Below are 164940 nucleotides of genomic sequence, written 5' to 3'. Positions count from 1 at the left end.
GGGTAACCGCTGGGCGGCCAGTGCTGGGGCGGATACCAGTAGCCGCCCTGCTGCGGGGGCTGCGACTGCTGCGGCGAGGGCGGCCAGCCGGGGGCGTGCCAGCCCGCCGGGGCGCCATAGTCGGGTTGAGTGCCCGGCGCGGCGTCGCCCGCGGGCACGCCGTTGCTGCCGTTGGGGCCGGATTCGCCCGCCCTGGCCGCCGCGTCCCGAGACGCCTGAGCGATGGCGGCCTTGAACGCCGGTTCCGGCTTCGGCTGCGGCCACGGCTCGCCCCGCTCGATGGCCAGCTCACCGGGGGTCTTGATCGGCGGCTTGTCCGACGGGACCCGCCCGCCGAAGTCGTCGAACGCGGTCAGCCGGGGCCGCTTGGTCACGTCGCCGAAGATCTTCTCCAGGTCGGCGCGGTGCAGCGTCTCCTTCTCCAACAGCTCGCCGGCCAGCACGTCCAGGACGTCGCGGTATTCGGTCAGGATCTCCCAGGCCTCGGTGTGCGCGGCCTCGATCAGCTTGCGGACCTCGTCGTCGATGTCGCGGGCCACTTCGTGGGAGTAGTCGGGCTGCTTACCCATCGCCCGCCCGACGAACGGGTCGCCGTGGTCGCTGCCGTAGCGGACCGCGCCGAGCTTGGCGCTCATGCCGTACTCGGTGACCATGGCGCGCGCGACCGCGGTGGCCTTCTCGATGTCGGAGACCGCGCCGGTGGTCGGCTCACGGAACACCAGTTCCTCCGCGGCACGCCCGCCCATGGCGAACACCAGCTGGGCGATCATCTCCGAGCGGGTGCGCAGCCCCTTGTCCTCTTCGGGCACCGCCACCGCGTGCCCGCCGGTACGGCCGCGGGCCAGGATGGTGACCTTGTAGACGGGGTCGATGTCGGGCATCGCCCACGCCGCCAGGGTGTGGCCGCCCTCGTGGTAGGCGGTGATCTTCTTCTCGTGCTCGCTGATGATCCGGCTCTTGCGGCGCGGACCACCGATCACCCGGTCCACCGCTTCTTCCAGTGCCGCGCCGGTGATCACGGTGCCGTTCTCGCGCGCGGTCAGCAGCGCCGCCTCGTTGATCACGTTGGCCAGGTCGGCGCCGGACATACCGACGGTGCGCTTGGCCAACCCGTCCAGGTCGGCGTCGGGTGCGATGGGCTTGCCCTTGGAGTGCACCCGCAGCACCGCACGCCGCCCCGCGATGTCAGGGTTGGTCACCGGGATCTGCCGGTCGAACCGGCCGGGGCGCAGCAGTGCGGGGTCGAGGATGTCGGGCCGGTTGGTGGCCGCGATCAGGATGACCCCGGCCCGCTCGCCGAACCCGTCCATCTCCACCAGCAACTGGTTGAGCGTCTGCTCGCGCTCGTCGTGCCCGCCACCCAGCCCGGCACCGCGCTGGCGGCCGACCGCGTCGATCTCGTCGACGAACACGATGCACGGGCTGTTCTGTTTGGCCTGCTCGAACAGGTCCCGCACCCGGGAGGCGCCGACACCGACGAACATCTCCACGAAGTCCGAGCCGGAGATGGTGAAGAAGGGCACGCCCGCCTCACCGGCGACCGCGCGGGCCAGCAGCGTCTTGCCGGTGCCGGGCGGGCCGTAGAGCAGGACGCCTTTGGGGATCTTGGCGCCCAGCGCCTGGTAGCGGCCCGGGTTCTGCAGGAAGTCCTTGATCTCGTAGAGCTCCTCGACCGCCTCATCCACGCCGGCGACGTCGGCGAAGGTGGTCTTGGGCATGTCCTTGCCCAGTTGTTTGGCTCGCGATTTGCCGAAGCCGAAGCCCATCCGGGCGCCGCCCTGCATTCGGGAGAACATCACGAACAACCCGATCAGCAGCAACATCGGCAACATGTAGATCAGCAGTGACCCGAGCAGGCTGCCCTGGTTCACCACGGTGTTGATCTCGGCCTTCTTGGCGGTCAACGCGGTGTAGAGCGGCACCGCGTACCCGGTCGGGTACTTGGTGATCAGCTTGTCGACCTGCTCGGCCCGGGCGGACTTGTCGGCTTTGCCCGACTGGCCGGCTTTGTCGGTGACCTCGACGCTGGTGAGCGGGGTCTTCAGCACCAGCCGCAGCTGTTGCTCGCGGTCGTCGAGCTGGGCGCTCTTGACGTTGCCGCTGTGGATCTGGGCCACCGCCACCGAGGTGTCGACCGGCTTGTATCCGCGGGTGTCGTCGCTGAAATAGAAGAACGACCAACCGAGCAGCAACACCACTGCTATCGCGGTGACGGTGCGGATCACGTTTTTGCGATTCATCAGACATCGGCCGGGCGCGGCCAAATCCTTCCAATACATGCAGCTGGGCATGTTCAGGCTACCGTCCCCGGTGGCAAACGGGCCTGGCCGGACTCGGGAACCCTGTTCCATCCCGGCCCGGTTGTGCTTTGGTGTGACGGTGGCTCCCGCAATCGAACGAGCAACTCAACGATTCGTCGACACAAACGGCGTGACCCTGCGAGTCACCGAAGCGGGCGAGCGCGGGGCCCCGGTGGTGCTGCTGGCGCACGGATTCCCGGAATTGGCCTTCTCGTGGCGACATCAGATCCCGGCGCTGGCCGACGCGGGCTTCCACGTGCTGGCCCCCGACCAGCGCGGCTACGGCGGCTCGTCGCGACCGGACGAGGTCGGGGCCTACGACATCGCAGCGCTCACCGGAGATCTGGTCGGCCTGTTGGACGACGTCGGCGCCCAGAGTGCGATCTGGGTCGGCCACGACTGGGGCGGTCCGGTGGTGTGGAGCGCCGCGCAGCTGCACCCGGACCGGGTGGCCGGCGTGGTGGGGCTCAGCGTGCCGCCGGTGCCCCGTCCGCAGGTGCCTCCGACGGAGGCGTTCCGCAATATCTTCGGCGAGAACTTTTTCTACATGCTCTATTTCCAGGAGCCCGGGGTCGCCGACGCTGAATTGGATTCCGACCCGGCGCGCACCATGCGCCGGATGATGGGCAGCCTCAGCCCGACCGACCGCGAATCGGCATTACTGATGACGGCCCCCGGCCCAATGGGCTTCATCGATCGGCTCGCCGAGCCGGCGGCGCGTCCGGGTTGGATCAGCGCCGACGAACTGGACCACTACATCGCCGAGTTCACCCGCACCGGGTTCACCGGCGGGCTGAACTGGTACCGCAACCTCGACCGGAACTGGGAGATCATGACCAATCCAGCCGCCGCCACCATCGACGTGCCCACCCTGTTCATCGCCGGATCCGCCGATCCGGTGCTGGCTTTCACCCGCCGCGACCGAGCAGCCGAGCTGGTGACCGGTCCCTACCGCGAGGTGATCATCGACGGCGCCGGCCACTGGCTGCAACAGGAGCGGCCCGACGAGGTCAACGAGGTACTGCTGGAATTCCTGGCGGGCATGCCGACCGGAGCGGCATCGTGACGGCCCGGCCCCTGCGCTTCGGGGTCTTCATCACCCCGTTCCACGCGCTGGGCCAATCCCCCACAGTCGCGTTGGAATACGACCTGGAGCGCGTCGTCGCGCTGGATCGGCTGGGCTTCGATGAAGCCTGGTTCGGCGAGCACCATTCGGGTGGCTACGAGCTGATCGCGTGCCCCGAGGTGTTCATCGCGGCGGCTGCCGAACGCACCAAACACATCCGGCTGGGCACCGGCGTGGTTTCGCTGCCCTATCACCACCCGTTGATGGTGGCCGACCGTTGGGTGCTGCTGGATCACCTGACGCGCGGGCGGGTGATGTTCGGTGCCGGACCGGGCGCTCTGCCCACCGACGCCTACATGATGGGCATCGATCCCGTCGAGCAGCGCCGGATGATGCAGGAGTCCTTGGAGGCGATCCTGGCGCTGTTCCGGGCTGAGCCGGGCGAATTGATCACCCGGCGTTCGGACTGGTTCACCCTGCGCGACGCCGCCCTGCACATTCGCCCCTACACCTGGCCGTATCCGGAAGTCTCTGCAGCCGCGATGATTTCGCCGTCCGGACCGCGGTTGGCCGGCGCGCTGGGCACCTCATTGCTGTCGCTGTCGATGTCGGTGCCGGGCGGGTTCGCCGCGCTGGAGAACACCTGGGACGTGGTGCGCGATCAGGCCGCCAAAGCCGGCCGCGACGAACCCGACCGCAACGACTGGCGGGTGCTGAGCATCATGCACATCGCCGACACCCGCGAACAGGCGGTGGCCGACTGCACCTACGGACTGCAGGATTTCGCGAACTACTTCGGCGCAGCCGGGTTCGTACCACTGGCCAGCGAAGTCGAAGGTTCACCGCAGACACCGACCGAGTTCGTCGAGGCCTACGCCGCGGCCGGAAGCTGCTGTATCGGCACCCCCGACGACGCGATCGAGCACATCACCGGCTTGCTGGAGCGCTCCGGAGGATTCGGCACCCTGCTGTTCCTCGGGCATGACTGGGCCTCACCGGAGGCCACCTATCACAGTTACGAGCTGTTGGCCCGCAAGGTGATTCCACACTTCAAAGGCCAACTCACCGCGCCCAGGGCATCACACGAATGGGCCAGGGGCATGCGGGACACGTTGTTCGGCCGGGCCGGCCAGGCGATCCAGAACGCCGTGGTCGAGCACGTCACCGAATCCGGTGGCGGGTCACACTGATGCGCGCTGCGGTGCTGCGCGATGGGCGAATGATCTACCGCGACGACGTGCCGGAGCCGACGCCGGGTCCGGGCCAGGTACTCGTCGAGGTGACCGCCTGCGGCATCTGCGGATCCGACCTGCATTTCGCCTCGCACGGCGAGCAGGTGCTGGCCGCGACGCACGCCATGTCCGGCAGCCCGTCCTCCCGGGCATCCGTCGATCTGGGCGCCGACATCTTCATGGGTCACGAGTTCAGCGCGAAAGTGCTCGAAGCCGGCCCCGGCACCGACACCTTTCCCGCCGGAACGCCCGTCACCTCCATTCCAGTTCTGTTGGCCGCCAAGGGTATCGAACCGATCGTCTACTCCAACACCACGGTAGGAGGTTATGCCGAGAAGATGCTGTTGTCGGCTCCGCTGCTGCTGCCGATCCCGAACGGGATGGACCCCCGCCACGCCGCACTGACCGAACCGATGGCGGTGGGCCTGCACGCGGTCAACAAGTCCGGCGTCACGCCGGGCGAGACGGCGCTGGTGTTGGGCTGCGGACCGATCGGGATGGCGATCATCGCCGCCTTGCGCACCATGGGCGTGGAAGACATTGTGGCCGCTGACTATTCCTCTGCCCGGCGAGAACTGGCGACGACGATGGGTGCGCAGCGCACCCTCGACCCGGCGCAGGGATCACCGTTCGACACCGTCACCCCGAAGGTGATCTTCGAGGCGGTCGGCGTGCCCGGCATCATCGACGACGTGCTGCGGCGAGCGCCGGTCGGCAGCCGGCTGGTGGTCGCCGGGGTGTGCATGGAGCCCGACACGGTGCACCCGTTCTACGGCATCGCCAAAGAGATCAGCGTGCAGTTCGTGCTGGCCTACGAACCGGCGGAGTTCGCCGCGTCACTGCGGGCCATCGCCGAGGGGCAGATCGATGTGGCGCCCTTGATCACCGGCGAGGTCGGACTCGACCGGGTGGGTGCGGCATTCGATGACCTGGCCGACCCCGAGAGGCACTGCAAGATCCTGGTCACGCCCTAGGGCTGGTCACGCCTTAGGAAACGCTCCGGCGTCGAGCAGCCGCTTCGACCAGCCACCCACCAGCTCGACCAACTCGCCCAGGTCGTCGCCGAGGTTCACGACGATCGGCGCGCACGCCGCATCCGTCGCCGTCTCGATCGCCTCGCGAGCGGCACGCCCGGCATCGCTGAGCACGCCGTCACGTGCCAGATCCCGCTGCGCCAACCGGGCCTCGCCGGCCGTGAGCTCGTCGTCGCTCCAAGCCCTGCTCCGGACGTAGGTACGCGGCGGGAATCCGCGGTAGAGCTCGGTGATCAGGCCGATCTCGACGGCGTCGAATCCCGCTGCAACCCAGGCATTCACGTGCGCGTCGCCGCGGAATTCACGAAGCCGGTCAGCCAGCAGCCAGGCATCGGTCAGCGGCTCGCCCGCCAGTCCGTCGGCCACCACCCCCGCGAACAGCGGCTTGCCCGCCACCGAGAGGCCATCAGCGGCGCGGCGCAGCAGTTCCACCGCACGCCCGACGCCATCGGGAGCCGCACCCAAGACCCGGCGCAGCTGCGCTACCGCACCTTCGGTGCGGGCCGCGCGAATGGTCGGCGCATCGGTCAACGTCCAGCCGTAGCCGACCGCGGGAACCACTACGGCGGGGTTGAACACCGCGAACGTCGCGGCGATCACCTCGCCGGGCGCCTGCCCCAGCGCGGAACCGCGACTACAGAAGTACGCCGGCCCATCCGGCATTTCGACCCCACCGGTTGTGGCGGGGCTGGCACCGAAGCCCAGTGCCGCATAGCCGCGGTGACACTCCGGGGAGAAGTACACCTGGCCGGCGAACGGCTCGATGGCGTTGGACAGTGCTCGCGACGGCGCGGAGGTCATCGCCTCAGTGTGCCGCACGGGTCTTTTCCGCCGGTGCGTGCATCGACTCCGATAGGGTGCCAAGCATGCCGACACACAGTGCCCGGATGGCTCTCCGCTGGTCGATGACGCTGGCGCTGGCCGGCGTGGCCGCCCTCGCGATGGCCGGCTGCGACGCCGCGCCGAGCGGCGGCCAGGACATCCCACGCCAGGTGACCGTCGTGGGCACCGGTGAGGTCCAGGGGGTTCCGGACACCCTGACCACCGAGGCGGGCATCGAGTTCGTCGCCGGAGACGTCACCAGCGCGATGAACCAGACCAGCGAGCGTCAGCAGGCGGTGATCGACGCGCTGGTGGACGCGGGCGTGGACCGCAAGGACATCAGCACCACCCAGGTCAGCCTGCAGCCGCAGTACGGCAATCCCGACGCCAGCGGGTCGGCGACCATCACCGGCTACCGGGCCGGCAACACCATCCGGGTCAAGGTCGAGCGCGATTCCGCCTCCCAGGTGCTGGCGGTGATCGTGCGGGCCGGCGGGGACGCCACCCGGATCAATGGGGTGAGCTACTCCATCGAGGACGATTCGGCACTGGTGCGCGGCGCCCGGGAGCGGGCCTTCAACGACGCCAAGGACCGCGCCGAGCAGTACGCCCAGCTGTCGGGTCTGCGACTCGGCCAGGTGATCTCGATCTCCGAGGTGGCCGGCGGGACACCGCCGCCGATGCCGGTCGGGATGCCGATGCCCCGTGCGATGGCCGCCGCTCCCCCGGTTGAGCCCGGCCAGCAGACCGTGAGCTTCACGGTGACGGCGGTCTGGGAGCTGTCCTAGAGGTCGGCTTCGTCCCGAGTTGTTCGGCACGCGTCAGTGGATGCTGCTACAATCGCACGTATGTTCGAACAGTCGCCATCGAGGCTTCCGTCTGCGGAGTCGATCGCGCGGCTGTCTGAGCGCTTTGAGCGGCGGTATCCCTCGGTGACGCCGGAGTCGGCGCCGTTGGTGGAGCGGATTTGCGCCTCGGCGCGGGCGGAGAACCGGGCGGCAGCCGCGCACTTGGTGGCGATCGGGGAGTTGTTTGCGCTGCGGTTGAGTCGCTGTAGCGAAACCGAGGAGTGGGCGGTCGACACCGAGGCGGCAGTGGCCGCCGAGGTCGCCGCGGCGTTGCGGATCAGCCAAGGGCTCGCGGGCAGTCGGCTGCGGTATGCCCGGGCGATGCGCGAGCAGCTGCCGCAGGTGGCGCAGGTCTTTGCGGCCGGTGATATCGATCTGCGGTTGTTTCAGACGATGGTGTATCGCACCGGGTTGATCACCGACCGCGAGGTGCTGGCGGCCGTCGATGGGCAGTTGGCGGCGCAGGTGGTGCGCTGGCCGTCGCTGACGATGAGCCGGTTGGCGGGCAAGATCGACAAGATCGTGGCCAAAGCCGACGCCGATGCGGTGCGCCGCCGCAAGGAACGGCAGGCCGAACGCGAGATCCTGTTCGGGGACTACGTCGAAGGCGGTCTCTCGGAGATCCAGGGCAGCCTGTTCAGCGTCGATGCGCGTGCAGTGGATAAGGCCTTGGATGCGTTGGCGGCCACGGTCTGTGAGCACGACCCACGGACTCGCGCGCAGCGGCGCGCCGATGCCATGGGGGCGTTGGCGGCGCGGGCCGATCGGCTGGGATGCCGCTGCGGCCGGTCCGACTGTGCGGCAGGTGGGCGCCCGGGCGCCTCGCCGGTGGTGATTCATGTGATCGCCCAGCAGGCCACCCTCGACGGCACCGGTGAGCAGCCGGGCTCCATGGTCGAGGCCGATGGACTCATCCCACCGGAACTGATCGCCGAACTCGCCAAATCGGCCCGGCTGGTGGCGTTGGTGCACCCCGCCGACGCCCCACCCGAGCCCGGGTATGTGCCCTCCAAAGCACTCGCGGATTTCGTGCGGTGCCGGGATCTAACGTGCCGCTGGCCGGGCTGTGACCGCCCAGCACTCGACTGCGACATCGACCACACCATTCCCCGCGGTGACGGCGGTGTCACCCATCCGTCGAACCTCAAATGCTATTGCCGCACCCACCATCTGGTGAAAACGTTCTGGGGCTGGCGCGATCAGCAACTGCCCGACGGCGCGGTGATCCTGACCTCACCGGCAGGGCAGACCTACGTCACCACCCCGGGCAGCTCCCTGCTGTTCCCGCACCTGTGCGCACCCACCGGAAACCTGAAGCCAACCCAGCGGCGCGACGAGGACCGCTGTGGTGACCGCACCGCGATGATGCCCCGCCGCCGACGCACCCGCGCCCAACACCGCGCCGCCCGCATCGCCACCGAACGCAATTACAACCACAAAGCCCGCCAAGCCCGACGCGCCGCCCGCGACGCCATCTGGTTCCCGAAAGTAGCCCCCGGCATCGACCCCAACGACCCACCACCCTTCTAGCGGCGGTCAGCTCTGATAGACCCGCGGATCCAGGGTGCCGATGTAGGGCAGGTCGCGGTAACGCTCCACGTAGTCCAGGCCGTAGCCGACCACGAAGTCGTTCGGGATGTCGAAACCCACGTAGGAGATATCGACGCCAGCGCCCAGCGCGTCGGGTTTGCGCAGCAGGGTGCACACCCGCAGGGACCGGGGCCGCCGGGTGGCCAGGTTGCGCAGCAGCCACGACAGCGTCAGACCGGAGTCGACGACGTCCTCGACGATCAACACGTCGCGGTCACTGATGTCGCGGTCGAGGTCCTTGAGGATGCGCACCACCCCCGACGACGAGGTCGACGAACCGTAGGAGCTGACCGCCATGAACTCGAACTGGGTGGGCAGCGGAATCGCCCGGGCGAGGTCCGTGACGAACAGCACCGCGCCCTTGAGCACCGTGATCAGCAGCAGGTCACCACTTTCGGCGCGGCCCTCGGCATAGTCGCCGGCGATCTGCGCGCCGAGTTCGACAGTGCGGGTCCGGATCTGCTCCTCGGTCAGCAATACCGATTTGATGTCACCCGCATACAACTCAGGTCTCTCCCCCGGCGAGATCGCAGCCACCAGCACAGCGTGCCATGGCGGGAGTTCGACAACCAACTGCAGCGGAGGAAATTCACGTCCGGAGCTCAGATCGGCTCGCGGCGCAGCCGCAGCAGACCGTCGCCGCGCACCGCGAACAGTCGCTGTCCCCGCAGGTCCGACCCGATCGCCACCCCACCTTGCCCGCGCCATGCGGTGATCAGCCGGTCCACTGCGCGGATCTGCAGGTCGGTCAGGCCACGCCCGCCTCCGTCGATCAGCCAGCGCCGGATCACCGCGCGGCGCACCGGACCCGACAACTCCGCCAGCGCAGCTGCATCCAACGCGTCGCCGGCGGTGGCGCCGGGCAGCGCCTGCTCGGCCAGCGCATCGATGAGCTCGGTGTTCTCCCGCAGCGCGATCGCGGTCCGGGCCAGGGCTTCGGCCACCCCGCCGCCCAGCACGTCCTCCAACAGCGGCAGCACTTCGGCACGCAGCCGTACCCGGGTGAAGCGACCGTCGCTGTTATGGGGGTCGAGCCACGGCGTCAGCCCCAGTTCGGCGCAGGCCTGTCCGGTCACTGCGCGTCGTACCCCGAGCAGCGGCCGGCACCACGGTGGGTCGTGCGGCCGCATCCCGGCCATCGACCGGGCTCCCGAACCACGGCCGAGCCCGAGCAGCACCGTCTCGGCCTGATCGTCGAGCGTGTGTCCCAGCAACACGGGGGCGCCGCCACGGGCATCGGCCAACGCTGCGTAGCGGGCCGTGCGGGCCGCAGCTTCCGGGCCGCCTCGAAAGCCCTTGCCTCCGACGGTCACCGGAATAACCTGCGCGTCAACACATCCCAGGTCGAGTGCCTGACTTCGCGCGGTCTCGGCCACCTGGGCCGAACCTGCTTGCAGGCCGTGGTCGACGATCAGCGCGGTAGTGGGCCGCATCCGGGCGGCGACGGCGGTCAGCGCCAGCGAGTCCGGTCCACCGGACAATGCCACCGCCCAGCCTCCGCCCTGCGGCAGATACTGCTCGGCGAACGTCCCCAGCGCGGCACGCAGCTGGGCTAGAGCACCCGGTCGATCCACCGTCGGGGTTCTTCGATCTCGGCGGGCAGCGGCAGGGTCTGCGGACCCGACCAGACCGCGTTGAACCGGTCCATGCCGACGCGGTCGACCACCGCGTCGACGAACGCCTTGCCTCGGGTGTACTGGCTCATCTTGGCGTCGAGGCCCAGTAACGCCCGCACCAGTCGTTGCAGGGGCGGTTGGCTGCGCTGACGGCGTTCCTCGAAACGGCTCCGAATGGTCGCCACCGACGGCACCGCCAGCGGCCCGACCGCGTCCATCACGTGATCGGCGTGGCCTTCGAGCAGCGTGCCCAGCATCAGCAGCTGGTCCAGCGCCGTGCGTTGTTCCTCGGACTGCACCGCCCGCACCAGGCCCAGAATCCCCGACGGGCCCGACGACTCGGCGTCGTCACGCCGACCCCGCAGGTAGTCAGCCAGCCGGCCCACCACCTGGGTGAGATCCGGGCTGCTGTCCCCGGTAAGCACCGCCAGTGCCTCCGACATATAGCCGGCCAGCCACGGGTTGACGCTGAACTGCACGCGGTGCGTCACCTCGTGCAGGCAGACCCACAACCGGAAGTCGGCCGGCGTCACCTGCAGCTGGCGCTCGACAGCGACCACGTTGGGGTAGACCAGCAGCAGCGCGCCACCGCCTGCACAGAACGGGTCGTACTGGCCCAGGATGGCCGAGGAGACGAACGCCAGCACCCCGCCGGTCTGCGCCCCCGTCAGCCGGCTGGTGAGGAAACCGGCCGGCTGCTCGGAGCCGCCCATCATCACCCGCATCGATTCGGCGGCGGCGGAGATCCACTGCCGCCGGTCGACCACCCGTGCGTCGGGGACGGGACCGTCGTCGCCCAGGCCGGTGACCTCTCGCACCAGGGGTTCCGCAGCGCGGGCACTGCCGTGCAGTTCCTCGACGACCTGGCGGCGGGTGTAGTCGGTCATCGGCGGTGCGGGGCGTGCCAGCCAGCCACCGACCGTCGCGGCGAACTCGAAGTCCACCGCGCTCCCGACGCCGGATTCGCTCATCCGCATCCGCAGGTTCGCAGGACCGCGGCCAGCGCGTCGATCGCGGTCCGCCCGGTAGGTCCGGCGTCGTTGGAGATGAACGCGAACGTCAGCACCCGCTGGTCGCGGTCGGTGACGATGCCGGCCAGCGCGTTGGTGCGGGTCAGCGAGCCGGTTTTGGCCCGCAGCCAACCGGCCGCACCGCGCCCGGTCTTGGGGTTGAGGAACCGCTCGGACAGGGTGCCGCTGCCACCGGCGACCGGCAGCATGTCCAGCAGCGGACGCAACTCGGGCAGGTCCGGCCCGGCAGCTGCCTGCACCACCTCGTCCAGGGTCCGGGCCGACAGCCGGTCATCGACCGACAGCCCGCTGGAGTCCTGCAGGGCGGCTCCGCTTACCGCGATGTGGGCGGTGGCCAGCCGGTTGGTCACCGCGTCGACCGCACCGGCAAACGAGCGGGGCCGGCCCATCGCCGCGGCCACCTCGCGGGCGATGGATTCGGCCATCACGTTGTCGGAGGCGTTCATCATCTCGCCGAGGCGGACCACCAGCGGCGCCGATCGGACCGCGCCCAGCTCGCGCCCGGTCACCGACGAGGACGCGATGCTCACCTTGTCGGGGTCGACACCCAGCTCCGCGGCCAGCGCCTTTCCGGCATCCAGCGCAGGGGTCGTCGACCGCCGGGACTCGACTGTGGTGGGCTGGACCCGGCCGCCGTCGACCATCACCGCCTCGATCGGTGCGATGTCACCGCCTTCGATGTCCTCCGGGTCCCACCCCTGAGCCATGGTCGGGCCGGTGAACGCCGATGTGTCGACCTGAACCTCGGTCACGCTCACCCCGCTGCGACGAACCTGTTCGGCCAGATCACTGATGCGCGCGGCTTCGCGATACCAGGTGTCCTGACCGACCTCGGCCGTCGACAGGGTGGGGTCGCCGCCGCCCACCAGCACCACCACCCCGGGCTGATCGCCCGCCGTCACGCGGGTGGTGACCCGGGCGCCCTGATCCAGCGCCAGCAGGGCGGCGGCCGCGGTGAGCACCTTGTTGGTCGACGCCGGCTGCATCGGCAGGTCTTCCTGTTGTGTCCACAGCGCCTTGCCGGTCACGGCATCGGTGACTCGCCCGGTGAGCCGGCCCAGATTCGGGTCGGCCAACGCCGGGGCCATGGCTGCTGCCAGGGCCCTGCCGGCCGGTACCGGGGCGTCGTCGGAGACCGGAACCACCCCGGGCTTGGCGGTCGCCGCCGGCGCCGACGACACGACGCGCGCACCGGCGCCGGATTCGTCCGGGAGCACAACTACCGCCACGACCACCACCGCGGCGGCCAGCGCCAGCACCGCGGCCGCGATACCCAGATGGGCGCTGCTGTGTCGCCACCGAGTGGGTTGCATGTCTTTCCTCCCCTGTCAGGCGCAATTGTGCCGGACGGGCGGAGTCCGGGCGTCAGTCCGGGCCGCCTAGACTGACCCGGTGCAATTCGACGTGACCATCGAAATCCCCAAGGGCCAGCGCAACAAGTACGAGGTCGACCACGCCACCGGGCGGGTCAAGCTCGACCGCTACCTGTACACGCCGATGGGCTACCCCACCGACTACGGCTTCATCGAGGACACCCTCGGCGAGGACGGCGACCCGCTGGACGCGATGGTATTGCTGCCGCAGTCGGTGTTCCCCGGTGTGCTGGTCGAAGCACGTCCGGTCGGGATGTTCCAGATGACCGACGAGGCCGGCGGCGACGCCAAGGTGCTGTGTGTGCCGGCCGGTGACCACCGGTGGGACCACATTCAGGAAATCAGCGACGTGCCCGCCTACGAGCTGGACGCGATCAAGCACTTCTTCGTGCACTACAAGGACCTGGAGCCGGGCAAGTTCGTCAAGGCCGCCGACTGGGTGGGCCGTGCCGAAGCCGAGGCTGAGATCACCCGGTCGATCGAACGGTTCAAGACCTCCGGGCACTGATTCGGCGGCGCGACGACGAACTGCGTACCGCGGCGCCGTCGATTCCGGTCTTCTCACTCGGCTGAGGTAAACCCGCGGGTCCGGTACAAGCTGGCCACCGTCGTCAGCAGCAACACCCCCACCACCACCCCCAGGCTGACCGGGGTGGGTATCTCCGGGACGTTGAGCGGCCGGCCGGAGTGGATGAACCACACCTCGTTGGTGCGCAGCGCATGCAACATCATCCGCACCCCGATGAACCCCAGGATCACCGCCAGCCCCTGGGACAGATACACCAGCCGGCTCAGCATCTGACCGAGGATGAAGAACAGCTGCCGCAGTCCCATCAGGGCGAACACGTTGGCGGTGAACACCAGGTAGGGCTGGCGAGTCAGTCCGTAGATGGCCGGGATGGAGTCCATCGCGAACACCAGGTCGGTGGTGCCCAGCGCGAGCGCGACCAGAAACATCGGGGTGATGGCCCACGCCCCGGCGTTGTCCCGGACGAAGAACCGCACGCCCGACCCCCAGCCGTCGGTGGCATTGAGGTGGGTGCGGGCGAAACGCACCACCGCGTTGTTGCCGCCCTCGCCCTCACCCTCACCGGTGGGGTCTTCGTGGCGCAGCAGTTTGACCGCGGTGTAGGCCATGAACGCACCGAACACGTAGAACGTCCACGACAACCGCTGCACGGCAACCCCGCCGAGCGCGATGAACACCGCCCGGAACGACAGCGCCAGGATGATGCCGACGAACAGCGCCTCCTGGCGGTACTTCTTGGGCACGTTGAAGCTGTTCATGATGATCACGAACACGAAAAGGTTGTCCACCGACAGGCTGTACTCGGTCAGCCAGCCGGCGTAGAACTGCATGCCGTACTTCGCGCCGTGAAAATGCCACACCCAGATGCCGAACGCCACCGCCAGCCCGATGTAGCACGACAGCCGGATCGCGACCTCGCGCATCGTCGGCTCGTGTACGCGGCGGGCGACCAGGAACAGATCGAAGCCGAGCACGGCGCTCAGGCCCGCGAACGTCACCAGCCATTCGAACAGCGACGGGTCCAACGGTCGGCCTCCGGTCGTTGAGTCGGCGATGTTCAGCGGGCTGACCGACCGTACCCCGCGGCCCGCTTAGTATTTTCGCCGTGGTGACCGATGTCGGTGGTACCGGATCCCCCGGGTTCCCCCGTGGGCTGGCAACCGGCCCCGTCGGCCGAGCCAGTATGGCCCGGGTCGGCACCGCAACCCTGCTCAGCGCACTCTGCGGCTACGCGGTGCTGTACCTGGCGGCACGCGACCTCGACCCGGCAGGTTTCTCGGTGTTCGGCGTGTTCTGGGGCGCGTTCGGACTGGTCAACGGCGCCGCCAACGGCCTACTGCAGGAGACCACCCGGGAAGTCCGGTTCGCCCAAGACGCCCGGCCCGACCGCCCGTCCACGCCACACACCCGCCCGCTACGGGTTGCCGGGCTGAGCGGGCTGGTGGCGGCCGGTGTGGTCGCCGCCAGTTCGCCGCTGTGGAGCGGCCACGTGTTCGTCGAGGCGCGCTGGCTCTCGGTGGGACTGCTGTGCTTCGGGCTGGCCAACTTCGCGGTGCACGCCACGTTGCTCGGCATGTTGGCCGGCGCCAACCGATGGACGCAGTACGGCGCGCTGATGGTCACCGATGCGAGCATCCGGGTGGCCGTGGCCACCGCGACGTTCGTGATCGGCGCCGGCCTGGTCGGCTTCCTGTGGGCCACCGTGGCCGGCGCGGTGGCCTGGCTGCTGCTGCTGGCCGCCTCACCCGCGGCCCGCTCAGCTGCGCGACTGCTGACTCCGGTGAGCACGGCGGGATTCCTGCGCGGCGCGGCGCATTCGATCACCGCCGCCGGGGCCAGCGCGATCCTGGTGATGGGGTTTCCGGTGCTGCTGCAGGCCACCTACGGCGAATTGGGCGCTGCGGGTGGTGTGGTGATCCTCGCAGTCACGGTGACCCGGGCGCCGCTGCTGGTGCCGCTGACCGCTATGCAGGGCAATCTGATCGCGCACTTCGTCGACCAGCGTGGTCGCCGCCTGCGGGCGCTGAGCACGCCGGCGGCGGCCGTCGCCGCGCTGGGCGCGGCGGGCGCGGTGGCGGCGGGCCTGCTCGGTCCGTGGCTGCTGCGCACGGTGTTCGGCCCGGATTACCGTGCCGAGGGACTGCTGTTGGCCGGACTGACGACGGCCGCCACCGCGATCGCGCTGCTGACGCTGACCGGCGCTGCGACGGTCGCCGCAGCACTGCATCGCGCCTACGCGCTGGGCTGGGTGGGCGCCACGGTGGCCTCGACCTTGCTCCTGCTGCTGCCGTTGGACCTGCCGACCAGGACCGTGGTGGCCCTGCTGTGCGGCCCACTGGTGGGGATCGCCGTGCATCTGGCCGCGTTGCGCACCGATTCGTAAGCGGCGCAAGCGTGTATTTTCTAAACCATCGACACCCGCTACCCCGATGTCTGGATTATCGTCCCGGCGTTCAACGAGGCGACCGTCATCGGTGACGTGATCGCCGGGATCCGTTCGGTTTTCGACTTCGTGGTCTGTGTGGACGACGGAAGCGCCGACGACACCGCGGCCGTAGCCCGGCGCACGGGTGCTTATGTCGTGCGCCATCCGGTCAACCTCGGTCAGGGCGCGGCCATCCAGACCGGAGTCGAGTTCGCCCGCCGCCAGCCCGGCGCCCGACTGTTCGCCACCTTCGACGCCGACGGCCAGCACCGGGTGGCCGACCTGGTGCGCATGATCGACCGTCTCGACACCGCCGACCTCGACATCGTCATCGGCACGCGGTTCGCCAAACCCGAAGCCGCCGCGACGGTGCCGCCGCTCAAACGAGCGATACTGCGAGCCGCGGTATGCCTCAACCCCCGAATCCGCCGGCTCGGGCTCTCCGACGCCCACAACGGTCTGCGGGTGTTCAACCGGCGGGTGGCCGACCGCCTCGACCTCACCATGACCGGGATGAGCCACGCCGGGGAGTTCATCGCGCTGATTGCCGAGAACCGCTGGCGGGTGGGCGAAGAGCCGGTGGAGGTGCTCTATACCGACTACTCCAAGTCGAAGGGGCAGCCGCTGCTCAACGGCGTCAACATCCTGTTCGACGGGTTGCTGCGCAAGAGGATGTCGCGATGAACTGGATCAAGGTGCTGCTGATCTCGGCGGTATTGGTGCTGCTGATCTACCTGCTGCTCTCGCGACGCTCCGCCCAGTCGCGAGCCTGGGTGAAAGTCGGCTACCTGGTGTTCGTGGTGGCCGGCATCTACGCGGTTCTGCGTCCCGACGACACCACCGTGCTGGCCAACTGGCTCGGGGTGCGCCGCGGCACCGATCTGATGCTGTACGTGCTGGTCATGGTCTTCGCGTTCACCACGCTGAGCACCTACATGCGGTTTCGCGATCTGGAGCTGCGCTATGCCCGGCTGGCCAGGGTGATAGCGCTCGCGCAAGCCGAGCCGCCCGAACCCGAACCCCAACCACAGTAATTCGGAAACAATTGTCCCAGCGGTAACAGCGGGTTTGCCGCTCGTCCGATTCGGGCCCGCACTGTTACAGGTATGCGGGCGACCGAAGTCCTGGCCGAACCTCTAGCCGAAGTCACAGCGGCACTCCTGACAGTGCCGATGATCGAGTTGTACGCGTTGCTCTGGCGCGCCGGAGTGCTTGAAGTGGAACTTCCCGCGTCCCAGCGACCGCGGTCCGAGGCGTCAGTGCTTCGGCCGGCCGGCTGACCGACCGAAGCGGTAAGGCCTCAGCGCACCAGTTCCAGTTTCGCGGACGACTTCTTCGCGGCGGCCTTTTTGACCGGTGCCTTCTTGGCCGGCGTCTTCTTGGCCGGGGCGGGCTTCTTGGCAGCCGGGGCCTTCTTCGCCGGAGCCTTCGTGGCCGGCGCCTTCTTGGCAGCCGGGGCCTTCTTCGCCGGAACCTTCTTCGCCGGAACCTTCTTGGCCGGAGCCGCCGCCAGCTCCGCGGCGGGGGCAGCGATCTCCCTGGTGGGGGCAGCGATCTCCTCGGCCGGGGCCGAGAACCGGCTCGCCACGGCCACCGCGGCGGTAGCCACCGCGGCCGTGCCGAGAGCCTGCGCCCAGCCGATCGGGCCGACCGGAGTGCAGCCCAGCAGCTGGCTGACCCCGGGCGTGGAGACCATCGCCGCGAACAGTACGAAGGACCCGGCCGCGGTCGCCAGCACCATCGGTGCCCGCGAGTCGACCACGGTCTGGCCGAGTTCGGTGGTCACCAGCGAGATCAACCCCACCGTCGAGGCGCGCTGCGGAGTACCGGTCACCGAGGCCATCGCCCAGGCGGCGGTACCCGCCGCGCCGGTGACTCCGCCGCGGAACGCCACCGCGCGCCACAGTTTGCGCTCGTCGAGTCCGGGCACCGCGCCACCGATCGGGCCGGCCGGTGTGCTCACCGCCACGGCGGTGGCCGGCAGCGCGTCGGTCAGGGTGTTCATCAACAGCAACTGCCGGGTGTTCAGCGGCGAGTTCCCAGTGATGGCGGTGCCGATGACGGAGAACATCACCTCGCCGGCGTTGCCGCCCAGCAACCCGGAGATCGCCAGTTGCACGCCCCGCCAGAGTCGCCGGCCCTCGTCGATCGCGTCGACCAGGGCACCGATCTTGCCGTCGGTCAGCACCACGTCGGCGGTGGCATGTGCCGAGTCGCTGCCGTGCGCAACGACACCCAGCCCCACCGTGGCGGCCCGGATCGCGGCGGCGTCGTTGGCGCCGTCACCGACCATCGCCGACACCCGCCCAGCGCGCTCCAGGGTTTGGACGATCTGCACCTTGTTCTCCGGCGACATCCGGGCGAAGATCACCCGCTCGCAGACCACGCGCTCTTGTTCCTTGCGGTTCAACGCATTCCATTCCGAGCCGGTGATGACCTCATCGGCGCTGACGCTGACACCCATCTCGGCGGCGATCGCGGTGGCCGTGATCGGGTGGTCGCCGGTGATCATCCGGATATCGACGCCGCGGGCGGCCAGGTCGGCGAGCAGCTGCGGAGCGTCGGCCCGGGGTGTGTCGGCCAGGCCGAGGAACCCCATCAGCGTCAGCCCGGAGGCGCTCACCTCCACGAGGAGGTCGGAATCGTCCTGCACCGCCCGCACCTGGGCGGCGGTCAGTTTGCCGTGGGCGACCGCGATCACCCGCAGCCCCTGGGCTGCCATCGCGGCCACCTGCTGCTCGACCTCGGCGCCGACGTTCTTGCAGGCCTCCAACACCACTTCCGGTGCGCCCTTGACCAGCAGCTCCGATCCCAGCACCGAAGCCGAGAAGGCCCGGCCGGAGCGGAACGGCAGGTGGGCGTCCGGTTCGATCCAAGCCCGGGCGCCCGCGGCGGCCGCCGCCCCTTCGACGATGGCCTGGTCGGTGGCGTGCGCGTGCGCCGCACCGTCGGGAGCCGGCGCCGCCTGCGCGGCGGTGCCGAGTACGTCGTCGTCGGAGTATCCGGCCAGCGGACGCACCGTGGTTACCCGCAGCCGGTTCTCGGACAGCGTTCCGGTCTTGTCGAAGCAGACCACGTCGACCCGGCCGAGCGCCTCCACCGATCGCGGAATCCGCACCAGCGCACCGGATTTGGTCAACCGCTGGGACGACGAGTGCTGGGCCAGGGTCGCCATCAGCGGCATCCCCTCCGGGACGGCGGCGATCGCGACCGCGATCGCGTTGCCGAGCGCCACCCGCAGGCCGCCCTGGCGCAGCAGGCCGAGCGCACCGACGGCGACACCGCCGGCGGCGCTGTACGGGAAGGTCCGGTACATGAGCTGGGACAGGTGGTGCTGCAGGCCGACCTCGGACAGCTCCCCGGAGGCAAGTTCGGAGGCCCGGCGGGTCTGGGTGTCTGCACCCACGGCGGTCACCAGCGCCAGCGCCTTGCCGGCGATCACCGTGCTGCCCGCGTAGAGCATCGAGCTGCGCTCGGCCAGTTCGGCGCCGGGAGTCGGGTCGAGCTGTTTGCCGACCGACAGCGACTCGCCGGTCAACGACGACTCGTCGACCTCGACGTCGGCCACCTCGATGACGCGGGCGTCCGCGGGCACCACCTCGTTGCTGCGCACCTCGATCAGGTCACCGGGCAGCAGTTGTTCGGCGGGGATCTCGTGGTAGGTCGGAGTCCTCTCGGCCCCCATCAGCACGACCCGGGCCGGCGGGGCCTGCTGGGCCAGCAGGGTGTTCAGCCGGCTCTCGGCCCGCAGCCGCTGGTAGGCGGCCAGCATGGCGTTGCCGGTGAGCACCGTGCCCACCATCACCGCGTCGATCGGCGAACCCAGCATGGCGGTCGCCACCGAGCACAGCGCCAGGATCGGCGTCATCGGATCGGACAACTCCTCACGCACGGCATGGAAGTACGGCCAGAACACGCCCTGCGATTCCGCGTCGACCGGGGCACGTTCGGCCAGCGGAGTCACCGCGTCCGGCGCCAACAGCTCCCGCGCCTGCTCGACCGTCATGGCGTGCCACTCGTAGGCCGGTGCCGGCTTCGGCGCGCGCGCACGCAGCACCCGGCGGGCCAGCAGATACCCCGAGAGCATTCCGGCGCCGGCACCGACGGTCACCGGGCCGGGGCCGCGACTCTGCCCAGCGCCGACACCGGGGATGGTCGCCCGGACGCCGCGGACCAGCAGCAGCCCGGCGATGGACGACGCGCCGATCGAGATCGCGACCCCGCGCTCGGTGGCCGACCGGGCGGCCGGGAGCGCGCGCAGCACCTGCCATGCTCCGGCCAGGTCGGCCAGCAGCAGGTCGGCATAAAAAGGCGGAGGGGTGTCGGCGTGCTCGCTCGTCGGCATGACGCCCAGCGCCAGATCCGCCGACGCCAGCGCCTGCGCTGCCGAGGTGGACAGCACCGCGACGGTGCGGCCGGCCTGCTGCAGGTCGGTCACGGCCGCGGCCAGCGCGGCGTCCAGATCGTCGCCGGAGACCGGGCGGATCTCGTCGAAACCGGGACGCAGCTCACCGAGGATCTCGGTGTCCACCGTGACCAGCTCCGCGCCGCAGGCACGCCCTTCGAGCACCACCGCCGACGCCAGGGCATGGTGCGCGGGCAGGATCAGCGCGTCCACCGGCTCCTTGCGGGCCGACCCGCGGGATGTCATTCCGGGAACCCGGTGCCAGCCCGGGCGCAGTCCGGGCTTGTCGAGCAGGCTCTGCGCGCTGTTCCATGCCTTCGGCAGTTCGTGCTCGGTCGCGCCGCGGATCTGCACCACCCGGCGCTGTTCACCGGTCAGCGCCCGCGGGTCGATGACCACGGTGTCGATCTTGTCGAGGCGGCGCAGGCTGTCCGGCCGCAGCGGCAGCACCCCGTGCGCGTCCGCCAGCCCCTGTCCCAGGGTCGCGGCGAACGATTCGCAACTGGTGCGCACCGCTTTCGGCGAGGTCGCCAGGATCGCGCTCGAGGTCATGTCCAGGTTGCGGGTCAGCCCGCCCACCACCCCGGCACCGACCACCTGCGCTATCGCCGTGCGCTTCAGGTAGCGCTCGGCCGCGCCGTCCGGCCGTGGGACAGGCCGCGCGGTGGTGTGCACGTCCGGGTGGTCGGCGTAACGGGCCAGCTCCGGCTCGTAGCGATTCCAGGCCAGCGCCCCGGCGCGGGTCTCGGAGGCTTTCAGGCCCTCCACCATCATGTCCACCGCCAGGATCGCGGGCGACATGGTGATGACGTGCGACCCGAGCGAGGCCAGTGCGAGCACCCGGTCGGTCCTTGCCGGGCCGATTCGGCTTTCCAGGGCGCCCCGGACCAGCGGCTGGTAGCGGGCCACCGACGCCGCGGCGTCGAAGATCTTCGGCGCGGCCGGCCAGCGCATCGCGCTGCCCACGGTCGCGATCGCCAGGCCTACCGCGTTGGCGCCCACCATCGCGCCCTTGGTGGCCAGCAGCAGTCCGTCGCCCGGAAGTGCCGCGGTTTCGGTCGCGGTCAGCTCGAAATTCTTCTCGACGGCTTCCACCGTGGCGCACAGATCGGCCAGCGAAACGTGGTCGCCGATCTCAACGATCACCCGCGACAGCGGACGGTTCAGCCGCACCGAGGTAACGCCGGGCTCGGCCCGCAGGGCTTCGGAAACCTCGGCACCGATATCTGCGCCGTCGGGGTCGTCGAGCCCGTGCACCTCGATCCAGGCCCGTCCGGCGCCGCGCCAGCTGCGTCGGCTGGTCAGGTCGGAGCGCTCACCGGCCAGGATCTTGGCGCCTTCGCGCAGCGGGATGGCGGCGAGGTCCAGGCTGGCCGAAGCGACGGCGCCAACGGCGTCCAGACCCAAACGGCCGATTGCGAAAACATCCATGGCTGGCCTCCAGCGTCATAGCAGCGCTGGAGGTCTCTTCCGCCGGTTGCCCGGCCCACAGCCCCGGTCACCCGATGACGGGCGACGTGATGACGACACTGCGAATTGGGGAATACTCCCCTCCGACCGGCCAGTATGCCACAGACCTCAGTCGGACTTGGTTTGCCGGAAGTACGCCACGGTGCGTGTCACGCCGTCGGCCAGCGCGACCTGCGGGCGCCAGCCCAGCACATCTGCCGCCCGCGAGATGTCCAGGCAAGACCGCTTCAGGTCACCGAGGCGCGGCGGGTGGAACTCCGGGTCGTCGGGTGCGCCGACGGCCGCGGCCACCGCGGTGTGCAGCTGCCGGTCGGAGGTTTCCACCCCGGTGCCGACATTGAACCGCTGCCCGTCGCCGGCCTCGCCCGAAGCCCGCACGAAGGCGTCCACCACGTCGTCGACGAACACGTAGTCGCGGGTGTTGGATCCGTCCCCGAACACCTTGGTGGTCCTGCCCTCCAGCAGCGCCTGGGCGAAGATCGCCACCACCCCGGCCTCGCCATGCGGGTCCTGGCGGGGGCCGTAGACGTTGGCCGGCGCGATGGCCGAACACTGCAGGCCATAGAGGTGGCGATAAGTGTTGAGGTAGATCTCACCGGCCACCTTCCCGGCGGCATACGGCGAGGCGGGGTCGGTCGGGACGTCCTCACCGGTCGGATAGCGCGGCGGGGTGCCGTAGATCGAGCCGCCCGAGGAGGTGTGCACGATCTTGCGCACCCCGGCTGCGCGGGCGGCGTCGGCGAGGCGGATCGTCCCGACGACGTTGACGGAGGCGTCGAAGACCGGGTCGGCCACCGAGTGGCGGACGTCGATCTGGGCGGCCAGGTGAAAGATCACCTCGGGCCGGTGCTGCGCCAGGATGGCGTTCAGGTCCGCGGAGACGATGTCGGCCTCGACGAAGCCGAAGCCGGCGTCGTCGGCCAAGTGCTCGATGTTGACGGCTCGGCCGGTGGCGAAGTTGTCCAGCCCCACTACCTGGTGCCCGTCCGCCCGCAGGCGGTCGACCAACGTCGATCCGATGAACCCGGCTGCCCCGGTGACCAGTGCTCGCACCGGCCCACCATACCGACAGGTAAGAAAGACGGATGCGCACCCGTTTGGCCGCCCTGCCTTGGGTCTGCTGGGCAGCGGTGGGATTGATCGCCGCCCAGCTGGTGGTTCGGGCGGTGGTGGCTTTCGGGGGCTACTTCTACTGGGATGACCTGATCCTGATCGGCCGGGCCGGCACCCACCCGCTGTTGTCGCCGGCCTACCTGTTCGACGACCACGACGGTCATGTGATGCCGGGCGCGTATCTGGTGGCCGGCGCCCTCACCAAGTTGTGGCCGCTGCAGTGGGCGGCGCCGGAGGTCAGCCTGGTGGTGCTGCAGCTGCTGTCGTCCTGCGCGTTGCTGCGCGTGCTGTGGGTGATTCTGGGCTGGCGGCCGGTGCTACTGGTGCCGCTGACCTTCGCGTTGTGGATCCCGCTGGGCCTGCCGGCCTTCGCATGGTGGGCGGCGGCGCTGAACTCGCTACCGCTGTGCGCCGCGCTGTCCTGGGTGTGCGCCGACGCGATCCTGTTGGCGCGCACCGGGAATCGTCGCTACGCGGTCACCGCGGCCCTGGCCTACCTGGGCGGCTTGTTGTTCTTCGAGAAAGCCGCGGTGATCCCCTTTGTTGCGTTCGCGGTGACGGCACTGCTGGGCTACGTCTCCGGTAGGCCACTGACCGGCGCGGTCGCCGGGGCGTGGCGGGCCGGCGCCCGGTTGTGGACGGCGATGCTGGTGGTGACCGCGGGGTGGGTCGGGGTCTACCTGACGGTGGTGAATCAGAAGCGGTGGAGTTTCGACCTCGAGATGACCCGCGACCTGCTGCTGCGCTCGATCACCCACGGCATCGTCCCGAGCCTGGCCGGCGGCCCGTGGACCTGGGCACGCTGGGCGCCGGCCTCGCCGTGGGCGCTGCCGGGGCCCGTCGTGATGACGCTCGGCTGGCTGGTGCTGGGCGGACTGCTGGCGGTGTCGCTGGTGCGCAAGCACCGCCTGACGCCGGTGTGGCTGGCCGCGGCCGGCTATGCGGCGGCCTGCCAGGTGCCGATCTATCTCATGCGGTCCTCGGCGTTCACCGCGCTGGAACTGGCCCAAACCCTGCGCTACCTGGCCGACCTCGTTGTGGTGCTGGCGATCCTGGGCGCGGTCGGGTTGTGTGCCCCGAACCGGGACTCGTCACGATGGCTGGACGCCTCGCGCCCGCGCACCGTGGCGGTGACCGCGCTGGCGGCGGCGTTCACCGCGAGCAGCCTGTACTCGACGGTGACGTTCCTGACCTGCTGGCGGGACGACCCGGCTCGCCCGTACCTGCAGAACGCCCAGCGCGGCCTGGCCGCCGCCCACGCCGCCTCCGACGCGCCGCTGCTGGATCAGGAGGTCGACCCGCTGGTGCTGCAACGGGTCGTCTACCCGGAGAACCTGGCCAGCCACATGTTCGCGTTGCTTCGCGACCGACCCGAATTCGCTTCGACGACAACGCAGTTGCGGATGCTGACTAATTCGGGGACGGTGACCGACGCCCAGGTGACGTGGGTGCGCTTCCTGGTCGCCGGGCCGGTGCCGCACTGCGGGTATCTGATCCAGCCGGACCGGCCGGCAACCATGGCGCTGGACGGCCCACTGCTGCCGGCGGACTGGACGGCCGAGATCAACTATCTGGCCAACGTCGACGGCGCCATGACACTGTCGCTGTCCGACGGACCCGACGTGCGCGTGCGGGTCCGGCCGGGACTCAACCGTGTCTTCGTGCGGCTGCCCGGCGCCGGCCACAACGTGTCCGCGCGCGCCGAAACCGCAGCGCTGTCGGTGTGCATCGCGGTCGGGCCGGTCGGCTACCTCGCGCCCAGGTGACGATGACGCGCTGCACACCCCGACCGTGCTCGGTACGTTCTACAGTCGTGCCCTCACTGCAAGTCCCCGCGCAGTATCTGCGCGGCTCCTCGGCGCCGCAGCCCCGCACCCTGATCGACATTCTGCAAGAGACCGCTGACCGCTACCCCGATGCTCCCGCGATCGACGACGGCAACGTGGTGTTGACCTACGCGGAGCTGATCGAGGACATCGCAGACAGCGTCGCGTGGCTGGCCGCCCGCGGCCTGGGCCGCGGCGATCGCATCGGCATCCGGATGCCGTCGGGCAATTACGCGCTGTATGTGGCGATCCTGTCCACCCTGGCCACCGGCGCGGCCTACGTGCCGGTGGACGCCGACGACCCGCCCGAGCGCGCCGAGCTGGTGTTCAACGAGGCCCAGGTGGCGGCGGTGATCACCGAACAGGGCTTGATCCGCGGCCCGGGCGCGTCACGCGGCTGGCGGGCCACGGCACCGCAGACCAGCGACGACGCCTGGATCATTTTCACCTCGGGGTCCACCGGCACCCCCAAGGGCGTGGCTATCACGCACCGCAACGCGGCGGCCTTCGTCGACGCCGAAGCCCAGCTGTTCTTGCAGGACAACCCGATCGGGCCCGGCGACCGAGTGCTGGCCGGGCTGTCGGTCGCGTTCGACGCCTCCTGCGAGGAGATGTGGCTGGCGTGGCGCTACGGCGCCTGTCTGGTGCCGGCGCCGCGGTCGCTGGTACGCAGCGGCATGGACCTGGGTCCGTGGCTGGTGGCGCGCGACGTGACCGTGGTGTCCACCGTGCCCACCCTGGCGGCACTGTGGCCGGCCGAGGCGCTGGAGGCGGTCCGGCTGCTGATCTTCGGCGGCGAGGCCTGCCCGCCGGAGCTGGTGGCCCGGCTGGCGGTGGACGGCCGCGAGGTGTGGAACACCTACGGCCCCACCGAGACCACCGTGGTGGCCTGCGCGGCGCAGCTCGACGGCACCGGCCCGGTTCAGATCGGACTGCCGCTGTTGGGCTGGGACCTGGCCGTGCTCGGCCCCGACGGGGCGCCGGTGGCCGACGGTGAGATCGGCGAACTGGTGATCGGCGGTGTCGGGCTGGGCCGCTACCTGGACCCCGACCGTGACGCCGAGAAGTACGCGCCGCTGCCCGCCCTGCAGTGGCCGCGGGCCTACCGCAGCGGCGATCTGGTGCGCCTCGACGCCGACGGGCTGGTGTTCTGCGGCCGGGCCGACGACCAGGTCAAGGTCGGCGGCCGGCGCATCGAGTTGGGTGAGGTGGACAGTGCGCTGGTGACACTGCCCGGCGTCAGCGGCGGTGCAGCGGCGGTGCGGACCAGCGCCGCCGGGACCCCACTGCTGGTCGGTTACCTGGTCAGCACCGACCCGGACTTCGACCTGGGGGCCGCACGCACCGAGCTGGGCCGACAACTGCCCGCCGCGCTGGTTCCCCGGCTGGTGCTGGTCGACGAGTTGCCCACCCGCACGTCGGGCAAGGTGGACCGCGACGCGCTGCCGTGGCCGGTGGGGCCGGAACCCGGGGGCGGGGGCCTGGCCGGGGCCGACGACCCGGACAGCACCCTGGGCTGGCTGGCCGGGCTGTGGCGCGACGTGCTGGGCGCCCCGGTCGATGACGAGCAGGCCGACTTCTTCGCCCTCGGCGGCGGATCGCTGCAAGCCGCACAGCTGGTGGCCGCCGTGCGTCAGCGTTACCCGCAGACCACCGTCGCCCAGCTCTACGACCGTCCACGGCTGGGCTCCCTGGCCGGCTTTCTCGACGACATGGGCCGCAGTGATCCGGGCGCGGAGGCCGCGTCCCGCGCGGTTGCGCCCACCCCGTGGCAGACCCAGGCCGCGCAGGTGCTGCTGTCGGTGCCACTGGCCACGCTGACCGGGTTGCAGTGGGTGACGTGGCTGGCGCTGATCAACAACACGGTGGCGGCGGTGCACCCGCTGCCCTGGCTGGTGCGGCTGGACTGGTGGTGGGTGATCGCCGCCTTCGTACTGTTCGTGACCCCGCTGGGCCGGATGGGGATCGCCGCACTGGGGGCACGCGCCCTGCTTTCCAACCTGCAGCCGGGCACCTATCGGCGCGGCGGGCCCGAGCACCTGCGGGTCTGGATCGCCGAACGGCTCGCCACCGCCAGCGGCGCCGAGAATCTTTCCGGCGCACCGTGGCTGGTGTATTACGCGCGGGCGCTGGGTAACAAGATCGGCGAGGGCGTGGACCTGCACTCCGCCCCGCCGGTGACCGGGATGCTGACGCTGGGCCACCGGTGTTCCATCGAGCCGGAGGTGGACCTGACCGGGCATTGGATCGACGGCGACGCGTTCCACGTCGGTCCTGTGACGGTCGGCAACGATGCCACCATCGGTGCCCGCACCACGCTGTTGCCGGGCGCGGCGGTCGGCAAGGACGCCGACGTCGCTCCCGGGTCCGGGGTGGTCGGCGAGGTGAAGAAGGGCCAGTACTGGACCGGTTCGCCGGCGGTGAAATCCGGTAAGGCACACCATCCCTGGCCGGATCACCGGCCGCCGCCGCGCCCGGTGTGGGCTGCGGTGTACGGGCTGACGTCGCTGTTTCTCGGGGGTCTGCCGCTGCTGGCGCTGGGTGCCGGGCTGGCGGTGCTGGGCTGGGCCGTTCGTGACTGCGCCACCCTGGCCGACGCGGTCCGCCCGGCAGCGCTGGCCACCCCGCTGGCCGCACTGGTGGCGATGTTCAGCTACGCCGCCGTGACCGTGATCGGGGTGCGGCTGTTGTCGATCGGGCTGCGCGAGGGCTACCACCCGGTACGCAGCCGGGTGGGTTGGCAGCTGTGGGCCACCGAACGTCTGATGGACGACGCCCGCGACTATCTTTTCCCGGTGTACGCCAGCCTGATCACGCCCTGGTGGCTGCGATTGCTGGGGGCGAAGGTGGGCGACGGCACCGAGATCTCCACCGCGCTGGTGATCCCGAAGTTCACCACGATCGCCGACGGCGCCTTTCTGGCCGACGACACCATGGTGGCCTCCTACGAGTTGGGCGGCGGCTGGATCCACGTCGCGCCGGCCACCATCGGCAAGCGCGCGTTCCTGGGCAATTCCGGGATCACCCAGCCGGGCAGGCGAGTACCCGACAACTCCTTGGTGGCAGTGCTCTCGACCGCACCGCACAAAGCCAAGACCGGCTCGTCGTGGCTGGGCAGCCCGCCCGTGCGCCTGCGGCGCAAGGCCGCCGACCTCGATGCCGAGCGGACGTTCGAACCGCCGCTGCGGCTGAAGCTGATGCGCGCCGTCATGGAGACATTCCGGCTGATCCCGGTCGTGGTGACCTTTGCGATCGGAGCCGCGGTTCTGGGCGTGTTGCAGTGGGGCGCAACACGGTTCGGCTACGGCTGGACCGCACTGGGCAGCGGTGTGACGCTGCTGGCCGCGGGGGCGGTGGCCGGCGGCAGCGCGGTGGTGGCGAAATGGCTTACGGTGGGCCGGATCCGGGCGTCGCAGCGCCCGCTGTGGTCGTCGTTCGTGTGGCGCAACGAAGTCTCCGACGCTTTCGTCGAGACGGTTGCCGCCCCGTGGTTCGCCCGCGCCGCAACCGGCACCCCGGTGATGAACCTGTGGCTGCGGGCGCTCGGCGCGACCATCGGCCGGGGGGTGTGGTGCGAGACGTACTGGCTGCCCGAAGCCGACCTGGTGACGCTGGGCGCCGGCGCGACGGTGAACCGCGGCTGCGTGGTGCAGACCCACCTGTTCCACGACCGGATCATGCAGATGGACACCGTCACGCTGGAGGCGGGCGCCACCCTGGGGCCCAACTGCGTCGCGTTGCCCGCGGCTCGCCTGGGCGCCGGTGCCACCGTCGGGCCGGCCTCGCTGGTGATGCGCGGTGATGAGGTGCCGCCGGCGACCCGCTGGCAGGGCAACCCGATCGCGCCGTGGCCGGCGTCGGGCAAGAAACGCGGATCTTCTTCTGCCGCGAGTCAGGAGCCCGCGGCGTGAGCAAACCCGCGAAAGCTGCCAAGGCCCCGGCGCCCGTCGTCGACCCCTATCTGCCCGGCAGCGGCAACGGCGGCTACCGGGTCTCGCGCTACGAGCTCGATCTGGAGTACAAGGTCAGCAGTAACCGGCTGTCGGGCACCGCGACCATCACCGCGGTAGCGCTGGCCGCACTGCGCGAGGTCACCTTGGACCTTGCCGACACGCTGTCGGTGGCCAAAGTGTGGGTCAACGGTCGCCCACCCGCCCGGTTCGCCACCTCGGCGGGGAAGCTGCGGATCACCCTGGCCACCGCGGTGCCGACCGGTGCCGCGCTGGTGATCGCGGTCCGGTACTCGGGGTCGCCACGACCCAGCGAAACGCTTTGGGGCGAAGTGGGTTTCGAGGAGCTGTCCGATGGCGTACTGGTCTCCGGGCAGCCCAACGGCGCACCCTCGTGGTTCCCGTGTGACGACCGACCCGGCGCCAAAGCCAGCTACCGGTTTGAGGTCAGCACCGACAGTCCCTACTACTTGGTCGCCAACGGTGAACTGATATCGCGGCGGGCCCGGGCAACGCGGACCACCTGGACCTATGAGCAGCCCGAGCCGACACCGACCTATCTGGCCACCCTGCAGATCGGCCGGTACGTGACCCGCCGGGTGCCGGGGTCGACGGTGGCCATCCGTGCGGTGCTGCCGGCCCGCCTGCAGACCGAGTTCGAGCGGGACTTCGCGCAACAGTCGCAGATGATGGAGCTGTTCGTGCGCCTGTTCGGGCCCTACCCGCTGGCGGCCGGCTACACGGTGCTGGTGACCGACGACAGTCTGGAGATCCCTCTTGAGGCACAGGGGATTTCGATCTTCGGTGCCAACCACTGCGACGGCACCGGGAGATCGGCCAGGCTGATCGCCCACGAGCTGGCCCACCAATGGTTCGGCAACAGCGTCACCCTGCGGCGCTGGAGCGACATCTGGCTGCACGAGGGGTTCGCCTGCTACGCCGAATGGCTGTGGTCGGAGCATTCCGGCGGGCCGAGCGCCGACCAGCTGGCGCGGCGCTACCACCGACAGCTGGCCGGCCTGCCGCAGGACCTGCTGTTGGCCGACCCCGGGCCGGCCGACATGTTCGATGACCGGGTGTACAAACGCGGTGCGATCACCTTGCACCTGCTGCGCGGCCGGCTGGGCGATGACGCCTTCTTCGCCCTGCTGCGCGACTGGACGTCGCGCTACCGCCACAGCAACGCCGGCACCGAAGACTTCACCGCGCTGGCCGCCGGATATGCGGGCGAACCGCTGCAACCGTTGTGGCAGGCCTGGCTGTATTCCACTGCTGTTCCCCCGCTGGCAACTCCGCAGTAACCCCGTCTACCCGGACGGCAGATATGTGTTTCGTATGAGTCGTCGCTGCCGTGTTGCCCGGTCGTCGCCGCCGAAAATAGCGTCAGATATCGGCGATCGAGGAGTGGCCGATGAATTTTGCAGCGCTGCCGCCTGAAGTCAACTCTGCGCTGATGTACGCCGGAGCGGGCTCAGGCCCCATCCGCGCCGCCGCCACAGCCTGGAAAACCATGGCCGCCGAACTCGAAACAGCCGCCAACAACTTCCGAACCGTCATCGCCGGACTCACCGACCAAACCTGGCAAGGCCCGTCGGCAGCAGCCATGACCGCCGCCGCAACCCCCTACGCCGCCTGGATGAGCACCACCGCCACCAAAGCCGGCCACGCCGGCACCCAAGCCGCCGCCGCCGCAACCGCCTACGAAACCGCCTACGCCATGACCGTCCCCCCGGCCGTCATCGCCGCCAACCGCACCCAACTGGCCACCCTGATCGCCACCAACTTCCTCGGCACCAACACACCCGCCATCGCCGCCACCGAAGCCCACTACAGCGAAATGTGGGCCCAAGACGCCACCGCCATGTACGACTACGCCACCAACGCCGCCGCAGCCACCCAACTCCCCACCTTCACCGCACCCGCCGACGACACCTCCGGCGGGTCATACGACGGCGCCGGCGAGGAGGGCTTGTTGCTGAACATCCTGGTCGCGCTGCTGGAGGTGGACAGCATCGCTCCCTTCGAAGGCGGCGGCGCGGGACTGGAATTCGGTGGCCTGGCGATCGAAACGGCCAGCCTGGCGCCGTTCGCGGGCCTGGGTTTCACCGGAGATTTCGGGGGTGCCGCCGGTCTGGGCCTGCTCGGCGAAACGGTGCCCATCGCTGCCTCGATGCCCTCCGCCGGTCTGGTCAGCGCCGGCCAGCCCGCGGCGGTGCGGGCCGGTGTGGCCAAGGCGATACCGGTGGGCGCAATGTCGGTGCCGCGGACCTGGGCGGCGGCCGCGCCCACGGCGCTGCGCGAAATCACCTTGCTCTCAGCGCAATCCAGCACCGCTCCAGCGGTGGCAGCGGCGGCAGCGGCGGCTCGAACCGAAATCCCCTTCGCCGAGATGGCCCTGGCCGGTGCGGCCGGACGGGCCTTGACCAGATCAGCCGGAACCGTCGGCGCCGAACACCGCTCCCGGTCGGCCATCACGTCGGTGACGGCGCCCAAACAGGCGGACCCGGAACCATCGGAGGACCCAGAAGAAACCGTGACGGGCGTGGAGGTCCTGGCCGAACTGCGCGGGCTTGCCGAACTGCGCGAAGCGGGCGTTCTCACCGACGAGGAATTCCACCGGCAACGCGAACGTGTCATCGACACCTTCGTCGACGCGACGGGGTGCGGCGGATGAACTTTGCCGCGCTGCCGCCTGAAGTCAACTCTGCGCTGATGTACGCCGGAGCGGGCTCAGGACCCATCCGCGCCGCCGCCACAGCCTGGAAAACCATGGCCGCCGAACTCGAAACAGCCGCCAACAACTTCCGAACCGTCATCGCCGGACTCACCGACCAAACCTGGCAAGGCCCGTCGGCAGCAGCCATGACCGCCGCCGCAACCCCCTACGCCGCCTGGATGAGCACCACCGCCACCAAAGCCGGCCACGCCGGCACCCAAGCCGCCGCCGCCGCAACCGCCTACGAAACCGCCTACGCCATGACCGTCCCCCCGGCCGTCATCGCCGCCAACCGCACCCAACTGGCCACCCTGATCGCCACCAACTTCCTCGGCACCAACACACCCGCCATCGCCGCCACCGAAGCCCACTACAGCGAAATGTGGGCCCAAGACGCCACCGCCATGTACGACTACGCCACCAACGCCGCCGCAGCCACCCAACTCCCCACCTTCACCGCACCGGCACCCAATACCGCCGCCGACACCGGCGGCGACGGCTCGGTGTCGACCGGTCTGCTGTTCGATATGGTCAGCGCGGTTTTCGAGGTGGGCAGCGTCGGGCCCTTCGGGGCGATCGGCCTGGGCGGCGCGTTCGGCGGCCTGGCGATGACCCTGGGCGAACTCGCCCTTCCCGAAGGAGCCGAACTGGGTGCGCTGGGTCTGATCGGTGAAACCGCGCCCGCCCTAGGCGGTTTGGTCCCGACCGCCAGCCTGGCGGGGACCGGCACAGCGTGGGCCAGCACGGGCAAGGCGATACCGCTGGGCGGCATGTCGGTGCCGCGGGCCTGGGCGGCGGCCGTTCCCTCGGCGCTGCGCGAAGCCACCTTGGTGTCGGCACAATCCGGTGCCACCTCGGCGGCAGCGGGGCCGATGGCGGCTGCGGCCAAACTCCCCTACGCCCAGATGGCCCTGGCCGGCGCGGCCGGGGGCGCCTTGACGAACCCCGCCGGCACCCGTTCCCCGGCAACCACCCAACCCAGTCTCACCGCACCGCCCAAGCGGGCTGCAGAGCCCGAAGATCCGGACACCTCGGTAAGGGTCGACAAGGCCGATAAGTCGAAAGCCATCGGTGTCGTCGCCGAACTACGCGCGCTGGTCGAATTGCGGGACTCGGGCATTCTGACGCCGGAGAAATTCGCCCAGCGGAAGCAACGTCTGCTCGGCGAATGACCCCGACTCGGTGGAAAATGGCGACCGATGGCGGGTAACACGGACGGTCAACCTCCGCGCAAGGCGATCCTCGGGCAGCTTCCGCGGATCTATCGCGGCGACGGGTCACCGATCCGGGTGCTGCTGGTCGACGACGAGCCGGCGTTGACCAACCTGGTGACCATGGCCCTGCACTACGAGGGGTGGGTGGTCGACGTCGCCCATAACGGACGTGACGCCGTGGCCAAGTTCCACGGTGGGGCGCCCGATCTGCTGGTTCTCGACATCATGCTGCCCGATATCGACGGGCTGCGGATTCTGCAGCGGGTCCGCGAATCCGACCCCTACACGCCGACACTGTTTCTCACCGCCCGCGACTCGGTGACCGACCGGGTGACCGGACTGACCTCGGGCGCCGACGACTACATGACCAAGCCGTTCAGCCTGGAGGAGTTGGTGGCCCGGCTGCGCGGGCTGCTGCGCCGGTCTAGTCAGCTGACACCACCGGTGAACGAGGTCCTCACCGTCGGCGACCTGACGTTGGACGGCGCCAGCCGCCAGGTCACCCGCGGCGGCACCGCCATGGCGCTGACCACGACCGAGTTCGAACTGCTGCGTTTCTTGATGCGCAACCAGGGGCGGGCGTTGAGCCGCGCGGAGATCTTGGACCGGGTCTGGAATTACGACTTCGCCGGCCGCACCAGCATCGTCGACCTCTACATCTCCTACCTGCGTAAGAAGGTCGACGCCGATCGGGCGCCGATGATCCACACCGTGCGCGGAGTGGGATACATGTGCAAGCCACCCGAATGACCGCCGCCCCCAAGCCGCCTCGATGGCGTCCGCGCGGTTTACGCCGCCAGTTGGTGCTGGGAGTGTCGGCCGTCGTGACCGTGGTGTTCGTGGCGGTGGGCGCGGTGTCGGTTCTGAGCCTGCGCACCTACGTCACCGCCACGATCGACGCCGATCTCTACGAGTCGCTCAATGCCTTCAGCCACTACTTCGCCGACTATCGCCACGTCGACAACGTGGTGGGGCCCGACGGCCAGTCGAACATCGGCACGGCCATGCTCGGTTTCAGCGATCAGACCCCGGGCAACGTGCTGGCGGTGCTGCGCGACGGCGTGGTGATCGGAGCGGTGGTGTTCACCAAGCGTGACCCGTATCCCGCGCCCGCCGACGTGGTGGCCACCATCGCCGAGGGGCACTGGACCAGTGGTCCGCCGCAGACGGTGGAGTTGGGCAGCCTGGGCTCCTATCGGGTGAACACCCGCGCGGTCGACGACGACGACCTGTTGTTCATCGGCGGATCGATGCACCTGGCAAATCGCACTGTCGATCGCCGAATGGCCGCTGCCTCAGCGCTTTACACGTTGGCACTGCTGGTCACCGCGGGCCTGACCATCACTGTGGTCAGCTACGCGTTGCGGCCACTGCGTCGCGTCGCGGCGACCGCCGCCTCGGTGGCCGCGATGCCGCTGGCCGAGGGTGACGAGCGGATCACCATCCGGGTGGCCTCCGACGATGTCGACCCGGGCAATGAGGTGGGAATCGTCGCCGGAGCCCTGAATCGGTTGCTGGACAACGTCGACAGCGCCCTTGCCTACCGCAGTGATGCCGACCGGCGGATGCGACAGTTCATCACCGATGCCAGCCACGAACTGCGTACGCCGCTCGCGGCGATCCAGGGTTACGCCGAACTGACGCGGCAGGACAGCGCGGCCCTGCCGCCGACCACCGAGTATGCGCTGGCCCGCATCGAGTCCGAGGCGCAGCGGATGGCGTCGCTGGTGGAGGAGCTGTTATTGCTGTCGCGGCTCGGAGAAGGCCAGGACCTGCAGCTCGAAGATGTCGACCTGGCTGAGCTGGTGCTCGACGCGGTCAACGACGCGGCCGCCGCGGCACCGAGCCACCACTGGATCAAAGACCTGCCCGACGCGCCGGTATGGGTTCGCGGCGACCGCGCGCGCCTGCACCAGGTCGTCACCAACCTGTTGAAGAACGCCTGGGTGCACACACCGCCCGGGGTGACGATCACGACGGCCATCACCGCGGACCACGGCGGAGTGGGTGGGCCCGCCGCGGAGTTGACGGTGGCCAACGACGGTCCGGGTATCGACGCCGACCTGGTACCGCACCTGTTCGAGCGGTTCGTCCGGGCGGACAAGGCCCGCTCCGGCGAATTGGGCAGCACCGGGCTGGGGTTGGCGATCGTCGCCTCGATCGTCGGCGCGCACCGCGGCTCGGTGGGTGTGGAGTCGACCGAAGGGTGGACGGTGTTCCGGGTTCGACTGCCGCTGGCGGATCCGGCGCTAGGCGGACCGGACTCCTGACCTCGGTCGCCGCGACCGGTGCGGCAAGGCCCGCCGCTGCGACCAGCTGAGATCGAAGTCGACGACCAGCGCGGCCGGAACCGCCAGCGCCACCGGGGTGAACATCTGCGAGCCCTGATCGCCGGGGATGCCGGTGAGGACCCGTCCGCCGTAGCCGTCTTCGGTGCCGGGCACCGTGACGCGCACCCGCGCCGACACCGCACCCGGTCGCGGCCGCAGGTAGAAGACGCTGCCCGGTTCCACCGGGCCGGTCAACTCGTTCCCGTCGGCGTCCAGCAGCGCCGCACCCTCGGCACTCAGCGCGGCGGAGTCGGCGACCGACAGCCGCAGCGGCCCCACCAGACCGTCGACCATGGTGGCCGCCGACACGTCCACTGCCGGTGCCGTGGTGCGCGCCCCTGCCGCACCGGCCAGCAGATACCGGTAGAGGGCCACGATGCGGTCGGCATTGCGATAGGTGCTGGTGCCGTTGAGCCAGAAGTCGACGTCGCCGAGGGTGGCCGCCGTCCCGGGTCCGCCTACCGACAGGCGGTAATACCGGTGGCCGCCGACGGTGGCACCCACTCCCAGTGCCTTGCGGTGGGCTCCGGCGGCACCGACGGCCAGCCGCGACGACGGCACCTCCCGCCAGGTACGGCCGTCGTCGGATTTGTGCAGGGTCACCGTCACCGGCTCCGAGGCGACCAGTTCCAGGGTGTAGCCGCCCAACTCGAGGGCCTCTTCGAACTCGACCGTCACCCCTTCGGGGTCGCGCAGCACCCGGACCGGCTCGGTGCGGGCACGGGTGTCCAGCTCCAAGCCGTTGGTCAGCCGCCAGATCGCGGCTTGGGTGGCGGCGATCGCCTCGTGTTCGCTGATGTTGCCGCGGCCCAGCCGGTATCCGGCGTCCCGCAGCCGACGGCTCAACTCGACGGTGGTCAGCCGCGGGACCGAGTTGCGCAGGATCCAGTCGACCTGAACTTCGCGAGGGTCACGGGTGGCGGCGCGCAGGTGCGGAACCGCCGACCAGGTGTCGATCCGGTACGCCGACGGACGAGTGGGCGCGATGCCGTGGAAGTCCAGCGAATACGCCGCGATGCCGGGGTTCAGGCGAATCAGGTCGGTGCGTGCGCTGGTGCCGTCGGTGAACACGATCCGGTCGACGGTGTGCGAATACGTGCCGCCGTGGTAGCGGGTCATCCGGTCGATGTCGACGGCCGGACGGGGACGGACCCTGCGGCGAACGGTCACCGCGGGCCCGGTGTCGAGAAGAGGAAAAGCGGAGGTTGAAACGGTCATGCCGAGTCGACTTTCTGGTCTGAAGCGCGCACGGCAGCACCTCGCCGAGATAGGGGCGGGCTGCGACGCTAAGGAATCAGGGCGTCAGAGAATCAACAACAACAACACGCGGCAAGGCGGCACAAAGCGTGCGGCTGTGGCAGCGTGATGTTCGACATAGACATACCCTACGACATGTACCGCAGCGGCGCGAACTGCGAGGGATTCAATTCGCCCTGAGCGCAACTGGTGGGCAAACCCGAACGATAGTCCATGATTGGCGCCGTCACTCATCAGGAGGAAAGCAATGACGTCCGCTCAGAACGAATCTCAGGCGCTCGGGGACCTCGCCGCACGGCAACTCGCCAATGCGACCAAGACTGTCCCGCAGCTGGCCACCATCACGCCACGCTGGCTGCTGCACCTGCTGAACTGGGTCCCGGTCGAAGCCGGTATCTACCGGGTCAACCGGGTGGTCAACCCCGGCCAGGTCGCCATTGCAGCCGAGCAGGGCGCCGGTTCGGAGGAACCGCTGCCGCAGACGTACGTCGACTACGAGACCAGCCCGCGGGAGTACACCCTGCGCTCGATCTCCACGCTGCTCGATGTGCACACCCGGGTCTCCGACCTGTACTCCAGCCCGCACGACCAGGTCGCACAGCAGCTGCGACTCACCATCGAGACCATCAAGGAACGCCAGGAGTTCGAGCTGGTCAACAACCCGGAGTACGGCCTGTTGGCGCAGGTCACGCCGGAGCAGACCATCTCCACCCTGACCGGCCCGCCCACCCCCGACGACCTGGACTCGCTGATCACCAAGGTGTGGAAAACCCCCGGGTTCTTCCTGACCCACCCGCTGGGTGTGGCCGCCTTCGGCCGCGAAGCCACCCGCCGCGGGGTGCCGCCGGTGGTGGTGAACCTGTTCGGCGCGCAGTTCATCACCTGGCGCGGTATCCCGATCGTGCCCAGCGACAAGGTTCCGGTGGAGGACTCCAAGACGAAGTTCCTGCTGGTGCGCACCGGCGAGGAGCGTCAGGGCGTCGTCGGGTTGTTCCAACCCGGCCTGGTCGGCGAGCAGGCGCCGGGGCTGTCGGTCCGGTTCACCGGCATCAACCGGTCGGCGATCGCGTCCTACCTGGTCACGCTGTACAACTCGCTGGCCGTGCTCACCGACGATGCGCTCGCTGTGCTCGACGACGTCGCGGTGGACCATTTCCATGAGTACAAGTGACCCGGGGCCGGTAAACCTACCGGTCAGCGCCGCTGAGCTGCAGGTTTTGGCCAACCAGCTGTACGCCGCCCAGCCCGGTCCGGACTCGCCGCCGCAGACCACGGCGGTGGCGCCGCGGGGCGGGGTTCCCGACCCGTCCGGCCTGCTGCCGCCGGGGGTGGCCGACCTGTCGGCGTTCGCGGTGCCCAGCGGCATCGTGCCGACCGTGCCCGGGGTGTTGGCCGGCTCCCCGCCCGGGGCGTCCGTCCCGGTCGCTCCGCGTGGGTCGGCGCCCGGCTGGCCGGGGGGCGCCCCCGCAGTTCCGCAGCTGGATTGGCAGGACACCCCGGCACCGGCCGCCGGCGGAGACGAGGCGAACTACTACTTCTTGTCTCCTCGGGCGCCGGCCGCCGAACCGGCTCCTACGGTGCCGGACTCGCACGAGGTCTTCGATGTCAACGCCGTGCGCGCTGACTTCCCGATCCTGCGCGAGACCGTCAACGGCAAGCCGTTGATCTGGTTCGACAACGCCGCCACCACGCAGAAGCCGCAGGTTGTGATCGACCGGCTGTCGTACTTCTACGCCCACGAGAACTCCAACATCCACCGGGCCGCACACGAACTCGCGGCCCGCGCCACCGACGCCTACGAAGACTCCCGCGACACCGTGCGGCGCTTCCTGGGTGCGCCGCGCAGCGAGGACATCGTCTTCGTGCGCGGCACCACCGAAGCGATCAACCTGGTCGCTTACGCCTGGGGCGGCAAGCATCTGCGACCCGGTGATGAGATCGTCATCACCCATCTGGAGCACCACGCGAATATCGTTCCGTGGCAATTGGTCTCGAAGAAGACCGGGGCGATTCTCAAGGTGGCTCCGGTGGACGACGCGGGCAACCTGCTGCTGGGCGAATTCGAGGACCTGCTGGGTCCGCGGACCAAACTGGTTGCCGCCACACATGTCTCCAACGCGCTGGGCACCGTCACCCCGGTGCACGACATCGTCGAACTCGGGCACCGCTACGGCGCTCGGGTGCTGATCGACGGAGCGCAGTCGGTCCCGCACATTCCCATCGACGTGCAGTCGCTGGGCGCGGACTTCTTCGCGTTCTCCGGGCACAAGATCTTCGGCCCCACCGGGATCGGGGTACTGTACGGGACCGCCGAGGCGCTGGCCGAGACGCCGCCGTGGCAGGGTGGAGGCAACATGATCGCCGACGTGACCCTGGAACGCTCGCTGTATCAAGAACCGCCCAACAAATTCGAGGCGGGCACCGGCAACATCGCCGACGCGGTCGGCCTGGGCGAAGCCCTGCGCTACGTGGAGCGCGTGGGCATCGAACGCATCGCCGCCTACGAGCACGCCCTGTTGGAGTACGCCACACCACGCCTGGCCGACATCCCCGGGGTGCGGCTCGTCGGCACCGCCGACGAGAAGGCCAGCGTGTTGTCGTTCGTGCTGGCCGGCCACGACCCGGCGGAAGTGGGCAAGGCGCTCAACGCCGAGGGCATCGCGGTGCGCGCCGGTCACCACTGCGCGCAGCCGATCCTGCGCCGCTACGGTCTGGAGGCCACCGTGCGACCGTCGTTCGCGTTCTACAACACCTTCGAGGAGATCGACGTGTTTATCAGGGCTGTACGGCGTATCGCCGAAGGGAGCGCATAGCACCTATGGCGGCCTTGGTAGGAAAGGGCAATTGATGGGCAGGATCTACGACAACGTCACCGAGCTGATCGGCCATACCCCACTGGTGCGGCTCAACCGGCTGACCGAAGGCCTGGACGCCCAGGTGGCGGCCAAACTCGAGTTCTACAACCCGGCCAACAGCGTCAAGGACCGTATCGGCGTCGCGATCATCGACGCCGCCGAGAAGGCCGGCCAACTGCGCCCCGGGGGCACCATCGTGGAGGCCACCAGCGGCAACACCGGCATCGCTTTGGCGATGGTCGGCGCCGCACGCGGCTACAAGGTGATTCTGACCATGCCGGACACCATGTCCACCGAGCGCCGGGTGATGCTGCGTGCCTACGGCGCCGAGATCGTCCTGACGCCCGGCTCCGAGGGCATGGCCGGCGCGGTCGCACGTGCCAAGCAGATCGTCGCCGACACCCACAACGCTTTGTCCGCAGATCAATTCGCCAACCCGGCCAACCCGGCCATCCACGAACGGACGACCGGCGAAGAGATCTGGAAAGACACCGACGGCGCCGTCGACATCTTCGTCGCCGGGATCGGCACCGGCGGCACCCTGACCGGCGTCTCGCACACCCTGCGGGCCCACAAGCCCTCGGTCCAGATCGTCGGCGTGGAACCCAAGGACTCCGCGATCCTGCACGGCGCCGACCCCGGTCCGCACAAGATTCAGGGCCTGGGCGCCAACTTCGTCCCCGAGGTGCTCGACCGCGACTGCTACGACGAGATCATCGATGCACAGTTCGACGACGCCATCCGGGTGGCTCGCGCGTTGGGTACCGAGGAAGGGATCCTCGGTGGGATCTCGGCCGGTGCCAACGTGTGGGCCGCACTCGAGCTGGCCAAGCGTCCGGAGAACGCCGGGAAGCTGATCGTGGTGGTGGTCCCCGACTTCGGCGAGCGCTACATCTCGACGCCGCTGTTCGAGCATATTCGGGAATGAGCACGCTGGTGAGCGTGTGGACGACGCTGCGCGAGGACCTGCGCAACGCGCGCGAACACGACCCGGCCGCGCGCGGGGACTTCGAGAACGCCCTGGTCTATTCGGGACTGCACGCGATCTGGTCGCATCGAATCGCGCACCGGCTGTGGGCCAGGCCGGCGCTGCGCGGGGTGGCCCGCGTGCTGGCTCAGGCCACCCGGTTCGCCACCGGCATCGAGATCCACCCGGGCGCGACCATCGGGCGGCGGTTCTTCATCGACCACGGCCTGGGTGTGGTGATCGGCGAGACCACCGAGATCGGCGACGACGTCATGGTCTACCACGGTGTCACCCTCGGCGGGCGTTCGCTGAGCCACGGCAAGCGCCACCCGACCATCGGCAACGGTGTCACGGTGGGCGCCGGCGCGAAGGTCCTCGGCCCGATCACGATCGGCGACGGCAGCGCTGTCGGCGCGAACGCCGTTGTCACCCAGGATGTTCCGGCCGACTGCATCGCCACGGGAATCCCGGCCGCGGTGCGTCACCGCACGGAGAAGCAGCGGGAGCCGCTGGTGGACCCGACCACCTACATCGACCCGGCGATGTACATCTGAGCGGTTGGACGCTACGGCTGCAACGCCGGCAAAAGCAGCGCGTCGAGGGCCTCGGTCAGATCGCCGGGAGGCGGCGACAAGACGCAGGTGAACCCGATCCGGGCGGTCCAGTGGGCCAGTGCCGAAGGATCCTGCTTTCGGATGACGCCGGCCTCCATCGCGGCGGCTAGCAGCGGTGCGGCCATCTCGGCGCCCGACTCCAAAATGCCGTCGAGGTTGCGGGTGGTCAGCTTGCCGACCCACTCGGCCTCGTCGCGCAGGATCTTGTCGACCATCGGATGCGCGCGGCACTGCCGGATGGACTCGGCGAGGAACACCGTGATCACCCGGGGCCCGTCGATCCCGGCGACGACCTCCGGAATGCGGTCGATCATCCGGCGGCCGTCACGGGCGATCGCGAGTAGCACGGCGTTGTCGACCGAGCGGACATTGCGATACACGGTGCTGGGCACCACACCCATTTCGCGGGCGATGTCGCTGACCGACGTCTTGGACAGTCCGTAACGGGCCACGCAGACCACGGTGGCGTCCAGCAGCGGGTCAAGCCGCGCCGGCGGCGGCACCGGGAGCCGCTCGGCAAGGCTGGGGAACGGGATGATGGCCGCATTTGCTGTCTGCATAATTGCAATGATCTTGACGGATTAGTTGCATTCATGCAAACGTGAGGAGATGTCGACACCCTCGAAGGCCACTCGACGCGCGCCACTGACGCTCACCGACGTCGATTTCAACCGCCGGGAGCACGAGGACCGGCCGCTGCGCCCGATTCCGCCGGGGCGAGATCTCTTTGCCGACCGGTGGCGACCAAGTCGTGAGTACCTGTTCGGTCCCTGGATCGATATCGACCAAGCGACGGAGCCGGACGATTTCACCAGGCTGCGCGACGACATGTTCTGGCAGGCCGACGAGCGCGTCATCCCGGTCGTCGATCTGTTCGACCGAGCCGGCTCCGCAACGGTCCGGCCGATGTTCGAGCAGGCGCTGACCGGTGGGATCGACACGGTGGCCGACGCCCCTCCCGAGCTCGTCGAGTTCTTGGGCTATGTCACCGAACGGCCGTCATGGCTGGATATCAAGGCCGCCAACCGGGGCCGGCTGCTGGCCTCCACCGCATCGTTCTCGGCGCAACGCCTGGTCATCGGTTGGGCGTTGTTCGAGACGGCGATGACCAGCGACATCTCGGCCGCCACCGGCGCGACCGGCAGGTTCAAGCGCGACTCGGTCCGCCGCTATGCCGAGACGTTGCGGATGTTCGCGCTGGCGATGAAGCCCGACATCTACGACCCGCGCACGGAGGTCTTCCAGACCATCGTCCGCGTGCGGCTCATGCACGCCTTGGCCAGTCGCGGTCTGCGCCGGGCGTGGGGCGATGACCACTATCTTCGATTCGGCGAGCCGATCGCGGCGACGTCACTGCTGGGCTTTGGAAACGGGCCGTTGCTGACTCGACTGGTCGACCACCGACTGGGCCGCCGCCTGTCCGCGCGGGATCTCGACGACATCGCGATGTTCGCCGGCTGGTTCGGCCATCTCATCGGCGCCCCCGAACGCCTGCGCGCCAGGGATGGGGGCGAGATGATTCGCTCGCTGAACTACATCTTCTCGCGCGGCGGTGACCCGTCCGGGTGGCGGGAAGAACTGATGCACACCGTGCGGCAACCGTTGGACGCCGTCGCCGAAACCTACCTGCCATGGTTTCCGGGGCCGGCCCGTTCGCTGCTGTCGACCGCGATCTGCAAAGGCTTCGCGGCAAGTGCCATCGCCCCGCTGGTTCCGGTGTTCGGTCTCGACGAGGTACGCGAGTTCGTCGCGGGGGCACCCGAATTCGACGTGCCTTACCGGGTCCACAGCGAATTGTTCCGGCAGACCGCCGTTCTCAACGCGCGAGCCCTGGGATTGCGCGACCGCCTGCCGGGGGTGCAGCTGGCCCGACGTGTCCTCTACCGCAACGGCCCGCCGGGAACCGACCAGCTGGTCGATGCCATGTCGTCATTCGCCAAGCGCTACCACGACATCGCGATGGCCTATACCCACCACGACGACTCGACGTCGGGGGGCGGATTCGGCCCACCCCGGTTGGCCACGACGTCTCGTCGGTAAGGGAGTCACACCCACCGTCGAGGGACCGCTTCAGGACACCACAGTCAGCGCCGATGAATGCGGTGGCGCAAGGACCTTCACCCCGGCCGCCTCAACCTCGACGGCCGTCAAGGCCAACGCAGTTCCACCGTCGAACGCTGCCAGCCCTGCGGGTCCGAAGAGCGCGACCCCGGACGGGCGGGCCCGTTGATCGTGACGCAGCTGATGTCGAATCCCATCGAACCCGTGCTTCCCGAACGCGGCAGCCCAGCGGCGAGGCAGATCGTAAGGGATCACCGTCACCAATTCAGTGGTTACCCCGTAGCGACCTGCGGCCTGCCGAGTGGTGGCCGCCAGACGCGCCTTCGCATCGGGTGGGGATACGTGGCGCAGTTCTCGGGCCGCCACCCACTCGGTAGACACCGGCCCCAGCCGGCTCGCCTCCCTGATCGCCGCATAGCCGTCAGTGGCGAGATAACAGGTGCCGTAGGGCGGCTCGAGGTCAAACCGCCCAGATCCGTCAGAGGAGAACCACCACGGCTCCAGCCCAACCCGGCAGACCCGAACCAACCGCCGCGGCGGTCCACTGGCCGGAAACCCGGTCAGGTCACCCGGCTCACCCAGCGTCGGTTCCGCACTCACGCGGCCAGCGTTCGTGCAGCAGCACGAGCCACCTCCCGGACCCGCGCGAGATCACCCCGAGCCAAGGCGTCGAGAGGCGGCTCACCGAGCTCGGGGTCCGGGGTACGCAGCCATGCCGCCAGGGTCCACCCATCCACCGATGACTCAGGAAACAGCGACAACACCTCATCGAGCCCGCTGACGAGGCGGCCGCCGTCAAACTGCCACAGCGGATACAGGTGCTCCCCGTCGGAGGTAATGGTCCGCAACAGACGACGTCGCGCAGCCTTGGAAGCAACCGCCTGGCGAGTGATCCCAAGCCGGGCCTGAACTCCATCAGTACGCACAAACGGTCCGACCAGTTCATCCCAAGACGAGGCCTCCGGGGCGGTCGCACGCACCGCGCGCGCCGCGAAGCTCAGGGGGTCGCCCAAAACCACATCAGGGCTGCGGCCGGCGAGCTCGTGCGAGACCACAACGTTGGTGAGCGCGCGCTCAAACTCCTTGGTTGCCTGGCGCACGAACGCCTGGGCGTCCCGCCGCAACGGTGCAGTCATCTCGACGCCCCCTTCCGTCAACACTGTCAACACTACGCACGCGGCGTCAACAGCGTCAACAGCGTCACCCGCAGGCACGTTGCGGCCACTCGGCGACGTGCGCACTCAATGGGTTTTCGACGAAACACATCAGGCGGGGTAAGAAACCCCGCCTGACCTGCACGTATGGAGCCGCCTAGGAGAATCGAACTCCTGACCTATTCATTACGAGTGAATCGCTCTACCGACTGAGCTAAGGCGGCGTGCCCGGGGGTTCGACCGGGACCAGGAGAGTTTACAGGTCGTCTCGCAGGGCCTGCCCGACGGTGGCCACCATGGCGCCGACGGCGAAGCGGGGCTTGACGTTGGCCGCCAGGGCGTCGCGGCACTCGAGCACCGCCTCAATGCACCGCAGCAACCGGTCCGGCGACGCGTGGGCAGCGATCGCCGCCACCGCATCGGTCATGTCCGGATGGCTGGGCCGGGCGACGCCGGCCGAGCCCGTGGCGGCCAGCAGGGCGTCGCGAAAGTAGGTGGCCAGGTCGATCAAGGCCCGGTCCAACGCATCGCGCGAGGCTCGGGTCTGGCGAGACTTCTGCCGACGCTCCAGGTCCTTGATCACCCCGGCGGTGCCGCGCAGTGTCGCGGCGGTGCCCTTACCGGTGCCGCCCGCCCCCAGCGCGGTGCGCAGTTCCTCGGTCTCGACCTCGGCGCGCTCGGCAGTCAGATCGCGGGCCTCGGACTCCGCTGCGGCCACCAACTCATCGACCGCGGTGAACGCCCGCGACGGGGTCGCCGCGTCGCGGGCCAGTGACAGCGCCCGCTGGCGACGCTGCCGGGCCTCGGCATCGGTGGCCAGCCGCCGGGCCCGTCCCACGTGGCCACCGCTGACCGCGGCCGCCCAGTCCGCCGTCTCACGGTCGAGCCCGTCGGTCTCGACCAGCACCTGGGCGATAGCCGCCGGCGGGGGCGTCACCAGTGCCACGTGCCGGCACCGGGACCGCAGCGTGATCGCGATGTCCTCGGGGTCCACCGAGGGGGCGCACAGCAGGAACACCGTCGAGGGCGGCGGCTCCTCCACGACCTTCAGCAGGGCGTTGCCCGCGCCCTCGGTGAGCCGGTCGGCGTCCTCGACCACCACGATCTGCCAGCGTCCGGTGCCCGGCCGCCGGGACGCGGCCTGCACGATGGCCCGCATCTCGTCGACGCCGATCGACAGTCCCTCCGGCACCACGCGTCGCACGTCGGCGTGCGTGCCGGCCATCGTCGTGGTGCAGGCTCGGCATCGACCACAGCCGGGACCGCCCTCGGACTCCTCGGCGGTGCACTGCAGCGCCGCGGCGAAACACACCGCCGCGATCGACCGGCCCGATCCGGGCGGGCCGGTGATCAACCAGGCGTGTGACATACCACCGGCGGTCATGCCGCTGTGCGCTGAATCACGCCGGGACGCCCGCGCGGCAGCCAGCAGCTCGGCTTCGACCGTCTGCTGGCCCACCAATCGTGCGAAAACCCCGGACATCATCGGTCACAGTAGTGGCTTGCCCGGACATTTGGACTCGGGCTTTGTCGTCTCGCCGGATACGGTGTGCTGGTGAGCACCACGACCCTGGTCGGGCGGATCAACCGATTCGTCCGCTGGGTCGTGCGCACGCCCTGGCCGGTTTTCACGCTGAGCATGCTGCAGGCCGACATCATCGGCTCGCTGTTCGTGTTCGGTTTCCTACGGTTCGGTCTGCCCGAGGAAGACCGCATCAATCTGCAGGACCTGCCGCGCCTGAACCTGGCACTGTTCGCCGGCGTGCTGCTGTGCCTGTTCGCCTTCGGCTTTTCGGTCAGCACCGCATTGCTGATGCCGGTATTCCGCTGGCAACGCCGGGAGGCGCTGCTCGCCGATGTGGAGAACCCGGAGTCCGACCCCGCCGATACCGAGCTGGCCCGGTCCCGGGCGCTGCGGATGCCGTTCTACCGCTCGCTGATCAGCATCTGCTACTGGACGGTGGGCGGGGTGGTGTTCGTCATCATCAGCTGGCAGGTGGTGCACGACGTGGTGCCGGTGGTGGTCACCGCCACCGCCCTGGGTGCGGCCGCCACCGCGATCATCGGCTACCTGCAGTCCGAGCGGGTGCTGCGCCCGGTGGCCGTCGCGGCCCTGCGGGACGGCGCCCCGGAAAAGCTGCGGGCGCCCGGAGTGATCCTCCGCCAGCTGCTGACCTGGCTACTGTCGACCGGGGTGCCGGTGCTGGCGATCGTGCTGTCGGTGTTGGCCGGCAAGGCGTCGTTGCTCAACGCCTCCCCGGACAAGCTGTTCACCCCGATCCTGCTGATGGCGCTGGCCGCGCTGGTGATCGGCCTGGCCGGCACCGTCCTGGTGTCGATGTCGATCGCCGACCCGCTGCGCCAGTTGCGCTGGGCGCTGGGCGAGGTGCAGCGGGGCAACTACAACGCGCACATGCAGATCTATGACGCCAGTGAGCTCGGCCTGCTGCAAGCCGGATTCAACGACATGGTGCGTGACCTGGCCGAGCGGCAGCGGCTGCGCGACCTGTTCGGCCGCTACGTCGGCGAGGACGTGGCCCGGCGCGCCTTGGAGCGTGGCACCGAGCTGGGCGGCCAGGAGCGCGACGTGGCGGTGCTCTTCATCGACTTGGTGGGTTCCACCCAGCTGGCCGCGACCCGGCCCCCCAGCGAGGTCGTCAACCTGCTCAACGAGTTCTTCCGGGTCGTGGTGGAGGCCGTCGGACGCCACGGCGGTTTCGTCAACAAATTCCAGGGTGACGCGGCGCTGGCGATCTTCGGTGCGCCCATCGAGCACCCGGACGCCTCGAGTGCGGCCTTGGCGGCGGCCCGCGAACTGCACGACGGCCTGCTTCCGGTGCTCGGTTCGGAGGAGTTCGGCATCGGGGTGTCGGCCGGGCGGGCAATCGCCGGCCACATCGGCGCCCGCGCCCGTTTCGAGTACACCGTGATCGGCGACCCGGTCAACGAGGCCGCCCGGCTGACCGAGCTGGCCAAGTTGGAGGACGGCCACGTGCTGGCTTCGGCGGTAGCGGTCAGCGGCGCGGTCGACGCCGAGGCGCTGTGCTGGGAGGTCGGCGAGATCGTCGAACTGCGCGGACGCACCGCACCTACTCAGCTGGCGCGGCCGCTGCATCTCGCGGCGCTGGAAGCGATCCCGGCCGAGAACGACGCGAACGAAAACGAGAACGACGTAAACGCCGAGCCCGCGGCCGCAGCCGACTGACTCAAGCCTTCTTGGCGGCCTTCTTCGCCGGTGCCTTTTTCGCGGGCGCCTTGCGCGCGGTCTTCTTGGCGGCCTTCTTGACCGGCCCCCGCGCCCGCCGGTCGGCGAGCAGTTCGGCGGCACGCTCATCGGTGATCGTGGCCACCTCATCGCCCTTGCGCAGGCTGGCGTTGGTCTCGCCGTCGGTCACGTACGGACCGAATCGGCCGTCCTTGATCACCATCGGCTTGCCGCTGGTCGGGTCAGCACCCAACTCCCGCAGCGCCGCGGTCGCAGCTGCTTGGCGGCCACGACGCTTCGGCTCCGCGTAGATCTTCAGCGCTTCGTCGAGCGAGATCTCGAAGATCTGCTCTTCGCTTGCCAACGACCGAGAGTCAGTGCCGCGCTTCAGGTATGGCCCGTAGCGGCCGTTCTGCGCGGTGATCTCGTCGCCGGACTCGGGGTCGACGCCGACCACCCGCGGCAACGACAGCAGCTTCAGCGCGTCGTCGAGCGTCACGGTTTCCAGGCTCATACTGCGCAGCAACGAACCGGTGCGGGGCTTGGGGCCGGTCGGCTTCTTGCCCTTCTTAGCCGTCGTTCCAGACTCGTCGTCCGGCGGTGGCGGCAGAACTTCGGTGACATACGGACCGTAGCGCCCGTCCTTGGCGACGATCTCGTGCCCGGTAGCCGGGTCAACACCGAGCGACCGGCCCTCCTGCGGGGTGGCGAAGCGTTCCTCGGCCAGTGCCAGGGTCAGCTCGTCCGGCGGCAGCGAGTCATCCAGGTTGGCCCGCTGCGGGGTCGGCTCGCCGTCGTCACCGGTGACCATGCGCTCCAGGTAGGGGCCGTTCTTGCCCACCCGCACATAGACCGGCCTGCCCTGCGCGTCGTCGAACAACCGAATCGAGTTGATCTCGCGGGCGTCGATGCCCTCCAAGTTGACCCCGACCAGCTTCTTCAAGCCGCCGGCCCGCGCGATCGAGTCCTCGACCCCGTAGTCGCCACCGAAGTAGAAGTTGTGCAGCCAGTCGATACGGCGCTGACGCCCGGCGGCGATCCCGTCGAGCTCGTCCTCCATGGCCGCGGTGAAGTCGTAGTCGACGAGCCGGCCGAAGTGCTGCTCCAGCAGCCCGATCACGGCGAACGCCACCCAGGTGGGGACCAGCGCGCTGCCCTTTTTGTAGACGTAGCCGCGGTCCTGGATGGTCTTGATGATCGAGGAGTACGTCGACGGCCGGCCGATGCCCAACTCTTCGAGCGCCTTGACCAGCGAGGCCTCGGTGTAGCGCGCGGGCGGGTTGGTGGCGTGCCCGTCGGGGGTCAGCTCGGTGGCGTCCACCCGCTGCCCCTGGGTCAGCTGCGGCAGCCGCCGCTCGGCGTCGTCGGCTTCGCCGCCGGCCAACTCGTCGACGGTCTCCACGTAGGCCTTGAGGAAGCCGGCGAAGGTGATGGTGCGGCCGCTGGCGGCGAACGTCACTTCCCTCTTTTGACCAAGACCAGCGGTTGCTCCACCGATCCGCAGGCTCAGCGTGGTGCCGCGGGCGTCGGCCATCTGCGAGGCGACGGTGCGCTGCCAGATCAGCTCGTAGAGCCGGAACTCGTCGCTGCCCAGCTCGTTGCGCACCGCGTCGGGGGTGGCGAACGTCTCACCGGCCGGCCGGATCGCCTCGTGGGCTTCCTGGGCGTTCTTGACCTTGCGGGTGTACTGCCGCGGCGACGGCGACACGTACTCCTCGCCGTAGAGCTGGCGGGCCTGGGTACGGGCGGCGTCGATAGCCGACTGCGACAGCGTCGTCGAGTCGGTACGCATGTAGGTGATGTAGCCGTTCTCGTAGAGCCGCTGGGCGATGCTCATCGTCCGCTCGGCGGAGAACCGCAGCTTGCGGCCGGCTTCCTGCTGCAACGTCGAGGTCATGAAGGGCGCGTAGGGCCGGCGGGTGTACGGCTTCTCCTCCACGGAGGTCACCGACAGCGACGCGCCCTGCAGCCCGGCCGCCAGCGCGGTGGCCGCGGCTTCGTCGAGCACCCGCACCTCGTCGGGCTTGCGCAGCGCGCCCAATGAGTCGAAGTCACGACCGCTGGCCACCCGCAGCTCGTCAACGGCGACCAGCCGCGCGGTGAAGCTGGGCGGAGAGGCCGTCGGGTCGGAGACGCTGGCGTCCAGTTGGGCGACCACGTCCCAGTAGGAGGCACTGCGGAACGCCATCCGTTCGCGTTCGCGCTGCACGATGATGCGAGTGGCCACCGACTGGACGCGGCCGGCCGACAGCTTCGGCGCGACTTTCTTCCACAGCACGGGGCTGACTTCATACCCGTACAGCCGGTCCAGGACGCGCCGGGTCTCCTGCGCGTCCACCAGGTCGATGTCCAGGTCACGGGGGTTCTCGGCGGCGTTGCGGATCGCCGGCTCGGTGATCTCGTGGAACACCATCCGTTTGACCGGGATGCGCGGCTTCAGGGTCTCCAGCAGGTGCCAGGCGATCGCCTCGCCCTCCCGGTCACCATCGGTGGCCAGATAGAGCTCGTCGACGTCTTTCAGCAGGCCTTTGAGCTCGGTGACGGTGCTCTTCTTGTCGGGGCTGACGATGTAGAGCGGTTCGAAGTCGGCGTCGACGTTGACGCCGAGGCGCGCCCACGGTTCGGTCTTGTACTTCGCCGGCACGTCGGCGGCGTTGCGGGGCAGGTCCCGGATGTGCCCTCGGGAGGACTCGACGACGTAGTTCCTGCCCAGGTAACCCGCAATTTTCCGTGCCTTGGTGGGCGACTCGACAATGACGAGCCGCCGCACGGGTGTTTTATCGCCATTGCGGGCGCTCACCGTCTCAGAGTCAGCCACCTTGCGCTTACCACTCCACTTCTGTCCGCACCGGCAGGCCGCGCCGCCGGTGGACAACTGACAATCTCGCACTCACGACCGTGCCGACGCAAACCGGCGCTCAGCAGTGCATTCTCTCAAAGCCCGTCGCCGTGGCCCGGGATCGTGGCTACGACACGCGGCCATTGACTCAACGCCTCGGGGTCCGCGGGTGATTCCCCGACGTTTTCGACCAGCCGCGACAACCTGCGGCGGCCGGTGATCCGCAGCGCCGGATGGCCCCCGCGGGTGCCGATCAGGGTGGGCGCGATGCCCACCCGCATCATGGCCGAGGCCAGCGGCGCGAAGGTGTCCGGCGCGTGCGGATCGAGCCCGAGCAGGTATTGGTCGCCTTCGGCGGTGCCCGCCGCCAGCGTCCACGCCCGCAGTTCACGCGGACCCGGCAGCCATTGCGGTGGCACGGTCTTCACCGCTCCGCGGGTCCACGCCTGGGCCAGCCCACGCAAGCGCGCGTCGACCGCGGTCCGGACCAACGGGGTGTCTTCCTCGGTGCGGGTGACCTCCGACAGCAGACCGGCCTGGCCGATCAGCTCGGCCAGCGCCACAGCCCGCCATTGGGCGTCGACCACGACCGACAGCCGCGCGCCATCGCCCACCATGACAATCTGTCCCGGGCCAGCCAGCACCCCGGTGAGGTCGGCGACGCTGGGCGGCACCGACTCTGCCGAAAAGAAGGAAAGCTGGCTCACGTCACCGACAGTAAGCCGGTCCACCATCCGGCGGCATCCGGGGCGGTCTTAGCCGCCCGAAACGAAACCCCCCGGCTTAGCTCCGTTGGCGGGAGCTGCCCGGGGGGTGACGTCAAATTCCGTTGCTCAGACGGCGCGGACGCCCGTGGCCTGGGGGCCCTTGGGGCTCTGCCCGACCTCGAACTCCACCCGCTGGTTTTCCTCGAGGGTGCGAAAGCCGGACCCTTGGATTTCCGTGTAGTGGACAAACACGTCCGCCGACCCGTCTTCAGGCGCGATGAAGCCGAAGCCCTTTTCTGCGTTGAACCACTTCACAGTTCCCTGTGGCATTTGTCGATCTTTCCTTACTCTTCTTGCCCGGTGCGGTGCGCACCGTTGTTCGGGGCACCGATTTTCGCTGCCCCGGGCCTGTTCCGGCCGCCGTACCCTGGCGGACGGTCGGTGCTGACACCGACGCTCCCCCGCGGGCACTGCGGCCGCAACCACAGATCCTGCGAAGGCTTAACACGAACACAGAAGCTACGACCGCCCATCAGTCAACCATGTTCGTTGCGTTGAGGACAGACTGCGGTGCCGAAATCTCGGCCGAAGGGTGAACAATACGGCGGCGGACATTCGAGGCCGGCGGTTCAGCGAGACTCGACGTAGGAGAGGCGAAGCTGGGACCGCCGCATAAACCACGCAATTGAGGATGGGACCATGACGGCGAATTTCGGCGGTGAATTGCTGGCCGCCGCGCTCGCCGGGGTCGAGGCCGGTGAAGATCCGCTGCGTCATGTCGCCGATCTGCCGGCGTCCGCGGGCCAAGCGGGCGCCTGGCCGGACTGGGCCGAGCCCGACGTGATCAGCGCCTTCACCGGACGCGGGGTCGAGGCACCGTGGTCGCATCAGCTGGCCGCCGCCGAACTTGCGCACGCCGGGCGTCACGTGGTGATCAGCACCGGTACGGCGTCGGGGAAATCGCTGGCCTACCAACTCCCAGTGCTGCAGGCACTGGTGACCGATCCCCGTGCCCGGGTGCTCTATCTGTCGCCGACGAAGGCGCTGGGGCACGATCAGCTGCGCGCGGCGCACACGCTGACCGCGGCGGTGCCACGACTGGGTGGCGCAGCCGGAGCCGTCGCACCCACCGCCCACGACGGCGACAGCGCCGCCGAGATCCGCCGGTTCGCCCGGGAACAGTCCCGCTGGGTGTTCTCCAACCCGGACATGATCCACCTGTCGCTGCTGCGCAACCACGCCCGCTGGGCGGCGTTCCTGCGCGGGCTGCGCTTCGTGATCGTCGACGAATGCCACTACTACCGGGGGATCTTCGGCTCGCACGTCGCGATGGTGCTGCGACGGCTGCTGCGGTTGTGTGCGCGTTACTCCGCACCGGGGGCGCCGGCCGGACCCACCGTGATCTTCGCCAGCGCCACCACCGCATTGCCGGGCGCCAGCGCCTCAGCGCTGATCGGCCAGCCCGTCGCGGAGGTCACCGAGGACGGCTCGCCGCACGGGGCCCGGACGGTGGCCCTGTGGGAGCCGGCGCTGCGCACCGATGTGACCGGTGAGAACGGCGCGCCGGTACGCCGTGCCGCCGGCACCGAGGCGGCCCGGGTGATGGCCGACCTGATCGCCGAGGGGGCTCGCACCCTGACCTTTGTGCGCTCGCGCCGGGGCGCGGAACTCACCGCGCTGGCTGCCCGCACCCGGCTGGAATCGGTCGCCCCGGCGCTGGTCGACAAGGTCGCCTCCTACCGGGCCGGATATCTGGCCGAGGATCGCCGCGCCTTGGAGCGCGCGCTGGCCGACGGTGAGCTGTATGGCCTGGCCACCACCAACGCCCTGGAGCTCGGCGTGGACATCGCCGGGCTGGACGCGGTGGTGATCGCGGGCTTCCCCGGCACCGTGACCTCGTTCTGGCAGCAGGCCGGCCGGTCCGGGCGGCGGGGACAGACGGCGCTGATCGTGCTGGTCGCTCGCGACGACCCGCTGGACACCTACCTGGTGCATCACCCCGCGGCGCTGCTGGACAAGCCGATCGAGCAGGTGGTGATCGACCCGGCAAACCCTTACGTGCTGGGACCGCAGCTGCTGTGCGCGGCCGCCGAACTGCCGCTGACCGTCGCTGAAGTGGCGCAGTTGGGCGCCGAGCAGGTGGCCGACGCCCTGGTCGAGGACGGGTTGTTGCGTCGGCGGTCCGAGAAGTACTTCCCGGCGCCCGGCCTCGACCCGCACGCAACCGTGGAAATCCGCGGGTCCGCCGGTGGGCAAGTGGCGATCGTCGAAGCCGGCACCGGCCGGCTGCTGGGCAGTGTCGACGCTGGGCGGGCGCCGGCCACGGTGCACACCGGGGCGGTGTATTTGCATCAGGGCGAGAGTTATGTGGTCGATTCGCTGGACACCGAGCGCCAGATCGCGTTCGTACACGCCGAGGATCCCGGCTACACGACGTTCGCACGCGAGATAACCGACATCGACGTGACCGGAGCCGGCGAACGCGCCTGGTTCGGTCCGGTCAGTCTCGGCCTGGTGCCGGTGACGGTGACCCGTCAGATCGTCGGCTATCTGCGGCGGCTGCCGACCGGGGAGGTGCTGGACTTCATCGACCTGGACGTTCCACCGGCGACACTGCCCACCACGGCGGTGGTCTACACCGTCACCGCCGAGGCGCTGGCCGACTGCGGAGTGGCCGAAACGGCGATACCGGGGGCGTTGCACGCCGCCGAGCATGCGGCGATCGGGCTGCTGCCGCTGGTGGCCAGCTGCGATCGCGGCGACATCGGCGGCCTGTCCACCGCGGTCGGTCCGGAAAAGCTGGGCAGCCTGCCCAGTGTCTTTGTTTACGACGGCCATCCTGGCGGTGCCGGCTTCGCCGAGCGCGGATACCGCGCGGCGGCCACCTGGCTGACGGCGACGGCGGAGACGATCGAATCCTGCGAATGCCCGCACGGCTGCCCCTCGTGCGTGCAATCACCCAAGTGTGGCAATGGCAATGACCCGTTGGACAAGGACGGCGCGGTGCGGGTGCTGCGACTGGTGCTCGGCAAGCTCGACGGCACGCACTAGGCGATCGGGACTGCGGGAGTCGGCCGACCCCCCGAACGGCCGACTCCCCCGAGCCCTTACCCCGGCAGCTGCGTCGCAGCGACAGGCGTCACCACGCAGAAAACACACGGGACAGTAAGACGAACGGTCGAGAAATGCGATCCGCTCCCAACCCGATACATGACCGGATGCGGCCGTAAGTTACCGGCTACACCGGATCCTTCGCAACTTGGCAGGATGCCGTGCTGGGGGAAACCGGCGTCAAATCCGGGAAATAGTTCGCTGTTGACGCTGGTAGAAGGGCAGCAGACGTAATATCGGCGAATTATGGCGCACGATTGGCTACTGGTGGAGACCCTCGGGGGTGAACCGGCAGTCGTCGCGCAGGGCCGTCAGCTGAAGAACCTGGTGCCGATCACCCAGTTCCTGCGACGCAGCCCCCACCTGGCGGCGATTCAGACCGCGATCGCCGAAGCGGTGCGGACCGGCCAAAGCCTGGCCAGCATCACCGCACGCCGCGATCGGGTGATCCGCACCGAACCCGTGGTGATGTCCGACGGCCGGGTGCACGGCGTGCATGTGTGGACCGGGCCGGCCGACATGGAACCACCGGAACGGCCCATCCCGGGCCCGCTGAAGTGGGACCTGACCCTGGGAGTGGCCACCGACACCAGGGAGTCGCTGGCCAACAGCGGCAAAGACCCCGAGGTGGAGGCCACCCACGACCGGGCGTTCGTCGAAGAGCTGCCCGCCCGCGAGTTCAGCCCCAATGAGAACAAGGTGTTGGCTCTGGCGATCCGGGCCGAACCCGGGCAGACGATCTGCAGCACCTGGGATGTCACCGATTTCAACGGCGAGCCCGTTCGGATGGGCTTCGTGGTCCGCACGGCTCGCGAGACGGTTCCCGGCGGACGTGAGCACTTGGTGACGCGCGGGATGAACTGGCGGGGCCAGTTCGACGGCGCAGTGCAGCGCCCCGACTTTCTGGCGCAGCAGATCCTGCGGGCACTGGCCCAGCCTGGCGTGCACCGGGCCATGGTCGATCTGGCCAACCGGCGGTTGCTGAAGTGGCTGGATGAGCCGTGCCCGTTCTACGACTGGCGCAGTCCGGCGGACGTAGCGCGGGTCCATCCCGACGACCAGGTGCAGATCGCCCGGATGGAAGACGACCTGGCCCGCTCCCAGGCCCCGGCGAGCGGGGTGCTGCGGCTGCGTCAGATGGACGGCGGTTGGGCGCCGGTCCACGTGACGGTCAACAAGGTGGAACTCGAAGAAGGCACCGTGGCCGGGCTGGTCGCGCTGCGCCTGCCCACCGATGCCGAACTCGCCGACGCTGGTTTGAGCGCCACAACCGAAGCCCCCTAGCCGACCGGCCCGGCGCGCGCCGTCGCCCGGGCGGGGCTTAGCCGCCAGCCGGGCACCGGCATCGCGACGGTGATCACCACATCGAGTCCGTCGACGGTGCAAGTCATTTCACCGGCGTGCATCCGCGAGCCCAGCATCGTGGCTTGAGCGCAGGCGGTAGCGGGCCCGGCGGGAACCCGGCCCGCACCGCCCAACGCCGCCAGGTCGGCGATGGCCTGGGCACGGTGTCGGGCGATGACCGCGGCACCGAGCACGAAGCCGCCACCGGTGACGCTCAGCAGCACCGCGACCATCGCGGCGGCGGCCACGGTGGCCCCGCCGGCCTCACTGCGACGGCTCGGCCGCCGCGACCGCTTCGGCGGCAATCGCCAAGCCGGGCAACAGAACCGGTCGGGCGCTGACGCGGGCAACCACCACGTCACCCTCGGAGCGCAGCCGGACCGTCGCACCGGCCGGCGCGAGCCGTCGCACCACCGCGGTGGCCGCTGGGACGTCTCCGCGCGCCGCCAGCCGGGCGGCTTCCCGGGCGGCGTCGACGCAGCGGATCTGGGCGGACACCGCGCTGATCCCGGCCAGGCACAGCACCAGCACCGAGACCAGGGCCGCCAGCGCGAACGCTGCCTCGACTGTGCTGGCGCCGGCATCTTCGACAAAGCGCGCACGGCCGGTCACGACCCGTCAGACCTTGGTGTTCAGCGCTCGCCCGATGACGCGATTCAGTGCCGACACGATCGAGTCACCGGTGACCACGGTGTAGAGGATCGCGCCGAAGGCTGCGGCAGCGATCGTCCCGATTGCGTATTCCACCGTGGACATCCCGGACTCATCGGATGCCAGCAGCACCATCTTCAGCGAGATGACACGAAACATATTGCGTGCCTTTAATGCCCGCGTTTTCACAAGCGCCTCCTTCAGCCGTACTTTTCTTCGACTCTCGCGGCGTGTCCGCGAAGCATTTCCCGAATCACAGCAGCCCCGACCGCAACACGTCGCCGGCCAGCCCGGCCACCACCGGCACGATGCCCAGGCACACGAATGCGGGCAGGAAGCACAGTCCGAGCGGCCCGGCGATCAGCACTCCGGCCCGCTCCGCAGCGGCGGTGGCCGTATGCGCGGCCTCGTCGCGGCACTGTGCGGCCAGTTCGCCGAGCCCGACGGCCAGCGCGGCACCGGAGGACCCCGACCGTCTCGCCAGGCGCAGCACCGCGGTGGTGGTCGGGTCGAGTGCCCTGGCAGCCGGACCGCTCGGCGCCGACCAGGCGACGCCCGGTTCGGCACCCAGCGCCAGCAGGTCGGCGCCGCGGCGCAAGGCCCCGGCCAAGTGCGGCGGCGCGTGCCGGGCGGTGGCCGCGGCCGCACCGGAGACAGACATCCCCGCGGTCAAGCAGAGCGCGAACACGTCCAGGTCGGCGGCCACCGCCAGCGCGTCGGTGCCCGGCACTGCCCGGCGGGGCGGCGGATGGTTGGGCCGGGGCAGCCCGGCCCGCGTCCGCACCGTCGCCGGTCCGGCGGCGGCAAGCAGTGCCGCAGCCAGCAAGATCGCGGCGGCGGTCATGTGACCGCCTGCGCGGTGATCCGGTCCGACCACAGCAGCCCGACGCAGACCAGGCCCACCCCGATCAACGCCAGCACCCCACCCGCTCCGCCGAGGAGAAAGGCGACCGGGCGGGCTCCGATCAACTGACCCAGCAGCACACCGAGCAGCGGCAGACCGGCCAGGAGCGTCGCCGAGGCGCGGGCGCCGGCCATGCCCGCTTCGGCCCGCGCCGAGAACCTTTGCCGGGCAGTGATATCGCGTTGCGCGGCGTGCATCAGGGTGGCGATCGCCACGCCGTGCTGTCCGCCGAGTTGCCAGTAGGCGGCGAGCCGCTCCCACTGCGAGGGCAGCGCCGAGGATGCGGCCGCATCACGCAGGCCGGTCGCGACGTCGGCCCCAAGCCGGGCCCGGGCGGCGACGCCGCCCAGACCGGCGGCCACCGCGGGATGGTGGGATTCTGCGGCCGCAATGGCGAATGCCCGCACCGGATGCGCTCCGACGCGCAGCTCACCAGCCAGGGCATCCAAGGCAGTCTCCAAGGCGCGCGATTCCGCGACGGCCCGGCGGCGGCGCAGGCCACGGCGGTGACGCAGGGCGGCAGTGGCCCCCAACAGGACTCCGGCCAGCCACGTGCTGAGCGGCAGGGCCAGCGCGGCCAGTACAGCGGCGCCGGTCACCGTGCCGATGAGGCTCCACCCGCCGGCCCGCCGGGCGGCCCGGCCGCCAGGAGCGCGACCGTTCGGTGCGATGCGGCGGCGCGGCGAAACACCGAGCAGCGCCGCCGCAGCCAAGGCCAGTGCGGCGGCCACCGGGCCGCTCACGCGGCCATCCGATCGCGCAGCAGGGCACGGAATTCGACGGCCTGGTCGGTCAGTCCACGCCCGGCCTGCCACACCGGCGCGGCCTGCACCTGGCCCGCGGCGGTGCGGCGCAGCATCGAGATGTCGGTGAGCCGGCGTTTGCCGTCGCGGTCTCGCGCGACGTGCACCAGCACCTGGACGGCCGCCGCCAGCTGGCTGTGCAGGCCCGCGCGGTCCAGACCACCCAGTGCGGCAAGCGCTTCCAGGCGGGCCGGGACTTCGGCCGGGCTGTTGGCGTGTACGGTTCCCGCGCCCCCGTCATGGCCGGTGTTCAATGCGGCAAGCAGGTCGACCACTTCGGCGCCCCGGACCTCACCGACCACCAACCGATCCGGCCGCATCCGCAGCGCCTGCCGGACCAGCTCGCGCAACCCCACCTCGCCGGCGCCTTCGACGTTGGCCGCGCGCGCCACCAGCCTGACCAGATGCGGGTGGCGGGGCTGCAATTCGGGGGCGTCCTCGACGCAGACCACCCGCTCGCCTTCGCCGACCGCGCCGAGCAGGGCGGCCAGCACGGTTGTCTTGCCGGCGCCGGTGCCGCCGGAGACCAGAAACGCCAGCCGAGCGGCGATGATGTCGGCCAGCAGGGCCGCCGCGGCCGGCGCGATGGCGCCCGTGGCCGTCAGTGCGGCGAGGTCTTGGGTGGCCGGGCGCAGGACCCGCAGCGACAGGCACGTCCCGTCGGCCGCAACGGGCGGCAGGATCGCGTGCAGGCGCACGGTGAACTCACCGGTGCCTCCGACGTTGAAGCCGTGCAACTGCCCGTCGACCCAGGGCTGGGCGTCGTCGAGTCGACGGCCCGCAGCCACCGCCAGGCGTTGAGCCAGCCGACGCACAGCCGCTTCATCGGCGAACCGAATCTCGGTGCGCCGCAAGCCCGCCCCGTCGTCAACCCACACCGCATCGGGGGCCGTGACCAGCACGTCGGTGGTGCCCGACGCGCACAACAGTGGTTCCAGCACCCCGGCGCCGGTCAGTTCGGTCTGCAGGACCCGCAGGCTCGACAGCATCTCGGTATCGCCGAGCACCCCGCCGGATTCGGCCCGGATCGCGGCGGCCACCGTCTGTGGGCGCAGCTCTGACGATCCCCCGGACTCCGACGCCAGCCGCTCCCGGACCCGGTCGATCAGCGAATCCCTCATGAAGCCAGGGCTTTCCGCTGGGGCAACATTTCGATGACCCGGCCGGCCGCCACCGCCAGTGCGGAGCGGCGATGCAACCGCAGCCTCTCGTGTTCGAGCCGCTCCGCCAGCCGAGGCTCGGCCCGCACTGCGGCCAACAGCGGCAGTCCGACGGTCTCTGCCAACTCCGCGGCCCGGAGTCCGCCGGGGGCCGGTCCGCGCACCACCAGGCCGACGTTGGGGTTCACCGCGCGCAGGCGCGGCGCGAGCGCGGCACCGGCCGCGCAGGACCGTACGTCGCACGGACTGACCACCACGACGAGATCGGCAGCGCTCAGTGCGCCCTCGATTGGGTCGGCCCACGCGCGGGGCAGGTCGCAGACCACGGTGACCCCGCCACGACGGCCCGCGTCCACGACCGCGTCGACGGTGCCGGCTTCGACCTCGGTGGGCTCATGGCCCGACTCGCCCCGCCGGGCGCCCGACAGGACGCTCACCCCGTCCCGGCGGGGCAGCGCTGCGCGCAGCGCCGGCCAGGTCAACCGCCCGCTGTGCTGCGTCAGGTCGCGCCAGCGCAGGCCGCCGGCATTTTCGGTACCTACCAGCAGATCGATACCCCCGCCCCACGCGTCGAGGTCGAGCAACAGCGCATCGCCTGCGCGCTGGGCCAGCGCCGTTGCCAGCAGTGACGCGCCCGCGCCGCCACGTGCGCCGATCACCGCGATGACGTCGCCGCGGCGCGCCCCATCCCGGGCCGACTCGCCGGCTTCGGCCAGCTCGGCCACCAGCTCGTTGCCTTCGGCGGGCAGCGCCAGGACGCGTTGCGCCCCGACGGCGACACCGGCTTGCCAGGTGAGGGTGGTGGGCTGGCCGCTGGTGAGCACTACGACATGGGGGCGGCGCGGCAGCCGGACCGGGCCGCAGCGGGCGGCCGCCTGCTCGTCGAGCACCACGGCCGCAGCCGCCGACCAGGCCCTGCGGTTCGGTATCTCGGCGCCGAGGTGGATGACGCGGACACCCACCGCCGCGGCCACCCGGTCCAGTTCGTCGCGCAACACCGACGGGGTGACGAGGGCCAACAGGCCGATGGTTGCGCTCACCGCCTCACCGTGACGCGGCGGCCCCCATCGCGCCACCCAAAACCGGGCAGGTGTGGATGAAATTCCCGACTGTGGAGAACTTCGAGTTATGTGTTACCGGACAAACCAAACTAATGGTACGAAAAGCCGGATCTATAACACGTTCCAGTCAACGGGAGGGGGCTCCGGCGAACAAATTACCGGTTAAAAAAGACGACCCCCGCCAGGGGGGGAGGAGGCGGAGGTCGTCGCGTATCAACCCCGGGGGGTCGGGCCGATACACCCTCAGCATAAGCCGAGTGATGCCACTATACACACGACAGGGTGGTCCGGCGCAAGTGTTTGCAAGTGTTGCTATCAAATGGCGACCCATATCTCGCACTACGTGTGAAGTGCTCTTTCTGCCGTAGCACCGGGCTGACCGACCTCCCGGACCTATGCTGTGGCGGTGTCCGCAACCACCCCGCAGCCGCAGTCACCGCCTACCTCACCTGCGGCCCCTGCCGACCTCGCCGGGACTCCGCGAACCCGCACCGCAGCCTTCCTGGACCTCGACCAGACGGTCATCGCGAAGTCCAGCGCGCTGGCCTTCAGCAAACCCTTTATGGATCAGGGACTGATCAATCGCCGCACCGTGCTCAAGTCGAGTTACGCGCAATTCCTGATGCTGTTGTCCGGCGCCGACCACGATCAGATGGAGCGGATGCGCGCCCACCTGACCAACATGTGCACCGGCTGGAACGTGGAACAGGTCAAGGCGATCGTCAACGAGACGATGCACGACATCGTCACGCCGCTGATCTTCGCGGAGGCGGCCGAGTTGATCGCCGACCACAAACTCTGCGGCCGCGACGTGGTGGTGGTCTCGGCCTCCGGGGAGGAGATCGTGGCGCCGATCGCCCGGGCGCTGGGGGCAACCCACGCCATGGCGACCCGGATGGTGGTCGCCGACGGCAAGTACACCGGCGAGATCGCGTTCTACTGCTACGGCGAGGGCAAGGTGCAGGCCATCCGCGAGCTGGCCGCCCGCGAGGGCTACCCGCTGGAGCACTGCTACGCCTACTCGGACTCGATCACCGACCTGCCGATGCTGCAGGTGGTCGGGCATCCGTCGGCGGTGAACCCCGACCGCGCACTGCGCAAAGAAGCGATCGCCAACGGCTGGCCGGTGCTGACCTTCTCGCGGCCGGTCTCGCTGCGTGACCGCATCCCGGCGCCGTCCGGCGCGGCGCTGGCCACCACCGCCGCAGTCGGTGTCAGCGCGCTGGCTGCCGGCGCCCTGACCTACTCGCTGCTACGCCGACTGGCGCCCTGATCGAACGCCCAGCAAACACCACTGGTCACAATCCGATGACGCGGTACACGCCGTATGCGATTGGCCCTTGCTGTGCCGTGCGTCACGTAGTACAAAGGAAGCACGGAAGCCGGCAAGGCCAGGGTCGACCCGGAAGAGAAGGATCGATCTCCCGAGCCGCACTTCCCAGTACGGAGAACGGTACCCACGCGGAGCCACAGCCGCGAAGATGGCAGAAGTGTTGCGGGCCTGCGTAATTGCGGAACGTGATCGGTGTCGCCAGCCCTTTGGGTGGGGCTGCAGCCGAAGAACACCGCAGGAGCGCCGAGGCCACCCACGCAGCCCAAGTTGGACGCTTGGTAACCGTGTACCGTACTAGCGGGCGGCGAGCCGAATCCTTCGGAGCGCCGCCCGCTTCGTCTTTCCTGGGCCTTCATCGAGCGGCCCGGATCAGCGCCTAGCGCCCGGCCTCAGCAATCCCCAGCGCATCGAGCGCACCGGTGCGCATCGCGCCGCAACACAGCAGCAGCCAGGCGGTGACACCCTCGGCTGAGCCGCTCGCGAAGTCCGCCGCCGCCCGCCGGTAGTCACGCGCCTTGCGCATCCAAGTCACCTCGGGCACCCCCAGCCCATGGCGGTCCAACCCGCTGGCGATGGTGACCAGCCGGGCCGCGCCGCGGGCCACTACGCCGTCGGCACTACCGAACGGAGCCAGTGTCAGCAGCTCGCCGTGCACCACCGCGGCGAAAACCGGGGCTGCCACCGACGTGCCGCCGGTGGCCAGGTCAGCCAGCATCTCCAGCCGGCGGCCGACGGCAGCGCCGCCCTCGGGCCGGCCGAGGCGCTCCTCCTCGACGAGATCCGCGGCGGCCAACACGTGCAGCCGAGACAGGGCCTGCAGCGGAGCGCGCCGCCACACCTCGACCAGCGTGGTCTCCCCGCCCTCCAGAGCCTGGGCCACCCGCAGGGCACCGGCGAACACCGGGTCGGAGGTGGCGGCGGCGTCCACGGCGGCAGGCCCCCCGTCGAGCACCGACGACGCCCGCGCCGCCCGCAGGGAAGCCTCCGCGGCGCTGACCGGCCAGCCCCGCATATTGGTCTTGTGCCGGTGCACCCGAGCCAGCTCGTCGCGGACCTGCTCACTGGCATCGGCGACACCGGGCAACTGGACTAACGGGGCCAGTGGATCCTCCGCAGTGGTCACGGGCTGTGACACTACCGTCGAGGTGATTAGGCTCCTGACCGTGACCACCGCAACCCCTGCCGCTTCAGCACCGTCGTACCCGCCCTCCGCCGAGTTCGCCGCCCAGGCCAACGCGGGTCCCGAGTTGTACCGCGCAGCCGAGTCCGATCGGCTCGCGTTCTGGGCCGAGCAGGCCAACCGGTTGAGCTGGGCAACGCCCTTCACCGAGGTGCTCGACTACGCAGACGCCCCGTTCGCGCGCTGGTTCGCCGACGGCAAGCTCAACGTCGCCTACAACTGCGTGGATCGCCACGTGGAGGCCGGCCACGGCGACCGGGTGGCGATCCACTGGGAGGGCGAGCCGAGCGGGGACGCCCGCACCATCACCTACGCGGACCTGCAGGCCGAGGTCTCCCGGGCGGCCAACGCGCTGACCGAACTCGGCCTGGTCGCCGGTGACCGCGTGGCGATTTATCTGCCGATGATCCCCGAGGCGGTCGTCGCGATGCTGGCGTGCGCGCGCCTGGGCGTGCTGCACACCGTGGTATTCGCCGGGTTCTCCGCGCATGCGCTGCGGTCTCGCATCGACGACGCGCAGGCGAAGCTGGTGATCACCTCCGATGGGCAGTTCCGTCGGGGACAGCCGGCGCCGCTGAAGCCCGCGGTCGATGAGGCGGTCGCGGAGGCTGAAACCGTCGAGCATGTGCTGGTGGTGCGTCGTACCGGTGTTGAGGTGTCCTGGACGCCGGACCGCGACCTGTGGTGGCACGACGTGGTGGAGTCGGCCTCACCGCAGCACACCCCCGAGGCGTTCGAGGCCGAGCAGCCGCTGTTCCTGCTGTACACGTCGGGGACCACCGGCAAGCCGAAGGGCATCATGCACACCAGCGGCGGCTACCTGACCCAGGCCGCCTACACGCACCATTACGTCTTCGACCTCAAGGCCGCCTCCGACGTGTTCTGGTGCACCGCCGACGTCGGGTGGGTCACCGGGCACACCTACGCGGTGTACGGGCCGCTGGCCAACGGCGCCACCGAGGTGATCTACGAGGGCACCCCGGACTTCCCGGACCACCACCGACACTTCCAGATCATCGAAAAGTACGGTGTGACAATCTATTACACCGCACCGACGTTGATCCGCACGTTCATGAAGTGGGGCCGCGAGATCCCCGACGCGCACGATCTGTCCAGCCTGCGGCTGTTGGGTTCAGTCGGTGAACCGATCAACCCGGAGGCCTGGCGCTGGTACCGGCGGGTGATCGGCGCGGACGCGGTCCCGGTGGTCGACACCTGGTGGCAGACCGAAACCGGTGCGGCGATGATCACCCCGCTGCCCGGTGTGGCCGCGGCCAAGCCGGGTGCCGCGATGACGCCGCTGCCCGGGATTTCCGCGCGCATTGTCGACGATCACGGTGATCTGTTGACTCCGAATGAGACTGCCGGGGAACCGGTGTCGGGCTACCTGGTGATCGACCAGCCGTGGCCGTCGATGACCCGAGGGATCTGGGGTGACCCGGAGCGTTTCATCGAGACCTACTGGTCGCGGTTCGCCGAGCAGGGCTGGTACTTCGCCGGCGACGGCGCCCGCTACGACGCCGACGGCGACATCTGGGTATTGGGCCGGATCGACGACGTGATGAACGTGTCCGGGCACCGCATCTCCACCGCCGAGGTGGAGTCCGCGCTGGTCAGCCATGAGGCGGTGGCCGAGGCCGCCGTGGTCGGCGCTATCGATGAGCAGACCGGCCAACGGATCTGTGCGTTCGTGGTGCTGGCGGCGTCCCACAGCCACGTGGGCGGCACGATCGTCGACGAGCTGCGCGAGCGCGTGACCGTGGAGATCTCGCCGATCGCCAAGCCCCGCAACGTCCATATCGTCCCGGAGCTGCCCAAGACCCGCAGCGGCAAGATCATGCGGCGGCTGCTGCGCGACATCGCCGACGGCCGTGAACTCGGCGACACCTCAACCCTGGTGGACCCCGGCGTCTTCGACGCGATCCGGGCGGCCGATTAGCTCGTCAGCTAGGGGACCGGAACGAAGCCCGCGCCCGGCCGGTCGTTGGCGTTGATGTCGCCCAGCACGGCGTTGATAGACACCACGACCGCGGGCGTGTGCAACGGAATGTACTTGATCACGCAGGTCGGCAACGCGTCGCTGAACGCACCGTGGATCATGCCGACCAACATGTTGTTCACCACGACCGGGCCGCCGGAGTCGCCGGGCCGTCCACAGACCTGCATCACGATGGTGCCCGGGTCTTGGCCCGGCCCCCAGGTGACGCCGCAGGAGTTGCCGGTGGTGCGGCCCTGCTTGCAGGCGATCTGACCGAACATGGGGTCCGGCCCGACACCGCCGATCACGAAACCGCCGAAGTTGGACACCGGCGTCACCTTGTTCGGGTCGAACTCGATCACCGCGTAGTCCAGGCCGTCGTTGCCGGCCACCATGTGGCCGATCGTGCCGTTGCCTTCTGCGCCCTCGGCGGCCACCTGGGCGCCCGGTCCGCCGCAGTGCGCGGAGGTGAATCCGATCAGCGCGCCGGTCTTGTCGTGGCCGATGGAGGTCAGCGTGCACAGCGTGTCCTCGTCGACCACGATGCCGGCGCCCCCACCCATCACCACCTTGTCGTCGGCGGCTACTCGGGCGGCCGGTACGGCGACCGTGACCAAGGCGCCACAGGTCACCAATGCCAACAGCGCCAACCCGGCGCGCAGCAACCAGCGGTGCGCGATCTGCAAAGCGGTTCTCCCGTCGATCAACTCCACCCCCGGTGGTAAGAAACAGCGTAGCGGCGCTGGGTGACACGGTGGGGCTGGGCGCGCCGCGGGCTACTGCCATCGGGCCCCGCGATCTGCCGCAGCTTTTCCGGGGTCGCTCGTCGGGTCGGCTACCGCATGGCAACATTAAGCCGCGACGACGGCGAACGGGAGGACAGCCAGTGAGCAAGGCCGATCGCAGGAATGCATCACGCGCCTCGAACAGACTGGTCAAGGCGGACCGCAACGGCGTGCCCAACACGTTGGCGACCATCCCGTTGACCGACCCGCACGCGCTGCCCGCCGACCCGTCCCTGGGCGATCTGGTCAAGGACGCCACCGCGCAGATGTCGACGCTGGTCCGCGCCGAGGTCGAGCTGGCCCGCGCCGAGATCACCCGAGACGTCAAGAAGGGCCTGACCGGCAGCGTCTTCTTCATCGCGGCCCTGGTCGTGCTGTTCTACTCCACCTTTTTCTTCTTCTTCTTCGTCGCCGAGCTGCTCAACATCTGGCTGCAGGACTGGGCCGCCTACCTGATCGTGTTCGGGATCATGCTGGCGGTGACCGTGGCGCTGGCGCTGCTCGGCTTCCTGCGGGTGCGCCGGATCCGCGGGCCGCGCCAAACGATCGAATCGCTGCAGGAGACCCGCGACGCGCTCCGTCCCGACCCGAACCGCCTGCACGGCTCGTCGGCGTCATCGGCGGGCTCGCCCGACGGCAGGCCGACCACCGACCCCTCGGGCTGGTAGTGCCGCCACCGGATCCGTCGATCACCCGCATCGACGGGCCGTGGCGACACTGGGACATCCACGCCAACGGCATTCGCTTCCATGTCGTCGAGGCGGTACCGGTCGGCGAGAACGCCGCCGACGCCCCGCCGACGTCGCGACCGCTGGTGATGCTGCTGCACGGGTTCGGCTCGTTCTGGTGGACCTGGCGTCATCAATTGCGCGGGCTGCGCGATGCCCGAGTGGTCGCCGTCGACCTGCGCGGCTACGGGGGCAGCGACAAGCCCCCTCGCGGCTACGACGGTTGGACGCTGGCCGGCGACACGGCCGGGCTGATCCGGGCCCTCGGGCACTCCTCGGCGACCCTGGTCGGCCACGCCGACGGTGGCCTGGTGTGCTGGGCGACCGCGCTGCTGCACCCGCGCTTGGTGCGCGATATCGCCGTGGTGAGCTCGCCGCATCCGGCGGCGCTGCGACGCTCGGCGCTGACCCACCCCGATCAGGGCCGCGCGCTGTTGCCGTGGTTGCTGCGCTACCAGATACCGTTCTGGCCGGAGCGCTCCCTGACCCGCCACGACGGAGCCGGGCTCGAGCGCCTGGTGCGCAGCCGAGCCGGGGCGAACTGGCAGGCGAGCGCGGATTTCGCCGAAACCATCCGGCACCTGCGCACCGCGGTACAGATTCCCTCGGCGGCGCACTGCGCGCTGGAGTACCAGCGCTGGGCGGTGCGCAGTCAGCTCCGCGCGGAAGGCCGCCGGTTCATGAAGGCGCTGGACCTTCGCACCGTGAACATTCCGCTGCTGCATCTACGCGGCGAGAACGACCCCTATGTGCTGGCGGACCCGGTCGACAAGACCCGCCAGTACGCACCGCATGGCCAGTACGTGTCGGTGCCCGGCGCGGGGCATTTCGCCCACGAAGAGGCCCCCGACGTGGTCAACGACCACCTGATGCGATTTCTCGCCTGATCACTCTCCCCCGACACAGGTCTGTGTCGAGACCGGCTGGGTGTCGCCGATGCGGGCGAGCTGGCCCGCCACCTCCTCGGCGGTCATGACGAACCCGGTGTCGGCGTCGTCGACCGCGGCACCGAACACCACACCGATCACCCGGCCGTCCATGTCGATCATGGGGCCTCCGGAATTACCTTGCTGCACAGTGCCTCTGATGGTGTACACCCGGCGGGTGACAGTCGTGTTGCGGTAGATGTCGGGACCCTCGAGGTTGATGACGTCGCGGATTCGGGCCGGGGTGGCCTCGAACACCCCGCCGCCGGGGTAGCCCAGCACCAGTGCGTCGGTGTCGGCCTCGGCCGGGGACGGGGCGAACGCCAACGGCGGCAACGGCAGATCGGGCACCGCCAGGATGGAGATGTCTTCCTTGGGGTCGAAGGAGATCACCGTGGCCTCATAGGACTTGGTGCCGCTCTCCACGGTGACGCTGTCCGAGCCGGCGACCACGTGTGCGTTCGTCATCACCCGGGTAGGTGAGATGACGAATCCGGTGCCCTCCAACACTTTCTGGCAGTTGGGCGCCACCCCGCGGATCCGCAGCACACTCGGCGCGGTGGCTTCCACGATCGGACTGGCTGCCAGCGCCGGGTCCGGCGCATCCACCGCGGCGATCGGGGCGTGGCTGAACGGCTCCAGCACGGCGGGCAGCCCGGAATCGTCGAGCACCGCCGACAGCCGGCGGGGCACGTTCTTGAGCCAACGCGGCGCGACGTCGTCGACCTGACGCAACACTCGCGAATCGTTGACGGCGGCGGCCAGGTTCGGCTGATCGGATGCGGTCAGCGGGGTGGCCAGCAGCCAGGCCGCGATCAGCACCACCCCCAGCTGCAGCACCACCCCGACGACGGAGTCGACGCCCCGGACACCGGGGTTGCGGATCGCTCCGCGCACCGCCCGGCCCAGCACCACTCCGGCGACCTCACCGATGACCACCATGGCCAGGATCAGAAATAGCGCGGCGAACAGTTTCAGCCGAGCACCGGAGACGCTCTCGATCAGGTGCGGAGCCAGCAACACCCCGGCCATCGCCCCTAAGGCAACACCGACGAAAGAGAGTAGGGAGCCCAGCGCGCCGGAGCGCCAGCCGGACACTGCGGCAACGAAGGCGATCGCCAGCACGGCGATGTCCAGCCACTGCGACGACGTCATATCCCGCCTTCTCCTCCAACCTGCGCCATGGCCTCGTCCAGGCCAAGTACCTCGCTGGTGTCCCAGGGCTGTGCCCAGCCGGCCACATCCAGCATCGCCGAGATCACCTGGGCGGTGAATCCCCAAACGAGCATCTGGTTGAGCCGGAACGCCGGCATAGCCCAACGCCGACTGCGCGCATCACGGTAAACCATCAACCGGTTCTCGGGGTTGATGAATGCCCGGACTGGAACGCGGGCCACGATTGCGGTCTCGCCCGGGTCCACCGCGGTCACCGGCCCGGGATCCTCGGAGTACGCCAGCACCGGCACCACCTGGAATCCCGAGGGGGCGATGAAAATCTTGTCCAACGTGACCAGCGGGTGCACCCGGCCCGGATCGATGCCGGTCTCCTCGTTGGCCTCCCGCAGCGCGGTGGCAATCGGCCCGTCGTCGCCCGCGTCGACCGCGCCACCCGGGAACGCGGCCTGTCCGGCATGATGGCGCAGCGTTGAGGCCCGCACCGTGACCAGCAGGTCAGCCGATTCCGATATCGCCTCCGGCGGGCCGCCCGGCGGGCCGGAGAACAGCACCAGCACCGCCGCGTCGCGCCCGCGCCGGGTGACGCTGGCTTTGGCGTTGGCCGCCGCGATCATCGCGCGAACATCGGCGGGCAGCCGGTGCAGGTAGGCCGTCGGCACCTTCTCGACATTGTCGACCAGCGGGCGCAGCCAGGACGGGGCCTGAGACCGGGAATCCCCAGCGCTCACCGCGCCTCCCTCTGTGCCGGATCCTGATCACCCCACATCAGCGGCCGCTGTTCTCGACGGCGGCGGCGATCTCTTCGGCATTGGCGAAGGGCTGCGGCAGGATGCGGGCAACGCTACCGTCCGAGGCCAGCACCACGGTCGCGGGCATCACGTTGGGCACCCGTAACGCCGCCGCAAGCTGCCGGCGGCCGTCTTGCAGGGTGGGCAGCCGGACGCCCAGTTCGGCCAGCAGTGCCAGCCCGGCGGCTTGGTTGTCGTCTTGATGCACCGTCACCACCGTGACGGCCGGCCCGACCCGACGCTGGTATTCGGCGAACGCCCGCAACTCATCCCGACACGGCCCACACCAGTACGCCCACAGATTCAGCACCACCCGCCGGCCGGCGAACATCGACGCCACGTTGACGGGCGAACCGTCGGCCGCGCACTCGACGGTGACGCCGCTCAGGGCGCTCGGCCCGGTCTGGCCCGGCCCCACCTGACAGGGCGGCAGGTCGGCGCGCTGCCGCAGGGCACTCAGGTCTTGGCCGGCGGCGGCGACGGGCGCGCTGGGACGCGGTGCTGCCGGTTCCCGCAGCAGTTCGGTCACCAACCCGGTGAGCAGCGCGGCCACCACCGCCAGCACCGCTAGCCCTGTCAGGGTCCACCGCGTTGAACCGCTCATCCGGGTGCCGGCCGCTACAGCCCGGCCAGGGCCAGCAGGTGTTCGGTCTCGGGGCCTTTGACCAGCGCAGCGGCCTCCATCGGGTCGGTGGGCCCGATGCCGAACGAGGGGCAGTCCTTGGCCAGCAGGCACACGCCGCAAGCCGGCTTGCGGGCGTGGCAGACCCGTCGGCCGTGGAAGATCACCCGGTGGCTGAGCAGCGTCCACTCCTTGCGTTCGATCAGCTCACCGACCGCGTGCTCGACCTTCACCGGGTCTTCCTCGGTGGTCCAGGCCCAGCGCCGCACCAGACGGCCGAAGTGGGTGTCCACGGTGATGCCCGGAACCCCGAACGCATTGCCCAGGATCACGTTGGCGGTCTTGCGGCCTACGCCGGGCAGGCGCACCAGTTCTTCCATGGTGTCGGGCAGTTCCCCGTCGAAGCGCTCGACCAGGGCCTGCCCCAGATTGATCAGGGAAGCCGCCTTGTTGCGGTAGAAGCCGGTGGGCCGGATCATCTCTTCGAGCTCGGCGCGGTCGGCTTGGGCGTAGTCCAGGGCCGTGGGGTACCGGGCGAACAACGCCGGCGTCGTCAGGTTCACCCGTACGTCGGTGCATTGGGCGGACAGCACCGTCGCAACGGCCAGCTCCAGGGGCGTGGTGAAGTCCAACTCGCAGTGGGCATCGGGAAAGGCCTGCGCCAGAGTCCGATTCATCCGACGAGCGCGCCGGACCAGCCCGGTCCGAGTCTCCGTCCGCGCCGCACGGGCGGCTTTGTCCACTGTCACCTCCGACAGGGTACTAATTCGTGACCCCAACGAGACCTTGCCCATGTTTACTGACGACTTGTGTCCTGGTTGCTGATCACCGCCGTCCCGACGCTGCTGATGCTGTCAGCGGTCGGGCTGGAACGCATCGAAACCGGGCTGAGCCGGGAGCAGCAGAGGAACCCGCAGTTTCCTCCGAATCGGCATGCCAACCGTGTGTAGCGTTGTAACCTCGCTTGACGCCTGGCTCTAGACTCAGGTGGCTGGCCGGGTAGCGGCCCGCGCTTACGATTTCAAACCTTCATCAAAAACATCTAAGGGGCATCGTGGACGAGATCCTGGCGAGGGCCGGAATCTTCCAGGGAGTTGAGCCCAGCGCCGTAGCCGCGCTGACCAAGCAGCTTCAGCCCGTGGACTTTCCGCGCGGACACACCGTGTTCGCAGAGGGAGAGCCCGGCGACCGGCTGTACATCATCGTCTCCGGGAAAGTGAAGATCGGCCGGCGGTCCCCCGACGGCCGGGAAAACCTCCTGACCATCATGGGTCCCTCGGACATGTTCGGTGAGTTGTCGATCTTCGACCCCGGCCCCCGGACCTCGAGCGCCACCACGATCACCGAGGTGCGCGCGGTCTCGATGGACCGCGACGCCCTGCGGTCGTGGATCTCCGACCGGCCCGAGATCGCCGAGCAGCTGCTGCGGGTGCTGGCCCGCCGGCTGCGCCGCACCAACAACAACCTGGCCGACCTGATCTTCACCGACGTGCCCGGCCGGGTCGCCAAGCAGCTGCTGCAGCTGGCGCAACGGTTCGGCACCCAGGAAGGCGGGGCCCTGCGGGTCACCCACGACCTGACCCAGGAAGAGATCGCCCAGCTGGTCGGGGCTTCGCGGGAGACGGTGAACAAGGCGCTGGCCGACTTCGCCCACCGCGGCTGGATCCGGCTCGAGGGCAAGAGCGTGCTGATCTCCGACTCCGAGCGGCTGGCCCGCCGAGCGCGCTAGGTACCTGTTCGCCGAGCGGCGGTGACTCAGCCCCGCAGGTAGTTCAGCTGGGCCTGCACCGACCATTCGGCGGCGCCCCAGAGCTCCTCGTCGACGTCGGTGTAGACGTGTTCGACCACCTGACGGGCGGTGGCGTCCTCACCCAGCGCGGCCAGCGCCGAGCGCACCTGGTCGAGCCGCTGTTCGCGATGCTCCAGGTAGCCGCTGGCCACCGCCTCGATGTTGCCCAGCTCCGGTCCGTGGCCGGGCAGCACCGTGCGTCCACCCAGCCCGCGCAGCCGCCGCAGTGAGTCCAGGTAGCGCGTCAGGTCGCCGTCTTCACTGTCGATGACGGCGGTGCCCCGGCCCAGCACGGTGTCGGCGGTCAGGACGGCGTCGTCGAGCACGAACGACAGCGAGTCGGCGGTATGCCCCGGAGTGGCGAACACGGTGATCCGCAGCCCGGCGGCATCGATCACCTGACCGTCGGTCAGACCGCCGCCGAGCCGACGCTGAAATCCGCTACCCGCCGAGTACACCGGTGCCCCGACGGCGTCCACCAGCTTGTCGATGCCCTCGGTGTGATCGAAGTGCCGGTGGCTGATCAGCACCAGGGCGATCCGGCCGACCTCGGCGAGCCGGCCGATGTGCTCGTCGTCGTCGGGACCCGGGTCGACGATCACCACCTCGTCGCTGCCCGGCCCGCGCAGCACCCAGGTGTTGGTGCCCTCCAAAGTCATCAGGCCGGGGTTGTCGGCCAGCAGCACCGACGCGGTCTCGGTGACCGGCCGCAGCCGACCGTAGGCGGGATGACTGGCCGACACCGCTGCGCTACTCCGCCGCGGCCTTCAGCTCGACGATCAACTCGACCTCCACCGGCGCGTTCAGCGGCAGCTCGGAGACCCCGACCGCGGAGCGGGCGTGCTTGCCGGCGTCGCCGAACACCTCACCCAACAGTTCGGAGGCCCCGTTGACCACGGCGGGCTGCCCGTTGAAGTTCGGCGCCGACGCGACGAACCCGACGACCTTGACGACCCGGGTCACGGCGTCGAGCCCGACCAGCGCATCCACCGCGGCCAGCGCGTTGAGAGCGCAGATCCGGGCCAGTGCGTGACCGTCCTCCGGGCTGACCTCCGCGCCCACCTTTCCGGTGCGCGGCAACTCTCCGGCCTGCATCGGCAGCTGACCGGAGGTGTAGACGAGGTTGCCGGTGCGTACCGCCGGCACGTAGGCCGCCAGCGGCGTCACCACGTCGGGCAGGTCGATGCCGAGTTCGGTCAGCCGGGCCCGCCAGCTCATTGCGGGCGCTTCAGGAAGGCGATGAGCTGCTCACCGGAAGGCCCGGGCAGCACCGAGACCAGCTCCCAGCCGTCTTCTCCCCACTGGTCGAGGATCTGCTTGGTGGCGTGCGTGATCAAGGGGACGGTGGCGTACTCCCAGACCGTGCGTTGACTCATGGCAGCGAGCTTATCGCTAGGACGCTCAAGCCCTTGGTTAGCATGCAGTGGTGACAGCCACATCCAGCAGCGGGCCTGCTCTCGGCTGGCCTTCGCGATTGACGAAGGCCCGGCTGCATTTCGTGACCGGCAAGGGCGGTACCGGCAAGTCGACGGTGGCGGCCGCGCTGGCGTTGTCGTTGGCGGCCGGAGGCCGCCGGGTGCTGCTGGTGGAAGTCGAAGAGCGCCAAGGCATTGCGCAACTCTTTGACGTGCCGCCGCTACCCATCGATCCGCTCAAGGTGGCGACCGCCGAGGGCGGTGGGCAGGTCGACGCGCTGGCCATGGACATCGAGGCCGCGTTCCTGGAATACCTCGACCTGTTCTACAACCTGGGGATCGCCGGGCGGGCGATGCGGCGCGTCGGGGCGGTCGAGTTCGCGACCACGATCGCGCCCGGCCTGCGCGACGTCATCCTCACCGGCAAGATCAAGTACCACGTGATCCAGACCGACAAGAACAACAAGCCGGTCTACGACGCGGTCGTGGTGGATGCGCCGCCGACCGGCCGGATCGCCCGGTTCCTCGACGTCACCAAGGCGGTGTCGCAATTGGCCAAGGGCGGCCCGGTGCACTCGCAGGCTGACGGCGTGGTGAAGCTGCTGCACTCCGATCAGACCGCGATCCACCTGGTGACACTGCTGGAGGCCCTGCCGATGCAGGAGACCCTGGAGGCCATCGACGAGCTGCGCGAGCTGGACCTGCCGATCGGCAGCGTGATCGTCAACCGCGACATCCCCGCTCACCTGGATCCCGCCGACCTGGCCAAGGCAGCCGAAGGTGTCGTCGACGCCGATGCGGTCCGGGCCGGGCTGGCCGCGGCGGGGATCACCCTGGCCGACGACGACTTCGCAGGTCTGCTGACCGAAACCATCCAGCACGCCACCCTCATCAGCGCCCGGACCGAAACGGCCGAGCAGCTGCAGCAGTTGGATGTGCCGCGCCTGCATCTGCCGACGATCACCGACGGTGTCGACCTCGGCAGCCTCTATGAGCTCTCGGAAATTCTCGGCCAACAGGGGGTTCGATGACACCCGATACGACCGGCAAGCCGCTGGCGCTGGACTTGGCGGCGATCCTGGCCGACACCTCCAACCGCGTGGTGGTGTGTTGCGGCGCGGGCGGCGTCGGCAAGACCACCACCGCCGCGTCGATGGCGCTGCGGGCCGCCGAATACGGCCGCACCGTGGTGGTGCTGACCATCGACCCGGCCCGTCGGCTGGCGCAGGCGCTGGGCATCGACGACCTGGGCAATCACCCGCAGCGGGTTCCGCTGCCCGCGGAAGTGCCGGGTGAGCTGCACGCGATGATGCTCGACATGCGCCGCACCTTCGACGAGATGGTGACGCAGTACTCCGGCCCGGAGCGAGCCGAGGCGATCCTGGGCAACCAGTTCTACCAAACGGTGGCCACCTCGCTGTCCGGCACGCAGGAGTACATGGCGATGGAGAAGCTCGGCCAGCTGCTCGCCGAGGACCGCTGGGATCTGGTGGTGGTCGACACCCCACCGTCGCGCAACGCCCTGGACTTCCTGGACGCGCCGAAGCGGCTGGGCAGCTTCATGGACAGTCGGCTGTGGAAGTTGCTGCTGGGCCCCGGTCGGGGCATCGGCAAACTGGTCGCCGGCGCGCTCGGCCTGGCAATGAAAGCCCTGTCGACCGTGCTGGGTTCTCAAATGCTTTCCGATGCAGCGAATTTCGTGCAGTCCCTCGATGCCACCTTCGGCGGTTTCCGGGAGAAGGCCGACCGCACCTACGACCTGCTCAAGCGCCGCGGCACCCAGTTCGTGGTGGTGTCGGCGGCCGAGCCCGACGCGTTACGGGAGGCGTCGTTCTTCGTCGACCGACTCTCCCAAGAACACATGCCGCTGGCCGGGTTGATTCTCAACCGCACCCATCCGATGTTGTGCGACCTGCCCATCGAGCGCGCCATCGACGCGATCGAGACGCTGCAGGAGCCCCAGACCGGCGAATCGCTGCCCGAAGGGGCGAAGGCGCTCACCATCGCGGCGCTGCAGATTCATGCCGAACGCGGCGCTACCGCCAAGCGCGAGATCCGACTGCTGTCGCGTTTCACCCGGGCCAACCCGCGGGTTCCTATCGTCGGGGTGCCGTCACTGCCGTTCGACGTCTCCGATTTGGAGGCGCTCGGCGCGATCGCCGATCAACTCACGGCGCAGAAGTAGAAGTAGAAGCGAAGAGGGACTCAGCCGGGCGTCAGCCGGCGTCACGCTGCTTGCGCTGGGCGGCGAAGTACTCACGCCAGGAGGTCACCTCGGGGTGCTGCTTGAGCAGTGCCCGGCGTTGCCGCTCGGTCATACCGCCCCACACCCCGAACTCGACGCGGTTGTCCAGCGCGTCGGCCAGACATTCGAGCACGACCGGGCAGTGCCGACAGATCACCGCGGCTTTGCGTTGTGCCGCACCGCGTACGAAGAGTTCGTCGGGGTCCGCGCCGCGGCATACGGCCTTGGAAACCCAGGCGATTCGGCCCTCGTCCTGCACGCCGCGCAGCACGGTTCGGGGGGTTTGGGATGCTTGGGATGCTGAAGCCGTTGGCATGCTGGTGTTGTGAACCGCTGTCCCTGCAACAGACACTGACGATCCTCCGTCCCGGCCGCCCCGGCAGCCACCTATTCAACATCGGCGCCGACCCAATACTGCGATCTACGCCACATCGCTTCATCAGTGTTACCTGAATCGCACTTGATGTCCAAGTTAGGTGGTCAGGTGGTGTCTGCGCAACAGGTTGATCGGCACTTTTTTGGGACAACCGTGCAGTCCGATCGTGATCTTTGCCGCGATCAGCGGCGCGGCGCTGGGTGAACCCGATATTTTCTGACGTACACGTCAATTTAAGCGGCCCGGGGTTGATGGGCGGTGGCCCCGCTTCGCCCGGCTCCGGCGCGCTTGCGACCACCGCTAGTGTGTTAGCCATGTCGGAGCGTCCCCCGACCGGCCCTACTGTGCTCAAACTGGCCGGGTGTTGTCTGCTCGCCGCCGTCCTGCTCGCGGCGCTGCTGTTCCCCGTCGCCGGCGGTGTCGGCCTGATGTCCAACCGCGCCTCCGATGTGGTGGCCAACGGATCGGCCCAGCTGGTCAGCGGTGATGTGCCCGCGGTGTCGACGATGGTCGACGCCAAGGGCAACACGATCGCGTGGTTGTACTCGCAGCGCCGGTTCGAGGTGCCCAGCGACAAGATCGCCGACACGATGAAGCTGGCGATCGTCTCCATCGAGGACAAGCGGTTCGCCGAGCACAGCGGGGTGGACTGGAAGGGGACGCTGACCGGGCTGGCCGGCTACGCCTCCGGGGACATCGACACCCGCGGCGGCTCGACGCTGGAGCAGCAGTACATCAAGAACTACCAACTGCTGGTGCTGGCCCAGACCGACGCCGAGAAGCGCGCCGCGATCGAGACCACCCCCGCGCGCAAGCTCCGGGAGATCCGGATGGCGCTCACCCTCGACCGGACCTTCACCAAGCCGCAGATCCTGACCCGCTACCTGAACCTGGTGTCGTTCGGCAACAATTCGTTCGGCATCCAGGACGCCGCCCAGACCTACTTCGGCGTCGACGCCTCCGACCTGAACTGGCAGCAGTCGGCCCTGTTGGCCGGAATGGTGCAGTCGACCAGCACGCTGAACCCCTACACCAATCCCGAGGGCGCGCTGGCGCGACGGAACCTGGTGCTGGACACCATGATCGAAAACCTCCCCGGCGAGGCCGACGCGCTGCGAGCGGCCAAACAGGAACCACTGGGCATCCTGCCGCAGCCCAACGAGCTGCCGCGGGGCTGCATCGCCGCCGGCGACCGGGCCTTCTTCTGCGACTACGTGCAGGAATACCTGACGCGGGCGGGGATCAGCAAAGAACAGGTGGCCCGCGGCGGCTACGTCATCCACACCACGCTGGACCCCGACGTGCAGGCCCCGATCAAAGAGGCGATCGACAGCTTCGCCAACCCCAACGTGCAGGGCATCGCCAGCGTGATGAGTGTGATCAAGCCCGGCAGTGACGCACACCCCGTGCTGGCGATGGCCAGCAACCGCACCTACGGTCTCAATGCCGACCTCGGCGAAACCATGCGGCCGCAACCGTTCTCACTGGTCGGCGACGGCGCCGGGTCGATCTTCAAGACATTCACCGTGGCCGCGGCGCTGGAGATGGGCATGGGTATCAGTGCCGACCTCGAGGTGCCCGGCCGGTTCCAGACCAAGGGCATGGGCTCAGGCGGCGCCAAGGGCTGCCCCAAGGAGACCTGGTGCGTGGTCAACGTCGCGCCCTACCGGTCACCGATGAACGTCTCCACCGCGCTGGCGACCTCGCCCAACACCGCGTTCGCGAAACTGATCTCCCAGGTCGGGGTCGGCCGCACCGTGGACATGGCGATCAAGCTGGGCTTGCGTTCCTACGCCGATCCGGGCACCGCGCGCGACTACGACCCGGACAGCAACGAGAGCCTGGCGGATTTCGTCAAACGGCAGAACCTGGGCTCGTTCACCCTGGGCCCGATCGAGGTCAACGCGCTGGAGCTGTCCAACGTTGCCGCCACCTTGGCCTCCGGCGGGGTCTGGTGCCCGCCGAACCCGATCGACAAGGTCTTCGACCGCAACGGCAACGAGGTGGCCGTCACCACCGAGACCTGTGAGCGGGTGGTTCCCGAAGGGCTCGCGAACACCATGGCCAACGCCTTGAGCAAGGACATTCAAGGCGGCGGCACCGCGGCACCGGCCGCCGGTTCGGTGGGCTGGGATCTGCCGATGGCAGGCAAGACCGGCACCACCGAGGCGCACCGCTCGTCGGGCTTTCTGGGCTTCACCAACCGCTACGCGGCAGCCAACTACATCTTCGACGACTCCAGCTCGCCGTCGGACCTGTGCTCGTTCCCGCTGCGGCACTGCGGTGACGGGGACCTCTACGGCGGCAACGAGCCGGCCCGGACCTGGTTCGCGGCGATGAAGCCGATCGCCACCGACTTCGGCGACGTCGTCATGCCGCCGACCGATCCGCGGTATGTCGATGGCGGGCCCAACTCACGAGTGCCCAGCGTCACCGGCCTGGACGTCGACGCCGCCCGCGCACGGCTCAAGGAAGTCGGGTTCCAGGTCGCCGACCAGCCGAACTGGGTCAACTCCAGCGCCCGTTCCGGGGCGGTCGTCGGCACCTCACCGGGTGGGCAGACCATTCCCGGTTCGATCATCACGATCGAGGTCAGCAACGGCATCCCGCCGCCACCGCCACCACCACCGGACGGTCTGCCGCCGATGGGCCCGGTGGGTTCGACGGTGGTGGAGATTCCGGGGCTGCCACCGATCACCATTCCGCTGCTGCCGCCCCCGGCACCGCCGCCGTAATCGCGGTGCCGGGGTCCGGGCGCAGTAGTCTGAACGCCATGGCTGCCTCACCTGCCCTGACCCGGTCCGTCGTCGCCGCTTCGGCGGTGCTCGGGCCGGCGGCTCTCGCTATCGGCTACGGCGCGATCATCGAACGCAACGCGTTTGTGGTGCGCGAGGCGACGATGCCGGTGCTGGCTCCCGGCTCGTCACCGCTGCGGGTGCTGCACATCAGCGACATCCACATGCGCCCCGGCCAGCGCCGCAAGCAGGCCTGGCTGCGGGAGCTGGTGCGCTTGGAGCCGGACCTGGTGGTCAACACCGGCGACAATCTCGCGCATCCGAAGGCAGTGCCGGCGGTGGTGCAGGCCCTGGGGGATCTGCTTTCGGTGCCGGGAGTGTTCGTGTTCGGCAGCAACGACTACTTCGGGCCGCGGCTGAAGAACCCGGCGAAGTACCTGACCAAGCCGACGCACCGCGTGCACGGCGTCCCGCTGCCCTGGCAGGACCTGCGCGCGGCGTTCACCGAGCGGGGCTGGCTGGATCTGACCCACAACCGTCGCGAATTCGACGTGGCCGGCCATCGGATCGCCGCGGCCGGCGTCGACGACCCGCACATCGAGCGGGACCGCTACGACACCATCGCCGGTCCGGCCGACCTGACCGCCGATCTGCGCCTGGGGCTCACCCATTCGCCGGAGCCGCGCGTGCTGGACCGGTTCGCCGGCGACGGCTACCAGTTGGTGATGGCGGGCCACACCCACGGCGGCCAGCTGTGCGTGCCGTTCTACGGCGCACTGGTGACCAACTGCGGGCTGGATCGCTCCCGGGTCAAGGGGCCCTCGCAGTGGGGCGCGCACATGCGCCTGCACGTCTCGGCGGGGATCGGCACCTCGCCGTTCGCGCCGGTGCGGTTCGCCTGCCGTCCCGAGGCCAGCCTGCTGACTCTGGTGGCGGCGCCGACCGGCGGTGATGACTCTCAGCTCACCCGCGGCTCGACCCAGCCCTCCGTGTCGGCCCGTTGACTGGGCGGATCGCCGACCACGGGCATCCACGGCGCTGGGCCGACAACGCGATCCGGCTGATCGAAGCCGACGCACGGCGCAGCGCCGACACCCATCTGCTGCGTTACCCGCTGCCCGCATGGGCGGACGAGGGCTCGGGTCTTCACGTGGCGCTGTACCTCAAAGACGAGACCACCCACATCACCGGCAGCCTCAAGCACCGGCTGGCCCGCTCACTGTTCCTCTACGCGTTGTGCAACGGCCGGATCGCCGAGGGCACCACGGTGGTCGAGGCGTCGTCGGGCTCCACCGCGGTCTCCGAGGCGTATTTCGCCGCGCTGCTGGGGCTGCCGTTCGTCGCGGTGATGCCGGCATCGACCAGTGCGTCGAAGGTGGCGCTGATCGAGGCGCAGGGCGGGCGCTGCCATTTCGTGGAGCATTCGGCCGATGTGTACGCCGAGGCGGAGCGGATCGCCGCCGACACCGGCGGGCATTACCTGGATCAGTTCACCAACGCCGAGCGGGCCACCGACTGGCGCGGCAACAACAACATCGCCGAGTCGATGTTCTCCCAGATGCGCGACGAGGCCCATCCGATCCCGGATTGGATCGTGGTGGGGGCCGGTACCGGCGGCACCAGCGCGACGATCGGCCGCTACATCCGGTATCGCCGGCACGCGAGCCGGTTGTGCGTGGTCGACCCGGAGAACTCGGCCTTCTATCCGGCCTACTCGCAGTGCCGCTACGACGTGGTGGTCGAGGAGTCGTCGCGGATCGAGGGCATCGGCCGACCGCGGGTGGAACCGTCGTTCCTGCCCGACGTGGTGGACCGGATGGTGACCGTGCCCGATGCCGCCTCGGTGGCCACCGCGCGGCACGTCAGCGCGGTCTTGGGCCGTCGGGTGGGTGCTTCGACCGGCACCAATGTCTGGGGAGCGTTTGGGCTACTGGCCGAGATGGTCGCCGATGGGCGCAGCGGGTCGGTGGTCACCGTGCTGGCCGACAGCGGCGACCGCTACGCCGACACCTACTACAACGACGACTGGCTGGCGCAGCAGGGGCTGGACCCGACGGGCCCGGCGGCAGTATTGGCCGAGTTCGAGAGGTCCTGCCGGTTCGCGTTCGCCTGAGCCCGCTCTTCGGCTGCGTCGGGGTTGGTGGCTGCAAGCCACACCGCAGCCAGAGCGAAGAAACCGGCATACACCGCTCCGCCTAACAGCGTCATGATTTGACTCCCTTTGCACTAAACCTTGTTAGCCAGTCTGCCTAAGTCCGCCTATGTTTGCGAAGTCCCCACGCCGGAATGTGGGGAGTTTCATGCTCCCGGGGACTAGTGAGCTGGGCCTCGGGGTGGGGCGCAGGGGTCTCAGCCGGGCGCTGTCACCAGCCGTTTGGGTGACCGGCGGGCAGGTGCGATACGCTGTCGTGGCTTCACACGGGGTGTGGCGCAGCTTGGTAGCGTGCTTCGTTCGGGACGAAGAGGTCGTGGGTTCGAATCCCGCCACCCCGACAGTTTTTGCAGTTCAACGGGCCTTGACCCGCGGTTTCGCCAATCCGGTCCACCGGCTGTCTCGGCGGTAGACAATGTCTCCCGTGGACTTCCCCATGCGCTACGACCGGTGGTACCGACCACTGGCGACCGTGCTGGGCCTGGGTCCCGGGCGGGCGAGCATCCGGGTGGCTGACGGGCTGCTGCAAGTCCGCAGCGGCTGGGCCTTCGCCATCGACATCGCGGTGAACAACATCGAATCCGCCCGGCCCGCGCCGGAACGCATGTGGGGCTGGGGGGTTCATCAGGCGTGTAATGGCTGGCTCGTCAACGGATCCCGGCACGGCGTGGTCGAAATCTTGCTGACCCACGGCGTCAAGCCGACGAAGGCGCCGACGGCCGGCTGGTTCAACAAGCCCGTCCGGCGCCTCTACGTCAGCGTCACCGACCCCGACGGCTTCATCGCCGCGCTCACGGGCTGGCAGTTGCCGGCGACCGGCTCCTAGAGCCGTTCCCGGACCGCGGCCGACAGCCGAGACCCATCGGCCTTACCCGCGGCGATCGCGGTGGCGGCCTTCATCACCTGGCCCATGTGCTTCATGTGCGGCCGCTCCCCGATCGCCTCGGCCACCTGCGCCAGCGCGGTGTCGACGACGTCAGCCAATTCGGCGTCGCTGAGTGGCGCCGGAAGATACTCGTCGATGATCCGGGCCTCGGCGTGTTCTTCGGCGGCGAGGTCACCCCGGCCGTTCTGGGTGTAGATGGTCGCGGACTCCGCACGCTTGCGGGCCTCGCGCGCCAGCACCTTGAGGACGTCCTCGTCGGTCAGTTCCCGGGCCTGTTTGCCGGCGACCTCTTCGGCCTGGATCGCCGCCAACAACATTCGCAGGGTCGCCGTGCGCAGCTTGTCCTGCGCCTTCATTGCCGCCGTCAGATCCGCACGCAACTGGGATTTGAGTTCCGCCATGCCCCATAACGCTACGCTCAGCCACATGGTGAATCCGCCTCCGCCCGGCTACCCCGGGCCTGGTTTTCCGCCGCCCGGCTACGGCCCACCGCCCGGCTATGGCCCGCCACCTCCGGGCTACGGCCCCCCGCCCGGCTACGGACCCCCAGCACCGGGCTACGGCGCACCGCCGCCCGGCTACGGCCCACCGCCCGGCTACGGCGCGCCGCCGATGGGTTACGGCCCACCGCCTGCCGGCTACGGTCCCCCGCCCGGCTACGGCCCACCGCCACCGGGATACGGCCCACCTCCGGGATACCCGCAGCCTGAAGTCAAGCCCGGCATCATTGCGCTGCGCCCGCTGAGCCTGACCGACATCTACAACGGCGCCGTCGGTTACATCCGGGCCAACCCGAAGACCGTGCTGGGGCTCACCGCCGTGGTCGTGGTGGCTACTCAGATCATCAGTGGGATCGCCCAGTTCGGCCTGCTGTCGGCGCTCGGCCCGTCGGGTCCGGGTAGGTCGTCCTCGGAGCTCTCCGGCGGTGACGTGGCGGCGTGGCTGACCGGTTCCGCCGGCGCGGCCATCGTGACTGCGCTCGGCACCATCGTGTTGACCGGCCTGCTGACCGTCGTGGTCGGGCGCGCGGTGTTCGGGTCGCCGATCTCCATCGCCGAAGCCTGGGCGATCGTGCGCGACCGCTTCGGCTCGCTGGTCGGCCTGACCGCCCTGATCGGTTTGGGCGCGGTGGTGCTGTGTGGCTTCGCGGCGGCCATCATCGCCTTCGCCGACGGAGCGGGCGGCACCGGCGCCGCTGTGTTGATCGCCGTGCCGTTGGTACCGGCGCTGATCGCAGCGTTGGCCTACGGCTATACGGTGCTGGTCTTCGCGCCGACGGTGATCGTGCTGGAGCGCCAACCGGTGTTCGAGGCGATGCGCCGGTCGTTCTACTTGGTGCGCAACAGTTTCTGGCGGGTGCTGGGCATCATGGCGCTGACCGCCCTGATCGTCTCCCTGATCAGCAGCGCGGTGGCGTTTCCGTTCAACATCTTCGGGATGGTGGTCACCCACGGCGCGGACGCCCTGACCGGCGGCGCGCAGTTGAGCCTGTTCTCCCGAATCGGCGCGACGATTGCCCAGATCATCGTGCTGCCCTTCACCGCCGGTGTGTCGGTGCTGCTGTACACCGACCGGCGCATCCGGGGCGAGGCATTCGACCTGGTGCTGCGAACCGGCGCGACCGGTGGACCGTACGTCGGCGGCTGGACCGACAACCTCTGGCTGACCCGGCCCCCGGGGTAAGGACCACCGGGTGCCCACCGTCGACATCGACCGCGAAGCCGCCCGCGAGGCGGCCGAACGCGAGCTGGCCAAACCGATGTACCCGCGGCCGTCGCCCAAGCAACAGTTCCTCGACTTCATCGAGACGCTGGTGCGGCGGTTGGTGCTCAAAGGTTCGGAGTTGCCCGGCGGATGGTTCACCATCAGCGTGTTGCTGATCGTCCTTGCGGCGGCCGTGGTGGCCGCCGTGCACGTCAGCCGCCGGATGCTGCACGACGGCCACCGCGGCGACCCGTTATACGGCGCAACACAACTCAGCGCCACCGAACACCGTGCCGCCGCGCAGCGCCACGCGGCATCGGGAGATTGGGGCGCGGCGATCCGGCACCGGCTGCGAGCAGTGGCTCGTCAACTCGAGGAGACCGGGGTCTTGCTTCCCGCCACGGGCCGTACCGCCACCGAACTGGCCCGCGATGCCGGCGCGGCGCTGCCCGTCTTGGCCGGTGAACTGTTCAGGGCCGCCGAGACGTTCAACGATGTCAGCTACGGCGAGCTGCCCGCCACCCCGGAGGGATATCGGATCGTCGCGGACCTCGACGAGCGGGTGGGGGCCACGACGCAGGCTCGGCAGTACCGGTGACGGCCATCCGGCGGACGTGGCTGTGGGTCGCCGTGGCCCTGGCTGTGATCGTGGCGGTTTCGGCGGTGGGCGCCTACCTGACCACCCCACGACCGGGCGGCCGGATGGATCCGAATGCCACCGGACCCGAGGGCGCACACGCGCTCGTGGCGCTGCTGCGTCACCGCGGGGTCGAGGTCGTGCCCGCCGGCACCGTCGATGACGTGGCCCGCGAGGCGCGTCCCGACACCCTGGTGCTGGTGGCCCAGACCCCGCGCATCGCCGGCAGTGAGCTGATGAACCGGCTGGCCGGCCTGCCCGGCGACCTGCTGCTGGTGGCACCGGACGCCCTGGCCCGCAGGGCTCTGGCACCCCGGGTGCGGTCCGGCCCCGTACGCGCGTTCACCCGCCAGCCCGGCTGCGGCCTGCGCGAGGCCCAACGAGCCGGACCGGTCGACCTGCGCACCACCGCGACCTACGTTGTGACCCAAGGCCATTCTGCGGCCAGCTGCTACGACGGCGCCTTGGTGCGCTATCGCGACGGCTCGCGCACCATCACCGTGATCGGCAGCGAGACCTTTATGACCAACGCCGACCTGGCCCGGGAGGGTAACGCCGCGCTGGCGATGAACCTCGCCGGGACTTCAGGACGCCTGATCTGGTACGCGCCCCAACATATTCAAGGCGCAAAGGCGGGAAAGGCGGCGATAGCCGGACTGATCCCGCCGAACGTCCGATGGCTGTTCTGGCAGCTGTGTGTGGCACTGGCACTGGCCGCGCTGTGGAAGGGCCGCCGGCTCGGCCCCCTGGTGGCCGAGCAATTGCCCGTCGTCGTCCGCGCATCGGAGACGGTCGAGGGCCTCGGCCGGCTCTACCGCTCCCACCGGGCCCGCGACAGAGCCGCCGCCGCCCTGCGCGCCGCGGCCCTGCGCCGACTGGCTCCACGCCTGGGGTTGGGCCCGGGACCGAAGCCGCCCGAGCTGGTCGCGGCAGTGTCGGCGCGGACTGGGGCACACCCGGACTGGTTGTGGCACTTGCTGTTCGGGACACCTCCGGACTCCGACGACGCCCTGGTCGCTCTGGCCCGTGCACTCGACGACATCGAAAGGCAGGTCACCCACTCGTGACTCACACTCCCGCAGAGAATCCGGCGGCGGCCGCAGCCCGTGACGCGTTGCTGGCGTTGCGCAACGAAGTCGCCAAGGTCGTGGTCGGCCAGGACGCGGTGGTCAGCGGCCTGGTGATCGCACTGTTGTGCCGCGGCCACGTGCTGCTCGAAGGTGTTCCGGGCGTTGCGAAAACACTGCTGGTCCGAACTCTGAGCGCCGCGTTGCGGCTGGACTTCAAACGGGTCCAGTTCACCCCCGACCTGATGCCCGGTGACATCACCGGCTCGCTGGTCTACGACACCCACACCGCGGAGTTCGTGTTCCGGCCGGGACCGGTCTTCACCAACCTGCTGCTGGCCGACGAGATCAATCGCACCCCACCCAAAACCCAGGCGGCGCTGCTGGAGGCGATGGAGGAAGGGCAGGTCAGCGTCGACGGCGCGGCCAAGCCGCTGCCCGACCCGTTCATCGTCGCCGCCACCGCCAACCCCATCGAGTACGAGGGCACCTACCGGCTGCCGGAGGCCCAGCTCGACCGGTTCCTGCTCAAGCTGACCGTGCCACTGCCGGTGCGCGAGGCCGAGATCGACATCTTGTCCCGGCATGCGCAGGGCTTCGACCCGCACGACCTGTCCGCGGTGGCCGAGGTGGCCGGCGCACAGGAGTTGGCCGCCGGCCGCGCCGCGGTGCGCCAGGTGCTGGTGGCCGACCAGGTACTGGGTTACATCGTCGACGTGGTCGCGGCGACCCGGCGCTCGCCCGCCCTGCAACTGGGTGTCTCGCCCCGTGGCGCGACCGCGTTGCTGGCCACGTCGCGGTCGTGGGCGTGGCTGTCCGGGCGCAATTACGTCACGCCTGACGACGTCAAGGCGATGGCCCGCTCCACGCTGCGGCACCGGGTGATGTTGCGCCCGGAGGCCGACCTCGAAGGTGCTACCGCCGACGGGGTTCTCGACAGCATCTTGGCCTCGGTTCCGGTGCCGCGCTGGTGATTCTGACGGGTCGCGCCGCACTGATCGCACTGCTCTGCGCCGTGCCGGTCACGCTGGCCCCCTGGCCGGCGGCGGCGTTCGCGGTGCTGCTGGCCGGGCTGATCCTGGCGGTGGTGCTCGACGTCGCGTTGACGACAGATCCCGCAACGCTGCGCATCGAGCGGTCCATGGACACCGCGGTACGGCTCGGCCAGACGTTGACGACCACGTTGTGGATCGGCAACGGCGGCCGACGATTCCGCGGGCAGCTTCGTGACGCCTGGCCGCCCAGCGCCTGCGCCGCACCGCGCTCCCATCCGCTGGAGTTGGCGGCCGGCCAGCAATCCCGGGTGGTCACCGAGCTACGACCGATCCGCCGCGGCGACCAGCGGGCCGCCCGGGTCACCGTGCGCTCGATCGGGCCGCTGGGGCTGGCCGGGCGGCAGCGATCCAGGCAGGTGCCCGGGCACGTGCGGGTACTCCCGCCGTTCTTGTCCCGCCGGCACCTGCCGGCACGCCTGGCCCGACTGAGGGAGGTCGACGGGAATCTTCCGGCGCTGGTGCGCGGTCAGGGCAGCGAGTTCGACTCGCTGCGCGAATACGTCGTCGGCGATGATGTGCGCTCGATCGACTGGCGGGCCACCGCGCGGCGTTCCGAGGTGGTGGTGCGGACTTGGCGGCCCGAGCGTGACCGGCGGGTGGTCATCGTGCTCGACACCGGCCGCACCGCGGCCGGCCGGATCGGGGTCGACCCCACCGCACGTGACCCCGCAGGCTGGCCCCGGCTGGATTGGTCGATGGATGCCGCACTATTGCTGGCGGCGTTGGCATTACGCGCCGGCGACCACGTCGATCTGCTCGCCCATGACCAGGTGGCCCGGGCCGGGGTGTTCGGGGCGTCGCGGACCCGGCTGTTCGCTCAGCTGGTGGACGCGATGGCGCCGCTGCAGCCGGCGCTGGTCGAGTCCGACGCCGCGGCGATGGTGGCCACCTTGTCGCGGCGGGCACGCCGACAGAACCTGGTGGTGCTGTTGACCGATCTCAACGCCTCCGCCCTGGAGGAAGGCCTGCTGCCGGTGTTGCCGAAACTGACTGCAGAACACCAGGTGATCCTGGCCGCGGTCGCCGATCCGCGGGTGGAACGACTGGCACACGGACGCGGCGACGCGGCCGCGGTCTACGACGCGGGCGCCGCCGAGCGGGCCCGCAATGACCGCCGCGCGATGGCGGCCCGGTTGCGACGCAGCGGCGTGCAGGTGATCGACGCCCCACCCGAGGACCTGGCGCCGGCACTGGCCGACGCCTATCTGGCGATGAAGGCCGCCGGACGGCTCTGACCCCGGCCGCGAGCGTGCACGGAATGTCACGATTAGCGGCGTGGCGCCGTGCAGACACGCGCGCTCGCGGGGTGCGGGGCTAACCGGTGGGGATGACGTCGGGGGCATCGGCGATGTCACCGGTCTCGTCGGCGGCCACCGCCTTGCGCCCGAAGTACACCACGTAGGCCAGAAACGCCGCCTCGACCACGACGCCGATGCCGATCCGCAGCCAGGTCGGCAGGGACGACGGGGTCACCATCGCCTCGAGCAGCCCGGCCACGGCGAGCACCACGACCAACCCCACGGCCACCGCGACGACGGCCCGGCCCTGTTCGGCGAGCGCCTGTCCGCGGGACCGATCCCCCGGTGCGATCACCGTCCAGCCCAGTCGCATGCCCACCGCGCCGGCCAGGAACACCGCCGTCAACTCCAGCAGTCCGTGCGGGGCAAGCAGTCCCAGCATGAATCCGCCCCGGCCGGCGTGGAACATCAGCCCGAGACCCAATCCGAGGTTGGCCGCGTTGGAGAACAACAGCGCCGGGATCGGCAGGCCCAGCAGCACCGAGAACGCAATGGCGCGGGCGGCCACCCAGGCGTTGTTCACCCAGACCTGCAGGGCGAACGACCCGGCCGGGTGATCGCTGTAGTAGGCGGCGAAGTCGTGGTTGACCAGCCGGTCGATCTCCGCGGGGGTGCCGATCACCGCCTGCACATCGGGGTTGCCGGCCACCCAGCAGGCGATGACCGCCGACACCGCCAGGAACACCGCGGCGGTGCCCAGCCACCACCGCCAGGCCCGGTAGGCGACTACCGGAAACGACACCGTCACGAACCGGACGAACTCCGAGGCCAACGGCGCATGGGCGCCGGTGACGGCGGCACGCGCCCGTGCCACCAGGGCGGAAAGTCGGCCGATGAGCGCTGCATCCGACGACGACGAGCGCACCACCGACAGGTGAGTGGACACCCGCTGATACAGGTCCACCAATTCGTCGACCTCAGCGCCGGTGAGCCGTCGCCGATTCTTGACCAGTGACTCCAGCCGCTCCCAGGTCGGTCGGTGGGTCAGCACGAAGGCGTCGACATCCACGTCGCCGAGCGTAGCGTCTGAGCTATGCCCAACCGCAGCCCCGAGCTGGTGACCGGCGACGCCGTCGTCCTCGACATCGCGATCGCGCAGCTGCCGGTGCGCGCGGTGAGCGCGCTGATCGACATCACCGTCGTAATGGTCGGTTACCTGTGCGCGATCGTGCTGTGGGCCACCACTCTCGGCCGGTTCGACGACGCGTTGACCACGGCAATCATGATCATCTTCGCCGTGCTGCTGCTGGTCGGCTACCCGGTCACCATGGAGACGCTCACCCGGGGCCGGTCGCTGGGCAAGATGGCGATGGGACTGCGGGTGGTTTCCGATGACGGCGGCCCGGAACGCTTCCGGCAGGCACTCTTTCGGGCGCTGGCCTCGGTTATCGAAATCTGGGGCCTGACCGGCAGCCCAGCGGTGATCTGCAGCCTGCTGTCACCGCGCGGAAAACGCCTGGGCGACATCTTCGCCGGCACGGTGGTGATCAGCGAACGCGCGCCGGCTTTGACTCCGCCGCCGATGATGCCGCCCGGGCTGGCCTGGTGGGCGTCGAGCTTGCAGTTGTCGGGCCTGCGCGCCGAGTCCGCGGAGCTGGCAAGGCAATTCCTGGCCCGAGCCGCACAGCTCGACCCGCACACCCGGCAGATGATGGCCTACCGGATCTCCGGTGACGTGCTGGCGCACATCTCACCGCCACCGCCCCCGGATGCCCCACCCGAACTGGTGTTGGCCGCGGTGCTGGCCGAACGGCATCAACGCGAGCTGGCGCGGTTTCAGGCCGTGCCGCCCGGACCGTATTTCCCGCCGCCTCCGGCGCCGTGGCCGCCACCGAATGCGGGCGGGTTCTTCCCCCCGGGCTGAACCCTCCGCGCAACACGGTGTTGCATTCCGATAGTTCCCGATATATCGTCAACGTATCGGGAGTGAAAGACGCTCCCCATCGAGAGCAATGAGGTACGCATGAATATCCCCTTCGGTCCGCCCGGCGGACCCTTCACAGACGATGCCGAACACCCCGTCGGTTTCGGTTTCGGCCCGGCGACGCCGCATCAGCGCCGCGCCGCCCACATCGCGCGTCGGCAGGCCCGGCGCGAGTTTCGCAGGCAGCTGCGCGACCACGCCGCCGACCATTGCGCCCCGTTTGGCTTCGGTGCCGGCCACGAGGCCGCCGGACCCGGGTTCGGCCCGGATTTCCGGCACGGATTCGGTCCGGGGTTCGGACCTGGTTTCGGTCCCGGCGGCCCCGGCTTCGGCTTCGGCTTCGGTCCGGGCGGGCACCGTGGGCACCGGCGCGGCAATCGCGGCCGGCGCGGCGACGTGCGGCTCGCCATCCTGGCGCTGCTGGCCGAGGGCCCGATGCACGGCTACGAGATCATTCAGCAGATCGCCGAACGCAGCCAACAACTGTGGCGTCCCAGCCCCGGATCGGTCTACCCGACCTTGCAGATGCTGGTCGATGAGGGACTGATCACCGCCAGCGAAACCGACGGCAAGAAACGCCTTTTCGAATTGACCGAAGAAGGACGTGGCGTCGCCGAGACGATCGAGACCCCGCCGTGGGAGCAGATCACCGACGGCGCCGACCCGGGGCAGCTCAACCTGCGCACCGCGACGGGTCAGCTGTTCGGCGCGGTCGCGCAGGCCGGCCAGGCCGCCACGCCCGAACAGCAGCAGCGCATCGTCGACATCATCAACAGCGCCCGCAAGGAAATCTACGGGATCCTCGGCGAGACCGAGTAAGGGTCAACAGCGCCGAAGAACCCGATGCATCGCGGTCTTCTCGTTGGATGAAACCCACAGTCCGTAGGCGGTTTTGACCGCGATCTGACGGGCGACGAATTCGCATTCGAACGCGGCGTTCGCCGGCAGCCAGCCGGCGGCGTCGCGGAATGCTTTGTCAAAGTTGGCTTGTGCGCTGACCGCGAGCAGGTTGCGCGGATCGTTGGCGAAATCGCGGCGACGCCGATCGTCCCAGGACCGCGCTCCCTTGTACCAGGCATCGGCCAACGACACGAGATGGTCGACCTGCACGGCTTCGGATGTCTCCGGTCCACGGACGAACGTGATGGTCTCCCCGGAGTACGGGTCGTGCAGGACGCCGCGCTGCACCAGGCAGGTGCCCCGTCGAAGTTCGATCTGGGTCAGGTCGCGACGCAGGATGTCGTCGCGGGTGTTGCAGCCGTTGTGGCCGAATTCGACATCGACATCGTCGCTCCACCGCTCACCGAACCGGTAGCGCTTGAAATCCTGCTCGCGGTCCCAGCCCTTGACCGGGAGCGCTTCGAGCATGCGGCGGGCATCGTCATAACCAGGGTCGAGCGGCGCCGCGCCGGGCGTCGGCGGCGCCGGAGTCGGCGAGGGACCCGACGGCTGCGAAAACCGACCGTCGTACTGCCACCACGCCCAGCCGACGGCCGCCACCACGACCAGCGCAACCAGCGCCCCGGGCAACACCCGTCTGCGTGCGGCCATTCTCAGGGCAGCTCGACCCAGTCCAGCGTGCGCTGCACGGCCTTTCGCCACCCGGCATAGCCTTCGGCCCGCTGCTCATCCGACCAGTTCGGGGTCCAGCGCTTGTCTTCGCGCCAATTGGCACGAAGATCGTCGGGCCCCTTCCAGAACCCGACACCCAGTCCGGCCGCATACGCCGCCCCGAGAGCGGTGGTTTCGGCCACCACCGGCTTGACCACGTCGACCCCGAGCACGTCGGCCTGGATCTGCATACACAGGGCGTTGGCGGTGATACCGCCGTCGACCTTCAAAACACCAAGGTGCACACCGGAATCGGCTTCCATCGCCTCGGCCACATCTCGGCTCTGGTAGCAGATCGCCTCCAACGTGGCGCGGGCCAGATGTGCGTTGGTGTTGAAGCGGGACAACCCCACGATCGCGCCGCGCGCATCCGAACGCCAGTAGGGCGCGAACAAACCGGAGAACGCCGGCACGAAGTACATCCCGCCGTTGTCGGAGACCTGGCGGGCCAGGCTCTCGACCTGCGTGGCGCCGCTGATGATGCCCAGCTGGTCGCGCAACCACTGCACCGCGGAACCGGTGACCGCGATCGAGCCCTCCAGCGCATACACCGGCTTGGCATCGCCGAACTGGTAGCAGACCGTGGTCAACAATCCGTTGTTGGAGCGGACGATCTGCTCACCGGTGTTGAGCAGCAAGAAGTTTCCGGTGCCGTAGGTGTTCTTCGCCTCGCCCGCCGACAAACACACCTGGCCGACCATCGCGCTCTGCTGGTCGCCCAGGATGCCGGCGATCGGCACCTCGCCGCGCAACGGCCCGGTACTCGTGGTGACCGCATGCCGGCGTCGCGTCGACGACGCCGTGATGCGCGGCAGCATTGCCCGCGGGATCGAGAACAACGCCAGAAGTTCGTCGTCCCAGTCCAGGGTCTCGAGGTTCATCAGCATGGTGCGGCTGGCATTGGTGACGTCGGTCAGGTGCACGCCGCCGCGTGGCCCGCCGGTCAGGTTCCACAGCACCCAGCTGTCGCAGGTGCCGAACAGCGCGTCGCCGCGCTCGGCGTCGGCGCGCACACCCTCGACGTTGTCCAGAATCCACTGCAGCTTGCCGCCGGAGAAATAGGTGGCCGGCGGCAAGCCCGCCTTGCGCCGGATCACCTCACCGTGGCCGTCGCGCTCCAGGGCCGCCGCGATGGCGTCGGTTCGGGTGTCCTGCCAGACGATCGCATTGTGGTAGGGCTGGCCGGTCTTGCGGTTCCACACCACCGTCGTTTCGCGCTGGTTGGCGATGCCCAGCGCCGCCAGGTCGGAAGCGTGGAGCTTGGTGGTGTTGAGCGCTGAGACCAGCACGGCCGCGGTGTGGTTCCACAATTCGAACGGATCGTGTTCCACCCAGCCGGCTCGCGGCAGGATCTGTTCGTGTTCGAGCTGATGGCGGCCCACCTCCGCACCGTCATGGTCGAAGATGATGCAGCGAGTGCTGGTGGTGCCCTGGTCGATCGACGCGACGAAATCGGCCAAGTCTGACTCCTGTCCATACCGGTGCCGGTCGGTGCCGCGTCCATCATGGCCCACCTGGTCCGATCGGGGTGGCGCTACACGGCGGATCCGACGCCCCGAACGGGTCAGTCCACAAAATTAGACATTCTTCACGAAGCCATCAGACGCTATTCATTCACTCGGGCGCATATTTCGATGTATTGCGAGTAGATCTCGTGATGGTGAACAAACGGTGTCGGAACGCCGCCGATGTCTTTGCCCCCACAAGCCGCCGTGGCCGACCGCGTGCAGGTCAGAACTGAATCGGAGGAGCAATGGACGTCGTCCTCGGTGTGGCACTTGCGTCGAGCGAACCCACCACCATCCACACCGTGCTGGTCTGCGGAGAACGCGGGGACGGCGTCACGCTGGAAGAGCGCAGCATTGACGTGCCGACCGACGACTCCGTCGAGTTCGCCGCCGTCGACGCGTTGATCGCGGCGATCCTGCGGGCCCGCGACGCCGCGGACTCAGCGGGTCTGCACCTGGTCTCGACCGGAGTGACGGTGACGGATCCCCTCGACGCGGCGGCAGTGAGTTCACGGCTTTCCAGCGGCGCCCTCGAGGGCCTGGAAAACGTAGCCCTTGTCTCTCCGGTGCTCGCGGCGGCAAGCCTGGCCCACAACCTGGGGCAGACGGTCGGCTGTGACCAGATGGGGCTGCTGTCCGTCGAGTCGGCGACCGCGACGCTGGCCATGGTGGACTGCACCGACGGCACCATCACCCGGATCTTTCGTCAAGCCCTCGATAACGGCGACGCCACCGCCGCGGTCGACACCGTCGCCGATCGGCTCAACGCCGCCGAGACGTCTCCGGACGGACTGTTCCTGATCTGCTCCGAGGGCGATTCGACCGCGCTGCGGCCGCGGCTGGAGGCGACGGTCGACCCCGAGGTGTGTGAGCCCGCGGAGCCGCACGCCGCCCTGGCCCGGGGTGCGGCACTGGCGTCTGCCCGCCTGGTCGGCGTCGACGCGGAGTCCGCCGCGCTGGCCTATACGCAAGAACCCGCATCCGGCGCTTTAGGCCCCTGCTACTACGACATCCCCGGCTTCGACCCCGGTCTCGGAGCCGACGATCTGGCCTACAGCGCGGTGCCCGACGACGAGGCCGAAGCAGCCACCGAGATCTTCGCCCCGGTGGGTCAGCCGCCCCGGCGCCCGTTGCTGGTGGCCGGTGCGGCGCTGGCGTCGGCCACCTTCGCTGCGGCCTCGGCGCTGATGGTGGCCATGACGCTGGACATCACCCCCAACCTGGTCGCGTTGCGTCCGGAATTGGGGCGAGCGTTGACCATCCCCCACCGGGCTCCGAACCTTCAGGTGCCCGCCACGGAGCCGTCCGGGGGACAACCGCCGGTGATGGGGCAGGTACCTGCGGACTCGATACCGCTGCCGCCGTTGAACCTCCCCTCGGCGCCCGATCTCCCGGCGGCGGTGCCGGTGGGAGCCCCGGCGCCCGCTCTGCCGGCACCGGTGCCGCTGGCGGCCGGGGCAGGCACTGGGCCACTGTTTGTTCCCGCCCCGGTCTTCGGCCCGCCGTTGCCCCTGCAACCCCCGGCGGCGCACGCCCCATCGCCCTTCGTCGTGGCGCCGCTTCCGCGGCCGGCCCCACACCGGCCCGTCCTTGCGGGGTTGCCTGATCTGTCATTCCTGTTGGGGTTGCCCGGGAAGAAGCCGGCGGCCCCTGCTCCGCCGGTGGTCAAGCCCGACCCTCCCGTGGTCAATCCGAAGCCGCCGGTCGAGCTCCCCAATCCCCCGGTCGTGAAACCCATTCCGCCGATCGTCAAGCCGCACCCGCCGGTAGTGCAGCCGAACCCGCCGGTCGAGCTCCCCGATCCCCCGGTCGTCAAGCCCAATCCCCCGGTGATCAAACCCATTCCGCCGGTGATCAAGCCGAATCCCCCGGTGGTCAAACCAGATCCCCCGGTGATCAAGCCCAATCCCCCGGTCGTCAAACCTGACCTCCCGGTGATCAACCCGAACCCCCCGGTGGTGAAAGTGCCGGATCCACCGGTTCAGGTCCCGGAACTTCCCGCCGTCAACCCCAACCCGGGCATTCAGCTGCCTGAGCTGCCGGTCAAGGTTCCCGACGCACCCGCAGTCAACCCCAACCCGGGAATCCAACTGCCGAATCTGCCGATCCAGCTGCCGAATTCAGGCCCTCCGGCCGGACTTCCGGTTCCCCAGGCGCCGGTCATGCCGTCACTACCCGCACCTCAGGCGCCCTCGCTGCCGGCGTTCACCCCACCCCAGGCGCCGTCGCTGCCGGCGTTCACCCCACCCCAAGCGCCCTCGCTGCCATCGCTTCCGGCGCCCCAGGCACCGTCGCTGCCCTCGCTGCCCGCACCGAGCGCCCCCTCCATGCCCAACCTCGGTGGCGGCATGTTCGGCGGCGGCGGCAAGCCCGGCGGCATCTTCGGCGGGGGCGGCAAGCCCGGCGGTGGCCTGTTCGGTGGAGGCAGCGGCGGTGGGCTGTTCGGCGGCGGAGGACACCGCGGTGGCGGCGGACTCTTCGGCGGCGGAGGCGGCGGCGGATTGTTCGGCGGCGGCGGCAAGGGCCTGTTCGGCCACTAGCGTGTGAAGTCCGCTCACCCGCTGTCCCAACACCGTTCCACTGCGTTGCCAGTCGGAGTTCGTCGGTTATCGGACCTACTGCTGGCGAGGTCATATAATCCCAGGCCACTGGCCTGATTGTCAGCTTCATCCGGCTATCCGCACAGGTCGCTGGGTGTTTGCTGAGAGAAAGTCCCGCAAAGTACCATCTAGCCGTGCATCTTCGGCGGGAATGCCGGAACAGGCAGCGCCACGATGAGGCGCCGCCGGAGCGTCGCGCGATGAGTCCGGTGCGCCGGCGACCCATCACCACTTGAGCCGCGGCCCGGCAATGGCAAAACGAATCGTCAGTCGGCGAGCCGAAGATCACGCGCTGGTCGAATTCCTCGACACGGCGCTTCGCCGGCCATGCGCTCTGATCATTGAGGGCGACCCGGGTATCGGTAAGACGACGCTGTGGCTGGATGCTGCGGCCCGTGCCCGTGAGCGTGGATTCCGGGTACTCACCACCCGGGCGGCTGCGGCCGAATCGGTGCTGGCCTATACGGCGCTTTCCGATCTGCTCAATGACGTCGACGACGCGATCTGGGCGGACCTTCCCGCACCGCAGCAGCAGGGCTTGGACGCGGCGCTGTTACGCAACCGCCGCGGCGCGCGCAAGGCCGACACGCGAGCGGTAGCAGCGGCTTTCGTCGCAGTTATCGGCCGGCTCGTTGAGCAAGGCCCGGTGCTGATCGCCATCGATGACCTTCAGTGGCTCGACACCTCCAGCGCCAATGTTGTGGCGTCCGCAGCGCGAAGGCTTCCTGAGGGCGCAGCGCTGGTCTGCACCACGCGCACCTCGGATGTGACATCACGGATACAGCTCCCCAGACCCAATGATGTGTACCGAATTCGCATGCACCCGTTGACGGTTGGAGAATTACAGCAGGTTATCGCGCATCGGCTCAGCGTCAGGGCCGACCGTCCCACGCTGCTTCGGATTCACGCGATCGCCGGTGGAAATCCATTTTTCGCATTGGAACTGGCCCGCGAAATCGGCACCAAGCGCACTGCTGCGTTGGCCTTGCCCAGCAGCCTCAGCGATCTGGTCAACGCGCGGGTGGGCCGCCTCGGCACCGATGTTGAGGACGCCCTGCTCGCGATAGCCAGCCTGCCTGATCCGACCGTACAGGTGGTGGCCCAGGCTGTCCATACCACACCCGGCCGTCTTGTCGAGTCGCTCGCAGATGCCGAAACCCAAGCGGTGGTGGCCATCGAGGGAAACCGAATCCAGTTCACCCACCCCATCCTGGCGCACGGCGTCTACAGTGGTGCCACATCGCGGCGCCGACGCGAAATGCACAGCCGCCTAGCTGAATTGGTCGCTGAGCCCGAACTTCGTGCGCGCCACCTCGCATTGGCCGACCCAACCGGCGAACCGCAAACCCTGGGCGCTCTCGACGATGCTGCCGAGATCGCACACACCAGGGGCGCTCCCGCCGCTGCGGCCGAACTGCTGGAGCTGGCGATCGGCCTGGGCGGGGACATACCTGAGCGTCGAATCCGTTCTGCCCATTACTATTTCTTGGCCGGCGATCGGCAGAGCGCCCGTGAGCTGCTGGAGGCGAACCTCGAACGACTGTCACCCGGAAATCTGCGCGCGGAAGCCTTGAGCCAGCTGGCGATCATTCGCCTCTACGACGACGGTTTTGTAGAGGCCACCGATTTGTTGCAGCGCGCACTCGATGAGGTTGGCGACAGGATCGATCTTCGAGTCCAGGTATCGGTGACGCTGTCGTATGCGCTTTTCAACGCGGGCCGACTGCACGAGGCTGTGCTGGCTGCCGAAGACGCAGTGGCCCATGCCGAGCAGCTCGGGGAACCGCACGCTCTGAGCCAAGCGCTGAGCATGCGCACCCTGATGCACTTTCTTCGCGGCGACGGCTTCGACGATGCCACGATGGCAAGGGCACTGGCGTTGGTCGGTGGCCAGCCCCATGCGCTGATGCCGTTGCGGCCGCAGGTGCAGAACTCACTGCTGTTGGCGTTCACCGGTCAGCTCGAACTCGCTCGCGCGCAGCTGCTGTCCATCAGACGGCAAGCCATTGAGAACGGCGAAGATGACGAGCTCATCTTCGTCGCCTTCCACAGCTTCCTGGTCGACTTCTGGCTCGGAAACATCGCAGAGGCTGCTCAGCTCGCAGAGCAGACCACAGAAATAGCACTGCAACTGGGCAGCGAACTTTCGCATATCGCGGCGCTCACCGCGCGCGCGTGGCTGGACGTCTATGCCGGCCGAGAGTCTGCGGCCAGACAAGGCGTCGCTGACGCGCTGGCATCCAGCCATTCCAGCGGGACATACCGGGTGCTTCAGTGGACTATCACCGCATTGGGCTTCTTAGAGGTATCGCTGGGCAAATACGAAGCGGCGCTTGACACTCTGAAACCCCTATTGGCGGTGTTCGCAGAGTCTCCGCATTCAACCGAGATCGTCGGTGCTCTCTTCCTGCCTGACGCGGCAGAGGCGCTGATCCGGCTAGGTCGCCTCGATGACGCCGAGCCGTTGATCGACGCGCTGGAACGCAACGGCCATCGCCTCGATCGCGCCTGGATGCTGGCCGTGGGACTGCGTTGCCGAGCGATGCTGTTGGCCGCACGCGGTGACCGTGGCGCAGCCATCGCAGCAGTCGAGCTCGCCATGACCGAACACCACCGCCTGCCAATGCCCTTTGAAATGGCCCGCACCCAGCTGCTGCTCGGCCAGCTACAGCGTCGCCTGCGCCAACGCGACACGAGCACAGCAACATTGCAGGAAGCCCAGCAGACTTTCGAGCGACTCGGCGCGAACCTGTGGAACGATCGCGCCAAGGCCGAGCTGGCCAGGGCCACGCCCGGCGGACGCCGCACCACCGCAGGACTCAGCGATTCCGAAGAACGCGTTGCCGAACTCGCCGTGGCCGGGATGACCAACCGCGAAATAGCCGCTGCCATGTTCATCAGCCCCAAGACCGTCGAGGTCAACCTCAGCCGGATCTACCACAAACTGGCCATCCGCTCGCGCGCCGAGCTCTACCAGGCACTCACATGTACGGACGCGGACCCAGTACCCAAAGAGTAGGTAAAACCCTGATGCCAGTCAGCACGCGTCCCGATAGCTTGTGGTGATGGGCATCAACGAGGTTGGTCCACAGCGCTTCCTCGTGGAGTGGTACGGACCCCGAGCGCCTGCGTGTCCCATCAACGAGACGGCCGGGCGCCTCAACGACGGCGCGGCATCCATCGCGGCCCACGGCGAGACCATGCGAGTCCTGATGGTGCTGGCGGTTCCGGCGGACGATTACACGTTCGGCATCTTCATAGCTGAGTCGGCGGGAGCCGTCGCGCAGGTATGCGTCGAAGCGGGCGCACCTGCGGAACGCATCAGTGCTGCGATCGGCTGGCCGGGGACACTTGACTGTTGATCGGTCACCCAGGCCGAGCGGTCAGAAGGGCCTCACCGCCTGATCGGTTACCGACATTCCATGGCCAGTGCGATCATTGGTGAACGTCGTGCCGACTGGGCTGGCGACGATCGTCCAGCCCTGGGCACTATAGGTCTGACTCTCCAGGGCGACGCGGCCCGCAAGTGCGCCGAGATCGGCTTCGACCCAATTGAATTGACCGTTCGCATTCACGCTGACAGTGTGGAACGGTCGGCCGTCGGGTTTATTGGGCCAGTTGTCCGCTGAGGTTTGGCAGGCAACCAGCTCACTCGCGATCGAACAGCCGGTTGATCCCGACATCGTTTCGACTCTTACATATCCCTGGTCGTTCGGCGTGAGCGGGATCGCCGGTGGCGGCGGCGACTCGGACATCGAGACCAGGCCGTACTCCCGTGGCGTGGCGTCGACCGTGACCATAATCCAAGAGACCGCTGCTGCGATGAGGCTGACGGCCGTCGTTACGTCGATCGCCGTATAGACGCCGCGTACTCCTAACCGACGCATATGTCGACCTTCGGGTCACAGGTCTTCTGGGGCGGTGCGGGCGGGCGTGTCGTCGTTGGCGGATTGACAGTCGTGGATGGTGGCGGCGGAGTCCGCGTCGGCAGCGGCGTCGTGATCGTCGTCGGCGGCGTAGTCCGCGTCGGCAACGGCGTCGTGATCGTCGTCGGCGGCGGAGTCCGCGTCGGCGGGGCGATAGTCGACGTCGTTGACACAGTCGGCCGCGGCGGGGCGATAGTCGACGTCGTCGACACAGTCGGCGGGGTCCCCCCAGGCCCGGGCGGACGCGATGGCTTCGGAGAGTTGGGCGGTGGCGGAGCGCCAGGAGTTTGCAGGGGCGACCCGGTGGGCGGCACCTTTGAGGCCGGGATCCCGCCGGTCGGGCCGGTCCCCGCGGCGGCGTTCTGTCCCCACGTCTCCTTGCGCCGATCCGGAGTGACACACACACCGTCACCCTCGAATGCCTCGCGCCACACGTATCCGGGCTTGCAGGTGAGGGGGCCATAGGCGCCGCCATTGGGCTCGCGGAGGTTGGCCGCATTGGCGTTCTCCTGCGCTACTTCGTCAGCAACTTGCTTGGTAACACACACTTGATCGCCCGGGCGCGCATTGCGTGGGACAAGGCCTTGCGGACATCCATCATTCGCGTACGCCGCCATGGGCGCGGGGACGATTTCCGTTGCGGCAATCAGCAGACAACACAACAGGAACACCGACAAATGCATGTCACCCGTTTTCGCATGACTCGTGAGCGGTCGGAATCCTCCGGATTTAAGAGTGCATATAGGCACGACGTTCTCTTCCCGTCGAATGCTGAATGTCTTGAGAGGTACAACGCTACGGAGCAACGCCTTCGCGACGCATCAGGAGTTTCACTACAGTTTCGGCGGCGCACCGCAACGGCAGACGGTCGGGCCAGGTCAACTGGCGGGATCCTCGGGTAGGACGCTGGGCCCGGCCTGGGCCATGACGCGATAGAGCTCGATGCGAGAGTGGATGGCCAACTTACGGTAGATTCGAGAGAGGTTGACTTCGACTGTCTTTCGGGTGATGAACAGCATCGTGGCAATGTCGTGATTGTTCATTCCTGTTGCCGCCAATTCGGCGATGCGCCGTTCGGTGGGCGTCAGGCCGGGTGAGCGGGTTCGACCGGCGGTGCCGCGGTCCAGCTCGGCGCGGACTTGGCTGGCCCACAGTGGGGTCCCGACCTTCTCGAAGGTCTGTAAAGACTCGGCCAGCACTGCGGCCGCGGTCTGCCAATGACGCAGCCGACGTTCCAGTCGGCCGAGAACCAGAAGCGTTCGTGCCCGTTCGAAGGGCATTTCAATACGATCATGGTGAGCCAGCGCGGTGTTTGCGTACGTCACAGCCGTCGCAACATCTCCGCGCGCAGCCGACATCAGCGCCCGGCACCGCGCTCCGACGGCCAGCATCCACGCGCGATTCAACCGCGCCCCATTGCCTTCCAGGATCTCGATCAGCCGCTCGGCCTCGTCAAGGCGATCGAGGTGGATCAGGGCCTCGGCGGCGTCAGGCACGAAGCCGCAGGCGACGATCTCGGTGAAGCGCGGTGCGAGATGGACCATGGGTAGCAGCGGCTCGACCGCTGCCAACGCCTTCGCGTGATCACCGAGGGAGAGTTCCAGAAAGCCATGGGCGGTAATAGGCGTCGACAGCATGGTGACGTAGCCGCTTGCCCTACCGGCGGCAAGCGCGAGATCGATGTGACGGCGCGCGTCTTCAACACGACCCTGATAGCTCGCGACCACGGACTGCAACGACGACGCGATGAACTGGGCCGCGTCGCCGCCGAACTGGCAGGCGCGTCGCATGGCCTCGTTCGCGGTGTCGGCGGCACGCGGGAGGTTGCCAAGCCAGACGTCGAACATCACCGATTGAAAGGCGATGAAATCCATTTCGCCTTCTTCGCCATCGGCCTCGCACCGGTCTCTGATCTCCTCGAGAGATTCGCGGGCTTCCACTAGGTCGCCCGTCCAGCCGCGCAGCAAGGCGCTGTGCATACTGGGGCGCAGCGCTACCGGCACGGGCGTATCAAGGCGCTCCAGGTTGGCAGCGCGATGCAGATTTGCTACCGCGGCACCCTCGCCATTGAAGAAGCGCATCATCTCGCGCATGCCCAATGCCCGGCTGAGCCCCTCAGAAGGGCCTATCCGTTCGGCGAGCGTGGCCGCCTCTTCGGCGGTTGCCAGCGCCGCACCCGGTTGGCCGATGTTCAGCTGCGTGAATGCCAGGGTTGTCATGACGATCACGCGCAGCTCCGAATCGTCGGCACAGTCGGCCACTGCTTGGCGGCACAACTCCCAGGCGTCCAGGAAACTGTCGTCGTAGAGCCGCACCATGGCCAGCTGCTGCAATGCCTCGGCCCTTCGGGGGCCTGGTGTCAGATCAGCGATGGCCGCCTTGAGGACCTCGCCCGCGCGGTGTGAATCACCGGCGTCGAACAGGCACTGCGCCAACCGGATTCGCCGTTCTTCCGTGGTACCGCCAAATCCGATTGCCAGCTCCAACAGCTCAGCAGCGGCAGCGGCCGCTCCACGACCACGCGCGATCTCTGCGGCGTCGTCGAGGGCGTTCAGTGTTTCCGGTTCCCCGACAGGGTCGGCCAACGCAAGGTGACGGGCATGTAGTTCGGGCTGTGTGATGACCTCAGCAAGGCGCCGGTGCATGCGTCGCCGGGCGGGGGGCGTCGCTCCCATGTGTACGGCGTGAGCGAGCAGCGGGTGGGTGAAACGAATGCGGTTGCCCTCGATGGTGATGATCTGCTGCATCTCGGCCGTGTCGAGCATCTCTAGAAGATGTTGTGGTGCGAGGCCAATGACCTGGGAAACGACGCGTATGGTCGGGTCGGCGCTGCTGGCGATCGCCAGCAGCGCATCATCGACATCGCCTTCGATTCGGCTGATCCGGGAGTATGTCAACTCGCCGAGGCTGGCAGGAAGCCGCAGGTAGGCGGTGGGGTCGTTCGGATCGATTTCCCTGGCCAATTCCAGTGCGTAGAAGGGATTTCCGCCGGAAATCTGGTGGATGCGCAGCATCCTCGGCCGTGGTATGGGACTTCCCAGATGCGAGGTGAGCACATCTTGCAGCTCTCCTACCATTAACGGTGGCAAACTGATTCGCCGAACGGAATCCGGCCGGCTCAGCTCGAGCGACCCCGCGGGAGCGGATGACGTACCGCTGCGTGTGGTGCAGAGCCATGCCACTCGACCGGAAAGACGCCGCGCGGCGAAGGCCACCGCGGCCGCACTGGCGGGGTCGAGCCACTGTAAGTCATCGATGGCGACCATCACGGGCGACTCGTCGGCCAGCTTGTTGAGCACCGCAAGAAATGCGGCACCCACCGCACGTTGCTTGACCGCAGGAGAGACGATTTCGTCCTCATTGAGGATGGCCGCTGCGAGCCCGTGTCGCTGCGGCGAGGGCAGATCGGCCCAGAGATCGCGATCGACCTCACTCAACAGGTCGGCAAGGACGGCGTAGGCCAGGACCGATTCGGCCGCGCTCGCCCGTGCGGCCAAGACTCGGAACCCGTGTTGGCGAGCGCGTTGTAGCCCTTCCAGCCACAGCGTCGTCTTACCGATGCCCGGCTCGCCCTCGATGATCAGCCCCGTTGAGGCATCGGCCGCGTCGTTGAGCAACTCGGCGATGGCGCGGGTCTCGCGACTGCGGCCGACGAGCGAACTCACGAAAGGCGGCTTCCGCGTCTTCCCGTCGGGCCGGACCCGAACATTTTCATGCGCCCGCATCCGATCCTTGACGGTTGGAATGACAGTTCCCCCCGCAGAAAATCGTATAGGTTGGCAATGAGCCGCGCTGGCAATCGGCCATGGCCGCTGACAAATATGCGGCCGCCGCGACGACTACCGCGGCACCTGTGGCGCCACCTTACGAGCCAGATCCACTGCCGCAGCGTTGGCCTGATCCCCTAACAGTCGAAGTACCGCGACCTGAACGGTATTCGTGCGGTTACCTGCCGCGAACTCGACCGAGCCGCTGCTCATGTAGCGCATGCCGTCCGGCCCCGGCGTCGTTGGGTCGGGAAAGTTGGCGTCGGGGGCGGGAAGCGTGTTGTTGAGTGCGGTGCCGGCATTGCCGATCGTCAGCGAAACCGATTCGTCGTTAGACGGATTCGTCCATGTGCAGTCGCCCATGTCGGGCTCCGTGCCCGTCGAGACTCCGGCCACCGAAACTCCGAGCAGCGACGAGATGTCCTGCGGGGAGATCATCGAGCAGGCATCAATGCGCTTGGCCGACTGCGCCGAGCCGGACGCCGCGGCCGGCGACTGGCCGGTGCCGCTGGATCCGCACGCCGACGCCAGCGACACCAGCACGACGGTGAACAAGACGGCCAGGACGTTGCGTTGCTGCTGCATTGGTCCACGCTAAGCCCGCCACGGTCGGCTCGGAATCAGGGATATCACTACAGTTTCGCCGCGTCCCGGCTGTCACGCACCGGGCACTACCGAAGGTCGCGGGGCGGCGGCGGTAGTGGCCCACAGTATCCGGCGTGGCGTTGGGCGTCCTCTGCCGTCCCACACTCGTAGTGATTCCAGTCCTGATTTTCGCGTCGGGTATCGGGCGAGACACAAACCGCGTCCGAACGGTAGGCATCGCGCCACACGAACCCTTGCTGACAACTCTGTGGGCCGTATGCGCCGTTGGGATCGATCCGGCTCGCGGCGTCGGCGTTCTCTTGCGCGGTGCGGTCGCGGTCTCCCGGCCGGACACAGACCGTGTCGCCGGGATACGCCGCTCGCCAGACGAGGCCCGACGCACATGTCGGGTCGGGTACCGGGTGCGGATCCGCCCATGCCGGCACCGCACCGATGACGGTTGCCCATGCCGTCAGCGCAGCCAGGGGCAACGCCGGCATGTTGACGTTTCTTGCCACCACGACTCCTCGGGTCGTTACTGCCGCACGTAAGGCGGCTTCGACGGCGGACGGTCAAGCGGTATCGGCTGGCCGACATACCGCGCGGCGTCGTCGTCGGTTTCGACGTGAAGGTTGCCGGACCAGCCGCTCATAGCGCCGGTGTTGCAACCGCCGAGAACGCCGGTCATCTGCACTTCGACGTAGACATCTTCGGAATCGCCACGATTTTGGGCGAGCTCGACGGACTCTCCAGGCTGAACCACCGCATGATTGCCGGGCCAATCGTTGAAAAGTATCGCCGCATCACCGGGCGCGCAGGACGGAGGATTCCCGTCCGCGGTGAACTTCGCATACAGTGGCCCGTTCGTGTGAACCACGATGCCGGGATGCCCGAGGCACTGTTGGCTATAGGGCTTTGGGCAATCCATCGCCAGATGCTTGTCGAACACCTGGGCATTGGCCGGGCTCGCCAAAGCGAGCGCACTCCAGGCGGCCGCCGTGGCGAGCGCCGCCGTGTTGAGAAGAACCGCGCACCTGCGTCCGCCGCGGATACCTTTGCTGCTCTTGTCCATCGGGATTCCTTCCAGAGACGGTCGTCGACGCTGGTGAAGAGGCGAGGCCACAATATGTCGGCAATGTGACTGGTGCCATTGACTATTTGCCGGGCGGTTCCGTCGGCCGATCACAGGTGGCCGGTCACGGTCTGACTGGCCCGACCGATGGACATCCCCTGGCCGTTGTAGGTGGCTGTGCACTCCACCTCTGCTTCGTAGGTGTCTCCGAGGGGCGGGTACATCATGTCGGTGAGCGAACCGGTGCTGTTCGGGGAGATTTTGAGGCTCTCCTTGACTACTGCCGGCCCGATTCCGGCGGTTTTTGTTCCGGTGTAGTTGCACAGGGCGGGCAAGCCGGAATTGTTGGTGATATTGACGATCGCGTTGATACCACTCTTGGTGATGTTCATCGCTATGGCATCGTGCGGCGCGGCGCATTGCTGGCCGGCCGGAACAGTGGCCTCCACCGAGCCCGCCGGGCATTGCACCGGTGCGGCCTGAGCCGGTGCTGCCGGTGCAGCCGGTGCAGCGGGTGCTGCGGCGGGTGCTGCCGGTTTGGCCGGTGGGGTGTACTGGTAGTCCGACCATGCGCCACAGTCGTCCGACCCCACCGAATGCTTGCGGCAGCCCTGGACCGACAGTGTGAAAGCGTCGTTGCCGTTCTTGACGGTTTCTGTTGCGTCGCTGCCGCAGCCTTTGCTCAGTTCTACTTGGGGCCCGCCGTTGGACTTGAGGTGCACCACGTCCCCGGCCTCATCTTCGTGGACTCGCGGACACCCAGAGATGGTGCATATCGCTTCGGAACCGTTTTGCGTACAGGTCACGCTGTAGCCATTCGGCAAAGCGTCGGCCCGGGCGATGGGTGCCATCAACGGCACGGCGATCCCGAACAGCCAGGCCGCGGCGGCCACAATCGCGATCGGTGCAGGTGTTCGTCTTCTCATCACAGTTCCCTTTCCTCAAGTTCCGCGCGGACGATCTCGTCAGCCGGACAACTTCTGGCCGGCCTTACCGATGGGCCATGTCAGGCCCTCATAGATGACCGTGCAGTCCACCTCTGCGTCGTAGATGGTGAAGGGGGACGGCCAAAGCATGTCGGTGATCGAACTGGTGCTGTTCGGACCCACCTCGACCGTTCTGCTCACCGTTTGCGGCCCGAGGCCGACGACTTTTGTTGCGGTGTAAGCGCATTGGGCGGGTAGGCTGGATTTGTTGGTGATGGCCACATGCGCGTCTACGCCTTGCGGAGTGATGTACATCGCCACGTCGTCGTGTGGCGGGGCGCATGGCTGGCCGGCCGGGACGGTGGCTTCCACCGAGCCCGCCGGGCATTGCACCGGTGCTGCGCCCGGTACAGCGGGCGCTGCCACCGGCGCGGCCGGCGCGGCCGGGGCCGCCGATGGGAAGTACCGGTAGTCCGCCCATGCACCGCAGTCATCCGAACCCACGGGATGCTTGCGGCAGCCCTGGACCGACAGGGTGAACGGGCCGCTGACGCCTGCGACGATTGCAGTTGCGTCGTTGTTGCAGCCCTTGCTGAGCTCTTGTTGGTTCTGACCGTTGTACAAGGTGTGCACCACATCCCCGGCCTCGTCGTCGTGCACGCGCGGGCAACCCGAGATGTCGCAGGACACTTCGGTGCCGTTGGGCGAGCAGGTCACGCTGTACCCGTTGGACAACGTCTCGGCGCGAGCGGTCGGCGCCATCGACGGCGCAGCGTTGGTCCCGAACAGCCACGCTGCGGCGGCCAGGATCGACAACAGTGTCGATGTTCGTTTTCTCATGACTGCCCCCTGGCGAGCGGATCGTCCGTCAGCCGGTCACGGTCTGGCTAGCTTTGCCGACGGGCCACGGCGACCCCAGGTAGGTAATCGTGCAGATCGCCACTGCGTCGTAGGTGGTGAGGGGCGGTGGCCACAACATGTCGGTGATCGCGCCGGTGCTCTTCGGGCCGACGGCGATGGTTCTCGTGACTGTTTGCGGTCCGAGCCCGGCGGTTTTTGTTGCGGTGTAGGTGCAATCGGCGGGCAGACTGGAATTGTTGGTGATATCCACGGTCGCGTTCAAACCACTCTGGGTGATGGTCATCGCCACGTCATGGTCCGGCGGACTGCAGACCCCGCCGGCTGGAACGGTGGGCTCCACCGAGCCTGCCGGGCATTGCACCGGTGCGGCCTGAGCCTGAGCTGCGGGTGCTGATGAGCACGTCGAACCGGGCGGCAGTTTCTTCCCCGCGTCCGGCCCTGCCGTGCAAAGGACCGGCTCGGCTGCCGGGGCCGCTGCTTTCGCTGGTGGGGTGTACTTGTAGTCCGACCATGGGCCGCAATCATCCGAACCAACGGGATGCTTGCGGCAGCCCTGGACCCCCAAGGTGAACGGGCTGGCGCCAAACCCGGCGATGGTTCCAATTGCGGTGCCGTTGCAGTCTTTTTTGAGCTCTTGTTGGCCCTGGCCGTTGGTCAGCAGGTGCACCGCGTCCCCGGCCTCGTCGTCTTTCACGCGCGGGCAACCCGAGATGTTGCATATCACGTCGTTGCCGTTTTGCGTGCAGGTCACGTCGTAGCCATTGGGCAACGCGTCGGCACGGGCGGTCGGCGGGGCGATCCCGATCAGCCAGGCCGCGGCGCCCACCATCGCGATCAGTGTCAGTGTTCGTTTTCTCATGACAGTCCCTCGGTGCACGTGCGTGGCACCATTCGCTGCCCGACGGGCCCTGAGCCACACCTTTCGAATGTGCGAAGCGTATGGCCGGTTAGGGACGCCGACCAATAAGGGATCTGCCTACACTTTCGCCAATCCTGTGCCCAAGGGTTGCATCTGGAGCTCCGCCGCGGCGAACCTCATTTAAAGGACAGCGATAGGCCGAAATCGCTTGCGGCGTCGGTCCACCACCGGCGACGCCGCAGTCCCGCGGCGGCCAGCTCGTCGGCTACCTGCTCCGGCCGGAATTTGCAGGAGACCTCGGTCAGCATCTCCTCGCCGGCCGCGAAATCGACAGCCAGCTCCAGCGCACCGACCACGACGTGCTGGGCGCGGCGGGCCCGCAGCCACATCTCGATGCGCTGTTCCGCTGAATTCCAGCGCGCCACATGGGCGAACTCGTCCAGGTCGAAGTCGGCGTCGAGTTCGCGGTTCACCACTGCGAGCACGTTGCGGTTGAACGCCGCTGTCACCCCGGCCGCGTCGTCGTAGGCACGTACCAGCCTGCCGGTGTCTTTGACGAGGTCGGTGCCCAGCAGCAGGCCGTCACCGTGGTGCATGACGGCGGCAAGGTCGGCCAAGAATTCAGCACGCGGTCCCGGTGTCAGGTTGCCGATGGTCGATCCCAGGAACACGAACAGTCGCCTGCCGCCATCGGGGATCTCGGCGAGATGGTGCTCGAAGTCGCCGCAGACACCCTGCACTCGCACGCCGGGATAGTCACGAGCGATCGCCTCCCCCGCGGCCTCCAGCACCCCGGCGTCCACGTCGAACGGGATGAATCGGCGCAGCGCCCCGGCATCCTGCATCGCGTCCAGCAGCATCCGGGTCTTTTCCGAGGTGCCGCTGCCCAGTTCGACCAGAGTGTCCGCGCCCGACAGTGCCGCCACCTCGGCCGAGTGCGCTCGCAGAATCTCGGCCTCGGCGCGGGTGGGGTAATACTCGGGCAGCCGGGTGATCCGGTCGAACAACTCGCTGCCGACATCGTCGTAGAACCACTTGGGCGGCAAGGATTTCGGATCCTGCGCAAGTCCGTACCGGACGTCGGCCCGCAGTGCGGATCGAGCCGCATCGGCCGCCAGGTGATTGGCTATGGATACCGTCATCGGATGGAGTCCAAGGCGGTGACACGGACCTCGCCGTCATGCGCGTCCACCAAGTGCCGGTCCGGGATGTCCACCCAGCGCGGGTCGTCGTCGTAGGGTTCGCTGGCCAGCACCACACCATCGGCCCCGTGCAACATCGACAAGGTATCCCCCCAGGTCGTGGCCAACATCCGAGAACCGTTGGCGGTCAGAATGTTCAGCCGGGCTTGCGGATCGGCGGCACCGATCTCGGCGACCACCTCACCCAACGATTCCACCCCGCGGGCGAAGATCGCCGCGGCCAGGATCGCGCTGTCACAGACCGATTCCGCCTCCGCGGTGGTGGGCAACGCCGCGCGGTTCACCACGCCGTTGTGCGACAGCAACCAGGCGCCGTCGGTGAACGGCGCGGTGGCGCTGGCTTCGATGGGCATACCGACGGTCGCCGAGCGCACCGCGGCCACCACGCAGTGGCTGGCGAGCACCGGCGCGACCGAGGCGAAGGACACGTCGCCCCACAACGGTGCCGCGCTGCGCCACCGTCGCGGCACCCCGCCCCGGGAGGCATCGAAAAACCCTGCGCCCCAACCGTCGGCGTTGAGCAACCCATGCTGCTGCCGGCGTGGTGCGTAGGACTGCACCAGCAGGCCCTGCGGCGGTTCCAGCATCAACTCCGCCAGCGACCGCGTCCTACCCAGCCAGCCCAGGTGCCGGCACATCAGGCGTCCCAGGCCAGTCGCACACCGGCGAAGATCTGCCGCCGGTAAGGGTGGTCCCAATTGCGGAAGCTCGGCCGCAGGATCTCGGGGGCGACCGCCCACGACCCGCCGCGCAGCACCCGGTAGTCGCCGCCGAAGAACGGCTCCGAATAGCGTTGGTAGATCATCGGGGCAAAGCCCGGCCACGGTTGCAGGGGCGAACTCGTCCACTCCCAGACATCGCCCAGCAGTTGTTGCGCACCGTACGCCGACGCCCCGCCCGGGTAGGCCCCGACCGGAGCCGGACGCAGCGCCGCACCGCCGAGGTTGGCCAGCTCGCCCGAGGGATCCGTTGCACCCCAGGGATACCGGCGTCGCGCCCCGATGTCCGGATCCCACGCGCAGGCCTTCTCCCATTCGGTCTCGGTGGGCAGCCGGGCCCCGGCCCATGCCGCGTAGGCCTGCGCCTCGAAGTAGCTGACGTGCTGCACCGGTTCGTCGTCGGGCAGGTCCTCGGTGTGACCGAACCGGACCCGGGATCGATGGTCCGGACCCCAGAACTGCGGCGCCGTCAACCCGGCCTGCACACAGTGACGCCAACCCCGTTCGCTCCACCACTGAGGTTGCCGGTAGCCGCCGTCGTCGACGAACGCCCGCCATTCACGGTTGGTCACCGGCACCCGGCCGATCCGAAACGCCGCCAGATCGACGCGGTGCGCGGGACGCTCGTTGTCGAGCGAGAAGGGTTCATCCGTCGGGTCGACGCCGAGCACGAATTCACCGCCCGGTACCAGCACCGAGGTTCCCGCCAGGTCGGGCCGGCCGGCGGGCAGGCCGCCACCCGCGCCGAGCAGGGGTGGGCCGGCACGCAGGTTCAGCGCTTGCAGCATGGTCTCGTCGTGCTGGTGTTCGTGACTGAGCACCAGGCCGAACACGAAGCCGTCCGAGAAGTCGCCGGGCAACGACTCCAACTTGTCGAAAACCTTGGAACGTACGGTGGCGCAATACTTCCGGGCCTGTTCGGGCGCCAACAGTGGCAGGTCGACGCGGCTGGCCCGTGCGTGGGTGAAGGCGTCGTAGAGGCCCTCGACATCCGCCGGGAGCAGGCCGGGCCGGGCCGGGTCCCCGTCCCGCAACAGCCACAGCTCCTCCTGCTGACCGATATGGGCCAGGTCCCATACCAGCGGGCTCATCAGCGGGTCGTACTGGCGGTGCAGCTCCGCGTCGTCGAAATCGACGAGCGCCAGCGTGCGCCGCCGCGCCCGGGTCAGGTCGCGGGCCAATATTTCGGCTGTGGTCATAACTGTCTGCGCGCCATTCGGACCACCATCGCCTTAGCGCCGGTCCGGGTCACTTCGTCGGTGACGTCATCGGCCGGGCAGCGGCCCCGTTCGACCATGCCGACCAGCCGATCCATCCCCTCGCGCAGGGATGCCGGGGCACGGTCAGCGACCAGCCCAACGCAGCGCTCGGCGGCCGCCTGCAGCCGCGGGTCGGCCAGGCCGATCCGGGCGGCGACGTCCCAGGCGGTCGCGACGGGTGCGACGGCTTCGGCGGCGCTGTCGGCGGCGACCGGGTCGTCGAGCAGGGCCGCCAGGGTGAACACCAGTGCCGGCCAGAGGGTGTCGTCGACGCTGTCGAGGTAGCGGATCTCCAGCCAGCCGCGCGGGCGGACCGGGGGAAACAGTGTGGTCAGGTGGTAGTCGAGGTCTTCGATGCCGGCGCGGCGGCCGCCGAGACGCACCCGTCCGTCGGCCCAGTCGGCGAACGGCACGTAGCGGCTGACCGGAATCGCTTCGGGAGTGTGCACCAGCATGACCGGCGCTTTGAGCGCGTACCGCGCCCAGTCGGTGGCGGGATCGGTGCCGTCCAGGCCCAGTACGGGACCGCAGCGCGCCGAGTCCAGCCGGCTCCAGACGCGCTGGCGGGTGGAGCGCCAGCCGGAGAATTCCCCGGCCAGCAACGGGGAGTTCGCGGCGATCGCCACCATCGTCGGACCCAGCGCGTGGGCCAGCCGGACCCGGTCGGCCCAACCGGAACGCGGACCGGCATCCAGATTGAGCTGGACCGACGCCGTCGACGTCATCATCGCCGCGCCGGCCGAGCCGGTGTGGCTGGCGGCGAAGAACTGCTCCATCGCCGCGTAGCGCTCGCCGGGGTTGATCCGCTCGGTGGGCCGCAGCGGGTCAGCGCCCAGCTGCACCAGACCCAGCCCGGCGTCGGCGAACGCCGCGCGCAGCACCGCCTGATCGGCGGCCATCGCTTCGATCGCGGCGGGGGCACCGGTCAGCGGCGGGCCGGAAAGCTCCACAGCACCGCCGGGCTCGAGTGTGACGACGCTGCGGCCCGGCAACGCCGGCAGGGATTGCAGCACGTCACCGATCTCGGCCCAGCCGGGGCGACGGTGCGGGTCGCCCGGGTCGAAACAGTGCGCCTCGATCTCCAGGCCCACCCGGCCGTGCGGGCCATCGGTGAGGCAGCGTCCGGTGATGTAGTCGGCGGCGTCGGACGCACCGGACAGTTCGGGGCCGCCCAGGCAAGCCTCATCTCCGCGGGACAGTTGCGTCGCCGCGGCGAACCCCATATCAACCCCTCCGCCCGTTGATCTTCCCGACGCTACCGGAGACGGGCGACAAGAGAACCGGTGATTACTGACCCAGGGAGTTCTGCATCGCGCCTGCCAGCACGTTCACCGCCGGGCCGGCGTTGCCGGACTGACAGACCTTGGCCTGCAACAAGACGTTCGCCCGCAGTCGGGTCTGGTTGAAACAGCGCCGGTCGGTGCCGGCCTCCTGCTTGGTCCAGGCGGCGTCCGTTCCCGTGGCCGGCCCGCCGCCGAATGCCCAGACCTGGGTGGCTCCGTTGTCCAGATGCATCGCGGTGGTGCGGCCCGAGCAGCCGACCGTCCGGTCGACGACCCGGTGAAAGGCCGCGGCGGCAGCCTCATTGGTGGCGAACACCCCCACCGCCTGCTTGACGAAGTGCCCCTGATCGGTGGCCGAGGTCTGCGTGAGGGCGCTGTTGAACGACGCCAGATCCGGATCGTTGTAGACCTCGGGCAGGCCGATGTCGGCCCAGTTGTTGCAGGCCGGGTCGTCGACCCAGAATGCCTGGAACGGCTCGCCGGAGACCGCTTCGAAGCCCATCGGTGCGCCGACGATGTTGCCGACCGATCCCTTGGGCAGCACCGCGTAAGAGACCACGCCCGGTTCGGAGGGCCCGGCTGCGGCGACCGGGGCGACGACCGCTGCGCCGGCAGCGGCCAGTCCCAGTCCCGCCAGCAGGGTCGCGGCGGCCCGCCGGCCGTCAGGCAAGGTTGGCCCGCACCCCGGCCTCCACCGCGCGCCCCAGATCGGGGTCGATGTTGCGCCAGTAGTCGAATACCCGGGACAGCACCGGCTCGGTGACGCCGGCCGACACATGACCAATAATATTGGAAGCCAACCGTTTCCGTGCATCATCATCGAGGACGTCGCGGACCAGGGTGCGGGCCTGGCTGAAGTCGTCGTCGTCTTCGCGCAGCGTGTAAGCGGCACGCACCATGTCTCCGTCGGCGTGCCAGCGCACTTCCGCGGCACGAGCCGGGTCGGCCTTGGGGCCGCCCATCGAGTTCGGCGCATACACCGGGTCCGTCGCGTTGACGAACCGCATGGCGCCGTCCTTGGAGTAGCTGTGCACGTCGACTTTCGGTGCGTTGACCGGCAATTGGCTGTAGTTGGTCCCGATCCGGGCGCGGTGCGCGTCGGCATACGAGAAACCTCGAGCCAGCAGCATCTTGTCCGGACTCAAGCCGGTGCCGGGCACCATGTTGTTGGGCTGGAACGCCGCCTGCTCGATCTCACTGTGATAGTCGCTGACATTGCGGTCCAGGGTCAGCTTGCCGACGTCGATCAGCGGGTAGTCGGCGTGCGGCCATACCTTGGTGAGGTCAAACGGGTTGTAGCGGTAGGTCTTCGCCTCCTCGAACGGCATGATCTGCATCTTCAGCGTCCAACTCGGGTATTCGCCGCGCTCGATCGCCTCATACAGGTCCCGCTGGTGATAGTCGGCATCGACACCGGCCAACCGGTCGGCCTCCTCCTGCGTGAGGAAATCCACGCCCTGGTCGCTGATGAAGTGGTACTTCACCCAGAAGATCTCACCGGCGGCGTTGATCCAGCTGTAGGTGTGGCTGGAATAGCCGTTCATGTGGCGCCAGTTCTTCGGAATACCCCGATCCCCCATCAGCCAGGTGACCTGGTGGGCCGACTCCGGCGTGAGGCTCCAGAAGTCCCACTGCATGTTGTGGTCGCGCAGGTTGTTGGCCGCGCGACGCTTCTGGGAGCGGATGAAGTGTTGGAACTTCAGCGGGTCACGCATGAAGAAGACCGGGGTGTTGTTGCCCACCAGGTCGAAGTTGCCCTCAGAGGTGTAGAACTTCGTCGCGAAACCTCGCGGGTCCCGCCAGGTGTCTGGGCTGCCCCGCTCACCCGCGACGGTGGAGAACCTCGTCAGTGTCTGCGTCTTGGCGCCCGGCGCAAACACCGCGGCCCTGGTGTACCGGGTGACGTCCGCGGTGACCTCGAAGTGCCCGAATGCCCCACCACCCTTGGCGTGCGGCTGACGTTCCGGGGTGCGCTCCCGGTTGAACATCGCCATCTGCTCGATCAGATAGTGGTCCTGCAGCAGGATGGGGCCATCCGGGCCGATCGTCAGCGATTCGCCGTCGCTGGGCGCCGGGATGCCGGCATCGGTCGTGGTGTAGTGCTCGGTCATCTGCTTGTCTCCTCTTGTGCTCAAGAGCTTGTGACTCAAAGCGTTTGACTCAAACCGCCGGCGAGTGTGCGGTTACCTACGCCTGAGATGACAGGTCGCGCAGCAAACCGCCACACTCGGCAGCTCTGACAAGAATCAGCGGTGCGGCGGAGCCGACGGCGGGGGCGGTGGCGGTGCGGGCGGACCACCGGGGCCGCCGGGACCGTTACCGGGGCCGGCCGGCCGGAAACCCGGCCACTCCGGTTCCGCACCGGGACCTGCGGGCCCAAAGCCGGGGCCGCCGGGCCCGAACCCGGGGCCCATCGGGGGACCGTGATGCATCATGCACGGTCCGTGGTGACGATGCCCGAACCAGCCGCCGCCGCTGAGGTAGGCACCGGTGCCGAAGATGACGGTGGCGACGAAGACGGTTCCGGCGATGATCACCACCCAGGCCGCGGCTTGGTAGAGCCGGTTCGGCGGTGGTGGCGGAGGAGGCGGTGGGGTGGGGACTGGCGGCTCGCTCATACCGATCAATCATGCCCCAGAACGACGCCGGCCGCCGCCCTTCGGGAGGGGCGGCGGCCGGTTGCTCGTGGCCGGACCGGGTTACCGGCCGGGTGGGGGCGGCGGGGACTGGGTGCTCACCGAGGGCGGCAGCTCACCGGGTCCCCGCTGGTCCGGGCCAGGTCCCATCGGCCCCGGTCCGCGGTGGTGGCCCTTGTGGAACATCGCGTGCTGGCCGTGATGCCCGTGATGTCCGTGGCAGTGGTGTCCGCCCGGGCCGCCGCGGCTGACCCAGACGCCGGCGAAGAAGATCGACGAGACGATGAAGACGATTCCGGCGACGATCGCGACCCAGGCCGCGAGCCGATAGAGCCAGTAGGGCTTGGGCTCACCCGGCGGTGCGGGTGGGGTGGTTGTGGTGTCAGGTGTTTCGCTCATGTAAGGCATCTTGCCGGGGCCAACACCAGGTACCGCTAGGTCTTGGCTATGCAGGAGCTATGAGCCCGCGCGTCCCGGCCACCCTAGAAATAACGTCAGAAAGTCCAGGGAAAACCCTGTATCCCCACCGCGCCTCTCGCTCCTAGCATCGGTCCTATCACCAGCCACCAGGGCTGGGAGCAGCAGGGGAAGGCACGACAATGGGGAATCTGAAACGTGTGGGCAGCCTTAGCGTGTTGGCGGCCGGGTTGGGCATCGGTGCCGCTCTGGCGGCGACGCCGGGGGTCGCTTTCGCCGGGACGTCGCCGGTTGACGGCGGCGCGGGGGCACTGGGGGTCGCCGGGGCGCTGGCGGCGGCGGACATCGGCGATGCCGCCGCCACGGTGGGCACGGCGGCCGCGGTATCGCTGCCGACCGTCCCCGACGGCTTCGGCAACTTCGCCATTTCGATCAGCGGGGTCGACCTGGTGAGCCTGGGCACCGCGTCCGCGTCGTCAAGCCTCGGCAACTTCGCGATCGCCTATGGCGCCTACTCCGACGCCAACGCGATGAGCGGCTTCTTCAACTACGCCTCCGCCGAGGGCGACCACAGCGTGGCCGTGGTCGGGGACACCGGATGGTTCAACTACGCCTCGGCGGTGGGCGATCACTCCAGCGCCGCGGCGGCCTGGGGCAACGGCAACGTGGCCACCGCGACCGGCGACTACGCCGTCGCCTTCGCGGGCGCCTCGGTCTCTCCAGGTGTCTACGACAGCCACTACAACACCGCCACCGCCGAAGGCTTGCACGCCATCGCCTACTCCGGCTGGGACGGCAGCAGCAACAACACCGCGAGCGCCATCGGCGACTACATCCAGGACTACTCCCCGGAGGGCAACCCGTTCAACCCGGGCGATGCCACGGACTTCTGGGCCGACCTGTGGCACCTGTTCAGCTGACCGACCAGGGCTTGAACGGGTTCACCGCGAACTGGATCACTCGATAGGGCGCGCGGTCTCGCGGCTGGGTGTTCCATTGGCTGACGAACACCCGCAGCTCGTCCAGCGTCGATCCCGGTGAGATGTAGCCGCCGTAGGGCTGGGCCAGCCGGTTGTCGAACGGCGAGGGCAGGGTCTCGACGGGCACCGGCGGATCCGGCCACTCGGCGTGCTGCACCACCGTGGTCACCGGCGCGGTCCCCAACCCGGTCGGTTCGTAGGCCACCCGCACTTCCATGTTGCCGGTGGTGCCGTTGAAGTAGGACAGCACCGGCTTGCCGTCGATCTGGCGCAGGCTGAGTTCACCGATCTGGTCGTTCCACAGCGGCGTGGGCGCGTGTCCCCAACCCGCGGTGGCCGACCAGCCCTGCCAGGCCGACCGGTCGGTGAACTTGGCCGGGGCGACCCGGTACAGCGTCACCGAAGCGCTGCGGTCAAAGTTGTTGGCCACGATGTACACCCAGCCGGTGGCCGAGTCCGGCGTCGGAACCGGGTCGTAGTAGCCGCTGATCTGGGACTGACCGTGATCCTGGTAGGAGGCGGGCCGCACCGATCCCGGCACCGTCTGCCAACCCGGTTGCGCCGGATCGGCTTTCACCAACCGTGAGCTTTGCGGCACCAGCATCTTGGCGGTGGTCACCATCAGATAGTTGGTCCGGTTGATCGAGACGATCCCGGCCGGCAGCTGCGTGCAACCGGGCGGCGCAGGGTCGGCCAGCAGCGGCTTGTCCACCCCGAGCACCCCGGTGTAGCGCACCCCCTCGGAGTCGTCGACCGAATCGGGGTCGGCGCGCAGCGCGATCGGCGAATACCAGCCGCCGTACCCGACGCCCTGGCCGGCGAAGCTGTCCCCGCAGATCTGCAGTACCGCGGTGGGGAACTCCATGAACTCGCACAGGTCGGTGGCGCCGATACCGTAATCGCCGGTGGGCGTTCCGGTTCCGGCGTTGGGGCCGATCCGGACCACTTGGCCTTCGGCCAGCGGCCACAGCACCGGACGTGGGACGGGCGCGGGCGGCTCGGCATGCGCGACCCACGGGCCGGTCATCAACGCCACCATGGCCATGCACCCCGCCGAGCGTGTATTCAGCCCGAAAAATCGTGGAAACTTTCGGGCTGAGTGCACGTTCGGCGCCTTGGCAGGGCCGCGTCAGGACCCGGAAGATGCAGCCAGCAGCTCGGCGATCTGAATCGTGTTGAGCGCCGCGCCTTTACGCAGGTTGTCCCCGGAGACGAACAGCGCCAGGCCACGCCCGTCGGGAGCACCCGGGTCAACCCGGATCCGGCCCACCAGCGAGTCGTCGGCGCCGGCGGCAGCCAGCGGGGTCGGCACGTCGGTCAGCGTCACACCGGGGGCGTCGGCCAGCAGCTCGGCGGCCCGCTGCGGAGACAGCGGCCGGGCGAACTCGGCGTTGATCGACAGCGAGTGCCCGGTGAACACCGGCACCCGAACGCAGGTGCCGCTCACCAAAAGCTCTGGGATACCGAGGATCTTGCGGCTCTCGAACCGCAGCTTCTGGTCTTCATCCGTCTCACCCGAACCGTCGTCGACCAGCGAGCCGGCCAGCGCGATCACGTTGAACGCGATGGGCGCGACGTACTTGTCCGGTGCCGGGAAGTCCACCGCGCCACCGTCGTGCACCAGTTGCTCGGCGCCGTCGGCGACGGCACGGATCTGGGTGGCCAGCTCCTGCACGCCGGCCAGGCCGCTGCCCGAGACCGCCTGGTAGGTCGACACGATCAGCCGGGTCAGGCCGGCCTCGTCGTGCAGCGGCTTGAGCACCGGCATCGCCGCCATGGTGGTGCAGTTCGGGTTGGCAATGATGCCCTTGGCCAACTTCTTTCCGCGCACGTCGCGATCGAAGTTCACCTCGGAGACCACCAGCGGAATGTCCGGGTCCTTGCGCCACGCCGACGAGTTGTCGATCACGGTGACCCCGGCGGCGGCGAACCGCGGCGCCTGCACCCGCGACATCGTCGCCCCGGCCGAGAACACCGCGATGTCCAGCCCGGACGGGTCAGCGGTCTCGGCGTCCTCGACCTCGATCTCGGCACCGCGGAACGCCAACTTGCGCCCCGCCGAGCGCGCCGAGGCGAAAAACCGGACCTCGTCGGCGGGAAAGTTGCGTTCCTCCAACAGGGTGCGCATCACCTGGCCGACCTGACCGGTCGCACCGACTACACCGATGGCAACCATGTCAGCGTCCCGTCCCGCCGTAGACCGTGGCCGCCTCGTCGCTGCCGAGGCCGAACGCCTCGTGCAGCGAAACGACGGCCTTGTCCAGATCATCTTCGGCGCACAGCACCGAGATTCGAATCTCGGAGGTGGAGATCAGGTCGATGTTGACCCCGTTGTCGGCCAGCGTCTCGCAGAAGGTGGCCGTAACGCCCGGGTGGCTACGCATCCCGGCGCCGATCAGCGACACCTTGCCCACCTTGGCGTCGTAGAGGACCTCGGTGAAGCCGATCTCGCCCTTGAGCGACTCCAGCTTGGCCACCGCGGCCGGCCCGTTGTCGCGCGGGCAGGTGAAGGTGATGTCGGTCTTGCCGTCCTCGATCTTCGAGACGTTCTGCAACACCATGTCGATGTTGATGTCGGCGTCGGCGACGGCGCGGAAGATCTTGGCCGCGTAACCGGGCAGGTCGGGGATGCCGACCACGGTCACCTTGGCTTCGCTGCGGTCGTGTGCGACTCCGGTCAGGATGGCGTCTTCCATGGGGATGTCCTTGATCGATCCGGAAACGATGGTGCCGGGCTTGTCCGAGTAGGAGGACCGGACGTGGATGGGCAGGTGGTAGCGGCGGGCGTACTCCACGCAGCGCAGCATGAGCACCTTGGCGCCGCACGCGGCCAGTTCGAGCATCTCCTCGAAGGTGACGGTGTCCAGGCGCTTGGCGTTGGGCACGATGCGCGGGTCGGCGCTGAAGATGCCGTCGACGTCGGTGTAGATCTCGCAGACGTCGGCCTTCAGCGCGGCGGCCAGCGCGACCGCGGTGGTGTCCGAGCCGCCGCGGCCCAAGGTGGTGACGTCCTTGGTGTCCTGGCTGACGCCCTGGAAGCCGGCGACCAGCACCACCTGGTCTTCGCCGAGCGCGGCCTGCAGCCGGCCCGGGGTGACGTCGATGATCTTGGCCTTGCCGTGCGCACCGGTGGTGATGACGCCGGCCTGCGACCCGGTGAACGAGCGGGCATTGCAGCCCAGCTCCTCGACGGCCATCGCGACCAGGGCATTGGAGATCCGCTCCCCGGCGGTCAGCAACATGTCCAGTTCGCGGGCCGGCGGAGCAGAACAGACCTGCTGCGCGAGATCCAGCAGGTCATCGGTGGTGTCGCCCATCGCCGAGCAGACCACCACCACCTCGTTACCAGCTCTTTTGGTCTCGACGATGCGCTCGGCGACCCGGCGGACCCGGTCGGCGTCGGCCACCGACGATCCGCCGTATTTCTGCACGACGAGCGCCACGGTCGTCCTTTCGGAGTCTGGGAATGCAGACAACAGGATACGTGGGCCCACTCGGCGACGATGCGGCCGTGCTGGCGTACCAGGTGACGATACTGGCCACCCCGGTACAAGCTAACGGGATACCGGAAAACGCGATGGCACGCGTTTCCCGGGTCGGGGAACAGCAGCCCGGGGTGCCGGGCACAGCTCAGCTGCCTAGGTGGTGAAAGCGTCGGCAGGACCCCACAGCTGAAAATCGCCGAACGGGGTGATGAGCAGATCCGCTCCGCCAACGTCGGTCAGCGGAGTTTCCAGCCATTCGTTCTCCCAACCGCCACCGAAGTTCATCAGGTCGACGGTAAAGCCATCCATCGCGAGGATGTCGTTGGTGAAGAATACGGAGGCGGTGTGAGTGTCCAGGCCATTCAGGGTGGTGTTGTAATCGATGGACTGCGTGTCGACGTCGTACGGGTGCCACACTTCGGTGCCGCTGACCACCGCCGGGGAGTATGGGGCGTTGCCCGCCACCTGAGAGGGATGCAAGGTGGACGGGTCCGGCACGAAATAGATCTCGTCAGCCCATGCCACACCGACCGGCAGGAAGCCGGCAGTCAGCAGCGCACCGGCGGCCGCACCCAGCGCTGGGACTATCCGGTGTTGAGTGGTACGCATGCTTCCCCCTAATGTTTCTCTGGGTTTTCCCTGAGAGCTAGGACGTTTTTATCGACCGCTCTCCCGGCGGGTCAACACCTCGTTCCGCTCAGTGGAACGGCCCGTGGTCCGCCCGAGCATCGCGACCGTTTGCCCGAGAGTTTGGCGCCCGGCCGGTAGGCGCTACACTGGCCGACGTGCTGCGCGCGCTCCTGCTCGGACGCCGCGACGGGGTCTGACCAGGACCGGCCTCCCGTCGCGGGTTTCGTCGATGCGCCGGTCTGAGTCCCCTGGACAAGCCCTGACAAGCCGGAGCGAACATCGTGACCACCTTTTCCAGCCCTGACGACTTCGCGTCGGGCCGCAGCATCACCAAACCCGCCGGGCCGCGAGGCCCCGGACAGCCCGCCTGGAACCCCCAGCGCGGCTCGGCCATGCCGGTCAACCGTTACCGCAGCTTCGCCGACGAGGTCGAACCCGTCACGCTGCCCGACCGCACCTGGCCGGACCGCGTCATAGAACGCGCCCCGCTGTGGTGTGCGGTGGACCTGCGCGACGGCAACCAGGCGCTGATCGACCCGATGAGCCCGGCCCGCAAACGCCGGATGTTCGACCTGCTGGTTTCTATGGGCTACAAGGAGATCGAGGTCGGCTTCCCGTCGGCCAGCCAGACCGACTTCGACTTCGTCCGCGAGATCATCACCGACGGCGCCGTGCCCGACGACGTCACCCTGCAGGTGCTGACCCAGTGCCGTGACGAGCTGATCGAGCGCACCTTCGAGGCCTGCGCGGGCGCCAAGAACGTGATCGTGCACTTCTACAACTCCACGTCGGTGCTGCAGCGCCGGGTGGTGTTCCGCGCCGACCAGGCAGCGGTGCAGGCCATCGCGGTGGCCGGGGCGCGCAAGTGCCTGGAAGAGCAGGCCAAGTACCCGGGCGCCCGGTGGCGCTACGAGTACTCGCCGGAGTCCTACACCGGAACCGAACTGGAGTACGCCAAGGCGGTCTGCGATGCCGTCGGCGACGTCATAGCGCCGACGCCGGACAACCCGATCATCTTCAACCTGCCGGCCACCGTGGAGATGGCCACCCCGAACGTCTACGCCGACTCGATCGAGTGGATGAGCCGCAACCTGAAGCGCCGCGACTCGGTGATCCTGAGCCTGCACCCGCACAACGATCGCGGCACCGCGGTCGCCGCCGCGGAGCTCGGCTATCAGGCCGGCGCCGACCGGATCGAGGGCTGCCTGTTCGGCAACGGCGAACGCACCGGCAACGTCTGCCTGGTGACGCTGGGCCTGAACCTGTTCTCACGCGGCGTGGACCCGCAGATCGACTTCTCCAACATCGACGAGATCCGCCGCACCGTCGAGTACTGCAACCAGCTGAACGTGCCCGAGCGTCACCCCTACGGCGGCGACCTGGTCTACACGGCGTTCTCCGGCAGCCACCAGGACGCCATCAACAAGGGCCTGGACCAGATGAAGATCGACGCGGACGCCGCCGACTCCGACGTCGACGACATGCTCTGGCAGGTGCCGTACCTGCCGATCGACCCCCGCGACGTGGGGCGCACCTACGAGGCGGTGATCCGGGTCAACTCGCAGTCCGGCAAGGGCGGCGTGGCGTATGTGATGAAGACCGACCACGGCCTGGTGCTGCCGCGCCGGCTGCAGATCGAGTTCTCGCGAGTGATCCAGCAACTGACCGACGGGGAGGGCGGCGAGGTCACGCCGAAGGAGATGTGGGACGCCTTCGCCGACGAGTACCTGAACCCGATCCGGCCGCTGGAGCGGATGCACCAGAAGCTGCTCGCCGCCGAGACCGACGACGGCACCGACCGTATCGAGGCAGTGGTCAAGGTCGACGGTGTGGAGACCGAGATCACCGGGGCCGGCAACGGCCCGCTGGCCGCGTTCGTCGACGCACTGAGCCAGGTCGGTGTGCAGGTGCACGTGCTGGACTACTCCGAGCACGCGATGAGTGCCGGTGAAGAGGCCCAGGCCGCGGCGTACGTGGAAGCGCAGATCGGTGACACGGTCGTCTGGGGCGTCGGGATCGCGCCGTCGATCACCACCGCGTCGCTGCGGGCGGTGGTCTCCGCGGTGAACCGGGCGGCCCGGCTCGGCTGACGCGACTACGGGGGGGCAGGTATGACGCGAGTGACGCGATGTCCGGGGATGACAACCCGCTGCTGAGGACTGCCGCCGAACGGATGGCATTCCTGGAGTTCGGCAGGCCGAGCGTTGCGGGCGTCTCCGACCTGGTTGTCGCTTCGTGGGAGCGCAGCCGGGATGCCGGTGTGGATGTCGTCCGCCCGATCAGCACGTTCACCGATGAGATCGACACCGATTCGCTGTTGGCGCGCTGCGCGCGACCAGTGCTGGACCAGCTGGGCAACGACACCTCCGCCGCCAACCTGCCCCTGGCCGTCGGCCTGACCGACCGCAGGGTGCGGGTCGTCCACCGGATCGATTCCTCGTCGACGGCCACGCACCTGTTCGACCGAGTCCAGTACGCGCCGGGATTCGACTTCTCGGAGGCGGCCGTCGGCACCAACGGCGCCGGCACCGTCTTCGAGTCGGGCCAAGCCGTCAGCATCGTCGGCCCGGAGCATTACAGCGAAAGCCTGGAGGGCTTCGCCGCCAGCGGCGCCCCGATCCTCGACCCCGTCACCGGACGCGTCGAGGGCGTCGTGGCAATCGCCACGTTGACCCAGGCGTGGAATCCCGTCATGCACATTCTGGTCAAGAACGCCGCGAAAGAGATCAGCCGCAACCTGCTGCTCGACCGCAGCCAGACCCAGCAGGCCGTCTTCGACGCCTACTTACGGGTGACGGCCCGGTCGGCCCGGGCGGCGGTCTTCGCCTTCGGCGCCGCGCTGTTGATCGCCAGCCCAGCCGCCCAGCAGATGTTCGATGCCGGCGAACAACAGGTGCTCCGCGACCACGCGACTTTCCTGCTGGCCCGCAGAGAACGCGCCAGCGACACCCTCGTGCTGCCGGGCAGCCAACGCCTGGTGCGCATCCGCGGGACCCGTGTCTTCGCGGGCACGGAGATCGCCGGCATGCTGGTGATCGCCGAACCGGCGACGTCTCGGCGCGCCGGATCGGTAGGGGCATCCGCCGAGCCCGGCGTGCTTCCGCTCGGACTGACCACGTTGTTCGGCTCACACGAATCGCTGGCCGGCGGTCGCTCTCCGGCGTGGGTGCGAGCCTGCGACGAGCTACGGGCGGCGCTGGAGAACCAAACTCCGGTGCTGCTGGTCGGCGAGCCCGGGGTGGGTAAGTTCACCCTGGCGACGCAGCTTTTTCAGTCGGTCTATCCGGGCGCGCGCAGCGTCACGGTCGACGCCGAACAGCTTGCGACGCAAGGCATCGCCGGCCCGCTGCCGGACGATCCGGGCGGGCCCACGTTGCATATCGCGCGGGACATCGACCGGGCAGACACGGCCGGCGTCGAAGCGCTGAACGCCTATTTCGCTGCGGTCGAATCGCTCGACTCACCCGGATGGATGGTCGCCACGGTGTCGCAGGATCCGTCCGGCTCGACGCCGGCGTTCGATGCGCTACTGGGCCACTTTCATGCCGCGATCACCGTGCCGCCGCTGCGATACCGCACCGATGATCTGCCGGGCATCACCGCCGCCCTGCTGCGCGGGATCGCACCGGAACGCAAGGTGCGGCTCAGTCCGGCGGCGCACCGGCTCGTCGGCCGACATTCCTGGCCCGGCAACATCGCTCAGCTACGGGAAGCCCTGGTGCATGCCCTTCGCCAACGCCAGATCGGTGAGATCGCCGACACCGACCTGCCCGGGTACTGCCAGAGCGTCGCCCGCCGCGCCTTGACTCAGCTCGAAGTCATCGAACGAGACGCGATCGTCGCGGCCCTACGACAGGCAGGCGACAACCGGGCCGCCGCCGCCGCGCAACTGGGCATGTCGCGGTCGAGCCTGTACCGGAAGCTGAAGACCTACGGGATCACCACGTAGTCGTCGATCCCGTCCGGGACCGCCATCCAATCGGTCACTTCACGGATGTACTGGCCGATCTGGCGCAACGAGCGGGTGGCCTCCGGCACCATCGAGCCGGCGATCTGGAACACGTGCATCTGGCCCGGCCACACGCGCAGCTGGACCGGAACGCCCACCCCGGCCAAGCTGTCCGCAACGAGCTTGGCGTCCTGCAACATGGCCTCGGAGCCGGACACGTGGATCAGGGTGGGGCACAACCCGGATTCGATGTGGTCAAGCGGTTCGAAGATCTCCTCCGGTGTGCCGTCCACGCTGCGCCGTCTGGCGGCGTGGGTGACCAGGTCGACCAGCGCGTCGAAGGCCCTGGCCGGGAACATCACATCGGTGCCGATGTTGGGGTGCGCACGCCGGGACGCCTTGGCGATCTGCGCCAGCGGCGACATGCAGACCAGGGCCGCGGGTTGTTCCGCCTCATCGAGGAGCCGTTGGGCCAGCGCCAAAGCCAGGTAGCCGCCGGCGGAGTCACCGGCCAACACGATCTGGTCCGGCGCGTAACCCTGGCTCCGCAGCCACTGGTAGCCCTCATAGCAGTCGTCGACCGCGGCGCCTACCGAGTGCTTGGGGATCTTCCGGTAGTTGACCGCCAATGCGGGGCTGTCCGCGTACTTCGACAGCGTGGTGATCAGCCGGTGGTGGGTGTTGACTCCGCACGTCATGAAAGCACCGCCGTGCAGGTACAGCACGACGCGCCCGGTGCCGTCCGCCGGCAGCACGCCGGCGGCGCGGACCAGCCGTGCCGTACAGCGCGACAACCGGACCGTGTGGTGAACGCTGCCCGGGGCGGAGGGGACGACCCGGGCAGCGTGGTCCACCAGGCCCCACGGCCATGGCGCCTTCGGCAGCTGACTGCCGATCGCCAAGATGGGCCAGATGCTCAGTCGGGCGGCGAGCCCGACAAGTTGGCCGGCGAGGCTGGGACCGTTCTCCATGACCTCGTCCGGCATCGAGGAATACCGCCGCCGAGCCGGGGTCGACGCGCCTCGACGGGCCCGGCCCCGCAGCGGGGTCACGTCGGCGGTTGCCCGGTCTTCACGTACAGCGGTGGTCATCGCGGGACGGCCGATGACCGCAAATGTTTCATCACGGTTAACAGCATGGCGTTATCCGTTCATCTGCCGATGTCCCAAATTGGGACACTCGCCGTCGGCCACCAGGGACTAAAACAACGAGATCTGCTCGCCGGCCGACCCGGCGTCGACGAACTCCTCGATGCCGGTGCCGTCAACCACCCGGCCGACGCACGCCATGAAGTCGCGATCGGAGACCGTCGGCACGCCCAGCTCGCGCGCCAGGTAGCCCTTGCCCTGCTCGGGGCGGTCTTCGTTGCAGATCACCAGCGACGTGTGGGCGTCGACGACATCGCTGTAGGCCAGCCCGGCGTGCAGGATGCGTTCGACGAGTTCCTCATGGGTGCGGGTGCACTCCGCCGACAACGCCACCCGCATGCCCTGCACCAGCGGACGTCCCCGCACGTAGCGGCCCGGGTTGAGGTACGCGCACGGCATCCGCGACGCCAGCGCCTTCAGCGGCCGTAGTTCCTCATGGGTGATCCGGCCGTTGGGCCAGCGGCGCCGGGTCACCGGCCGGACCGGCAGCCACACGTCACGCTCCCGGGCGCGTTGCAGGGCGGGCTCCAGCACCCCGGCCAGCACCCGGGCGTCGTCGAGCGCGTCGTGCGCCCGCGTCTGGACGACGCCCCAGTGTGCGGCCAGGGTCTGCAGCCGAAGGTTGGGCAGGCCCAGGTCCAGCCGCCGAGCAAGCTCCAGGGTGCACATCACCGAGTCGACGGGCAGCACGGCGCCGGCCATCTCCGCTTCGGCCGCCAGGAACGTGTAGTCGAAGGCCACGTTGTGGGCCACCAGGGTGCGGCCCGGCAGCAGTGCGACGACCTCGTCGACGACATCGGCGAACTGCGGCTGGCCGGCCAGCATCTCGGCGGTCAGCCCGTGCACATGGGTGGGACCCGGGTCGGTGCCCGGGTTGACCAGGTGCGACACCGCCTGCTCTACCCGGCCGTCGCCGTCGAGAGCCAGCGCGGCGACGCTGAGCACCCGCGCCTGCCCGGGCCGAAATCCCGACGTCTCGACGTCGACCACGACCCAACCGTCGCCGGTTTCGCGGGCCGGGCGGCCCCACCGAGCACTCATGTGATGAGGATGGCACGCAGGGGTGACGAACGCCGGACGCAGCCCAGCCGTGTCGTCAACTTAAACTCACGCCATGATCACCGCCCGCGGACGCCTGGCGCTGGCCGCCGGTGCGAGTGCCCGGTGGGCGTCGCGGGTGACCGGCCGCGGTGCCGGCGCCATGATCGGCGGTCTGATCGCGATGACCCTGGACCGATCGATCCTGCGTCAGCTCGGCGCGGGGCGGCGCACCGCCATCGTCACCGGCACCAACGGCAAGTCGACCACCACCCGCATGCTCGCCGCCGCGCTGAGCGACCTGGGCGCGGTGGCCACCAACTCCGAGGGCGCCAACATGGACGCCGGGCTGGTGGCGGCGCTGGCCGCCGACCGGACCGCGCCACTGGCGGCCCTCGAGGTCGACGAGATGCATGTCCCGCACGTCGCCGATGCGGTATCGCCGGCCGTGGTGGTGCTGCTCAACCTGTCCCGCGATCAGCTGGACCGGGTCGGCGAGATCAATGCCGTGGAGCGCGCGCTGCGCACCGGCCTCGCCCGTCATCCGCAGACGGTGGTGGTCGCCAACTGCGACGACGTGCTGATGACCTCGGCCGCCTACGACTGTCCCAACGTGGTCTGGGTCGCCGCGCGCGCCGGCTGGTCGGGCGACTCGGTCAGTTGCCCGCGTACCGGCGAGGTGATCGACCGCCATGACGACCACTGGCGCTCCACCGGAAGTGAGTTCAGCCGGCCCACGCCGCAGTGGTGGTTCGACGACGACTCGCTCTACGGGCCGGACGGGCTGGTACTGCCGATGCGGCTGGCCCTGCCCGGCACCGTCAACCGCGGCAACGCCGCCCAGGCCGTCGCGGCCGCCGTCGCCCTGGGCGCCGATCCGGTCAAAGCGGTGGCCGCGGTCTCGGCGGTCGACGAGGTGGCCGGCCGCTACCGCAGCGTGCGGGTCGGCGACCACACGGTGCGGATGCTGCTGGCCAAGAACCCGGCCGGCTGGCAGGAAGCCCTGTCGATGGTCGACAAGCACGCCGCCGGGGTGGTGATCGCCGTCAACGGCCAGGTGCCCGACGGTGAGGACTTGTCCTGGCTGTGGGACGTGCGTTTCGAGCACTTCGAAGAGGTGCCGGTGGTGGCGGCCGGCGAGCGCGGAACCGACCTGGCGGTGCGGCTGGGCTACGCCGGTGTGCGGCACACCCTGGTGCACGACACCCTCGCGGCGATCGCGTCCTGCCCACCCGGGCGGGTCGAGGTGGTCGCCAACTACACCGCGTTCCTGCAGTTGCAGCGGAGGTTGGGACCCTCATGAACAGGGCTGATCCGGTGCGGATCGGGCTGGTGCTGCCGGACGTGATGGGCACCTACGGGGACGGCGGCAATGCGGTGGTGCTGCGGCAGCGGCTGCTGCTGCGCGGGATTCCCGCCGAGATCGTCGAGATCACCCTGGCCGAACCGGTGCCCGAGTCCTTGGACCTCTACACCCTGGGCGGCGCCGAGGATTACGCACAGCGACTGGCCACCCGGCATCTGATCACCCACCCGGGCTTGCAGCGCGCGGCGGCGCGGGGCGCGCCCGTGCTGGCGATCTGCGCGGCCATCCAGGTGCTCGGGCACTGGTATGAGACCTCGGCCGGCGAGCGGGTCGACGGAGTCGGGATGCTGGACGTGACCACCTCCCCGCAGGACGTGCGCACCATCGGCGAGGTGGTAGGCACGCCGCTACTGGCCGGGCTGACGCAGCCGTTGACCGGCTTCGAGAACCACCGCGGCGGCACCGTGCTGGGACCATCGGCCACACCGCTGTCGAAGGTGACCAAGGGCGCCGGCAACAGGGCCGGCGACGGCTACGACGGCGCGGTGCAGGGCAGCGTCGTCGCCACCTACCTGCACGGGCCGTGCCTGGCCCGCAACCCGGAACTGGCGGATCTGCTGTTGTCGAAGGTGGTCGGCGACCTGGCGCCCCTGGAGCTGCCGGAAGTGGACGTGCTGCGCGCCGAACGGCTGGCTGCACCCCGGCGGGTCTGACTACGGTCGGACCATGACCGATCAGAGCGCGGTCGCCGAGGCCGCGATTGAAATCTCCCAGCGCCTCTACGATCGCCTGGCCGAGACCATCGGAGTCATCGAAGACCTGGTCGCCAAGGAGTCGCCGGACCTGACCACCGATTCGTCACTGCTGCAGCTGCTGCACGAGACGGTGTCGGCGAACGTCGACGCGTACTTTTCGGCGATCCGGCACAACATCCCGGTAGCCGACATCGCGGCCCCACCGGTTGCGCTGGAGCACGCCCGCCGGCTGGCCCAGCGCGGGGTGCCGGTGAACGCGTTGGTGCGCGGCTACCGGCTGGGCCACTCGGAGGCGCTGCGGCTGGTACTCGAGGAGGTCCGCGCCGCCGAGCTGGAGCCGGACCTGAGCCTGAGTGTGCTGGGCGCGATGTCGACGCTGATGTTCGGCTATATCGACGAGATGTCGCAGCAGGTGGTCGCCGTCTACCAGGCCGAGCGGGAGCGCTGGCTGGAGAGTCGAAATGCGGTGCGCGCGTTGCGGGTCCGCGAGATTCTCGCCGGCGAGAGCAACGACGTCGACGCGATGACGACGGCGATCCGCTACCCGCTGCGGCGCACCCACGTCGCAGTGGTCGTGTGGTATCCGAAAGCCGGCGGCGACAAGCTGGCCGCCGCGGAGGGTTTCATCAAACAGCTCGCCGACACGCTGGCGGTGCACGGTCCGCCGCTGTTCGTCCCGGCCGACAGCGCATGCGGGTGGGCGTGGCTTCCGCTGCCCTCGGCCGCCGGAGGCGACGTGGTGGAACAGATCCGCGCGTGCGCGCTCGCCGCGGACGGCGAGCCCTGGGTGGCGATCGGTGCCCCGCTTCCCGGTGTCGAGGGTTTCCGCCGCTCGCACCAGCAGGCCTTGGCGGCGCACACCCTGGCGGTCTCCTCCGGCGCGACCATGAACCGGGTCAGCGCGGCCGGCGATCCCGGTCTTGGCGCCGCGGCACTGCTCGGCGGCGACAACCTGGCCGCCGCACGGGCCTGGGTCGCCGAGGTGCTCGGCCCGCTGGCCTGCGACACCGAGAGCGACGGCCGGCTGCGCGACACCCTGCGGGTGTTCCTGCGCACCGGGTCCAGCTTCAAGGCGGCCGGCGAGCAACTGCATTTCCATGTCAACACCATGAAGTACCGGGTGCAGCGGGCGATCGAGCGGCGCGGTCGGCCGATCGCCGAGGACCGCCTGGACGTCGAGATCGCCCTGCTGCTGTGCCAGTGGTACGGCGCCGCCGTGTTGTCTTCCGAAGACGAATAGCCGGCCGAATTCCGGCCGCGCGGGACGAGCGACGAGGCTGCCGCGCTACCTAACGTCAGGCACATCCGAAAAACATGGTGTGACCAAGGCGAGAGGTTGAAATGCAATGAGCACCGAAATGGCCAGCGAACCGAAGGTCTGGCAGGACAAGAAACGTCACCTGTGGCTGTTGGGCCTGATCGTGCCCACCATGCTCTTCCTGGTGCTGCCGCTGGTCTGGGCGCTGAACAAGGCCGGCCTGCACACGACGGCGCAAATCCCGCTGTACATCGGGCCGATCCTGCTCTACCTCATCCTGCCGGCGCTGGACCTGTGGATCGGCGCCGACGGGCAGAACCCGCCGGACGAGGTGATGACGGCGCTGGAGAACGACAAGTACTACCGCTACGCCACCTACGCCTACATCCCCTTCCAGTACGCCAGCGCCATCTTCGGTGCCTACCTGTTCACCGCCTCGGACCTGGGCTGGCTCGGCTTCGACGGGTCGCTGGGCTGGCTGGGCAAGATCGGGGTGGCGATGACGACGGCCACCGTGGCCGGGGTCGGCATCAACACCGCCCACGAGCTGGGGCACAAGCGGGAGTCGCTGGAGCGGTGGCTGGCCAAGATCACCCTGGCCCAGGTCTGCTACGGCCACTTCTATGTCGAGCACAACCGCGGCCACCACGTCCGGGTGGCCACCCCGGAAGACCCCGCGTCGGCCCGCTTCGGTGAGACGTTCTGGGAGTTTCTGCCCCGCAGCACTTTCGGCGGCATCCGCTCGGCATGGGAATTGGAGGCCCAGCGGGTCCGCCGGACCGGCAAGAGCCCGTGGAACCCGCGGACCTGGGCGGACAACGACGTGATCAACGCGCTGGCGATGTCGGTGCTGTTCTGGGGCGTGATGCTCGCGGTGTTCGGTGTCGCACTGGTGCCCTACGTGCTGATCAACGCCATCTACGGGTCGTCGCTGCTGGAGTCGGTGAACTACCTGGAGCACTACGGGCTGGTGCGCCAGAAGCAGGGCGGTGAGGGTTCGCAAGGCCGCTACGAGCGCTGCACGCCGCAGCACAGCTGGAACTCCGACCACATGGTCACCAACCTGTTCCTCTACCACCTGCAGCGGCACAGCGACCACCACGCCAACCCCACCCGGCGCTACCAGACCCTGCGCAGCTTCGAGGACTCGCCGAACCTGCCGGCCGGATATGGAGCGCTCATTGGGGTGACCTACTTCCCGCCGGTGTGGCGCAAGCTGATGGACCACCGGGTGCTCGAGCACTACGCCGGTGACATCACCCGGGCCAACATCTCGCCGCGCCGCCGGGAGAAGATCCTGGCCCGCTACCAGGTAGCGGCCTGATGGCCGGGTACGGGTGCCCGGGCTGCGGGTACGTCTACGACGAGGCCGCCGGGGAGCCCCGAGAGGGGTTCCCCGCCGGCACCGGATGGCAGCAGATCCCGGACGACTGGACCTGCCCGGACTGCGCGGTACGCGAAAAGCTGGATTTCGAACCGATAGGAGAGAGCTCATGAACGACTACAAACTGTTCCGGTGCCTGCAGTGCGGCTTCGAGTACGACGAGGCGCTGGGCTGGCCGGAGGACGGTATCGACCCCGGCACCCGCTGGGCCGACATCCCCGAGGACTGGAGCTGCCCGGACTGCGGTGCGGCGAAGGCCGACTTCGAGATGGTGGAAGTGGCCCGGTCGTGAACGGGGTGGTCATCGTCGGGGCGGGCCTGGCGGCGGTACGCACCGCCGAACAGCTTCGCCGCAACGGCTACACGGATCCGATCACCGTCGTCGGCGCCGAAGAGCACCCGCCCTATGACCGTCCGCCGCTGTCCAAGCAGATGCTGCGCGGCGAGGTCGACAGCGTTGCTTTGAAGCCGGCGGGATTCTACGAGGACAACGGCATCGAGTTGCGGCTCGGCTGCCCGGCCCGCGCCGTCGACGTGGCGGCCCACACCGTGACACTGGCCGACGGGGAGGTCCTGGGCTACGACCAGCTGGTGATCGCCACCGGCTTGGTGCCCAACCGCATCCCGGCGTTCGGCGACCTGGACGGCATCTGCGTGCTGCGCTCGCTCGACGACTGCGTGGCGCTGCAGTACCGGGCCGCGAAGGCGCGCCGGGCCGTGGTGATCGGCGCCGGTTTCATCGGGTGCGAGGTCGCGGCCAGCCTGCGCGGCCTGGGAGTGCAGGTGGTGCTGGTGGAGCCGCAACCCACCCCGCTGGCGTCCGTGCTGGGCGAGCAGGCCGGGGCGTTGATCGCCCGGCTGCACCGGGATGAGGGTGTCGATGTGCGTACCGGTGTGGCGGTGGATTCCGTCTCCGGCGGTGAACGCGTCGAGGCGGTGACGCTGGCCGACGGGTCGGTCATCGAGGCCGACCTGGTGGTGGTGGGCATCGGGTCGCGCCCGGCCACCGACTGGCTGGCCGGCAGCCACGTCGACGTGGCTGATGGCGTGGTCTGCGACGCGGTCGGACGCACCAGCGCCCCGGACGTCTGGGCGATCGGCGACGTGGCGTCCTGGCGGGACGCGACCGGGGCGCAGGTCCGCGTCGAGCACTGGAGCAACGTCGCCGACCAGGCGAAGACCCTGGTGGCGGCGATGCTGAACTCCGAAGCGGTGGTCAGTCCGGCCGTGCCCTACTTCTGGAGCGACCAGTACGACATCAAGATCCAGTGCCTGGGCCGGCCGAGATCCGGCGACACCGTGCACCTGGTCGACGATGACGGCCGCCGATTCCTGGCCTACTACGAGCGCGACGGGGTATTGATCGCGGTGGTGGGCGCAGGCATCCCGGAGAAGGTCCGGACGGCCCGCGCCGGCATCGCCGCGGGTGTGCCGATCTCCGACGTCCTGCAGCCGGCCTAACGCCGCGAGATCGCATCCACGCAGGGAAAGTTCGAGAAGGTTCCTGCGTGAGTGCGATCTCGCGGTAAAGGAATCAGGCCATGGCGCGGCGGCCGGTGAAAGCCCGGCCCAAGGTCAGCTCGTCAGCGAATTCCAGGTCACCGCCCATCGGCAGGCCGGACGCCAGGCGGGTCACCGAGAGACCGGGGATGTCGCGCAGCACCCGCACCAGGTACGTAGCGGTGGCCTCACCCTCGGTGTTGGGGTCGGTGGCGATGATCACCTCACTGACGTCGACGCCGTCAATCCGCTCCCCGACCCGGTTCAGCAGCTCACGCACCCGCAGCTGCTCGGGACCGATTCCCGACAAGGGATCCAGCGCGCCGCCGAGCACGTGGTAGCGGCCGCGGAACTCCCGGGTGCGCTCGATGGCGGCGACGTCCTTGGGCTCCTCTACGACGCAGATCTGGGCGAAGTCACGCCGCGGATCCCCGCAGATCCGGCAACGCTGCGCGTCGGCGACGTTGCCGCACACCTCACAGAACTGCACTCCGTCGCGGACCTTGGTGAGCACCGCGGTGAGCCGGTCGATCTCCGGCGGCTCCACCGACAGCAGGTGAAACGCGATCCGCTGGGCGCTCTTGGGGCCGATGCCCGGCAGCTTGCCCAGCTCGTCGATCAGGTCCTGAACCGGACCCTCAAACACCTAGGCTCCCGGCATGCCGAGCGCGCCGCCCATGCCGCCGGCCAGCGGCGAGAGCCGCTGCTGGGCCAGCGTGTGCGCCTTCTTCGAGGCGTCCGCGAGCGCTCCCACGAGCAGGTCCTGCAGTGTCTCGATGTCCTGCGGGTCGACGACCTTCGGGTCGATGTGCACCGCGAGCACCTCGCCGCTGCCGTTGGAGGTGACCTTGACCAGGCCGTTTCCGGCCTCCCCGTGCACCTCGGTGACGGCCAGCTCCTGCTGTGCCTGCAGCAGTCGCTGCTGCATCTGCTGCGCCTGGGCCAGCAGCGCCGACATGTCGGGCGGGCCTCCTGGTTGCATGACACTCCCCTTGCGTTGTCGTGTGCGTTGTCGTGTGCGTTGTCTCGACTGGGTTGCGGCTTGGTTTCAGCTCCAAGACCCGGTGCGTGTGAGAATCCCAGCGTAGTCGGCCTCGGCCTACGTTGGCGGTGTGCGCGTACCAGTTCTTGTCCGTGTCGGTATCGCGATCACCATCGGCCTGGTGGTGGCCGCCGCGGTGCCGAGCGCCCCGCTGGCTCCCTTGGCCTGGGCCGGTCCGGCCAGTATCGCCGGCATGATCGTGTTCCTCGACCCCGGCCACAGCGGCGCGGGTGACCCGGCTGCCCTGTCACGTCAGGTGCCCAACGGCCGGGGCGGCACCAAGAACTGCCAGACCAGCGGCACCGCGACCAACTCCGGCTATCCCGAGCACAGCTTCGCCTGGGACACCACGCTGCGGATCCGCCAGGCCCTCAACTCCGCCGGGGTCCGCACCGCGATGTCGCGCGGTGACGACAACGGGCCGGCGCCGTGCGTCGACGCCCGCGCCGCGGCGGCCAATGCGCTGCACCCCAACGCCATCGTGTCCATCCATGCCGACGGCGGGCAGCCCGCCGGCCGCGGATTCCACGTCAACTACTCGGCACCGCCGCTCAACCCGGCCCAGGAGGGCCCCGCGGTACGGTTCGCCCAGATCATGCGCAGCCAATTGCAGGCCGCCGGCATTCCCCCAGCCAATTACATCGGCACCGACGGCTTGAAGGGACGCGCCGACCTCGCCGGGCTGAACCTGGCCGAATATCCGTCGGTCCTGGTCGAGCTGGGCAACATGAAAAACGCCACCGATGCAGCCCTGATGGAGAGCCCAGCGGGCCGGCAGCGCTACGCCGACGCCGTCGCACGCGGCATCGCCAGCTTCCTGAGCAGTCAAACGCAACTGCCCTGAACCGCCACGCCGTTGCGTGCAGATCCGCCGATCCCCCGTTAGCGTGGGAGGTGATGTCCGTTCGGCCGGCCGATACACCGACATCCCACGCGCGGGGGGTGCAGCGACTGCTGGACAGCTACCGGAACATCCCCGCCGACGAATCGGTCCGGCTGGCCAAGCCCACCTCCAACCTGTTTCGGGCGCGCGCGAAGCGCCAGGCGCCCGGTCTGGACACCTCGGGCCTGGTCAGCGTCCTCGCCGTCGACCCGGAGAACGGCACCGCCGACGTCGACGGCATGTGCACCTACGAGGACCTGGTCGCCGCCACCCTCCCCTACGGTTTGGCACCGTTGGTGGTCCCGCAGCTCAAGACGATCACGGTGGGCGGCGCGGTCAGCGGCTTGGGAATCGAGTCGGCGTCGTTCCGCAACGGGCTTCCCCATGAGTCGGTGCTGGAGATGGACGTGCTTACCGGCGCGGGCGAACTGCTGACCGTGTCGCGGCACCAGCATGCTGATCTGTTCCATGCATTTCCGAATTCTTATGGCACGCTGGGATATTCGACACGACTCCGGATCGAGCTGGAAGCCGTCAAACCGTTCGTCGCGTTGCGGCACGTCCGCTTCGACTCCCTAGACGAGCTGGTTTCGACGATGGACCGCATCATCGACACCGGCGGGCTCGAAGGCGTTCCGGTGGACTACCTCGACGGGGTGGTGTTCAGCCCCCGGGAGAGCTACCTGTGCGTCGGCATCGCGACCGACTCCCCCGGCGCCGTCAGCGACTACACCGGCCAGCAGATCTACTACCGCTCGATCCGGCACGCGCACGGGATCAAAGACGACCGGCTGACCATCCACGACTACCTGTGGCGCTGGGACACCGACTGGTTCTGGTGCTCGCGCGCGTTCGGGGCGCAGCGTCCCCTGGTGCGACGCTGGTGGCCGCGACGCTACCGGCGCAGCAGCGTCTACTCGAAGCTGATCGCCTACGACCAGCGGTTCGCCATCGCCGACCGGATCGAGAAGCGACACCACCGCCCGCCACGTGAGCGGGTGGTGCAGGACATCGAGGTCCCCCTGGAGCGCTGCCGGGAATTTCTGGACTGGTTCTTCGCCCACGTGCCGATCGAGCCGGTGTGGTTGTGCCCGCTGCGGCTGCGCAGCGATGAGGAGTGGCCGCTGTACCCGATCCGGCCCAACCGCACCTACGTCAACGTGGGGTTCTGGTCGTCGGTCCCGGCCGGCGCCACCGAGGGCGCCACCAATCGCCTGATCGAGGCCAAGGTGAGCGAGCTCGACGGCCACAAGTCGCTGTACTCCGACTCCTACTACACCGCCGCGGAGTTTGACGAGCTCTACGGCGGTGAAACCTACCGAGCGATCAAGAAGACCTACGACCCCGACTCGCGACTACTGGATCTCTACGCCAAGGCGGTGCGACGACGATGACGATCGACAGCGAGCAGGTCCGCACTCCGACCGGCCGATTGAGCCTGGCCCAGGTGCTGGAGACCCTGGCCACCGACGGGCACCTGCCGCTGCGCTTCACCGCCTATGACGGCAGCAGCACCGGCCCCGACGACGCGCCCCTGGGCCTGGACCTGTTGACCCCGCGCGGCACCACCTATCTGGCCACCGCTCCGGGCGACCTGGGTATGGCCCGCGCCTACATCGCCGGGGACCTGGGGGTGCATGGCGTACACCCCGGGGATCCCTACCTGCTGCTCAAGGCGCTGGCCGACGAGCTGCACTTCAAACGGCCCTCGCCGCGAGTGCTGGCCAACATCGTGCGCTCGATCGGAATCGAGCACCTGGTGCCGATCGCCCCGCCGCCCCAAGAGGCACTCCCCCGGTGGCGACGCATCGCGGAAGGGTTACGGCACAGCAAGTCTCGGGATGCCGAGGCGATTCATCACCACTACGACGTGTCCAACGACTTCTACGAATGGGTCTTGGGCCCGTCGATGACCTACACCTGCGCGGTCTACCCGGACCCGGATGCGACGCTGGAGCAGGCCCAGGAGAACAAGTACCGGCTGATCTTCGACAAGCTGGGGTTGTGCCCCGGCGACCTGCTGCTCGACGTCGGCTGCGGCTGGGGCGGCATGGTGCGCTACGCGGCGCGGCACGGGGTGCGCGCCATCGGTGCGACGCTGTCGGCCGAGCAGGCCCGGTGGGCGCAGCGCGCGATCGCCTCCGAGGGGTTGGCCGACCGGGCCGAGGTGCGCCACTGCGATTACCGCGACGTCGGCGAATCCGGCTTCGACGCGGTCTCCTCGATCGGGATGACGGAGCACATCGGCGTGGCCAACTACCCCGCCTATTTCGGTTTCCTCAAGTCCAGGCTGCGTCCCGGCGGCCTGCTGCTCAACCACTGCATCACCCGGGCGGACAACAAATCCGGTGCGACCGCAGGCGATTTCATCGATCGCTATGTGTTTCCCGACGGGGAGCTGGCTGGCTCAGGCCGCATCATCAGCGAGATCCAGGACGCCGGCCTGGAGGTGCTGCACACCGAGAACCTGCGCAACCACTACGAGCTGACCCTGCGCGATTGGTGCGCCAACCTGGTGGCGCACTGGGACGACGCCGTCGCCGAGGTCGGGCTGGCCACCGCCAAGGTGTGGGGCCTGTACATGGCGGGCTCCCGGTTGGGCTTCGAGCACAACGGGATTCAGCTTCATCATGCGCTGGCGGTCAACGGCTCCGACGGGGCCGGCCTGCCGCTGCGGCCGTGGTGGCGGCCCTAGCCGGTAGCGGTTACTGGCGGCGCGCGAAGGCCGGCGCCCGCTCCGGCCGCACCCCCACACCGACCAGATAGGCCGGAATCGCCGACAGCCAGGGAAACATCGCGACCAGGGTGCCCACACTCGCCGGCGGGCTGAGGTTCTTGCCGTTCAAGATCGGGTTCAGCGCTCGGTGCGCCAGTCGCTGGACGGACTGGGTGACGACGGTGGGCAGCTGTCGACGCCGTTGCACGGCGGCCAGGTCACGAGGGGTCACCCGGCCTTGCCGCAGCGGCTCGGCCAGGAGGGTCGCCGCGGCCACTGCATCCTGCACCGCCAGATTGATGCCGACACCACCCGCCGGCGACATGGCGTGTGCGGCGTCTCCGATGCACAACAGCCCGTCAATACTCCAGTGCCGCAACCGGTTCACCCGGACATCGAGGTGTTTGACGTCGTCCATGCTCCGCAGCGCCTGCACCGAATCCGCGGCTTCCGGAATGAGCTCGACCACGTCACGGCGGAACGCCTCGATACCGCGCGCTCGCCTGTCCGCGTCGGTGCCCTTGCGCCCCAGATAGGCGACCTGAAAATAACTGTCGCGCGGAATCATGATCGCGGCCCGCCCCGGCCCCAGTCGGGGCAACAGGGTGGGCTGGGCGGCGCGGTCGTTCGGCAGGCGGAACCACCAGACATCGAAGTTCACCGGAAACTCGCGTGAGTGCAAGCCGGCCTCGTGCCGCGCGACCGACCAGCGCCCGTCGCAGGCCACCGTGAGATCGGCACGCAGTTCGCCGGTGCCGTCGGTGTCGCGGTAACGCACTCCGGCCACCCGACCGTCCTCGTGCAGCAGCCCGGTGACTTCGGTCTGCATCCGCAAGGTGAACGTCGGCTCGGTCTGCGCGGATTCGGCAAGCAGGTTGAGCAGGTCCCACTGCGGCACCATCGCAACGTAGGGGTGCGGCTGGCGCCGCAACCGGCCGAAGTCGACCACGGTGACGTCGCGCCCGGCCACATCCAGGCTGACCTGGTGGATCTCGCTGTGCGACAACGTCGCAAAGCGCTCCCAGAGCCCGAGCTCGTCGAGGAGTCGCAGCGTGGTGGGATGCACGGTGTCGCCACGGAAGTCGCGCAGGAAGTCGGCGTGCTTCTCCAGCAGGGTCACCCGCACGCCGGCCCGCGCCAGCAACAACCCAAGCACCATGCCTGCGGGTCCACCACCGACGATCGCGCAGGTGGTCGTTTCGGTCATATCGCCCATTGGGGTGCCACGTTACCCGGGTTTGAGGTGCCGCCCGGGCGGTTACCCGCATCTGAACAAGGGGGGGTAACTCATGACGGCTAAAACACTCATCAGAAGCACGAACACCACCACGAACGGCAAGCTGGGGCTAGCTGAGATTCTGGTGCTACTGGCCGGCGGGGGGCAGCCACCGCTGAAGATCTCTGCCTACGACGGCAGCAGTGCCGGCCCCGATGACGCAGAACTAGGAGTCGATCTGCTGAATCCGCGCGCCACCGCGTATCTGGCCACCTCACTGGGCCAACTCGGCATAGCCCGGGCCTACGTCTCGGGTGACCTGGAACTGCGTGGTGTCCATCCGGGAAATCCCTACGAGGTGCTCAACGCCATGGCGGACCTCGAATTCAAGCACCCGTCGCCGCGCGATATGGCCAACATCGTCCGCTCCATCGGGCTGAGGAATCTCAAGCCGATCGCTCCGCCTCCGGAGGAGGCGCCACCTAAATGGCGACGCACCGCCAGCGGGCTGCGGCACAGCAAGTCTCGGGACGCGGACGCGATTCATCACCACTACGACGTGTCGAACACCTTCTACGAGTGGGTGCTGGGTCCGTCGATGACCTACACCTGCGCCATCTACCCGACCGCCGACGCGACGCTGGAAGAAGCCCAGGAGAACAAGTACCGGCTGATCTTCGACAAGCTGCGCCTGAAGCCCGGAGATCGCCTGCTTGACGTCGGCTGCGGCTGGGGCGGCATGGTGCGCTACGCCGCGCGCCGCGGGGTGCACGCGCTCGGCGCCACCCTGGCTGCAGAGCAGGTCGCCTGGGCGCAGCAGGCGATCGCCGATGAAGGGCTCTCCGAGTTCGCTGAAGTCCGGCACTGCGACTACCGGGACGTGCGAGAGACCGAGTTCGACGCCGTCTCTTCGATCGGAATGACTGAGCACATCGGGGTGAAGAACTACCCGTCCTACTTCCGTTTCCTCAAATCGAAACTGCGCACCGGTGGTCTGCTGCTCAACCACTGCATCACAACGGCGGACAATTCGATCTACAAGGGCGACCCATTCACCGACCGGTACGTCTTCCCCGACGGCGAGATCACCGGGGTGGGAACCATCACCGCCGAGATCCAGCAGACCGGTCTCGAGGTCCTGCACGAGGAGGACTTCCGGCTCCACTACGCCAAGACGCTGCGCGGCTGGTGCCAGAACCTGGTGGACCACTGGGACGAGGCCGTCGCCGAAGTCGGCCTGGGCCGCGCCAAGGTGTGGGGACTGTACATGGCGGCGGCGGTAATCGGCTTCGAGCGCAACCAATGTCAGTTACACCACGTGCTGGCCGGCAACGTCGACAAGCAGGGTGGGGATGGGGGCCTGCCGCTGCGGCCCTGGTGGACCCCCTAGAAAAAGCAGTCTTCAGTCGCCGCTGATCCGGCGGGCGCCCAGCTCGTTCTGCAACAACTCCAGGGCCACTTCTTCGGGGTCGCGGCGAGGCGGGGCGTCGGCGCCCGCGGCGGCGGCCTCGGCCAGCATGGCCTCCTCGTCGGCGCGCCGCGCCGATTCCACATCGGCCTGAGCGGGCGCAGCCGGGCGGCCCGCTTCCGGGGATGGTCCGCCGGCCTCGCAACGCACCCGCCAGTTGACCCCGAGGGCATCCTTGAGCGCCTCGGTGATGACGTCGGCGTTGCGCGGTTCGGAGAGTCGCCTGGCCAGTGCGGCCGTTTCGTGGGTCAGCACCAGGGTGTTGCCGTCCACCGTGCGCACGGTCGCGCCGGCCAGCATCGCCTCGGTGGAGCGGCTGCGCTGACGTACCTTGTCCCGCACCGTGGTCCACATCGCGCGCACGGCGGCGGCGTCGGGTTCCCCCGGGCTGACTGCGGCAGCGGGTGCGGGCGGCGCGGGCTCGGGCTCGGGCTGCGGTGCAGGGGCCGGCGCGGGTGGCGGAGCGGGTTCGGGCTCGGGCACCGCCGCGGCGGGTGCCGACACCGGCTCGGGCGCGGGGGCAGCGGCGGGCACCGGCGGCGGCTCGGGCGCGGGCTCAGCTGCCCGCGCAGAGCGGCGGGTGAACTGCTTGCCGGCCGACGCGGCTGGTGCTGCCGGCGCGACGCCGGCGGCAGCAGACGGCGCGCCCTGGGACGCCGCAGCCCCGGTCCGCACTGTCCCCGCCGGGATCGACATGTCCAGCCGGCCCTCGATGCGCTCGACCCGTTGCAGCAGTGCGGCTTCGGTGTCGGCGGCCGAGGGCAACAGCAGCCGGGCGCACACCACCTCCAGCAGCAGCCGCGGGGCGGTCGCCCCCCGCATCTCGCCGACGCCGGCGTGCACCACCTCGGCGTAGCGGGCCAGGGTGGCCGGACCGAGCCGGGCAGCCTGCTCGTGCATCCGCTCCAGCATGTCCTCCGGCGCGTCGACCACACCCTTGGCGACCGCGTCGGGGACCGCCTGCAGCACGATCAGGTCCCGGAACCGCTCCAGCAGGTCGATGGCGAACCGGCGCGGGTCATGGCCGGCGTCGACGACGGCCTCCACGGCTCCGAACAGCGATGCGGCATCCCCGGCGGCCAGGGCGTCGACCGCCTCGTCGATCAGGGCGACATCGGTGGCCCCCAGCAGGCCCAGCGCCCGCTGGTAGCGGACGTGGCTGATGTCGGGGGTGCCGGGCATTGGCTCCGAGCCGGCCAGCAGCTGGTCAAGCACGGAGAGGGTGTCGCGCGGCGAACCGCCACCGGCACGAATCACCAGGGGGTACACCGCGTCGTCGACGGCGACGTGCTCCTGCTCGCAGATCCGGCCGATCAGCTCCCGCATGGTCCGCGGCGCGAGCAGCCGGAACGGATAGTGGTGGGTGCGCGACCGAATGGTCGGCAGCACCTTCTCCGGCTCGGTGGTGGCGAACACGAAGATCAGGTGGTCGGGCGGCTCCTCGACGATCTTGAGCAGCGCGTTGAAACCCGCGGTGGTCACCATGTGCGCTTCGTCGATGATGAAGATCCGGTAGCGCGACTGGGCGGGCGCATAGAAGGCGCGATCCCGCAGATCGCGGGTGTCGTCGACGCCACCGTGGCTGGCCGCGTCGAGCTCGACGACGTCGATGCTGCCCGGCCCGTTGGGGGCCAACGCCACGCACGAGTCGCAGGTTCCGCACGGCGTAGGGGTCGGCCCCTGCGCGCAGTTCAGCGATCGGGCCAGGATGCGCGCCGACGACGTCTTGCCGCAGCCGCGGGGCCCGGAGAACAGGTAGGCGTGGTTGATCCGGCCCGCCGCCAAGGCGGTGCACAGGGGTTCGGTGACGTGCTCCTGCCCCACCACTTCGGCGAAGGTTGCCGGACGGTATTTGCGGTAGAGCGCCACGCCAGCAGGTTACTTGCTCGGCCCGACGACGGTGCAGGCCCGGCAGGCACAGCGCTACACCTTGGGGCGCAGATACCCCAGCGTGTTCCACATGGGGCTGACGTCACGCCAGTTCAGCGTCACGAACAACCGGCCGCCGGAGTTCTGTTCGGCGATCTCATACCGCAGCAGGCTGCCGCTGCCACGAACGGCCGTCACCACCCCGGCGTGCCCGTGCTCGCTGACAAACCCCCCGGGGCCGTAGACCACGACGTCCCCGACCCGCGGCTCGTTGAGCCCACCGTCGAACGGCACCTGGTCGAAGAACTGCGCCAGACCGTTGGTGGGGAAATGCTCGTAGAGATCGAAGGCGTTGCCGCTGGGATCTCTGTTCCGCCACGGACCCAGCGCCTGTATGTAGCGCTGCACGAGCGGATAACACTGGCCGTCGCCGTACATCACGGGATTTCCCAGCGCGCCGTCGGCGGCGTCGCGGCGGAAGACGTCGAGTTCTTCGGCGGCCCTCGGTGGCAGCGACTCGCCGCCGTCGGGTCCGATGTCAACGACCGGCACCGGGTGCGGGTCGACCGGCGGACCCGGCAACGCGTGCGCCGCCGGTACCGGGCCCAGCATGAGGAAAGCTGCCGCCACCGCCGTGCGGCCCCAGACGCCCGTCATGTCAGCCCAGCAGGTGCTCAGCGGCGGCCAGTAGCGCACAGGTGGCCAGGCCGTCGACGGCGTTGCGCAGATCGTCCAGCGACGGGAACGACGGGGCGATCCGGATGTTCTTGTCGTCGGGGTCCTTGCGGTACGGGAACGACGCACCGGCCTCGGTGACCGCGATGCCGGCGTCCTTGGCCAGCGCGACGGTGCGGCGCGCGGTGCCCGGCCAGACGTCCAGGCTGATGAAGTAGCCGCCCTTGGGGTCGGTCCACGACGCGATCTTGGACTCGCCGAGCCGGTTCTCCAGGATCTCGGCGGCCAGCTCGAACTTGGGCGCCAGGATCTCCTGGTGGCGGCGCATGTGCAGCCGCACGCCGTCAGCGTCGCCGAAGAACCGCAGGTGGCGCAGCTGGTTGACCTTGTCCGGGCCGATCGACTTCTTGCCGGCGTACTGCAGGTACCAGGCGATGTTGCCCAGCGAGCCGCCGAAGAAGCTGACACCGGCGCCGGCGAAGGTGATCTTGGAGGTGGAGGCGAACACGTAGGGCCGGTTCGGGTTGCCCGCGGCCGCGGCGAGCCCGAGCACATCGATCTGATGGGGGAACTCGCTGGTCAGGGTGTGCACCGCGTAGGCGTTGTCCCAGAACAGCCGGAAGTCGGGTGCGGCGGTCTTCATCTGCACCAGCCGGCGCACGGTCTCCCAGGAGTAGGTGATGCCCGTCGGGTTGCCGAACACCGGCACGGTCCACATGCCTTTGATGGCCGGGTCTGCGGCGACGAGCTCCTCGATCAGGTCGACGTCCGGGCCGTCCTCGCGCATCGGGACCGAGATCATCTCGATGCCCAGGGTCTCGGTGATCGCGAAGTGCCGGTCATAGCCGGGCACCGGGCACAGGAACTTGACGACCGGCTCCGCCCCCCACGGCCGCGGCGAGTCCACGCCGCCGTGCAGCATCGAGTAGACGACGACGTCGTGCATGAACTCCAAGCTGGCGTTGTTGCCGGCGATCAGGTTGGGCACCGCGATGCCGAGCAGCTCCCCGAAGAGGGACCGCAGCTCGGGCAGACCGTGCAGGCCGCCGTAGTTGCGGGTGTCGGTGCCGTCGTCGCCGCGGTAGTCGTCCGGGCCGGGCAGGGCCAACAGGCCGTTGGCCAGGTCGAGCTGCTCGGGCGCCGGCTTGCCGCGGGTGAGGTCCAGGGACAGCTTCTTGGCCTGCAGCTCGGCGTAATCCCGCTGGTAGCGCTCATATTGCGCGGTCAGGTCGGCACGGTTGAGGGTATGCAGCGACACTATGGTCCCTTTCAAGCGCCGATCAGCCGGCGAAGGCCCGACATATAAGGGGACCCCGCGCACCCGCCAGAGCCCATTGACCCTTGCTGCCTTCCGGCCCTGGGGGAGTTCACAGGATGGACGCCGCGCGGGGTCCGCAGGTGAGTCTAGCGGTGTTTACAGGCGCGGCGAAGCCGGGCGGGAAGAGCAGTGCGCGGGCCCGGCAGGGGACTCAGCTACCATTGCCGACGGAGGATTCGCCTAGTGGCCTATGGCGCTCGCCTGGAACGCGGGTTGGGTTAATAGCCCTCAGGGGTTCAAATCCCCTATCCTCCGCACCCGATTCAGGTGCGGCCGGACCGAAAAGATCAAGGTCCGGTCGCACCTGAATCACTAGCTGACGAGCATGGGAGGTGGCGTGAGTCGTACCGTCGCCACGGTTTGGCACGCGTCGCTCTCGACCCTCGCCGCCATCCTGTACTTCCTCTTTGTCCTGCCGCGGTGGTGGGAGCTGACCGGCTTCAGCCCGCATGTGCTGGGCACCGTGATGCGGGTCATCCTCGGGCTGCTGGTCGGGGCAACGGCCCTGCCGGTGGCAGCGGTGTTGAAGCAGGCCCGCAAGCCCGAGTACGGCACCCCGCAGTTGGCGCTGTCGCTGCTGACCGGCTCGATCGTGGCGCACCTGGTGGCCGGAGCGTTGATCGTCGGGACCGCGGTGAGTGAGATCTGGTTGTCGCTGGACAGCTTCGGCATGTGGCTGTTCGGGATCTACGGGGCCGCGGCCGCGATCGCCCTGCTGGGGATCGGCGCGTTCTACCTGGCGTTCGTCGCCGAAATGCCGCCGCCACCGCCCAAACCGATCAAGCCCAAGGCCGAAAAGCAGCCCAAGCAACGGCGTCGGTGGGGCAAGAAGTCCGGCGACGCGAAGGCCGAGGACTCCGAAGGCTCCGAGGCCGACGATGAGTCCGAAGAGGAAGAGACCGTCGACGCTGACGACGCTGACGCCACCGAAGCCGACGACGCCGACGCCGAGACCGAAGCCGCGGAGATCGACGAGTCGGCGGGCGAAGAGGCGGGCGAGCCGGCATCGACCGCCGACGACAAGCTGCGCCCGTCCGGCAAGCGCCGGGCGAAAAAGGGCCAGTAAGCCCAACCCGGCCCGACTAGCCTGTGCGCTATGGCCGAGAACCTCGGTGCGTTCGCGGATGCGGCGCGCGCGCGTGAAGAGGCGCTCGCGAACCGGCTGGCGGCATCGGTAGCGGCCGACAACGAATTCCAGACGATCCTGCGGCAGGCCGTGCAGAACAACGTGAGTTCACGGCAGCGCCTCGACGCCATCGAGGCCGAGATCCGTCAGTCGGCGGCCACCTGGCCGGGCCTGGACACCCCTGCCGGTTCCCGCCAGTTCCAGCGATTCCTGACCGCCAAGACCCGCGAGATCCACCGGGTGGTCTCCGACGCCGTCGCCGACAGCCGGCACCGGGCTCAGCTGGTGCAGACCCTGACCAGCCACTACCGGCTCGGCAGCGGTGAGGACGGCCAGGACCCGCATATCCGGCTGGTGGACAACACGATTCCGGCTGACGGTCAGCAGCCGCACGATCCCACCATCGCCGGCGTGGGCAGCCCGCCGATGCCGGAGAAGCAGGACGGTTCGCCCTACGACCTGGGCGCGACGATCCCGGGCACCGGCATCGTCATCACCGGCGACCCCGAGACCGGCCACCCCCGCCTGCACATCCCCGGCAAACCCGATATCGACAACCCGTTCCCCGTCGACGAGGGATTCCGGGCACTGCCGACCGGCACCGCGGTGGGCCCCGACGGTCAGCAATACGCGTTCTACAGTGTGCGGCCCTACGGGCCCGGCACCTCACCGGACAACTACATCGCGCCGGAGTCGCGGGTACAGAATCTGGCCGATCCGGCAACGGATTTGGGACCGCTGCTGGGCACCCCGCTCGGCTCGGACACCAAGGTGGGCATCTCCCAGGCCAGCGGCGTCTACGACCCGGCATCCGGAACCATGATCATCGTCGGGAACGTCGGTCAGGACGGTCAGCGCGCCCTGTGGCAGTCGGCTCCGGTCGCCGCCGGTGACCCACCCAATGCGTGGATGAACAGCCTGCACGAGGTCGGCACCTTCAGCAATCTCGGTCCCGCCGATCGGGAGAATCAGATCGTGGCCCTACCCCAGGGCGGGTATCTGTTGACCAGCGCGAGCGACGGCGGGCAGATCGTGGGCGTCACCGCGGGCAGCCCGCAGGGCCTGCTCCAGGCTCCTGCACAGGACCTCACCGGCCCCGGGTTCATCCCGAGCCCCGGAAATCAGCCGGCCGTCCCGTACGGGCCGAGCATCGTCAACGTCGAGACGCTGCCCAACGGGCAGGAGCAGGTCACCATGCGGGTCAGCACGTGGCCGACGCCGCAGGGCTGGCCGGTCGGGCCGGATGCGCCACCGCCGCCCTATCACCCGCGGACCTACACGACCACCTTCAACATCAACCCGTAGCGCAGGCTGGGTGTAGAAGGGGTCAGAACGCCGAGCTGCCCGACGGGCTCAGCACGAACCCGTGATGCCCCAGCGAGGTGTCCAGGCAGGCGACGAGCTGGTCGGTGCCCACCGCACAGGTGACGTTGCCGTACGACAGCTTCTGCCCGACGCCCAAGAAGGCTCCGTTGGAGAATTGCCGGCCGCAACCGGTCGATTCGCGGTTCAGCCGCAGGCCCGCCGCGCCCTGGGAGCGCACGGTCCCGATCACGCAGCCACCCGGCACCGGGGCGCCCGAGCCGAGCGGCGCGTTGGCCAAGCCCGGCATGTCACCGTCGCACATGATGGCCTGCGACGACCCCGCCGGCGGGTCGATGGCGTCGAATTGGCAGGCCACGTTGTAGGGCGTGGAGAAGTTCACCCAGCGCCCCGGCCCCTTGGGGCCTGTCGAGATGTAGTTGTCCACCGGAACCGCGGTGAAGTCGTCAAAGTTGGGAAACCCCGCTGGTTGAGCGCCCGCGGGCGATCCCGGAGCCCCGAGGAGCAGGCCGCCCGCCGCGCCGGCGACGAGCAGAACCCGCATGACTCGACGGATGGAACCGTTCATCGGTCTCCTGTTACGGCTTGGGGGCCCAGTCCCACACCGACATGTCGTCGCGCGGGTACTGGCTGCAGGCCTCGGTCGACTTGGCGACCACGCCCTTGTTGTTGAAGAAGATCTTGGCGTGGTTGGGCCACGACACCGTCAGCGGGTCGGCGAAGTTGGTCGCCAGCTCCTCGGAGTAGGCCCGGCGCTGCTCGGGGTTGAGCGAGAAGAACCAGTGCATCTTGTCGATGGCGGCCTGCTGCACCTGCACCGGCTTGTTGTGCATGTCGATCATGTAGCGCTCGTAGTAGATCGGCGACAGGTCGCGACTGGCGGCCAGCATCTGCTCGGCACTGCAGTCGGTGCGGATCACGCGACGCGGGATCGGGAAGTCGTCGGTCGCGTCGGCGGAGGCGGTGGCGGGCAACAGCACCGCGGCCACGGCTGCGCCCACGGCGGCAGCGGTCACGACGATGCCCCGCAGAATCGGGCGGTGCGTACGCATGGAACCCACTGTAGCCATTCCCCGGGCCCTTTCACTCTGTCCGTTTTTTCGACGCCAAACCCGCCGGTGAGACCGCTGAGCCGGGTGAAGCAGGTGAGGCGAATGGGCCGGCAATCGGCCCGACTCGCCATCCGAACTCAGTAAGCAATGCTACATAACTTTAGTCATGCTACCTAATTGTTTTCTGGCCTCTGAGCATGCGATCGCTCACAGCCGGCTACCGGTTGTGGGCCAGCTCTTCGGTGTCCGCCGCGTCCCCGCCGCGAGCGAGGGCGGCGGCTTGTCGATGCCGGGCGGCCTTCCCGCCGACGTGCGGCAGCACGTTGATCGGCCACCAGAACCAGCGCCCCAGCAGCGCCGCGATCGACGGCGTCATGAACGACCGGACGATCAAGGTGTCGAACATCAGCCCCAGGCCGATGGTGGTGCCGATCTGGCCGATGATGCGCAGGTCGCTCACGGCCATCGACGTCATGGTGAAGGCGAAGACCAGCCCGGCCGAGGTCACGACCTTCCCGGTGCCGCCCATCGCCCGGATGATGCCGGTATGCAGCCCGGCGTGGATCTCCTCCTTGAACCGGGCCACCAGTAGCAGGTTGTAGTCGGAGCCCACCGCCAGCAGGATGATCACGCTCATCACCAGCACCAGCCAGTGCAGCTGGATGCCGATGAGGTACTGCCAGAACAGCACCGACAGCCCGAACGACGCGCCCAGCGACAGCGCCACGGTGCCGACGATCACCAACGCCGCGATCAGCGCCCGGGTGATCAGCAGCATGATGATGAAAATCAGGCACAGCGAGGCGATTCCGGCGATCAGCAGGTCATAGTTGGAGCCGTCGTGCATGTCCTTGAACAGCGACGCGGTACCGCCGAGGTAGATCTTGGCGTCCTCGAGCGGCGTGCCCTTCAGCGCTTCCTCGGCCGCGGTACGGATCTTGTCGATGTGCGAAATGCCTTCGGCGGTAGCCGGATTGCCCCGGTGGCTGATCATCATCCGGACGGCCTTGCCATCCGGGGAGATGAACATCTTCATCGCGCGCTTGAAGTCCGGGTTTTGGAACACCTCCGGCGGCAGGTAGAACGAGTCGTCGTTCTTGGACTCGTCGAACGCCTTACCCATTGCGGTGGCGTTGTCGCTCATCTCGTCCATCTGGTCGAAGATGCCGGACATGGTGCTGTGCATCGTCAGCATCATGGTCCGCATGGTGTCCATGGTGTCGATCATCGGCGGGAAGGTGGTCAGCATCTGCGGCATGAGGGCGTCCATGTCCCCCATGTGCGCGATCATCTTGTCCATGCTCTCGCTCATCGGATCAACGCTGTCGACCATGTCGAACGCCGAGCGCAGCGAGAAGCAGATCGGGATGTCGTAGCAGTGCGGTTCCCAGTAGAAGTAGTTGCGGATGGGCCGCCAGAAGTCTTCGAAATCGGCGATGTGGTCCCGGATCTGGTAGATCTGGGCCTGTAGGTCGTCCATGTCGACGACCATCTCGTGGGTGGTGGCGGCGAGTTGGCTCATGTAGCCATACATCTGGCGCATGGTGGCGATGGTCTGGGCCATCGCCTCGGCCTGGGTCAGCATGTCGTCCATGCGCTTCTTCTGGAACTGCATGGTCTGCAGCTGACCGGCGTTCTGCATGCTGATCTGGAACGGGATCGAGGTGTGTTCCAGCGGGGTTCCCTGCGGGCGGGTGATGGCCTGCACCCGGGAGATCCCGACGACCTTGAAGATGGACTTGGCCAGCTTGTCGATGATCAGGAAGTCCGACGGGTTGCGCATGTCGTGGTCGGCTTCGACCAGCAGGATCTCGGGCAGCATCCGCGACTGCGAGAAATGCCGGTCGGCCGCGGCGAAGCCCTCGTTGGCGGGGATGTCGGTGGGGATGTATTTCCGGTCGTCGTAGGCCGGCTGATAACCCGGCAGCGCCAGCAGGCCGACGGCCGCGATCGCCAGTGAGGCGACCAGCACCGGACCCGGCCAGCGGACGATCACCGTCGCCACCCGCCGCCAACCGCGGGTGCTGGTGGCGCGCTTGGGGTCGAACAGCCCGAACCGGCTGCCGACGGTGATGATCGCCGGGCCCAGCGTCAACGCCGCGGTGACCGAGATGAGCATGCCCACCGCGCACGGGATACCCAGCGTGACGAAGTAGGGCATCCGGGTGAAGTGCAGACAGAACACCGCTCCGGCGATGGTCAGACCCGAGCCCAGGATGACGTGCGCGACGCCTCCGAATGCCGTGTAGTACGCCGACTCCCGGTCTTCACCGGCTTGGCGCGCCTCGTGATAGCGGCCGATCAGGAAGATCGCATAGTCGGTGCCGGCAGCGATCGCCAGCGAGACCAGCAGGTTGACGGAGAACGTCGTCAACCCCACCCAGTGGTGGTGACCCATGAACGCCACCACTCCGCTGGCCGCGTTCAGTTCCATGTAGACCATGCCCAACAGCAGCGCCACCGTGATGATCGACCGGTAGACGAGCAACAACATGGTCAGGATCACCAGGATGGTGACCACCATCATCTTGAACATCGACTTGTCGCCGGCATGGTTCATGTCCTTGGCCAGCGCCGCGGTGCCGGTCACGTAGACGGTCAACCCGGGTGGTGTCTGGACCGAGTCCACGATCTGGCGAACGGCTTCGACGGAGTCGTTCGCCGCCGCCTGGCCGATATTGCCGACCAGATTCAGTTGCACGTAAGTCGCTCTGCCGTCGGCGCTTTGGGCGCCGACCGCGGTCATCGGATCACCCCAGAAGTCCTGCACGTGCTGGACGTGTGCGGTGTCGGCCTTGAGCTTCTCGACCACTTCGGCGTAGTACTCGTGTTCGGCGTCGCCCAGCTCGTGGTCGGCCTCCAGCACGACCATCGCGGTGCTGTCGGAGTCCGACTCTTGGAAGACCCGGCCCATCTCGGTCATGGCCTGCATGGCCGGGGCGTCTTGGGGACTCGCCGAGACGGCGTTCTGTTTGCCGACCTCTTCCAGCGGCGGGACGGTGGCGACGAGCACCGCGATCAGCGCCAACCACGCCAGAATGATCGGTATGGCGAACCGGCGGATGGTCCGTGCGATGAACGGTCGCTCCGGCGCTCCGCCGGCACGACGCGTACCGGGCTGGCTCATGCCGCCTTCAGCAGGCAGAAGGTATAGGCGTTGACCTCGTTGGAGATTCGTTCGGCCTTGACTTCGCCGTCCACGATGATGCGGCAGCCGATACTGTTGCTATTGCCTTGGGCCATGATGCTTCCCACCACCGCGGGAAGAGTGGTGACGATTTCGAGCTGCCACGGCAGCGTAACGTCTTGCACGCGTTGCGGTTCGGAGTTGACGTCGAAGTAGCTGATGTCAGCCACCGTTCCGGGCGGGCCGAAGATCTCATAGGTCAACCGCTTGGGGTTGAAGGGCTTGGTCTCGTCGACCTGGCCGTCGGAATAGGACGGGCGCTTCTCAGAGCCGAACAGGCCGTGGATGCGCGTCACGGCGAATGCGGCGACGCAGACCACTGCCAATATGACCAGGGGTATCCACACCCGGCTCAGTACCTTGAAAATCGAAGTCCCCTCACACCAGGAAGCTTTGGATACCCTAACCCACATCAACGTGCGTAAACGCACGCTACAGCACACCCACGGAGGCCCGCAACGCACATCATGTGCGTTATCCTCTCGCTGTGCGTCAGGTCGCTTTCAAACGCGCCCGCAGCGACGCGAACAAGCGTCAGCGGGCTGAAGCGTTGATGGAGGCCGCCCGCTCGGTGGCGATAGAGACCGGCGTGGCATCGGTGACCCTGACCGCGGTGGCCGGCAGGGCCGGGGTGCACCACTCGGCGGTACGGCGTTACTTCAGCTCCCACAAAGAGGTGCTGCTGCGACTAGCCGCCGAGAGCTGGGAAGGCTGGTCAGACACCGTTTGCACCGCACTGCAACAGTCCGAAGCGATGTCGCCGGACCGGGTGGCCGCCACCCTGGCCAGCGGATTGGCCGCCGACCCGTTGTTCTGCGACATGCTGGCCAACCTGCACTTGCACCTCGACCACGAAGTAGACGCCGAGCGGGTGATCGAGATCCGGCGAAAGATCACCGCGGCGGGGCTGACCATGGCCGACGCCCTGCTGCAGGCACTGCCCCGACTGGGCAAGCAAGGTGCCTTCGACCTGTTGTTGGCGTCCTATTCGCTGGCAGCGCCGCTGTGGCAGGTTGCGCACCCACCGACGAAGCTGGCCGACGCTTATGCCGCCGAGCGGCAGGTGCCGCCGGAGTGGAACTTGGACTTCACCACCGCGTTGACCCGGCTGCTCACCGCCACCTGCGTCGGGCTGCTCCGGCCGCCGGATTCCGTTCCCGCCAAGGCCTGAACAGGCTCCACTTGCGCCAACATATCTCCTGTGGTATCAGAAACCTATACCTATTGACATAGATTTTCTTCGATATGTCACGGAGGTACAACGTGTTGTCACTGCGTACAGACCGGATTGAACACTCGATCGTTCCGCGCCCTCGTGACCTGACATCGACCCGAGCCGCGAACTGGTGTTTCCGACCCGGAACGCGGGGTACTCAGCCACCAGGTGCTTCTCGGCGAGAACCTCGACAGCCCCGCTTCATCGAAGTCAGGGGCGGCGGGAAACGAAAGGCGACCACCGCCTGACCGCCAACGCTGTCCAACCCTGCTCAGCCGGCGGTGTGAAGGTTTGTCACCCCGCCGCTCAACGTCACCGGAGGTACCGCTCATGGTCAAGGCGTGTATCGCCTCACTGCTCGCATTGAGTTCTGCCGCGTGCATCGCACTCGGCGACGTGCTGCAGCAGCATTCCGCGTATCGGTTCAACGACCGATCACTCGGCTACCTCGAACTCCTGGCGCAGCTGGTCCGGGATCGGCGGTGGCGGTGGGGTGCGGTACTGCTGGCTGCGAGTATCGGGCTACAGGCTGCGGCCCTGAGCCAGTATTCGGTGCTGCTGGTACAGGCGATGCTCGTACCTTCGGTGTTGTTCGCACTGGTGATCAACGCCAGGTGGACCCACCGCACCATGAGCGCCCACGAATGGATGTGGGCCGGACTGCTGACGGTCGCCGTCATCCTGATCGTCACCGTCGGCAATCCGCGGCCCAGCCTCGCGCACGTGTCGGGCCACACCTGGGCCGCGGTGGCCGCCGTTTTCGGGCCGCTGCTGCTGGGCTGCATCGCGTTGGCGAGACGTCGGCACGGTGCACTGTCGGCGACGCTGCTGGCGCTCGTGGCGGGATCGCTGTGGGGTGTGTTCGCCGTCCTCACCAAACAGGTCACCAGCCGGCTGGACGACGGGCTGTGGGAGCTGGCGCGCACACCCGAGTTCTATGGCTGCCTGCTGACCGTGGCGGGGGGCTTCGTACTGGGGCAGGCAGCGTTTCGGGCCGGACCGCTGACCGCGTCGATGCCCGCGCTGGAGGTGTCGCAACCGATTGTGGCGGCGGGCCTGAGTGTCGTCGTTCTCGGCGAGACGCTCAACACCGGCGGTCTCCCGATGGTCATCCTGTCAGCGGCGACGCTGGTGATGGTGGCGGCAATCATCAAGCTCGCACGCGTCGAAGCGGCCGAGGCGACAAATCCCCCGGATCGCGCAGAGGCCTCCGTGGTTCCGGCGACGGGTGCAGCAGGCACTCGACATCTCAGCAGCGCGTGACCGAGGAATCCGACAGCAGAAGGGACGCCGGAGATGCTGCAAGCAATCACTCGACTTGCCATCGCCGCGCCGCGCCGCACCATCGCGCTCGCAGCCTTGATCGCGCTGGCGGCCGCGATCTTCGGTCTCCCCGTGGTGAACAAGCTGTCGGCGGGCGGGTTCCAGGACCCGACGTCGGAGTCGGCCCAGGCAACCGAGCTGCTGAGGGAAAAATTCGACCAAACCGATCAAAAGATGTTGATCGTGGTGACCGCCCCGGAGGGTGTGCACAGCGCCCAGGCCCGCCACGTCGCCACCGACATCGTCGGCCAGCTGAAACACTCGCCGTGGGTGCTCAATGTGTCCTCGGCGTGGACGTCGCCACCGCAGACCGCCGACGGACTGGTGAGCAAGGACTCCAAATCCGGGTTGATCGTGGCCAACCTCAAAGGCGGGGAGAACGACGCACAGCAATACGCGGAGGCGCTTGCCCGCGACCTGGCGCATGACCGCGACGGCGTCACGGTGCGCGCCGGCGGTATGGCGGTGGCCTACGCCCAGATCACCCGGCAGAACGAACACGACCTGTGGCTGATGGAATCCCTTGCGATTCCGCTGAGCTTCGCCGTGTTGGTCTGGGTGTTCGGCGGCCTGGTGGCGGCGGTGCTGCCGATCTGCTTGGGCGCCTTGGCAATCGTCGGCACCATGTCGGTGCTGCGGCTGATCAACTCTGCGACCGAGGTATCGAGCTACGCTCTGGATCTGAGCATTGCGATGGGCCTGGCCCTCGCGATCGACTACACCCTGCTGATCATCAGCCGCTATCGCGAGGAACTGACCCGGGGCAGCGACCGGGAACACGCCCTGCTGCGGACCATGACGACGGCTGGGCGCACCGTGCTGTTCTCGGCGACCACGGTGGGATTGTCGATGGCGGTGATGGCCCTGTTTCCGATGACGCTGTTGAAGTCGGCGGCCTACACCGTGGTGGCCACCGCGGTCATCGTGGCGATTGCCGCCGTGGTGGTGACCCCCGCGGCGATCGCCTTGCTGGGACCCCGACTCGACGCGCTGGACGTCCGCGTTCTGGCGCATCGGGTGCTGTTCGGAATGGCGCGGCGGCGCAGTCCTGCCCACGAGCCGGCCGGCTGGGTGTTCTGGTACCGGTCCACGAGGTTCGTGTTGCGTCACGCCCTGCCGGTGGGCGCGGCTGTGGTCGCATTGCTGCTGTTGCTCGGTGCACCGTTCCTCGGGGTGAAATGGGGGTTCCCCGACGAGCGGGTGCTGCCCGAATCGGCGTCGTCCCGGCAGGTCGCCGAGATGCTGGAGAGCGATTTCGCCAACGACGTGGGGATTGCGGTGTCGGTCGTGATCCCCCAGGCTGACGGCCTGAGCGGGGCTGACCTGGGGCGATACGCCGCCGAGCTCTCCCGGGTGGCGGACGTGTCGACGGTGACCGCCCCGACCGGAACGTTCGTGGCCGGACGCCGGACCGGCCCGCCCGCCGCGCCCACCGGCATTGCCGACGGCAGCGCATTCGTGACCGTCTCCAGCACCGCACCGCTGTTCTCGGATGCCTCCAACGCCCAACTGGACCGGCTGCACGCGGTCGCCGGACCGCAGGGGCGCTCAGTGCAGATGGCGGGGTTGGCGCAGACCAATCGCGACAGCGTCGACGCGCTCATCACCCGGTTGCCCGCGGTGCTGGGACTGATCGCCGTCGTCACCTTTGCGCTGCTGTTCGTGCTCACGGGCAGTGCTGTGCTGCCGCTGCAGGCACTGGTCTGCAACGTGCTGTCCCTGACAGCCGCATTCGGCGCGATGGTGTGGATCTTCCAAGACGGTCACCTGAGCGCGTTGGGCACGACGCCCACCGGGACATTAAACGTCAATATCCCCGTGCTGCTGTTCTGTATCGCCTTCGGGCTGTCGATGGACTACGAAATCTTCTTGATCTCGCGGATCCACGAGTATTGGCTGACCGCCAAAGGCGCCTCGGCGTCGCGAAGCAGGGCCGAAGAACGCGCGGCCACCGATGCCAGCACCACGTTGGGCTTGGCCGGCATCGGTCGGGTCGTCACCGCGGCGGCGTTGGTGATGTCGATTTCCTTTGCCGCACTGATACCCGCGCATATCTCGTTCATGCGGATGCTCGGTCTCGGACTGACACTCGCCGTGCTGGCCGACGCCACCCTGGTGCGAATGGTGCTGGTACCGGCCTTTATTCACCTGGCCGGCCCGTGGACCTGGTGGGCACCCAAACCGTTGACGCGGCTGCACCGACGCTTCGCCCCGGGCCAGGCCGCAGCCGCCGAAGCCGGAGAGCGTCGCCGGGCAGCTGACGCGGCATCCGAGCCCGCCGAAACCGCCGACACGGAGTGCGCGTCCGTTCCACCATGACGTGGCCACACCCCAGAAACTCCGTGACCGGCTACCGAGAGGGAGGGACGATGAGCACTACGGACAACAACATCCGGATACGACTGGCCACCGAGGACGACTGGCTGGCGGTCTACCAAAATCAAGCCCGCATTTACGGAACCTCGGCGGACACGCACGATATCGAGGCCTGGAAACGCCGGGTCAAGGTGGGCGACGTTCTGGTGGCTGAAGATATCTCCGATCCGCAGCACCCATTTCTGGTCGGCACATCGCTGTACTACCGGCTGAATCTGACCGTGCCGGGCGGCGCCACCCTGGACGCCGCCTGGCTGGCCATGGTCACCGTCGCCTCGACCCATCAGGGCAGGGGAATCTGGCAACAGATCAGCCTGCAGGGCTTCGGGATACTGCAGGAGCGTGGCTATCCGATTCTGTGCGGTGTGCCGACCCAGCCACCCGCCTACGAGATCATGGGTGCCGGCGTCGCCAGCTACTACCGGAAGCACCACATCGATGCCCGCTCGGCTGAGCTGCGTGAGATGCCCGCCCGAAACCGGGCTCGCGAGGTGACCGCCGAGGAGGCGGGTCATCTGCTCCCCGCGCTCTTCGACCGGTGGTGCGCCACCAAGCACGGCGAACTCAGCCGCGACGCCGCCTGGTGGGCCGACTTCCTGGAAGACCGGACGTCACAGCGCGACAACGCATCACCGCTGAATTTCGTCATCCATCCGGATGGCTTCATGACCTACCGGGTGCTCGGGGCGCCGGCACACGCGTTTCGGCCACCCTTCGGCACCGTGGTGATCCAGGATTTCTGTCCCATCACCGATGAAGCCCACACCGAACTGCTCTCCACGCTGTCGGGCTTCGAGATTTTCGACAACATCGACATCAGGGTTCCCGTCGACGATCCGCTGCCGCTCAAACTCAAGGACCAGGCGGCCGCGCAGACCACCAGGCTTACCGATTTCCTCTGGATCCGGATCATGAAGGTGCCCGAGGTGCTCGGTGCGCGTAGCTACTCCGCTGATGCCGACCTCACCCTGGAGGTTGCCGACCCGCTGGCCGCCGCCGGCGGGCGATTCCGGCTCCAGGTCCGCGACGGTATCGGGAAATGCACACCGCACGACGGGCCGGCCGATGTGCGACTCGGTCTGGGTGAATTGGGAACGATCTACATGGGCGCCCACCGCGCCGCCGATCTGCACCGGGCACAACGCATCACCGAACTGCGTGACGGTGCCCTTCGGGAGCTCGATGCGGCCTTCTGCACCGAGCGGGTCCCGTACTGCAGCACGCTGTTCTGAGGCGCTAACTGCGGTCGGTGTCCCGGCTGGGCTGCACCCGCTTGGGCTCGCCCGGCATCTTCGGATAGTTCGGCGGGTAGGGCATGTCCCCGAGCCCCCGAGCTTCGTCGGCGGCCACCAGTTCGAGCAGGGGCTCGAGGGATTGCTCGAGGTCGTCGATGGAGCTCCACGGGTCGCCGCGCCGTGCGACCAGGTCCGGCACCGTGCTGATGGTGTAGTCGTCCGGGTCGGCACCCTCGGACAACTCCTCCCATGTCAACGGCGTGGACACGGTGGCGATGGGCGTGGCGCGTACCGAATAGGCCGACGCCATGGTGCGGTCGCGGGCGTTCTGGTTGAAGTCGACGAAGATCCGCGCGCCCCGCTCTTCCTTCCACCACGAGGATGTGACGGTGTCCGGCGCACGCCGCTCGATCTCGCGGGCCAGCGCGATACCGGCCCGGCGCACCTCGATGAAGTCCCAGTCGGTCTTGATCCGCAGGTAGACGTGCAGGCCGCGGCCGCCGGAGGTCTTGACGTAGCCGACCAGCCCGAGCTCGTCGAGCAGGGGGCGCACCACCTGCAGCGCGACCGCGCGAGCCTCGGCGAAGCCGGTGCCGGGCTGCGGGTCCAGATCGACGCGCAGTTCGTCGGGGTGGTCGGTGTCAGGGCAGCGCACCGGCCAGGGATGGAAGGTGACCGTGCTCATCTGTACGGCCCACAGTATGTCGGCGGGACGAGTGACCTTGAGGACGTCGGCGGTACGGCCGGACGGGAAGGTGACCCGGCACGATTCCAGGTCGTCCGGGTGTGCGCGCGGCAGCCGCTTCTGGTAGACCTCGTCGCCGTCGATGCCGTCGGGGAACCGCTGCAGATGGCTGGGCCGGTCGCGCAGGGCGTGCAGCAGTGGTCCGCCGGCCACCGCCAGGTAGTAGTCGGCCAACGCCCGCTTAGTACCGCCGGTGCCCAGCCGGGAGAAGTACACCTTGTCGCCGCTGGTGAATCGGACTGGGATCCCGTCGACGTCCAATACTTCGGGCTCGGCCATGTCAGGCCTCCAGCACGTCGGCGAGGTCGTAGTTCAGCGGCACCTCGAGTTGGTCGAAGGTGCAGCTGGCCGGGTCGCGGTCGGGGCGCCAGCGCAGCAGTTTCACGGTGTGCCGGAACCGGTCCCCCTCCATCTGGTCGTAGGCGACCTCGGCGACGCGCTCCGGCCGGATCGGGACCCACTGCTTGTCGGCGGCAGAATTCCACCGGCTGGGCTCACCGTCGCGGACGTCGCCGATCCGCAGGGGCTCCAGCTCGGACAGCAGGGCCAGCCGGTCGGCGTCGCTGAATGAGGCCGCGCCGCCGACCATCGCCAGCTGGCCATCGGGGCGGTACAGCCCCAGCAGCAGCGAGCCGATGCCGACGCCGCTCTTGTGGATGCGGTACCCCATCACCACGCAGTCAGCGTCCCGGTGGTGTTTGACCTTGACCATCTCGCGCTTGCCGGGCAGGTACGGTCCGTCGGTCCGCTTGGCGACCACCCCGTCCAGTCCGGCGCCTTCGAACGTGGTGAGCCAGCGCATGGCCTGCTCGGGGTCGGCGGTGGCGCGGGTGACGTGACAGCTGGGGCCGCCGCCGATCAGCTCGGCCAGCGCGCTCCGTCGCACCCGGAACGGCTCGTCGAGCAGCGAGGCCTCGCCGGTGGCCAGCGCATCGAAGGCGATGAACTGCGCCGGGGTCTGTTCGGCCAGCAGCCGCACCCGGCTCTCGGCGGGGTGAATCCGCTGACTCAGCGAGTCCCAGTCCAGCCGGGTCCGCCCGCCGATCCGGCGGGGCACCACCACCTCGCCGTCGAGCACGCAGCGTGGGGCGACCTCGGCGCGCAGCGCGTCCAGCAGCTCCGGGAAGTAGCGGCCCAGCGGTTTGCCGTTGCGGGACTGCAGCAGCACGTCGCCGCCGTCGCGAAACACGATGGCGCGAAAGCCGTCCCATTTGGGTTCGTAGGACCAGCAGCCCGCATCTTCGGGAACGTGGGCGGCCGCCTTGGCGAGCATCGGAGCTACCGGCGGCGCCACGGGCAGGTCCATGGTGTCCATCATGGGTGCTGCGGCCTCATCTGTCACAGAAGCCACCGCCGGCAGGTGGTGTGTCTGTCGCCCGGCTTTGCGCGACAACCCGAACTCGCCCGCGATCCCACGGCCGCCGGCGCAAGCGATCAGCGGCGCAGGAACTCCACGACGTGACGGGCGAGTTCTTCGCCGGCGTCCTCCTGCAGGAAGTGCCCGGCGTCGTGGATCACCGGGTGCGCCCGGCCGTGCGCGCCGACCATCTCACGCTGGAAGATCGGCGCCATGGCCCCGGTGATCGGGTCGCCGTCGCTGAACGCGACCAGCATCGGGGTCTGCGAGGCGCACAGGGCGGCCCACGCCGCACGGTTTGCCGGGGCCGCGGGGTCTTCCGGCGTGGTGGGGATCAGCGACGGCATCGTCCGGGGACCGACGCAGTAGCTGTCGTCGGGGAACGGGGCGTCGTAGCCGGCCCGGACGGCATCGCTCATCGGCCGGCGACATCCGGACTGCACGAACCATCCGACATTGATCGTCGGCGCGGTCTGGATCGCCTCCCGGAAGCGCCACCAGACCTCCGGCATCGGAATGTCCCCGGTGGGCAGACCGGTGTTGGCCACGACGACGCCACTGAACCGGTCCGGGTTCTCGGCGAGCACCCGCAGACCGATCAGCCCGCCCCAGTCCTGGCACACCAGGGTCGCGTTCTGCAGGTCCAGGACGTCGAACGCCAGCGCGCGCATCCACTCGACATGGCGTGCGTAGGTGTGGTCTTCGGCTCGGGTCGGCTTGTCGGAACGGCCGAACCCGACCAGGTCCGGACAGATCACCCGGTACCCCGCCTCGGCCAGGATCGGCATCATCTTGCGGTACAGATACGACCACGAGGGCTCGCCATGCAGCATCAAAATCGGATCCCCGTCTTCGGGCCCGTGCTCTACCCATGCCACCCGCAGCGTGCCGCCGTCATCGTCGTCGAGGTCGCAAAACTGCGGCGGGTAGGCGAAATCCGGGAGACCGACGAACCTGTCGTCGGGCGTGCGCAGGGTTTGCATGAGGCGACGATACCGCGGCGGTATATACCCCCCGGGGTGTCTGGTAGGCTGGGGTCAACACCATCAAGGAGGTCTCATGTCCGTGGCAATGAGCACTGCGGTGACCGGCGCCGATTTCGACGCAGTCACCGAGAAGACCCGAGAGATTTTGAAGGACAACGGTTTCGGCGTGCTGACCGAGATCGACATGCAGGCGACGCTGAAGGCCAAGCTCGGCGAGGAGATGGAGCGCTACCTGATCCTGGGTGCCTGCAACCCACCGCTGGCGCACCGAGCCGTGACGGTCGAGAAGCGCATCGGAGTGCTGCTGCCGTGCAACATCGTGGTTCGCGAAGACACCGAGCACCCGGGCACAGTGCTGGTGGAGGCCATGAACCCACAACTGATGGCCCAGGTCATCGACAATCCGGCGTTGGCGGCGATCGCCGACGAGGTGAGCGAGAAGATCCGCACCGTCATCGATACGCTGGCGGTTGCGTTGCGCACCACCTGAAAGGAACCGCCGATGTGCTACCCCGTGCCGTGTCGGGTTTGCGGCAAGACCACCTGGGACGGCTGCGGTGACCACATCGCCGAGGTGAAGGCACAGGTGCCACCGGAACAGTGGTGCGGCGGCCACCCGGAGACAAAGCGCTCCTAGTCGCGCCCCTGGGCGCACGGATTAGGGTGTGGGCATGCCTGAGCAGTTCATTCCAACAACGCCCACCCTGGTGGACTTGCTTCGGCTGCAGGCCGACCGGTACGAGGACAAAGTCGCGTTCCGCTTCGCGCCGGACGGTAACAACGTCACGGCCAGCCTGACGTATCGGGAACTCGACGCCAAGGCTCGGGCAGTGGGGGCCGAACTGCAGCGCCAAGGCGCTGCCGGGCAACGAGTGCTGGCGATCTGCCGACCGGGCCTGGACAGCATCATCAGCATTTTCGGCTGCTTCTACGCTGGGGCGATCGCGGTGCCGGTCGACACTCCACTGGCCCGCCTGAAGCTGGTCGCGCCCGATGCGCAGGCCACCTTCGCGGTGGCGACCTCCACCACCCAGAACCAACTTCAGGCGGCGGCTGCCGATGTGCCCGGCATATCGGCGCTACGGTGGTGCGCCATCGACCAGGCCGTCTCCCCCGAAGCGTGGCAGGCGCCCGACATCGACCCGAGCACCACGGCGATGATCCAGTACACCTCCGGTTCGACCAAGTCACCGAAGGGTGTCGTGGTGACGCACGGCAACCTCATGCACAACTTGGAGTCCATCCGGCGGGCCTACCACGGCCACGAGAACGAGACGAGCGTCTACTTCCTGCCGCAGCAGCACGACATGGGCCTGATCGGTGGGGTCCTGGAGATGATCTACGTCGGCTGCACCACCGTATTGATGTCGCCGATCGTCTTCTTCCAACGGCCGATGGCGTGGCTGGAAGCCATGTCTCGGTTTCGCGCCAACACGACCGCAGCGCCCAACAGCGCCTACCGGTTGTGCGTCAAACAGAGCACCCCCGAGCAGCGTGCGGCACTGGATCTGTCGCACTGGACCACCGCCGCGAGCAGTTCCGAGCCGATCCACGCATCGACCATTCAGGAGTTCGCCGACGCGTTCGCTCCGGCGGGATTCCGCATCGAGGCGTTTCTCCCGTGCTATGGCCTGGCCGAGGCCACCCTGCTGGTCTCCGCCGACCCCACTCCGGAGGTCGCCGGCGTCCGCTACGTCGACAGCAAGGCGCTGAGCGAGAACCGCACTGTCGACGTCGACGCCACCACCGACGCCGTCGCGGTGGTCAGCTGCGGCCCACCGGTGCACGGCCAACGAGTCGTGATCGTCGATCCGGAGACCCGCCAGCAGCGCGGGCCGGACGAGGTCGGCGAGATCTGGGTGTCCGGACCCAGCGTTGCGCAGGGCTACTGGGCACGGCCGATAGAGAACGCGCACTCGTTTGCCGGATTCCTGTCGGACACCGGTGAAGGCCCCTTCCTGCGCACCGGCGACATGGGATTTCTTTGCCAGGGCGAGGTATTCGTCACCGGGCGGTGGAAGGACCTCGTCACCATCGGCGACAGCAACTATTTCCCGAACAACATCGAGCCGACGGTGCAGGACAGCCATCCGGCGTTGCTGGCTGACCGCGGCGCGGTCTTCTCGGTGCAACCGAAACCGCACGCCGACGCCCGCCTGGTGGTCGTGCAGGAACTGGACTATCGGCAGCAGGTCGCCGAGAGCGAGTATCCGGGAATCATGGAGTCCATCCGCGCAGCGGTCCGCGAGCAGCACGGCTTGGACACCCATGACGTATTGCTGGTACCGGCGATGCGGGTGCCCACCACCTCGAGCGGCAAGATTCAGCGGGGCGAATGCCGGCGACAGTTCCTCGCCGGCGAACTGCACCCGCTGGCGCAGTGGCATGCTCCGGCGGCGCCGGCCGTACGGTCCTCGCAGGGGACCGCAGGAGCCGGAGCGAGCACGCTGGCCCGGATGATCGTTTCCAGCTTGGCGCAGCGGCGTCAGCAGCAACAAGGAACGCCGCCGCCCCAGACCGGCGGTTAGGGCTCGATTCCCAGGCGCTCCACCAACCGGTCCAGCAGGGGCCGCTGCCCGGCCAACAGCTTGGTACGAGCCTGCTCCAGTGAGAACCAGCCGACCCGGTCGACCTCGGGAAACTCCCGCACCTGTCCTGACCGCGGCGGCCACTCCAGTTCGAAGGTGTTGCTGCGGGCGTCGGTGACGTCGAGGTCGCCGTGCACGGCGAACGCCGTGACCACCTTTCCGCCAGCCTGCCGCACCACGCCGAGGTCGGCGCGCTCGCCGTCCGGCGGCTGAAGGCCGACCTCCTCGGCGAATTCACGTCGCGCGGTGTCCCACGGGTCCTCACCCTCGGGCTGCTCCCCCTTGGGGATCGACCAGGCCCCGTCGTCCTTGCGCGCCCAGAACGGGCCGCCGGGGTGGGCGATCAGCACCTCAATGCCGCCGTCGGCGCCGTCCCGGTACAGCAGCAGCCCGGCGCTGCGCCTGGCCACGCCTCACACACCCACGGCGTGTTCCAGGTCTTCCAGCGCGGTGTCCAAGTGCCCGAGCAGGCGTTGCAGGTGCGGAACCGAGCGACGGCAGCCGACCAGCCCGAAATCGAGGTTGCCGGCGTTGCTGACCACCGTCATGTTCAGCGCCTGTCCGTCCAGCGCGATCGACATCGGATAGTTGCCGTCCAGGCGGGCGCCCTGCCAGTACAGCGGCTCGGCCGGGCCAGGCACGTTGGAGATGACGATGTTGAACGGCGGCTTGGCCGCCGAGACGAAGCCGGGGATGGCCGCCAGCGCCAGCGGCGCCATGTTGGCCGCCGACAGTGCCAGCGCCTGCGTGCGCGGCAGCTCGCTGAACACCTTCTTGTTGCGGCGCATCGACTCGCTGATGGTCTCCAGCCGCTGCGCCGGGTCATCGAGGTCGGTGGCCAGGTTGCACAGGATCGCGCCGACCATGTTGCCGCCGGCATCGGCCTCGGCTTCGGTCCGCAGGCTCACCGGGACCATGGCCACCAGCGGATGATCCGGCAGGGCGTGCTGCTCTTCGAGGTAGGCCCGCAGCGCCCCGGCGCACATCGCGAGCACCACGTCGTTGACCGTCACCCCGGCCGCGCGCTTGACCGCGATGACCCGTTCCACCGGCCAGGACTGGGCCGCGCAGCGGCGGGCACCGCCGATCTTGACGTTGAGCATGGTGCGCGGCGCCTCGAACGGCAGGGTCAGCTGCTGCTCCAGCAGCGCGGCGCGCGCGAGTCTCACTGTTGAAGGCCCCAGGGCGGCAACATCTTTGACCATCTGAGTCAACTCGCTCAAGCGGGACGGTGACTCGGGGCGCGGCCGCGATGACACCTGGACCGACCACGGGGTGCGCAGTTCCGATTCCCGCGGATCGGTTGACAAAGTGCGGCGCATCAGCCGCAGCAGCGAGACACCGTCGATCAGGGAGTGGTGGACCTTGACGTAGACGGCGAACCGACCGTCGTTGAGGCCCTCGACCACGTGGGCTTCCCACAGCGGGCGGTGCCGGTCGAGCAGGCTGCCGTGCAGCCGCGAAGTGAGCTCCAGCAGATCGCGCACCCGGCCCGGTACCGGCAGCGCCGAGCGCCGCACGTGGTACTCGAGGTCGACGTCGTCGTCGAAGGCCCAGCCCACGCCCGAGATCCCGCCGAGCAGCGACGCCGGGCGCTTCCGGAAGGCGGGCTGCAGATCACGGGCGGCCAGCAGGCCCCGATAGATCTCTCCGACGAATTCCGGTCCAGAGCCCTCCGGCGGCTCCAACAACATCAGTCCGCCGACGTGCATGGGGTGCTCGCGCGTCTCGGCCAGCAGGAAGACCGAGTCGAGCGGTGACATCAGTTGCATCGATCCATTACACCCCGGAGAGCCCGGTGACCGCTTGCTAGTCTTGGCCGGTGCGTCGCCGGGCCGTTTTCTGTGTCGCTTCGGCCGCGTGCTCCCTCGCGGCCGGCATGGTTGCGCCCACCGCTTCGGCCGACCCCGAGAACCCCGCCGTTGCGGGCAAGACGGTGTTTCTGGACCCGGGACACAGCGGCGCCAACGACGCCTCGATCGCACGGCAGGTTCCCAACGGGCGCGGCGGCACCAAGCCCTGTCAGACCAGCGGAACCGCCGCCGACGACGGCTACCCCGAGCACAGCCTGAACTGGGACGTGACCAACCGGATCCGCGCGGAACTCGAGCGGCTGGGCGTGCACACCGAGCTCTCGCGCGGCGACGACACCTCGGTAGGCCCATGCATCGACGCGCGGGCCGCCGCGGCCAACGCCGCGCACCCGGACGCAATCGTGTCCATCCACGCCGACGGCGGGCCGGCTTCCGGCCGCGGGTTTCACGTCAATTACTCCAGCCCGGCACTCAACGACGCCCAATCCGGTCCGGCCGTGGCGCTGGCCGGTGACATCCGAGACGCCCTGACGGCCGCGGGCATTCCGCAATCCAGTTACCTGGGCGCCGACGGCCTCTACGGGCGGGCGGATCTGGCCGGGCTGAATCTGGCCGAGTATCCGGCGGTGCTGGTCGAGCTGGGCAACATGCGCAACGCGCAGGACGCGGCGCTGCTGGAGAGCGCCGACGGGCGAGCGCAGTACGCCACGGCCGTCACCAGTGGGATCGTGGCCTACCTCAGCAGGTGACGATGTTGCAACGCGGATTCGGCCGAACCGCCAGAACGGTTTTCGGAGTGACAGCCCTGGTCTTGGCGCTGGCGGGCTGCTCAGAGGGCAGCGCACCGACGGTGATCGACGGGCACGCGGTGTCCATGCTGTACGACCCCGGACGGGTCGGCGGGCTGCCCACCGCGGAGGGTCCCAGCGGCCCGCGCGGTGACGTGCCGCCCGTCACCGCCCGCGTGCTGGGCAGCGACGGCGGCGATATCGACCGGCTGTCGCTGCTGGCGGTCGACGACATCGAGGACTTCTGGACCCAGCACTACTCCGAAGCGCTGCGCGGACGCTTCCAGCCGGTCTCGACGCTGATGTCGTATGACTCCACCGATCCGAACGGCCCGTCGGTGTGCGGCGGCGACGGCTACCACCTGCCGAACGCGATGTATTGCCGCCGGACGGACACGATGGCCTGGGACCGCGCCAAGTTCCTGCCCACGGCGCGAAAGTACTTCGGCGACATGGCGATCAACGGGACGCTGGCGCACGAATACGGGCACGCACTGCAGAACATGGCCGGGATCGTCAACCCGCTGACGCGCACCCTGGTCCGCGAACAGCAGGCCGACTGCTTTGCCGGGGTGTACCTGCAGTGGGTGGCGGCGGGCAGTTCCTCGCGGGTGCAGTTGAGCACCGGCGACGGCCTCAACCACGTGCTGGCCGGCCTGATCGTGATCCGCGACCCGGTGTCGACGCCGGACAATCCGGTATCGATCTCCGACGAGCACGGCACCGCGCTGGACCGGGTGGGCGCCTTCCAGACCGGCTTCGACGGCGGTGCGGCGATGTGCGCCGAGATCGACATGGACGAGATCCGCAAACGCCGTGGCGATCTGCCGCGCTCCCTGTTCGATTCGGAGACCCCGCAAAGCGACCTCACGATCGACGAGTCGGTGTTGTCGACGCTGATGGAGCAGCTGGGCCAGATCTTCGGTTTGTCCCGTCCGCCGCAGTTGTCCACGTCGGGCAAATGCCCCAGCGGCCACCAGCCCGACCCGGTGGCCTACTGCCCGGAGTCCAACCTCGTCGTCGTCGATCTGGCCGGACTGCAGGACATGAGTGCGCCGACCGATCAATCGACGCTGGGTATGCCGCAGGGCGACAACACCGGACTGTCGGCCGTCACGTCGCGGTATGCGCTTGCCGTGCAACGTGAACGCGAAGTCGGCTTGGAGTCGGCAGCGGCGGCGCTGCGCACCGCGTGTCTGACCGGGTTTGCCCAGCGCCGGATGGCCGAGCCCATGACGCTGTCTTCGGGCCCGGGCTTGACGCTGGCCGGCGGTGACCTCGACGAGGCGGTGACCGGTCTGCTGATGAACGGCATCGTCGCCAGCGACGCCGACGACAACACCGTGCCGGCGGGTTTCACCCGGATCCTTGCGTTCCGGTCGGGGCTGCACGGCGACATCGACGGATGCTTCGAGCGGTTCCCGTGATGAGCGAGCTGTCATGAACCGTCCGCAAGACCCGCAAGAGCCGCCGGAGCCCCGGACCACGCCGATTCCGCGGCCGCGTGGGCCGCAGCGCCCACGTCCACCGGAACAGCCCTGGTATCTGGAGTTGCGCCGGCCCCCGGCACCCCCGCCGCCCCGAGTGCCAC

The 164940-nt window shown here is 68.7% G+C and carries 145 protein-coding genes, 3 tRNA genes and 1 other RNA gene; 72 read left to right on the top strand and 77 right to left on the bottom strand.

Annotation, left to right across the window (positions count from 1 at the left end; genetic code table 11):
* Window positions 1–2240 (bottom strand): ATP-dependent zinc metalloprotease FtsH (gene ftsH, locus ABW16_RS14475; RefSeq protein WP_047319865.1); only part of this gene is annotated, 2240 nt, incomplete at its 3' end.
* 151 nt (window positions 2241–2391) lie between these two features.
* Here ftsH and ABW16_RS14470 point away from each other — a divergent pair.
* The 3 genes from ABW16_RS14470 to ABW16_RS14460 are packed head-to-tail and all read left to right on the top strand — an operon-like array spanning window position 2392 to window position 5572.
* Window positions 2392–3366 (top strand): alpha/beta fold hydrolase, encoded by a 975-nt coding sequence (locus tag ABW16_RS14470; RefSeq protein WP_047319894.1) that lies wholly within the window; start codon window positions 2392–2394, stop codon window positions 3364–3366.
* Window positions 3363–4556 carry an LLM class flavin-dependent oxidoreductase gene (locus tag ABW16_RS14465; protein WP_047319864.1) on the top strand — a complete coding sequence of 398 codons (1194 nt, stop codon included), beginning with the start codon at window positions 3363–3365 and terminating at the stop codon, window positions 4554–4556. The genes ABW16_RS14470 and ABW16_RS14465 overlap by 4 nt, the downstream gene beginning before the upstream one ends.
* Window positions 4556–5572 carry a zinc-binding dehydrogenase gene (locus ABW16_RS14460; protein WP_047319863.1) on the top strand — a complete coding sequence of 339 codons (1017 nt, stop codon included), beginning with the start codon at window positions 4556–4558 and terminating at the stop codon, window positions 5570–5572. Before ABW16_RS14465 ends, ABW16_RS14460 begins: the two co-directional genes overlap by 1 nt.
* A gap of 6 nt (window positions 5573–5578) precedes the next feature.
* Here ABW16_RS14460 and ABW16_RS14455 read toward each other — a convergent pair whose 3' ends face one another.
* A complete protein-coding gene (locus ABW16_RS14455) occupies window positions 5579–6433 on the bottom strand; it encodes an SCO6745 family protein (protein WP_052956922.1) in 855 nt (284 codons plus the stop codon).
* A 65-nt stretch (window positions 6434–6498) separates the two neighbouring features.
* Between ABW16_RS14455 and ABW16_RS14450 the strand changes: the two genes are divergently transcribed.
* Both ABW16_RS14450 and ABW16_RS14445 read left to right on the top strand, forming a co-directional pair.
* Window positions 6499–7242: an SIMPL domain-containing protein gene (locus ABW16_RS14450; protein WP_047319861.1), complete on the top strand. Its 744-nt coding sequence runs from the start codon at window positions 6499–6501 to the stop codon at window positions 7240–7242.
* Window positions 7243–7302: 60 nt separating this feature from the next.
* On the top strand, window positions 7303–8832 hold the full coding sequence (locus ABW16_RS14445; protein WP_047319860.1) for an HNH endonuclease signature motif containing protein: 1530 nt from the start codon (window positions 7303–7305) through the stop codon (window positions 8830–8832).
* Window positions 8833–8838: 6 nt separating this feature from the next.
* On the opposite strand, the gene hpt is transcribed toward ABW16_RS14445, so the two are convergent.
* The 4 genes from hpt to dacB are packed head-to-tail and all read right to left on the bottom strand — an operon-like array spanning window position 8839 to window position 12852.
* Window positions 8839–9465 carry a hypoxanthine phosphoribosyltransferase gene (gene hpt, locus ABW16_RS14440; RefSeq protein ID WP_047319859.1) on the bottom strand — a complete coding sequence of 209 codons (627 nt, stop codon included), beginning with the start codon at window positions 9463–9465 and terminating at the stop codon, window positions 8839–8841.
* Between the two features lie 29 nt (window positions 9466–9494).
* Window positions 9495–10466 (bottom strand): tRNA lysidine(34) synthetase TilS, encoded by a 972-nt coding sequence (gene tilS, locus ABW16_RS14435; protein ID WP_047319858.1) that lies wholly within the window; start codon window positions 10464–10466, stop codon window positions 9495–9497.
* Window positions 10445–11485 (bottom strand): zinc-dependent metalloprotease, encoded by a 1041-nt coding sequence (locus ABW16_RS14430; RefSeq protein WP_047319857.1) that lies wholly within the window; start codon window positions 11483–11485, stop codon window positions 10445–10447. Before ABW16_RS14430 ends, tilS begins: the two co-directional genes overlap by 22 nt.
* Window positions 11476–12852, bottom strand: a complete 1377-nt coding sequence (gene dacB / locus ABW16_RS14425) for a D-alanyl-D-alanine carboxypeptidase/D-alanyl-D-alanine endopeptidase (RefSeq protein WP_047319856.1) — start codon at window positions 12850–12852, stop codon at window positions 11476–11478. The genes ABW16_RS14430 and dacB overlap by 10 nt, the downstream gene beginning before the upstream one ends.
* 79 nt (window positions 12853–12931) lie before the next feature.
* Here dacB and ABW16_RS14420 point away from each other — a divergent pair, with 79 nt between their 5' ends.
* Entirely contained in the window at window positions 12932–13420 is a 489-nt protein-coding gene (locus tag ABW16_RS14420) for an inorganic diphosphatase (RefSeq protein ID WP_047319855.1), read from the top strand.
* 53 nt (window positions 13421–13473) lie between these two features.
* Here the strand turns inward: ABW16_RS14420 and ABW16_RS14415 are convergent, their stop codons facing one another.
* Complete coding sequence (locus ABW16_RS14415; RefSeq protein ID WP_047319854.1) at window positions 13474–14466, bottom strand: TerC/Alx family metal homeostasis membrane protein; 993 nt, start codon at window positions 14464–14466, stop codon at window positions 13474–13476.
* Between the two features lie 158 nt (window positions 14467–14624).
* Between ABW16_RS14415 and ABW16_RS14410 the strand changes: the two genes are divergently transcribed.
* From ABW16_RS14410 to ABW16_RS28005, 4 genes are all read left to right on the top strand, one after another.
* Entirely contained in the window at window positions 14625–15824 is a 1200-nt protein-coding gene (locus ABW16_RS14410; protein WP_047319893.1) for a hypothetical protein, read from the top strand.
* A 27-nt stretch (window positions 15825–15851) separates the two neighbouring features.
* Window positions 15852–16550, top strand: coding sequence for a glycosyltransferase family 2 protein (locus ABW16_RS14405; protein ID WP_047319853.1), 699 nt, complete (start codon window positions 15852–15854; stop codon window positions 16548–16550).
* Complete coding sequence (locus ABW16_RS14400; RefSeq protein WP_047319852.1) at window positions 16547–16900, top strand: DUF2304 domain-containing protein; 354 nt, start codon at window positions 16547–16549, stop codon at window positions 16898–16900. Before ABW16_RS14405 ends, ABW16_RS14400 begins: the two co-directional genes overlap by 4 nt.
* A gap of 72 nt (window positions 16901–16972) precedes the next feature.
* Complete coding sequence (locus ABW16_RS28005) at window positions 16973–17146, top strand: Rv1535 domain-containing protein (RefSeq protein WP_327083216.1); 174 nt, start codon at window positions 16973–16975, stop codon at window positions 17144–17146.
* A 20-nt stretch (window positions 17147–17166) separates the two neighbouring features.
* Here the strand turns inward: ABW16_RS28005 and ABW16_RS14395 are convergent, their stop codons facing one another.
* Entirely contained in the window at window positions 17167–21702 is a 4536-nt protein-coding gene (locus tag ABW16_RS14395; RefSeq protein WP_047319851.1) for a cation-translocating P-type ATPase, read from the bottom strand.
* A 147-nt stretch (window positions 21703–21849) separates the two neighbouring features.
* Window positions 21850–22794: an NAD-dependent epimerase/dehydratase family protein gene (locus tag ABW16_RS14390; protein ID WP_047319850.1), complete on the bottom strand. Its 945-nt coding sequence runs from the start codon at window positions 22792–22794 to the stop codon at window positions 21850–21852.
* Window positions 22795–22826: 32 nt separating this feature from the next.
* On the opposite strand from ABW16_RS14390, the gene ABW16_RS14385 reads away from it, so the two are divergent.
* The 7 genes from ABW16_RS14385 to ABW16_RS14355 all read left to right on the top strand — a co-directional run bounded on the left by ABW16_RS14385 (window position 22827) and on the right by ABW16_RS14355 (window position 34830).
* Window positions 22827–24620, top strand: coding sequence for a hypothetical protein (locus ABW16_RS14385; protein WP_047319849.1), 1794 nt, complete (start codon window positions 22827–22829; stop codon window positions 24618–24620).
* 56 nt (window positions 24621–24676) lie between these two features.
* Window positions 24677–28591, top strand: coding sequence for a Pls/PosA family non-ribosomal peptide synthetase (locus ABW16_RS14380; RefSeq protein WP_412178210.1), 3915 nt, complete (start codon window positions 24677–24679; stop codon window positions 28589–28591).
* Window positions 28588–29931, top strand: a complete 1344-nt coding sequence (locus tag ABW16_RS14375; protein ID WP_047319892.1) for a M1 family metallopeptidase — start codon at window positions 28588–28590, stop codon at window positions 29929–29931. The genes ABW16_RS14380 and ABW16_RS14375 overlap by 4 nt, the downstream gene beginning before the upstream one ends.
* Window positions 29932–30041: 110 nt before the next feature.
* On the top strand, window positions 30042–31304 hold the full coding sequence (locus ABW16_RS25420) for a PPE family protein, SVP subgroup (protein WP_047319847.1): 1263 nt from the start codon (window positions 30042–30044) through the stop codon (window positions 31302–31304).
* Window positions 31301–32518, top strand: coding sequence for a PPE domain-containing protein (locus tag ABW16_RS14365; RefSeq protein ID WP_047319846.1), 1218 nt, complete (start codon window positions 31301–31303; stop codon window positions 32516–32518). The genes ABW16_RS25420 and ABW16_RS14365 overlap by 4 nt, the downstream gene beginning before the upstream one ends.
* A 27-nt stretch (window positions 32519–32545) precedes the next feature.
* Window positions 32546–33310, top strand: coding sequence for a response regulator transcription factor (locus ABW16_RS14360; RefSeq protein ID WP_047319845.1), 765 nt, complete (start codon window positions 32546–32548; stop codon window positions 33308–33310).
* Window positions 33307–34830: a sensor histidine kinase gene (locus ABW16_RS14355; protein ID WP_047319891.1), complete on the top strand. Its 1524-nt coding sequence runs from the start codon at window positions 33307–33309 to the stop codon at window positions 34828–34830. Before ABW16_RS14360 ends, ABW16_RS14355 begins: the two co-directional genes overlap by 4 nt.
* On the opposite strand, the gene ABW16_RS14350 is transcribed toward ABW16_RS14355, so the two are convergent.
* Complete coding sequence (locus ABW16_RS14350) at window positions 34810–36108, bottom strand: TQXA domain-containing protein (protein WP_047319844.1); 1299 nt, start codon at window positions 36106–36108, stop codon at window positions 34810–34812. The two genes, ABW16_RS14355 and ABW16_RS14350, sit on opposite strands and share 21 nt — an antisense overlap.
* Window positions 36109–36394: 286 nt before the next feature.
* Here ABW16_RS14350 and ABW16_RS14345 point away from each other — a divergent pair, with 286 nt between their 5' ends.
* Genes ABW16_RS14345 through epsC form a run of 4 tightly spaced genes read left to right on the top strand, consistent with a single transcriptional unit; the run spans window position 36395 to window position 40523 of the window.
* Window positions 36395–37318, top strand: coding sequence for a family 2A encapsulin nanocompartment shell protein (locus ABW16_RS14345; protein WP_047319843.1), 924 nt, complete (start codon window positions 36395–36397; stop codon window positions 37316–37318).
* Window positions 37305–38960 (top strand): family 2A encapsulin nanocompartment cargo protein cysteine desulfurase, encoded by a 1656-nt coding sequence (locus ABW16_RS14340; RefSeq protein ID WP_047319842.1) that lies wholly within the window; start codon window positions 37305–37307, stop codon window positions 38958–38960. Before ABW16_RS14345 ends, ABW16_RS14340 begins: the two co-directional genes overlap by 14 nt.
* A 34-nt stretch (window positions 38961–38994) precedes the next feature.
* The gene (gene cysK / locus ABW16_RS14335) at window positions 38995–39930 is read left to right on the top strand and encodes a cysteine synthase A (protein ID WP_047319841.1); all 936 of its coding nucleotides are present in this window, start codon (window positions 38995–38997) and stop codon (window positions 39928–39930) included.
* Window positions 39927–40523, top strand: coding sequence for a serine O-acetyltransferase EpsC (gene epsC, locus ABW16_RS14330; RefSeq protein ID WP_412178209.1), 597 nt, complete (start codon window positions 39927–39929; stop codon window positions 40521–40523). Before cysK ends, epsC begins: the two co-directional genes overlap by 4 nt.
* An 11-nt stretch (window positions 40524–40534) precedes the next feature.
* On the opposite strand, the gene ABW16_RS23925 is transcribed toward epsC, so the two are convergent.
* Window positions 40535–41143 carry a TetR/AcrR family transcriptional regulator gene (locus ABW16_RS23925; protein WP_052956919.1) on the bottom strand — a complete coding sequence of 203 codons (609 nt, stop codon included), beginning with the start codon at window positions 41141–41143 and terminating at the stop codon, window positions 40535–40537.
* A 49-nt stretch (window positions 41144–41192) separates the two neighbouring features.
* Between ABW16_RS23925 and ABW16_RS14320 the strand changes: the two genes are divergently transcribed.
* Window positions 41193–42623, top strand: a complete 1431-nt coding sequence (locus ABW16_RS14320; protein WP_047319840.1) for an oxygenase MpaB family protein — start codon at window positions 41193–41195, stop codon at window positions 42621–42623.
* 30 nt (window positions 42624–42653) lie between these two features.
* On the opposite strand, the gene ABW16_RS14315 is transcribed toward ABW16_RS14320, so the two are convergent.
* The 4 genes from ABW16_RS14315 to ABW16_RS14300 form a co-directional block, all read right to left on the bottom strand.
* Window positions 42654–43244 (bottom strand): RES domain-containing protein, encoded by a 591-nt coding sequence (locus ABW16_RS14315; RefSeq protein WP_052956918.1) that lies wholly within the window; start codon window positions 43242–43244, stop codon window positions 42654–42656.
* Window positions 43241–43780 carry a hypothetical protein gene (locus ABW16_RS23920; RefSeq protein WP_131721505.1) on the bottom strand — a complete coding sequence of 180 codons (540 nt, stop codon included), beginning with the start codon at window positions 43778–43780 and terminating at the stop codon, window positions 43241–43243. The genes ABW16_RS14315 and ABW16_RS23920 overlap by 4 nt, the downstream gene beginning before the upstream one ends.
* 166 nt (window positions 43781–43946) lie before the next feature.
* Window positions 43947–44022 (bottom strand) — tRNA-Thr (locus ABW16_RS14305).
* Window positions 44023–44054: 32 nt separating this feature from the next.
* Window positions 44055–45281, bottom strand: a complete 1227-nt coding sequence (locus ABW16_RS14300; RefSeq protein WP_200900667.1) for a DNA polymerase III subunit delta' — start codon at window positions 45279–45281, stop codon at window positions 44055–44057.
* Window positions 45282–45350: 69 nt separating this feature from the next.
* Between ABW16_RS14300 and ABW16_RS14295 the strand changes: the two genes are divergently transcribed.
* Window positions 45351–47003: an adenylate/guanylate cyclase domain-containing protein gene (locus tag ABW16_RS14295; RefSeq protein WP_047319886.1), complete on the top strand. Its 1653-nt coding sequence runs from the start codon at window positions 45351–45353 to the stop codon at window positions 47001–47003.
* Between the two features lies 1 nt (window position 47004).
* On the opposite strand, the gene topA is transcribed toward ABW16_RS14295, so the two are convergent.
* From topA to ABW16_RS14280, 3 genes are all read right to left on the bottom strand, one after another.
* Window positions 47005–49821, bottom strand: a complete 2817-nt coding sequence (gene topA, locus ABW16_RS14290) for a type I DNA topoisomerase (RefSeq protein WP_047319885.1) — start codon at window positions 49819–49821, stop codon at window positions 47005–47007.
* Window positions 49822–49937: 116 nt separating this feature from the next.
* On the bottom strand, window positions 49938–50549 hold the full coding sequence (locus tag ABW16_RS14285; protein ID WP_047319884.1) for a hypothetical protein: 612 nt from the start codon (window positions 50547–50549) through the stop codon (window positions 49938–49940).
* A 126-nt stretch (window positions 50550–50675) separates the two neighbouring features.
* Window positions 50676–50879 (bottom strand): cold-shock protein, encoded by a 204-nt coding sequence (locus tag ABW16_RS14280; RefSeq protein ID WP_005138711.1) that lies wholly within the window; start codon window positions 50877–50879, stop codon window positions 50676–50678.
* A 369-nt stretch (window positions 50880–51248) separates the two neighbouring features.
* On the opposite strand from ABW16_RS14280, the gene ABW16_RS14275 reads away from it, so the two are divergent.
* Window positions 51249–53600, top strand: coding sequence for a DEAD/DEAH box helicase (locus ABW16_RS14275; protein ID WP_047319838.1), 2352 nt, complete (start codon window positions 51249–51251; stop codon window positions 53598–53600).
* Between the two features lie 306 nt (window positions 53601–53906).
* Window positions 53907–54944 (top strand): PAS domain-containing protein, encoded by a 1038-nt coding sequence (locus tag ABW16_RS14270; protein ID WP_047319837.1) that lies wholly within the window; start codon window positions 53907–53909, stop codon window positions 54942–54944.
* Here the strand turns inward: ABW16_RS14270 and ABW16_RS27255 are convergent.
* The 7 genes from ABW16_RS27255 to ssd form a co-directional block, all read right to left on the bottom strand.
* The gene (locus ABW16_RS27255; RefSeq protein WP_047319836.1) at window positions 54941–55252 is read right to left on the bottom strand and encodes an Rv3654c family TadE-like protein; all 312 of its coding nucleotides are present in this window, start codon (window positions 55250–55252) and stop codon (window positions 54941–54943) included. The genes ABW16_RS14270 and ABW16_RS27255 overlap by 4 nt on opposite strands.
* A gap of 16 nt (window positions 55253–55268) precedes the next feature.
* Window positions 55269–55616, bottom strand: a complete 348-nt coding sequence (locus tag ABW16_RS27250; RefSeq protein WP_047319835.1) for a TadE family type IV pilus minor pilin — start codon at window positions 55614–55616, stop codon at window positions 55269–55271.
* Between the two features lie 6 nt (window positions 55617–55622).
* Window positions 55623–55814 carry a DUF4244 domain-containing protein gene (locus ABW16_RS14255; RefSeq protein WP_047319834.1) on the bottom strand — a complete coding sequence of 64 codons (192 nt, stop codon included), beginning with the start codon at window positions 55812–55814 and terminating at the stop codon, window positions 55623–55625.
* Window positions 55815–55908: 94 nt separating this feature from the next.
* Window positions 55909–56499, bottom strand: coding sequence for a type II secretion system F family protein (locus ABW16_RS14250; protein WP_200900666.1), 591 nt, complete (start codon window positions 56497–56499; stop codon window positions 55909–55911).
* Window positions 56496–57302 carry a type II secretion system F family protein gene (locus ABW16_RS14245; RefSeq protein WP_047319833.1) on the bottom strand — a complete coding sequence of 269 codons (807 nt, stop codon included), beginning with the start codon at window positions 57300–57302 and terminating at the stop codon, window positions 56496–56498. Before ABW16_RS14245 ends, ABW16_RS14250 begins: the two co-directional genes overlap by 4 nt.
* Complete coding sequence (locus ABW16_RS14240) at window positions 57299–58483, bottom strand: TadA family conjugal transfer-associated ATPase (protein ID WP_047319832.1); 1185 nt, start codon at window positions 58481–58483, stop codon at window positions 57299–57301. The genes ABW16_RS14245 and ABW16_RS14240 overlap by 4 nt, the downstream gene beginning before the upstream one ends.
* The gene (gene ssd / locus ABW16_RS14235; protein WP_109519603.1) at window positions 58480–59562 is read right to left on the bottom strand and encodes a septum site-determining protein Ssd; all 1083 of its coding nucleotides are present in this window, start codon (window positions 59560–59562) and stop codon (window positions 58480–58482) included. Before ssd ends, ABW16_RS14240 begins: the two co-directional genes overlap by 4 nt.
* A gap of 427 nt (window positions 59563–59989) precedes the next feature.
* On the opposite strand from ssd, the gene ABW16_RS14230 reads away from it, so the two are divergent.
* On the top strand, window positions 59990–60856 hold the full coding sequence (locus ABW16_RS14230; protein WP_047319881.1) for an HAD-IB family hydrolase: 867 nt from the start codon (window positions 59990–59992) through the stop codon (window positions 60854–60856).
* A 436-nt stretch (window positions 60857–61292) separates the two neighbouring features.
* Here the strand turns inward: ABW16_RS14230 and ABW16_RS14225 are convergent, their stop codons facing one another.
* Window positions 61293–62039 carry a hypothetical protein gene (locus tag ABW16_RS14225; RefSeq protein WP_047319831.1) on the bottom strand — a complete coding sequence of 249 codons (747 nt, stop codon included), beginning with the start codon at window positions 62037–62039 and terminating at the stop codon, window positions 61293–61295.
* 40 nt (window positions 62040–62079) lie between these two features.
* On the opposite strand from ABW16_RS14225, the gene acs reads away from it, so the two are divergent.
* Entirely contained in the window at window positions 62080–64035 is a 1956-nt protein-coding gene (gene acs, locus ABW16_RS14220) for an acetate--CoA ligase (protein WP_047319830.1), read from the top strand.
* A gap of 8 nt (window positions 64036–64043) precedes the next feature.
* On the opposite strand, the gene ABW16_RS14215 is transcribed toward acs, so the two are convergent.
* Complete coding sequence (locus ABW16_RS14215) at window positions 64044–64760, bottom strand: chymotrypsin family serine protease (protein WP_082134121.1); 717 nt, start codon at window positions 64758–64760, stop codon at window positions 64044–64046.
* A gap of 245 nt (window positions 64761–65005) precedes the next feature.
* Here ABW16_RS14215 and ABW16_RS14210 point away from each other — a divergent pair, with 245 nt between their 5' ends.
* Entirely contained in the window at window positions 65006–65527 is a 522-nt protein-coding gene (locus ABW16_RS14210) for a phage holin family protein (protein ID WP_047319879.1), read from the top strand.
* On the top strand, window positions 65527–66474 hold the full coding sequence (locus tag ABW16_RS14205) for an alpha/beta fold hydrolase (protein ID WP_047319829.1): 948 nt from the start codon (window positions 65527–65529) through the stop codon (window positions 66472–66474). Before ABW16_RS14210 ends, ABW16_RS14205 begins: the two co-directional genes overlap by 1 nt.
* On the opposite strand, the gene marP is transcribed toward ABW16_RS14205, so the two are convergent.
* From marP to nth, 4 genes are read right to left on the bottom strand one after another with little or no spacing between them, the layout of a single operon-like run.
* Window positions 66475–67668 carry an acid resistance serine protease MarP gene (marP, locus tag ABW16_RS14200; protein WP_047319828.1) on the bottom strand — a complete coding sequence of 398 codons (1194 nt, stop codon included), beginning with the start codon at window positions 67666–67668 and terminating at the stop codon, window positions 66475–66477.
* The gene (locus ABW16_RS14195; RefSeq protein ID WP_047319827.1) at window positions 67665–68417 is read right to left on the bottom strand and encodes an NUDIX hydrolase; all 753 of its coding nucleotides are present in this window, start codon (window positions 68415–68417) and stop codon (window positions 67665–67667) included. Before ABW16_RS14195 ends, marP begins: the two co-directional genes overlap by 4 nt.
* Window positions 68418–68454: 37 nt before the next feature.
* The gene (locus ABW16_RS14190; protein ID WP_047319826.1) at window positions 68455–69081 is read right to left on the bottom strand and encodes a TlpA family protein disulfide reductase; all 627 of its coding nucleotides are present in this window, start codon (window positions 69079–69081) and stop codon (window positions 68455–68457) included.
* A 14-nt stretch (window positions 69082–69095) separates the two neighbouring features.
* On the bottom strand, window positions 69096–69893 hold the full coding sequence (gene nth / locus ABW16_RS14185) for an endonuclease III (RefSeq protein ID WP_200900664.1): 798 nt from the start codon (window positions 69891–69893) through the stop codon (window positions 69096–69098).
* Between the two features lie 260 nt (window positions 69894–70153).
* Between nth and crp the strand changes: the two genes are divergently transcribed.
* Window positions 70154–70828, top strand: coding sequence for a cAMP-activated global transcriptional regulator CRP (gene crp / locus ABW16_RS14180; protein ID WP_013830875.1), 675 nt, complete (start codon window positions 70154–70156; stop codon window positions 70826–70828).
* A 26-nt stretch (window positions 70829–70854) separates the two neighbouring features.
* Here the strand turns inward: crp and ABW16_RS14175 are convergent, their stop codons facing one another.
* The 3 genes from ABW16_RS14175 to ABW16_RS25415 are packed head-to-tail and all read right to left on the bottom strand — an operon-like array spanning window position 70855 to window position 72264.
* Window positions 70855–71631 carry an MBL fold metallo-hydrolase gene (locus tag ABW16_RS14175; RefSeq protein ID WP_047319824.1) on the bottom strand — a complete coding sequence of 259 codons (777 nt, stop codon included), beginning with the start codon at window positions 71629–71631 and terminating at the stop codon, window positions 70855–70857.
* Between the two features lie 7 nt (window positions 71632–71638).
* Window positions 71639–72106, bottom strand: coding sequence for a RidA family protein (locus ABW16_RS14170; RefSeq protein WP_047319823.1), 468 nt, complete (start codon window positions 72104–72106; stop codon window positions 71639–71641).
* Window positions 72103–72264 carry a DUF4177 domain-containing protein gene (locus tag ABW16_RS25415; protein ID WP_109519602.1) on the bottom strand — a complete coding sequence of 54 codons (162 nt, stop codon included), beginning with the start codon at window positions 72262–72264 and terminating at the stop codon, window positions 72103–72105. Before ABW16_RS25415 ends, ABW16_RS14170 begins: the two co-directional genes overlap by 4 nt.
* 47 nt (window positions 72265–72311) lie before the next feature.
* Here ABW16_RS25415 and ABW16_RS14165 point away from each other — a divergent pair, with 47 nt between their 5' ends.
* Entirely contained in the window at window positions 72312–73334 is a 1023-nt protein-coding gene (locus ABW16_RS14165) for an ArsA family ATPase (RefSeq protein ID WP_047319822.1), read from the top strand.
* The gene (locus ABW16_RS14160) at window positions 73331–74488 is read left to right on the top strand and encodes an ArsA family ATPase (RefSeq protein WP_047319821.1); all 1158 of its coding nucleotides are present in this window, start codon (window positions 73331–73333) and stop codon (window positions 74486–74488) included. Before ABW16_RS14165 ends, ABW16_RS14160 begins: the two co-directional genes overlap by 4 nt.
* 31 nt (window positions 74489–74519) lie before the next feature.
* On the opposite strand, the gene ABW16_RS14155 is transcribed toward ABW16_RS14160, so the two are convergent.
* Entirely contained in the window at window positions 74520–74864 is a 345-nt protein-coding gene (locus tag ABW16_RS14155; protein WP_047319820.1) for a WhiB family transcriptional regulator, read from the bottom strand.
* 374 nt (window positions 74865–75238) lie between these two features.
* Between ABW16_RS14155 and ponA2 the strand changes: the two genes are divergently transcribed.
* From ponA2 to ABW16_RS14130, 5 genes are all read left to right on the top strand, one after another.
* Window positions 75239–77659 carry a transglycosylase/D,D-transpeptidase PonA2 gene (ponA2, locus tag ABW16_RS14150; RefSeq protein WP_047319819.1) on the top strand — a complete coding sequence of 807 codons (2421 nt, stop codon included), beginning with the start codon at window positions 75239–75241 and terminating at the stop codon, window positions 77657–77659.
* A 38-nt stretch (window positions 77660–77697) separates the two neighbouring features.
* Entirely contained in the window at window positions 77698–78663 is a 966-nt protein-coding gene (locus ABW16_RS14145) for a metallophosphoesterase (protein WP_047319818.1), read from the top strand.
* A complete protein-coding gene (gene cds1 / locus ABW16_RS14140; RefSeq protein WP_047319817.1) occupies window positions 78660–79772 on the top strand; it encodes an L-cysteine desulfhydrase Cds1 in 1113 nt (370 codons plus the stop codon). The genes ABW16_RS14145 and cds1 overlap by 4 nt, the downstream gene beginning before the upstream one ends.
* Window positions 79773–80078: 306 nt before the next feature.
* Window positions 80079–80152, top strand: a tRNA-Pro gene (locus tag ABW16_RS14135).
* A gap of 83 nt (window positions 80153–80235) precedes the next feature.
* Window positions 80236–80637 carry a hypothetical protein gene (locus ABW16_RS14130; RefSeq protein ID WP_052956916.1) on the top strand — a complete coding sequence of 134 codons (402 nt, stop codon included), beginning with the start codon at window positions 80236–80238 and terminating at the stop codon, window positions 80635–80637.
* Here the strand turns inward: ABW16_RS14130 and ABW16_RS14125 are convergent.
* On the bottom strand, window positions 80634–81098 hold the full coding sequence (locus ABW16_RS14125) for a GatB/YqeY domain-containing protein (RefSeq protein WP_047319815.1): 465 nt from the start codon (window positions 81096–81098) through the stop codon (window positions 80634–80636). The two genes, ABW16_RS14130 and ABW16_RS14125, sit on opposite strands and share 4 nt — an antisense overlap.
* A 25-nt stretch (window positions 81099–81123) precedes the next feature.
* Between ABW16_RS14125 and ABW16_RS14120 the strand changes: the two genes are divergently transcribed.
* From ABW16_RS14120 to ABW16_RS14100, 5 genes are read left to right on the top strand one after another with little or no spacing between them, the layout of a single operon-like run.
* On the top strand, window positions 81124–82380 hold the full coding sequence (locus tag ABW16_RS14120; RefSeq protein ID WP_047319814.1) for a membrane protein: 1257 nt from the start codon (window positions 81124–81126) through the stop codon (window positions 82378–82380).
* Between the two features lie 10 nt (window positions 82381–82390).
* A complete protein-coding gene (locus tag ABW16_RS14115) occupies window positions 82391–82999 on the top strand; it encodes a DUF4129 domain-containing protein (RefSeq protein ID WP_047319813.1) in 609 nt (202 codons plus the stop codon).
* Window positions 82996–84105: a DUF4350 domain-containing protein gene (locus ABW16_RS14110; protein WP_047319812.1), complete on the top strand. Its 1110-nt coding sequence runs from the start codon at window positions 82996–82998 to the stop codon at window positions 84103–84105. Before ABW16_RS14115 ends, ABW16_RS14110 begins: the two co-directional genes overlap by 4 nt.
* Window positions 84102–85079: an AAA family ATPase gene (locus tag ABW16_RS14105; RefSeq protein ID WP_047319811.1), complete on the top strand. Its 978-nt coding sequence runs from the start codon at window positions 84102–84104 to the stop codon at window positions 85077–85079. Before ABW16_RS14110 ends, ABW16_RS14105 begins: the two co-directional genes overlap by 4 nt.
* Window positions 85076–86395 (top strand): DUF58 domain-containing protein, encoded by a 1320-nt coding sequence (locus ABW16_RS14100; RefSeq protein WP_047319810.1) that lies wholly within the window; start codon window positions 85076–85078, stop codon window positions 86393–86395. Before ABW16_RS14105 ends, ABW16_RS14100 begins: the two co-directional genes overlap by 4 nt.
* Before the next feature lie 79 nt (window positions 86396–86474).
* Here the strand turns inward: ABW16_RS14100 and ABW16_RS14095 are convergent, their stop codons facing one another.
* Window positions 86475–87467 (bottom strand): stage II sporulation protein M, encoded by a 993-nt coding sequence (locus ABW16_RS14095; RefSeq protein ID WP_047319809.1) that lies wholly within the window; start codon window positions 87465–87467, stop codon window positions 86475–86477.
* 24 nt (window positions 87468–87491) lie between these two features.
* Here ABW16_RS14095 and ABW16_RS14090 point away from each other — a divergent pair, with 24 nt between their 5' ends.
* Both ABW16_RS14090 and ABW16_RS14085 read left to right on the top strand, forming a co-directional pair.
* On the top strand, window positions 87492–88322 hold the full coding sequence (locus tag ABW16_RS14090; protein WP_047319808.1) for an RDD family protein: 831 nt from the start codon (window positions 87492–87494) through the stop codon (window positions 88320–88322).
* Between the two features lie 99 nt (window positions 88323–88421).
* Window positions 88422–89201 carry a PadR family transcriptional regulator gene (locus tag ABW16_RS14085; RefSeq protein WP_047319807.1) on the top strand — a complete coding sequence of 260 codons (780 nt, stop codon included), beginning with the start codon at window positions 88422–88424 and terminating at the stop codon, window positions 89199–89201.
* Between the two features lie 3 nt (window positions 89202–89204).
* On the opposite strand, the gene ABW16_RS14080 is transcribed toward ABW16_RS14085, so the two are convergent.
* Together ABW16_RS14080 and glpK are read right to left on the bottom strand one after the other, a co-directional pair.
* Window positions 89205–89933 (bottom strand): HNH endonuclease family protein, encoded by a 729-nt coding sequence (locus ABW16_RS14080; RefSeq protein WP_047319806.1) that lies wholly within the window; start codon window positions 89931–89933, stop codon window positions 89205–89207.
* A 2-nt stretch (window positions 89934–89935) separates the two neighbouring features.
* On the bottom strand, window positions 89936–91453 hold the full coding sequence (gene glpK, locus ABW16_RS14075) for a glycerol kinase GlpK (RefSeq protein WP_047319878.1): 1518 nt from the start codon (window positions 91451–91453) through the stop codon (window positions 89936–89938).
* A gap of 293 nt (window positions 91454–91746) precedes the next feature.
* Between glpK and ABW16_RS26910 the strand changes: the two genes are divergently transcribed.
* The 3 genes from ABW16_RS26910 to ABW16_RS14060 all read left to right on the top strand — a co-directional run bounded on the left by ABW16_RS26910 (window position 91747) and on the right by ABW16_RS14060 (window position 97463).
* Window positions 91747–94041 carry a hypothetical protein gene (locus ABW16_RS26910; RefSeq protein WP_052956915.1) on the top strand — a complete coding sequence of 765 codons (2295 nt, stop codon included), beginning with the start codon at window positions 91747–91749 and terminating at the stop codon, window positions 94039–94041.
* Between the two features lie 310 nt (window positions 94042–94351).
* A complete protein-coding gene (locus tag ABW16_RS14065) occupies window positions 94352–97120 on the top strand; it encodes a helix-turn-helix transcriptional regulator (RefSeq protein ID WP_047319805.1) in 2769 nt (922 codons plus the stop codon).
* A gap of 46 nt (window positions 97121–97166) precedes the next feature.
* Window positions 97167–97463, top strand: a complete 297-nt coding sequence (locus ABW16_RS14060; protein ID WP_131721504.1) for a hypothetical protein — start codon at window positions 97167–97169, stop codon at window positions 97461–97463.
* Between the two features lie 21 nt (window positions 97464–97484).
* Here the strand turns inward: ABW16_RS14060 and ABW16_RS26035 are convergent, their stop codons facing one another.
* From ABW16_RS26035 to ABW16_RS27245, 16 genes are all read right to left on the bottom strand, one after another.
* Window positions 97485–97988 (bottom strand): hypothetical protein, encoded by a 504-nt coding sequence (locus tag ABW16_RS26035; RefSeq protein WP_131721503.1) that lies wholly within the window; start codon window positions 97986–97988, stop codon window positions 97485–97487.
* A gap of 15 nt (window positions 97989–98003) precedes the next feature.
* A complete protein-coding gene (locus ABW16_RS26415) occupies window positions 98004–98399 on the bottom strand; it encodes a hypothetical protein (protein ID WP_047319803.1) in 396 nt (131 codons plus the stop codon).
* A gap of 506 nt (window positions 98400–98905) precedes the next feature.
* On the bottom strand, window positions 98906–101692 hold the full coding sequence (locus ABW16_RS14045) for an AAA family ATPase (protein WP_052956913.1): 2787 nt from the start codon (window positions 101690–101692) through the stop codon (window positions 98906–98908).
* A 174-nt stretch (window positions 101693–101866) separates the two neighbouring features.
* Window positions 101867–102379 carry a hypothetical protein gene (locus ABW16_RS14040; protein ID WP_047319802.1) on the bottom strand — a complete coding sequence of 171 codons (513 nt, stop codon included), beginning with the start codon at window positions 102377–102379 and terminating at the stop codon, window positions 101867–101869.
* 535 nt (window positions 102380–102914) lie between these two features.
* A complete protein-coding gene (locus tag ABW16_RS14035; RefSeq protein ID WP_200900662.1) occupies window positions 102915–103451 on the bottom strand; it encodes a hypothetical protein in 537 nt (178 codons plus the stop codon).
* Window positions 103452–103561: 110 nt separating this feature from the next.
* Window positions 103562–104377 carry a hypothetical protein gene (locus tag ABW16_RS14030; protein WP_131721502.1) on the bottom strand — a complete coding sequence of 272 codons (816 nt, stop codon included), beginning with the start codon at window positions 104375–104377 and terminating at the stop codon, window positions 103562–103564.
* 39 nt (window positions 104378–104416) lie between these two features.
* Entirely contained in the window at window positions 104417–105217 is an 801-nt protein-coding gene (locus ABW16_RS14025; protein ID WP_131721501.1) for a hypothetical protein, read from the bottom strand.
* A 28-nt stretch (window positions 105218–105245) separates the two neighbouring features.
* Window positions 105246–106097, bottom strand: a complete 852-nt coding sequence (locus ABW16_RS14020; protein WP_131721500.1) for a hypothetical protein — start codon at window positions 106095–106097, stop codon at window positions 105246–105248.
* A 176-nt stretch (window positions 106098–106273) separates the two neighbouring features.
* The gene (gene egtD, locus ABW16_RS14015; protein ID WP_047319798.1) at window positions 106274–107239 is read right to left on the bottom strand and encodes an L-histidine N(alpha)-methyltransferase; all 966 of its coding nucleotides are present in this window, start codon (window positions 107237–107239) and stop codon (window positions 106274–106276) included.
* Entirely contained in the window at window positions 107236–107937 is a 702-nt protein-coding gene (gene egtC, locus ABW16_RS14010; protein WP_047319797.1) for an ergothioneine biosynthesis protein EgtC, read from the bottom strand. Before egtC ends, egtD begins: the two co-directional genes overlap by 4 nt.
* Window positions 107937–109217, bottom strand: coding sequence for an ergothioneine biosynthesis protein EgtB (gene egtB / locus ABW16_RS14005; RefSeq protein WP_047319796.1), 1281 nt, complete (start codon window positions 109215–109217; stop codon window positions 107937–107939). The genes egtC and egtB overlap by 1 nt, the downstream gene beginning before the upstream one ends.
* The gene (gene egtA, locus ABW16_RS14000) at window positions 109214–110500 is read right to left on the bottom strand and encodes an ergothioneine biosynthesis glutamate--cysteine ligase EgtA (RefSeq protein ID WP_047319795.1); all 1287 of its coding nucleotides are present in this window, start codon (window positions 110498–110500) and stop codon (window positions 109214–109216) included. The genes egtB and egtA overlap by 4 nt, the downstream gene beginning before the upstream one ends.
* A 64-nt stretch (window positions 110501–110564) precedes the next feature.
* The gene (locus ABW16_RS13995; protein ID WP_047319794.1) at window positions 110565–111230 is read right to left on the bottom strand and encodes a sensor domain-containing protein; all 666 of its coding nucleotides are present in this window, start codon (window positions 111228–111230) and stop codon (window positions 110565–110567) included.
* Window positions 111223–112671 (bottom strand): catalase, encoded by a 1449-nt coding sequence (locus ABW16_RS13990; RefSeq protein ID WP_047319793.1) that lies wholly within the window; start codon window positions 112669–112671, stop codon window positions 111223–111225. Before ABW16_RS13990 ends, ABW16_RS13995 begins: the two co-directional genes overlap by 8 nt.
* Window positions 112672–112806: 135 nt before the next feature.
* On the bottom strand, window positions 112807–113178 hold the full coding sequence (locus ABW16_RS13985; protein WP_047319792.1) for a hypothetical protein: 372 nt from the start codon (window positions 113176–113178) through the stop codon (window positions 112807–112809).
* Between the two features lie 81 nt (window positions 113179–113259).
* Complete coding sequence (locus ABW16_RS27245) at window positions 113260–113595, bottom strand: hypothetical protein (RefSeq protein ID WP_047319791.1); 336 nt, start codon at window positions 113593–113595, stop codon at window positions 113260–113262.
* Window positions 113596–113813: 218 nt separating this feature from the next.
* Here ABW16_RS27245 and ABW16_RS13975 point away from each other — a divergent pair, with 218 nt between their 5' ends.
* Complete coding sequence (locus tag ABW16_RS13975; protein WP_131721499.1) at window positions 113814–114533, top strand: hypothetical protein; 720 nt, start codon at window positions 113814–113816, stop codon at window positions 114531–114533.
* On the opposite strand, the gene ABW16_RS13970 is transcribed toward ABW16_RS13975, so the two are convergent.
* The 4 genes from ABW16_RS13970 to ABW16_RS13955 form a co-directional block, all read right to left on the bottom strand.
* The gene (locus tag ABW16_RS13970; RefSeq protein WP_047319789.1) at window positions 114526–115638 is read right to left on the bottom strand and encodes a DUF4185 domain-containing protein; all 1113 of its coding nucleotides are present in this window, start codon (window positions 115636–115638) and stop codon (window positions 114526–114528) included. The genes ABW16_RS13975 and ABW16_RS13970 overlap by 8 nt on opposite strands.
* 84 nt (window positions 115639–115722) lie before the next feature.
* Complete coding sequence (locus ABW16_RS13965) at window positions 115723–116769, bottom strand: aspartate-semialdehyde dehydrogenase (protein ID WP_047319788.1); 1047 nt, start codon at window positions 116767–116769, stop codon at window positions 115723–115725.
* A gap of 1 nt (window position 116770) precedes the next feature.
* Window positions 116771–118036, bottom strand: coding sequence for an aspartate kinase (locus ABW16_RS13960; protein ID WP_047319787.1), 1266 nt, complete (start codon window positions 118034–118036; stop codon window positions 116771–116773).
* A gap of 195 nt (window positions 118037–118231) precedes the next feature.
* Window positions 118232–118687 carry a hypothetical protein gene (locus tag ABW16_RS13955; protein ID WP_047319786.1) on the bottom strand — a complete coding sequence of 152 codons (456 nt, stop codon included), beginning with the start codon at window positions 118685–118687 and terminating at the stop codon, window positions 118232–118234.
* Window positions 118688–118989: 302 nt separating this feature from the next.
* Here ABW16_RS13955 and leuA point away from each other — a divergent pair, with 302 nt between their 5' ends.
* Window positions 118990–120798 carry a 2-isopropylmalate synthase gene (gene leuA, locus ABW16_RS13950; RefSeq protein ID WP_047319785.1) on the top strand — a complete coding sequence of 603 codons (1809 nt, stop codon included), beginning with the start codon at window positions 118990–118992 and terminating at the stop codon, window positions 120796–120798.
* Between the two features lie 38 nt (window positions 120799–120836).
* Entirely contained in the window at window positions 120837–122657 is a 1821-nt protein-coding gene (locus ABW16_RS13945) for a sigma-54-dependent Fis family transcriptional regulator (protein ID WP_047319784.1), read from the top strand.
* Here the strand turns inward: ABW16_RS13945 and ABW16_RS13940 are convergent.
* Both ABW16_RS13940 and ABW16_RS13935 read right to left on the bottom strand, forming a co-directional pair.
* Window positions 122639–123748, bottom strand: coding sequence for an alpha/beta hydrolase fold domain-containing protein (locus ABW16_RS13940; protein ID WP_082134115.1), 1110 nt, complete (start codon window positions 123746–123748; stop codon window positions 122639–122641). The genes ABW16_RS13945 and ABW16_RS13940 overlap by 19 nt on opposite strands.
* Window positions 123749–123856: 108 nt before the next feature.
* Window positions 123857–124846, bottom strand: a complete 990-nt coding sequence (locus ABW16_RS13935; RefSeq protein WP_047319783.1) for a DEDDh family exonuclease — start codon at window positions 124844–124846, stop codon at window positions 123857–123859.
* Window positions 124847–124919: 73 nt separating this feature from the next.
* On the opposite strand from ABW16_RS13935, the gene ABW16_RS13930 reads away from it, so the two are divergent.
* The 7 genes from ABW16_RS13930 (at window position 124920) to ABW16_RS13900 (ending at window position 131007) form a co-directional block, all read left to right on the top strand.
* Window positions 124920–126146 carry a Mur ligase family protein gene (locus ABW16_RS13930; protein ID WP_047319782.1) on the top strand — a complete coding sequence of 409 codons (1227 nt, stop codon included), beginning with the start codon at window positions 124920–124922 and terminating at the stop codon, window positions 126144–126146.
* Window positions 126143–126862, top strand: a complete 720-nt coding sequence (locus ABW16_RS13925) for a type 1 glutamine amidotransferase (RefSeq protein ID WP_047319781.1) — start codon at window positions 126143–126145, stop codon at window positions 126860–126862. The genes ABW16_RS13930 and ABW16_RS13925 overlap by 4 nt, the downstream gene beginning before the upstream one ends.
* Before the next feature lie 13 nt (window positions 126863–126875).
* Window positions 126876–128144 (top strand): PucR family transcriptional regulator, encoded by a 1269-nt coding sequence (locus ABW16_RS13920; protein WP_047319780.1) that lies wholly within the window; start codon window positions 126876–126878, stop codon window positions 128142–128144.
* Window positions 128145–128250: 106 nt separating this feature from the next.
* Window positions 128251–129486, top strand: coding sequence for an alkane 1-monooxygenase (locus tag ABW16_RS13915; protein ID WP_047319779.1), 1236 nt, complete (start codon window positions 128251–128253; stop codon window positions 129484–129486).
* Window positions 129486–129659, top strand: a complete 174-nt coding sequence (locus ABW16_RS13910; RefSeq protein WP_047319778.1) for a rubredoxin — start codon at window positions 129486–129488, stop codon at window positions 129657–129659. The genes ABW16_RS13915 and ABW16_RS13910 overlap by 1 nt, the downstream gene beginning before the upstream one ends.
* Window positions 129656–129838, top strand: coding sequence for a rubredoxin (locus ABW16_RS13905; protein WP_047319777.1), 183 nt, complete (start codon window positions 129656–129658; stop codon window positions 129836–129838). Before ABW16_RS13910 ends, ABW16_RS13905 begins: the two co-directional genes overlap by 4 nt.
* On the top strand, window positions 129835–131007 hold the full coding sequence (locus ABW16_RS13900; protein WP_082134114.1) for an NAD(P)/FAD-dependent oxidoreductase: 1173 nt from the start codon (window positions 129835–129837) through the stop codon (window positions 131005–131007). Before ABW16_RS13905 ends, ABW16_RS13900 begins: the two co-directional genes overlap by 4 nt.
* Window positions 131008–131080: 73 nt before the next feature.
* On the opposite strand, the gene recR is transcribed toward ABW16_RS13900, so the two are convergent.
* Window positions 131081–131692, bottom strand: coding sequence for a recombination mediator RecR (gene recR, locus ABW16_RS13895; protein ID WP_047319776.1), 612 nt, complete (start codon window positions 131690–131692; stop codon window positions 131081–131083).
* On the bottom strand, window positions 131693–132028 hold the full coding sequence (locus ABW16_RS13890; protein ID WP_047319775.1) for a YbaB/EbfC family nucleoid-associated protein: 336 nt from the start codon (window positions 132026–132028) through the stop codon (window positions 131693–131695).
* Between the two features lie 130 nt (window positions 132029–132158).
* On the opposite strand from ABW16_RS13890, the gene ABW16_RS13885 reads away from it, so the two are divergent.
* From ABW16_RS13885 to ABW16_RS13875, 3 genes are read left to right on the top strand one after another with little or no spacing between them, the layout of a single operon-like run.
* The gene (locus ABW16_RS13885; RefSeq protein ID WP_109519601.1) at window positions 132159–132932 is read left to right on the top strand and encodes an Rv3717 family N-acetylmuramoyl-L-alanine amidase; all 774 of its coding nucleotides are present in this window, start codon (window positions 132159–132161) and stop codon (window positions 132930–132932) included.
* Between the two features lie 53 nt (window positions 132933–132985).
* The gene (locus tag ABW16_RS13880) at window positions 132986–134365 is read left to right on the top strand and encodes an FAD-binding oxidoreductase (RefSeq protein ID WP_047319774.1); all 1380 of its coding nucleotides are present in this window, start codon (window positions 132986–132988) and stop codon (window positions 134363–134365) included.
* Complete coding sequence (locus ABW16_RS13875) at window positions 134362–135666, top strand: class I SAM-dependent methyltransferase (protein WP_047319773.1); 1305 nt, start codon at window positions 134362–134364, stop codon at window positions 135664–135666. Before ABW16_RS13880 ends, ABW16_RS13875 begins: the two co-directional genes overlap by 4 nt.
* A gap of 10 nt (window positions 135667–135676) precedes the next feature.
* Here ABW16_RS13875 and ABW16_RS13870 read toward each other — a convergent pair whose 3' ends face one another.
* Entirely contained in the window at window positions 135677–136894 is a 1218-nt protein-coding gene (locus tag ABW16_RS13870) for an FAD-dependent oxidoreductase (protein WP_082134113.1), read from the bottom strand.
* 82 nt (window positions 136895–136976) lie between these two features.
* On the opposite strand from ABW16_RS13870, the gene ABW16_RS13865 reads away from it, so the two are divergent.
* Complete coding sequence (locus ABW16_RS13865; RefSeq protein ID WP_047319772.1) at window positions 136977–138293, top strand: class I SAM-dependent methyltransferase; 1317 nt, start codon at window positions 136977–136979, stop codon at window positions 138291–138293.
* Between the two features lie 12 nt (window positions 138294–138305).
* Here the strand turns inward: ABW16_RS13865 and ABW16_RS13860 are convergent, their stop codons facing one another.
* The 4 genes from ABW16_RS13860 to ffs all read right to left on the bottom strand — a co-directional run bounded on the left by ABW16_RS13860 (window position 138306) and on the right by ffs (window position 142312).
* Window positions 138306–140240 carry a DNA polymerase III subunits gamma/tau gene (locus tag ABW16_RS13860; RefSeq protein ID WP_047319771.1) on the bottom strand — a complete coding sequence of 645 codons (1935 nt, stop codon included), beginning with the start codon at window positions 140238–140240 and terminating at the stop codon, window positions 138306–138308.
* Between the two features lie 54 nt (window positions 140241–140294).
* Window positions 140295–140897 (bottom strand): CHAP domain-containing protein, encoded by a 603-nt coding sequence (locus ABW16_RS13855; RefSeq protein ID WP_047319770.1) that lies wholly within the window; start codon window positions 140895–140897, stop codon window positions 140295–140297.
* 1 nt (window position 140898) lies between these two features.
* The gene (locus ABW16_RS13850) at window positions 140899–142173 is read right to left on the bottom strand and encodes an aminotransferase class I/II-fold pyridoxal phosphate-dependent enzyme (protein WP_047319769.1); all 1275 of its coding nucleotides are present in this window, start codon (window positions 142171–142173) and stop codon (window positions 140899–140901) included.
* 44 nt (window positions 142174–142217) lie between these two features.
* Window positions 142218–142312, bottom strand: an RNA gene (gene ffs / locus ABW16_RS24400) — signal recognition particle sRNA small type.
* A 90-nt stretch (window positions 142313–142402) separates the two neighbouring features.
* On the opposite strand from ffs, the gene ABW16_RS13845 reads away from it, so the two are divergent.
* The 3 genes from ABW16_RS13845 to ABW16_RS23910 all read left to right on the top strand — a co-directional run bounded on the left by ABW16_RS13845 (window position 142403) and on the right by ABW16_RS23910 (window position 144664).
* A tRNA-Ser gene (locus ABW16_RS13845) sits at window positions 142403–142488 on the top strand.
* A gap of 82 nt (window positions 142489–142570) precedes the next feature.
* Window positions 142571–143299, top strand: a complete 729-nt coding sequence (locus ABW16_RS13840) for a hypothetical protein (RefSeq protein WP_047319768.1) — start codon at window positions 142571–142573, stop codon at window positions 143297–143299.
* 30 nt (window positions 143300–143329) lie between these two features.
* Window positions 143330–144664 carry a DUF4226 domain-containing protein gene (locus ABW16_RS23910; RefSeq protein ID WP_052956911.1) on the top strand — a complete coding sequence of 445 codons (1335 nt, stop codon included), beginning with the start codon at window positions 143330–143332 and terminating at the stop codon, window positions 144662–144664.
* A 22-nt stretch (window positions 144665–144686) separates the two neighbouring features.
* On the opposite strand, the gene ABW16_RS13825 is transcribed toward ABW16_RS23910, so the two are convergent.
* The 4 genes from ABW16_RS13825 to ABW16_RS13810 form a co-directional block, all read right to left on the bottom strand.
* The gene (locus ABW16_RS13825) at window positions 144687–145250 is read right to left on the bottom strand and encodes a hypothetical protein (protein WP_052956910.1); all 564 of its coding nucleotides are present in this window, start codon (window positions 145248–145250) and stop codon (window positions 144687–144689) included.
* Window positions 145251–145260: 10 nt separating this feature from the next.
* On the bottom strand, window positions 145261–145734 hold the full coding sequence (locus ABW16_RS13820; protein ID WP_047319766.1) for a DUF5078 domain-containing protein: 474 nt from the start codon (window positions 145732–145734) through the stop codon (window positions 145261–145263).
* A 217-nt stretch (window positions 145735–145951) separates the two neighbouring features.
* On the bottom strand, window positions 145952–148861 hold the full coding sequence (locus ABW16_RS13815; protein ID WP_047319765.1) for an MMPL/RND family transporter: 2910 nt from the start codon (window positions 148859–148861) through the stop codon (window positions 145952–145954).
* Complete coding sequence (locus ABW16_RS13810; protein ID WP_047319764.1) at window positions 148858–149334, bottom strand: MmpS family transport accessory protein; 477 nt, start codon at window positions 149332–149334, stop codon at window positions 148858–148860. The genes ABW16_RS13815 and ABW16_RS13810 overlap by 4 nt, the downstream gene beginning before the upstream one ends.
* 56 nt (window positions 149335–149390) lie before the next feature.
* Here ABW16_RS13810 and ABW16_RS13805 point away from each other — a divergent pair, with 56 nt between their 5' ends.
* From ABW16_RS13805 to ABW16_RS13790, 4 genes are all read left to right on the top strand, one after another.
* Window positions 149391–150092: a TetR family transcriptional regulator gene (locus ABW16_RS13805; protein ID WP_109519600.1), complete on the top strand. Its 702-nt coding sequence runs from the start codon at window positions 149391–149393 to the stop codon at window positions 150090–150092.
* A 375-nt stretch (window positions 150093–150467) separates the two neighbouring features.
* Window positions 150468–151400, top strand: coding sequence for a DMT family transporter (locus tag ABW16_RS13800; RefSeq protein ID WP_047319762.1), 933 nt, complete (start codon window positions 150468–150470; stop codon window positions 151398–151400).
* Between the two features lie 33 nt (window positions 151401–151433).
* Window positions 151434–153779 (top strand): MMPL family transporter, encoded by a 2346-nt coding sequence (locus ABW16_RS13795; RefSeq protein ID WP_047319761.1) that lies wholly within the window; start codon window positions 151434–151436, stop codon window positions 153777–153779.
* 50 nt (window positions 153780–153829) lie between these two features.
* Entirely contained in the window at window positions 153830–155068 is a 1239-nt protein-coding gene (locus tag ABW16_RS13790; RefSeq protein WP_047319760.1) for a GNAT family N-acetyltransferase, read from the top strand.
* 4 nt (window positions 155069–155072) lie between these two features.
* Here the strand turns inward: ABW16_RS13790 and ABW16_RS13785 are convergent, their stop codons facing one another.
* The 3 genes from ABW16_RS13785 to ABW16_RS13775 form a co-directional block, all read right to left on the bottom strand.
* Window positions 155073–156095 carry a DNA polymerase domain-containing protein gene (locus ABW16_RS13785; RefSeq protein WP_047319759.1) on the bottom strand — a complete coding sequence of 341 codons (1023 nt, stop codon included), beginning with the start codon at window positions 156093–156095 and terminating at the stop codon, window positions 155073–155075.
* A 1-nt stretch (window position 156096) separates the two neighbouring features.
* A complete protein-coding gene (locus ABW16_RS13780) occupies window positions 156097–157131 on the bottom strand; it encodes an ATP-dependent DNA ligase (RefSeq protein ID WP_047319867.1) in 1035 nt (344 codons plus the stop codon).
* A 119-nt stretch (window positions 157132–157250) separates the two neighbouring features.
* Window positions 157251–158156, bottom strand: coding sequence for a haloalkane dehalogenase (locus ABW16_RS13775; protein ID WP_047319758.1), 906 nt, complete (start codon window positions 158154–158156; stop codon window positions 157251–157253).
* Window positions 158157–158232: 76 nt separating this feature from the next.
* Between ABW16_RS13775 and ABW16_RS13770 the strand changes: the two genes are divergently transcribed.
* The gene (locus ABW16_RS13770; protein ID WP_047319757.1) at window positions 158233–158649 is read left to right on the top strand and encodes a DUF302 domain-containing protein; all 417 of its coding nucleotides are present in this window, start codon (window positions 158233–158235) and stop codon (window positions 158647–158649) included.
* Between the two features lie 181 nt (window positions 158650–158830).
* Complete coding sequence (locus tag ABW16_RS13765; RefSeq protein ID WP_047319866.1) at window positions 158831–160687, top strand: fatty acyl-AMP ligase; 1857 nt, start codon at window positions 158831–158833, stop codon at window positions 160685–160687.
* Here ABW16_RS13765 and ABW16_RS13760 read toward each other — a convergent pair.
* Together ABW16_RS13760 and ABW16_RS13755 are read right to left on the bottom strand one after the other, a co-directional pair.
* A complete protein-coding gene (locus tag ABW16_RS13760; protein WP_047319756.1) occupies window positions 160684–161157 on the bottom strand; it encodes an NUDIX domain-containing protein in 474 nt (157 codons plus the stop codon). The genes ABW16_RS13765 and ABW16_RS13760 overlap by 4 nt on opposite strands.
* A 3-nt stretch (window positions 161158–161160) precedes the next feature.
* Window positions 161161–162519 carry a WS/DGAT/MGAT family O-acyltransferase gene (locus ABW16_RS13755; RefSeq protein ID WP_047319755.1) on the bottom strand — a complete coding sequence of 453 codons (1359 nt, stop codon included), beginning with the start codon at window positions 162517–162519 and terminating at the stop codon, window positions 161161–161163.
* A gap of 107 nt (window positions 162520–162626) precedes the next feature.
* Here ABW16_RS13755 and ABW16_RS13750 point away from each other — a divergent pair, with 107 nt between their 5' ends.
* Together ABW16_RS13750 and ABW16_RS13745 are read left to right on the top strand one after the other, a co-directional pair.
* The gene (locus tag ABW16_RS13750) at window positions 162627–163310 is read left to right on the top strand and encodes an Rv3717 family N-acetylmuramoyl-L-alanine amidase (RefSeq protein WP_109519599.1); all 684 of its coding nucleotides are present in this window, start codon (window positions 162627–162629) and stop codon (window positions 163308–163310) included.
* 2 nt (window positions 163311–163312) lie between these two features.
* Window positions 163313–164776 (top strand): neutral zinc metallopeptidase, encoded by a 1464-nt coding sequence (locus tag ABW16_RS13745; protein WP_047319753.1) that lies wholly within the window; start codon window positions 163313–163315, stop codon window positions 164774–164776.
* Window positions 164777–164940: the final 164 nt, after the last annotated feature.

The organism is Mycolicibacter heraklionensis (assembly GCF_001021505.1).
In the GTDB taxonomy this organism is placed as follows: domain Bacteria; phylum Actinomycetota; class Actinomycetes; order Mycobacteriales; family Mycobacteriaceae; genus Mycobacterium; species Mycobacterium heraklionense.
The sequence above is the reverse complement of the archived record's forward strand: the minus strand, read 5'-3'. Positions and strand labels throughout refer to the sequence as shown.

What these genes read in the sequence shown, in the direction of transcription:
- ABW16_RS14385 (WP_047319849.1), top strand. Translation starts at nt 22,827, where the DNA reads ATGCGCACCCGTTTGGCCGCCCTGCCTTGGGTCTGCTGGGCAGCGGTG.
- ABW16_RS14455 (WP_052956922.1), bottom strand. Translation starts at nt 6,433, where the DNA reads ATGACCTCCGCGCCGTCGCGAGCACTGTCCAACGCCATCGAGCCGTTC.
- epsC (WP_412178209.1), top strand. Translation starts at nt 39,927, where the DNA reads ATGAGCACGCTGGTGAGCGTGTGGACGACGCTGCGCGAGGACCTGCGC.
- ABW16_RS14350 (WP_047319844.1), bottom strand. Translation starts at nt 36,108, where the DNA reads ATGACCGTTTCAACCTCCGCTTTTCCTCTTCTCGACACCGGGCCCGCG.
- ABW16_RS27245 (WP_047319791.1), bottom strand. Translation starts at nt 113,595, where the DNA reads ATGAGCGAAACACCTGACACCACAACCACCCCACCCGCACCGCCGGGT.
- ABW16_RS13795 (WP_047319761.1), top strand. Translation starts at nt 151,434, where the DNA reads ATGCTGCAAGCAATCACTCGACTTGCCATCGCCGCGCCGCGCCGCACC.
- ABW16_RS13990 (WP_047319793.1), bottom strand. Translation starts at nt 112,671, where the DNA reads ATGACCGAGCACTACACCACGACCGATGCCGGCATCCCGGCGCCCAGC.
- ABW16_RS14020 (WP_131721500.1), bottom strand. Translation starts at nt 106,097, where the DNA reads ATGAGAAAACGAACACTGACACTGATCGCGATGGTGGGCGCCGCGGCC.
- ABW16_RS13935 (WP_047319783.1), bottom strand. Translation starts at nt 124,846, where the DNA reads ATGAGTGCTCGGTGGGGCCGCCCGGCCCGCGAAACCGGCGACGGTTGG.
- ABW16_RS28005 (WP_327083216.1), top strand. Translation starts at nt 16,973, where the DNA reads ATGCGGGCGACCGAAGTCCTGGCCGAACCTCTAGCCGAAGTCACAGCG.
- ABW16_RS13930 (WP_047319782.1), top strand. Translation starts at nt 124,920, where the DNA reads ATGATCACCGCCCGCGGACGCCTGGCGCTGGCCGCCGGTGCGAGTGCC.
- ABW16_RS13815 (WP_047319765.1), bottom strand. Translation starts at nt 148,861, where the DNA reads ATGAGCCAGCCCGGTACGCGTCGTGCCGGCGGAGCGCCGGAGCGACCG.
- ABW16_RS14430 (WP_047319857.1), bottom strand. Translation starts at nt 11,485, where the DNA reads ATGCGGATGAGCGAATCCGGCGTCGGGAGCGCGGTGGACTTCGAGTTC.
- ABW16_RS14065 (WP_047319805.1), top strand. Translation starts at nt 94,352, where the DNA reads ATGGCAAAACGAATCGTCAGTCGGCGAGCCGAAGATCACGCGCTGGTC.
- ABW16_RS14240 (WP_047319832.1), bottom strand. Translation starts at nt 58,483, where the DNA reads ATGAGGGATTCGCTGATCGACCGGGTCCGGGAGCGGCTGGCGTCGGAG.
- ABW16_RS13890 (WP_047319775.1), bottom strand. Translation starts at nt 132,028, where the DNA reads ATGCAACCAGGAGGCCCGCCCGACATGTCGGCGCTGCTGGCCCAGGCG.
- ABW16_RS14365 (WP_047319846.1), top strand. Translation starts at nt 31,301, where the DNA reads ATGAACTTTGCCGCGCTGCCGCCTGAAGTCAACTCTGCGCTGATGTAC.
- ABW16_RS14460 (WP_047319863.1), top strand. Translation starts at nt 4,556, where the DNA reads ATGCGCGCTGCGGTGCTGCGCGATGGGCGAATGATCTACCGCGACGAC.
- ABW16_RS13820 (WP_047319766.1), bottom strand. Translation starts at nt 145,734, where the DNA reads ATGCGTACGCACCGCCCGATTCTGCGGGGCATCGTCGTGACCGCTGCC.
- ABW16_RS14280 (WP_005138711.1), bottom strand. Translation starts at nt 50,879, where the DNA reads ATGCCACAGGGAACTGTGAAGTGGTTCAACGCAGAAAAGGGCTTCGGC.
- marP (WP_047319828.1), bottom strand. Translation starts at nt 67,668, where the DNA reads ATGACGTCGTCGCAGTGGCTGGACATCGCCGTGCTGGCGATCGCCTTC.
- ABW16_RS13800 (WP_047319762.1), top strand. Translation starts at nt 150,468, where the DNA reads ATGGTCAAGGCGTGTATCGCCTCACTGCTCGCATTGAGTTCTGCCGCG.
- cysK (WP_047319841.1), top strand. Translation starts at nt 38,995, where the DNA reads ATGGGCAGGATCTACGACAACGTCACCGAGCTGATCGGCCATACCCCA.
- ABW16_RS13780 (WP_047319867.1), bottom strand. Translation starts at nt 157,131, where the DNA reads ATGGACACCATGGACCTGCCCGTGGCGCCGCCGGTAGCTCCGATGCTC.
- ponA2 (WP_047319819.1), top strand. Translation starts at nt 75,239, where the DNA reads ATGTCGGAGCGTCCCCCGACCGGCCCTACTGTGCTCAAACTGGCCGGG.
- egtA (WP_047319795.1), bottom strand. Translation starts at nt 110,500, where the DNA reads ATGGGGTTCGCCGCGGCGACGCAACTGTCCCGCGGAGATGAGGCTTGC.
- ABW16_RS14300 (WP_200900667.1), bottom strand. Translation starts at nt 45,281, where the DNA reads ATGTCCGGGGTTTTCGCACGATTGGTGGGCCAGCAGACGGTCGAAGCC.
- ABW16_RS14125 (WP_047319815.1), bottom strand. Translation starts at nt 81,098, where the DNA reads ATGGCGGAACTCAAATCCCAGTTGCGTGCGGATCTGACGGCGGCAATG.
- ABW16_RS14445 (WP_047319860.1), top strand. Translation starts at nt 7,303, where the DNA reads ATGTTCGAACAGTCGCCATCGAGGCTTCCGTCTGCGGAGTCGATCGCG.
- ABW16_RS14190 (WP_047319826.1), bottom strand. Translation starts at nt 69,081, where the DNA reads ATGAGCGGTTCAACGCGGTGGACCCTGACAGGGCTAGCGGTGCTGGCG.
- ABW16_RS13925 (WP_047319781.1), top strand. Translation starts at nt 126,143, where the DNA reads ATGAACAGGGCTGATCCGGTGCGGATCGGGCTGGTGCTGCCGGACGTG.
- ABW16_RS13970 (WP_047319789.1), bottom strand. Translation starts at nt 115,638, where the DNA reads ATGGCCATGGTGGCGTTGATGACCGGCCCGTGGGTCGCGCATGCCGAG.
- ABW16_RS14025 (WP_131721501.1), bottom strand. Translation starts at nt 105,217, where the DNA reads ATGAGAAAACGAACATCGACACTGTTGTCGATCCTGGCCGCCGCAGCG.
- ABW16_RS13765 (WP_047319866.1), top strand. Translation starts at nt 158,831, where the DNA reads ATGCCTGAGCAGTTCATTCCAACAACGCCCACCCTGGTGGACTTGCTT.
- ABW16_RS14155 (WP_047319820.1), bottom strand. Translation starts at nt 74,864, where the DNA reads ATGCCAACGGCTTCAGCATCCCAAGCATCCCAAACCCCCCGAACCGTG.
- ABW16_RS25415 (WP_109519602.1), bottom strand. Translation starts at nt 72,264, where the DNA reads ATGAGTCAACGCACGGTCTGGGAGTACGCCACCGTCCCCTTGATCACG.
- ABW16_RS14145 (WP_047319818.1), top strand. Translation starts at nt 77,698, where the DNA reads ATGGCTGCCTCACCTGCCCTGACCCGGTCCGTCGTCGCCGCTTCGGCG.
- ABW16_RS14160 (WP_047319821.1), top strand. Translation starts at nt 73,331, where the DNA reads ATGACACCCGATACGACCGGCAAGCCGCTGGCGCTGGACTTGGCGGCG.
- ABW16_RS14410 (WP_047319893.1), top strand. Translation starts at nt 14,625, where the DNA reads ATGGCCCGGGTCGGCACCGCAACCCTGCTCAGCGCACTCTGCGGCTAC.
- ABW16_RS13785 (WP_047319759.1), bottom strand. Translation starts at nt 156,095, where the DNA reads ATGGCCGAGCCCGAAGTATTGGACGTCGACGGGATCCCAGTCCGATTC.
- nth (WP_200900664.1), bottom strand. Translation starts at nt 69,893, where the DNA reads ATGGGCAAGGTCTCGTTGGGGTCACGAATTAGTACCCTGTCGGAGGTG.
- ABW16_RS14320 (WP_047319840.1), top strand. Translation starts at nt 41,193, where the DNA reads ATGTCGACACCCTCGAAGGCCACTCGACGCGCGCCACTGACGCTCACC.
- ABW16_RS13770 (WP_047319757.1), top strand. Translation starts at nt 158,233, where the DNA reads ATGTCCGTGGCAATGAGCACTGCGGTGACCGGCGCCGATTTCGACGCA.
- ABW16_RS14030 (WP_131721502.1), bottom strand. Translation starts at nt 104,377, where the DNA reads ATGAGAAGACGAACACCTGCACCGATCGCGATTGTGGCCGCCGCGGCC.
- dacB (WP_047319856.1), bottom strand. Translation starts at nt 12,852, where the DNA reads ATGCAACCCACTCGGTGGCGACACAGCAGCGCCCATCTGGGTATCGCG.
- ABW16_RS14255 (WP_047319834.1), bottom strand. Translation starts at nt 55,814, where the DNA reads ATGTTTCGTGTCATCTCGCTGAAGATGGTGCTGCTGGCATCCGATGAG.
- ABW16_RS23910 (WP_052956911.1), top strand. Translation starts at nt 143,330, where the DNA reads ATGGCCGAGAACCTCGGTGCGTTCGCGGATGCGGCGCGCGCGCGTGAA.
- egtD (WP_047319798.1), bottom strand. Translation starts at nt 107,239, where the DNA reads ATGACGGTATCCATAGCCAATCACCTGGCGGCCGATGCGGCTCGATCC.
- ABW16_RS26035 (WP_131721503.1), bottom strand. Translation starts at nt 97,988, where the DNA reads ATGCGTCGGTTAGGAGTACGCGGCGTCTATACGGCGATCGACGTAACG.
- ABW16_RS14340 (WP_047319842.1), top strand. Translation starts at nt 37,305, where the DNA reads ATGAGTACAAGTGACCCGGGGCCGGTAAACCTACCGGTCAGCGCCGCT.
- ABW16_RS13915 (WP_047319779.1), top strand. Translation starts at nt 128,251, where the DNA reads ATGAGCACCGAAATGGCCAGCGAACCGAAGGTCTGGCAGGACAAGAAA.
- ABW16_RS14250 (WP_200900666.1), bottom strand. Translation starts at nt 56,499, where the DNA reads ATGACCGCCGCCGCGATCTTGCTGGCTGCGGCACTGCTTGCCGCCGCC.
- ABW16_RS14400 (WP_047319852.1), top strand. Translation starts at nt 16,547, where the DNA reads ATGAACTGGATCAAGGTGCTGCTGATCTCGGCGGTATTGGTGCTGCTG.
- ABW16_RS13865 (WP_047319772.1), top strand. Translation starts at nt 136,977, where the DNA reads ATGACGGCTAAAACACTCATCAGAAGCACGAACACCACCACGAACGGC.
- ABW16_RS14450 (WP_047319861.1), top strand. Translation starts at nt 6,499, where the DNA reads ATGCCGACACACAGTGCCCGGATGGCTCTCCGCTGGTCGATGACGCTG.
- ABW16_RS13910 (WP_047319778.1), top strand. Translation starts at nt 129,486, where the DNA reads ATGGCCGGGTACGGGTGCCCGGGCTGCGGGTACGTCTACGACGAGGCC.
- ABW16_RS13870 (WP_082134113.1), bottom strand. Translation starts at nt 136,894, where the DNA reads ATGACCGAAACGACCACCTGCGCGATCGTCGGTGGTGGACCCGCAGGC.
- ABW16_RS14360 (WP_047319845.1), top strand. Translation starts at nt 32,546, where the DNA reads ATGGCGGGTAACACGGACGGTCAACCTCCGCGCAAGGCGATCCTCGGG.
- ABW16_RS25420 (WP_047319847.1), top strand. Translation starts at nt 30,042, where the DNA reads ATGAATTTTGCAGCGCTGCCGCCTGAAGTCAACTCTGCGCTGATGTAC.
- ABW16_RS14060 (WP_131721504.1), top strand. Translation starts at nt 97,167, where the DNA reads ATGGGCATCAACGAGGTTGGTCCACAGCGCTTCCTCGTGGAGTGGTAC.
- egtC (WP_047319797.1), bottom strand. Translation starts at nt 107,937, where the DNA reads ATGTGCCGGCACCTGGGCTGGCTGGGTAGGACGCGGTCGCTGGCGGAG.
- ABW16_RS13965 (WP_047319788.1), bottom strand. Translation starts at nt 116,769, where the DNA reads ATGGTTGCCATCGGTGTAGTCGGTGCGACCGGTCAGGTCGGCCAGGTG.
- ABW16_RS13750 (WP_109519599.1), top strand. Translation starts at nt 162,627, where the DNA reads ATGGTTGCGCCCACCGCTTCGGCCGACCCCGAGAACCCCGCCGTTGCG.
- ABW16_RS14275 (WP_047319838.1), top strand. Translation starts at nt 51,249, where the DNA reads ATGACGGCGAATTTCGGCGGTGAATTGCTGGCCGCCGCGCTCGCCGGG.
- ABW16_RS14395 (WP_047319851.1), bottom strand. Translation starts at nt 21,702, where the DNA reads ATGGATGTTTTCGCAATCGGCCGTTTGGGTCTGGACGCCGTTGGCGCC.
- ABW16_RS13920 (WP_047319780.1), top strand. Translation starts at nt 126,876, where the DNA reads ATGACCGATCAGAGCGCGGTCGCCGAGGCCGCGATTGAAATCTCCCAG.
- ABW16_RS13985 (WP_047319792.1), bottom strand. Translation starts at nt 113,178, where the DNA reads ATGAGCGAGCCGCCAGTCCCCACCCCACCGCCTCCTCCGCCACCACCG.
- ABW16_RS14270 (WP_047319837.1), top strand. Translation starts at nt 53,907, where the DNA reads ATGGCGCACGATTGGCTACTGGTGGAGACCCTCGGGGGTGAACCGGCA.
- ABW16_RS23925 (WP_052956919.1), bottom strand. Translation starts at nt 41,143, where the DNA reads ATGCAGACAGCAAATGCGGCCATCATCCCGTTCCCCAGCCTTGCCGAG.
- egtB (WP_047319796.1), bottom strand. Translation starts at nt 109,217, where the DNA reads ATGACCACAGCCGAAATATTGGCCCGCGACCTGACCCGGGCGCGGCGG.
- ABW16_RS13775 (WP_047319758.1), bottom strand. Translation starts at nt 158,156, where the DNA reads ATGCAAACCCTGCGCACGCCCGACGACAGGTTCGTCGGTCTCCCGGAT.
- ABW16_RS13810 (WP_047319764.1), bottom strand. Translation starts at nt 149,334, where the DNA reads ATGTGGGTTAGGGTATCCAAAGCTTCCTGGTGTGAGGGGACTTCGATT.
- ABW16_RS13755 (WP_047319755.1), bottom strand. Translation starts at nt 162,519, where the DNA reads ATGCAACTGATGTCACCGCTCGACTCGGTCTTCCTGCTGGCCGAGACG.
- ABW16_RS13790 (WP_047319760.1), top strand. Translation starts at nt 153,830, where the DNA reads ATGAGCACTACGGACAACAACATCCGGATACGACTGGCCACCGAGGAC.
- ABW16_RS14355 (WP_047319891.1), top strand. Translation starts at nt 33,307, where the DNA reads ATGACCGCCGCCCCCAAGCCGCCTCGATGGCGTCCGCGCGGTTTACGC.
- ABW16_RS14080 (WP_047319806.1), bottom strand. Translation starts at nt 89,933, where the DNA reads ATGGCCGCACGCAGACGGGTGTTGCCCGGGGCGCTGGTTGCGCTGGTC.
- ABW16_RS26910 (WP_052956915.1), top strand. Translation starts at nt 91,747, where the DNA reads ATGGACGTCGTCCTCGGTGTGGCACTTGCGTCGAGCGAACCCACCACC.
- ABW16_RS14035 (WP_200900662.1), bottom strand. Translation starts at nt 103,451, where the DNA reads ATGGACAAGAGCAGCAAAGGTATCCGCGGCGGACGCAGGTGCGCGGTT.
- ABW16_RS23920 (WP_131721505.1), bottom strand. Translation starts at nt 43,780, where the DNA reads ATGACTGCACCGTTGCGGCGGGACGCCCAGGCGTTCGTGCGCCAGGCA.
- ABW16_RS13875 (WP_047319773.1), top strand. Translation starts at nt 134,362, where the DNA reads ATGACGATCGACAGCGAGCAGGTCCGCACTCCGACCGGCCGATTGAGC.
- ABW16_RS14040 (WP_047319802.1), bottom strand. Translation starts at nt 102,379, where the DNA reads ATGCAGCAGCAACGCAACGTCCTGGCCGTCTTGTTCACCGTCGTGCTG.
- ABW16_RS13945 (WP_047319784.1), top strand. Translation starts at nt 120,837, where the DNA reads ATGTCCGGGGATGACAACCCGCTGCTGAGGACTGCCGCCGAACGGATG.
- ABW16_RS14085 (WP_047319807.1), top strand. Translation starts at nt 88,422, where the DNA reads ATGAATATCCCCTTCGGTCCGCCCGGCGGACCCTTCACAGACGATGCC.
- ABW16_RS13955 (WP_047319786.1), bottom strand. Translation starts at nt 118,687, where the DNA reads ATGCGTACCACTCAACACCGGATAGTCCCAGCGCTGGGTGCGGCCGCC.
- ABW16_RS13905 (WP_047319777.1), top strand. Translation starts at nt 129,656, where the DNA reads ATGAACGACTACAAACTGTTCCGGTGCCTGCAGTGCGGCTTCGAGTAC.
- ABW16_RS14170 (WP_047319823.1), bottom strand. Translation starts at nt 72,106, where the DNA reads ATGAGCTGGCGGGCCCGGCTGACCGAACTCGGCATCGACCTGCCCGAC.
- ABW16_RS14345 (WP_047319843.1), top strand. Translation starts at nt 36,395, where the DNA reads ATGACGTCCGCTCAGAACGAATCTCAGGCGCTCGGGGACCTCGCCGCA.
- ABW16_RS13940 (WP_082134115.1), bottom strand. Translation starts at nt 123,748, where the DNA reads ATGACCACCGCTGTACGTGAAGACCGGGCAACCGCCGACGTGACCCCG.
- ABW16_RS13745 (WP_047319753.1), top strand. Translation starts at nt 163,313, where the DNA reads ATGTTGCAACGCGGATTCGGCCGAACCGCCAGAACGGTTTTCGGAGTG.
- ABW16_RS13855 (WP_047319770.1), bottom strand. Translation starts at nt 140,897, where the DNA reads ATGACGGGCGTCTGGGGCCGCACGGCGGTGGCGGCAGCTTTCCTCATG.
- ABW16_RS14120 (WP_047319814.1), top strand. Translation starts at nt 81,124, where the DNA reads ATGGTGAATCCGCCTCCGCCCGGCTACCCCGGGCCTGGTTTTCCGCCG.
- ABW16_RS14090 (WP_047319808.1), top strand. Translation starts at nt 87,492, where the DNA reads ATGCCCAACCGCAGCCCCGAGCTGGTGACCGGCGACGCCGTCGTCCTC.
- ABW16_RS13825 (WP_052956910.1), bottom strand. Translation starts at nt 145,250, where the DNA reads ATGAACGGTTCCATCCGTCGAGTCATGCGGGTTCTGCTCGTCGCCGGC.
- ABW16_RS13880 (WP_047319774.1), top strand. Translation starts at nt 132,986, where the DNA reads ATGTCCGTTCGGCCGGCCGATACACCGACATCCCACGCGCGGGGGGTG.